The 162789-nt window shown below is 70.3% G+C and carries 158 protein-coding genes and 4 tRNA genes; 34 read left to right on the top strand and 128 right to left on the bottom strand.

The features are described 5' to 3' along the window. Positions 1 to 351: 351 nt before the first annotated feature. Genes mftG through mftA form a run of 8 tightly spaced genes read right to left on the bottom strand, consistent with a single transcriptional unit; the run spans position 352 to position 7749 of the window. Entirely contained in the window at positions 352 to 1659 is a 1308-nt protein-coding gene (gene mftG, locus H483_RS36030) for a mycofactocin system GMC family oxidoreductase MftG (RefSeq protein ID WP_081615244.1), read from the bottom strand. Then, positions 1656 to 3131: a mycofactocin biosynthesis glycosyltransferase MftF gene (gene mftF / locus H483_RS36025; protein WP_017838250.1), complete on the bottom strand. Its 1476-nt coding sequence runs from the start codon at positions 3129 to 3131 to the stop codon at positions 1656 to 1658. Before mftF ends, mftG begins: the two co-directional genes overlap by 4 nt. Beyond that, a complete protein-coding gene (gene mftE / locus H483_RS36020) occupies positions 3128 to 3811 on the bottom strand; it encodes a mycofactocin biosynthesis peptidyl-dipeptidase MftE (protein ID WP_042330174.1) in 684 nt (227 codons plus the stop codon). The genes mftF and mftE overlap by 4 nt, the downstream gene beginning before the upstream one ends. Further along, a complete protein-coding gene (locus H483_RS36015; RefSeq protein ID WP_017838248.1) occupies positions 3808 to 4623 on the bottom strand; it encodes a mycofactocin-coupled SDR family oxidoreductase in 816 nt (271 codons plus the stop codon). Before H483_RS36015 ends, mftE begins: the two co-directional genes overlap by 4 nt. Positions 4624 to 4680: 57 nt before the next feature. Next, positions 4681 to 5904, bottom strand: coding sequence for a pre-mycofactocin synthase MftD (gene mftD / locus H483_RS36010; protein WP_017838247.1), 1224 nt, complete (start codon positions 5902 to 5904; stop codon positions 4681 to 4683). 51 nt (positions 5905 to 5955) lie between these two features. Beyond that, entirely contained in the window at positions 5956 to 7206 is a 1251-nt protein-coding gene (gene mftC / locus H483_RS36005) for a mycofactocin radical SAM maturase (RefSeq protein WP_017838246.1), read from the bottom strand. Continuing rightward, positions 7203 to 7529 carry a mycofactocin biosynthesis chaperone MftB gene (gene mftB / locus H483_RS36000; protein ID WP_017838245.1) on the bottom strand — a complete coding sequence of 109 codons (327 nt, stop codon included), beginning with the start codon at positions 7527 to 7529 and terminating at the stop codon, positions 7203 to 7205. Before mftB ends, mftC begins: the two co-directional genes overlap by 4 nt. Before the next feature lies 1 nt (position 7530). Further along, the gene (mftA, locus tag H483_RS40630; protein ID WP_081615243.1) at positions 7531 to 7749 is read right to left on the bottom strand and encodes a mycofactocin precursor MftA; all 219 of its coding nucleotides are present in this window, start codon (positions 7747 to 7749) and stop codon (positions 7531 to 7533) included. Positions 7750 to 7787: 38 nt separating this feature from the next. Between mftA and mftR the strand changes: the two genes are divergently transcribed. Both mftR and H483_RS35990 read left to right on the top strand, forming a co-directional pair. Then, positions 7788 to 8378 (top strand): mycofactocin system transcriptional regulator, encoded by a 591-nt coding sequence (mftR, locus tag H483_RS35995; protein WP_017838244.1) that lies wholly within the window; start codon positions 7788 to 7790, stop codon positions 8376 to 8378. Positions 8379 to 8439: 61 nt separating this feature from the next. Continuing rightward, positions 8440 to 8946, top strand: a complete 507-nt coding sequence (locus tag H483_RS35990; protein ID WP_031265211.1) for a hotdog fold domain-containing protein — start codon at positions 8440 to 8442, stop codon at positions 8944 to 8946. A gap of 45 nt (positions 8947 to 8991) precedes the next feature. On the opposite strand, the gene H483_RS35985 is transcribed toward H483_RS35990, so the two are convergent. The 4 genes from H483_RS35985 to H483_RS35970 are packed head-to-tail and all read right to left on the bottom strand — an operon-like array spanning position 8992 to position 11668. Then, positions 8992 to 9858, bottom strand: coding sequence for an ABC transporter permease (locus H483_RS35985; RefSeq protein WP_017838242.1), 867 nt, complete (start codon positions 9856 to 9858; stop codon positions 8992 to 8994). Beyond that, positions 9855 to 10916: an ATP-binding cassette domain-containing protein gene (locus H483_RS35980; RefSeq protein WP_371204835.1), complete on the bottom strand. Its 1062-nt coding sequence runs from the start codon at positions 10914 to 10916 to the stop codon at positions 9855 to 9857. Before H483_RS35980 ends, H483_RS35985 begins: the two co-directional genes overlap by 4 nt. 57 nt (positions 10917 to 10973) lie before the next feature. Beyond that, a complete protein-coding gene (locus H483_RS35975) occupies positions 10974 to 11180 on the bottom strand; it encodes a hypothetical protein (protein ID WP_017838240.1) in 207 nt (68 codons plus the stop codon). Then, positions 11150 to 11668, bottom strand: coding sequence for an iron ABC transporter permease (locus tag H483_RS35970; protein ID WP_052308393.1), 519 nt, complete (start codon positions 11666 to 11668; stop codon positions 11150 to 11152). Before H483_RS35970 ends, H483_RS35975 begins: the two co-directional genes overlap by 31 nt. Before the next feature lie 297 nt (positions 11669 to 11965). Between H483_RS35970 and H483_RS35965 the strand changes: the two genes are divergently transcribed. Next, a complete protein-coding gene (locus tag H483_RS35965) occupies positions 11966 to 12787 on the top strand; it encodes a CoA ester lyase (protein ID WP_017838239.1) in 822 nt (273 codons plus the stop codon). Positions 12788 to 12841: 54 nt separating this feature from the next. On the opposite strand, the gene H483_RS35960 is transcribed toward H483_RS35965, so the two are convergent. Both H483_RS35960 and H483_RS35955 read right to left on the bottom strand, forming a co-directional pair. After that, complete coding sequence (locus H483_RS35960) at positions 12842 to 13729, bottom strand: sulfurtransferase (protein WP_017838238.1); 888 nt, start codon at positions 13727 to 13729, stop codon at positions 12842 to 12844. Between the two features lie 132 nt (positions 13730 to 13861). Then, a complete protein-coding gene (locus H483_RS35955) occupies positions 13862 to 15220 on the bottom strand; it encodes an NAD-dependent succinate-semialdehyde dehydrogenase (protein WP_017838237.1) in 1359 nt (452 codons plus the stop codon). A gap of 211 nt (positions 15221 to 15431) precedes the next feature. Between H483_RS35955 and H483_RS35950 the strand changes: the two genes are divergently transcribed. Continuing rightward, on the top strand, positions 15432 to 16349 hold the full coding sequence (locus H483_RS35950; RefSeq protein WP_017838236.1) for a hypothetical protein: 918 nt from the start codon (positions 15432 to 15434) through the stop codon (positions 16347 to 16349). Between the two features lie 220 nt (positions 16350 to 16569). Here H483_RS35950 and H483_RS35945 read toward each other — a convergent pair whose 3' ends face one another. From H483_RS35945 to H483_RS35930, 4 genes are all read right to left on the bottom strand, one after another. Further along, the gene (locus tag H483_RS35945; RefSeq protein WP_017838235.1) at positions 16570 to 16863 is read right to left on the bottom strand and encodes a WXG100 family type VII secretion target; all 294 of its coding nucleotides are present in this window, start codon (positions 16861 to 16863) and stop codon (positions 16570 to 16572) included. Positions 16864 to 16892: 29 nt separating this feature from the next. Then, on the bottom strand, positions 16893 to 17213 hold the full coding sequence (locus tag H483_RS35940) for a WXG100 family type VII secretion target (protein WP_017838234.1): 321 nt from the start codon (positions 17211 to 17213) through the stop codon (positions 16893 to 16895). Between the two features lie 105 nt (positions 17214 to 17318). Then, complete coding sequence (locus H483_RS35935) at positions 17319 to 18152, bottom strand: hypothetical protein (protein WP_017838233.1); 834 nt, start codon at positions 18150 to 18152, stop codon at positions 17319 to 17321. Beyond that, the gene (locus H483_RS35930) at positions 18149 to 22168 is read right to left on the bottom strand and encodes a type VII secretion protein EccC (RefSeq protein ID WP_017838232.1); all 4020 of its coding nucleotides are present in this window, start codon (positions 22166 to 22168) and stop codon (positions 18149 to 18151) included. Before H483_RS35930 ends, H483_RS35935 begins: the two co-directional genes overlap by 4 nt. Before the next feature lie 261 nt (positions 22169 to 22429). Here H483_RS35930 and eccD point away from each other — a divergent pair, with 261 nt between their 5' ends. Together eccD and mycP are read left to right on the top strand one after the other, a co-directional pair. Further along, positions 22430 to 23968: a type VII secretion integral membrane protein EccD gene (gene eccD, locus H483_RS35925; protein ID WP_017838230.1), complete on the top strand. Its 1539-nt coding sequence runs from the start codon at positions 22430 to 22432 to the stop codon at positions 23966 to 23968. Next, positions 23965 to 25353 carry a type VII secretion-associated serine protease mycosin gene (gene mycP / locus H483_RS35920; protein ID WP_017838229.1) on the top strand — a complete coding sequence of 463 codons (1389 nt, stop codon included), beginning with the start codon at positions 23965 to 23967 and terminating at the stop codon, positions 25351 to 25353. Before eccD ends, mycP begins: the two co-directional genes overlap by 4 nt. A gap of 62 nt (positions 25354 to 25415) precedes the next feature. On the opposite strand, the gene eccB is transcribed toward mycP, so the two are convergent. After that, a complete protein-coding gene (gene eccB, locus H483_RS35915; RefSeq protein ID WP_017838228.1) occupies positions 25416 to 26867 on the bottom strand; it encodes a type VII secretion protein EccB in 1452 nt (483 codons plus the stop codon). Positions 26868 to 27000: 133 nt separating this feature from the next. Between eccB and H483_RS35910 the strand changes: the two genes are divergently transcribed. Next, positions 27001 to 28641, top strand: coding sequence for a type VII secretion protein EccE (locus H483_RS35910; protein ID WP_017838227.1), 1641 nt, complete (start codon positions 27001 to 27003; stop codon positions 28639 to 28641). Here the strand turns inward: H483_RS35910 and H483_RS35905 are convergent. Next, a complete protein-coding gene (locus H483_RS35905; protein WP_031265205.1) occupies positions 28595 to 29680 on the bottom strand; it encodes a DUF695 domain-containing protein in 1086 nt (361 codons plus the stop codon). The two genes, H483_RS35910 and H483_RS35905, sit on opposite strands and share 47 nt — an antisense overlap. A 177-nt stretch (positions 29681 to 29857) precedes the next feature. Here H483_RS35905 and H483_RS35900 point away from each other — a divergent pair, with 177 nt between their 5' ends. Then, positions 29858 to 30961 carry an NAD(P)H-binding protein gene (locus tag H483_RS35900; protein WP_017838225.1) on the top strand — a complete coding sequence of 368 codons (1104 nt, stop codon included), beginning with the start codon at positions 29858 to 29860 and terminating at the stop codon, positions 30959 to 30961. A gap of 67 nt (positions 30962 to 31028) precedes the next feature. Further along, on the top strand, positions 31029 to 31742 hold the full coding sequence (locus tag H483_RS35895) for a CPBP family intramembrane glutamic endopeptidase (RefSeq protein ID WP_238556381.1): 714 nt from the start codon (positions 31029 to 31031) through the stop codon (positions 31740 to 31742). Positions 31743 to 31746: 4 nt separating this feature from the next. Here H483_RS35895 and truA read toward each other — a convergent pair whose 3' ends face one another. Continuing rightward, positions 31747 to 32709 (bottom strand): tRNA pseudouridine(38-40) synthase TruA, encoded by a 963-nt coding sequence (gene truA / locus H483_RS35890; protein ID WP_017838223.1) that lies wholly within the window; start codon positions 32707 to 32709, stop codon positions 31747 to 31749. A gap of 47 nt (positions 32710 to 32756) precedes the next feature. Between truA and H483_RS35885 the strand changes: the two genes are divergently transcribed. The 3 genes from H483_RS35885 to H483_RS35875 are packed head-to-tail and all read left to right on the top strand — an operon-like array spanning position 32757 to position 35165. Beyond that, entirely contained in the window at positions 32757 to 33293 is a 537-nt protein-coding gene (locus tag H483_RS35885; RefSeq protein WP_017838222.1) for a ClbS/DfsB family four-helix bundle protein, read from the top strand. Further along, the gene (locus tag H483_RS35880; protein WP_017838221.1) at positions 33290 to 34219 is read left to right on the top strand and encodes a hypothetical protein; all 930 of its coding nucleotides are present in this window, start codon (positions 33290 to 33292) and stop codon (positions 34217 to 34219) included. Before H483_RS35885 ends, H483_RS35880 begins: the two co-directional genes overlap by 4 nt. A 34-nt stretch (positions 34220 to 34253) precedes the next feature. Then, positions 34254 to 35165 carry an SGNH/GDSL hydrolase family protein gene (locus tag H483_RS35875; protein WP_017838220.1) on the top strand — a complete coding sequence of 304 codons (912 nt, stop codon included), beginning with the start codon at positions 34254 to 34256 and terminating at the stop codon, positions 35163 to 35165. 114 nt (positions 35166 to 35279) lie between these two features. Here the strand turns inward: H483_RS35875 and rplQ are convergent, their stop codons facing one another. The 31 genes from rplQ to rpsJ form a co-directional block, all read right to left on the bottom strand. Further along, a complete protein-coding gene (gene rplQ, locus H483_RS35870) occupies positions 35280 to 35891 on the bottom strand; it encodes a 50S ribosomal protein L17 (protein WP_017838219.1) in 612 nt (203 codons plus the stop codon). A gap of 34 nt (positions 35892 to 35925) precedes the next feature. Further along, on the bottom strand, positions 35926 to 36960 hold the full coding sequence (locus H483_RS35865) for a DNA-directed RNA polymerase subunit alpha (protein ID WP_017838218.1): 1035 nt from the start codon (positions 36958 to 36960) through the stop codon (positions 35926 to 35928). 106 nt (positions 36961 to 37066) lie between these two features. After that, positions 37067 to 37672, bottom strand: a complete 606-nt coding sequence (gene rpsD, locus H483_RS35860; protein ID WP_017838217.1) for a 30S ribosomal protein S4 — start codon at positions 37670 to 37672, stop codon at positions 37067 to 37069. A gap of 22 nt (positions 37673 to 37694) precedes the next feature. Then, complete coding sequence (gene rpsK, locus H483_RS35855) at positions 37695 to 38102, bottom strand: 30S ribosomal protein S11 (RefSeq protein WP_017838216.1); 408 nt, start codon at positions 38100 to 38102, stop codon at positions 37695 to 37697. Continuing rightward, positions 38102 to 38470 carry a 30S ribosomal protein S13 gene (rpsM, locus tag H483_RS35850; RefSeq protein ID WP_017838215.1) on the bottom strand — a complete coding sequence of 123 codons (369 nt, stop codon included), beginning with the start codon at positions 38468 to 38470 and terminating at the stop codon, positions 38102 to 38104. Before rpsM ends, rpsK begins: the two co-directional genes overlap by 1 nt. A gap of 168 nt (positions 38471 to 38638) precedes the next feature. Further along, entirely contained in the window at positions 38639 to 38860 is a 222-nt protein-coding gene (gene infA / locus H483_RS35845; RefSeq protein WP_010541191.1) for a translation initiation factor IF-1, read from the bottom strand. 113 nt (positions 38861 to 38973) lie between these two features. Next, a complete protein-coding gene (locus H483_RS35840) occupies positions 38974 to 40251 on the bottom strand; it encodes a lipase family protein (RefSeq protein WP_141244212.1) in 1278 nt (425 codons plus the stop codon). Positions 40252 to 40353: 102 nt separating this feature from the next. Beyond that, positions 40354 to 41157, bottom strand: coding sequence for a type I methionyl aminopeptidase (map, locus tag H483_RS35835; RefSeq protein WP_017838213.1), 804 nt, complete (start codon positions 41155 to 41157; stop codon positions 40354 to 40356). Positions 41158 to 41163: 6 nt separating this feature from the next. Next, positions 41164 to 41709, bottom strand: coding sequence for an adenylate kinase (locus H483_RS35830; protein ID WP_017838212.1), 546 nt, complete (start codon positions 41707 to 41709; stop codon positions 41164 to 41166). 49 nt (positions 41710 to 41758) lie between these two features. Beyond that, entirely contained in the window at positions 41759 to 43081 is a 1323-nt protein-coding gene (gene secY, locus H483_RS35825) for a preprotein translocase subunit SecY (protein WP_017838211.1), read from the bottom strand. Between the two features lie 205 nt (positions 43082 to 43286). After that, positions 43287 to 43736, bottom strand: coding sequence for a 50S ribosomal protein L15 (gene rplO / locus H483_RS35820; RefSeq protein WP_017838210.1), 450 nt, complete (start codon positions 43734 to 43736; stop codon positions 43287 to 43289). A gap of 2 nt (positions 43737 to 43738) precedes the next feature. Then, a complete protein-coding gene (gene rpmD, locus H483_RS35815; protein WP_017838209.1) occupies positions 43739 to 43921 on the bottom strand; it encodes a 50S ribosomal protein L30 in 183 nt (60 codons plus the stop codon). A gap of 3 nt (positions 43922 to 43924) precedes the next feature. Beyond that, positions 43925 to 44593, bottom strand: a complete 669-nt coding sequence (rpsE, locus tag H483_RS35810; RefSeq protein ID WP_017838208.1) for a 30S ribosomal protein S5 — start codon at positions 44591 to 44593, stop codon at positions 43925 to 43927. 43 nt (positions 44594 to 44636) lie between these two features. Continuing rightward, positions 44637 to 45032 (bottom strand): 50S ribosomal protein L18, encoded by a 396-nt coding sequence (gene rplR, locus H483_RS35805; protein ID WP_031265203.1) that lies wholly within the window; start codon positions 45030 to 45032, stop codon positions 44637 to 44639. 2 nt (positions 45033 to 45034) lie between these two features. After that, complete coding sequence (rplF, locus tag H483_RS35800) at positions 45035 to 45571, bottom strand: 50S ribosomal protein L6 (protein WP_017838206.1); 537 nt, start codon at positions 45569 to 45571, stop codon at positions 45035 to 45037. Between the two features lie 10 nt (positions 45572 to 45581). Further along, complete coding sequence (rpsH, locus tag H483_RS35795) at positions 45582 to 45980, bottom strand: 30S ribosomal protein S8 (protein ID WP_017838205.1); 399 nt, start codon at positions 45978 to 45980, stop codon at positions 45582 to 45584. 272 nt (positions 45981 to 46252) lie between these two features. Beyond that, complete coding sequence (rplE, locus tag H483_RS35790; RefSeq protein ID WP_031265201.1) at positions 46253 to 46825, bottom strand: 50S ribosomal protein L5; 573 nt, start codon at positions 46823 to 46825, stop codon at positions 46253 to 46255. 2 nt (positions 46826 to 46827) lie between these two features. Then, positions 46828 to 47142 (bottom strand): 50S ribosomal protein L24, encoded by a 315-nt coding sequence (gene rplX, locus H483_RS35785; protein ID WP_017838203.1) that lies wholly within the window; start codon positions 47140 to 47142, stop codon positions 46828 to 46830. 1 nt (position 47143) lies between these two features. Then, a complete protein-coding gene (gene rplN, locus H483_RS35780; protein ID WP_017838202.1) occupies positions 47144 to 47512 on the bottom strand; it encodes a 50S ribosomal protein L14 in 369 nt (122 codons plus the stop codon). A gap of 146 nt (positions 47513 to 47658) precedes the next feature. Then, positions 47659 to 49095 carry an alpha/beta hydrolase family protein gene (locus H483_RS35775; protein ID WP_017838201.1) on the bottom strand — a complete coding sequence of 479 codons (1437 nt, stop codon included), beginning with the start codon at positions 49093 to 49095 and terminating at the stop codon, positions 47659 to 47661. Between the two features lie 196 nt (positions 49096 to 49291). Then, positions 49292 to 49567: a 30S ribosomal protein S17 gene (gene rpsQ, locus H483_RS35770; RefSeq protein WP_017838200.1), complete on the bottom strand. Its 276-nt coding sequence runs from the start codon at positions 49565 to 49567 to the stop codon at positions 49292 to 49294. A gap of 17 nt (positions 49568 to 49584) precedes the next feature. Continuing rightward, positions 49585 to 49815 carry a 50S ribosomal protein L29 gene (gene rpmC / locus H483_RS35765; RefSeq protein WP_017838199.1) on the bottom strand — a complete coding sequence of 77 codons (231 nt, stop codon included), beginning with the start codon at positions 49813 to 49815 and terminating at the stop codon, positions 49585 to 49587. Beyond that, on the bottom strand, positions 49815 to 50231 hold the full coding sequence (gene rplP / locus H483_RS35760; RefSeq protein ID WP_017838198.1) for a 50S ribosomal protein L16: 417 nt from the start codon (positions 50229 to 50231) through the stop codon (positions 49815 to 49817). Before rplP ends, rpmC begins: the two co-directional genes overlap by 1 nt. Positions 50232 to 50234: 3 nt before the next feature. Continuing rightward, positions 50235 to 51068, bottom strand: coding sequence for a 30S ribosomal protein S3 (rpsC, locus tag H483_RS35755; RefSeq protein ID WP_017838197.1), 834 nt, complete (start codon positions 51066 to 51068; stop codon positions 50235 to 50237). Then, positions 51069 to 51509, bottom strand: a complete 441-nt coding sequence (gene rplV, locus H483_RS35750; protein WP_017838196.1) for a 50S ribosomal protein L22 — start codon at positions 51507 to 51509, stop codon at positions 51069 to 51071. Further along, a complete protein-coding gene (rpsS, locus tag H483_RS35745; protein WP_017838195.1) occupies positions 51506 to 51787 on the bottom strand; it encodes a 30S ribosomal protein S19 in 282 nt (93 codons plus the stop codon). Before rpsS ends, rplV begins: the two co-directional genes overlap by 4 nt. Positions 51788 to 51801: 14 nt before the next feature. Next, positions 51802 to 52638: a 50S ribosomal protein L2 gene (gene rplB / locus H483_RS35740; RefSeq protein WP_017838194.1), complete on the bottom strand. Its 837-nt coding sequence runs from the start codon at positions 52636 to 52638 to the stop codon at positions 51802 to 51804. Between the two features lie 31 nt (positions 52639 to 52669). Then, the gene (gene rplW, locus H483_RS35735) at positions 52670 to 52972 is read right to left on the bottom strand and encodes a 50S ribosomal protein L23 (RefSeq protein WP_017838193.1); all 303 of its coding nucleotides are present in this window, start codon (positions 52970 to 52972) and stop codon (positions 52670 to 52672) included. Then, positions 52969 to 53667, bottom strand: a complete 699-nt coding sequence (rplD, locus tag H483_RS35730; RefSeq protein ID WP_017838192.1) for a 50S ribosomal protein L4 — start codon at positions 53665 to 53667, stop codon at positions 52969 to 52971. The genes rplW and rplD overlap by 4 nt, the downstream gene beginning before the upstream one ends. After that, on the bottom strand, positions 53664 to 54329 hold the full coding sequence (gene rplC / locus H483_RS35725; RefSeq protein WP_017838191.1) for a 50S ribosomal protein L3: 666 nt from the start codon (positions 54327 to 54329) through the stop codon (positions 53664 to 53666). Before rplC ends, rplD begins: the two co-directional genes overlap by 4 nt. Before the next feature lie 52 nt (positions 54330 to 54381). Beyond that, positions 54382 to 54687 carry a 30S ribosomal protein S10 gene (gene rpsJ / locus H483_RS35720; protein WP_003938093.1) on the bottom strand — a complete coding sequence of 102 codons (306 nt, stop codon included), beginning with the start codon at positions 54685 to 54687 and terminating at the stop codon, positions 54382 to 54384. Between the two features lie 551 nt (positions 54688 to 55238). Here rpsJ and H483_RS35715 point away from each other — a divergent pair. Next, on the top strand, positions 55239 to 55511 hold the full coding sequence (locus tag H483_RS35715; RefSeq protein ID WP_017838190.1) for a hypothetical protein: 273 nt from the start codon (positions 55239 to 55241) through the stop codon (positions 55509 to 55511). Positions 55512 to 55651: 140 nt separating this feature from the next. Here the strand turns inward: H483_RS35715 and tuf are convergent, their stop codons facing one another. From tuf to H483_RS35650, 13 genes are all read right to left on the bottom strand, one after another. Then, complete coding sequence (tuf, locus tag H483_RS35710; RefSeq protein WP_017838189.1) at positions 55652 to 56842, bottom strand: elongation factor Tu; 1191 nt, start codon at positions 56840 to 56842, stop codon at positions 55652 to 55654. A gap of 175 nt (positions 56843 to 57017) precedes the next feature. After that, positions 57018 to 59129, bottom strand: coding sequence for an elongation factor G (gene fusA / locus H483_RS35705; RefSeq protein ID WP_017838188.1), 2112 nt, complete (start codon positions 59127 to 59129; stop codon positions 57018 to 57020). A gap of 200 nt (positions 59130 to 59329) precedes the next feature. Further along, positions 59330 to 59800 (bottom strand): 30S ribosomal protein S7, encoded by a 471-nt coding sequence (gene rpsG / locus H483_RS35700; protein WP_017838187.1) that lies wholly within the window; start codon positions 59798 to 59800, stop codon positions 59330 to 59332. After that, complete coding sequence (rpsL, locus tag H483_RS35695) at positions 59800 to 60171, bottom strand: 30S ribosomal protein S12 (protein WP_017838186.1); 372 nt, start codon at positions 60169 to 60171, stop codon at positions 59800 to 59802. Before rpsL ends, rpsG begins: the two co-directional genes overlap by 1 nt. A gap of 199 nt (positions 60172 to 60370) precedes the next feature. Further along, positions 60371 to 61021, bottom strand: a complete 651-nt coding sequence (locus H483_RS35690; RefSeq protein WP_017838185.1) for a TetR/AcrR family transcriptional regulator — start codon at positions 61019 to 61021, stop codon at positions 60371 to 60373. Positions 61022 to 61032: 11 nt separating this feature from the next. Beyond that, the gene (locus H483_RS35685; RefSeq protein WP_017838184.1) at positions 61033 to 62166 is read right to left on the bottom strand and encodes an NDMA-dependent alcohol dehydrogenase; all 1134 of its coding nucleotides are present in this window, start codon (positions 62164 to 62166) and stop codon (positions 61033 to 61035) included. Between the two features lie 66 nt (positions 62167 to 62232). Then, positions 62233 to 63030: an enoyl-CoA hydratase family protein gene (locus H483_RS35680; RefSeq protein WP_017838183.1), complete on the bottom strand. Its 798-nt coding sequence runs from the start codon at positions 63028 to 63030 to the stop codon at positions 62233 to 62235. A 1-nt stretch (position 63031) separates the two neighbouring features. Beyond that, complete coding sequence (locus H483_RS35675) at positions 63032 to 64213, bottom strand: acyl-CoA dehydrogenase family protein (protein ID WP_017838182.1); 1182 nt, start codon at positions 64211 to 64213, stop codon at positions 63032 to 63034. A 5-nt stretch (positions 64214 to 64218) separates the two neighbouring features. Next, positions 64219 to 66282, bottom strand: a complete 2064-nt coding sequence (locus tag H483_RS35670; protein WP_042330213.1) for a biotin carboxylase N-terminal domain-containing protein — start codon at positions 66280 to 66282, stop codon at positions 64219 to 64221. A 38-nt stretch (positions 66283 to 66320) separates the two neighbouring features. After that, positions 66321 to 67919 (bottom strand): acyl-CoA carboxylase subunit beta, encoded by a 1599-nt coding sequence (locus H483_RS35665; RefSeq protein WP_017838180.1) that lies wholly within the window; start codon positions 67917 to 67919, stop codon positions 66321 to 66323. Continuing rightward, a complete protein-coding gene (locus tag H483_RS35660; RefSeq protein WP_017838179.1) occupies positions 67916 to 69094 on the bottom strand; it encodes an acyl-CoA dehydrogenase family protein in 1179 nt (392 codons plus the stop codon). Before H483_RS35660 ends, H483_RS35665 begins: the two co-directional genes overlap by 4 nt. Then, on the bottom strand, positions 69091 to 70944 hold the full coding sequence (locus H483_RS35655) for an acyclic terpene utilization AtuA family protein (protein WP_017838178.1): 1854 nt from the start codon (positions 70942 to 70944) through the stop codon (positions 69091 to 69093). The genes H483_RS35660 and H483_RS35655 overlap by 4 nt, the downstream gene beginning before the upstream one ends. After that, positions 70941 to 71759 carry a TIGR03084 family metal-binding protein gene (locus H483_RS35650; protein WP_017838177.1) on the bottom strand — a complete coding sequence of 273 codons (819 nt, stop codon included), beginning with the start codon at positions 71757 to 71759 and terminating at the stop codon, positions 70941 to 70943. The genes H483_RS35655 and H483_RS35650 overlap by 4 nt, the downstream gene beginning before the upstream one ends. A 147-nt stretch (positions 71760 to 71906) precedes the next feature. Between H483_RS35650 and H483_RS35645 the strand changes: the two genes are divergently transcribed. Next, positions 71907 to 73514 carry a class I adenylate-forming enzyme family protein gene (locus tag H483_RS35645; RefSeq protein WP_017838176.1) on the top strand — a complete coding sequence of 536 codons (1608 nt, stop codon included), beginning with the start codon at positions 71907 to 71909 and terminating at the stop codon, positions 73512 to 73514. 26 nt (positions 73515 to 73540) lie between these two features. On the opposite strand, the gene H483_RS35640 is transcribed toward H483_RS35645, so the two are convergent. Beyond that, entirely contained in the window at positions 73541 to 74950 is a 1410-nt protein-coding gene (locus tag H483_RS35640) for an acyclic terpene utilization AtuA family protein (RefSeq protein WP_017838175.1), read from the bottom strand. 221 nt (positions 74951 to 75171) lie between these two features. Between H483_RS35640 and H483_RS35635 the strand changes: the two genes are divergently transcribed. After that, the gene (locus tag H483_RS35635) at positions 75172 to 75678 is read left to right on the top strand and encodes a MarR family winged helix-turn-helix transcriptional regulator (RefSeq protein ID WP_017838174.1); all 507 of its coding nucleotides are present in this window, start codon (positions 75172 to 75174) and stop codon (positions 75676 to 75678) included. 118 nt (positions 75679 to 75796) lie between these two features. Here the strand turns inward: H483_RS35635 and H483_RS35630 are convergent, their stop codons facing one another. Then, positions 75797 to 77275, bottom strand: coding sequence for an MFS transporter (locus H483_RS35630; RefSeq protein ID WP_017838173.1), 1479 nt, complete (start codon positions 77273 to 77275; stop codon positions 75797 to 75799). Positions 77276 to 77516: 241 nt separating this feature from the next. Between H483_RS35630 and H483_RS35625 the strand changes: the two genes are divergently transcribed. After that, a complete protein-coding gene (locus H483_RS35625; RefSeq protein ID WP_017838172.1) occupies positions 77517 to 78815 on the top strand; it encodes a cytochrome P450 in 1299 nt (432 codons plus the stop codon). A 22-nt stretch (positions 78816 to 78837) separates the two neighbouring features. On the opposite strand, the gene H483_RS35620 is transcribed toward H483_RS35625, so the two are convergent. From H483_RS35620 to H483_RS35605, 4 genes are all read right to left on the bottom strand, one after another. Next, positions 78838 to 79701, bottom strand: a complete 864-nt coding sequence (locus H483_RS35620) for a LuxR C-terminal-related transcriptional regulator (RefSeq protein WP_031265190.1) — start codon at positions 79699 to 79701, stop codon at positions 78838 to 78840. A gap of 25 nt (positions 79702 to 79726) precedes the next feature. Beyond that, positions 79727 to 80623 (bottom strand): 3-hydroxyisobutyrate dehydrogenase, encoded by an 897-nt coding sequence (mmsB, locus tag H483_RS35615; protein ID WP_017838170.1) that lies wholly within the window; start codon positions 80621 to 80623, stop codon positions 79727 to 79729. 3 nt (positions 80624 to 80626) lie between these two features. Continuing rightward, positions 80627 to 81802, bottom strand: a complete 1176-nt coding sequence (locus H483_RS35610) for an acyl-CoA dehydrogenase family protein (RefSeq protein ID WP_017838169.1) — start codon at positions 81800 to 81802, stop codon at positions 80627 to 80629. Between the two features lie 62 nt (positions 81803 to 81864). Beyond that, positions 81865 to 83391, bottom strand: coding sequence for a CoA-acylating methylmalonate-semialdehyde dehydrogenase (locus tag H483_RS35605; protein WP_031265188.1), 1527 nt, complete (start codon positions 83389 to 83391; stop codon positions 81865 to 81867). 268 nt (positions 83392 to 83659) lie between these two features. Here H483_RS35605 and H483_RS35600 point away from each other — a divergent pair, with 268 nt between their 5' ends. After that, a complete protein-coding gene (locus tag H483_RS35600) occupies positions 83660 to 85381 on the top strand; it encodes an AMP-binding protein (protein WP_017838167.1) in 1722 nt (573 codons plus the stop codon). 268 nt (positions 85382 to 85649) lie between these two features. Here the strand turns inward: H483_RS35600 and H483_RS35595 are convergent, their stop codons facing one another. From H483_RS35595 to H483_RS35555, 9 genes are all read right to left on the bottom strand, one after another. Continuing rightward, a complete protein-coding gene (locus H483_RS35595) occupies positions 85650 to 86525 on the bottom strand; it encodes an SDR family NAD(P)-dependent oxidoreductase (protein ID WP_017838166.1) in 876 nt (291 codons plus the stop codon). Then, positions 86522 to 88183, bottom strand: coding sequence for an AMP-binding protein (locus H483_RS35590; RefSeq protein WP_017838165.1), 1662 nt, complete (start codon positions 88181 to 88183; stop codon positions 86522 to 86524). The genes H483_RS35595 and H483_RS35590 overlap by 4 nt, the downstream gene beginning before the upstream one ends. A gap of 60 nt (positions 88184 to 88243) precedes the next feature. Then, positions 88244 to 89539 carry a hypothetical protein gene (locus H483_RS35585; RefSeq protein WP_042330206.1) on the bottom strand — a complete coding sequence of 432 codons (1296 nt, stop codon included), beginning with the start codon at positions 89537 to 89539 and terminating at the stop codon, positions 88244 to 88246. Positions 89540 to 89544: 5 nt separating this feature from the next. Beyond that, entirely contained in the window at positions 89545 to 90120 is a 576-nt protein-coding gene (locus H483_RS35580) for a hypothetical protein (protein WP_017838163.1), read from the bottom strand. A gap of 5 nt (positions 90121 to 90125) precedes the next feature. After that, on the bottom strand, positions 90126 to 90341 hold the full coding sequence (locus H483_RS35575) for a ferredoxin (protein WP_031265186.1): 216 nt from the start codon (positions 90339 to 90341) through the stop codon (positions 90126 to 90128). Between the two features lie 14 nt (positions 90342 to 90355). Next, positions 90356 to 91657 (bottom strand): cytochrome P450, encoded by a 1302-nt coding sequence (locus tag H483_RS35570; RefSeq protein WP_042330204.1) that lies wholly within the window; start codon positions 91655 to 91657, stop codon positions 90356 to 90358. Positions 91658 to 91749: 92 nt separating this feature from the next. Continuing rightward, positions 91750 to 92544 (bottom strand): SDR family oxidoreductase, encoded by a 795-nt coding sequence (locus tag H483_RS35565; protein WP_017838160.1) that lies wholly within the window; start codon positions 92542 to 92544, stop codon positions 91750 to 91752. Continuing rightward, positions 92541 to 93758 (bottom strand): cytochrome P450, encoded by a 1218-nt coding sequence (locus H483_RS35560; protein WP_017838159.1) that lies wholly within the window; start codon positions 93756 to 93758, stop codon positions 92541 to 92543. Before H483_RS35560 ends, H483_RS35565 begins: the two co-directional genes overlap by 4 nt. 9 nt (positions 93759 to 93767) lie before the next feature. Beyond that, entirely contained in the window at positions 93768 to 94340 is a 573-nt protein-coding gene (locus H483_RS35555; protein ID WP_017838158.1) for a TetR/AcrR family transcriptional regulator, read from the bottom strand. An 88-nt stretch (positions 94341 to 94428) separates the two neighbouring features. On the opposite strand from H483_RS35555, the gene H483_RS35550 reads away from it, so the two are divergent. The 5 genes from H483_RS35550 to H483_RS35530 are packed head-to-tail and all read left to right on the top strand — an operon-like array spanning position 94429 to position 98834. After that, positions 94429 to 95904, top strand: coding sequence for an aldehyde dehydrogenase (locus tag H483_RS35550; RefSeq protein WP_017838157.1), 1476 nt, complete (start codon positions 94429 to 94431; stop codon positions 95902 to 95904). Between the two features lie 54 nt (positions 95905 to 95958). Continuing rightward, the gene (locus H483_RS35545) at positions 95959 to 96711 is read left to right on the top strand and encodes an SDR family oxidoreductase (protein WP_017838156.1); all 753 of its coding nucleotides are present in this window, start codon (positions 95959 to 95961) and stop codon (positions 96709 to 96711) included. After that, the gene (locus tag H483_RS35540; RefSeq protein WP_017838155.1) at positions 96708 to 97706 is read left to right on the top strand and encodes an NAD(P)-dependent oxidoreductase; all 999 of its coding nucleotides are present in this window, start codon (positions 96708 to 96710) and stop codon (positions 97704 to 97706) included. Before H483_RS35545 ends, H483_RS35540 begins: the two co-directional genes overlap by 4 nt. After that, positions 97703 to 98119, top strand: a complete 417-nt coding sequence (locus tag H483_RS35535) for a carboxymuconolactone decarboxylase family protein (protein ID WP_017838154.1) — start codon at positions 97703 to 97705, stop codon at positions 98117 to 98119. Before H483_RS35540 ends, H483_RS35535 begins: the two co-directional genes overlap by 4 nt. 55 nt (positions 98120 to 98174) lie before the next feature. Next, positions 98175 to 98834: a class I SAM-dependent methyltransferase gene (locus H483_RS35530; protein ID WP_017838153.1), complete on the top strand. Its 660-nt coding sequence runs from the start codon at positions 98175 to 98177 to the stop codon at positions 98832 to 98834. Between the two features lie 52 nt (positions 98835 to 98886). Here the strand turns inward: H483_RS35530 and H483_RS35525 are convergent, their stop codons facing one another. The 24 genes from H483_RS35525 to rplJ form a co-directional block, all read right to left on the bottom strand. After that, positions 98887 to 100908: a VWA domain-containing protein gene (locus H483_RS35525; RefSeq protein WP_017838152.1), complete on the bottom strand. Its 2022-nt coding sequence runs from the start codon at positions 100906 to 100908 to the stop codon at positions 98887 to 98889. A 53-nt stretch (positions 100909 to 100961) separates the two neighbouring features. After that, positions 100962 to 102368, bottom strand: coding sequence for a sigma 54-interacting transcriptional regulator (locus H483_RS35520; protein ID WP_017838151.1), 1407 nt, complete (start codon positions 102366 to 102368; stop codon positions 100962 to 100964). A gap of 87 nt (positions 102369 to 102455) precedes the next feature. After that, positions 102456 to 102911 carry a carboxymuconolactone decarboxylase family protein gene (locus H483_RS35515; RefSeq protein WP_017838150.1) on the bottom strand — a complete coding sequence of 152 codons (456 nt, stop codon included), beginning with the start codon at positions 102909 to 102911 and terminating at the stop codon, positions 102456 to 102458. Between the two features lie 2 nt (positions 102912 to 102913). Then, positions 102914 to 103948 (bottom strand): pirin family protein, encoded by a 1035-nt coding sequence (locus H483_RS35510; protein WP_017838149.1) that lies wholly within the window; start codon positions 103946 to 103948, stop codon positions 102914 to 102916. Then, positions 103945 to 104844: an SDR family NAD(P)-dependent oxidoreductase gene (locus tag H483_RS35505; protein WP_017838148.1), complete on the bottom strand. Its 900-nt coding sequence runs from the start codon at positions 104842 to 104844 to the stop codon at positions 103945 to 103947. Before H483_RS35505 ends, H483_RS35510 begins: the two co-directional genes overlap by 4 nt. A 79-nt stretch (positions 104845 to 104923) precedes the next feature. Further along, positions 104924 to 105781: an LLM class F420-dependent oxidoreductase gene (locus tag H483_RS35500; RefSeq protein ID WP_017838147.1), complete on the bottom strand. Its 858-nt coding sequence runs from the start codon at positions 105779 to 105781 to the stop codon at positions 104924 to 104926. Positions 105782 to 105855: 74 nt separating this feature from the next. After that, positions 105856 to 106989 carry a prenyltransferase gene (locus H483_RS35495; RefSeq protein ID WP_017838146.1) on the bottom strand — a complete coding sequence of 378 codons (1134 nt, stop codon included), beginning with the start codon at positions 106987 to 106989 and terminating at the stop codon, positions 105856 to 105858. A gap of 6 nt (positions 106990 to 106995) precedes the next feature. Then, positions 106996 to 107715, bottom strand: coding sequence for a class I SAM-dependent methyltransferase (locus H483_RS35490; protein WP_017838145.1), 720 nt, complete (start codon positions 107713 to 107715; stop codon positions 106996 to 106998). Then, positions 107709 to 109082 carry a glycosyltransferase family 4 protein gene (locus tag H483_RS35485; RefSeq protein ID WP_017838144.1) on the bottom strand — a complete coding sequence of 458 codons (1374 nt, stop codon included), beginning with the start codon at positions 109080 to 109082 and terminating at the stop codon, positions 107709 to 107711. The genes H483_RS35490 and H483_RS35485 overlap by 7 nt, the downstream gene beginning before the upstream one ends. A 198-nt stretch (positions 109083 to 109280) precedes the next feature. Continuing rightward, positions 109281 to 113240, bottom strand: coding sequence for a DNA-directed RNA polymerase subunit beta' (locus H483_RS35480; protein ID WP_017838143.1), 3960 nt, complete (start codon positions 113238 to 113240; stop codon positions 109281 to 109283). Between the two features lie 123 nt (positions 113241 to 113363). After that, complete coding sequence (locus tag H483_RS35475; RefSeq protein ID WP_017838142.1) at positions 113364 to 116873, bottom strand: DNA-directed RNA polymerase subunit beta; 3510 nt, start codon at positions 116871 to 116873, stop codon at positions 113364 to 113366. Positions 116874 to 117299: 426 nt separating this feature from the next. Further along, positions 117300 to 117983: a hypothetical protein gene (locus H483_RS35470; RefSeq protein WP_017838140.1), complete on the bottom strand. Its 684-nt coding sequence runs from the start codon at positions 117981 to 117983 to the stop codon at positions 117300 to 117302. 17 nt (positions 117984 to 118000) lie between these two features. Beyond that, positions 118001 to 118732: a hypothetical protein gene (locus H483_RS35465; RefSeq protein ID WP_238556379.1), complete on the bottom strand. Its 732-nt coding sequence runs from the start codon at positions 118730 to 118732 to the stop codon at positions 118001 to 118003. 53 nt (positions 118733 to 118785) lie between these two features. Further along, positions 118786 to 120030 (bottom strand): MCE family protein, encoded by a 1245-nt coding sequence (locus tag H483_RS35460; protein WP_017838138.1) that lies wholly within the window; start codon positions 120028 to 120030, stop codon positions 118786 to 118788. Continuing rightward, positions 120027 to 121283 (bottom strand): MCE family protein, encoded by a 1257-nt coding sequence (locus tag H483_RS35455; protein ID WP_017838137.1) that lies wholly within the window; start codon positions 121281 to 121283, stop codon positions 120027 to 120029. The genes H483_RS35460 and H483_RS35455 overlap by 4 nt, the downstream gene beginning before the upstream one ends. Beyond that, on the bottom strand, positions 121283 to 122509 hold the full coding sequence (locus H483_RS35450; protein WP_017838136.1) for an MCE family protein: 1227 nt from the start codon (positions 122507 to 122509) through the stop codon (positions 121283 to 121285). The genes H483_RS35455 and H483_RS35450 overlap by 1 nt, the downstream gene beginning before the upstream one ends. Then, on the bottom strand, positions 122509 to 123531 hold the full coding sequence (locus H483_RS35445; RefSeq protein ID WP_017838135.1) for an MCE family protein: 1023 nt from the start codon (positions 123529 to 123531) through the stop codon (positions 122509 to 122511). The genes H483_RS35450 and H483_RS35445 overlap by 1 nt, the downstream gene beginning before the upstream one ends. Then, on the bottom strand, positions 123528 to 124619 hold the full coding sequence (locus H483_RS35440) for an MCE family protein (protein WP_017838134.1): 1092 nt from the start codon (positions 124617 to 124619) through the stop codon (positions 123528 to 123530). Before H483_RS35440 ends, H483_RS35445 begins: the two co-directional genes overlap by 4 nt. Beyond that, complete coding sequence (locus tag H483_RS35435; protein WP_017838133.1) at positions 124616 to 126052, bottom strand: MCE family protein; 1437 nt, start codon at positions 126050 to 126052, stop codon at positions 124616 to 124618. Before H483_RS35435 ends, H483_RS35440 begins: the two co-directional genes overlap by 4 nt. Then, positions 126049 to 126858 carry an MlaE family ABC transporter permease gene (locus tag H483_RS35430; protein ID WP_370446358.1) on the bottom strand — a complete coding sequence of 270 codons (810 nt, stop codon included), beginning with the start codon at positions 126856 to 126858 and terminating at the stop codon, positions 126049 to 126051. Before H483_RS35430 ends, H483_RS35435 begins: the two co-directional genes overlap by 4 nt. 47 nt (positions 126859 to 126905) lie before the next feature. Next, positions 126906 to 127736 carry an ABC transporter permease gene (locus H483_RS35425; RefSeq protein WP_017838131.1) on the bottom strand — a complete coding sequence of 277 codons (831 nt, stop codon included), beginning with the start codon at positions 127734 to 127736 and terminating at the stop codon, positions 126906 to 126908. A gap of 28 nt (positions 127737 to 127764) precedes the next feature. Beyond that, positions 127765 to 128865, bottom strand: a complete 1101-nt coding sequence (locus H483_RS35420; protein WP_017838130.1) for an ABC transporter ATP-binding protein — start codon at positions 128863 to 128865, stop codon at positions 127765 to 127767. Positions 128866 to 129054: 189 nt separating this feature from the next. After that, entirely contained in the window at positions 129055 to 129441 is a 387-nt protein-coding gene (gene rplL / locus H483_RS35415; protein ID WP_017838129.1) for a 50S ribosomal protein L7/L12, read from the bottom strand. A gap of 60 nt (positions 129442 to 129501) precedes the next feature. Further along, positions 129502 to 130014, bottom strand: a complete 513-nt coding sequence (gene rplJ, locus H483_RS35410; protein ID WP_017838128.1) for a 50S ribosomal protein L10 — start codon at positions 130012 to 130014, stop codon at positions 129502 to 129504. Positions 130015 to 130350: 336 nt separating this feature from the next. On the opposite strand from rplJ, the gene H483_RS35405 reads away from it, so the two are divergent. Together H483_RS35405 and H483_RS35400 are read left to right on the top strand one after the other, a co-directional pair. After that, the gene (locus H483_RS35405; RefSeq protein WP_017838127.1) at positions 130351 to 131337 is read left to right on the top strand and encodes a diacylglycerol kinase family protein; all 987 of its coding nucleotides are present in this window, start codon (positions 130351 to 130353) and stop codon (positions 131335 to 131337) included. Positions 131338 to 131466: 129 nt separating this feature from the next. Further along, on the top strand, positions 131467 to 132645 hold the full coding sequence (locus H483_RS35400; protein WP_042330195.1) for a CaiB/BaiF CoA-transferase family protein: 1179 nt from the start codon (positions 131467 to 131469) through the stop codon (positions 132643 to 132645). Between the two features lie 42 nt (positions 132646 to 132687). On the opposite strand, the gene H483_RS35395 is transcribed toward H483_RS35400, so the two are convergent. The 9 genes from H483_RS35395 to hadA all read right to left on the bottom strand — a co-directional run bounded on the left by H483_RS35395 (position 132688) and on the right by hadA (position 139345). After that, complete coding sequence (locus H483_RS35395) at positions 132688 to 133623, bottom strand: hypothetical protein (RefSeq protein WP_017838125.1); 936 nt, start codon at positions 133621 to 133623, stop codon at positions 132688 to 132690. 47 nt (positions 133624 to 133670) lie between these two features. Next, positions 133671 to 135293: a hypothetical protein gene (locus tag H483_RS35390; RefSeq protein ID WP_017838124.1), complete on the bottom strand. Its 1623-nt coding sequence runs from the start codon at positions 135291 to 135293 to the stop codon at positions 133671 to 133673. 189 nt (positions 135294 to 135482) lie between these two features. Next, complete coding sequence (gene rplA / locus H483_RS35385; RefSeq protein ID WP_017838123.1) at positions 135483 to 136205, bottom strand: 50S ribosomal protein L1; 723 nt, start codon at positions 136203 to 136205, stop codon at positions 135483 to 135485. 91 nt (positions 136206 to 136296) lie between these two features. Continuing rightward, a complete protein-coding gene (gene rplK / locus H483_RS35380) occupies positions 136297 to 136731 on the bottom strand; it encodes a 50S ribosomal protein L11 (RefSeq protein ID WP_017838122.1) in 435 nt (144 codons plus the stop codon). Positions 136732 to 136930: 199 nt separating this feature from the next. After that, complete coding sequence (nusG, locus tag H483_RS35375) at positions 136931 to 137824, bottom strand: transcription termination/antitermination protein NusG (protein WP_017838121.1); 894 nt, start codon at positions 137822 to 137824, stop codon at positions 136931 to 136933. Positions 137825 to 137888: 64 nt separating this feature from the next. Then, complete coding sequence (gene secE / locus H483_RS35370) at positions 137889 to 138239, bottom strand: preprotein translocase subunit SecE (protein ID WP_017838120.1); 351 nt, start codon at positions 138237 to 138239, stop codon at positions 137889 to 137891. Positions 138240 to 138276: 37 nt separating this feature from the next. Next, a tRNA-Trp gene (locus H483_RS35365) sits at positions 138277 to 138349 on the bottom strand. A 151-nt stretch (positions 138350 to 138500) separates the two neighbouring features. Beyond that, complete coding sequence (locus tag H483_RS35360) at positions 138501 to 138947, bottom strand: MaoC/PaaZ C-terminal domain-containing protein (RefSeq protein WP_017838119.1); 447 nt, start codon at positions 138945 to 138947, stop codon at positions 138501 to 138503. Continuing rightward, entirely contained in the window at positions 138944 to 139345 is a 402-nt protein-coding gene (hadA, locus tag H483_RS35355; protein WP_017838118.1) for a (3R)-hydroxyacyl-ACP dehydratase subunit HadA, read from the bottom strand. The genes H483_RS35360 and hadA overlap by 4 nt, the downstream gene beginning before the upstream one ends. A 173-nt stretch (positions 139346 to 139518) precedes the next feature. Between hadA and H483_RS35350 the strand changes: the two genes are divergently transcribed. Further along, entirely contained in the window at positions 139519 to 141168 is a 1650-nt protein-coding gene (locus H483_RS35350) for an acetolactate synthase (protein ID WP_031265171.1), read from the top strand. Between the two features lie 7 nt (positions 141169 to 141175). Here H483_RS35350 and H483_RS35345 read toward each other — a convergent pair whose 3' ends face one another. Together H483_RS35345 and H483_RS35340 are read right to left on the bottom strand one after the other, a co-directional pair. Continuing rightward, positions 141176 to 141964, bottom strand: a complete 789-nt coding sequence (locus H483_RS35345) for a response regulator (RefSeq protein ID WP_017838116.1) — start codon at positions 141962 to 141964, stop codon at positions 141176 to 141178. After that, positions 141961 to 143238, bottom strand: coding sequence for an ATP-binding protein (locus H483_RS35340; RefSeq protein WP_081615239.1), 1278 nt, complete (start codon positions 143236 to 143238; stop codon positions 141961 to 141963). Before H483_RS35340 ends, H483_RS35345 begins: the two co-directional genes overlap by 4 nt. A 105-nt stretch (positions 143239 to 143343) precedes the next feature. Between H483_RS35340 and H483_RS35335 the strand changes: the two genes are divergently transcribed. The 3 genes from H483_RS35335 to H483_RS35325 are packed head-to-tail and all read left to right on the top strand — an operon-like array spanning position 143344 to position 146518. Beyond that, positions 143344 to 144321 carry a tripartite tricarboxylate transporter substrate binding protein gene (locus H483_RS35335; protein WP_017838114.1) on the top strand — a complete coding sequence of 326 codons (978 nt, stop codon included), beginning with the start codon at positions 143344 to 143346 and terminating at the stop codon, positions 144319 to 144321. Continuing rightward, a complete protein-coding gene (locus tag H483_RS35330; protein ID WP_017838113.1) occupies positions 144318 to 144986 on the top strand; it encodes a tripartite tricarboxylate transporter TctB family protein in 669 nt (222 codons plus the stop codon). Before H483_RS35335 ends, H483_RS35330 begins: the two co-directional genes overlap by 4 nt. Then, entirely contained in the window at positions 144974 to 146518 is a 1545-nt protein-coding gene (locus H483_RS35325; protein ID WP_017838112.1) for a tripartite tricarboxylate transporter permease, read from the top strand. Before H483_RS35330 ends, H483_RS35325 begins: the two co-directional genes overlap by 13 nt. 68 nt (positions 146519 to 146586) lie before the next feature. Here the strand turns inward: H483_RS35325 and H483_RS35320 are convergent. Both H483_RS35320 and H483_RS35315 read right to left on the bottom strand, forming a co-directional pair. Then, a tRNA-Met gene (locus tag H483_RS35320) sits at positions 146587 to 146660 on the bottom strand. Positions 146661 to 146702: 42 nt separating this feature from the next. Beyond that, positions 146703 to 146775: transfer RNA gene (locus tag H483_RS35315), tRNA-Thr, on the bottom strand. 129 nt (positions 146776 to 146904) lie between these two features. Here H483_RS35315 and H483_RS35310 point away from each other — a divergent pair. Further along, positions 146905 to 147627, top strand: coding sequence for a glycosyltransferase family 2 protein (locus H483_RS35310; RefSeq protein WP_017838111.1), 723 nt, complete (start codon positions 146905 to 146907; stop codon positions 147625 to 147627). A gap of 13 nt (positions 147628 to 147640) precedes the next feature. Here the strand turns inward: H483_RS35310 and H483_RS35305 are convergent, their stop codons facing one another. From H483_RS35305 to H483_RS35280, 6 genes are all read right to left on the bottom strand, one after another. After that, positions 147641 to 148951 carry a prenyltransferase gene (locus H483_RS35305; RefSeq protein WP_017838110.1) on the bottom strand — a complete coding sequence of 437 codons (1311 nt, stop codon included), beginning with the start codon at positions 148949 to 148951 and terminating at the stop codon, positions 147641 to 147643. Beyond that, complete coding sequence (locus H483_RS35300; protein ID WP_017838109.1) at positions 148948 to 149322, bottom strand: lycopene cyclase domain-containing protein; 375 nt, start codon at positions 149320 to 149322, stop codon at positions 148948 to 148950. Before H483_RS35300 ends, H483_RS35305 begins: the two co-directional genes overlap by 4 nt. Next, positions 149319 to 151076, bottom strand: coding sequence for a phytoene desaturase family protein (crtI, locus tag H483_RS35295; protein WP_017838108.1), 1758 nt, complete (start codon positions 151074 to 151076; stop codon positions 149319 to 149321). The genes H483_RS35300 and crtI overlap by 4 nt, the downstream gene beginning before the upstream one ends. Then, complete coding sequence (locus H483_RS35290) at positions 151073 to 151954, bottom strand: phytoene/squalene synthase family protein (protein ID WP_017838107.1); 882 nt, start codon at positions 151952 to 151954, stop codon at positions 151073 to 151075. The genes crtI and H483_RS35290 overlap by 4 nt, the downstream gene beginning before the upstream one ends. Then, positions 151951 to 153012, bottom strand: coding sequence for a polyprenyl synthetase family protein (locus tag H483_RS35285; protein ID WP_031265169.1), 1062 nt, complete (start codon positions 153010 to 153012; stop codon positions 151951 to 151953). The genes H483_RS35290 and H483_RS35285 overlap by 4 nt, the downstream gene beginning before the upstream one ends. Positions 153013 to 153145: 133 nt before the next feature. Further along, positions 153146 to 153228, bottom strand: a tRNA-Tyr gene (locus H483_RS35280). A 144-nt stretch (positions 153229 to 153372) separates the two neighbouring features. On the opposite strand from H483_RS35280, the gene H483_RS35275 reads away from it, so the two are divergent. From H483_RS35275 to H483_RS35260, 4 genes are all read left to right on the top strand, one after another. After that, positions 153373 to 153867, top strand: a complete 495-nt coding sequence (locus tag H483_RS35275) for a YajQ family cyclic di-GMP-binding protein (RefSeq protein WP_017838105.1) — start codon at positions 153373 to 153375, stop codon at positions 153865 to 153867. Positions 153868 to 153940: 73 nt separating this feature from the next. Beyond that, entirely contained in the window at positions 153941 to 154702 is a 762-nt protein-coding gene (gene modA / locus H483_RS35270; protein WP_017838104.1) for a molybdate ABC transporter substrate-binding protein, read from the top strand. Further along, complete coding sequence (locus H483_RS35265; RefSeq protein ID WP_017838103.1) at positions 154699 to 155493, top strand: ABC transporter permease; 795 nt, start codon at positions 154699 to 154701, stop codon at positions 155491 to 155493. The genes modA and H483_RS35265 overlap by 4 nt, the downstream gene beginning before the upstream one ends. Continuing rightward, entirely contained in the window at positions 155486 to 156685 is a 1200-nt protein-coding gene (locus H483_RS35260) for an ABC transporter ATP-binding protein (protein WP_017838102.1), read from the top strand. Before H483_RS35265 ends, H483_RS35260 begins: the two co-directional genes overlap by 8 nt. 5 nt (positions 156686 to 156690) lie before the next feature. Here the strand turns inward: H483_RS35260 and H483_RS35255 are convergent, their stop codons facing one another. Continuing rightward, entirely contained in the window at positions 156691 to 157743 is a 1053-nt protein-coding gene (locus H483_RS35255) for a polyprenyl synthetase family protein (RefSeq protein WP_017838101.1), read from the bottom strand. A gap of 129 nt (positions 157744 to 157872) precedes the next feature. On the opposite strand from H483_RS35255, the gene H483_RS35250 reads away from it, so the two are divergent. Next, positions 157873 to 159132, top strand: a complete 1260-nt coding sequence (locus tag H483_RS35250) for a geranylgeranyl reductase family protein (RefSeq protein ID WP_017838100.1) — start codon at positions 157873 to 157875, stop codon at positions 159130 to 159132. 29 nt (positions 159133 to 159161) lie between these two features. Here the strand turns inward: H483_RS35250 and H483_RS35245 are convergent, their stop codons facing one another. The 4 genes from H483_RS35245 to H483_RS35230 form a co-directional block, all read right to left on the bottom strand. Further along, positions 159162 to 159851 carry a demethylmenaquinone methyltransferase gene (locus tag H483_RS35245; RefSeq protein WP_017838099.1) on the bottom strand — a complete coding sequence of 230 codons (690 nt, stop codon included), beginning with the start codon at positions 159849 to 159851 and terminating at the stop codon, positions 159162 to 159164. A gap of 38 nt (positions 159852 to 159889) precedes the next feature. After that, positions 159890 to 161134, bottom strand: coding sequence for a glycosyltransferase family 1 protein (locus H483_RS35240; protein ID WP_017838098.1), 1245 nt, complete (start codon positions 161132 to 161134; stop codon positions 159890 to 159892). Between the two features lie 37 nt (positions 161135 to 161171). Then, complete coding sequence (locus H483_RS35235) at positions 161172 to 161651, bottom strand: DUF3592 domain-containing protein (RefSeq protein ID WP_017838097.1); 480 nt, start codon at positions 161649 to 161651, stop codon at positions 161172 to 161174. Next, the coding region (locus tag H483_RS35230; RefSeq protein WP_017838096.1) for a thiamine pyrophosphate-dependent enzyme at positions 161648 to 162789 on the bottom strand (1142 nt) is incomplete at its 5' end. The genes H483_RS35230 and H483_RS35235, both read right to left, overlap by 4 nt.

Below are 162789 nucleotides of genomic sequence, written 5' to 3'. Positions count from 1 at the left end.
CCGGCTCCCACACGTCGCCGACGAGCATCCCGGCCGCGCCGGCGATCGTGAACGACCGAGGCTCGACGGTCTCGATCTCCAACTCGCTACTCGTCATGGTGACCCTTCCGCTCGCACCCCCACCTCTGCGGTGGAACGTGTTCCCATATCGGTTCTATCACGAGTCCCCGTGGGCCATTCGCGCGGCGAGATTCCCGGCTCCCACACGTCGCCGACGAGCATCCCGGCCGCGCCGGCGATCGTGAACGACCGAGGCTCGACGGTCTCGATCTCCAACTCGCTACTCGTCATGGTGACCCTTCCGCTCGCACCCCCACCTCTGCGGTGGAACGTGTTCCCATATCGGTTCTATCACGAGTCCCCGTGGGCCATTCGCGCGGCGAGATTCTCGGCCACCGCGAGAACCGACAGGTAGGGGCCGCACCGCGGCAGTATCGGGAACACCGAGGCGTCGGCGACCCGCAGCCCCTCGCACCCCAGCACCCGACCCGAGTCGTCCACGACCTCGCCGATCCGCGCCGACCCCGCGAGGTGCTGGGACGTCGACCGGATCGGATCCGGCCCCGGCGCGCCGTCCGAGATCCCCAGTCTGTCCGCGACCACCCCGGCAGCCCGCTCCAGCGCGGCCGCGTCGTGGGGGTCGTCGGCGAGCACCACGTGAGGACCGCTGCCCGCGGTGGTCTCCCCGCGGAGTCGGCCCCGCCCCACGGGATTCATCAGCGCCACCCCGATCCGGTGCGGCTGGGGCTCCAGTCCCGGGATCACCCGGTGCATCGGAACCGCGTAGGGCCGCACCTCGATCTCCTGGGGGCCCGTCGGCCCGGGCAGCGTCAGCCGCGCCACGTGCGAGAGCAGCGGCGGTGGGACGAGCGGGCCGTCCTCCGCGGCGCCCGCCTCCACCTGAATCCACCCGGGCGGCAGGTCGAGCAGGACCTCCGGGTGCTCCTGCGTGCTCTGCCCGACCGGGTGGCCGGTCTCCGGCCCGATTTGCGAGGCCAGCAGGAGGACGGCCGTGCCGATGGTCCCCGCGCACAGGATCACCTCCCGGGCGGCGATCTCGTCGTCGTCGTCGAGCACCACTCCGACGCACCGACCCCCGGGGCGACCACCGGCCCACACGAGTTCCCGGACCGCCGAGCCCGTCACCACCCGCACACCCGCGCCGGCGGGGTCCCACGCGTCGAACGCGGTGACCCGCCGCCCGTCCCGCCGCGCCTGGGCGATGGCGGACACCCTGCCGGGGAACGCCGCGGCCACCCGCGCGGCGACGGGTCCGGCCGGGGCCAGCCGCGGGCGCAGACGTTCGGTCGCCCTCGCCAACCCCACCGCGTACCGGCGGGGCCAGTCCGGACCCCACCCGGCGAGGTCGGAAGGACGCGCCGGGGTGCAGTACCCGCCGTTGACCGCGCCCGACCCCCCGAGGGTCTGCCCCCGGGGCAGCTCCAGGCCGGCGCTGCCCAGTGCCGCGCGGTACCGCGTGATCACCCGCGACCCGGGACCGATGTCGAGCACCCCTGCCCGCGTGGGCACCCGCTCCCCTCCCGCCTCGAGATGGACCACGTCCCTCCCCGCCTCCGCGAGGCGACGGGCCATCACGCATCCGGCCGGGCCCGCACCCACCACCACCACGTCCGCGTCGTGCCCGCCCCAGGGCCTCATCGCTTGAGTTCCGGGCGCAGTGCACCGATCGACCGCGCCGCCCACGCCGAGCGCCACACCCCCACGCCGTACGCCAGGTCGTCCAGCCGGTGCAGGATCACGTGCCCGAGCGGTTCGTCGACCGGAAGCCGGCCCGGTTCGCGGGCGGCCCACCAGTGCCACAGTCCCTCGGCGACCGCCGCCACCGCGACCCGCCGGCGCAGGCCCCGTGCGAGGCGCGAGCGCGAGCGGGCCGTCGCGACCAGGGCGAGGGCGGTCAGGGGCCAGTAGGGGCGCAGCAGCGCCTCGGGGAGCTGGCGGATCGACGCGACCGATCCGCGCGACACCAACTCGGCGGCGGCGGTGGCATCGCCGGTCAACGCCCGGGTCCGGCCCCACGCCCGGGTCCACGCGCCGGCCGCCACGAGGAGTCCGACGGGGGTCCCGCTCCAGAATCCCAGGGCCACCGCGAGCGACCACGGTGCCGCGACGGCGGGGGCGACGGCCGCCCCGTGTCGATCCGCGAGCGGGGCCGCGCCGGTGCCGTAGAACGCGCGTCGCTGCAGCACTGGCGCCAGTGCGGTGCGGTGCCGGTGGGCGACCCGCGAGGCCGGGTCGTAGCGGATCAGTCCACCCGCCCGGTCGGTGCGCCAGCACAGGTCCACGTCCTCGGCCACGCGGAGCCGCTCGTCGAACGGGCCCGGCCCCGCGGCACCCGGCACCGGGGGCAGCCGGTCGGGACGCACGGCCAGGGCCGCGCTGGGCACGTAGGCCACGCGGGTCCGCGGTCTGACCCGCGCCGGTTCGTGCCCCATGTCCAGGGCCGAGCGCGCGGTCTCGTACCCGCGGACCCAGAACCTCCCCGGGTTCGCCGCCACGATCCGAGGGGCGACAGCCGCCACCCGCGGATCGTCGAGGTGTCGCAGCAGGGGTCCGAGCCACCCCGGCCGCGGGAGCACGTCAGCGTCCAGGTAGACCACCACCTCGGCACCCGCCGACACCGCGACCGCGGTACCGGTGTTGCGCGCCGCCGCCGGGCCGCGCGCGCTCGCGTGTCGCACCACGCGGACCGCGGCGGCGAGCGTGGCGCGGGTGGACGAGGCCGGCGCGGCCAGGGGAACGGTCGACCCGTCGTCGACGACGACGACCCGCAGGCCCCTCGCGAGTTCGGATGCCAGGGCGTCCAGAACCGCGGCGACCCCGGCCGCGTCGTCGTGGACGGGGATCACCACGGCCACGGTCGAGAGCTCTCGCGTGTCGGGCCCGCCGACGTCCGGGTGGGCCATCCCGCGGTCAGTGAGCGCACGCGCAAGCGCGGCGCCGGCGGCGGTCCCGGTGGGCACCGCGTCACCGTCGAGCAGCGCCGCCACCCCGGGCGCCGGGGTGACCAGGGTGACCGGGTCCCCGCCGAGGACCCGGGTCAGGCCCCCGCGGCGCAGGATCCGGGTGCGTCGGTCCAGGACGACACGCCGGGCGACGTCCGGGGCGGTCACCGCAGCATCCCGTCGGCCTCGCCGGGTGCCCATCGTGCGATGCGCCCCCGTGCGTCGGCGATCAGCTCGTCCCACAGTCGACGCCCCTCGGAGGTGGTGGCCGTCGTCGGGTCACCGAGCACACCGGAGGGGCTCACCGCACCCACCCCGCCGTCGCGCAACCCGGGCAGGATCTCCTGCAGGGGCCGGGTGCATCCGGGGGCCGCGCGGTCCATGCGGACCAGCTCGGGGTGCAGGTGCAACATGAGCGAGGTCTCGACGTGTCCCGCGTGGGTGTCGGAGGGGTCCACCGACGTCCGGCACGGCAGCCACGCGGCGTCGCGGCCCTCACCGCGCAACAGCGGGATCGCCCGTCGCAGCGCGTCGACGTTGCCACCGTGGCCGTTGACCACGAGGAACCCGGGCGTGTGGACGGAGACCGACCTGCCGATCTCGACCAGCACCTGCACCAGCGCCCCGGTGCCCATGGACACCGTGCCGGGAAACGACTGGTGCTCCCCGCTCGCGCCGAACGCGAGGGCGGGCAGCACGTGGACGCCCGCGACCGCGAGGGTCCGCGCGGTCGAGGTGGCCAACAGCGTGTCCGTCTGGGCGGGCAGGTGCGCGCCGTGCTGCTCGGTGGCACCGAGCGGCAACACCGCCAGACCGGTCTCGATGATCAGGCCGGTCTCGATGATCAGACCTTGATCGCGCCCATGTCGACGGTGAAGGTCGACGCGGTGATGGTGCGGGAGGCGTCCGAGGCGAGGAACAACACCGAGTCGGAGATGTCGTCCGTGGTGGCCATCCCCATCCCCAGGATCGGCGTGAAGTGCGGGAGGAACTGGGGCATGTTGGTGAAGACGTCGTGGGCCGCGGGGTCGTCGGCACCCATGGGGGTCAGCACACCGTAGGGGTGGATCGTGTTGACCCGGATCCGGTGCTCACCGAGTTCCTTGGCGGCGGTCTGTGCGAGACCCACCACTCCGTACTTGGAGGCCGAGTACGGCGACTGGACAGGCATGGCCTTGAGTCCCGCGACGGAACTCACCAGGACGATCGACCCGCCGTTGTCCGCGGCGAGCATGTGCGGGATGGTGGCCTTGAGGGTCTTCCAGTACCCCGTGAGGTTGACGTCGATCGTGTCCTGCCACTGCTGCTCGTCGATCTCCCAGACCTTGCCCCAGTTGCAGATGCCCGCGTTGGCGATCACCACGTCCAGGCGGCCGCCGAAGTGCTCGACCCCGCGGGCGACCAGGTCCTGCTGGAACGCCAGGTCGCGGACGTCGCCGACCTCGGCGAGGATCTCCCCACCCTCGGAACGGACCTTCTCGACCGTCTGCGCGAGGTCCTCTTCGGTGGCCGCCTTGTACCCGACGTAAGCGGAGGGCGATGCGCACAGGTCCAGCCCGATGATTTTCGCACCCTCGCGGGCGAAGCGGATGGCGTGCTTGCGGCCTTGGCCACGGGCGATGCCGGTGATGTAGACGACCTTGCCGTCGAACTCTCCCACTGCGGTTCCTTTTTCTCTACAGACGTAACGGGGTGGTCCGGACGGGCCGCCCCCCGGTCACTCTCCCAGGCGACGCATGAACCCGTCGGGGATCACGTAGTCATCCCTGCTCAGCTCGGAGATGGAGGACTTGCTCAGCCCGATGAGGCTGGAGTCCAGGCCCGAACGCAGAATGTCCAGCACGTTCTCCACGCCCGCCTGCCCGTTGGCGCCGAGGCCCCAGAGGTAGGCGCGGCCGATCATCACGGCGCGGGCGCCCAGAGCGAGTGCCTTGGCCACGTCGGAACCGCGTCGGATCCCGCCGTCCATCAGCACCTCGACCCGGCCGTCGACGGCGTCGACGATCGGCGCGAGGCAGCGGATCGAGGCCGGGGTGCCGTCGAGGTTGTTGCCGCCGTGGTTGGAGACCGAGATCGCGCTGACGCCCGCGTCGACCGCTCGCCGGGCGTCGTCGATGCGGGTGATGCCCTTGAGCATGACCGGCCCGTCGTAGTTGTCCACCACCCACGCGATGTCGTCCCACGTCGCCGGAGGAGTGCCCATCCACTCGCCGTAGGCGCCGAAGAAGGTCGGCCCCATCTCCCCCTGGTGTACGAGATTCGGCGTGGTCAGGTCGGGGAAACGCTTGTTGGTCACCACGTCACGCGCCCACTCGGCGGCCCAGCGCGGACGCACCGCGATCTCCGGGGCCAGGGTGAGCATCGCCTTGGCGTCGAGCTTCTCCGGGATGGTCGGGCTGCCCCAGTCGCGCCCCATGGAGAACGACCAGTCGGTGGTGAGGATGACGCCCGCGGCGCCCGCGGCCTTGGCCCGCTCCAGTCGCTCGAGAACCTTCTCCTTGCCGCCGAGCCAGTAGACCTGGAAGAACGTCTGCGGATTCGCGGCGATGACCTCCTCGATCGGCTTGGAGGCGAAGGAACTCAGTCCCATCGCGGTGCCGCGGGCGGCGGCCGCGCGGGCCACGTCGACCTCACCGTCCGGGGTCACGGCCTGGACGCCGGTGGGCGAGATCATCACCGGGAGGCTGATGGGCTGGCCCATGACCGTGGTGGCCATGTCCCGCTCGGCCTTCGCCCCGATCACGTGCGGCTTGGGACCCAGTTCGGCGAAGGCGGCCGTGTTGTCGTCGATCGTCACGCCCTGCTCGCTCCCGGCCACCAGCGCCATGTAGACGCTCCGGGGCAGCTTCTTCTTGGCGCGGCGCTGGGCCTCGGCGACCGATTCGAACCAGGGATTGGTGCGCCAGGGGTTTGCCTCGGCGATCTTGGACAGGCGTGACACGGGAAGGGCTCCTTATGCAGGACGTCGGTGGGGGCGGGCCGGACGGTCCGGTCAGACCGGGGACTCGTCGCACAGGCTGGTGGGCCTGCGCGGAGGGGTGGTGATGAGGGTCAGTGGGACGGGGCCGGTGGGCTGCTTGCGCGCTGCCAGCCCCTTGACGCGGGAATGGTCCTGGGACGGCGAGGGGATGTTACGCTCGGCGGCGAGCAGTCCCTCCCCGTACCCCTGCACGCACTCCGGGTCCGGCCCGTCCATGGGCAGGCCGGTGAAGAACTTGGCCGCCATGCAGCCGCCGCGACAGCTGTCGTAGAAGTTGCAGGACGCACAGGCGCCGGCGGACTGGGGCTCGCGCAGCTCGCGGAAGAGCTCCGAGGTCTGCCAGACGCTCTCGAATCCCCCGTCGGCGACGATGTTGCCGGCCAGGAAGTTGTCGTGGATGGCGAACGGGCAGGCGTAGACGTCGCCGATCGGGTCGATCAGGCACACCACGCGGCCGGCGCCGCAGAGGTTGAGGCCGGGAAGCGAGCCCTGTCCGTCGCCGAAGGCCGACAGGTGGAAGAAGCTGTCGCCGGTGAGGACGTTGGACCCGTGCTCGACCAGCCAGTCGTAGAGGTCCTTCTGCTGCTCGGGAAGCGGGTGGAGGTCGTCCCAGACGTCGGCTCCGCGGCCGGAGGGACGCAGGCGGGTGATGCGCAGCGTCGCGTCGTACCGGTCCGCAAGCGCCTTGAACTCGTCCAGCTGGGTGACGTTCTCGCGGGTGACCACCACGGAGATCTTGGCGTCGGTGAACCCGGCGTTCTTGAGGTTCTCCAGGGCCCGGACGGCCATGTCGAACGAGCCCGGACCGCGGACCGCGTCGTTGACCTCGGCCGTGGCGCCGTCCAGCGAGATCTGCACGTCCACGTAGTCGCTCGCGGCCAGGCGCTGCGCTACCTTCTTGTCGATCCGTACGCCGTTGGTCGAGAACTTCACTCCCACCTGGTGGCTGGTCGCGTAGTCGACGAGTTCCCAGAAGTCGGGGCGGACGGTGGGTTCGCCACCGCCGATGTTGACGTAGAAGACCTGCATCCGCTGCAGCTCGTCGATGATCGATTTGCACTGCTCGGTGCTCAACTCCCGGGGGTCACGCTTGCCCGACGAGCTCAGGCAGTGCACGCACGCGAGGTTGCAGGCGTAGGTGAGTTCCCAGGTCAGGCAGATGGGGGCGTCGAGGCCGCGCTCGAACTGGTCCACCAGGCGGCCGACGGGCGCGGGTGCCGTGCTCGTCGAGGGGGCGTCCGGGCGGCTGAGGGTGCTGGTCATGGGGTCTCCTCGATCATGCGCGAGGCGGCGAGCTGGCCGAGCGCGTGCAGGTACAGGCGGGCGGTCGCGGGGTCGTCGATCGACACCCCGACGGCAGCGCACGCCTCGCGGGCGGTGGGGTGATCGGCGAGGACGCGGACCACCTCGACGATGGTCGGCGACTTGAGAAAGCTGAGCTTGCGGGTGTGGAAGTGGTAGAGCAGGGCCCCGAACGGCTCGGGACGCAGCGCCACTCCGGGGTGCAGGCGCCAGCCGGCGTCGAGGTCGAAGGCCGCGGGCGCGGCGTCCTGTCCGGCGCCGGCCGGCGCTGCTGCCGAGGTCATCTCAGTAGACCCCACACATGCCGTCGATCGAGACCTCCTCGATGAGGGCCTCCTCCAGCACTACCTCGGTGTTCTGGGTGTTCTCCACGGCGATTCCTCTCGTCGGCGGGTTGGGTGACTCACCACACGCGGTGAGATCTGCATCATATTGACACCTAGTGCCAAATGCAATGGGCTGCGCACAACCCGTCCCCGGGATGCCTCTAGGCTTGGCGGTCATGGGGATTACGGAGCCTTGTAAATGACGGAGCCTTATCAATGACGGAGCCGAACGACAGTCGCGCGCCCGGGCGGCGTCCGTCCACGACGCGCGCCTCGATCGTAGCCGTGGCGCTGAGGCTCTTCGACCGTCAGGGATACGAGGCGACCAGCGTCGACGAGATCGCCGAGGCCGCGCACATCTCCCGGCGGACGCTGTTCCGCTACTTCCCCGGCAAGGCCGCGATCGCGTGGGGCGAGTTCGACATCCAGATGGACGGGATGCGTCGCCAACTGGCCCGGATCCCGGCCGACACGCCACTGAGGGACGCGCTCGCGGACTCCCTTGTCACCTTCAACACCTTCCCGGACTCCGAGACGCAGGTGCACCGCCTGCGGATGGGACTACTGCTCGGGGTGGACGAGCTCCAGGCCCATTCGACGCTCATGTACGCCGACTGGCGCAGCGCCGTGGCCGAGTTCGTCGCCGCGCGGCGCGGGGAGTCGGTGCACGACCTCATCCCCGCCGCCACGGCTCACGCGGCGCTCGGGATCGCCCTCTCGGCATACCGGCGGTGGGTCGACGAGCCCGACGCCGACCAGGCCCGGTTGCACGCGCTCCTGCGTGACGGCACGCGGATCCTCGCTTGATCAGGCGGCCGACCAGGCAGCCCGCACCACCGCGAATCTACCGGGGAGTAACATCGGCGCGGTGACCGATACCGCGCCCTCCACCTCCGCCCCCACCCCGACCTTCCGCCTGTGGCAGAAGGCGACCCGCCTCCCGCTGGGCTCGCGCCTGTTCAGCGCCGCCGTCAGCCTCAAGGCGCCCTACTTCCGGACTGCCCTGCCGCACGTCGTGGAGCTGCGCCCCGGCCGGTGCGTCGTCCACGGCCCCGGCTGGTGGGGCAACCGCAACCACATCGGGACCTTTCACGTGATCGCGGCGTGCAACCTGGCCGAGATGGCGATGGGCATGCTCGCCGAGGCCACCGTGCCGGCCACCCACCGCTGGATCCCCGTGGGGATGAACGTCCGCTACCCGGCCAAGTCGACCGGCGGCATGACGGTCACGGCCGAGTGGACCGACATCCCCGACTTCGCGGCCTTCACCAGCGGCCAGGACGTCGAGGTCCCCCTGCGCTTCGTCGACGACGCCGGCGTGGAGCCCGTGGCGGGGACCATCACCATCCGGGTCTCCCCCAAGAAGAAATCCTGACGACGACCTGCCTCACGGCGAGCCGGTCCGCGGGTCCGTCCCGGGTCAGTCCCGGGTGCGGGCGTCGAAGGCCTTGACGGCGATCGGCGCGATGATCACCGTCAGCCCGACGATCCACAACAGCGACGCCAACACCGGGTGCTGCAGCGGCAGCGCCGCGTCCGGCCCCACGGCGGGGGCGTTGCCCCAGAGCTCACGCATGGCCTGGACGACGGACGCCAGCGGGTTCCACTCAGCGACCGGCCGCAGCCACACCGGCATCGACTCCGGCGGCGCGAACGTGTTGGCGAGGAAGGTGATGGGGAAGATCGTGGTGAACATGACGCCGTTGACCGACTCGATGGTCTTCAGGCGGGACCCCACGACGATGCCGATCCAGATCATGACGAAGCCGAAGCCCAGCAGGATGAGGTAACCCAGCACCGCGTCGACGAGCCCGCTCCGGATCCGCCACCCCACGATGAGGCCCGTCAGCGACATGACCACCACACCGATGGACGAATGGATGAGGCTGGAGGCGCTGCGCGCGATGAGGATCGACGCCCGCTGGATGGGCAGCGACCGGAAGCGGTCGATGATGCCCTTGTTGAGGTCGTTGCACAGCCCGGAGGCCACGACGAACGACGAGAACGCCATGGTCTGCGCCATGATCCCCGGGAGCAGCCACTCCCGGTAGTCCACGCCGCCGGCCACGGCGATCGCGCCGCCGAAGACGTAGGCGAACAGCAGCACGAACATCACCGGCTGGATGGTGACGTCCGCCAGGTTCTCGGGCTGGCGACGGATGTGGAAGAGGTTGCGGCGCACCAGCGCGGAGATCTGTCGGCTCAGCGGCGGCCCGTCGGGACGGTCCGGCATCTCGAACCGCTCGTGGGTGGCGGAGGTGTGGGCGGGGTCGGCGACGGTGCTCATACCCGGTTCTCCTGTTCGATGGTGTCGGCGCCCGCGGTGTCCCGCGCGCTCTCCGGATCCTCGGCCCGGCGGCCGGTGAGGGAGAGGAAGACGTCGTCCAGACTGGGGCGCTGGAGCCCGATGTCGTCGAGCTCGATCCCGGCCTCGGTGAAGGCGGCGGCGATCCCCGCCAGCGCCGAGACGCCCTCCGACGGCGCGGTGAGCCGGCGGGCGTCGCGGTCGACGTGTAGTTCCCCGATCCTTCCGTCGAGGACCCGCACGGCCTCGTTCACGTCATCCGGTCGCGAAACGGTGATGACCAGGCTGGCGGCACCGGACCGGTCCTTGAGCTGCAACGGGGTGCCCTCCGCGATCACGCTGCCGTGGTCGATCACGATCACCCGATCGGCCAGCTGATCGGCCTCGTCGAGGTACTGCGTGGTGAGCAGAAGCGTGGTGCCGTCTCGAACCAGGTCGCGCAGCACGTCCCACAGTTCGTTGCGCGACCGGGGATCGAGCCCCGTGGTGGGCTCGTCGAGGAACAGCACGGGCGGGGCCGCGACGAGGCTGGCCGCCAGGTCGAGCCGGCGGCGCATGCCCCCGGAGTAGCTCTTGGCCACCCTGGTCGCGGCGTCGCTCAGGGAGAACTTCTCCAGCAACTCATCCGCGCGCGACTTCACCCTCTTCTTGGGCAGTCCGTACAGGTCCCCGATCAGACGGAGGTTCTCGCGCCCGGTGAGCAACTCGTCGACGGTGGCCGCCTGGGCGGTCAGCCCCATGGCCTTGCGCACCGCGGCGGGTGCTGCCGTCACGTCGTGGCCGGCGACCCGCGCGGTGCCCGAGGTGGGTGGGCTCAGCGTCGTCATCATGCGGATGGTGGTGGTCTTGCCGGATCCGTTGGGGCCCAGCAGTCCCAGGACCGTTCCGGGCGGGACGGAGAAGGAGATGTCATCGACGGCGGTGAAGTCGCCGAACTTCTTGACGAGGTGTTCCGCCTCGATCGCCGGGGCGTCGGACGGTGGTGGGGTACTCACTCGCCACAGCGTGCCGCGCCGGGAGGGGGTAGTCAAGGCACGCATCCACCAATGCGGACCGATCCCGTCCTGAGCGCCGGCCGGCTGTCTCCCAGCCTGCGTTCAGCCCTGGACGGCATCGGCGATGCGGGGAACCAGGGTGTCGAGGGCGTACGAGATCGACAGTGGGGTGTTGACGGAGATGGCCTGGCGCTCCGCCGGGGTCAGGGTGAGGAGCTCTGCGGAGAACCGGCCGAACAACTCGTTGTACTCGGTCGGGACGAAGTTCTGGTCGTCGGTCAGGAACAGGACCACGTCGCCGTCGAGCATCGCCACCTCTTCAGACGCCACCCCACCGTGACCACCAGGGCCCCGAGGAACGCGAACCACACATACCCGGTGATCGAGGACACCCCGAAGACCGCGACGCCCAGCGCGACGAAGAACGCCGCCCCGGCGTTCACCCCCAGAATGCCGGGGTCGGCGAGCGGATTACGCGTCAGCGCCTGGATGAGCGCACCCGACACCGCGAGCCCGGCCCCGACCGCGAGGCCTGTCAGCGTCCGCGGCAGCCGCATCTCCCACACGATGAAGTGCTCGTCGATCGCGAGGTCGGAGTTCCGGAGTGCCTCCAGCACCGTGGACAGCGGGATGTCCTTGGACCCGACCGCCACGCTGAACAGCACGGCGACCGCCAGCACCGCCAGGAGAACCAGGAGTCCGACCGAGCGGCGGGCCGTGGTGCCCGCCACCCCCCGGCGGGAGCCGCTCCGGAAGCGGGTGGGCACGTCGGTGCCCGTCGTCATGGTCGTCGTCATGTCAGGTGCGCGCCTCGCCCTGACGCCAGCAGCACGACCGGCGTACGTCGAACGCTGCTCTCGCGGCGGTATGGGGCCGGGCAGGGGTCATCATCGTGGACCTCCATCCTCATCCGCCTGAACATAGGTCAGCCTATCCTTACCGATTAGGCCCGGGGTCACGCCCCCTGGATGCACCTCTTCCCGTGTGGTACCTCGCATCGCCCCCGGCGTATCGTGGAGAGGTTGCCGCGAGACCCGCCCGTCCCGCGTTGATCCGTTCCCCCGAGCAAAGGATGACCGGTACCGATGAGCCCCATGTCGACCATCCCGCCCACGATCGCCCGTTCGTGGTTGCTCCTGCCGGCAGACAAGTCCGAGCGGTTCGACGCGGCCGCGGACTCCGAGATGGACGTCGTTGTCCTGGACGTCGAGGACGGGTGCCGTCAGTCGGAGAAGGAACGCGCGCGTCGCGAGGTCCGCCAGTGGCTCGAGGCCGGCAATCACGCGTGGGTCCGCATCAACGACGTCCGCTCCCCCGAGTGGGAGAAGGACCTCATGGCGCTGGGCCACTGCCCCGGTCTGGACGGGGTGATGTTGGCCAAGACGGAGAACCCGGAGCACGTCTCGCTCACCGCCGCCCGGTTGGCCCCCGACACCCCGATCGTCGCGCTGGTCGAGTCCGCCGACGGTCTGGCCGCCGCCACGGAGATCGCCAAGACCGACCAGGTGGTGCGCCTGGCCTTCGGTATCGGCGACTACCGCCGCGACACCGGCATCGGCTCCTCGCAGATCGCTTTGGCCTACACCCGGTCGCAGTTCGTCGTGTCCAGCAGGGTCGCCCGGGTGGCCCCGCCGATCGACGGTCCCACCATCTCCAACGACACCCAGGTCCTCATGGACGCCGCCGAGCACGCGGTCGAGATGGGCATGACCGGCAAGCTGTGCCTGCGGGTGGACCAGGCCCCGTACATCAACGAGGTCCTGTCCCCCTCGGCCGCCGACGTCTCGTGGGCCGGGTCCGTGATCGACGAGCTGGGCCCCGGGGGCGAGCGGTGCCGCGACGGCGCGGACCTGCCGCGACTGGCCCGCGCGCAGAAGATCGCGCACCTCGCACAGGCGTACGCCGTCGTGCGCTGACCTGCCTCAAGGGTGAGTCAGCTCCGGGGTGAGTCAGCTCCGGGGTGACTCGACTCAGCGGGGCGACTCGCCGGTGACCAGCGGCAGGTCCGGATCGCCGGCCCACGCGTTCATGGAGCCGTCGTACACCGCGATGTCGTCGCGGCCCACGAGCGCCAGGGCGTGCGCGACCCCGGTCGCCGCGATGCCGCCGCCGCAGTAGGTCACGACGGTCCGGTCGTCGTCGAGCAGTCCCGCGTTCTCGAACTCGCGACGCAGCTCCTCGGTCGGGCGGAGAGTGCCGGTCTCGGGATCGCGGAGCGTGAAGACCGGCAGGTTGATGCTGCCGGGGATGTGGCCGCGGCGGGCGTAGGTGTCCACCTCGCCGCGGTAGGTGGGTTCGTCCAGGACGTTGACCAGGACGGTCCGCTCGTCGTCGAGCGCGGCGGCGATGTCCCGGGTCGAGCGGAACAGCTCGGGGCGGCGCGTGCCGGTGAAGGTGCGCGGGGTGGGCTCGGGGACCACGTCGGTCACCTCGTAGCCGGCGGCCTTCCAGGCGGGCAGCCCGCCGTCGAGAACCGTCACGTGCTCGAAGCCCTCGTAGCGCAGGTGCCACCAGAAGCGGGTGGCCCAGAAGCCGTCGTGCTGGTCGTAGACGACCACGGTCGCACCGTCGCCGATGCCGAGGGCGCCGGCGGCCGCGACGAACCGCTCGTGGTCCGGCGCGGTGAAGGGCTGGGGGGCGTCCGGGTCGGCGAAGTCCACCAGCAGGTCGGCGAACACGGCGCCCGGGATGTGCACCGGGCGGTAGGTCTCGGCCCCGGACGTCAGAACGGCCGGGCCGTCGGTGGGAACGCGAAGGTGGGCGGTGGCATCGACGACGACGAGGTCGGCATCGTCGAGATGCTGGTGCAGCCATTCGGGGCTGACGGTGAGGGGCGGGTGCGGTGTCGTGGCGGTCATGACGCTCCTTTCGTGAGTCGTCGACCGCCGAGGGTAGGCGGACGCACTGCGGCCGGGGGCGGTGAGTGCCCCCGGCCGGAGTTGGCGCGATGTGTCGCCGGGTTACTGCGTCGCTGGGTTACTACGTCGGGGTCAGTGGACCCGCTGGAGGCGGACGTTGACGAACTCGCCGAGGCCCCAGCGTCCGAGCTCCCGGCCGTAGCCCGAGCGCTTGACGCCGCCGAAGGGCAGGCCGGCCATGGTGGTGCCGTGCTCGTTGACGTAGGCCATGCCCCCCTCGAGCCGGTCGGCCACCTCGGAGGCCTTGTCGGTGTCGGTCCCCCACACGGAGCCGGACAGCCCGAAGGGGGTGTCGTTGGCGACCCTCACGGCCTCATCCAGGGAGTCATAGCCGTAGACCATGGCCACGGGGCCGAAGATCTCCTCGCTGTAGGCGTCCATCTCCGGGGTGATGCCGGTGAGGACGGTGGGCTCCATGAACGCGCCCGGGCGGTCGATCGCCCGGCCGCCGGTCACGAGGGTCGCACCCTGCTCGACAGCGCGCTCGACCTGCTCCACGACCCCGTCACGGGCGCCCTCCGAGGACAGGGGGCCGAGCGCGGTCCCCTCATCAGCCGCGGGGCCGACCTTCGTCCCCTCGTACAGGTCGCGGAGCCTGGCCACGAACTCGTCCTTCATGTCTTCGGGCACGAACATCCGCTTGGGTGAGTTGCAGGCCTGCCCGCAGTTCGACAGTCGCGCCTTGCCGACAGTCTCGACCAGTTCGTCGAGGTTGTCGGTGTCCAGGACGATGAGCGGGTCCGAGCCGCCCAGTTCCAGGACGCTGGTGGTGAGGTTCTCCCCCGCCACCTTGGCCACGGCGGCGCCGGCGCCCTCGCTGCCGGTGAGCGAGACGCCCTTGATCCTGGGGTCGGCGATCATCTCGGCGACCGTGTCGCTGGAGGCGTAGACGTTGACGTACGCGCCCTCCGGAAGCCCGGCCGCGCGCTGCACCTTCTCGATGGCCGCGGACGAGCGCGCGCAGATGCTCGCGTGCTTGAGCACGATGGTGTTACCCAGCAGCAGGTTGGGGGCCGCGAACCGGGCCACCTGGTAGTAGGGGTAGTTCCACGGCATCACGCCGACCAGGGGCCCGACCGGCTCGTGGGTTATACGGTTGAGGCGCGCACCCGGCACGTCCAGCGTCTCGGGCTCCAGCAGCTCGGGGCCGTGTTCGCCGTACCAGCGGTAGATCGAGGCGGCGAGCTTGACCTCGCCCTGCGCCTGGTCGGGGAGCTTGCCCATCTCGGTGGTGATGGCCTTGGCCAGCTCCTCGGTGTGCTCCTCGAACGCGTCCGCGATCGCCAGGAGAACCTTCGCCCGCTCCGCGACGTCGGTGGCGCGCCAGGAGGCGAAGCCCTCGGTGACGGTGGACAGGATCCCGTCGACGTCGTCGGTCTGGTCGTACTCGCTGTCGGTCGTCCCGGTCGACGGATCGTGGGTGACGTACATATGGGTCCTCCCGTGGTTCGCGTCCGCCGGGTGATCGACCCGGCTCTGCTCGCGACGGTAGGTCAGGCTTGCCTCGCCTGCATCCGGTCGGGAACCCCGTGCAGGGGTGTGCCGCATGGGTAGCGACTCGGCAACGGACACGAGTGAGGTTTCGGGCAAGGTAGCCCCGCGCCCGACGGCTTCGCCCGTCGGCTCCTCTAGCGCGTGGGGCATGTTCATGAGCTACGGCATCGCCGTTCATACCGCCGACGCGGACTTCATCGTCGGATCCATTCTCTCGGGAGCTGCACCATGGCTTTCGCTCTCGTCCGAAACCACTCTGGAATACGCCTTATTCGGAGACGACAGCCCGTTCGCCAACTGGGTGGGAAACGAACCGCGGGAGTGGGAGCTACTCCCTACGCCGGAGTCGCAGTTCCTCACCCACGATCTCGGCGAACGCGTTCGGACCTGGGTGCGAGAGTTCGCACGGTGTGCGCATGTCGATTGCTGCGGTCTACCGGCAGTCGGAGGTTCCACGTTCGTCGACACCGCTCTCGAAGGACTCAGGCTGGCCGATCTCATCAGAAGCGAGCTTCCCTACTACTACGTGGAAGCGACCTTCTTCGACTCGGTCCCCCAGGCTGTCATTGATCGGCTCGACGCGGAAGTCCCCGACCGGTCGCGATTCCGAAAGATCTATGGCAAGAGGGACGTGATCGATCGGCAGGCAATGCCGTTCCAGCCGTTCGGCAGCAGCCAGATGCCGCCCGAGCTGTCCACGATGTCGGCCGCGATAATGGCGAACGTGGATCGCTACGGTGGCCGCGTTGTGGATCCAGCCGCAGACGTCTGGGGCGATCTGGACGCCTGGCAGGCCCGATATAACGAGAACTTCCTCGGCCTCCCCGACCAACGGGGCCACACCCGTCGATGGCGCCCCGGGTTCGATCGCCTTGGATGGATGGCCGAAGGCCTCGCCCTACAACAGGAGTCCCACACCGCGCTGGAGGGCGTGCACCTGGCCTGCGGAGCGGCCTACCTCGCAGTGTCGAAGGACGAGTGGGATTCGATGCTCGCGGTTTACCTCGAGAACAACTCCCCAGGGCCAGGCCACGCTGGCCCATCCACTGTCGAGGGGGCGCCATGACACGACTGCATCAGACTGCTACAGGTGTAGTGCCGGTGTGCCGGGCGTGGGACGTCGGTGATCCCCGCCTGATCCTCTGGTCACCGCCCTGGAAAGGCCGCTGACCCCGGTCACCGGACATTCAGATTCCGGGGTCCACGAACCGCACGGCGGCCCGCCAGGGTTGGATCACTCAGGGGCTGGGTCACTCAGATTGCGGTCCTCATACCCGCCGCGTTGGTCAACCCCATCCCTGGGCCGCGCGGCGGTCGGCATCGGCCATTCCCTGGTTTCCCTGACTCGCTGCCCGCGAGATCTCCGAGAGCATCGCCTGGAGCGCAGCAGCGGCCTGGTCCCAGTCGTTCTGGTGTGCCTGGTAGGCGACGGCGGCGTCACCCTCCCATTCGGCGACGAGCGGCGCGAGGTATGCCTTGAGGTCGTCGAGGGTGGTCCGCAGCGCGGTGGACGCCGAACCGACCTGGCCGACCAACGCCTCGATCGGGCCGTGGTTGTAGGTGATCTGTCCTGAGGTCATGAGTCTTCTCCCGATTCGAGAATGAGTGGTCAGATGTTCAGAGGGCCGGAGGCGCCGACTCTGCTGATGGCCTGCGCGGAGTCCTGATCAGCGGCGTCGAACGAGGTGCTGTTGACCCGCATGGTCTCCGAGATCCCTGCCAGGGCGGAGTTGAGCTTGGCGCTCTGCTGCTGCCACTCCGTCATGATGGTCGCGAACCGCGCCTGCGCGGCGCCCCGCCACACAGATCCCCCGAGCTGCGACACCGAGTCCCGGACGTTCCCGAGTAGTCGATCGATCTCCATGTTGACCTCGTCGACCCGCCTGGCCGCGGTGTCCATGGTCCCGATGTGGGTGTTGAAACCGGCCATCTCGTCCTCCCCTTGTCGTCCTGCGGCCCCCTCGTGGGTCCGTCACAGTGTTCGACGCCGCTACGTCCGCGATCGGTTCCATCCTCATCGCCGGTCCGAGCAGACTCAGGCATCCTCGTGGAGTCGCAGCGCCGCCTCGACCGGAGCGGTCTCCGGCACGACGAAGGAAAGCAATCTGGCCTGATCGCAGGCGTCCACGACTCGCTCGCAGTTGCGTCCACGAGCCAGAACCTCGGTTGACCCGGTGCCCGCCTCACGCCTCGCTCGTCGGAGGGTGGTCACCGCATCGATCACACGGGACACCTCGTCGTCGCGCATCGAATCCCGGCGCGGGTCCCAGCGGTGAACGACGGCCCGGTCGATAAGGGTCAGTTCCCCGCGTGTCCGTTCCACGAGGCTCACCGTGGTCCGGGCCTCGGATGCCTCCACGCACACGGCCCAGCGGGCTGACGAGGAGGGCAACGCCTCGGCGGTCACCAGCGCGGAGCGGACGATCCGCGGAGAGAGACCCAGTCCCTCCGCCGCGGCGACCAGTCGAGCGGATCGGGTGTTGCCCCACTCACTGGGAACGAGGAGCACCACGCCGTCGCCGTCCCCCGCCCCGCCCCACCGGAGGGCCCTGGAGACGGGCGCCGCCAGGAGTTCGTCCACGGGAACGGAGAGCCCCGCCACCTCGGTGCGATCCCGGTGGGTTCTCGCCACCGGATCGAGCAGACACCGGTCCGGGTGGCGGAGAGCGAGGGAGTCGACACGGTCGGAACACTCGATCCGATCGCCACCCGGGGGCAACGCTGTCCCGTAGACACCGGCGAGCACCGAGGTCGGCGTGACCGACGGGGACAGGACTGTCGACGCCGACGCCGACGCCACCGCGAGTCCGGAACACGAGAGGTCGACCGCGAGGGTCACGCCCCGGCGGGTCACGCCCCGGCGGGTCACGGCTCCGCCAGCGCGGTCTGCACCAGACGGACACCACCGTTTCGGGTGACGAGCCTGCCACGACCTGCCGGCATGGGCGTGGGACGAACCCCTCCGAGAAGGGGCCCCTCCTCCCGGCTCCCGGACATGATGAGGCCGGCGCCGCCCAGATCCCGGATCCTTCCGACGAAGGGGTCGTACAGGGCTCGAGAGGATCCCGCACACCGCCGCGCGAGAACGACGCAGAAGCCCATGTCGCGGGCGTGCGGGAGGAAGCGGGCCAGTGGGGTCAGCGGGTTTCCCGCACCCGTGACGACCAGATCGAGGTCGTCGACGACGAGGTGGATTCGAGGACCATCCCACCACGATCGCGACCGGAGCTCCTCCGGAGTGACCTCCGCGCCGGGCATCCGCTGCTCGAGAATCTCCACGAGGTGCTCGACCATCGGCGTCAGCGCGGTCTCGGTGGCGGCGTACCCGGCGAGGTGGTCCCCCTCGACCTCGCCCAGCATGGTGCGGCGATAGTCCACCACGATGATCTTCGCCGACTGCGCGGTGTTGCCGGAGACCAGTCCCCGGGTGACGGCCCGCAGGACGGAGGTCTTGCCGCACTCCGAATCGCCCAGCACCATCATCAGCGGATCGGCGTCGAGATCGGCGTAGACGACCTTGAGGTCGGATTCGTCCACCCCGAGCGGCACGCGTGAACGGGTACCGTCCGGTCCAGGCCGTGCCAGACTCGCGAGCTGGCCGTACGGCAGGGTCTCCGGAAGCATCCTGACCGGCGCCGCGGCGACGGGGCCCGCGAGTTCTCGCCACCGCTGCGCCAGATGCCGGGAGGCCGAGACGGTGGCGTCGGCGATGCCCTCCGGGTCGACGAGCCCGTCGAGTCTGGGTTGGAAGATGAGCATGTGGTGTCGGTCCCGGGTCAGACCCCGTCCGGGTGAGGCGGGTACGGTCACCGCCGCGCGGCGGTCGATCATCGAATCCGTGGGATCGCCCAACCGGAGTTCGACCCGCGTGCCGAGCGCGTCCCGCAGCGCCGGTCGGAGATCGGCCCACCGGGCTGCCGACAGGACCACATGGACTCCGTAGGAGAGACCGTCCGTCGCGAGCCCCAGGACCACCTGCTCGAGATCCTCGACCTCCGTCCTGAACGCCTGCCAGCCATCGATCACCAACATGATGTCGGGGTACTCGGCGACCGATCGGCCATCACGCTGGATACGTCTGCGGCGGGCGTGATCGATGGAGGTCAGGCCCTGCTCACGGAACGCCGCTTCTCGCCGCTTGAGTTCGGCGTCGACCTCGGCGATCGTCCGGCGAACCTTCTCGTCCTCCCCGCGCCGGGCGACTCCGCCCACATGAGGGAGCGGGGAGATCGACTGGAGGGCCCCGCCACCGAGATCCACGACGTAGACCGAGAGCCTGTCGGGCCCGGTCGTCGCCGCGGCGGCCAGGACCAGGGTGCACAAGGCCGTCGACTTGCCCGACCTCGTCCCGCCCACCACCGCCACGTTGCCGTCCGCCCCGGAGAGATCCACCGACCAGATGGCTCGACGCTGCTCGAAGGGCAGGTCGACCTCCGCGAGCGGAAAGCTCCGACACGGCGGGTCGGTGTCGCCCGGGACCGTCGGTTCTCTGCCCACCGCCGAGTCGAGGGCCGCTCCGGCACCCAGCGGCGGGAGCCAGACCTCGTGCGCGGGTCGCCCGTGGCCGGAGAGTCGGCCGACGAGAACGTCCAGCAGACTCGAGCCCTCCTCCAGATCGTCCCGACCGTCGTGCTCAGCCGGGCCCCGTCGATCGGAGACGGAGTCGATGGCCGGAGGGGCGGGAGCGGCCACCGGCATGAACCAGGACGTGAAAGGCCGCACCGTGGCACGGGCGACCGGTGCCGCGACGGACACCCCCTCCCGCCGACGATCCTCCTGGTAAGGGCCCGAGACGTAGGCGGCGTCGAAGCGCACCGGTTCACCGGAATCGACCTTCAGGAAGCCGGCGCCCGGCGTGGCGGGCAGGTGATACGCATCGCTCACGCCGAGGACCGTGCGGGACTCGGTCGCGGAGAACGTCTTGAGCGCGATCCGGTAGGACAAGTGACTGTCGAGACCCCGCAGTCGCCCCTCTTCGAGCCGTTGTGATGCCAAGAGGAGGTGGATGTGCAGACTGCGCCCGAGCCTCCCGATGGTGAGGAAGAGCTCCGCGAACTCCGGCTTGGAGGACAAGAGTTCGGAGAACTCGTCGACGACGATCACCAACGCGGGCAGCGGGTCCAGCTGGGCACCCCTCGCCCGCGCCGCCTCGTAGTCGCCGACCCCCGCGTAGTTACCTGCCGCGCGGAGCACCTCCTGGCGCCTGTTCAGTTCCCCCTCGAGCGCGTCCCGCATCCGGTCGACCATGGTGATCTCGGCCTGGAGGTTGGTGATCACGGCCGCCACATGGGACAACGACTCGAGTCCGAGAAACGTGGCCCCACCCTTGAAATCCACAAGGACCAGGTTGAGCGCGTCCGGGTCGTGGGTGGCGACGAGACCCAGGACGAGAGTGCGGAGGAACTCGGACTTGCCGGAGCCCGTCGCGCCGATACACAGTCCGTGCGGTCCCATCCCGCCGTGTGCGGCCTCCTTGAGATCCAACTCCACCGGGGCACCATCCGGGCTCACACCCACCGGCACGCGCAATCGATCACGTTCGCCTCGCCGGCGCCACGCCACCGCCGGGTCGACCCTGGCCGCCGACCCGATCCCCAACAGGTCCGGCAGCCCCGGGACGCGCCTCGTGGACGTGGAGCCGTCCGCGTTGGTCACGGTATCCGCGGTCCGGTATCGCGCGAGCGCCATGGCGAGTCGCTCCGCTTCCGGAAGGCTCATGGGATCCGCTCGCGCGATCTGCTCCTCCCCGGACTCGGTCCGTACCGAGACGTCGCCGTCATCGTGGACCCGGACACACAGCCCGAGCCTCGTCGCGAGGCCGCGTAACTGGCCGGCGCGACTACCGGAGACCTCCAGGACGGTGACCCCCTCCAGGCCGTCCTCCGCGACCAGTCGCTCCGCGCCGGTGACACCCACACCGTCCACCACGACCACGAGGTGAGGCTCCCTCGGCCGATGCGTCGCGCCCGCCCCGAAGGCCGGGCGGGCCGCGATCTCCTGGGCGAGCATCGATTCGACCCCGGCGAGGGAGAACTCGGTCAGTCGTACCCGTCCGCCGCCGTCCGTGTACGTCGGATGCTCGTGGTGGGGTAGCCACTTGAGCCACTCCCATGCCCGACGTGCCTGTCCCTCGCTCGCGGCGACCGCGATTCGGACGTGGTCGGGCCCGTGGGTCACGGCGAGGCCCGCGAGCGCGGCCCGGACGGCGGCGCGCACCACGTCGACGTCGCCGTCCAGGGAGACGACGGGGAACGCCCGCAACTCCAACGCCACCGGCAAGCCGTCCACCACCGAGTGGACCCTGACGAAACGCCTCATACTCACGACCGAGACCGGTTCGAGGTCGTCCACCGGACCGGTGTCGGGCGCGGACAGCCTCGTCGCCAGCGACTGCCGTCCGGGACCCAGTCGTGCGGTGAGGTAGTCGGCATCGCCCTCCTCCCGCTCCCACATCCGTGGGGTCCCCACCAGCGCGGGCAGTTCTGCCGGGTCCGGGTGACTCCACAGCGCGGCCTGCCGTTGCGCGGTCGCGATCCCGCGGACCTTCTCCCGGGTCTGCCCGAGATAGCGCAGGTAGTCCTTGCGCAGTTCGTCCGTCTCGCCGGTCTTGTTGCCGCCGGACAGGGTTCCGGCGAGCATGCCGACGGCGGACACCGCCATCATCACCGGGAAGAGCATGAACATCGGATTGCGCATCATCCCGGTCCGCATCATCACGACGACCATGCCGGCCACGGCGACGACCAGGATGATCGGGAGCACGATCTGGATGAGTGGCCTGGGAGTGGGCCGGGGCAACCCGGGAGGAGTCTGCAACTCGAGCTCACCGGTCGGCACCGCCGGCGGCTCGACTCGCTCGCCGCGGGTGAAGACCACGTCGCCCATCCGCGTCCTCCTCCCTACTGATGCCCCGACTCATGCCCCGGCTGACGCCCCAACTGATGCCCGCCGCCCAGTTCTCGGCCGAGCGGTTCCAGACCGCCCGGCCCCCACCCGGCACCGGAGGAGGACCCCCCACGAGTGCGCCCCGCCATCAACAATGGTCGCCGTGTCGAACCGCGATGTTAGGGCAGTTCACCTCGCGACGGGGGCCTCAACCCACCGGGAGGACAGCGCCGGTGAGTCGGACGAGTGGAGGATTCTGGGGTGACGGAACAGAACGAGCTCCGGGCGGTCGCGTCCGGCGTCGAACCGCTGGACCAACGTCGGGTGTCGATCGTGTGCCGCACCACGCGTGTCGATCTGAGCCTGCCGGCCCACCTGGAACTCGTGGCCGTGATCCCTGAGATCGTCGACCTCGTCCGAGATCGGATCAGGGCGGCCGCGGGGCCTGCCTCGCACGTGGACGTGGACTCTGAGATGGGCGGCTGCGCGAACGGGTCATGGCAGCTCTCCAGGCTGGCGGGCGGGCCGCTGGCCATTTCCGAAACCCTCGCCCAACAGCGCGTGCACGACGGGGAGATCCTCGTGCTCGACCACCGGCCCGTCCCCACGCCGGCGCCACTGTTCGACGACGTGCTCCAGGGTCTGACCGATCCCGACGTCGCACGCTCCCGTATCTGGGGCCGCCGCGACGCCGTCGCCACGGCCACCTCGACGGTCGCGGTGGCCGCGCTGGCCGCCGCCACCGCGCTCGTCACGCAGTGGTGGCACACCGGCGGAGTCCTGACCCCGCTGGTCGCGGCCCTGCTCGCCGCGGTCGGCCTCGCGACGGTCCTCGCCCTGCGTCGGTTCGACGTACCCGGGTCGGCTCACGCCGTGGCAGCGGCGGCGACCATCGGGTTCACGGTGATCGCGGCCGGCACCATCGGCGCGGCCCCCGTCGGAGCGGGGAGTGTGGTGGGTGGCCTGACCGCGGGCGCCGTGGTCGCCGGTGTGCTGCGGTGCACCATCTTCCGCCCGGCCCCCGGTCGGTCGTACGGTCTCGCGGCGGGATACCTGGCCCTGGCGCTGCTGACGTCCGTGGGTGCGATCTCCGCGATGGTCACCGCGTACACGACCGTGCCGGTGCACGCCGTCGGAGCCGGTGTGGTTCTCGTGGGCCTGCTCATCCTGACCGCCGCGCCCGGCGTCTCGGTCGCGGCGGCCCGCATCCCGATCCCACCGGTCCCGGCTCCCGGGGAGGATATCGAGGTAGGCGATCTCGGCCATGTCGGTCGCGACGTGGATGCGGGGCATCCCGACGACCTGCGGAGGCACGGACCACTCCCGACACCGGCGACGCTCAGGCACCGCTTCCTCACCTCGCGCTCGTGGCTCACCGGCCTGCTGTCCGCAGGGGGCACCGCATGTACGGCCGGCGCGCTCATCGCGTTGACCGGCACCGGTGCATCCCCGGGATGGTCCGCTCCTCTGGCGCTGGTGGTGATCGTGATGCTGATACTCCGCGGGCTCGGTTACTCCGATCGGGTCCACACCTCGGTGCTACTGGGGTCGGCTCTGGCCCTGGCGGGCGGTGTACTGATCGGGGCGGCGTTCACCCACACCTCGCCGATCACGGTCGTCGTCCCCGCCGCCGCCGCGCTCGCCGCTGCTGTCGCCATCACGGTGGCGGCGCTGCCGCAGGTGGAACTCTCCCCCGCCGCGCTGCGTGCGGTCGGGACGATCGAGGTGATCGTGATCTGTGTGATGGTCCCGCTCGCGGTAGGGGCCATGGACGTCTTCTCGACCGTCCGTCAGCGATGAGACCGGTCGGGTCGCTCTCCCTCGCCACCACGGTGGCGATGCTGACCGCGCTCGGTGCGGGCAGTCCGTCGGCGATCGCTCTCGAGCGACCCTCCATCGACGGCCCCCTACCGGAGGTCGGCCCTATCGATCACGTCGCCGCGGAACCCGGTGGGTTGAGGCTCAGCGGCCCCTGCCGCACGACCGCTGCAGTCCTCGACCCGTCCGCCCCTCCCCCCTCCGCGACATCCGGTGACCTCAGTGCAGCCTGGATCCACGGAAAGGGTGAGGGGCAGGTGGTCGCCGTCATCGATACCGGGGTCAACCCCGGCCCCCGGTTGCCGCGCGTTCGTGGCGCAGGTGACCTCGTGCCCGGTAGGGACGGCACCGAGGACTGCGATGCGCACGGCACACTCGTCGCCGGAGTGCTGGCCGCGACCGAAGACGACTCGGGGCACTCCGGTGTCGCGCCGGGCGTCGAGATCGTCTCCATCCGGCAGTCGAGCAGCGTCCTGACGACCTCGGGACGCCCATCCGACGACTCCGTGGCCGGGTCGGGTGTCGGCACGCTGACCTCCCTCGCCAGGGCGATCCGCGCGGCCGTCGACGCGGGCGCGAGCGTGATCAACATCTCCGAGGTCGCCTGTGTTCCCGCCGGCACCCCACTGGCGGACGAGACGCTCGGCGGAGCGATTCGCTATGCCGCCGTCGACCACGACGTCGTCCTGGTGGCGGCTGCAGGAAACGTCGGCCAGACCTGCGGAGACCAGAACCCCGAATCCCCGGACCCCGCGCGAGCCGGAGATGACGGGTGGGACGACGTGCTCACGGTGGCGGTACCCGCCTGGTACGACGATCACGTGCTGGCCGTGGGCGGCGTGGGACCGGACGGGGCGGCCGCGGACTTCTCGCTCCGGGGCCCGTGGGTCGATGTCGCGGCCCCTGCGGTGGACCTACGCTCGGTCGGTGCGGACGGAGCGGGGGTGTCGGACCTCGTCGTGGACGGGAACGGAACCCGTACCGCCATCAGTGGGACGAGTTTCGCCGCTCCGTTCGTGGCCGGCACCGCCGCGCTCGTCCGGCAGGCCTATCCGGGTCTCACCGCTCGACAGGTGATCGCGCGCATCAAGAGCACTGCCATCCCCGCGGCCGGCGGCCGCGATTTCGCGGTGGGCCACGGGGTGGTGGACCCGGTGGCGGCGGTCACCGGGGTCCGTCGGTCCGGTCGCCCGGTGCCCGCGTCGACGACCATCGCCGCACCACCCCCGGACCCTGGTCCGGTCGGCGCGGGCCCGGGTGCGATCGTCGCGGCCGGGTCGCTCACCGTCGGGGGTGTCATCCTGGTCGTGGCGGCTCTGGTCCGGCCCCGAGGCCTCCGTGACCACGACAACCGACCCGGGCGCTGAGAGGCCTGCCCCGAACGGACGCCCCCGACCGGATCACGTCCGCCGTCGCACGCTGTGCGCGATCACCCCACCGGGCCCGAGGCCTCGTCCGCGACGGTGTGGAGGTCGTGTCCGTCCCGACTGACCAGAGCGGATCGGCGGTCCAGCCTCGGGCCGGCGGGGAGCCTGTCGATGATCGCCCCGTCCACCGGAACCGGGGCGCCAGCCACCCCGAGTACCGCAGCGGTCTCCTGATCGGGGACATCGAACCGTACCCCCGCGTCGGTCACGATCGTCGTCACCGTGCCACGAGTGGACGTGCCACGCCCGACCGCCGTCACCAGCATCCCTCCGCCCGGGATACCGACGACGTCGACAGCCGGTCCACCACCGTCCGCCCCGGCCACCGTCCGGGCCTCCGACTCCGAGGGGGCCGGGGCGCCGGCGACGACGGTCATCCGGCGGGTCGCGGTCCCTTCCCTGCCGGAGTCCCGCACGCACAACACCGGGGAGTCGCGTATCGCGAGAACCGTCGGACGATCCGACGGAAAGGCGTCGACGTCCAGCGCGACCGATCGCGGGACGCCCATCCGGTCGGGTTCGACGGTCTCGACCGATCCCACGGTCGAGGTGGAACGGATGACATCGGCCACCACCGGACCGACCTCCTGGACACCGTCCGCCAACGCCACGTACGTCGCCCTGCCCGAGGCCGTGTCCACGGTGAACACCTGCCCGATCCGCAGGGAGTCCAGACCGTAGTCCACGGGCCTGCCCGCCATCTCGATCTCCGGTCGCACCACCGGATCGACTTCCGGCAGCGGGTCGATCAACGCGGCCGTGACCGGCCGCGGAGCGATCCCCTCCAGCCCGAGGATCGACAGGAGATCACCGTCCGCCAGGTCGATCCTCGACCGGGTGCCGTTCCTCAGCAACCACCCCCTGCCGTCCTGGTCCGCCAGCACGATCTCGTCGACCGAGGTCTCGCGACCGGGCCCCACCGCTCCGTCGCGGGCCACCACACTGGTCGAGACGATCCGGGTGAGACCTCGGTCGGCATCGGCGACCTCGTCGCACACCGTCCACGACACCGCCGCCACGCCGGCCGCATCGCGGGGCGCCGGCAACGCGGACGGCGCCCCGGGGATGCCCAACAGTCCACCCCGCCGGGTCCCGGCGATATCCGAGTCCCGCACCGTCATCGGTTCCGCGGGCTGGCCGGTGACCAGTCGGGCCGAGGCGAGGTTGAACACCGGGTGGACCGTATCGCCGGCGCGGACATACATCTGGCCGGACTCCCGACCCACCATGATCACGGCGCGTTCCACGTCGGGCATCGGGTCGAGCAGAGCCAGGACCGCGGCCCCGACACACCCGAGAACGGCGGCGGCCACTCCGACCGCGAACCCTGCCGACTGGCGCCGGAGCGGGTCGTGAAGCATCCGGACGTCCCGGACGACCACCGCGAGCCGGGCCCGGCGAGACAGGAATCGGTGTCCGTCGACCTGGGCCTTGGTCGTCGGCTTCAGCGGCACGGACCGGTCCCTTCCACGATTGTGACGCCCCGCGGCGGCGGGTTACGGGGGTAGGGTACGCCACGGTCCCGGCCTGGTGGCCGGGCTTCCCGGGCGGCCTTCCATGCCCGCGACCAGGCCTGGAGGAGGACCGATGACCACCCTTCGCGCGTTCCCCGCGGTCGTGGTCGTCGTGGTCGTCCTGGTCGCCTCGGCCGCGCTCGCGGTGATCTGCCCTCCGCACTGGCAACCCTGGGCACAGTTCGGCGTCGCCTCTCTGGTCGCCGGCGCGGTCACGGCCCGTCGTCGGGGTCGGGTGCTCTCGGGACGTGACCCTCGCTCGCGCCGTCTCCCCGTGGACGTGGTGGACCTCGTCTCCCCCGACTTCTCACTGGTCGGCTGCGTGGAGGGTCACCGGGTGGTGACGACAGGGGTCGAGATCTCCGCCGGTGCCCTCCTGACCACGGAGGTCGGCCGCGATGACCCGGCCGACTTCCGGGGAGTGCGGCTCCCGTTGAGCGCTGTGGCACGACAGTTGGATCAGGGTGGGGTGTCGCTCGAGGGGATCGACGTCGTGGTCCACGGTCGGCGAGTCGCATCGGGCCCCGACGGCGAGGTGTACGGCTCACTCGTCGGTCCGCTGGCGCTGATCTCACACCGTCGCGTCCACCTGCTCCTCAGGTTCGACTTGTCCGAGTTGGCCTTGACCTGCCCGGAAGGGGCAGGTCAGGGCGCGCTTCCGAGGATCATCACGGTGGCCACCGAGCGCCTACGCCGATCCCTGGTCCACCACGGGGTTCCGTGCCGGGTGCTCGACGCCACCGAGCTCGCCGAGCGGTTCCTCGAGGCCGAGGTCGAACCCATGGACGGGATGGGATTCGTCGTCCGCCCCGGCGCCGACCCGCGTGAGGTCGTGGACGCGCTCACCTCGGTGCGAGCGTCGGCGATCACCGAGGTGCTCCGCCTCCGACGCGTGCCGGGACGCCACGATGTGGTCGACGCGGTATCGACCGTGGGGCTCGCAGGACTCACCCCGGACTCGCTCCCCCCGTGCGCGGACTCATGCCATGCCCTGCCGACCCCGCGCGTGCTTCCCGTCCCGGGTGAAGACCTCCCCGAGGTGGTCGCCGAATCTCTCGTCCGGCGGCGACTGGACCACCTCGACGGTCTCGCTCCACCCGCCCACGGCTGCGGTCAGATTCTCGGCGCGACACGGGCGGGCAACGCGGCCGCTGTCCAGCTGGCCGGACCTCACCTCCGCTCGGTTCTCCTCGCGGCCGGCTCCGCCGTCTGCCGCCAAGTGGCCTTCCGCGCGGTGGCAGCGGGATACCGGATCGCGGTGGTCACCGACGTCCCGGACCGATGGCGACCCCTGTCGGCGATCGCCGACGAGACCAGGTATCGGATCGTCGTCTCCGGCGCCTCCGATGTGGGCGCACCGGTGGACGCGGTGTTCTGGGACGTCGACGGCGCCCTCAGCGAGGGGCGGATCGACGCGCTCGCCGGGCCCGGCGGTCCTGATGTGACGCCGCCGACCGTGATCCGGGTGGACGCCGACTGGGACCTGTCCTCGACCGGCGAGGAGACGACGTCGAACCCGCCCGATCTGGTGCTCGACGGCCGGATACCGGGATGGATATCCGTGGAACCCCGTTCCGGGCCCACCCGGCGGGTGTCCGTGGTGACCGGCCCGGGCGAAGACGCGTTCGTGGGTCCGTTCCCGGGCCCAGGTCCGAATTCGCGGGACCTCACACCCGCAGGTGCTGAACCTTCCGCCAGCCCGGATCGTCGGTGACCGTCAGGGTCACCTCGCCCTGGTCCCAGCCGGAGCAGGCCACGCGCAGCTGCTCGTGCGCGGGGGTCGTGGAGTCCACGTAGAAGTGCAGGAGCCGGCGGCCGTTGCAGCTCTCGGCGCCCACGCACTCGCCCGTGCCCTCCAGGCGGTCGACCAGGTGGTCCTCGAGGTCCCGCAACCCGGGCAGGGAGGCCGACCCCGGCAAACCGCAGTCCTCGACATCCGTATAGGGCACGTGGACGGCGACGTGCCGGTCGAACTCGGGAGCCGAGAGGGACACCAAGGGCACGCGCACCACGGCGACCATCGGACCCGCGGAGGTGTCGCCGTGCAGGATCTGCCAGGCCGGCTCCCCCGCCTCGTCGGTGTTCTCCTGCTCGATCTCCCGCAGGATCCCGGGCAGCGCGTACAGCGACACCGCGTCGTCCCCCGGGGCCGTGGCGTTGGACCGGATCGTGCCGACCCACGTCTCCACCGCGGCCTCGCCGCACATCGCGTCGAGCAACAGGTAGGCGGCGATCGAGGGATCGGACCCCACCAGTCCGGCGAACCCGGGATGGTGCACGGTCACATCGGCCCGGGAGAGCCCCACGTCCACCACCACCTCCGCCTCGTCGAAGCCCAGCCTCCGGTCGCGGAAGTGCATGGCGCACCCGGAGACCGGGTCGCGCAGGTCGGCGTACGCCCACGCGGAATCGTCGGGCGGGGCCTGGGCGAGCCAGCGGCGCGCCACCCCGCGGAGCTCGGGTATCCCGGCCGCGGTGACGGTCAAGCGATGCGGGCCGCCCTCGGACGCGGGGACGAACTCCCACGACAGCCCGGGGTCGATCGCCTCGATGAGCGAGGTGATCTCCGGGACCACCCGGCGCGCGTTGCCCGACTCGATCGCGGCGGTGGTGCGGCGACACCCGCCCTCCGACCACCACCGCCAGAAGGTGGCCACGGCCCTCTCCGAGCGCAGCCTGGCGGTCTCGATGCGGACGCCGGACAGGTCCATTGACCTGGAGAGTTGTCGGGGTCGTGCCGCGCCGATCGCCATCCGTTCTCCCTCCGTCCGTCACGGTCCGTCCGCCTCGTCTGAATCCAGTATCCGGATATCGCGCCTCTCGTGCCCGGAAGCGGCACACCCGGATCCGGTTTCGGGTCGAGCATGCGGGTCGGCTCGCCGAACGCACAACGGGTGCGCGAGCGCGCCCACACTGGAAGAGTCTGGGGTATGTCCACGCCCCACGGATCCCCCGACGCCCAGGCCCCCGACGCCCGGTCCGGCCCGCGCGTCCTCGTCATCGGCGCGACCGGGTACATCGGCTCCCGCCTCGTCCCCCGACTGCTCGCGGACGGCGCCCGGGTCTCGGTCCTGGCGCGCACCCCCGCCCGGCTCGACGACGTGCCCTGGCGGGACCAGGTGACCATCCACGAGGGCGGACTGGGGGACGAGGCCGCGTTGACCGAGGCGCTCGCCGGCGTCGACGTGGCCTGCCACCTCGTCCACTCGATGGGTCACACCGCGGACTTCGAGCGGGAAGAACGCGAGACCACCGAGGTCTTCGTCCGCGCCGTCGAGGCCGCCGGGGTGGGGCGCATCGTGCACCTGTCCGGGCTGCACCCGGAGGGCGAGACCGATCTGTCGACGCACCTGCGCTCACGCGTGGAGGTGGGGCGGATCATGCTGGCCTCGTCCGTGCCCGCGCTGGTGATCCAGGCCGGGGTCGTGATCGGCTCCGGTTCCGCGTCCTTCGAGATGATCCGGCACCTGACCACCCGCCTCCCCGGCATGGTCACCCCGAAATGGGTGAGCAACCGGATCCAGCCGATCGCCGTGCGGGACGTGGTCCACTACCTCGCCGCCGCGACCACGGTTCCCCTCGAGGGCGAGCTCGCCGACGGCCGCGTGATCGACGTGGGCTCCCCGGACGTGCTGACCTACGGGCAGATGATGCAGATCTACGCCGAGGAGGCCGGACTGCACCGCCGGATCATGGTCCCCGTCCCCGTGCTGACCCCCAAGCTGTCCTCGCTGTGGATGGGACTGGTCACCCCACTCGAGACCGGCCTGGCCCGGCCGCTGGTGGAATCGCTGCGCTGCGAGGCGATCGTCCTCAACGACGACGCCGACGAGGTGCTCGGCGCCCCGCCCGGCGGGCGGACGAGTTACCGGCAGGCCCTGCGCGAGGCCCTGCGCGTGCCCCACGGCCCCGCCCGACCCGCGCTGTGGCCCGCCGCCGACCCGCTCGGCGACCCGGCCCGGCTGCTGCCCAGCGACGCCGACTGGGCGGGGGTGCGCCCGCCCGCCGTGTGGCACGCCCGCGCGGGGAAGTAGACACCGGCGCCATGGACACCGCAGCCGACGGACACGGGCGAGCATGACCGCGGGCAGAATCGACCCCATGCCTGAGCCCGCGCCCACCACCCTGCTCGGCCGCTACCGGCACGCGTTCCGCACCGGCGAGATGGAGACCGCGCCGGTGCCGCCCACGCGGCGTCGCCTCGTCGTCGTCGTCATCACCCTGGTCGTGGGCACGGCCGTCAGCGCCTGGGCGCTGCGGATCCCGCCCGGCGACACCATGTTCTATCCCGCCACGGCCCTGCTCGCGGCGGTGTGGCTGGTGGGGGCCTTCGCCTCCGGCCCGATCCGGGTGGGATGCGAACCGTATCGCCCGGGCCGGCCGATCCTGTCCTCGGTCCTCGCCGCCACGGCCCTGGCGCTCGTCTTCTGTGTGGGGGCGGTGGTGGTGGCGCAGATCGAACCGCTCCGCGAACCCGTCGAGGCGCTGCTCGCCCACGCGACCGTGGGCAACCTGGCGTTGGTGGCCCTGCTCACCGCCGTCAACGGCGCCGCCGAGGAGTGCTTCCACCGCGGCGCGGTGTACTCGGCCACCTCGCGCATCCACCCGATCCTGGTGACCACGGTGATCTACGGCGCCGTCACGGCCGCCGCGGGCATCCCGCTGCTGGTGGTGGCCGCGCTCGTGCTGGGACTGGTCACCGCGGTGCAGCGGCGGTGCACCGGCGGGGTGCTGGGCCCCATCGTCACCCACGTGGTCTGGTCGATGGTCATGCTGTTCGCGCTCTCACCGATCTTCGACGCCGCGAGCGGGTAGCCGCCTACCCCCCGCAGCACCCCGCCCCGGCGCCGGGGCTGCCATACGGGCCACGAGCCGAGCTGCGCTCCGGGCCCGGGCGCACCTCGCGCGTGGTGAGGTTCCGGGCCGCGAGGTCGACATCCGCCGGGTAGTCCACCCCCACCAGCGACAGCCCGCACGCGGGCGCGACGGGCACCGACGACGACCGCTGCGTCTCGCGCAGCAGCCCGGTGATCCACTCCTGGCCGCGCCGGCCCTCCCCCACGGCCATCACCGCGCCCACCAGGCTGCGCACCATGGACCAGCAGAACGCGTCGGCGCTCACCGACGCCGTCCACACCTCGGCCGCCCCGGGCGCGTCCGGCCCGCGCGGATCCGGCTCGGCGCGCCAGTCGAAGCGCTGGAGCTCCCGGATCGTCGTGGCGCCCTCGCGACGACGACAGAACGCCGCGAAATCGTGCAGGCCCAGCAGTCGCGAGGACGCCTCGCGCACCGCACCCAGGTCCGCGGGCCGCGTCCAGGCCGCGGTGTCGCGGGCGCGGGTCGGCTCGGGGCCCCACGGCGCGGTGGTGAGCCGGTACTCGTAGTGGCGGCGCAGCGCCGAGAAGCGGGCGTCGAAGTCCGCAGGCGCCCACCGGGCGTCCATCACCGCGATGTCGGCGGGCAGGAGCCGGGCGAGTCTGCGCACCAGCGCCTCGGGGCGCCCGTCGAACGACCGTTGGTCCAGCCACTCCGGGTCCACGTCGAGGTGGCACACCTGGGCCCGGGCGTGGACCCCGGCGTCGGTGCGGCCGGCGACAGTCAGGGTCACGGGGTGGCGCAAGACGGTCCCGAGCTGCTCCTCCAGGACTCCGCACACCGTGCGCAGGCCGGGTTGCCGGGCCCACCCGGAGAAGTCGGTGCCGTCGTAGGCCACGTCCAGGCGGATCCGGCGGGTGGATGTGACGGTGGAGGTGTCGGACGCGGACTCCGACGGGGTGATCATGATCGTCGACGCTAGCCCACCGGCCCCGGCCGTGGCAGGCTCGGGTCATGCCGCGCCCGACCACCAGGACCGCACTGCTCGAGGCGGCCGCCGGAGAGTACGAGCGGCTGCACCTCGCCCTCGGCCGGTTCGATCCCGGGGTACTGGCCGATCTCACCTGGGAGGCGGAGATCGAGGACACCTCCCGGCACCCGCGGGACGTGCTCACCCACATCCACGCCTGGCAGCTCATGGCCCTCGGCTGGGCGGAGACGGGTGAAGCCGGTGGCACGCCTCAGGTCCCCGGGGAGGGGCGCACCTGGCGCGAGACCCCGGTGATCAACGCCGAGATCCGCGAGCGCTACCTGGGCACCTCGTACGCCGACGCCGTCGAGCTCCTCGCCGGGAGCCACGCCCGGTGCCTCGCCGTGATCACCTCGCACTCCGACGACGAGCTCTTCACCCGGGGCCGCTACGCCTGGACCGGGAGCACCACCCTCGGCGCCTATTTCGTCTCCGCCACCTCGAGCCACTACGTGTGGGGTCGCAAAACCCTCCGCCGGATCCAGCGCGCACTGCCCGCGCGCTCGCTCCCTGGGCCATGAGCGGCCACTCCGACGTCCTGCCGTGGCTGCGGGCGGCCGACCCCTCCACCACTTACCTCGCCGCGCGCGATCTGGAGGACCGCGACGACCCGGGGCTGCGGTCCGCCGTCGCCGGGTCCGGGGTGGGCGCGGCGTTGCTCGGGTACCGGCGTTCGGACGGGCACTGGGGATCCGGCTTCGCCGTGCCCCAGTGGACCAGCACCCACGACACGCTGCTCGAGCTCGCGGCGCTGGGCCTGGACCCCGGTGACCCCCGCGCGACCGCGTCCGTGCGGATGGTGCTGGAGGCCCCGAGGTGCGCCGACGGCGGCCTGCGCGTGAGCCCGAGCGCCCGCCGCAGCGACGTATGCATCAACGGCATGGCACTGACCTACTGCTGCCACTTCGGGGCGGAGACCCCTCTGCTGGCCGGCGTGGTCGACGCGATCCTCGCCGAGCGGATGGCCGACGGCGGGTTCAACTGCCGGAGCACGCGCTCGGGCGCCACCCATTCCTCCGTGCACAGCACCACGAGCGTGATCGAGGGGTTCACCGCCTACCTCGCGGCCGGGCACGCGCATCGCGCCGACGAGGTCGCCGCGGCGCGGGCGGGGGCCGTCGAGTTCCTCCTCGTACACCGGTTGTTCCGTAGCCACCGGACCGGCCAGGTGATCCGCCCGGAGTTCACCCGGCTCCACTATCCCGCGCGGTGGCGATTCGACGTCCTACGCGGCCTCGACGCCGTCACCGCGGCCGGTGTCGTCGACGACGAGCGGCTCTCCGACGGACTCGACATCCTCCGGCGGCGGCGCCGTGCCGACGGACGGTGGGCCGGAGCCCGCGGGTACCCCGGGGCCACCCACGTCGAGTACCCGGCCTCCCGCGAGCCGAACCCGTGGATCACCGTCATCGCACTGCGGATCCTGCGACGGGTCGGGGTGGACTGAAACGCGCCCGGCGGAACTCGTCCAGGATGGAGGAATGCAGCCTCCCCGCCTCGCAACCCCCGTCGCAAAGCCCGTCGCCGTCCTCGTCACCGCCCTCACCGCCGCCTCCCTGCTTGGGGCGTGCGCCGCCGACGACGAGGGGACCGCCGACGGCGTGCCGACCGCAGTCACCGAACTCGACCCCGAGGCCGGCCCGACGTACGCCCGCTACGTGGCCCTGGGCGACTCGTTCGCCGCCCTCGGCGCCACCGACGCCCCCACCAGTGGGCCCGACCGGTGCCTGCGGTCCACCGCGAACTACGCGTCCCTCCTCGCCGAGCGCCGGGACGTGGGAGAACTCGTCGACGTGACGTGTGGCGGCGCGGAGACGACCGACATGACCGAACCCCAGATCCCCGAGACGCCGCCCCAGTTCGACGCACTGACCCCCGACACGGACCTGGTGACCCTCTCGATCGGCGGGAACGACATCGGATTCGGCGCGATGGTGGGATGCATCGTCCAGACCCCGCGGGCGGAGACCGGGGCGCCGTGCCGCGACCGCCTCGAGTCCACGGTGACCGACCAGCTCGACGCGCTCGGCGACCGGCTGGACCGGGTGTACGACGGGATCCGCGACCGCTCCCCCGACGCGCGTGTCGTCACCACCGCCTACCTGCCGCTGGTCCCCGACGACGGCGGGTGCGAGTTCGTCTCCGGGATGAGCCCCGGGGACGTCGCCTGGACCCGGCACGTGACCGAGCGGATCAACCTGATCGTCTCGGACGCCGCCGACCGCGCGGGCGCGGACGTCGTGCTGCCCGAGGACGCCGACGAACGGAGCGCCTGCGCACCCGCGCCGGAGCGGTACACCGACTTCACCGGGCAGGAGACGGGGTCGCACCCGATGCACCCGACGCAGGCGGGCCACGCGGCGATGGCGGAGGCCGTCGGCGCGGTGCTGTGAACGACGGGGCTCAGAACGACGGTGCTCTGAACGACGACGGGGGCCCCGCCCTCCGCATGACGCGGTGGGCGGGGCCCCTCACACCGGATCCGGGACGGATCGGGCCTCGGTGACTCAGGCCTTGTCGGTGTCCTCGCTGGTGGCGTGGGTCGTGTCCTCGGAGACGGCGTCGGCGGTCTCCTCGGCGGTGTCCACGTCGGCGTCGTCCGCGGCCTCGACCTGATCGGCGATCGGGCTGTTGGCCTCGGCCTCTGCCGTCACCTCATCCGTGGTCGCCTCGTCCGTGCTCTCCTCGGCGGGCTCGGCCGGGGCCGTGGCCGCCTTGGAGGCGGCGGCACGGGTGGCACGAGAGGCCTCGGCGGAGGCCAGCTCCTCGGTGACGAGCGCGATCATCGCCATGGGCGCGTTGTCGCCCTTGCGGTTCTCGAGCTTGACGATCCGGGTGTAGCCGCCATCGCGGTTCGCGGCCCGGGGGCCGATCTCGGCGAACAGCTTGTGCAGGACGTCCTTGTCGCGGATGACCTTGGCGGCCTCACGACGGTCGGCCAGCGTGCCACGACGGGCCTTGGTGATGAGCTTCTCCGCGTACGGACGCAGCAGCTTCGCCTTGGTCTCCGTGGTGCGGATCGCATCGTGCTCGAACAGCTGGGTGGCCAGGTTCGAGAGGATGAGCCGCTGGTGGGAAGCGGAACCGCCGAGGCGGGCGCCCTTCTTGGGCTTGGGCATCAGATTCTCCTAGGAATGGTGTGCTGAGAGCTCGTCAGAGCTGCTCGGTCTCGGCGTAATCCTCGCCACCCTCGTCGGTCCACGTGCCGGTCTCGGCGTCGTAACCGGCGACCGAGGCGGGATCGAACCCGGGGGGCGCATCCTTGAGCGACAGGCCGAGCTCCACGAGCTTGACCTTGACCTCGTCGATCGACTTCTGACCGAAGTTGCGGATGTCGAGCAGGTCGGACTCGCTGCGCGCCACGAGCTCGCCCACGGTGTGGACTCCCTCGCGCTTGAGGCAGTTGTAGGACCGGACGGACAGGTCCAGGTCGTCGATCGGCATGCCGTAGGCGGCGATGTGATCGGCCTCGGCCGGGCTGGGCCCGATCTCGATGCCCTCGGCCTCGTCGTTGAGCTCCCGCGCCAGGCCGAAGAGCTCGACCAGGGTCTTGCCGGCGGACGCCAGTGCGTCACGCGCGGTGATCGAGTTCTTGGTCTCGACGTCGAGGACCAGGCGGTCGAAGTCCGTGCGCTGGTGCACACGGGTGGCCTCGACCTTGTAGGTCACCTTGAGCACGGGCGAGTAGATCGAGTCGACCGGGATGCGGCCGATCTCGTGTCCCGCGTCCTTGTTGAGCCCGGCGGGGACGTATCCGCGACCGCGCTCGACGACCAGCTCGATCTCCAGGCGCCCCTTCTCGTTGAGGGTGGCGATGTGCAGGTCCGGGTTGTGCACCTCGACGCCCGCGGGCGGGACGATGTCGCCGGCGGTGACGGCGCCCGGGCCCTGCTTCTTGAGGTACATGGTGACCGGCTCGTCCTCGACGGACGAGACGACCAGTCCCTTGAGGTTCAGGATGATGTCGGTGACATCCTCCTTGACGCCCGGCACGGTGGTGAACTCGTGCAGGACACCCTCGATGCGGATGCTGGTCACGGCCGCGCCCGGGATGGACGACAGCAGCGTGCGACGCAGCGAGTTCCCGATGGTGTAGCCGAAACCGGGCTCGAGGGGCTCGAGCACGAACCGCGAGCGGTTCTCGGAGACGACCTCCTCGGTGAGGGTGGGCCGCTGGGAGATGAGCATGTGCTACCTCTTTCGATTCTCGGCGTCCGCTATTTGACGCCGTAGTAACCCACCGTCGCCGGGAGGGCCGCGGTGTGCGGCCCTCCCGGCGACGAGGGAGGACGGATCACTTCGAGTAGAACTCGACGATCAACTGCTCCTGCAGCGGCACGTCGATCTGCGCGCGCTCGGGAAGCTGGTGCACGAGGATGCGGAGCGTCGTGGGGACGACCTGCAGCCACGCCGGGACGGGACGCTCGCCGAGGCTCTCCTGGGCGATCTCGAACCAGTCCATCTTGGTGGACTTGGGCCGGACGTCGATGATGTCGTACTGCGAGACCCGGTAGCTCGGGACGGTCACCTTCTGGTCGTTGACCCGGAAGTGGCCGTGGTTCACGAGCTGACGTGCCTGACGACGCGTCTGCGCGAGACCCGCGCGGTACACGACGTTGTCCAGACGCGACTCCAGGAGCTGGAGGAGGTTCTCGCCGGTCTTGCCGCCGCGGCGGTGAGCCTCGGCGTAGTAGCGACGGAACTGCTTCTCCATCACGCCGTAGGTGAAGCGGGCCTTCTGCTTCTCCTGCAGCTGTGTGCGGTACTCGGACTCCTTGATCCGCGCGCGGCCGTGATGGCCGGGCGGGAAGGGCCGACGTTCGAATGCGGTGTCCCCACCGACGAGGTCCACGCCCAGACGGCGGGACTTACGGGTGACGGGGCCGGTGTAACGTGCCATGGTTCTCTACGTTCCTTCCGGCTCAGACTCGACGCCGCTTGGGCGGACGACAGCCGTTGTGGGGCTGGGGGGTGACATCGGAGATCGTGCCCACCTCGAGGCCGGCGGCCTGGAGTGAACGGATGGCGGTCTCCCGGCCCGAACCCGGGCCCTTGACAAAGACGTCGACCTTCTTCATGCCGTGCTCCTGCGCCTTGCGGGCCGCGTTCTCGGCGGCGAGCTGGGCGGCGAAGGGCGTCGACTTGCGCGAGCCCTTGAAGCCGACGTGGCCCGAGGACGCCCAGGCCAGAACGGCACCGGACGGATCGGTGATCGAGACGATCGTGTTGTTGAACGTGCTCTTAATGTGGGCCTGGCCGTGAGCGACGTTCTTCTTCTCCCTGCGACGGCCCGTCTTCTTGGGGCCCGCAGCGCGTGACTTGGGGGGCATTACTTCTTCTTTCCGGCGACGGTCTTCTTCGGACCCTTACGGGACCGGGCGTTGGTCTTGGTGCGCTGTCCGCGGACGGGCAGACCCCGGCGGTGGCGGATGCCCTGGTAGCTGCCGATCTCGATCTTCCGGCGGATGTCGCCCTGGATCTCACGGCGGAGGTCACCCTCGACCTTGTAGTTGCCTTCGATGTCGTCTCGAAGGACGGTCAGCTGCTCGTCGGTGAGGTCCTTGGTCCGCAGATCCGGGCTGATGCCGGTCCGCTCGAGGATCTCGACGGCCCGCGTGCGACCGATGCCGAAAATGTAGGTGAGCGCGATCTCCATACGCTTGTCGCGTGGGAGATCGACGCCGGCAAGACGTGCCATGTGGCGTTTCTCTTTCGTCGTGCGGTAGGTCTGCTCCCCGACCGTCCCCGCTGGCGCATGGTCATCTCACGATGAGCATCCGTCCGGGGCCCTGGCCTCCGCATCCAGGGGTGTGGTACCCGCCTCACCGACGATGCGGGAGGCGGCTGGTACGGGGAGTTGAGCGATTTACTTGTAGCGGTAGACGATCCGACCGCGGGTGAGGTCGTACGGCGACAGCTCGACGACCACGCGGTCCTCGGGCAGGATGCGGATGTAGTGCTGCCGCATCTTCCCACTGATGTGCGCCAGGACCTTGTGTCCGTTCTCGAGCTCGACGCGGAACATTGCGTTCGGCAACGGCTCGACAACCCGGCCCTCGACCTCGATGGCTCCGTCTTTCTTTGCCATGCTGGTAACGGTCCTCCACGATTCCCCGGATGTCATCTACCGGATTCTGGTGCACTGGTGGGCACACCGACGTATAAGCCTACGTCAGTGCGCGGTGCAGTGCCAATCGGAGGTCATCCGTAGCAGGCGCGTCCCGCCGGGACGCCGTCGAACCGTTCCTGCAGCCAGTTCATCGCCGCCGGCAGCTTCTCCACCGCGCCGAGGAGATGCTCGGGCGCCAGACCCGGCTCCCAGGTCAGCGGGGTCCCCTCACGGCAGTAGCGCGCAGCGGTGTCCTCCGCGTCCCAGAAGGGGACCAGCGGGTCGGTCCGGGAATGCCACATGAACACCGGCACGCGGGGCACGTCCGGCGACAGTCGCACGCTGTTCTCGGCGAACGCGCGCATCAGACCCTCCTCGGCGACCAGGTCTCCCCCCTGCAGGACCAGCGGCACGGAGCGGAACGCGCCGAAGAACAGCAGAGAGGCCGTGCACCGGCCCTTCATCTGCTCGAACAGCGCCCAGCCCTCGGGGGTGAGCCTGTCCTCCAGTCGGATGTCCTCCGGATACTCCCGGGCCATCCCCACGGCGGCCGCGAACGCCAGGCCGAAGGCCGGGTGCGGCCCGTTGCCGATCATCCGGGCCATCGTCGTCATGTCCGTCGGGATCCCGCCCTGCGCGACCCCCACGAGATTGACGTCCGGCGCGTAGTCGTCGTGCATGACCGAGACCCAGGCGCTGGCGATGCCGCCACCGGAGTACCCCAGCGCGCCGAACCGGCTGTCCCGGGCGTCGAAGCGGGGGTCGTCACGCACCGCCCGCATCCCGTCCAGCACGATCCGTGCGGACAGCTGACCGCCGGGGTAGGCCACCTTGGGGCCGAGATGATCGGGGATGATCACCGTCCACCCCTGATCCAGCCGGACGCGGAGGAACGCCATCGCGTTGTCCTGCGCGGTCTCCAGGGTCGGGTTGACCAGGGTCTCCGTGGGGGCGCACCGCTGGCCGAGGGCGTTCAGGTAGTGCTGGTAGCTCAGGACCGGCCCGTTCGGGCGGGCGTGGGGCGGACGGACCACCGTCGCCGTCGCGAGGATCGGACGATCGCGCGTGTCGGTCGACCGGTACGCGATCTCCGTCACCTCGTACCCGGCGAACGCCGGCATGCTCACGACGCGGGTGTTGATCACCTGACCGAGAGCCGCTCCGGCGAGCACCGCGGGATCGGCGTGGTAGAACGGCGCCGGCTGCGGGTCCTCCATGAGGGATCCCGTTCCGCCCTCCATGACCGACTGTGCCCCCGCCGAGGGGGATGGTCCCGTGAGCTGGGCCAGGATCACGAGCGCCGCGAGGGCGGCAGCGATCGCCGCACGCGACGAGGTGGTGGTTCGGCGCACGTGTGGGTGAACGGGCATGCCCTGACCTTTCGGGCCGGTGGTCGACAGTGCGAACACCTTAACCCGAGCCAAGAAGATACCGGCACGGCTCCCCCGGGCGCCGCCCGGTCCGCGCCGGATTCAGTCGCGGGGGCGTGGGGTGAGCACGCGGGGGCCGTCGGCGGTGACCGCGACCGTGTGCTCCCAGTGCGACGACGGCGAGCCGTCGACCGTGACGACGGTCCAGTCGTCCGCCAGGGTCCGGGTGTCGGTCTCCCCACCGAGAACCAACATCGGCTCGACGGCCAGAACCGACCCCTCCTGCAGCTTCGGCCCCTTGCCCGGCTTGCCCTCGTTGGCGAGGAAGGGCCACTCGTGCATCTCACGCCCGATCCCGTGCCCACCGAACCCGTCGACGATGCCGAGGGAGACGCCGTGACGCTGTTCCGCGCGGCGGGTGGCGACCTCGAGGGCGTGGGAGACGTCGGTCAGCCGGTTTCCCGGCGACATCGCCAGGATGCCCTCCTCGAGGACCTCGCGGGTCGCCTGGTTGAGAAGGGCGACATCGGGGTCCAGCTCGCCGACGCCGAAGGTCCAGGCGGAATCCCCGTGCCACCCGTCCAGGATCGCGCCGCAGTCGACCGAGACCAGGTCGCCCTCACGGAGCACGGTGGCCGATCCCGGGATTCCGTGCACGACCACCTCGTTGACCGAGGAACAGATCGAGCCGGGGAAACCCTCGTACCCCTTGAACGAGGGCACCGCACCGGCGTCCCGGATCAGCTGGTCGACGAGCTCGTCGAGATCCGCTGTGGTCGCGCCGGGTACCGCGGCGTCGCGGGCCGCCACGAGCGCGCGACCGACGATCCGGCCGGCCGCCTCCATCGCGTCCAGCTCACCGGGGGTACGCGCGGTGACGACGCTGGTGCGCGACCGGCCGAACACGTCGGATCAGCGATCCAGCGCGGCCAGGGCGCGCGCGTTGATCTCGTCCACCTCGCCCACCGCGTCGACGGTGGTGACCTCCGAGCCGTAGTACTCGAGGAGGGGCGCGGTCTCGGAGCGGTACACCGACATGCGGGTGCGGATCACGTCCTCGGTGTCGTCCTCCCGGCCTCGGGCCAGCATCCGCGCGACCACGGTGTCCTCGTCGACCTTGAACTCGATCACGGCGTCGAGCTCTTGGCCCGCCACGGCGAGCATCTCCTTGAGCGCGTCCGCCTGCTCCACGCTGCGGGGGTACCCGTCGAGCAGGAAGCCCTCCGTGGCGTCGGGCTCGGCGATGCGGGCCTCGACCATCCGGTTGGTGACGTCCGCGGGAACGAGGTTCCCGGCATCGATGTAGGACTTGGCCTCCACGCCGAGGTCCGTCCCCTGCGAGATGTTGGCCCGGAAGAGATCACCCGTGGAGATGTGCGGCACGCCGAGCTTCTCGGAGAGCAGGGCCGCCTGGGTTCCCTTGCCGGCACCGGGAGGGCCGAGGAGGACGAGACGCATGGTGAGGACCAGCCTTTCTACAGTGTGAATTGCTCGGGGTCGCGAACGCCTACTTGAGGAAGCCCTCGTAGTTGCGCTGCATGAGCTGCGCCTCGATCTGCTTCACGGTGTCGAGACCCACGGACACCATGATGAGCACAGCGGTGCCACCGAACGGCATGTTCTGCATGTCACCACCCCCGCTACCCATGTCGAGGAAGATGTTGGGCAACACGGCGATCAACCCGAGATACAGCGACCCGAACAGCAGGATCCGGTTGAGTACGTAGCCGAGGTACTCGGCCGTCGGGCGCCCCGGGCGGATGCCCGGGATGAACCCGCCGTACTTCTTCATGTTCTCGGCCTGCTCCATCGGATCGAACTGGATGGCCACGTAGAAGTACGCGAAGAAGATGATCAGCGCGAAGTACAGCAGGATGTAACCCCAGCTGGAGGGGTTCTGCAGGTACTGCATGACGTAGCGCTGCCAGAAACCGTCCGCGGCCGGCTCGGGACCCTGGATCAGCTGGGTGATGAGGATCGGCACGTACATCATCGAGGACGCGAAGATCACCGGGATGACGCCGGCCTGGTTGACCTTGAGCGGCAGGTAGGTGGAGGTCCCGCCGTACTGACGACGGCCCACCATGCGCTTGGCGTACTGGACCGGGATACGACGCTGGCCCTGTTCGACGAAGACGACCGCGACCACGATCAGGACGACGGCGAACATGACCGCCGCGAACTTCAACGTCGAGGAGTTCTGGTAGATGTTGACGCCCTCGGCGGGGATCCTCGAGGCGATGCCGGCGAAGATCAGCAGCGACATGCCGTTGCCGACCCCGCGGTCGGTGATGAGCTCACCGAACCACATGACGAGGGCGGCGCCGGCGGTCATCACGATGACGATGGTGACGAGCGTCAGGATGTCGTTGTCCATGAGGACGGACTCCCCGTTGCCCAGCAGCTGACCCCGGTCGGCGAGCGCCACGATGCCCGCGGACTGCAGAAGAGCGAGCGCGATGGTGAGATACCGCGTGTACTGCGTCATCTTGGCCTGGCCGGACTGCCCCTCCTTCTTGAGCTGCTCGAAGTAGGGGATCACCACGGTGAGCAGCTGCACGATGATGCTCGCCGTGATGTACGGCATGATGCCGATCGCGAACACGGACAGCTGCAGGAGCGCCCCGCCGGAGAACAGGTTGACCAGGGAGTACAACTGCGCGTTGTCTCCGGTCAGGGCGGTGTCGAGCAGGCCCCGGAGCTTGGGGTAGTCGACACCGGGCGACGGGATCTGCGCGCCGATGCGGTAGAGGATGATGATCCCGAGGGTGAAGAGGATCTTCTTCCTCAGGTCCCGGTCCTTGATCGCGGACGCGAGTGCGGAGAGCACATGTCCTCCTGGTCATGGACGGCCCGTAGCCGCCGCCTTCGTCGAATGCCGATGCGTCAGGGAGGTCAGACCGGCGGCAGTGAGCCGGGCCCCGAACGCACAACAAGAAAAACTGTATCAAGATGAGCGCAGGGGCCGGATCCGAGACTCTCGGACCCGACCCCTGCACCCGTCAACCGGTCCCCTCGCGGGAACCGTCCGGGACTCAGGCCCCGGCCTCCGACACGCTTCCGCCGGCGGCCTCGATCTTGGACTTCGCCGACGCGGACACCTTGTCGGCGGCCACGGTCACGGCCACGGAGATGTCCCCGTCGCCCAGGACCTTGACCGGCTGGTTCTTGCGGACGGCACCCGCGGCGACGAGCTCGGCCACGCCGACCTGTCCACCGGAGGGGAACAACCGCTGGATGTCGGACACGTTGACGACCTGGAAGACGACCTTGTTGCGGTTCTTGAAGCCCTTGAGCTTCGGGAGACGCATGTGGATCGGCATCTGGCCACCCTCGAACGCCGCGGGGACGTTCTTGCGTGCCTTGGTGCCCTTGGTACCGCGGCCGGCGGTCTTGCCGCCCTTACCGCCCTCACCACGACCCACGCGGGTCTTGTCGGTGTGGGCGCCGGGTGCCGGGCGCAGGTGGTGCAACTTGATGGTCATTCTCACTCCGTCTCTTCGACCACGACGAGGTGGTTCACGACGTTGATGAGACCCCGTGTCTGGGCGTTGTCCTCACGGACGACCGTCTTCCGGATGCCCTTGAGTCCCAACGTCCGCAGGGAGTCCTTCTGGTTCTGCTTGGTCCCGACCGTGCCGCGGACCTGGGTGATCTTGAGGTTAGCCATGATCTACGCCCCCTGTCCGGCACGTGCGCGGAGCATGCCCGCGGGAGCGACGTCCTCGATGGGCAGGCCGCGGCGGGCCGCGACCTCCTCGGGGCGGTGCAGACCCTTGAGGGCGGCCACCGTCGCGTGCACGACGTTGATGGCGTTGTCCGACCCCAGCGACTTGCACAGGATGTCGTGCACGCCGGCGCACTCGAGGACGGCGCGCGCCGCGCCACCCGCGATCACACCGGTACCCGGCGAGGCCGGACGGAGCATGACGACGCCCGCGGCGGCCTCACCCTGGATCGGGTGCGGGATGGTGGAGCCGATGAGCGGGACGCGGAAGAAGTTCTTCCGTGCCTCCTCCGACCCCTTCTGGATCGCCGCCGGCACCTCCTTGGCCTTGCCGTAGCCGACGCCGACCATGCCGTTGCCGTCGCCCAGGATCACGAGGGCGGTGAAGCTGAACCGCCGACCGCCCTTGACGACCTTGGACACGCGGTTGATGGTGACGACGCGCTCGATGAACTGTGACTTCTCGTCGTCGCGGCCACCGCGACGATCGTTCCCGCCACGGCCACGGCCCCCGCCGCCGCCGCTGCGGCCGCCCTGGGCGTTGTCGTTGGTGGTGATGGTCTTGTTGTCCGCGGCGGGCCCGGTGCCGCCGTCACGACGCTGACGTCCCGGCATCAGACGGTCCTTCCGTTAAAGGTCAGTGCAGTGGTGTTGGTCATCAGAACTCCAGCCCACCCTCGCGGGCGGCCTCGGCCAGCGACGCGATCCGGCCGTGGTACTTGTTGCCACCACGGTCGAACACGACGGCGTCGATGCCGGCGGCCTTGGCGCGCTCGGCCAGGAGCTGGCCGACCTTGGCGCTGCGGTCCTTCTTGTCGCCCTCGAGGGTGCGCACATCGGCCTCGATCGTCGACGCCGCGGCCAGCGTGTGGCCCGCCGAGTCGTCGATGATCTGGGCGTGGATGTGGCGCGAGGACCGGTTGACGACCAGCCGCGGACGCTCGGGGGTGCCGGCGACCTTCTTGCGGAGGCGGAAATGGCGCCGGGCGCGACCGACGCGACGTGCCGTCGAGACATCGGTACCCAGCGGGGAACGCTTCTTCGTGTTGCTCATGGTCACTTACCCGTCTTTCCGACCTTGCGACGGACCTGCTCGCCCTCGTAACGGATGCCCTTGCCCTTGTACGGGTCGTGCTTCCGCAGACGCTTGATGTTGGCGGCGATCTGGCCCACCTGCTGCTTGTCGATCCCGGAGATCGAGAACTTCGTGGCCCCCTCGACGGCGAAGGTGATGCCGTCGGGTGCCGCGATCGGCACGGGGTGCGAGTAGCCGAGGGCGAACTCGAGGTCCTGGCCCTTGGCCACGACGCGGTAACCCACGCCGAAGATCTCCATCTTCTGCACGTAACCCTCGGTGACACCCACGACCATGTTGTTGACCAGGGAGCGGGAGAGACCGTGCAGGGAGCGGTTGTCGCGGTGGTCGTCGGGACGGTTCACCGTGAGGGTGCCCTCCTCGACCGACACCGTGATCGGTGCGGGCAGGTCCTGGGTGAGCTCACCCTTGGGGCCCTTGACGGTGACCGTCTGGCCGTCGACCTTGATGTCGACTCCGGACGGAATGGTGATCGGAGCCTTGCCGATACGTGACATATCTCGCCCCTTACCAGACGTAGGCGAGGACTTCCCCGCCCACCTTCTTGTTGTTCGCCTGACGGTCCGTGAGCAGACCCTGGGAGGTCGAGATGATCGCGATACCGAGGCCGCCGAGGACCTTGGGCAGGCCGGTGGACTTGGCGTACACGCGAAGACCCGGCTTGGAGACTCGCTTGATGCCCTGGAGGCTGCGCTGGCGCGACGGGCCGTACTTGAGGTCGATGGTGAGCTTCTTGCCCACCTCGGCGTCCTCGACGGAGTAGTCGCTGATGTAACCCTCTTGCTTGAGGATCGCCGCGATGTTGCCCTTGAGCTTGGAATGCGGCATGGAGACGGTGTCGTGGAACGCCGAGTTGGCGTTACGCACACGCGTCAGCATGTCCGCGATGGGGTCGGTCATCGACATGGATCTACCATGTTCCTTTCTCGTCACGGTTCCCATGCAGCACGGTCCGTCGACGGCCTGTGGGCCGGCCGCGTCCGTCGTGGGCCTATCACGAAGAGTTCGAATGTTCGGTTGTGTGGGTGCCGCCGATCGTCGCCGATCCGGAACGGAACCCGCCGTGTGTGACGCTCTTCTCGTCAGCCACGACCCGACGGCTGGGCCGTCTGCCCGTCGCCGGGGACCCGCGGATGCGGTGCCCCGACGCGGACGGCCGGTCCGGCGCGAGGAGGGGGTCAGTCCTCCTTGAAGGGGAAGCCGAGGTGCTTGAGCAGCGCCCGACCCTCTTCGTCGTTCGTCGCGGTGGTGACCACCGTGATGTCCATGCCCCGGGGGCGGTCGACCTTGTCCACGTCGATCTCGTAGAACATGGTCTGCTCGTTGAGGCCGAAGGTGTAGTTCCCGTGACCGTCGAACTGCTTGCCCGACAGGCCGCGGAAGTCGCGGATACGCGGGAGGGCGATCGTCGTCAGGCGATCGAGGAACTCCCACATGCGGTCACCGCGAAGCGTCACGCGGGCGCCGATCGGCATGCCCTCGCGGAGCTTGAACTGCGCGATGGACTTGCGGGCCCGACGGACCTGCGGCTTCTGACCGGTGATGAGCGTGAGGTCGTTGATGGCGCCGTTGATCAGCTTGGCGTCCCGGGCGGCGTCGCCGACACCCATGTTGACGACGACCTTGACGACGCCGGGGATCTGCATGACGTTCGCGTACTCGAACGTCTCGTTGAGCGCCGGCTTGATCTCGGAGCTGTACCGGGCCTTGAGGCGCGGGGTGTACGCGGTGGGAAGTGCGGTGTCGGTCATGGTCACAGGTCCTTCCCGGTCTTGCGCGAGACCCGGACGCGCTTACCGTTCTCGTCGGTGCGGATTCCGACGCGCGACGGGGTGCCGTCGGCGTCCACGACCATCACGTTGGACACGTGGATCGGGGCCTCCTGCGTGACGATGCCACCGGAGGAGGCACCACGCTCGGCAGCCGAGTTGGCGGTGTGCTTCTTGATGCGGTTCACGCCCTCGACGAGGACCTTCTCCTGCGCCGGGTAGGCCTGGATGACCTTGCCCTTGGCGCCCTTGTCCTTGCCGGCGATGACGAGGACCGTGTCGCCCTTGTGGACCTTCATGTCAGAGCACCTCCGGAGCCAGCGAGACGATGCGCATGAACCTCTTGTCGCGCAGTTCACGACCGACGGGCCCGAAGATGCGGGTCCCACGCGGGTCGTTGTCGTTCTTGATGATGACGGCGGCGTTCTCGTCGAACTTGATGTACGACCCGTCCGGGCGACGGCGCTCCTTGGCGGTGCGCACGATGACGGCCTTGACGACCTCACCCTTCTTGACGTTGCCACCGGGGATGGCGTCCTTGACGGTGGCGACGATGATGTCGCCCACGCCTGCATAGCGACGCTTGGATCCACCGAGAACGCGGATGCAGAGAATCTCCTTGGCACCCGTGTTGTCGGCGATCTTGAGTCGCGACTCCTGCTGGATCATGGTTCTCCTGACCAGGCTTGTTCAGATGTGTGCCGGATTCCGACCCGACACACGCGGTCATGTCGCCCCGACCGGATCTCTCGACTCGGCCACCACGGGCAACTGTTCCAGTGTAGGGCTCGCGGCGGCCGAGCCCCAAATCACCGTCAGTTCCCCGCCGAACCCGAGGAGCCGACCGAACCCGAGGATCCTGCCGAGGCCTGCGACCCCGCGGACCCCGACGAGCCCAGTGAACCCGGGTCCACTCCCCCGGCCGCCGCGCGCATGGTCGGGACCGCCGGGGACAGGCCGGAGAGGATGTGATCCATCCCCGGCAGCATCTGGGTGACGAACACCGGCCAGTTGTGGATCCCGGTCGGCATGTAGTTCATCCGTAGATCGACCCCCGGGACACCCGCGAGCTCGGACTCGAGCCTCCTGGTGCTCTCGTAGGAGCCCTTCTCCAGAATGTGGCCGTCCACCAGGATCATCTCGTTGCTGCCGAAATGCCCCAGCTCGGCCGAGCCCACCCGGCCCGTGGCGGCGCTGAGGTACACGGTCTTGCCCGCGAGCCCGGAGGGGTCGGACACCGTGTCGTGGTCACGCCACGTCTGGGAGCCCCGCGGGCCCCACATGTTGGTGGCGTCACCGTTCCGCGCGGCCACGGTCAACCGTGCGTACTGGTACCCGAGCTCGTCCATCGTCGAGTAGGCCCCGCTGATCCCGGCGACGGCGTCGAACATCCCGGGATTCGTGTTGGCCAGATGGACGGCGGCGGAGGCACCCATCGACAACCCCATCACGCCCCAGCTGCCGTTGTGCGCCAGGGGTGCGGCCGTGCCGGGGAGACCGGCTTCCAGCAGCGGGGGCAACTCGTCGATGAGGAAGGTCTCCCACTGGTTCGGCCCCAGGACCGGGTCGTCGGCCTGCCAGTCGGACCACATCGAGGCCGGCGCCCCCGTCGGGGCGATCACGTTGACCGCGCGGTCGCGGAGTGCCGGGTCACCCCAGCCCATGCCGGTGCTCCAGCCCGACGGCGATTCGCTCCCCACGCCGTCGAGGAAGTACACGTTCGGCGCGTCCACGCCGTCCGGCGCACGGTACACCTCGACCCGGACGGTGCGCTGCATCGACGCCGACGTGACCGTCCAGACCTCCGCGCGACGGTCTACGGGATTGATCGATCCCGGGAACAGCGGCGCGACCGACCGGACCGTCGACTGGGTGATGGAGCCGTCCCGGGTGGGGACGGGGCCCGAGGGATGGGAGCTGCCCGGCCTGGGGAAGTTGCTGGACCCGGCCGCCGCGACCGATCCGAGAACGGAGGTCAGCGGGATCGGCGCGCCGAGCTGGGTGAGGGCCGCGACGCTCAGCGAGGGGACTCCGAACAGGCTGCCCGGCGCGACGCTCGGAACAAGGGATCCGGGATCCAGGCTCTGCGCCCCGGCCGTCCCGGCCCCTGCTCCGGACGCGGTCATCAGAGCCACCGCGACCACGGCGGCCCCCCTGAGAACCGCGGAGGGACGTCGACGTATCGCTCGCCCGGTCCCCTCGACGTCGTACCCCTCGATGCCGTGCCGCTTGTCGTCCGGCCTACTCGTCATTTCCGATCCCGTCCTCATGCGCGACGCGGCCCGCGGGATCTTCACGTCCCGGGCCGCAGGGTGAACTCCGGCTCGGTGGCCGATGACACAATACTCACTTGTCGTATCGGGACGAGGATAGTGTTACATCTCCATACGCCGCCGGCCCGGCCCCGATCTCTCGGGGCCGGGCCGGCGGATGTCGGTGGAGCGGATCCTACTTGGCGCGCTCCAGGACCTCGACGAGGCGGTACCGCTTGGTGGCGGACAGCGGGCGGGTCTCCATGATCCGCACGCGGTCGCCGACTCCGGCGTCGTTGGTCTCGTCGTGTGCCTTCACTCGCTCGGTACGGCGCATGATCTTGCCGTACAGCGCATGCTTCACGCGGTCCTCGAGCTCGACGACGATGGTCTTCTCCATCTTGTCGGACACGACGTACCCGATCCGCACCTTGCGGCTGTTGCGCTCGATGTTCTCGCTGGCCTCAGTCACGGCTGCTTCCTTGTCACTCACTTGGCATCACCCGGCGCCGCCGACAGCCCGAGCTCGCGCTCGCGGATGACGGTGTAGATGCGTGCGATGTCGTGACGGACGACCCGCAGGCGACGGTTGTTGGTCAGCTGACCCGTGGCCATCTGGAAGCGCAGGTTGAACAGCTCCTCCTTGGCTTCACGGAGACGCGCGGTGAGCGCATCGGCGTCGAGTTCGCGCAACTCGGGGGCGGTGGTTCCACTAGCCATCAGAACTGCTCCTCCCGGGTCACGATACGGGTCTTGCACGGGAGCTTGTGCTGCGCGCGGCGCAGTGCCTCGCGTGCGGTCTCCTCGTTCGGGTACGACATCTCGAACAGGATGCGACCCGGCTTGACGTTGGCCACCCACCACTCGACGGATCCCTTACCGGAACCCATGCGGACCTCGGCGGGCTTCTTGGTCAGCGGACGATCGGGGTAGATGTTGATCCACACCTTGCCGCCACGCTTGATGTGGCGGTTGATCGCGATACGCGCGGACTCGATCTGACGGTTGGTGACGTACGCGGGCTCGAGGGCCTGGATGCCGTACTCACCGAACGTCACCTTGGTGCCGCCCTTGGCCCCGCCACTGCGGCCGGGGTGGTGCTGCTTGCGGTGCTTGACGCGCTTGGGGATGAGCACTTCTCACGCCTCCCTGGTCTGATTCTGCGGAGCCTGGGCGGGTGCCTCGGCAGCCGAACCGGAACCGGCGCGGCCGGTCTCGGTGCTGGTGGCCGTGGTCCCCTGGGCGCCGGAACGACGCGGCCGGCCCGCGCCACGCTCGCGGCGGGGTCCCCGGTCGGCTCCGCCGCGGTTGCTGGACTGGGCGTACTGGTCGGACTCGCGACGTCCACCGACGACGTCACCCTTGTAGATCCACACCTTGACGCCGATGCGACCGAAGGTGGTCTTGGCCTCGTAGGTGCCGTAGTCGATCTCGGCACGCAGGGTGTGGAGCGGGACGCGACCCTCGTGGTAGCGCTCCGAGCGCGACATCTCGGCACCGCCGAGACGGCCCGAACAGACCACCTTGATGCCCTTGACCTGCGGCTGACGCATGGCGGACTGGATGCCCTTGCGCATCGCGCGACGGAACGCCACGCGGTTGGACAGCTGCTCCGCGATCCCCTGCGCCACGAGCTGGGCGTCGGCCTCGGTGTTCTTGATCTCGAGGATGTTGAGGTGGACCTGCTTCGCGGTGAGCTTCTCGAGCTCGCCACGGAGGCGGTCGGCCTCGGCACCCCGGCGACCGATCACGATGCCCGGGCGGGCGGTGTGGATGTCCACGTTGACCCGGTCACGGGTGCGGGAGATGTCCACGCCCGAAATGCCGGCCCGCTCCATGCCCTTGGACAGGAGCTGACGGATCTTGATGTCCTCGGCGACGTAGTCCGCGTACTGCTTGTCGGCGTACCACTTGGACGTCCAGTCCGAGGTGATGCCGAGACGGAAGCCGTGCGGCTGGATCTTCTGTCCCATTTAGCGGGCACCTCCCTGGTTACGACGACCCCGACCGGCGGAACCGGCCTTCTCGGGCACGCTGGTCACCTCGACGGTGATGTGGCTCGTGCGCTTGCGCACGCGGAACGCACGACCCTGGGCACGCGGACGGAACCGCTTCAGGGTCGGGCCCTCGTCGGCGAACGCGGCCGACACGACGAGGGTCCGGGGATCCAGGTCGAGGTTGTTCTCGGCGTTCGCCATGGCGGACGCGAGGACCTTGCCGACCGGCTCGCTGGCGGACTGCGGGGCGAACCGCAGGATGTCCAGCGCGTCGGAGGCGTCCTTGCCCCGGATCAGGTCGATCACGCGACGCGCCTTCATGGGCGTGACGCGGACGAACTTGGCGGTGGCCCGGGCGGTGAGCTGCTGCTCGTCCTGCGCCGTGCCTTCGGCGGTCTTGCTGGTATCAGTGCTCATCGACGCTTACTCTTCCGATCGTCCTTGATGTGCCCCTTGAACGTGCGCGTCGGCGCGAACTCGCCGAGCTTGTGACCCACCATGGAATCGGACACGAACACGGGCACATGCTTGCGGCCATCATGGACGGCGAACGTGTGGCCGATGAAATCGGGCAGGATCGTCGAGCGACGCGACCAGGTCTTGATGACCTGATGGGTACCCTTGTCGTTCTGCGCGTCCACCTTCGCGAGGAGGTGTTCGTCGACGAACGGACCCTTCTTGAGACTACGAGGCATCCTAGTTTCCCTCCTTAGCGCTTCTTACCGGTGCGACGGCGGCGGACAATCATCTTGTCGCTCGCCTTGTTGGGCTTGCGGGTCCGGCCCTCGGGCTGGCCCCACGGGCTGACGGGGTGACGACCACCGGAAGTCTTGCCCTCGCCACCACCGTGCGGGTGGTCGACGGGGTTCATGACGACACCGCGGACGGTCGGGCGGACGCCCTTCCACCGCATGCGGCCGGCCTTACCCCAGTTGATGTTCCCCTGCTCGGCGTTGCCCACCTCGCCGATCGTCGCGCGACAGCGGACGTCGACCCGGCGGATCTCACCGGACGGCATACGGAGGGAGGCGTACGCGCCCTCCTTGCCGAGCAGCTGGATCCCGGCACCCGCGGCGCGGGCCATCTTGGCGCCGCCGCCGGGGCGGAGCTCCACGGCGTGCACGACGGTACCGGCGGGGATGTTGCGCAGCGGCAGGTTGTTGCCGACCTTGATGTCGGAACCGACACCCGACTCGACCTTCATTCCCTGCTTGAGGTTGCGCGGGGCGAGGATGTACCGCTTCTCGCCGTCCGCGTAGTGCAGGAGGGCGATGTTAGCGGTGCGGTTGGGGTCGTACTCGATGTGTGCGACGGTGGCGTCGACGCCGTCCTTGTCGTTGCGACGGAAGTCGATGAGGCGGTATTGGCGCTTGTGTCCACCGCCCTTGTGGCGGGTGGTGATGCGACCGTGACCGTTACGGCCACCGGTCTTGTGTAGGGGGCGAAGCAGCGACTTCTCGGGCGTCGAGCGCGTGATCTCGGCGAAGTCCGAGACGCTCGAGCCGCGACGGCCGGGCGTCGTGGGCTTGTACTTGCGGATAGCCATGAGGTTCTCTCGTCCTTAACTCTTCCCGCCGTCAGGCGGTCAGACCCGGGATCTCGATGGGCTTGCTGTCGGCCGCGAGGGTCACGATGGCGCGCTTGGTGCTCTTGCGCTGTCCGAACCCGGTGCGGGTGCGCTTGCGCTTGCCCTGACGGTTGGCGGTGTTGACGGACTCAACGGCGACGCCGAAGATCTCCTGGAGGGCGATCTTGATCTGCGTCTTGTTGGCGTCCGGGGCGACCAGGAACGTGTACACGCCCTGCTCGAGCAGGCCGTAGGCCTTCTCGGAGACGACCGGGGCGATGATCACGTCCCGGGGATCGGCGACGGTGCTCACTTGTCGGCCTCCTTCGCGGCGGTGTTCTCCGTGCCTGCGGCACGCTTGCTGGCCTGCGAGACGAACGCGTCCAGAGCCTCGACCGTGAACACGACGTCGTCTGCATGCAGCACGTCGTAGGTGTTCAGCTGATCCGGGGCGATGGGATGGACGTTGTCCAGGTTGCCCACCGAACGCCACGCCGCGATGTCCTCGCGGCCCACCACGAGCAGGAACTTCTTGCGGTCCGACAGGCTCGCGAGGAAGTCCCGCACGCCCGCCGTCGACGGGGTCTGGCCCTCGACGACCTCGGTGACCACGTGGATCCGCTCGTTCGCGGCCCGGTCCGACAGGGCACCGCGGAGGGCGGCGGCCTTCATCTTCTTGGGCGTGCGCTGCGAGTAGTCACGCGGCTTGGGGCCGTGGACCGTGCCACCGCCGGTGTAGGCCGGGGCGCGGGTCGAGCCCTGGCGTGCGCGGCCGGTGCCCTTCTGGCGGAACGGCTTGCGCCCACCGCCACGGACCTCGCCGCGCGTCTTGGTCGAGTGGGTGCCCTGCCGCGCCGCGGCGAGCTGCGCCACGACGACCTGGTGCATCAGGGACAGGTTGGGCTCGACGCCGAAGATCGCGGCGGGGAGCTCGACCGACCCGTCGGCCGAACCGGCCGGGGTACGGACGTCCAGCTTGAGATTCACGGTGTTCTCCGTCGTGGTCATGCGCGCGCACCGCCCTTCACTGCGGATCGGACCATCACGAGGCCGCCGTTGCGACCCGGGATGGCGCCCTTGATCAGGAGGACGCCGGCCTCGGCATCGACCTTGTGGACCTTGAGGTTCATGGTGGTCACGCGCTCGTTGCCCATGCGTCCGGCCATCTTCTTGCCCCGGAACACCCGGCCCGGGGTCGACGCGCCGCCGATGGAACCGGGCCGACGGTGCACGGCCTGGGTACCGTGCGAGGCACCCTGGCCGGCGAAGCCGTGACGCTTCATCGTCCCGGCGAAGCCCTTGCCCTTGGAGGTGCCGGTGACGTCGACGAAGGCACCGTCGGCGAACACGTCCGCGCCGAGCTCCTGGCCCAGCTCGAAGCCGGCCGCCTGCTCCGCGTTGTCGAGTCGGATCTCCGCGACGTGGCGACGCGGGGTCACACCCGCCTTGGCGAACTGGCCCGACACGGGCTTGGTGACCTTACGGGGGTCGATCGCGCCGAAGGCGATCTGGACGGCGTTGTAGCCGTCGGTCTGCTCTGTACGGATCCCGGTGACGACACACGGCCCGGCCTTGATGACGGTAACCGGGACGACCCGGTTGTTCTCGTCGAAGACCTGGGTCATGCCGAGCTTCGCGCCCAGGATTCCCTTGATCTCGGTTGTACTCATCTGTTCACTGTCTCCGCTGCACGTTGCTTGCTGACCGCTGCTCGGTCGGAGGTCACTGGATGTTGACGTCGACGCTGGCAGGCAGGTCGATGCGCATGAGCGCGTCCACGGTCTTGGGCGTGGGGTCGAGGATGTCGATCAACCGCTTGTGGGTGCGCATCTCGAAGTGCTCGCGCGAGTCCTTGTACTTGTGCGGCGAGCGGATGACGCAGTACACGTTCTTCTCGGTCGGCAACGGCACCGGGCCGACGACACGAGCTCCCGTGCGGGTGACCGTCTCGACGATCTTGCGCGCCGAGGCGTCGATGGCCTCGTGGTCGTAGGCCTTGAGCCGGATGCGGATCTTTTGTCCCGCCACTTCGTCCTCTTTCTCCCTCCGCCCGTGAAGGCGGCTGTCGTGAGCGCCCTCGCTGCGCGGGGGACACCTGGTGTGTTCGCTTGTCGTACATGACACCGTCAGACCGTCTACCGCCCGGTCTCGTGCATCGGTGCTCCGTCGTGGAGGAACGCCGTCGTGAGCACGCGAACGTGACACGATGATGAGCCCTCCAGAGGATGGAGAGCCGCACTCCCGCGAGGCGAGGGTGACGGCGGAACCGATCCGCTGCCGCTGTTGACGTGTCACGACGCGTCCACGCGGTCGGGCGTGTCGCCCTCCCACTTTTCCGGCGGGTGATCGCTCACCCGCCCCTGTCGTGCTCGCCCGACCAACCCGGTTCCCCCGCGGGCCGAGGGCCACACGAGATCGCCGCCTTGTCCGGGCAACTCGACCAGTATGCCGCACGGACCCCGCGGGATCAAAATCGCCGTGGACGACCGCTCGGAGATGGCGTGCGCGGGGCGCCTCGCCTTAGGTACCGTCGAATCATCAGCGCCCTCTCGGCGCCTCATCCCCCAGGAGTGCAGAACGTGAACAGCCGACGCGAACCGCGCGACCCCGCCGCCTACAAGCGGGATCGGCGTCAAGCCGTCCTGCGGCATCACCCGGACAAGGGCGGAGACCCCGACGCGATGCTACGTGCTCTCGAGGAGGTCGACCGCCGGCACGGCGTCGTCGGTGGGAGCCGTCCGGATCACGCGGCGACGGCCGAGCAGGTCGCCGCCGTGGCGGTGACCGCCCTGGCCGGGATGGCCGCGGTCGGGCTCTCGATGGCCATGAGCGTCATGGGTCGCCGCCGGTAGCCCTTCCCGGTGACGGGCACCCGCCCCGGAACCTGGCGGATCGAGACCCGGGACGACGACGAAGGGGCGCCCCACCTCGCGGTGGGGCGCCCCTTCCTCATACGGTCCGGACGTCGCGTCCGACCCGACGGGTCAGTCGATCACTTGATGATCTTCGTGACCTGACCGGCGCCGACGGTGCGGCCACCCTCACGGATCGCGAAGCGCAGGCCCTCGTCCATGGCGACCGGCTGGATGAGCTCGACGCTCATCTCGGTGTTGTCGCCCGGCATGACCATCTCGGTGCCCTCGGGGAGGGTCACGACGCCGGTCACGTCCGTGGTGCGGAAGTAGAACTGCGGCCGGTAGTTGTTGAAGAACGGCGTGTGACGGCCGCCCTCGTCCTTGGACAGGATGTACGCCTGGCCCTCGAAATTCGTGTGCGGGGTGTAGGCGCCCGGCTTGATGACGACCTGGCCGCGCTCGACCTCCTCGCGCTTGAGGCCACGGACGAGCAGACCGACGTTGTCGCCGGCCTCGCCGTAGTCGAGGAGCTTACGGAACATCTCGATGCCCGTGATGGTGGTCTTGGTGGCCTTGTCCTTGATGCCGATGAGCTCGACATCCTCGTTGACGTTGATCTGGCCACGCTCGATACGACCGGTGACGACGGTGCCACGACCGGTGATCGTGAAGACGTCCTCGACGGGCATGAGGAACGGCTTGTCCGTCTCACGCTCGGGATCCGGGACGGAGTCGTCGCAGGCCTGCATGAGGTCACGGATGGCCTGGACCCACTTCTCGTCACCCTCGAGCGCCTTGAGGGCCGAGATGTGGACGACGGGGGCGTCCTCGTCGAACTCCTGCGAGGCGAGGAGCTCACGCACCTCCATCTCGACGAGCTCGAGGATCTCCTCGTCGTCGACCATGTCGCACTTGTTGAGGGCGACGAGGATGTAGGGAACGCCGACCTGGCGGGCGAGCAGCACGTGCTCACGCGTCTGCGGCATCGGGCCGTCGGTGGCCGCCACGACCAGGATCGCGCCGTCCATCTGGGCGGCACCGGTGATCATGTTCTTGATGTAGTCCGCGTGGCCCGGGGCGTCGACGTGCGCGTAGTGGCGCTTCTCGGTCTGGTACTCGACGTGGGAGATGTTGATCGTGATACCACGAGCCTTCTCCTCCGGCGCCTTGTCGATCTCGTCGAACGCGAACGCGTCGTTGAGATCCGGGTAGGTGTCCGCCAGGACCTTGGTGATGGCCGCGGTGGTGGTGGTCTTGCCATGGTCGACGTGACCGATGGTGCCGATGTTAACGTGCGGTTTGGTCCGCTCGAACTTCGCCTTCGCCACTGTGTGTCCTCCTGGACTGGTCTGTCCCCACCTCGAGGTGGGCACTGCATTGTGTGGGATCTGATCTTACTCATCGTGCCGCTATGGGCACGAACCGGCGGCCACCCGGAGGTTCGACCGTGCGCCGCCGGCATCGGCCCCGCCCTGCCTCTCGGCCGGGCGGGACCAGTACCGGTTACTCGCCGGTCGCCTTGGCGATGATCTCCTTGGACACACTCGCCGGAACCTCGGCGTAGTGGGAGAAGACCATCGAGTAGTTGGCCCGGCCCTGCGTCCGCGACCGGAGGTCGCCGACGTAGCCGAACATCTCGGACAGCGGCACGTTGGCCTTGACGACGCGGGCGCCGGAGCGCTCCTCCATCGCCTGGATCTGGCCGCGCCTGGAGTTGATGTCGCCGATGACGTCGCCCATGTAGTCCTCGGGGGTGATGACCTCGACCGCCATGAGCGGCTCCAGGATCACCGGCTGACACTTGCGCGCGGCCTCCTTGAAGGCCATCGAGCCCGCGACCTTGAACGCCATCTCCGAGGAGTCGACCTCGTGGTACGCGCCGTCGACGAGGGTCGCCTTGACGTTGACCATCGGGTACCCGGCCAGGACGCCGTACTGCATGGCGTCCTTGATGCCGGCGTCCACGGAGGGGATGTACTCCTTGGGCACCCGGCCACCGGTGACCTTGTCGTCGAACTCGTAGGTCTCGCCCTCCTCGACCTGCTCCTGGGGGAGCGGCTCGAGACGGATCTGGACCTTGGCGAACTGACCCGAACCACCGGTCTGTTTCTTGTGGGTGTAGTCGTACTTCTCGACCGTGCCCTTGATGGTCTCGCGGTACGCGACCTGCGGCTTGCCGACGTTGGCCTCGACCTTGAACTCGCGCTTCATCCGGTCGACGAGGACGTCCAGGTGGAGCTCGCCCATGCCGCCGATGACGGTCTGACCGGTCTCGTCGTCCAGGCGGACGGAGAACGTCGGGTCCTCACGGGCCAGCTTCTGGATCGCGGTGCCGAGCTTCTCCTGGTCCGCCTTGGTCTTGGGCTCGATCGACACGTCGATCACCGGCGCCGGGAACGTCATCGACTCGAGGATGACCTGGTTGTTCAGGTCGCACAGGGTGTCACCCGTGGTCGTGTCCTTGAGTCCGATGAACGCGTAGATGTGGCCGGCCACGGCCTCCTCGACGGGCATCTCCTTGTTGGCGTGCATCTGGAAGAGCTTGCCGACGCGCTCCTTCTTGCCCTTGGTCGCGTTCATGACCTGGGTGCTCGGGTCGATCCGGCCCGAGTACACGCGCACGAAGGTGAGCTCACCGAAGAACGGGTGCACGGCGATCTTGAACGCCAGCGCCGCGAACGGCTCGTCCTTCGACGGCTGACGACGGATCTCCGTCTCCTCGTTCCCGACCGCGTGACCGTGGATCGAGCCGACGTCCAACGGGTTGGGCAGGTAGGAGATGACGGCGTCGAGCAGGGGCTGGACGCCCTTGTTCTTGTACGCCGAACCACACAGCACCGGGTAGATCTCGGCGTTGACCGTCATCTTGCGGATCGCGGCCTGGATCTCGTCCTTCGTCAGCTCCTCGCCGCCGAAGTACTTCTCCATGAGGGCCTCGTCGCTCTCGGCGACGGCCTCGAGGAGCTTCTCGCGGTACTCGTCCGCCTTGTCCTTGAGCTCCGCGGGGATCTCCTGGACCGTGGCCTCGGTGCCGATCGGCGTGACGCCGGGCCAGACGAGGGCCTTCATGTCCACGAGGTCGATGACCCCGTCGAACTCGTCCTCCGCGCCGATGGGCAGCTGCAGGACGAGCGGCTTGGCACCGAGACGGTCGATGATGGTCTGCACGGTGTAGTAAAAGTCCGCGCCCATCTTGTCCATCTTGTTGACAAAACAGATACGCGGGACGTCGTACTTCTCCGCCTGGCGCCACACCTGCTCCGACTGGGGCTCGACGCCCTCCTTGCCGTCGAAGACCGCGACCGCGCCGTCGAGCACGCGCAGCGACCGCTCGACCTCGACCGTGAAGTCGACGTGGCCCGGGGTGTCGATGATGTTGATCTGGTTGTTGTCCCAGAAACAGGTGACGGCGGCCGACGTGATGGTGATGCCGCGCTCCTTCTCCTGCTCCATCCAGTCGGTGGTCGAGGCGCCGTCGTGCGTCTCGCCGATCTTCCGGTTGACACCCGTGTAGAACAGGATGCGCTCGGTGACGGTCGTCTTACCGGCGTCGATGTGCGCCATGATGCCGATGTTGCGGACCTTGTTGAGGTCGGTCAGCACGTCCTGTGCCACGGATGATCCCCGATCATGAGTCTTAGGTGGGCCGTGCGGTCATGGTGGACCGTCCGGACCGGGTCTGTTGTCCTGGGCCGTGCCGTGACTCGCTCACGCGAGAGGCGACCCTCGTTCAATGATGCCACCCTCGGGGCGGCCGGGGGGCCCCGGAGCGGTGACGCCCCGTGGGCGTCCCCCCGCTCCGGGGCCCGGCTGGATCACCAGCGGTAGTGCGCGAACGCCCGGTTGGCCTCGGCCATCTTGTGGGTGTCCTCGCGACGCTTGACCGCGGCACCCAGGCCGTTGGAGGCGTCGAGGATCTCGTTGGCGAGCCGCTCGACCATGCTGTTCTCACGACGCTGCCGGGAGAAGTTCACCAGCCAGCGCATGGCCAGGGTCGTGGAACGCCCGGGGCGGACCTCGACGGGCACCTGGTAGGTGGCGCCGCCGACGCGGCGGGAGCGGACCTCGAGGGCGGGCTTGACGTTGTCGAGCGCCTTCTTGAGGGTGAGGACCGGATCGGTCCCGGTCTTCTCACGGCAGATCTCCAGCGCGGAGTAGACGATGCGCTCGGCGGTCGTCTTCTTGCCGTCGAGGAGGATCTTGTTGACGAGCTGCGTGACCAGCGGCGAACCGTAGACCGGATCGTTGATCAGCTGGCGCTTCGGGGCGGGACCCTTACGAGGCATTACTTCTCCTTCTTGGCGCCGTAGCGGGAGCGGGCCTGCTTGCGGTCCTTCACGCCCTGCGTGTCGAGGGAGCCGCGGATGATCTTGTAACGGACACCCGGGAGGTCCTTCACACGACCGCCACGGACGAGCACCATGGAGTGCTCCTGGAGGTTGTGGCCCTCACCGGGGATGTAGGCGGAGACCTCGATGCCACTGGTCAGGCGCACACGGGCGACCTTGCGCAGCGCGGAGTTCGGCTTCTTGGGGGTGGTTGTGTACACGCGGGTGCACACGCCACGACGCTGGGGCGAGCCCTTGAGCGCCGCCGTCGCTGTCGAGGACTTCTTGTCCTGGCGGCCCTTGCGGACCAGCTGGTTGATGGTTGGCATGAACCGACTTTCTCTAGCTGGCGGCCTCCTCGGGGGCGACCACCGGTCACTGGGACGTTGCTCGTATCCGGACTCTCGCGCTCCCCGACGGGCGCACGGGCGACCACGTCAGCCGCTCTCGCTGGCCTACTGGGCACGATCCTCCAGCTCGCGTACTGCGAGCACGATGGTCAAGCCTAACCGCCCCCGTGAGGATCGGTCAAAACGCGGCCGGGGCGGAGTCCCGGTCCGACGCCACCGGGACCTGCGCCAGCATCACGTCCAGCGTCTCGGCCCAGTACCGGATGACCTTCTCGCGACGGGCCGAGTCATCGGAGAGCACGTCCGCGAGCCCGAGCCCGCGTGCCAGGTCGAGGGTCGCCTGCAGGGGCCGACGCACCCGTAGGTCGGCGGGATCGTATCCGAGGGCGTCGGCGGCGATCACCAAGACCTCGCGGGACATGTGGGTCTCGAACGGCAGCACCCGGTCGCGCAGCGCCGGGTCGCTGGCCGCGGCGGTCCACACGTGGAGCGCGGCCTTGAAGAGGTCCGAGGTGTAGTGCTGGACGATCAGCCGGACCACGGCGACCGTGCGTTCGGGGCCCGGCTCCGGCAGATCCAGGCCCACCCTCCGGACGTCCTCGAGCCGCTGCTCGATCATGTGCCCGAGGGCGGCGGTGATGAGATCCTCCCGGGTCGGGAAGTGGTGCTGGGCGGCGCCCCGTGAGACGCCGGCGGCGGCGGCCACCGCCCCCACGGTGGTCGCCGCCCAGCCCTGGGTGGCGAGGAGGTCGATCGATGCACCGAGGAGTCGTTCCCGCGTCAGGCGGCTACGGTCCTGCTTGGGGGCCCGCTTCTCGGGTGCCGTCATCGCTCCTCCTGTTACCAGTCCTGCTCGTCGTAGATGATCACACCGCGGATGTTCTTGCCGTCACGCATGTCCTGGTACCCCTGGTTGATCTCGTCGAGCCGGTACGTCCTGGTGACCAACTCGTCGAGCTTGAGGTTGCCCGCGCGGTACTGGTGGAGCAGGTGCGGGATCTGCTTGCGGGGCCCGGTGCCGCCGAAGATCGCGCCCTGGAGCGTCTTCTGCTGCATGGCCAGGTCGAGGATGGAGATCTGGGCGTCGACCGCCATCATGTCCCCCAGCCCCACCACCACGCAGCGGCGCCCCTTACCGGTGAGCATCAACCCGGGCAGCAGGTCCTTACCCTCCACGATCCCCATGGTGAGCAGGACCAGGTCCGCCATCCGGCCCCAGCTCAGCTCCCCCACCAGCGCCATGGCCTCGTCCATCGAGGCACACGTGTGGGTGGCCCCGAACTCCATCGCCTTCTCCCTCTTGAACTCCACGGGGTCCACGGCCACGATGACACGCGCGCCCGCGGCGGCCGCGCCCTGCACCGAGTTGATCCCGATCCCGCCCACCCCGACGACCACCACGATGTCGCCCTCCTTGGCCTGACCGATCTCCGTGGCCGAGCCCCAGCCCGTGCAGACGCCGCATCCGAGCAGGGCGGCCTTGTCGAGCGGGATGTCCTTCTCGATCTTGACCACCGAGGACTGGTGCACGGTGACGTGCGGCGCGAACGTGCCCAGGACGCACATGGTGGCGACGGGTTGACCGTCGGCGGTGTGCACACGGAAGCCGTCGTCGCTGATCGCCCGACCGCTGAGCAGCCCGGCGCCGTTGTCGCAGAGATTCTGGAGTCCCTCCGAACAGGGCGGGCAGACGCCACAGGCGGGGATGAACGCGAGGACCACGTGGTCGCCCTCCTCGAACCCGGTGACGCCCTCTCCCACCTTCGTCACCACACCGGCTCCCTCGTGACCGCCCATGATCGGGTAGGTCTCGAACTGGAGGTCGCCGGTGAGCAGGTGCTCGTCCGAGTGGCAGAGGCCCGAGGCGGCCAGTTTGACCTGTACCTCCCCCGCCTTGGGATCGTCGATGTCGACGTCGACGATCTCCCAGGCGTCCTGCTTGGGCTCGCGGATGATGGCTGCTCTGGTGCGCATGGCATTACCTCTCGGTTCGATCCCGGGCGATGTGGGGGAGGTCACACATCAACGACATCGCATACGCTACGCGTCCGGCGTCGCCCAGGAGGGCGGACGGCGTTCAAGAAATGCGGTCATCCCCTCGGCAACCTCGGCGGTCGTGAACAGGCGGGCGGTCACCCCTGCCAGGTCCTCACCCCGAGCGTCGAGATCGGCCAGGATCGGTGCCGCGAGCAACGCCTTGTTCTCGGCGAGTCCCTGCGGGGAGCAGGGCCGGAACGCGTCGACGAGGTCACCGACCGCGGCCTCGAGGTCCTCGACCGCCTCCGTGATCAGTCCGATCCGCCGGGCGTGCTCGGAATCGAACTTCTCACCGGTCAGCAGGGCGCGGGAGAGGTCTCGCGAGGTGATCCGCGCCGCGAGCGGCACCGAGATCATGGCCGCCGCCAGACCGAGGCGGACCTCGGTGAGCGCGAACGTCGAGGCCGGCCCCGCCAGGGCGAGATCGCAGGCGGCCACCAGCCCCATCCCTCCGGCACGGACGTGGCCGTCCACGGCGGCGATCACCGGCTTGGGGTGCGAGAGGATCGCGCGCAGCAACCCGAGGAAGACCCGGGTCCGCTCGGCGGCCTGGGCCTCGGGACTCCCCTGGCTCGCGGAGGCCTCGGAGAGGTCGGCTCCGGCGCAGAAGGTGCCGCCGGCGTGACCGAGGACCACCACACGGGCGTCGTCATCGGCGGCCGCCCGGTCCAGTGCGGCGTGCAGCTGCGCGACCAGTGCGGTCGAGATGGCGTTGCGGTTGTGCTGCGAGTCCAGGGTCACGCGGGCCGCGCCGCCGGAGACCTCATAGCGCACCAGCACCTGCTCGCCTTCCGCGGCCATGTCAGTAGCTCCTCGGCAGCCCGAGCGAGTGCTGGGCCACGTAGTTGAGGATCATCTCCCGGCTGACCGGGGCGATGCGCGGCAGGCGCGACGCGGCGAGCATCCCGGCGAGGCCGTACTCCACCGACAGGCCGTTGCCGCCGAGGGTCTGGATGGCCTGGTCGACGGTCCGGGCGGAGACCTCGCCGGAGGCGTACTTGGCCATGTTGGCCGCCTCGCCCGCGAGGTCGTCCAGGCCGGCGTCCACGAGCGCGGCGGCCTTGCGCATCATGAGCCGGGCCAGCTCCAGCTCGATCTTGCACTGCGCGAGCGGGTGGGCGATGCCCTGGTGTGCGCCGATCGGGGACTTCCACACGGAGCGCTCGTTCGCGTACGTCGTGGCCTTGTCCATCGCGTAACGCGCGGAGCCGATCGCCATGCCGGAGGCCATGATGCGCTCGGGGTTGAGGCCCGCGAAGAGCATGAGCAGCGCCGTGTCGCCGTCGCCGATGAGCGCGTCGGCGGGCAACCGGACATCGTCGAAGTACAGCTGGAACTGCCGCTCGGGCGTGCGCACCTCGGTGGGGATGTGGGTGCGCTCGAGGCCCGGTGCGTCGGTGGGCACCATGAACAGCGCCGGCTGGAGCTTCCCGCTTGTCGCCCCCTCCAGTCGGGCCACCACGAGGATCGCGTCGGCCTGGTCGACCCCCGAGATGTAGGTCTTCTGCCCGCTGAGCAGGAAGTCCGCGCCGTCCCGGCGTGCCGTGGTGGTGATGGCGTGGGAGTTGGATCCGGCGTCCGGCTCGGTGATGGCGAACGAGGTGATGATCTCGCCCGAGGCCAGGCCCGGAAGCCAGCGCTTCTTCTGCTCCTCGGTACCGAAGCGCGAGATGATCGTGCCGTTGATGGCGGGCGAGACCACCATCATGAGCAGGCCGGCACCCGCGGCGGAGAGTTCCTCCTCGACCATCGCGAGCTCGGTCATGCCGGCCCCACCGCCGCCGTACTCCTCGGGCAGGTTCACCCCCAGCAGCCCGAGCTTGCCGGCCTCGGTCCACAGCTCGTCGGTGGTCTCGCCGGCGTCGGACTTCTCGCGCATGTACTCCATGCCGTAGCGCGAGCCCAGGTCGAAGGCCACCTTGCGGAGTTGCGTCTGCTCCTCGGTGTCGACGACGGGGTTGGGGATCTGTGAGAGGTCGGTCATCGTGGTCACTCCTGGGGGGTGGTGGTGTCGGTGCTGTCGGGCTCGGTGCTGTCGGGCTCAGTGCTGTCGGGCTCAGCGACGACGGCGAGGATGGTGCCGGTCTCGACCTGCGTGCCCACCTCGACGGGGAGCTCGCTGACGACGCCGTCCACGGCCGCGGAGATGGTGTGTTCCATCTTCATGGCCTCCATCCACAACAGCGGTTGGCCGGCGGTGACGGTGTCCCCCACGGAGACGGCCACCCGGATGACCGCGCCCGGCATGGGGGCGAGCAGCGATCCCGCGGCGACCTCCGCTCCGGGATCGGTGTAGCGGGGCGGTTCGACGAACGAGACCGGTCCGAGGGGCGAGTCCACCTCCACGACGGTGTCCGAGCCGGCCACCTCGTACCGGTTCACGGAGAAAGTGTGGCGGACTCCCCTGATCTCGAGGTCCACCGCGTCGGGGCGGACCTGTCCGACGTCGACGACCTCCGCGAGATCACCATCCGGGTGGGCGCCGGAACGGTCGCGGAAATAGGCCACCTCGAGGTCCTCCTCGCCATGGCGCAGAATCCGCCTCTGCAGGGTGCGGCCGACGTTCCGGAATCCGGCCCGGGCCAGCGGCACGGGGCCGGCGGCGTGGTCGGCGGTCCCGGACACCAGCGCGGCGGCCAGGGCCGAGATCCGCACGGCCTCGTCGTCGGCGAGCGGGGCGGCGAGCGCAGCGGACCCGTGGTCGTCGAGGAACGCGGTGGACAGGTTGCCGGCGATGAACTCGGGGTGGCGCAGCACCCGGACGAGCTGGGCGCGGTTGGTGGTCAGCCCGTGGACCCTCGCCCGGGCGAGGGCACCGGCCAGGGAGGCACAGGCCTCGGAGCGGGTGCGACCGTAGGAGATGACCTTGGCGAGCATGGGGTCGTAGTGCACCCCGATGAGCGCCCCGTCCGGCCCCGGCTCGACACCGCTGTCCAGCCGGATGCCGGGTCGGTGGGGACCCTCGAACCGGGTGGAGACCCCGGGGACGTCGAGCGCCCAGAGCGTGCCCGAGCCCGGGGTGTAGTCGTGGGCCGGGTCCTCGGCGTAGAGACGCGCCTCGACGGACCAGCCGTGGGCGGCCGGGGGTTCGGGGGACGGTAGCGGCAGTCCCGCGGCCACATCCAGCTGGAGCGCCACCAGGTCCAGGCCTGTCGTGGCCTCGGTGACCGGGTGCTCCACCTGGAGACGGGTGTTCATCTCGAGGAAGAAGAACTCGCCGTCGTCGGTGGCGAGGAACTCGACCGTGCCGGCGCCGGTGTACCCGATCGCGGACGCCGCGTCGCGGGCGGCCGAATACAGCTTCTCGCGCATCCCCGGGGTCCGCTCGACCAGCGGGCTCGGCGCCTCCTCGATGACCTTCTGGTGGCGCCGCTGGATGGAGCACTCGCGCTCCCCCACCGCCCACACGGTCCCGTGGGAGTCGGCCATGATCTGGACCTCGATGTGGCGGCCACGCTCGAGGAATCGTTCGCAGAACACCGCGTCGTCACCGAAGGCCGACCTGGCCTCGCGCTGCGCGGCGGCGATCTCGTCGTGGAGCGCGTCGAGGGTGCGGACGATCCGCATGCCCCGACCGCCGCCGCCCGCGGACGCCTTGACGAGTACCGGGAGCATGTCCTCGGTGACGTCGGCCGGCTCGAGATCGGTGAGCATGGGCACGCCCGCCTCGCCCATCATCTTCTTGGCCTCGATCTTCGAGCCCATCGCCTCGATGGCGGACACCGGCGGGCCGACCCAGGTGAGCCCCGCGTCGATCACGTCGCGAGCGAACCCGGCGTTCTCGGACAGGAACCCGTAGCCCGGGTGGACCGCGTCGGCGCCGGCGGCCCTCGCCGCGGCGATGACCAGGTCACCGCGCAGGTAGGTCTCCCCGGGGGTGTTGCCCGGCAATCGGACCGCGGCATCGGCCTCGCGGGTGTGGGGCGCCTCGGCATCGGCGTCGGAGTAGACCGCCACCGTGGTCATGCCCAGTGCGCGGGCGGTGCGGTGGACACGGCGGGCGATCTCCCCGCGGTTGGCGACGAGAACCGAGGTGATCGGGACAGGGGTGATCGGGGCAGGGGTGGGTGCGTTCTGCATGATGGAGTTCCTCACATCCGGAAGACGCCGAAGCGGTCGGTTCCGGCGACGTGTCCGGAGTGGATCGCGGACAGGCTCAGACCCAGGACGGTCCGGGTGTCGCGGGGGTCGATGATGCCGTCGTCGTAGAGCATCCCGGACAGGAAGGCCGGCAGCGATTCCTTCTCGATCTGGTCGGCGATCATGGTCTTGAGGCCGTCGATCGTCTCCTGGCTCATCTCCTCGCCCCGCGCGGCCGAGGCCGCGGCGGCCACGGAGGTCACCACGTCGGCGAGCTGCTGGCCCCCCATGACCGCGGACTTGGCGCTCGGCCACGTGTAGAGGAACCGGGGGTCGAACGCGCGGCCGCACATGCCGTAGTGGCCCGCGCCGTAGGAGGCCGCGGTGATGAGCGACAGGTGCGGGACCTCGGAGTTGGAGACCGCGTTGATCATCATCGACCCGTGCTTGATGATGCCGCCGCGCTCGTACTCGGAGCCCACCATGTAGCCGGTGGTGTTGTGCATGAAGAGCAGCGGGGTGTCGTAGCGGTTGGCCAGCTCGATGAACTGCGTGGCCTTCTGCGCCTCCGCACTGAACAGCACACCGCGGGCGTTGGCGATGATGCCGACCGGGTATCCGTGGATCTCGGCCCACCCGGTCACCAGGCTCGCCCCGTAGAGCGGCTTGAACTCGTCGAAGTCGGATGCGTCCACGACGCGCGCGATGATCTCGCGCGGATCGAACGGGATCTTGAGGTCGTCCGGGACGATGCCGAGGAGGTCCTCGGCGTCGTACAGCGGCGGGGCGACCCCGGCGCGCGGGGCCCGCCCGGACTTGGTCCAGTTGAGCCGGCGGACGATGCCGCGCGTGATGCGCGCCGCGTCGGCCTCGTCGGCGGCGAGGTGGTCGGCCAGACCGGAGACGCGGGCGTGCATGTCCGCGCCACCGAGGGTCTCCTCGTCGGCGATCTCGCCGGTGGCGGCCTTGACGAGGGGCGGCCCCGCGAGGAACACCTTCGAGCGCTCCTCGATCATGACCACGTGGTCGCTCATCCCCGGGACGTACGCCCCGCCCGCGGTGGAGTTCCCGTAGACCACCGCGATGGTGGGGATGCCCGCCTTCGACAACCGGGTGAGGTCGCGGAAGAGCGCTCCTCCCGGGATGAACACCTCCTTCTGCGTGGGCAGGTCGGCGCCCCCGGACTCGACGAGGCTGATCACCGGCAGCCGGTTCTTCATGGCCACGTCGTTGAGGCGCAGGATCTTGCGCAGTGTCCACGGGTTGGAGGTGCCGCCCTTGACCGTCGGGTCGTTGGCGATGAGCAGGCACTCGACGCCCTCGACCACTCCGATTCCGGCGACCACGGAGGCACCGGTCTGGAAGTCGGAGCCCCACGCGGCCAGTGCGCACAGCTCGAGGAACGGCGACTCGCGGTCGAGGACCATGTCGATCCGCTCCCGGGCGGTGAACTTGCCCCGCTCGCGGTGGCGGGCGACCTTGCGCTCGCCGCCTCCGGCGAGAGCGGGGTCGAGATCGGCCGCGAGCCGGGTGAGCTTGTCCTCCATGGCGGCTCTGGCGGCGGCGAACTCGGCGCCGGTGGTGTCGAGTGTGGAGCGCAGGACGGTCATGCGGTGTACCCCAGTCGACGTCCGGCGAGGGTGGTGAGGATCTCGGTGGTCCCGCCGCCGATGCCCAACAGGCGGACATCGCGGAACTGTCGGCTCACCTCGGACTCGGCCATGTACCCGAGTCCCCCGAAGAGCTGGAGCGCTTGGGTCGCGACCCACTCCGCGCACTCGACGGCGGTGTTCTTGGCAAAGCAGACCTCGGCGATCGAATCGTGCCCAGCCTCGGCCAGGTCCACGCAGCGGTGGGTGTAAGTGCGGGCGACATCGATGCGGCGGGCCATCTCGGTGATGCTGTTCTGCACGGCCTGCCGGGAGAGCAGGGGTCGGCCGAAGGTCTCCCGCTCGCGGACCCAGTCCAGGGTCAGGTCCAGGCACCGCTGGGCGTGGGAGTACCCCTGCGCGGCAAGCGCCGCGCGCTCTCCCACGAAGCCGATCGCGATCTGCGCGAACCCGTCGTTCTCGGTGCCGACGAGGTTCTCCACGGGAACCCGGCAGTCGGTGAACGTCAGCTCGGCGGTGTCCGAGGCGCGCCAGCCCAGCTTCTCCAGCGGGGCCGAGCGGTGGAAACCGGGAGTGTCGGTGGGGATGACGAGCAGACTCACGCCCGCCGCCCCCCTGAGCTCATCACCACCGGTGCGCACGGCGGTCACCACGAAGTCGGCGCGGGTGCCGGAGGTGATGTACGTCTTGGCGCCGTTGACGACGAAGTGGTCCCCGTCCCGGCGGGCGGTGGTGGTGAGACGTCCGACGTCGGAGCCACCGCCGGGTTCGGTGATCGCCAGGGAGCCGATCATCTCGCCGGCGAGCGTGGGCGCGACCCAGCGCTCGATCTGATCGGGCCTGCCGGACTGGGCCAGGTGCGGCGTGGCGATGCCGCAGGTGAACAGCGAGGCGAACACACCGCCGGAGACCCCGGCCTCGTGGAGGGCCTCGCACACGATCAGCGAGTCCCGCATGTCGCCGCCCCCGCCGCCCACCTCCTCGGGGAACGAGACCCCGAGCAGGCCCAGCTGACCGGCCTTGGCGTGGAGCTCACGAGGGAGCACGCCCGCGGCCTCCCACTCGTCCTGGTGGGGCAGAATCTCGCGCTGGGCGAAGCGGGTCGTGGTCTCGCGCAGGGCGAGACTCTCGTCGGAGTACCAGGGGTCGCCCGGTACGTGGGGCGGGATGGTCACGAGTTCTCCTTCGCGGGTGCCGGAACGGCGAGGACGGGGACGGTGATGTCGTGGGGGACGTCGACGACGCGGGAGCGCAGCCACTCGGCGAGACCCTTGGCCTGCGGATCCCAGCGGTAGCCGTGGGCGACTCCCTTACCGAGCAGGCCGTCGACGACGAAGTTCAGGGCGTTGATGCGCGGCAGCTCGTACCGCTCGATCGCCAGGTCGGCGGTCTCGGGGAGAAGTCGGCGGATCTCTTCGACGGTGAGGGTGTCGCGCATCCAGCGGTAGGCCTTCTGATCACCGGCCCACAGTCCGATGTTGGCGGTGCCGCCCTTGTCGCCCGAGCGGGCGCCGAGCACGTCCCCCAGCGGCCTCCGGGTGGTGGACTCCGAGGACGACCACTCCGGCAGCGGAGCTCCCTCGGCGTCGAGTCCGTCGGACGCGTGGCCGTCGCCCATCTCACGGGTGTCCTCCGGAGGCGCGATGTCGACCCTCGTGCCGTCGGGCAGCACCGCGACATGAGGGATCGCGTCCTGCGGGAGGTAGGCGGGGACGTACACGCCGTACGGGCCCCCGCGTCCGGGCGGCGCGCTGGGGGTGGCACCCGGGTAGCTGGCCAGCGTCATCGCGACGGCGGCGTCCGAGAAGGCGCGGCCCACGACGTCGGGGTCCGGATCCCACGCGACGATGGTGAGCAGCGCGGTCGCGGCGGCCTGGGTGTCGGCGTCGGGGTGGTCGGTGCGCTGCAGACGGAAGTCGATCTCCGCGGGTCGCGTGGCCAGCCCGGCGAGGAACTGGCGCTCCACGAGCGCCGCCTTGTCCTCGATGTCCAGCCCGGTGAGCAGGAAGGTGAGCTCGTTGCGGAAGCCGCCGAGGCACGTCACGGAGACCTTGGTGGTGGGCGGGGCCGCCTCTCCCACCACGCCGGAGATCCTCACCCGGTCGGGCCCCTCCTGCGTGAGAGTGGCGGTGTCGAGTCGGGTGACGACGTCGGGGCCGCCGTACCGGGCCCCGGTGACCTCGTACAGCAACTGCGAGGTGACGGTGCCGACGGTGACCGCACCTCCCGTTCCGGGGTGCTTGGTGATGACGGAGGTGCCGTCGGACGAGATCTCGGCGATCGGGAAGCCGGGGGCGACGGGGTCGGCGATCTCACCCCGGTTGAAGAAGGCGTAGTTGCCGCCCGTGGCCTGGGTCCCGCACTCGATGACGTGACCCGCGACGGTGGCGCCGGCGAGCGCGTCGAGGTCGTCTCGGCCCCAACCGAAGTGGCTGATGGCCGGCCCCACGATCACCGACGCGTCGGTGACGCGACCGGTGACGACGATGTCGGCCCCGGCGTCCAGGCACCGGGCGATGCCGAAGGCACCGAGGTAGGCGTTGGCCGTGACGGGGAACCCTGCGTCGGCGGGGATGTCGAGCTCGCCGACCCGGGCGATGAGGTCGTCACCCTCGACGTGGGCGACCTCGGGGGACAGTCCGAGACGGCCCGCCAGTTCGCGGACGGCGTCGGCGAGACCCGCCGGATTGACCCCGCCCGCGTTGGCGACGATGGTGACGTTCTTCTCCAGTGCCAGTGCGAGGCAGTCCTCGAGTTGGCGCAGGAACGTCTTGGCGTACCCCAGCTCGGCGTTCTTTATCCGGTCGCGGCCGAGGATGAGCATGGTGAGTTCGGCCAGGTAGTCACCGGTGAGGACGTCGAGCTCGCCGCCGTCGAGCATCTCGCGCATGGCGGAGAACCGGTCGCCGTAGAACCCGGACGTGTTGCCGACGCGGAGCGGAGGCACTGTGGACCCAGGGCCGACGCGGAGCGGAGGCACCGTGGACTCAGGGCCGACGCGGAGCGGGGCGTTGTTCGCGGTCATGCCCGGGTTCCCTTCTCGCGGCCGCCGCCGGGGAGGCCGGCGAACGCCTGGGCGATGCGCAGCCAGCCCCGCGCGTCCTCGCCGACGGCCTCGAGAGCCGTGTCGTCGAGGTGCACCCGCTGCGTCACCAGCAGGCAGAAGTCGAGGATCGGTCCGGTGACGCGCTGCCGGGCGTCGTCCGGGCCGAACTCGAGGACGGTGCCGTCGGCCCGGCTGAGCGCGAGATGCACCTCGGAGGCGGGGACCTCGAGCCCGTTCATCAGGTAGGAGAAGCCTCTGGTCTTCCAGCCCAGCCGGGCGACGTGCGGGAGGGCGGCGCGGAAGGCCGGGTCGGCAGCGACGGCCACGCCGAGCCCGTCCGCGACGTCCACCCCGTGGGCCCAGGTCTCCATGATCCGGGCGGTGGTCATGGACTTGGGCCGCATCGGCGGGCCGAACCACGGGATCTGCTCCCCCGGGTCGGCGGCCTTGAGGGCGTCGGCGAGTTCACCGCGGGCGAGGCGCCATCGTGCCAGGACCTCGTCGCGGCCGGCGGCCGCGACCTCCGTGGCGCCGGCGTCCACGAAACCGGCGGGGTCGGCCATCGCCGTGTCCACCACGGCCTGGAAGGCGTCCGCGTCGCGGATGGCGGTCACGGAGACCTCGTCGGTCCAGGCCAGGTGGGCGATCTGCATGGCGACGTCCCAGCCCGCGGCCGGGGTGGCGGTGTGCCAGCGATCGGACCCGGCGGCCTCGACGAGCTCGTCCACCCGGGCGCTGAGGGCGGCGAGGGCGGCGTGCGGGTCCTCCGTCTCGGAGGGCGGGGGGTTGGTCATGGCGGGAACGATTCCACCTCCGCCCAAATAAAGCAAGCATGCTTGCTTGCTTTTCTCCGAGACGACTGGGAGGGTGGCCCACGGTGACCCACATCACTCCCGACGCGGGACGCCCGACCCCTCTCCCCGACCCCTTACGGAGGCACCATGCGACTGGACATGACCGGAATCGACCCCGTGGACCACGCCCTGGCCCGCCGGTGCTCGGTGGGCGACATCCCCACCCGGGCGGCGGCCACCTTCTCGAACCGGACCGCCCTCACGGACGATGCCGGGTCGTGGTCCTTCCTCGAACTCGAGTCCGTCTCCAACCGGTTCGCCCACGGTCTGGTGGCGCACGGAATCGAGGCGGAGGAGCCGGTCGCGATCCTGTCGACGAACTGCCGCGAGTTCGTGGCCACCTACTTCGGCACGGCCAAGGCCGGGATGGTCTCGCTGCCCATCAACCTGCTGTCCGGGCTGGACAACATCGCGCACGCCCTGACCGACTCGGGGACCCGCATCCTCGTCGTTCACGGTTCACTCGCGGAACTGGTGATGGGAGCGGTCGCCGCCATGCCCGGGATCCGGACCGTCGTCGTCATCGGAGGCGTCCCCGACGGATTTACGGCCTCCGCCGACGGTCCCGACCTGATCGGGTGGGACGACCTGCTGTCCGGCGACGACTCCAGCCCCGACACGGTGATCGGTGACCGCCAGGTCGTGCAGTGCCTCTACTCCTCGGGCACCACCTCACGCCCCAAGGGCGTCCTCACCTCGCACCTCGCCGTGTCCATGGCCGCCCTGGGCAACGGGGCCGTCTTCGGCCTGAACTGGGGCGCCGAGGCCTCGGTGACCGTGTGCCCGCTCCCCCTCTTCCACACCGCCGGTCTCAACGGGGTCCTGCTGTCGGCGGTCACCATGGGGGCGACCGTCCACCTCCTGCCGGGTTTCGACCCGGTCGGATACGCCGAGACCGTCGCCCGCGTCCGGGCCACCCACCTGGTGGGCCTGCCCCTCATGCTGGAGGCCCTGGCGGACGCGACCGACCGCGGCCTCGACCTGTCCTCGCTCCGGTTCCTGCTCTACGCCATGGCCCCGATGTCCGAGGAGATGCGCCGGCGCCTCGACGCCGCACTCCCGGATGCCCGGATAGTCCTGGCCTCGGGGATGAGCGAGTGCACTCCGGCCACCGTCATGCAGTGGCCGGAGCTCAACCCGGACAAATCCGACTCCTGGGGGTACCCCACCCCGATCGCGGAGAACAGGATCAGTGAACCGGGCGGTTCCGCACTCGTGCCCACCGGGGAGGACGGTGAGATCGTCTACCGCGGCCCCACGGTGATGGAGGGCTACTGGAACAACCCCGAGGCCAACTCCGAGGCGTTCGTGGGCGGCCGCCTGCACTCGGGGGACCTGGGGCGCATCGACACCGAGGGGGTGGTGTGGTTCGCCGACCGCGTCAAGGACATCGTCAAATCCGGCGGCGAGAACGTCTCGTCACTGCACGTCGAGCGTGTCCTCATGGACCACCCGCACATCGCCGAGGTCGCGTGCGTCGGCCGCCCCGACCCCAGGTGGGGAGAGCTCGTGGTGGTGGTAGTGGTTCCCGCAGAGGGTGCGCCGGACGGCGACGACCTCAAGGCCTCGGTCATGGAGTTCGGGGCCGAGCGCCTGTCCTCCTCACACCGGCCGCGAGACGTGGTGGTGGTCGACACCATCCCGCGCACGGCGACCGGCAAGATCCGGAAGGTCGAGCTCCGCGCGGCGACCTGACCCGTCCCGGTCAGCGGCGGTCCCGGTCAGGGGCCGACCTCGAGGAGCTCGCCCGGGATCTCCAGGCTCGCGGCCGCGAGGTTGGACCCGAGGCCGGGTCGCAACACCTCGCCCCGCGGGGGCCGCGCGACGACGTTGACCGCCCGGAGGTTGGGCAGCAGGTAGCGGCGGAGATCCATACCCTCCAGCCCCGGGACGAGTTCACGGAACCGCTCGTCGGTGAGTTCGCCCGCGAGCCACGCGAACGCGGCGTCGTCCCAGGTCCACACCGCGATGTTGACACCGCGTCCCACGACCCCCCGGCGGACGCTCGCCACCGACCCCAGCGCGGCGGCGACCGGTCGTCCGCCCGGGACCGTGCCCGGGGTCCACGGGGTCGGCAGTTCACCGGGTCCGATGTCCGCGGTCTCCCCCGGCACCGGGACCGCGACGCGCGTGCCGTCGGGCAGCACGACCGAGTGCCCGGCGTCCTCCTGCGCGACTGGACGGGCGACGCGGGAGGGACGCGCGCCCTCCCCGTCCCCGCGGCTCATGCCCACCGCCGCCACGACGGGCGGGGCTGGCTCGCCACGGGCCCCGCTGATCCGGACCCGGTCGGCGCCCTCCTGGGCCAACCGGAGCGAGTCGAGGCGCAGCACCACGTCCGGCGCGGCGTAGCGGGCCCCCGCGACGCCGTCGAGGAGCTGGTCGGTGACGGTCCCGACGGTGACCGAGCCGAAGGCGGAGGGATGGCGCGTGACGACCGCGCACCCGTCGTCGGCGACCTCCGCAATGGGGTATCCGCCGGTCACGGGGTCGGTGGTGCGGGTGACGTCGGTCGAGGAGTCCACGACCCCCGTCGCGCCGGGTCCGCCGGAGAGCACATGTCCCACCGCGACCGATCCGGCCAGCGCGTCGAGTGCGGACGGTGTCCACCCGTGGTGCGCGGCGGCGGCGCCGGTGACGAGGGCCTCGCGGCTCACGCGCCCGGTGACGACGACGACGGCCCCGGCAGCCAGGGCCCGCGCGATGCCGAAGGCCCCGTGGCGCACCGTCGCGACATCGACCTCACCGAGACCGAGCGCGGCGGCCCGGTCCGTCACGTCACCGGGGTCGACCCTGGCCACGGGAAGGTCCAGACCCCGCGACCGGGCGAGCTCGCGCAGCTCGGTGGCGAGCCCCTCGGGATCGAGGGCGCCGGCGTTGGTGACGATCCGGACCCCCCCGGTACCGAGGCGGCCGAGGCACTCGCCGATCTGGACCACCGCGGCCCGCTCGTATCCCGGCCCGCCCGCCACCCGTTGCCCGGCGAGCTCGAGCACCGCCTCGTCGGAGAGCATGTCCAGGGCGAGGACGTCGAGCGTGGCGGCCGTGAGGAATTCGGCCGTCGCGGTGGCGCGGTCACCACGTGAGGCCGAGACGTTGCCGATGCGGAGGGGGCTCTGGGTGGTCGTCATCGATCCTCGGGCTCCTTGTCGGTGGACGGCGTGCGCCTCTCCCAGCATGCCCCCGGTCGCGGCGAGGCGAGCGTGGAACGAGAAGGCGTCTACGAGGATATGCGGGGCCGCCGTCCCGGAGGTCCGCCGGTCGTCCCGTCCCGCACGTCTGCCGGTCGCACGAGGCCCGGGCGGATAGACTCGCCTGATCAGACGCCCGCCGTGTCCTCCAGGAGTGAGCCGTGCCCCCCAGGACCGCCCCGATCCCCGACCGCATCGACCAGGCCCGCGCCAACTGGGAACGCGAGGGATGGATCGACGCGGCCCAGGGGATGACCGTGGTGACATCGGTCATGCGCGCGCACCAGATCCTGCTGGCGCGGGTGGAGGAGACTCTGCGCCCCTGGAACCTGTCGTTCCCCCGCTACGAACTCCTGCGCCTGCTGGCCTTCTCAAGGTCCGGCTCGCTCCCCATCACCAAGGCCTCCGAGCGACTGCAGGTGCACGTCACCAGCGTCACCAGCGCGATGAAGCGCCTCCTGGACGCCGGGCTGGTCGAGCGCCGACCACATCCGACCGACGGCCGGACCACCCTGGTGGAGATCACCGCCGAGGGCAGACGTGTGGTCTCCGAGGCCACCGCCGCGCTCAACGCCGGGATCTTCTCCGACCCCGGGATGGATCCGTCCGAGCAGTCGGCACTGATCGAGGCCATCTCGTCACTCCGGCGGACCGCCGGCGATTTCTGACCGCCGCTGTCGTACACACCGACGACACCGCGCCCGGCCCCCTCTCGGGTGGGGCCGGGCGCGGCTGTTCGTGGGAGACCCGTGGTGCGGATCCTGAACCGAGCTCGTCAGACCTCGGTCACGGCATCTCGGTGGCGACGAGCCGTGAGTCGTCCGGCTCGGCGTCGGCGTGGATGGCGTTCTTGCTCGACTCCGTCATGAGGAAGATGCAGACCATGGACATGACGGACAGCGCGGAGAGCATCAGGCCCACGCCGAAGGTGTTGCCGGCGCCGATCATCGCGGCGGCGGCCAGCGGCGGCAGCGCGCCACCGAGGATGCCGGCGAGGTTGTAGCCCAGGCCGGCGCCGGTGTAACGGTAGCGGGCCTGGAACAGCTCCGGGAGCAGCGCGCCGGCCGGGCCGTAGGCGATACCGAAGATGACCAGCGTGACGAACAGGACCAGACCGAAGGCGACGGTCGACCCGGTGTCGAGGATCGGGAAGACGAACAGCGTCCACGGGATGGCGAGCCCGACCGAGGTGCCGATGACCTTCCTCCGGCCGATCTTGTCGGAGTACATCGCCGACAACGCGATGGCGGCGCCGAAGATCAGCGCGGCGATCATGCCCATGCCCAGGACGAACGGACGCGAGTGGCCCAGGGTGGCGGTGGCGTAGTTGGTGAGGAACGAGGTGCCCATGTAGAAGAGGGAGAACAGCGAGGTGAGCGCGCCACCGGCGATGAGGATCTCCTTCCACTGGTACCGCAGCGCATCGGCGAACGGCAGCGTCTTGGGAGCGGTGACCCTGTTCGCGGCCCGGTCCGCCGCCTCGGTCGCCGCGGCCTCCCTGGCCTCTCGGGCCTGGGTCTGGCGGAAGACGGGGGTCTCCTCGACGGTGAGACGGATCCACAAACCAACCAGGACCAGAACGGCGGAGAGCAGGAACGGGATACGCCAGCCGTACTGCATGAACGGGCTGTCGAGATCCGCGCCGCCACCGGCGACGAGGGAGAACACGAGGAACGTGCCGGAGGAGAGGAAGAAGGCGAAGGCCACGCCCAGCTGCGGCCACATGGCCATCATGCCGCGCTTACCCTCGGGAGCGTACTCGGCCGTGAGCAGGGTCGCCCCGGCCCATTCGCCGCCGACCGCGAAGCCCTGGAAGAACCTGCACACCACGAGGAGTGTCGGTGCCCAGATCCCGATGCCGCCCGAGAAGACGCCGAAGGCCCCGGTGCTGTACCCGGGCAGCAGACCGATGAACACGGTCGCGACGCCCATGATGATGAGCGTCCACACGAGGGTGTTCTTGCGGCCGATCCGGTCACCGAAGTGGCCGAAGATCGCCGCACCGACCGGCCGGGCGAAGAACGCCACGGCGAACGTCGCGAATGAGGACAGCGTCGCCGTCGCGGGGTTCTGGTCGGGGAAGAACAGCGCCGGGAAGACGAGCGCGGCGGCGGTGCCGTAGATGAAGAAGTCGTACCACTCGATGGTGGTACCGATCGAGGAGGCCGCGGCGACCTTCTTCAGTGAGGTCTTCTGCGTGACCTGCGGAAGAGTGGGGGACTGCGGTGCCGCGTCCCCCAGCGGGGTGGTTCCTGACTGCGTCAAGACAACTCCAGTCGTGTCTGATTCGCCGGGTATCGGACCTCCGGCGAGAGGGGTGATCGCCGACGCTGTGGCGTCGATTGAGGCGAACAGTATGTGATGACCACCACACCCGGTACACCCGAAAGTATGTCGGTCGTGATCCGCCCCACACCCGGGGTCGTGGTGTCCGACCGGATGCCCCGGGGGCCAGCCGGCCCTAGGGTGTGCGCCGTACCGTGCCCCCGACTGACTGGAGACACCGATGTCGTCCAACGATCACCGACGGCTCCGCGAACAGTCCCTCGACTTCCTCCGTTCCGGATACCTCTTCACCTCCCGCGTGCGGCAACGCGCGGGACTGCCCGCCGACTCGCAGACGCCGGTGCGCCTGCGCCTCATGGGTCGCAAGGCCGTGCTGCTGCGCGGAGTGGAGGGTGTCCGCCACTTCTACGACTCCGACAAGGTCAAGCGCGAGGGTGCGATGCCCGCGTTCGTCCGGCTCCCGCTCTTCGGACCCGGCGCTGTCCACGGCCTGGACGGCGACGCCCACACCGTCCGGAAGAACGCGCTCGCCGACCTGGCCTACGACGACGACCGGGTGGCACACTTCGCCTCCCTCGTGGCGGAGGAACTCGAGCACATGCTCGACGAGTGGTCGCGCCACGGATCGGGCACCGTCTACCACGACACGACCACCGCCTACGGCCGGGCGGCCTTCCGCTGGGCCGGGTTGCCGCTGCGCCCCGAGGAGTCGAACAGGCGCGCGCGTCAGATGAGCAGACTCCTCGACACCTTCGGCCGGATCTCGGGGAACCCCGTGGCGCAGGTGGAACGCCTCCGTCTCGACCGCTGGGCCACGTCCCTGGTGCGGAAGGTCCGGTCGGGGGCGATTTACCCCGACCCCGATTCGGTCCTGGCGGCGATGGCCGACCTCCGTGACGAGAACGGCCGCTTGGTCGACGACCGCACCGCGGCGGTGGAGCTGCAGAATCTCACCCGCCCCACCGTGGCGGTCGCCCGATTCGCGGCGTTCGCCGCCGCGGCCCTGGCAGAGAACCCCGCGTGGCGGGACCGCATCCGCGAGGCGTCGTCGGACGCCGGCCGGCTCACCGAGGTCCCCGAGGCGGTCGCCTTCGCCCAGGAGGTGAGGCGGGTCTACCCGTTCGTCCCGATGCTGCCGGCGCTGGCCACGACGGACTTCGAGGTCCGCGGCTGCCCGGTACATGAGGGTCAGCGCGTCCTTCTCGACCTCCAGGGAACGGACACGGATCCGAACCACTGGCGCGACGCAGGGACGTTCGACCCGGAACGGTTCCTCGGCGTCGATGACGCCGAACAACTGGAGGCGTTCATCCCACACGGGGGCGCCGGGGTGCGCTCCGGCCACCGGTGCCCCGGCGAGAAGATCGCGGTGACCGCCCTGTCCGCGACCGTCGCGGCGCTGTGCAGGCCGGGGGTGCGGATCAGCGACGACCCCGACGACCTGACGTTCCCGTGGACCACGATGCTCACCCGGCCGGCGACCGGGGTCAGGGTCCGGGTGCACCCGACCCCCGCGTGACGAGGGGGTCGGCCGTGTCAGATCAGGGCAGGACGCCCAGGAGCCGGGCCCGGGCCACGGACTCCATCCGTGACCGTGTGCCCAGCTTGGTACCGATGTTGCGCAGGTAGGCCTTGATCGTTTCCGGTGACAGGGACAGTCGGGCGCCGACCTCGGCGTTGGAACACCCGAGAGCGACCTGTGCGAGGACATCGATCTCCCGGGGTGACAGGACCGTCGACGACGGGCCGGGGTCCCGTCCCGTCTCCGGAGCCCGGCCCACCCCCGCCAGCGCGGAACCCGCCGCCAGGAGCCTCTCGCGGAGATCAGGATCACCGAGCTCGGCGGCGATGGCCCGCAACTCACCGTGGAGGACACGCAGACGTTCCCTGTCGGACGATTCCAGCCCGAAGCTCTGCTCGGCCGCGGCGTGATCGGCCATCCGCAGCCGTCGGTCGACCTCGTCGTGGACCTTGAACTCCGAGGCCAGGTCCGCGGCGACGGTCGTGAACGTCCGGGTGACCTGGTCGCCGAGCTGGGTCGCGACCCGAGCCGATCCGTAGAGGATCGTCCGCGCCACCCCCGAGACGATCACGGGGACCGAGATGATCGCCCGCAGGCCTTCGCGGTCCACCGCGTCGGCGTAGTCGCGGGTGATTCTCGAGCACTCCTCGTAGTCGCGCACCGTCGCCGGTCGTTTCGAGGCCAGCACGTGACCACCGAGCCCACGGCCCCTGGCCACGGCCAGCCCCTGCATGGAGTCGGTGCGGACCCCGATGAAGTGGTTCAGTCTGGCGGTCTCACCGGTGACGTCGCCGGCGAAGACGACGGGCATACCGGAATCACGGCGGGCTCGGCGCAGGGCTCCCAGTACAGCGTCTGAATCTTTGGGTCGGAGGGTGGACATGGTGTTCTCCCGAGAGTGGAGGTGTTCAGCTCCGCGAGGACTCGCGGATACTGGAGATGATGGCGCTGAAGTCCTTGCCACCGTTGTCCTGCGCGAACTCGTCGTACAGGGCCGCCGCTGCCGCGCCGAGCGGAGCGACCGTACCAGTGCTCTCCAGGGCCGCGAGCGCCAGCCCGAGATCTTTGTTCATGAGAGCCGTCGCGAAGCCGGGAGTGAAGTCGTTGTTGGCGGGCGAGGTGGGAACGGGACCGGGGACGGGGCAGTTGGTGTGCAGCGCCCAGCTGTTGCCGGTGGCACCGGTGACCACGTCGAACAGGGCCTGGTGATCGAGACCCAGTCCCTCCGCGAGCACGAACGCCTCGGCGATCGCGATCTGGTGCACGGCGAGCACCATGTTGTTGCAGACCTTGGCGGCCTGGCCGGCCCCTGCTCCGCCGCAGTGGATGACCTTGCCCGCCATCGGCTCGAGCACCGGCTGCGCGGCCGCGAAGGCCTCGTCCTCCCCGCCGACCATGAACGCCAGGGTTCCGGCGGTCGCGCCCTTCACGCCGCCCGAGACGGGGGCGTCGACCTGGAGCATCCCGGCGTCCACGGCCTTGGCGTGGACCGCACGCGCGTCGTCGACCGAGATGGTGGAGGAGTCGATGAACAGGGTCCCCTCCCCCGCCTCGCCCAGGACGTCGTCATAGGTCGAGGTCACGAGCGCACCGCTGGGCAGCATCGTGATCACCACACCGGCTCCCCGGACCGCCTCGGCCGGCGAGTCGCACACGGTGATCCCGGCGGTCCGGGCCGCGTCCTGTGCCGCGGCGACCGGGTCGAACCCCCTGACGACGAATCCGGCCCCGACCAGGTTGGCGGCCATGGGACCACCCATGTTGCCCAGCCCGAGGAAGGCCACAGTCTGCGATCGGTTGTCCATGTCCTACGCTCCCAGTCCGCGCGCGGCGACGGCCCGGCCGACGACGACGCGCATGATCTCGTTCGTCCCCTCCAGGATGCGGTGCACCCGGAGATCTCGCACGATCTTCTCGATTCCGTACTCGGCGAGGTATCCGTACCCGCCGAAGAGCTGCAACGCCCGGTCCGCGACGTCGAAGCAGTGGTCGGTGACGAAGAGCTTCGCCATCGCGCACTTCTCCACGTGGTCCGGCTCCTTGGCGTCCAGAGCCGCGGCGGCCCGCCACAGCATGAGCCGGCTGGCCTCCAGCTCCGTCGCCATCTCGGCGAGGGTGAAGCGGATCGTCGGCTCGTCGATCAACGCACCGCCGAAGGCCTCCCGGTCCCGCACGTGGGCGACGGCCCGCGAGTACGCGTCCTGGGCCCCGCCCAGGGAGCAGGCGGCGATGTTGATGCGCCCGCCGTTGAGGCCCCGCATCGCGATGGTGAACCCGAGACCCTCGCCGCCGGTCTCGGCGCCCCCGATGAGGTTCGCGGCAGGGACCCGGACGCCCTCCATGATCACCTGCGCGGTGGGCTGGGCGTTCCACCCCATCTTCTGCTCCTCCGGACCGAAGCTCAGCCCCTCGGAGTCCGCCGGGACCAGGAAGGCCGAGATGCCCTTGGGGCCGGCCTCCCCGGTGCGGGCCATGACGATGTAGACGTCCGACTGCCCCCCACCGGAGATGAACTGCTTGGTGCCGGTGAGCACGTACTGCGCGGACTCGCCCTCGCCTTCCTTGACCGCCTTCGTCCGCAACGCCGCCGCGTCCGAGCCGGCGCCCGGTTCGGTGAGGCAGTAGCTCGAGAACAGCTCCAGCGAGGCCATCCTCGGGATCCACTCGCGACGCTGCTCCTCGGTGCCGAACTCGTCGACCATCCACACGCACATGTTGTGGATGGACAGGTACGCGGCCACCGAAGGGCATCCCCGGGCGAGCTGCTCGAAGATCCGGACGCCGTCCAGTCGCCGCATCCCGCTGCCCCCGACGTCCTCCGAGACGTAGATGGCGCCCATCCCCATCTCGGCCGCCTCGCGGAGCACGTCTTTCGGGAAATGATGGCTCGCGTCCCACTCCTGCGCCTTGGGCGCGATCCGCTTGGCCGCGAAGTCGCGGGCGGTGTCGACGATGACCTTGTCGTCGTCATCCAGGGTGAACATGGGTGTTCCTCTCATACGGTGCCCGGTTATCGCGGTGTCCGGTTCCTGCGGTGCGGGACCGGTCAGTCCATCGTGGGGATGACGAACTCGGCCCCGTCCTTGATGCCCGAGGGCCAGCGCTGGGTGACCGTCTTGACCTTGGAGTAGAACTTGATCGACTCGGGGCCGTGCTGATTGAGGTCGCCGAATCCGGACTTCTTCCAGCCGCCGAAGGTGTGGTACGCGATCGGCACGGGGATCGGCACGTTGACGCCGACCATGCCCACCTGGACGCTGGAGACGAACTCGCGGGCGGCGTCGCCGTCGCGGGTGAAGATGGCCACGCCGTTGCCGTACTCGTGCTCGTTGGGCAGGCGCAGGGCCTCGTCGTAGTCCTTGGCGTGGACCACCACGAGGACGGGGCCGAAGATCTCGTCCGTGTACACGCTCATGTCGGGGGTGACCTTGTCCATGAGCGTGGGGCCGACGTAGTAGCCCCCGGAGATGTCCTCGCCGTTGAACTCGTCCGTGTAGGCGCCCACGCCGCGGCCGTCGATGAGGATCTCCGCGCCGGCCTTCTCGCCCTGGTCGATGTAGTCCAGCACGCGGGCCTTGGACTCGGGCGTGACCAGCGGGCCGTAGTCGGAGTTGGGGTCGTGGCTGTGGCCCACCCGCAGCTCCTTGACCTTGGGCACCAGCTTCTCCAGCAGCGCCTCGGCGGTGCCCTCGCCCACCGGGACGGCGACGGAGATCGCCATGCAGCGCTCACCCGCGGAGCCGAAACCGGCTCCGACCAGGGCGTCCGCGGCCTGGTCGAGGTCCGCGTCGGGCATGATGATCATGTGGTTCTTGGCGCCGCCGAAGCACTGCGCGCGCTTGCCGGTGCGGGCCGCGTTCTCGTAGATGTACTGCGCGATCGGGGTCGAACCGACGAACCCGACCGCCTGGATCGTGTCGTTGTTCAGGATCGCGTCGACGGCCTCCTTGTCGCCGTGGACGACCTGGAAGATGCCGTCGGGCAACCCCGCCTCGGTGAACAGCTCGGCCAGGCGCACCGGGACCGAGGGGTCGCGCTCGGAGGGCTTGAGCACGAAGGCGTTGCCGCACGCGATGGCCGGGCCCGCCTTCCACAGCGGGATCATGGCGGGGAAGTTGAACGGGGTGATCCCCGCGACGACGCCGAGCGGCTGGCGCATGGAGTAGACGTCCACGCCGCCCCCGGCGTTCTCGGTGTACTCACCCTTGAGCAGGTGCGGGATCCCGATCGCGAACTCGAGCACCTCGAGGCCGCGCTGGATGTCCCCACGCGCGTCCGGGGTGGTCTTGCCGTGCTCGATGGCCAGCAACTCGGCGAGCTCGTCCATGTTCTGGTTGATCAGGTCGACGACGCGCATGAGCACGCGGGCGCGCTTCTGCGGGTTCTGGGCCGCCCACGACTTCTGGGCCTCGGCGGCCTTGGCGATCACGTCGTCGACCTCGGCCGTCGACGCCAACGGGACCACGGCCTGCGCCGCGCCCGTGCTGGGGTTCAACACCTCGTGGGTGCGGCCACCCGCCCCGGCGACCCTCGTGCCGTTGATGTAGTGGTCGATCTGCCTGAGATCAGACATGGACATCCCTTCGTCGTGAGGCCGCGGTCCGTCATGTCCGCGCGGCACTTCTCCCGTGATGGCCATCACCCTATACTTGCATCTCCTAGTAATCCAGGGGGCGGGCGCCCGGACACCCCCCGACCCTCCCCTTTCGGGTGTACCGCCGCCCTGGGGCGCGCCCATACTGTGAGCTGACTCACTCACCGTGCGCACCGTCACCCGTGCCCACGGTTGCCCGTGCCCGGTTCCACCCGTGCAGTACCACCCGTGCCTGTCAGGAGACTCCATGGCCCCGCTCGAGACCGACGCCACCACCCGCTTCCGCGCCGCACGCGACTTCCTGCAGGCCACCGCCGAGGACTACGACGCCGCCCGGGCAGGCTTCTCCTGGCCCGAGCTCGACGAGTGGAACTGGGCCCTGAACTGGTTCGACGTCGAGGCCGAGGGGAACAGCGACCCCGCGCTGTGGATCGTCGAGGAGCACGACGGCGGCGGCGCCCCCACCGAGGCCAAGTACTCCTTCGACGAGATGCGCGTCCGCTCGGACCGCACCGCCAACTGGCTGCGTGAGCGCGGCGTCGAACCCGGGGACCGCATCCTGCTCATGCTGGCCAACCAGGTGGAGCTGTGGGACGTGATGCTCGCGGTGATCAAACTCGGCGCCGTCGTCATCCCCGCGACCACCCTGCTGGCGGAGGGCGACCTGCGTGACCGCATCGCCCGCGGCGGGATCAAGCACGTGATCGCCCGCGACGAGCTCGCCGACCGGTTCACCACGATCGCCGGCGACTACCAGCGCATCTCGGTGGGCGGCGCCCCCGAGGGCTGGACCGACCTCGCCGCCGCGATGGACGCCTCCCCCGACTTCCAGCCCAGCCACACCACCCGGGCCGACGACACCCTGCTGCTGTACTTCACGTCCGGAACCACCAGCAAGCCCAAGCTCGTCGAGCACACGCACGCCTCCTACCCGGCCGGCCACCTGTCGACCATGTACTGGATCGGCCTGCAGCCCGGCGACGTCCACCTCAACGTGTCCTCGCCCGGGTGGGCCAAGCACGCCTGGTCGAACGTCTTCACCCCGTGGATCGCCGGATCGTGCGTGTTCATCTACAACTACTCCCGCTTCGACGCGACCGCGATGATGCGGGAGATGGACCGCTGCGGCGTCACGAGCCTGTGCTGCCCGCCCACCGTGTGGCGCATGCTCATCCAGGCCGACCTCACCCAGCTGCTGGTCCCACCGCGGCTGGCCGTGGGCGCCGGTGAACCGCTCAACCCCGAGGTGATCGGGCGGGTCCGCGACGCGTGGGGCGTGACGATCCGCGACGGCTTCGGCCAGACCGAGACCACCGTGCAGATCGCCAACACCCCGGGGCAACCCATCAAGGACGGGTCCATGGGCCGGCCGTGCCCCGGTTTCGACGTGGTGCTGGTCGATCCGGCCACCGGGCAGGAGGTCTCCGGCGAGGGCGCCGAGGGCGAGATCTGCCTGCGCCTGGACCCCCGCCCGCTCGGCCTGATGGTCGGCTACCACGGCGACGCCGAACGGACCGATGCCGCCTATGCGGACGGCTTCTACCACACCGGCGACGTGGGGTCGCGCGACTCCGAGGGCTACATCACCTACGTGGGCCGGACCGACGACGTGTTCAAGTCCTCCGACTACCGGATCTCGCCGTTCGAGCTGGAGTCAGTCCTTCTGGAACACCCGGCGGTGGCCGAGGCGGCAGTCGTCCCCTCCCCCGACCCGGTGCGGCTGAGCGTGCCGAAGGCGTTCGTCGTCCTGGCCGGCGGCTGGGAGCCGACCGAGGACACCGCCCGCCAGATCTTCGACTACTCCCGCACCCACCTGGCCGGGTACAAGAGGGTCCGGCGGCTGCAGTTCACCGACCTGCCCAAGACCATCTCGGGCAAGATCCGCCGCGTCGAACTCCGCAACGGTGAGCGCGACAACGGCCCCTCGGTGGACTTCCCCGGCGAGTTCCGAGAGGAGTCGCTGCGCTGACGGCCGGCCCCCGGTCTGTGGGGGCGCCGCTGCGGTCCGTGCCGGCCGGGTCGGCGCGGGCGCGGTCCGTGCCAGCCGGGTCGGCGCGGCTGCGGTCCGTGCCGGCCGGGTCGGCGGGGCCCGGCCGTGGCCCGTGCGGGCGCCTCGACGAGTGGTCACAAATGCGGAGAAACCCGCGACCTGAGCTGGGAAGACGTGAGCGGGTCTGACCACTCGACGCGGCGGGACGACCCCGGCGCGTCTCGGGCGGCACCGGTCCCGGCCCCGATCAGGACCTGACGATGCCGTCGATCTCCTCGGGGGTCCACGGCGGACTGTCGTGGAAGTCGCGGAACGCCAGGATCTGCGCCTCCGGGGCCGGGAATCGCCCGATGAAGCCACCCGATCCGGCGAAGACCCCGCCGGTGACACCCTGGGCCAACTCGGAGACGAGATAGGTGTAGAGCGGCGCCACGTACTCAGGGCCGGCCGGATCGAGGGCACCGGCCACGCTGAGCTCGTCGAGCATCCCCCGGCGGCCCAGCTCCCGGATCTGGTTCTCGTACCCCTGCCCGCTCGACAACCGGGTCCGGGCGCCCGGGCACACGACGTTCGCCCGCACGCCGTGCTCGGCGAGCTCGGCCGCGATCGCCATGGTCAACGAGGTGACCGCGCCCTTGCCCGCCGGGTAGCCCGTTCCCCCGTAGTCGCCCTTCCAGGCGAACGAGGACGTGGTGACGATGGCGCCCGCCCCGGCGGCGACGAAATGCGGTGCGAACACGCGGCACGGCGCGAAGACAGACCCGAGGTGCGCGTCCATGAGTGCCTCGAAGTCGGCGTGACTCACGGTGAGGATCGAGGACCCCGCGGGTTCGGCCACGCCCGCGCAGGTGATCAGACCGGACACCACCGACCCGTCGCGGGCCGCTTTGGCGAGCAGCGACTGCGCCACCGCGGGCTCGTGCGCCGACCCGGGGACCCCGGTGATGCGGCCGTCGGACCGCGCGGAGAGTTCGGCGACCCGATCGCGCAGCGCCGCCTCGTCGCGCCCGTTGAGCACCACGTCCGCGCCGCGGCCGGCCAGGTCGTCCGCGACCGCCGCACCGATCCCGCGGGAGGACCCGGTGACCGCGAAGGACCGGCCGTCCAGCCGCAGCCCGGTCACGCCGAGCCGACGGCGTCCGTACGCCGGTCGTGGTCGGGGGCGCGCTCGGCCACCAGTCGCCGCGCCCATCCGTAGTCGGTCTTGCTGCTGGGGTGGCGCTCGACGCGGTCGACCACCCAGTACGCCGCGGGGATCTTGAAGCCGGCGAGGTGCTCGCGCAGCGCCTGCCCGACGGACTCGAGATCTCCGGCATCAGCGGTGTCCGACCACTGGATCACCGCGCCCACGCGGTGTCCGAACCGCTCGTCCGGGATGCCGAACGCCACCGCGTCCTCGATCCCGTCCACCGCCTTGAGCGCGGCCTCGACCTCCTCGGCGAAGATCTTCTCGCCGCCCGAGTTGATCACCTGACTCGCCCGACCGAGCATGATGATCGTCTCCGGGCCGTCATAGCGTCCGCGGTCGCCGGTGAACACCCGACGGGTGCCCGCGATCTCCCGGAAGGTCTCGGCGGTCTTGGCCTCGTCCTTGTAGTACCCGGCGGGCTGATAGCCGCTCTTGACGATCCAGCCGATCTCCGTCGAGTCGTCCGGGAGCGGCTCATCGAAATCGTCGACGAGCTGCAGGGTGGTCCCCCTGGGGATCCGCGGACCGTGATCGGCGAACAGCGATCCGTCGTCGAGGTTCGCCTTGGTGACCACGCCCAGACCGCCGAAACCGCCCTCGGACGACCCGAACGCGTCCATGATCATCAGATCGGGGCGGAGCTCGAGCAGGTCCGCCTTGACCGACGGGGAGAACAGGGCGGCGCCCGAGGAGACCATGAACATGCTCGAGGTGTCGGGGTCGGTCCGACGCATCTGGTCCACGATCGGCCGGACCATCGCGTCCCCCGCCACCACGGCGACCTGGATCTTCTCGCTCTCGATCTCCTCCAGGGCGTCCGCCGCCCGGAAGTGCGGGAGATAGTGCATGGTGCCGCCGGCGAACAGTCCGGTGAAGCTGGGCATGATGCCCGAGGTGTGGATGAGCGGGAGCAGGATCAGGTAGCGCAGGGGATCGCCGCCGAGGCCGGACCGGGACTGGTGGTACTCGTCGGGCACCGGCTCACCCGTGTGGTAGTCCGCACCGCCGCCGAGGCTGCGCCAGAGGTCCTCCTGACGCCACATCACGCCCTTGGGCTTTCCGGTGGTTCCGCCGGTGAACACCAGGTAGAGGTCGTCGCCGCTGCGCTCGAGCCGCGGGCGCTCCGTCGACGCCGCGTCCAGGATCTCCCGCGCGTCCAGGGCGCCGTCCGGGAGCGTGTCGACGGTCGAGCCGTCCTCCACCACGATCGTGTGCCGGACGGAGTCGAGACCGCTGACGGCCTCGGTCACCGCACCACCGAATTCACGGTGGAAGACCAACACGCTGGTGTCCGAGTAGTCGTAGAGGTAGCGCAGTTCCGCTCCCGAGTAGCGGTAGTTGATGCTGATGGTCACCGCCCGCAACTTGAGCACCCCGATGATCAGGGCCAGGCAGTCCACCCCGTTTCGCAGATGCACACCGACGTGGTCGCCGGCACCGACACCCAGGGAGGACAGTGCCGAGGCCCACCGGTTGGCCTCGGCCTCCAGGTCCGCGTAGGTGAGCCGACGTTCGTCCTCCACCACCGCCAGGCGGTCCGCGCCATAGGCGTCCACGGCGTGCTCGAAGAGGTCGGCCAGGTTGTGTGCCATGTGGTGTCCTCCGTGACTGGGGTGACGGGTGTCGGGTGGGTGGGTAGCGAGTGGCCTGTGTCAGACCGGGGTGATGGGCAGCGGCGTGCGGGTGGGTCCGAAGTCGAACGCGGCACCGGTACTGATGCGCGTGACCGCGACCTCCTCCGGCTCCGTTGCGGGTTCGTCGCCGAACCGGAGGACCGCCGCGACACGAGAGCCGTCCGAGGGCACGCGCTCGACCGTCCAGTGCGGGTCGACCGCCTGGGCCGCCGCGGCGAGGGGGCGCAGCCCCTCCCGGGCCAGCAGGGGCATCCAGGTGTCGTCGGCGAACGCGTCCGCCGCGGTGTCCCAGGAGACCGTGACACTCCGCCCGTCCTCGGAGACCGACGACGAGTACCCCGTGTACGCGGTCGGGCCGGCCAGGGGGTGGAGGTCGAGCACCGCCGCCAACCCGTGCGCGTCCCCGTCGGCGCCGAGACCACCGCCGAGCACGTCGCGGATCCGGCCCGCGGCGACCCCCGCGATGCCGGTCGCCTGATAGGCCAGCAACCGGTCCGCGGTCTCAGAGTCCGACCGACGACGGACCGACTGGTGGAAGCCCACCGCCAGCAGGTGCATCTGCAGGTACACCTCGCGGGTCATGCGGACGAGCGCGGCCGAGGTGAACTCGGGGAAGCTCAGATCCGTCAGCAGCGGACCGGAGTAGTCGTCACGGTCGCCCTGACCGGTGGTGTCCCGCGGTGACGGCGGCAGGAAGACGAAGTCGACCACCCGGCTAGTCGCCGACTCGACCGCCGGCTCGGGCCACGCCGCCGGCTCCGCGTCCGGGTCGATCCGCACGATCCAGTGGCAGTGCGGCGTCCGACCCTCCGGGCTGCGCGGCGGCCGGTGGATCGGTTCCACAACGGCGCGGGGGTTGGTGGCCAGCGCGGTGGCGGGGAAGGTGGGGTCCTCGATGTCGTGACACATCGTGGTGACGAGCCGGTCCCCCATCGGTTCGACGTCCATCAGCGCGCCGCAGTGGTCGAGCCAGAACTCGCCGTTGTCGTGATCGGTGACCCCGTACCGGAAGTCCATGAACTCCGGGGGCGCCCCGACGTCCAGCTGGAAGCCCTTGAAGATCTCCGCGACGCCATCGCCCGTGATCGACAGCGCCTCCTTCATCCGTCGGGTGTAGTGCGGGCTCGCGGCCTGCCACTCCTCGATCGCCACGTCCCGCATCCCGTCCACCCCGAACTCGCCGAGGAGGGCCGGCATCCCCGCCCTGTCGACGAGCTGCCCGATCAGCAGCAGGTCGGGAAGCAGCCGGGCGAGGCTCGCGTGGTCGAGCGATTCCAGCGGGTCGCGGCCGACGACCGGGTCGCGCGTGCTCACCGGACTCAGACCTCGTCCGGGGTGGACACCGGCCACAGCGGGGCCGGACTGTCCTCGATGCGGTACCACCCTGCAGGCTTGTCGCCCCCGGCCTCGAATCGGGCCTTCATCGACTCGGTGAGCGCGTCGGCCTCGTACATGCGCATGAACAGGTCCACCACGTTGCCGAAGTCGAAGAAGTCACGCTGCCACTTCCACTGCTGGTCGCCGTTGTAGAGGAACCACGACCCGCCGAGTCCGTGCACCTCGTACGGCCGGCCGGTCTTCGGGTCGACGGTGTCGCGGGCGATCTGCTTCCACAGACACAGCACGTCACCGGTCTCGGGATCGATGATGGTGCGGATGTAGGGGTACTCCCAGCCGTCGAGTCCGGCCATCTCCTGGCCGAGCGCGACGTCACGGATCTCGTCCCGGCCGACGGCCATGAAGTCGTCCTTCGTGCCGTAGTTCCAGCCATAGGTGGCGTCCTCGGCGTAGAAGTCGGCGAGCGGGGTCCAGTCCTTGTTGCGCTCACATTCGGCGTTCGCCTCGATCCATCGCTCCACGAACTCGGCGATCTCGGCGCGGTCGTATCGGGTCACGTCACTCACTCCTGGGGGGTCCGGGTCCCGACGAGGCGGAGTGCCTGTGTCGGGCAGTACTTGACGGCGGCCTTGACATCCGCCAGCTGGTCGTCGGGGATCTCGCCCCGCTTGGCGCGCACCTTCGCCTCGGAGCCTTTGCCCACCGTGAACCAGTCGGGGGCCTCGGCCTGGCACTCCGCGTGCCCCTGGCACAGGTCGAAGTCCACGTCCACACGCATCGGCTGCTGTCCGGTCACCGGGGCCGCCTCCTGCGGTAGCGGACGGTGCACGGTTGGGCCAGCTGGACGACCATCTTGGAGTGGTCGTTGTGGTAGCTCTCCGGCGGCTGCGCGAGCTCGAACTCGAACTCCCGCAGCAGGATCGAGAAGATGGCCTTGATCTGGAGCTGGGCGAACGCCGCCCCCACGCAGCGGTGGCGTCCGGCGCCGAAGGGGATCCAGGTCCACCGGTTGACGATGTCCTCCTGGCGCGGCTCGGAGTAGCGCTCCGGGTCGAACGTGTCGGGGTCCGGGAAGTCCTCGGGGAGCCGGTTGGAGACCGCCGGGGAGGCCGCGACGGTCTGCCCGGCACGGACGACGTGGTCGCCGATCTGCACGTCCTCCTGCGCCACCCGCATGAGGATGATGAGCGGCGGGTGCAGACGCAGCGTCTCCTTGAGGGCGTTCTCGACCTTGGGCATCTGACGCAGTGCGCCGAAGCTGTACTCCGCGCCGTCCGAGTAGACCTCGTCGAGTTCGGCGACCACCTGCGCGAGGTAGTCCGGGTGCCTGAGCAACTCGATGAGCATCCACGCACTGGTGCCGGAGGTGGTGTGGTGCCCGGCGAACATCATGGAGATGAAGATGCCGGTGACCTCGTCCGGGGTGAAGCGATACGTGCCGTCGTCGTTCTTCACGGAGACCAGGACGTCGAGCAGATCCCGGTCCTCTTTGTCCGCCGGAGGGTTGGCGACCCTCTCCTCCATGATCGCCGACACGAGCTCCACCAGTCCGGCCCGGGCCGCGTCCCGCCTGCGGAACGCGGGGATGTCCGCGTAGGGGTCGATGTACGCATGCGGGTCGGTGCCCTGCTCTAGATCGTGGTACAGGTGCGCGAACCGCGCGTCGAGCTGCTCCCGGAACTTCGGGCCGATCAGGCACGCCGAGGAGGTGTAGATGGTGAGTTCGGAGAACCACTCCAGCAGGTCGATCTCGCCCTCGTCGCCCCACTCGCCCACCATCCGCTGCACCTCGTGGGGGATGGTGACGGCGTGCTGGCGCATGTGCTCGCCGCGCAGCGCGGTGTTGTGCAGCATCTCCGAGCGGCGCTCGGGGCTGGCGTCGAACACGACGCCCTCCCCGAAAACCGGCGTCATGAACGGGTAGGCGGCGGCCTGGTCGAGGGACTCGTCAGGGGCACGGAAGAAGGCCTCGTTGGCGGTCGCCCCGGAGGCCAGGCAGATGTCGCGGTCGACGATCTTGAACACGCCGAGGTCGCCGCACTCCTGGCGCACCCGCCGGAACAGGCCGATCGGGTCGGTGCGGAGTTCGTCCATGTGCCCGAGCTCGTCCTCCCCGCCGGAGACCCGCCGAGGTTCGGTGAGGGTGGAGACGTCGGTGGGCGTGTCGATGGAGCCGTCGGTACTGGTCACGAGTAGTCCTCCTCGATTGGGGCCTCCGGCTGGATCTCCAGCTCGGTGATCTGGGCGCCACGGGGCATCGACACCATGGCGGCGACCCCCCGGGCGAGGTCGGCCGGTTTGCACATGCGCGGGTGACGACCGAAGCCGTGTCTGACCCAGTCGTTGATGACCGACTCCGCGGTGTCCGCGTCGAACTCGGTGCCCATCTCGGTCATCACCGGCCCGGGGCGGACCACCCCGAGGCGGATCCCCGTGCCCTCGAGTTCCTTGCGGGCCTGGTGTGCCATCGTCTCCAGGCCGGCCTTGGCCGCGACGTACGCGCCGGAGCGGGGCCTGGCGGTATAGGCCACGTCGGATCCGATGAGGACCACGTCTCCCCGACGGCGGTCGACCATCCCGGGGACCACGGCGTGGAGGAGTCGCTGCACGGAGAGCAGGTGGATGTCGATCTGGGCGGCGAAGTCCTCGGGGTCCATCTCCCACACCCGGGCCATCCTCAGGCTGCCCGCGCTGGAGACCAGGACCTCGGGCGGGCCGTATGCCTCGCCGGCGGCGGCCACGAACCCGGCGACCGAGTCGGCGCTGGTCACGTCGACCGGCCGGGCGATGGCCCGTCCCCCGGCGTCCCGGATCCGGCCCACGAGGTCGTCGAGGCGGTCGGCGCGACGGGCCCCCACGACGACGGGGTGGCCGAGCGCCGCCAGCGCCTCCGCGGAGGCACGTCCGATCCCGGAGGAGGCGCCCGTGACGAGTGCGGGACGCTCAGCCGCGTCCCGATGCGGTGGGAACTTCAGGCTCATGAGCGCCTGACCTCGACGCGCATGGGCAGGTGTGCGAAGCCGCGCACGTTGGACGAGTGCACGCGCTCGGCGCCGGGGAGGATCTCGTACCCCGTGATCGACCGCGAGATCTGGTCGAGCGCGATCCGCCCCTCGAGCCGCGCGAGGTGCGCGCCGAGGCAGAAGTGCGGCCCCTGCCCGAAGCTCAGGCTCGCGGAGGTGTCACGGCCGAGGCGAAAGGTCTCGGGGTCCTCGAACACCTCCTCGTCGCGGTTGGCCGCGCCGATCAGCAGGAGCACCTTCTGGTCTGCGGGGATGGTGACGCCGCGGACCGTGACGTCCTGCATCGTCGTGCGCAGGACCAACTGGCTGGACGTGTCGTAGCGCAGCGTCTCCTCGACCCACTCGCTCACCCGCTCGGGGTCCTCGATCACCAGCTGCGACTGGTCCGGGTTCCGGTGCCCCCAGAACATCGCGTTGGCGAGCAGCTTGGTGGTGGTCTCGTTGCCCGCCACCACCATGAGGAAGAGGAAGGACAGGATCTCGTCCTCGTCGAGCTTCTCCCCGTCGATCTCGGCGTCGATCAGGGCCGAGGTCAGGTCCTCGGTCCGCTCCCTGCGCCGCTCGGAGACCATGCCCTGGTAGTAGGTGATGAGGTCGAGGGCGGCGACCATCGAGTCCTCGGGCACGTCCTGGCCGCCCTCCTCACGGTGCATGACCAGGTCTGCGAGCCGGCGGAGCTCGTCGCGGTCCGACTCGGGCACTCCCATCAGGTCCGAGATGACGTCCATCGGCAGTTTGCCCGCGTAGTCCTGGACGAAGTCGAACTCGTCGCCGTCGCGGGATGTGGCCAGGCACTCGTCCCAGTACCGACGGGAGATCCGCGCGATGCCCTCCGAGAGCGCGTCGACCCGCCGGGAGGTGAACCCCTTGCTCACGAGCTTGCGCAGCCGGGCGTGCCTGGGGTCGTCCATCGCCAGGAAGGACATGGTCTTGTAGGCGTGCCGTCCGTACGCCGCCGGGTCGAGGGAGACCCCCATCGAGTTGGAGAACACGTCGGGCGCGCGGAACGCCTCACGGACGTCGGCGTGCCTGCTCAACGCCCAGAAGTCGAGATCCGGGTTGTGGTAGACGGGGGCCTCGGCCCGCAGCCGGGCGTAGAACGGGTACGGGTCCTCGTGGACGGCGTAGTCGTACGGGCTGAACACGAGCGGGGCGGGTGTCGCGGTGGTCATGTCTCGAGGTCACCTCAGGATGAGTCGGGCGGCGGACTCGATGGCGTCCGCCATGTCGGAGTAGGAGCCGTAGCCCATGCCCGCACGGACGAGCGCTCCGGCGTAGACCATCTCCAGCGCGTCGATCACCTCGTCGTCGGCCTCATCACCCAGCGCGGCCGTCAGGCGCCGACGGATGTCGGCGCCGATCCGGATCCTCAGGTGGGACACCTCCGGGTCGTCACCCAGGAGGGCCGCGGTGACCGCCGAGGAGAGCTCGGGCTCGTCCGCCACCAGCAGCGCGACGTCGCGCAGGACCGCCACCACCCTGTCCACCGTGGTGCCGGTCGAGGCGCCCTCGGTGACGTGGTCGCGCAGGCGCCGCCAGAACACCTCGGCGATGAGGTGGCCCTTGGAGGAGAAGTAGGTGTACGCGGTGGCGGGGGCGACCCCGGCCTTGGCCGCCACGGCCCGGACCGCGAGGCCGCCCGGCCCCTTTTCGCGCAAGACCTCGACAGCGGCACTGGTGAGGCGGTCGACGGTCTCGGCCTGCTGGCCGTTGAGACGCCGTCGCGTGGATTCGAAATGCACGTCACTGGACATGTGTCTGGACAGTACACCACTCGCCGGACTATCGTCTAGACAGTTGTCTACCCACTGGATGTCCATCAACCCTGACGGAAGGCCCCCCGTGACGACGAGCACCACCTACGACGCCCCGCTCCTCATCGGCGGCGAGCTGCGCCCGGCCTCCGGGGGCGGCACGTTCGACGTCCTCAACCCCGCCACGGAGGAGGTGATCGGCCGCGCCGCCGACGCCGGCCCGGAGGACATGGCCGCCGCGATCGAGGCCGCCCGCACCGCGTTCGACACCACCACGTGGTCCACCGATCATGCCTTCCGCGCCTCGTGCCTGCGGCAGCTTCGGGACGCCCTGCAGGCCCACACCGAGGAGCTGCGCGCGCTGACCATCGCCGAGGTGGGCGCACCGCACATGTTCACCACCGGTCCCCAGCTGGAGGGGCCCGTCGCCGACCTGGGCTGGCTCGCCGACCTGGTCGAGGCCTACGACTGGGTCGAGGACCTCGGCGAGTCCGAGGTGATGGGGGTGCGTTCCCGCCGGACGACGCACCGGGAGGCGATCGGCGTGGTCGGTGCCATCACCCCGTGGAACTTCCCCAACCAGATCAACCTGGCCAAGATCGGGCCCGCGTTGGCCGCGGGATGCACCGTGGTGCTCAAGCCCGCCCCGGACACCCCGCTCATCGCCGCCGCGGTGGCCCGCATCGCCGCCGAGGAGACCGACATCCCCGCGGGCGTGCTGGGCGTGGTCTCGTCCTCGGACCACGGGGTGGGTGCCCAGCTGAGCACCGACCCCCGCGTCGATCTGGTCTCGTTCACCGGATCCACCGCCACCGGCAAGAAGATCATGATGGCCGCGTCGGAGACCCTCAAGAAGGTCTTCCTCGAGCTGGGTGGCAAGTCCGCCGCCGTGGTCCTGGACGATGCGGACCTGAACGCCGCGTGCTTCATGACGGCCCTCAACGCCTGCACCCACGCCGGTCAGGGCTGCGCCCTCACCACGCGCTTGCTGGTGCCGCGCGAGAAGTACGACGAGGCCGTCAACGCCGCCAAGGGCGCGATGGCCGCCTTCGCGCCGGGCGACCCCACCGACCCCGGCACCCTGTGCGGGCCGGTGATCTCCGCGGTCCAGCGCGAGCGGGTCGAGGGGTACATCGCCCTGGCCGTGGAGGAGGGCGGCACCATCGAGATCGGCGGCGGTCGCCCCTCCGGCGAGGAGAAGTCGAGGGGCTTCTGGGTGGAGCCCACGCTGATCTCCGGACTCGACAACACCGCGCGGGTGGCCCGGGAGGAGATCTTCGGACCCGTGCTCGTGGTCATCCCCCACGACGGCGACGAGGACGCGATCCGGATCGCCAACGACTCCCCCTACGGACTCTCCGGCGCCGTGTGGGGCACCGACCCCCGGCGGGTCGAGAAGGTTGTCGCGGGGATCCGCACCGGGACCCTGGGGGTGAACGGCGGCGTCTGGTACGGCGCCGACGTCCCGTTCGGCGGCTACAAGCAGTCGGGCATCGGCCGCGAGATGGGCCGGCAGGGCTTCGAGGAGTACCTCGAGACCAAGTCCGTGGCGTCTCCGGCCTGACATTCCACCCCCACCCGAACCACCACCCCTGACGAAAAGGAAGAGACCACAGATATGGGACGTTTTGACGGCAAGTCCGTGATCGTGACCGGCGCGGCCGGCGGGATCGGCGAGGAGTACGCCAAGGCCCTCGCCGCGGAGGGCGCGAAGGTCGTGGTGGCCGACGTCTCGGACACCGAGGGACAGCGCGTGGCGCAGGAGATCACCGCGGCCGGTGGGGAGGCGTTCTTCCAGCACACCGACGTCTCCGACCCGGACTCGGCCGGGGCCTGCGCCGAGGCCGCCGTGGACAGGTTCGGCCGGCTGGACATGCTGGTCAACAACGCCGCGATCTTCGGCGGGATGAAACTCGACTTCCTCATCACCGTGCCGTGGGACTACTACGAGAAGTTCATGTCGGTGAACCTGAACGGTCAGCTGATCATGGTCCGCGCCTGCTGGGAGAAGATGGCGGCCGCCGGCGGTGGCGCCATCGTCAACCAGTCCTCCACCGCCGCGTGGCTCTACTCGGGCTTCTACGGCCTGGCCAAGGTGGGTGTCAACGGGCTCACCCAGCAGTTGGCCACCGAACTGGGCGGGTCCAACATCCGCATCAACGCGATCGCGCCCGGCCCGATCGACACCGAGGCCAACCGCTCGACCACCCCACAGTCCATCGTCAAGGACATGGTGGACAAGCTCCCGCTCAAGAGGATGGGACAGCCGGAGGACCTGGTCGGGATGCTGCTCTTCCTGCTCTCGGACGAGGCGTCGTGGATCACCGGTCAGATCTTCAACGTCGACGGCGGACAGGTCATCAGGTCGTGAGCGTGAACCCGGCCGACATCTCCGGGCAGGGCGCCGGAGCCGCACCCGTGGGTCCGGGCTCCCCGGAGGACTCCCCCGCGCCCGTCGGGTTCATCGGGCTGGGCAACATGGGCGCGCCCATCGCCCGTCGGTTGCTGTCGTGGCCCGGCGGCCTGGTCGTCTGCGACGTCCGCCCCGAGGCGACCGAACCGTTCACCGCGGAGGGGGCCACCTCCGGCGCGACACCGGCCGAGGTGGCCCGGACGGCCAGACTCGTCTCGGTGACGGTTCTCGACGACGCGCAGGTCCGTGACGTCGTCGACGGCCCCGACGGGATCCTGCGCACGGCCGGTCCGGGAACGGTGGTGGCGGTCCATTCCACCATCTCCGACTCCACGGCCGTAGAGCTCGCCAGGGCGTGCGGAACGCACGGCGTACACCTGGTGGACGCCCCGGTCTCGGGCGGGGCACCAGGCGCGGAAAAGGGGGAGCTCGCGGTGATGGTGGGCGGGACGCGCGAGGTCTACGAGGCCTGCAAGCCCGTCTTCGCGCTGTGGGCCGCGCTGCCGGTCCACGCCGGCGAGGTGGGGGCGGGTACGCGGATGAAGCTGGCCCGCAACCTGCTGCACTTCATCTCGTTCACCGCCGCCGCCGAGGCTTCCCGATTGGCGGAGGCCGCGGGACTCGACATCGCCACGCTGGGCCGCGTGGTGCGGCACACCGACGCCATCACCGGTGGCGCCGGCGCGGTGATGTTGCGGGACACCACCGCGCCGATCGCCCCCGACGACTTCTGGCACGGTGTCTTCACCCACGTCCGGGGCCTCGGCGAGAAGGACCTCTCACTGGCCCTGGATCTCGGGCAGCGGCTGGAGGTGGACCTGCCGCTCGGGACCATCGCGTTGCGCGACCTGGGCTCCGGTTTCGGCGTGGGGCCGGGAGAGATCGCCCGCCGCGCCGCGGGCGCGCCCGGGGATGACGGCGGTATCACCGACGACGACGAGGGAGCACGATGAGCGACACGGCAGAATCCGGGATGTCCCCGGAGCGCGAGCGCGGGCTGGCCATGATGACCGAGGTCTACGGCTTCGAGATGACCGACGGGCCGGGTGACTACTTCGCCGAGACCGCGGACCACCTGTTCGGGCGCGTGTGGTCCCGACCCGGTCTGAGCCACCGCGACCGCCGCCTGCTCCTGCTGGGCGCGCTCACCGCTCAGGGGAACACGGACATCGCCGACATCCAGGTGGGCGCCGCGCTGGGCAACGGCGAGCTGACACCCGAGGAACTGGAGGAGATCGTGCTGTTCCTCTGCTACTACGCGGGCTGGCCGAACGGCACCAAGCTGGGCAACGTGGTGGGCCCGCACGTCGCGCACGCCCGGAAGGCCGCCCGGCGGGCCGAGGCGGGGAACGATGGCCGCGACTGAGCGCCCGGCCGAGGGCGGGGATCGCGGGCGGAGTCATGAGCGATAGGTTTGTGCCATGACCGCTCCCGAGATCGACCAGGCGCTGCTCGACGTGGCGCTCGCCGCCCCCGGCTTCATGCCGCTGGACGAGGGCCGCACCCTCTACGAGATCGCCTGCGAGTACCTGGGCGACGGCGTGGGCGTAGAGATCGGCACCTACTGCGGCCGGTCCACGGTGTTCCTCGGCGCGGCCGCGAGGGTGACCGGCGGAAGCATCGTCACCGTCGACCACCACCGTGGGTCCGAGGAGCACCAGCCGGGGTGGGAGTACCACGACACCACGCTGGTCGACCCGCACACCGGCCGCCTGGAGACCCTCGTGGCGTTCCGGCACACGATCTGGGACGCGGGACTGGACGACGTGGTGACCGCCGCGGTGGGCACGTCCCGGCAGGTCGCGAAGATCTGGGGCACGCCGGCCTCGTTCGTGTTCATCGACGGGGGGCACTCCTCCGAGGCCGCGCAGGCCGACTACGAGGGCTGGGCCCCGTGGGTCGCGGTGGGCGGCGCCCTGCTGATCCACGACGTGTTCCCGAACCCCGAGGACGGCGGACGCCCGCCGTACGAGATCTACTGCCGCGCCCTGGAGTCCGGGCAGTTCACCGAGGTGCGCGCGGTGGACTCGCTGCGCGTCCTGCGGCGCGACTCGGGCGAGGTCGGCGCCCCCATGCCCTAGGTGGTCAGTATACCCAGGGCCCGCACCGACCCGCACCGACCCGCACCGAGGTTCACACCGCCCACCGGCCGCCCGCGCTCCACGCATCACCCGAGCCCGGGCGGCCGCGCCGTGTGTGGAGGAACCTGCCGACCACGGCCGCCCCGAGGTCGTCGACGTCCGGGGCCACCACGGTGCCGCCGACCCGGCGGGCCAACGCCTCGAGAAAGCGGCCGAGCCCGGGGTCGTCCCCGAGCCGGAAGAACGTGGTCTGCGCACCGAACCGCGCCACGCGGTCCAACTCGTCGACGGTCGTGCGGATCGTCTCCGGTGCGGGTGGGTAGCCGAACCACGGGTCCCCGCTGCCCAGGAGGTGGGCGGTGGGCTCGCCGTCGGTGACGACGAGCAGGACCGGCTGCATCGACGGGTGCTTTCGGAAGAACCGGCCGGCCAGCAACAGAGCGTGGTGCAGGTTGGTGCCCATCTCGTACTCCGCGTCGAGGGAGAGCAGGTCCTCCACCGTCCTGGTCTGGGCGAAGCGGCCGAACGAGATGAGCTGGAAAGTGTCCTGCCGGAACCGTGTGCTCACCAGGTGGTGCAGGGCCAGCGCGGTGCGCTTCATCGGGACCCATCGGCCCTCCATGGCCATCGAGAACGACGTGTCGACCAGCAGCGCGACGGCGGCCTGGGTCCGCGACTCCGTCTCCCTGACCTCGATGTCGTCCGGCAGCAGCCGGATTCCCTGTCCCGGGTCCCCACCCTCGGCCACGACCCGGGACAGGGCGTTGGTGACGGTCCGCGGCACGTCCCACGACTCCACGTCACCGAACCGCCAGGCGCGGCTCGCTCCCGTCTGGTCCCCCGCCGCCCCGGACATCCGCGTCTCGCGGGCGCCGGTGCGACCCGAGAGCCGACGGGCGGCGTCACGCAGCAGGGAACCGCCGAGCTTGCGCAGTGCGGCCGGGGACAGCCTCAGGTCGCCGTCGGGGCGCCTGCTCAGGTAACCCGAGTCGCGCATCGACTGCTCGAGCCGCGCCAGCGTGCGCAGGGAGACCGCGGCCTCTCCCCCGAGGTGGCGGGCCACGGCCTCGAGGTCCAGCTCGGACAGGGGCGAACCCTCGCTGCCCCGCGCCAGCTGCTCGGCGAGACGGTCCAGGTCACCGAGCTCCGCCATCGCCGCGGCACCCTCGGAGAAACCGAGTCCCTCCTCGCCGTCGAAGTCCGCGGAGCCGTCCCAGTCCTCGCCGGGTCTGAGCGACTGCAGTAGCCCGTCGAGCCGACCCAGCTGCTCCATGAGTTCCGGTGAGCCGAACGCCTGCTGCGAGAGCGCCATCAACTCCTCCCGCTGCTCCGGCGTCATCGACCGCATCATCCGCTGCGCGGCCGCCGCGCGCCGGGCCAGCACGTCGATGAGCTCGTCGATGTCGGCCGGCTGCTCCGGGAAGGAGTCCGAGTGCTTGTCCATGAACCGCTCGAAGTCCTCGGGGGTGTCCTGCCCACGAGCGTGCTTGTCGAGCAACTCGGTGAGGTCGGCGAGCATCTCCGACACCGCCGCACGATCGGCGTCGGTCGCGTTCTCCAGGGCCTGTTTCATCCCCGCGAAGCGCGACTCGAGCGCCTCCTCTCCGAGGAGATCCTGGATCCTCCTGTAGGCCTCCCACGCATCGGAGGAGGCCCAGTCGTACTCGGCGAGCTCGCCGACCGCCGCGGCCGGGGAATCCGGGAGGTTCTCGATGGTCATCTCTCGCAGGGTGCGATCCATCGGGTCCATCTGCGTGTCCCGGGCGAGCTGCCCGCGTTCGGCCAACAGCGCCTTGTCCAACAGCTCGGACACCTCCTCCAGGGTCCCGCCCAGGTGGCCGCGCTCGAGCAGTTCACGGCGCCGACGCTGCACCCTGCCCGCGAGGTCGTCGAGACCGGCCTGGCCCCGACCGCCCCGGCGGAGGAACTCGCGCATCGACTGCTCGGGCGAGTACCCGGACATCACCCCCTCGGACACCGCCTCGAGCGCCTCGGACAGGTCGAGCGGGGGCGCGAGAGGGTCGGGGCCTCCGACGTATCGTCCGTACCGCGCGCGGGGCTCGTCTCGCGACATCGCGTCCCTCCTGCTCCGGCGGCTCCTCGGCCACCATCGTCGACCCCGGGGGGTCAACCGTAGACGGCGGCGCCGTCCCCGGTCTCCTTGGACAGGCGCCGCGAGAGGTAGAGCCCCTCCAGCGCGAACTCGATCGCCCCCGCCCTCTGCCCCACGGTCTGGGCGCCCGCGCGCTCGGCGATCCGGTCGTAGAGGTCCGGATCGGAGAGCTCGGGCAGGTCGTCGAGGAACTCCGCCGCGGTGACACTGGCGCCGGTGGTCAGGGTCACCGACCCGTCGAACGCCTCGACGAGGGGGGCCAGGTCGAGACCGCGGAACATCTCGCGCACCACGTCGACCGTGGCGCTGCGCAGGAGATAGCGGAGGATCTCCGTCTCGCGGCCCTCCTCACCCGGCTCGAACTCGATCTTCCCGCGCAGCACCTCCACGGCGGCGTCGACGTCGACCAGCCGCGCGACCGCCTCGCCCGGGTCGTCGGTCCCCCGGACGGCGGCGCGCCGCCTGGCCGCGGCCGCGACGGTCTCGGCGCCGGCGATCGCGAAGCGCGCGGACACGCCGGAGGACTGGTTGACCGACTCCGAGGTCCGCAGTTCGCGCGTGAACCGGGCGAGCAGTTCCATCACGGCGTCCGGAACCTCCGCGGTGAGCTCCGCCTCCTGGCGCACGACCTCGATCTCGTCGGACAGGTCCAGCGGGTAGTGCGTGCGGATCTCGGCGCCGAACCGATCCTTGAGCGGGGTGATGATGCGTCCGCGGTTGGTGTAGTCCTCCGGGTTCGCCGAGGCCACCACCAGGACGTCGAGGGGAAGACGCAGGACGTACCCGCGGATCTGGACGTCCCGCTCCTCCATGACGTTGAGCAGCGCCACCTGGATGCGCTCGGCCAGGTCGGGGAGTTCGTTGAGCGCCACGATCCCGCGGTTCGCGCGGGGTACCAGACCGTAGTGGATCGTCTCCGGGTCGCCGAGGCGCCGTCCCTCCGCCACCCGCATCGGGTCGACGTCGCCGATCATGTCCGCCACGGAGGTGTCCGGGGTCGAGAGCTTCTCGACGTAGCGCTCGGTCCGGTGCCGCCAGTCGATCGCCAGTGAGTCCCCCTCGCGGGCGATCCGCTCCCGCGTCGCCGGGGTGATCGGAGCGAGTGGGTCCTCCCCCAGCTCGGATCCCGCGACGACGGGCGACCACTCGTCGAGCAGGCCCACCAGGGTGCGCAGCAGGCGTGTCTTGCCCTGCCCGCGCTCGCCCAGCAGGACGATGTCGTGACCGGCGATGACCGCCCTCTCGAGTTGCGGGATGACCGTCGTGTCGAAACCGTGCATCCCCGGCCAGGGATCGCGGCCCGCGGCCAGTCCGGCGAGGAGGTTCTCGCGCATCTCCTCGCGCAGGCTGCGGCTGGTGTACCCCGCGGCGCGCAGGTCGCCGAGGGTCTGGACGTCCGGCTTGTCGCTCACGGGGCCCACGGTAGTCCTCCTCGCGGCCCCGTGCCCCGACCCGAGCCGGGCCTGGGTCGGCGGGGATGGGGTGCGACAGGGTGTCGAGGTCGGGATTCAGTCCTCGATCGGCACCCGGTGGTCGCTCGCGATCGACACCCTGTTGAACGCGTTGATCAGGACGATCGACCACTCCAGCGCCGAGAGCTGGTCGTCGTCGAAGTGCTCGGCGGCGGCGGCCGTGGCCTCCTCGCGCTCGGTCACCCCGTCCAACCGCGTGAGGGTCTCGGCCAGGCGTAGCGCGGCGCGTTCGGGGGCACCGAAATCGTCGATGTCCCGCCAGGCCGGCAACAGGTCGAGGCGATCCTGCGACACCCCCGCCTTCCGCGCGGCCGGGACGTGCGTGGCCAGACAGGCAGCGCACCCGTTGAGCTGGGAGACCCTGACGTTGACCAACTCGATCAGCGCCTCCTCCAGGCCCGCCCCGGTCGACGCCTCCCGGGAGGCGACCGCGGTGCGGACGAGCTGCTTGTAGACCTCACGCTGGGCGCGGTCCAGCTGCGGGACACCCATGATCAGGCGTCCTCCCCGGCCCGTGCCCGCGCCGCCGGGTTCGCCCTCGGCGTGAGCACGCTGCCGGGCAGCGTGGGCGCGGGGAGGCGGGTGAGCCCGTCGGGGTTGCGCCCGATATACCCGTCGACCCGCCCGAAGCGATCCGACCCGTCCTCCCACTCCTGCCGGTAGCGCACGATCTCGTCGTGGCTGCGGCCGATGAAGTTCCACCACATGACGATCTCCTCGCCGAACGGGGTGCCACCGATGAGGATCATGCGCGCCGGGGTGGATCCAGTGTTGTCGATCGTCAGGGTGGCCTCGCCGACCCCCGTGTAACCCAGTTGCGCGGGGTGGACTGTCACACCCTCGAGCGTGATGTCGCCGGTGTCCACCAGGAGCCCGTGTTCGAACTCCGGGTCGACATCGAGGGTGAGCCGGGCTCCGGGGTCCAGTCGGAGCTCCGCGCCCAGGAGCGGGGTGAAGGTCGCGACGGGCGACGACGAGCCCAGCAACGACCCGATGAAGACCAACGCCGATCCGCCCTCGTACTCCACCCTCTCGGGAACGTGGTGCTCGAACGCCCGGCCGCTGGTCTCGCGGTCCCTCTCGGGCAGCACCGTCCACAGCTGCACGCCGTGCAGAACGCCCGTGTCCTGGGTCGAGACCTCGGTGTGGCAGATCCCCGCTCCGGAGGTCATGAGGTTGACCTCGCCGGGCCGGACCACCGCGTGGTTGTCACCGGAGTCGTGGTGGGTCACCGCGCCCTCGAACAGCCAGCTGACGGTCTGGAGTCCGGTGTGTGGGTGGGAGGGCACGTCCATACCGCCGGTGGCCGACACGTCGTCCGGACCGTAGTGGTCGACGAAGCACCAGGCTCCGATCAGAGAGCGCTGACGTTGCGGCAGGGTCCGCCTGACCGTCATCGCGCGCGGTCCGCCGAGGGGCACGTCACGGGAGGTGATGATCTCCACCGCGGCACCGCCCGGTTCGGGTCCGCCGGGTGCTCCCCCCGCCTCGCAGTCGATCTCCTCCGGACGGGCGTCGAGGTTGCTCACGACCGCACCTCCGCGTCGGCGGCGCTGAGGGTGTCGGCCGCCTCGCGCCGCATCTCGAGCCGTCTGTCGGCGATCTTGCCGCCCAGGGCCAGGGTGAGCGCCCTGTCCACGACCGGGACCGGCAGGTGGTCCAGGAGCCTGCGGCCGAGGTCCCACTTCACGGCGTAGCGGTGGCGGGGACGGGCTGTGGTGCCGGCGGTCCACACGGCCTCCGCGAGGACGCGGGGATCGGCCGCCTTGTCGTCCTCCCCCGCCGCCATCTCGCCCATCACGGCGGCCATGGCGGCGAAGGGGGAACCCGGGAGCGTGGACTCCTGGAAGCGGCGCCGGATCGAGGCGGTCATCCCCGTGCGGAACGGGCCCGGTTGGATGAGCACCACGTCCAGGCCGAGGAACATGAGTTCGCGCCGGAGCGAGTCACCGTAGGCCTCGATCGCGTGCTTGCTCATGGCGTAGGCGCCGTTCATCGGCATCGCGTGTTGGGGCCCGGTCTCCGAGCTGATGAGGACCACGCGTCCGCTACTGGCGCGGAGCAGGTCGAACATCGCGTGGACCGTCCGGACGGTCCCCATGACGTTCACGTCCAGCACCTGCTGGACCCGGTCGGGGTCGGTCTCGGCGAGCGGTCCGATCCCCAGGATCCCGGCGAAGGTGATCAGCGCGTCGAGACGGCCGTGGTCCGCGCGGACCCGGTCGGCGAGCGCCTCGAGTGACACGGTGTCGGTCACGTCGACCGCCGCGGGCGTGATCCCGACGCCGCCCGGTGGTGCGCTGAGGTCGGCGGCGACCACGTGCCACCCGCGGGCGGCGTAGAGCGCGGCCGTGGCGGCACCGAGGCCGCCCCCGGCTCCGGTGATGACGACGACGGGGGTGCCGGAGGCGGTGGCGGAGGTCATACCGCCGACGGTACCGGCGCGGCGGGGCCGCCGTGAGGGGCTCGGGCGCGGGAACCGGCGAATCGGACCCCGCCTTGCGTCAGGCGCCGACGTGCAGTCCGAGTTTGCCGGCCAAACGGTCGATGTAGGCCAGTACCTCCTCCTCGGATCTCTCCGGTGTGCCGTAGACCAGCTCGTGCACCCCCAACTCCCGGTACATCTCGATCTTCTCGGGGACCGGCTTGCCGTCGAGCACCACGATGTACGGCTCCCCCTCCCGGCCGGCCTCCGCCCACAACTCCCGCAACTGCCGGACGCTCCCCGCGATGTCCTGGGAGATGGGAGTGCTCATCCACCCGTCGGCACTGCGGCAGATCCATTTGAAGTTCTTCTCGTTTCCCGCCGCACCGACGAGCGTGCGGGGTCCGCCGGACTGAACGGTCTTGGGCCAGGCCCAGCTGGGGCCGAAGTCCACGAACCGCCCGTGGTACTCGGCCTCCTCCCGACTCCACAGCTCGCGCATGGCCTCGAGGTACTCGCGCAGCATGGTACGGCGCAGCTTCGGCGGGACGTTGTGGTCGGCCATCTCGTCGAGGTTCCAGCCGTACCCCACCCCGAGTACCGTGCGGCCGCCCGAGAGGTGGTCGACCGAGGCGATGGTCTTGGCCAGGGTGATGGGGTCGCTCTCGACCGGGATCGCGACGGCCGTGCCGAGGCGGATCGTCGAGGTGACCGAGGAGACCGCGGCGAGCGTGACCCAGGGGTCGAGCGTGCGGCTGTAGCGCTCGTCGGGCAGCTCGGCCCCGCCGGTGCCCGGGTGCGCGGCCTCGCGCCGGATCGGGATGTGGGTGTGCTCGGGTACATAGAACGCCGAGAACCCCGCCTTCTCCGCGGCCACCGCGGCCACCGTCGGCCGGATCCCCCGATCACTCGTGAACAAGGTGAGTCCGAATTGCATGGGCGCTCCTCGTGCCGTCGGGGCCGCCGGCCGACACCTGACCAGACAGGTGTCCAGCGGCGGTTTCCGTCAGACTAGCGCACCGTGGCCGGGATCGGCGGGCACTCCTCGCCCGGGGTGCAGTCGGCCGGATCGCCCGGGGCACGCTGCAGTCGCTGCATGGTGTGGTCCGAGACGTAGCGGAAGATCTCGTTGCCCGGCGTGGTGCGCGACAGCGCGTCCGCCGCGAGCAGCACCACCGCCCCCGTCCACGTGCTCAGCTCCACGGGCCAGCGCTTGCCGTCCGCGAACACCAACCCGGTCCAGTAGGAGCCGTCTGAGTCCCGCAGGTGCTGCATGTTGGTGAACTGCTCGAGGGCCTGGTCGTGCCGGCCCGCCGCCTCGAGGGCGAGCACGAGCTCGCACGTCTCGGCGCCGGTCACCCACGGCCGGTGGTCCACGCACCGGATCCCCAGACCGTCGACGACGAACCGGTCCCAGTGGGCATCCAACCGCTGCTGCGCCTGCTCCCCCACCATCACCCCGCCGAGCACCGGGTAGTACCAGTCCATGGAGAACTCGTCCTTGGGGGTGAACAGCTCGGGGTGCGCCCGCAGGGCGTGCCCGAGGGAGTCCGCGGCGGCGTCCCAGTCCGGGGCCGTCTCCCCGAGTTCCTCGGCGATCGCGACGCCACACCGCAGGGCGTGGTGGACACTCGAGGACCCCGTGATGAGGGCCTCCTCGCAGAAGCCCTCTTCCCCGGCGCCCCACCACATCTGACCCTCCGGGCCCTGAAAGGTCAGCACCAGGTCCAGCGCCCTGCGCACCGTCGGCCACATCGACTCCAGGAATCCCTGCCGGGCCGTGACCAGGTGGTGGTGCCATACACCGACAGCGACGTAGGCGCAGAAGTTGGAGTCCGTGTCCGCGTCGACGACGACCCCGTCCTGCCACCTCACCGGCCACGAGCCGTCGGCCCGCTGGGTGTCGAGGAGGAACCCGTACGCCTTCTCCGCGGCCTCCCACTGCCCGGCCACCGTCAGCCCCATGGCCGACTCCACGTGGTCCCACGGGTCGGTGTGCCCGCCCGTGAACCACGGGATCTCTCCGCTCGGACGCTGCACGGAGGCGATCCACTCACCGGTGGCCCGCGCCGCGTCGGCGTCGAGCACCCCCGGGACGCTGGGGACGGGACGGGACCGGTCTACTGCGGTGTTGGAGGTGAGCACTGACGATCAGGCCTCCGCGGGCTTGCGGAGGTAGAACACGATGGACTTGCCCATCACCGGGTTGAGCACCTTCTCGGCGGTCCTGGTGACCCAGGGCCCCTTCATCAGGTCCCACACCAGGAGCTTGTGATAGGCCCTGGGCAGCGGGTGGTCGTCGTTCTCCGTGCCCACCGCGCACTTGATCCACCAGTAGGGGGCGTGCAGCGCGTGCGCGAAGCCGGTGCCGGTGACCTCCAGGCCCGCGGCGCGGAGCTTGTAGCCCAGCTCCTCGGCGGTGTAGATGCGGCAGTGGCCGCCGGGGTTCGAGTGGTAGGCGTCCGAGAGCTTCCAGCAGAGCTTCTCCGGCCACTCGCGCGGCACGGTGACGGCGGCGACGCCACCCGGCTTGAGGATCCGCACGAGCTCGGCGATCGCCCGGGTGTCCTCCGGGACGTGCTCGAGCACCTCGGAGATGAGCACCAGGTCGAAGGTGCCGTCCTCGTAGGGCATGTCGAGCGCGTCCCCGGTCACGGCCTCCCCCTTGGAGGTGGGCAGGCCCTCACCCTCGGCCTCCATCGCGGCGAGCATCTCGGTCACCTGACGCATCTCGTCGGCGTTCTGATCGAAGGCGGTGACATCGGCCCCGCGGCGGTAGAGCTCGAAGGTGTGCCGGCCGAGGCCGGCTCCCACGTCGATGGCTCGCATGCCGGGGGTGACCCCCAGACGATCGAAGTCGGCGGTCAGCATGCGGCGTCCTCCTGCTCACGGATGTCGTACTCCCCGGCCCCGGGGAGCACCTCGGGCACGTCGTCGGTGACGTGCTCGTCTATCTCTGCCTGGTCCGGCCCGATGACCGGACCGGCGGTGAGATCCGGGAGCGTCTCGCCCCGGACCCTGGCTATCGCCGTCTCATAGACCTCGACGGTCCTGCGTGCCACGGCCGCCCAGCTGTAGCGCTCCATCACCCGCTGCCGTCCGCCCTGCGACAGGCGTCGTCGCTCGAGCGGGTCGGACAACAGTGCGCTGATCTGGCGGGCGAGGTCGTCGACGTCGCCGGGCTCGACGAGCCGGGCGGCCGTGTCGTCGGTGCCGACGACCTCCGGGAGCGCCCCCGCGCGGCTGGCGATCAACGCGCAGCCGCTGGACATGGCCTCGACCGCGGGCAGCGAGAAGCCCTCGTACATGCTCGGCACGACCGAGATCTCCGCGGTGCCCACGAGCTCGGCCAACTCGTCGTCGTCGACCCCCGACACCAGGTCGACCGCGTCTCGCAACCCCAGGGAGTCCAGGAGCCTCGAGGCCTCCCCCTTGCGCTTGAGCTTGGAAACCAGCGTCAACCGCACCCCCGGGTGCTCCTGCCGGACCTTCGCCAGTGCGCGCAGCAACACCGGGACGCCCTTGAGCGGCTGGTCGGCGCTGGCCACACACACCAGGCGCCCGGACTCGCGGTCGCGACGGTCGTGGAACCGGTCGGTGTCCACCCCGAGCGGGATCGTCACGATCCGCTCCGGATCCACCCCGAAATCCGACGCGATGTCCTCGGCGGAGTTGCTGGAGACGGTGATGATCTCCTCCAGCTTCCGGGACACGCGGATCTGCATGCCGAGGAAACCGAACCAGCGCCAGGTGGTGATCTTCTTGCGCCAGGGAGCCTCCTTCATGGCGAGGTCGCGATCCCGGGTGATGGGGTGGTGCACCGTGGCGACCACCGGGAACCCGGCCTCCTCGAGCGTCAGCAGGCCGCTGCCCAGGCACTGGTTGTCGTGCACCACGTCGAAGTCGGCGAGTCGCGGAGTGAGGGCCCGGGCCGCGCGGAGGCTGAAAGTGCGTGGCTCGGGGAAGCCGGCGGTCCACATGGTGACCACCTCGAGCAGGTCGATCCGGTCGCGGATCTCCCGGGGGTGCGGCGTGCGGAACGGATCGGCGTCGTTGTACAGGTCCAGACTCGGGACCCTGGTGAGCGACGGACCCGGGTCGAGCTCGGGGTACGGCTGACCGGAGAACACCTCCACGGTGTGACCCAGCGCGGCCAACTCGCGGCTGAGGTGTCGGACGTAGACGCCCTGCCCGCCACCGTGTGGCTTGCTCCTGTACGAGAGCAGTGCGATGCGCACGGCCAATGCCCCCTTCCGTCATCCGGCCCCGGTCCACCGCGAGGACCGCGGCGGCTCAGGGCACATCGAGCAAGTCTAGAACACGTTCGCGGCCAGCGACGACACGGCCGGGGCCGACGCACCGGACCCCCGGGCGCTCGGGGCGTCCGGGGGTCCAGTGGTGGTGCGTGCCGGCCGATGACCGCCGGCGGGGTCGGCTCAGTACCCCAGGTCGTCCAGGCGGACCGACGCGCCGGTGGCGTCGCCGAATCCGTCCTCGGGACCGTAGAACCCGTCGCCATAGTCCGGGATGGAGTAGGCGGCCGCGCGGGCCTCCTCGGTGGGCTCGACCGTCGAGTTCCGATACCGGTTGATGCCGGTACCCGCCGGGATGAGCTTACCGATGATGACGTTCTCCTTGAGCCCCACGAGCTTGTCCGAACGCCGGTTGATGGCGGCGTCGGTGAGCACGCGGGTGGTCTCCTGGAAGGAGGCCGCCGAGAGCCACGAGTCCGTGGCGAGCGAGGCCTTGGTGATCCCCATGAGGACCGGACGCGCCGAGGCCGGCGAGCCGCCCTCGGTGAGCACGCGACGGTTCTCCGCGGTGAGCTCGGCACGCTCGACCAGCGCACCGGGCAGGAACTCGGTGCTGTTGGACTCGTTGATCGCGACCCGACGCATCATCTGCCGGACGATCACCTCGAGGTGCTTGTCGTGGATGGACACGCCCTGCGCGCGGTAGACCTTCTGCACCTCGTCGACGAGGAACTTCTGGACGCCGTTCGGTCCGAGGATGGCCAGCACCTCGTGCGGGTCGGCCGGCCCCTCGAGCAGTGGCTGCCCGCGGTCGAGGTGGTCGCCGTCGACGATCGGGCGGGAGGACCCGTCATCGAGGATGATGTGCGCGAGTCCCTGACGCTTGGACAGCTTCTCGTACACGATCTCGTCCGCGCCGTTGTCCGGCACGATCGTGATGGTGTAGAAGCGCTCCTCCTCCTCGAGGCGGATGCGGCCCGCCTCCTCGGCGATCGGGGCCTTGCCCTTGGGCACCCGGGCCTCGAAGAGCTCCTGCACACGCGGCAGACCACCGGTGATGTCGTCACCGACGCCACCCTGGTGGAACGTGCGCATGGTCAGCTGGGTACCCGGCTCACCGATCGACTGGGCGGCGACGATGCCGACGGCCTCGCCGATGTCGACCAGCAGACCGGTCGCCATGGACCGGCCGTAGCAGGTGGCGCAGACGCCCGTGCCCGTGGTGCAGGTGAGGACCGAGCGGACCTTCACCTTCTCCACACCGGCCGCGATGAGTGCCTCGATCGTCGGGTCGCCGAGGTCGGTACCGGCGGCCACGATGACCGTTCCGGAGGCGTCGACCGCGTCCTCCGCGAGGGTGCGCGCGAACGTCGAGGTCTCGACGTGCTCGTCCCGCGAGAGGGCTCCGGTCTCGACCCCGTGCGCGTCCACCTCGCGGCGGGCGATGATCGTCTCGATGCCCTTGCTCGTCCCACAGTCCGTCTCGCGGACGATGACGTCCTGCGAGACGTCGACGAGACGTCGCGTGAGGTAGCCCGAGTCGGCCGTGCGGAGCGCCGTGTCGGCCAGACCCTTACGCGCACCGTGCGTGTTCATGAAGTACTCGAGCACGGTCAGGCCCTCGCGGAAGGAGGACTTGATGGGCTGCGGGATGAACTCGCCGTTCGGACGCGTCACCAGGCCCTTCATGCCCGCGAGCGAGCGGATCTGGGTCATGTTGCCCGCCGCGCCCGACTTGACGATCGTCGGGATGGGGTTGGAGTCCGGGTAGTTGGCCTCCATGGCCTGACCGATCTCGTCGGTGGCCTCCTGCCAGAGCTTGACCAGGTCGCTCTTGCGCTCCTCGTCGGTGATCTTGCCCAGGCCGAACTGCGACTCGAGGCGGGCCGCCTTGGCGTCGTACGAGGCGAGGATCTCCTTCTTGGCCGGCGGGACCAGCACGTCGGACATCGCGATGGTGACGCCCGAGCGGGTGGCCCAGTAGAAACCGGTGTCCTTGAGCTTGTCCACCGTCTGCGCGACGACGATCATCGGGTACCGCTCGGCGAGGTCGTTGATGATGACGGCCTGACGCTTCTTCGGCATCTGCTCGTTGACGAACGGGTAGTCCGCCGGGAGCAGCTCGTTGAACATCACACGACCCAGCGTGGTCTCGGCGATCCACTCCTGGCCCTGGCTCCACCCTTCGGGAAACAGCTCCGCCTCGATCTGGGCGGGGGGCCGCTGGTGCGTCATCCGCACCCGGATCGGCGCGTGGATGTCGAGCACCCCCAGGTCGACGGCCATGATGGCCTCCGCCGGGGTCGAGTACACGCCGGTCGCCGGTGCGTCCTGCGCGGCCGGGACGTAGGAGCCCGTGGCGCCCTCGTCGAGCCGGGTCAGGTAGTACAGACCCGTCACCATGTCCAGACGCGGCATGGCGAGTGGCCGACCCGATGCCGGCGACAGGATGTTGTTCGAGGCGAGCATCAGGATGCGGGCCTCGGCCTGCGCCTCCGCGGACAGCGGGAGGTGCACGGCCATCTGGTCACCGTCGAAGTCGGCGTTGAACGCCTCACACACGAGCGGGTGGAGCTGGATGGCCTTGCCCTCGACGAGCTGCGGCTCGAACGCCTGGATGCCGAGGCGGTGCAGCGTGGGCGCACGGTTGAGCATCACCGGGTGCTCGGCGATGACCTCTTCGAGCACGTCCCACACCTGGTCGCGCTGACGCTCGACCATCCGCTTGGCGGACTTGATGTTCTGGGCGTGGTTGAGGTCCACCAGCCGCTTCATGACGAACGGCTTGAACAGCTCGAGAGCCATGAGCTTGGGAAGACCGCACTGGTGCAGCTGGAGCTGCGGGCCCACGACGATGACGGAACGACCCGAGTAGTCGACGCGCTTGCCGAGCAGGTTCTGGCGGAACCGGCCCTGCTTGCCCTTGAGGAGATCCGAGAGCGACTTGAGCGGACGGTTGCCCGGCCCCGTGACGGGCCGGCCGCGACGACCGTTGTCGAACAGCGCGTCCACGGACTCCTGCAGCATCCGCTTCTCGTTGTTGACGATGATCTCGGGGGCACCGAGATCCATCAGCCGCTTGAGACGGTTGTTGCGGTTGATGACGCGGCGGTAGAGGTCGTTGAGGTCCGACGTGGCGAAGCGCCCACCGTCGAGCTGGACCATCGGCCGCAGCTCCGGCGGGATCACCGGGACGGCCCCGAGCACCATCGCGGCCGGGTTGTTGCCCGAGCGCAGGAACGCGGAGACGACCTTGAGGCGCTTGAGCGCGCGGATCTTCTTCTGGCCCTTGCCGTTGCGGATGATGTCGCGCAGGCTCTCGGCCTCGGACTCGAGGTCGAAGTTCTCCAGCAGCGACTGGATCGCCTCGGCACCCATCCCGCCCTCGAAGTACTCGCCGAAGCGGTCCTCGAGCTCGCGGTAGATGCTCTCGTCGACGATGATCTGGTTGACCTCGAGCTTGGTGAAGGTGGTCCAGATCTCCTCGAGACGGTCCAGCTCACGCTGGGCCGACTCGCGGATCTTCTTCATCTCCTTCTCGCCGCCGTCCTTGACCTTGCGGCGCTGGTCGGCCTTGGCACCCTCGGCCTCCAGCTCGGCCAGGTCGGCCTCGAGCTTCTTGGCGCGTGCCTCGATGTCCGAGTCCCGCTCGTCCTCGATGATCTTGCGCTCCTCGAGGATCTGCGCCTCGAGGGTGCTGAGCTCGTTGTGGCGCAGGTCGGAGTCCACGCCGGTGATGACGTAGGCCGCGAAGTAGATGATCTTGTCGAGGTCCTTGGGCGCGAGGTCCAGGAGGTAGCCCAGACGCGACGGGACGCCCTTGAAGTACCAGATGTGGGTGACGGGCGCGGCCAGCTCGATGTGGCCCATCCGCTCACGGCGCACCTTGGCACGGGTGACCTCGACGCCACAGCGCTCACAGATGATGCCCTTGAAGCGCACGCGCTTGTACTTGCCGCAGTAGCACTCCCAGTCCCGGGTGGGGCCGAAGATCTTCTCGCAGAACAGGCCCTCCTTCTCCGGCTTGAGGGTGCGGTAGTTGATGGTCTCCGGCTTCTTGACCTCGCCGTAGGACCAGTTACGGATGTTCTCCGCCGTCGCCAGGCTGATGACCAGCTCGTCGAAGTAGTTGACGTCCTGCACGTAGGCGTCCTTTCCCGTATGGGATGGTGGCGGGCCCCTCGCGGGGTGGGGCCGGTACGGGGCCCGCCGTGGTGATACTGACTCTGTCGGATGCGGGGCGCCGGTGTCGCGCGCCCCAGGCGCCTACTGCGCCAGCTCGTCCGCCGCCGAGGACTCGTCCCGGGAGAGGTTGATCCCCAGGTTCGCGGCGGTGCGGTCGAGGTCGTCGTCCTCGGCGCCCTCGCCCAACGAGACCGCCTGGCCGTCGCTGGAGAGCACCTCGACGTTGAGGCACAGCGACTGCAGCTCCTTGAGCAGGACCTTGAACGACTCCGGGATGCCGGGCTCGGGGATGTTCTCCCCCTTGACGATCGCCTCGTACACCTTCACGCGACCCACGACGTCGTCCGACTTGATCGTGAGCAGCTCCTGGAGGGTGTACGCGGCACCGTAGGCCTGCATCGCCCAGCACTCCATCTCACCGAAGCGCTGGCCACCGAACTGGGCCTTACCGCCGAGCGGCTGCTGGGTGATCATCGAGTACGGACCCGTGGAGCGGGCGTGGATCTTGTCGTCCACCAGGTGGTGCAGCTTGAGGATGTACATGTACCCCACGGACACCGGGTACGGGAACGGCTCACCCGACCGACCGTCGATCAGGGTCGCCTTGCCGTCGGCCTCGACCATCCGCTCACCGTCACGGTTCGGGAGGGTGCAGCCGAGCAGGCCGGTGATCTCCGTGTCCGCCGCGCCGTCGAAGACGGGGGTGGCCGTGTTGGTGCCGGCCTCGACGCTGTGGATCTCCTCCGGCAGCTTGGTCGCCCACTCGGGGAGGGAACCGTCCGCCTCGCGGGGCACCTCCCAGCCCGCCTTGGCCAACCAGCCGAGGTGGGTCTCCATGATCTGACCGATGTTCATACGACGCGGGACACCGTGCGTGTTGAGGATGATGTCCACGGGCGTGCCGTCGGGCATGAAGGGCATGTCCTCGGCGGGGAGGATCTTGCCGATGACGCCCTTGTTGCCGTGGCGGCCGGCGAGCTTGTCGCCGTCCTGGATCTTGCGCTTCTGCGCCACGTAGACCCGGACGAGCTCGTTGACGCCGGGGGGCAGGTCGTCGTCGTCGTCACGCGAGAACACGCGGACGCCGATCACCTTCCCGGACTCACCGTGGGGCACCTTCAGCGACGTGTCGCGGACCTCGCGGGCCTTCTCACCGAAGATGGCGCGCAGCAGGCGCTCCTCCGGGGTGAGCTCGGTCTCGCCCTTGGGCGTGACCTTGCCGACCAGCACGTCGCCGTCACGGACCTCGGCGCCGATGCGCACGATGCCGCGGTCATCCAGGTCCGCGAGGACCTCGTCGGAGACGTTGGGGATGTCGCGGGTGATCTCCTCGGCGCCCAGCTTGGTGTCGCGGGCGTCGATCTCGTGCTCCTCGATGTGGATGGACGTGAGCACGTCCTCCTCCACGAGTCGCTGCGAGAGGATGATCGCGTCCTCGTAGTTGTGGCCCTCCCACGGCATGATCGCCACGAGCAGGTTCTTGCCCAGCGCCATCTCGCCGTTCTCGGTGCAGGGTCCGTCGGCGAGGACCTGACCGGCCTCGACGCGCATCCCCTCGTCCACGATCGGCTTCTGGTTGGAGCACGTGCCCTGGTTGGACCGCGCGAACTTGGCCAGCCGGTAGGTCTGGCGACCGCCGTCGTCGTCCATGACGGTGATGAAGTCGGCCGAGACCTCCTCCACCACGCCCGCACGGCTGTTGACGACGACGTCGCCGGCATCCACCGCCGCGCGCAGCTCCATGCCGGTACCGACGAGCGGCGACTCGGAGCGCACGAGCGGGACCGACTGACGCTGCATGTTCGCGCCCATCAGGGCACGGTTGGCGTCGTCGTGCTCGAGGAACGGGATCATGGCGGTGGCCACCGAGACCATCTGCCGCGGCGAGACGTCCATGTAGTCCACGTCCGTGCCCGCGACGACCTCGACGTCACCGTGCTTCTTGCGCACGAGGACGCGGTCCTCCACGAACCGTCCGTTCTCATCGATCTCCGAGTTGGCCTGCGCCACGACGTGGCGGTCCTCCTCGTCGGCGGTGAGGTAGTCGACCTGGTCGGTGACGGCGCCGTCGACGACCCGGCGGTACGGGGTCTCGATGAAGCCGAACGGGTTGACCCGGGCGTAGACCGAGAGCGACCCGATCAGACCGATGTTCGGACCCTCGGGGGTCTCGATCGGGCACATGCGACCGTAGTGCGAGGCGTGCACGTCGCGGACCTCGAGGCCGGCGCGTTCACGCGACAGGCCGCCGGGGCCCAGAGCGGACAGGCGCCGCTTGTGCGTCAGACCCGACAGCGGGTTGTTCTGGTCCATGAACTGCGACATCTGGGAGGTTCCGAAGAACTCCTTGAGCGCGGCGGTGATGGGCCGGATGTTGATCAGCGACTGCGGGGTGATCGCCTCGGAGTCCTGCGTGGTCATCCGCTCGCGGACCACGCGCTCCATCCGGGACAGGCCCACGCGGACCTGGTTCTGGATCAGCTCGCCGACGGTTCGCAGACGACGGTTTCCGAAGTGGTCGATGTCGTCGACGTCGACCGGGACCTCGCGCCCGCCGGGGACCTGCATCGAGGTCTCGCCCGCGTGGAGGCGCACGAGGTACTCGATGGTGGCGGCGATGTCCTCACGCGTGAGCGTGGTGGTGTCGTCGCCCTCGGGGTCCGGCAGACCGAGCTTGCGGTTGACCTTGTAGCGGCCGACGCGGGCCAGGTCGTAGCGCTTCTCCTTGAAGAACAGGTTCTCCAGGAGCGCCTCCGCGGACTCGCGGGTCGGCGGCTCGCCCGGGCGCAGCTTGCGGTAGATCTCGAGCAGCGCCTGGTCCGTGTCCTCGACCGTGTCCTTCTCGAGGGTGGACATCATGATCTCGGAGAAGCCGTAGCGTTCCTTGATCTCGGTGGTGGTCCAGCCGAGCGCCTTGAGCAGGACGGTCACGGACTGACGGCGCTTGCGGTCGATACGCACACCGACCGTGTCGCGCTTGTCCACGTCGAACTCCAGCCACGCACCACGCGACGGGATGACCTTCACGGAGTGGACGTCGCGCTCCGTGGACTTGTCGCGGCTGCGGTCGAAGTACACGCCGGGCGAGCGGACGAGCTGCGAGACGACGACGCGCTCGGTGCCGTTGATGATGAACGTGCCCTTGTCCGTCATCATCGGGAAATCACCCATGAAGACGGTCTGCGACTTGATCTCGCCCGTCTCGGTGTTCTCGAACTCGGCCGTGACGAACAGGGGCGCCTCGTACGTACGGTCCTTCTCGCGGCAGTCCTCCATCGAGGCCTTGACCTCTTCGAAGTACGAATCGGAGAACGAGAGCGACATGGATCCGGAGAAGTCCTCGATCGGGGAGATCTCCCTGAGGATCGACTCCAGGCCTCCCTCGAGGTTCGTGACGCCGCGTGACGCGGCCCTCTGCTGCCACTCCTCCGACCCGATGAACCACTCGAACGACTCCGTCTGGAGGTCGAGCAGTCCCGGGACCGGCAACGGCTCGGAGAGTTTCGCGAACGAGACCCTCCGGGGCGCACCGGGAACGGTGGAAACTGACTTGGTCTGGCGGGAGACTGCCAAGATGGGTCCTTCCAGCACCTCACGTGATCACCACGGGCGGTGACCACAGATGTATCTGCGAGCGGTCCGCCGACGGGTATCCACCCGAATCCGACCCGGTCGAGGACTCGAAGAACACCCGGTGGGACCGGGGACGAGCCGTCACGGACGGACGAGAGTGCAAATAGCAGCCAGCGCAACGACCTAATCTAGCGGATGGCGGCGCGGAAGTCCAGCCGTCGACGGGGGTGCCCCCGGAGGCTGTGTGCGGGCGGGTACGCCGTCCGTCCCCGCGCTGGTTGCCCTCGTGGCTCTCGCCTCATCGGCCCCCGGTCGGGACGTCGCACCTGCGGGCGATCTGATCGCCCGATGCCCCTAAAGGGTGACGGGTCGACGGCCTTTCGTCAAGGATCTCGTCCGGTCCGACCCGCAGATGCCCTGTGAACCGGCCCGTCCGACCGCCCGTCAGGAGGGGAGGTCGGGGATCCGGGACAGCTTCCACACGCCGTCGATCCGATCGAGACCGACCACGTACGTCCCGCTGGTGCTCCCGGCCGCGATGCCGTCACGGGTCATCGAGACGTCCTGCACCAGGAGCACCTCGGCCTTGTCGCCGTCGAGGTAGGACAGCCCCGCCTCACGGACCTGCGCCTCGACGGCGGTGGCCGACTGCTCGTAGCTGTCGCGCAGAGCGGGCCAGTTCTGGTCCAACTCGGACACGAGCTCCGGGGTGAGGAACTCCCCCAGCGAGTCGTGGTACTCGTCCAGCGCCTCGTGGTCGATCGCGACCAGTCGTTGGACGTTGGTGCTCGCCGCGGTGAGGACCTCGTCTGTGACCGCTGCGTCGACGAACGCCTGGTTGTCCACGTCGACCCCGGGCCCGGTGGCCAGGAACGCCCCGGTGGCTCCAGCCACCAGGCCCACCGCCAGCGCCGCGTACGCGAGGGTCCGCCCCCCGGAACGCCGGCGGTTCGGCCGTGCCGCCAAATCCGAGCCGTGTTCGCGAGCAGCCCCAATGCCCCCCTCGGGCGTCTGCTGCGGCTCCCCTGGCTTTCGCTTCGGGCGGTCCTTAGCGGTTGAGGTGCGCCGCCTCCGTTTCTTGCCGTACGCACCCTCGTAGGCGTCCGACCAGTCGTTGTCGTGGTCCATCGAGTGCCCGTCCTTCCTCATCGGCCGGCGGTGGTCGTCGGCGCGGGGGTGGTCGGCGCGGTGGTCGCCCCCTCCTGCGACTCGGCGTCGGCCGCGTCCTCGTCGGCGGTGTCCTCGCCGGCGGTGTCCTCGTCGGTGGCGTCGGGCACCTCGAGTCCCTGCACCGACTGGCTGGACGACCCCACCGGGACCGTCACGCCCACCTGGTTGACCGCATCGGCCTTCCACTCGTCGTCGACCCGGGTCAGGTCGACCCGCATCGCCTGGCGACCGGTGATGTCCTCCTGGCCCTCACGCTCGGAATGAGCGGTGAAGACCACCAGGACGGCGGCGGTCCCCTCGTTTAGGTCCAACTCCTCCACGGCGGTGTGCGAGACGGTGGCCGTGGTGACCGCCTTCTGCTCGATCACCCGGGTACGGACATCTTCCGCCCACTGCTCCTGCTCCACGAGGAAGTCCCCCGTCGAGGCCTCCGCGAGCATCTGGAGGGAGTCGTCGACGTTCCGGTGATCGAAGCTGAACGCGTTGATGATCACCTGCGAGGCCACCTCGGACACGGCGTCCCGCTCGGTCGCGACGTTCTGAGCGGACCGGGCCTCGGCGTAGCGGACCCCCGACACGGCCAGGGTCACCAGGCCCGCGGCCAGGACGAGCACCGAGACGACCACCAGCCACTTCGGGACGCCCCGGACCTCGCCGACGCCGTCGGTGCGGCCGTCCGCGCGGCCATCGGTGTTCTGCGCACTCATGGGCGTGACGCTACCGGAACCCCCGGGCACCGGACCGCCGCCCGGTCCCGCGGTCACCGCGGGATCAGTCCCTGGAGCACGGCGAGCTGCTCGGCGGCCACCGACAGGTTGAGCCGGTCGGGGTCGACCTTCGGCTTGGTGTCCCAGGGCTGGGTCACCTCCGGGCTCGCGTACTCCACGCGGTCCGCGCCCCGGACCGCGGTCGGGCTGCCGAAGGGCACGGTGCAGCGCGCGTCGTAGTTGGGCGGGAAGTTCTGTTCCTGAGGGTCGAACGACGGGTCCTGCGCCTTGATCTCGTTGATGATGTCCCACGTGCCCTCGTAACCCTGGGTGCACGGGGTGGGGTTGTCCATCTCCAGGACCAGACCGAAGTGGATGGTGCCGTCGCCCGGGGCCACGGAGAGGCCTCCGGCGCTCAGGGCGGGGAGCAACTGCAGCAGCACGACGAAGGACGGGGCGAGCGGGTCGACCGTCTTCATGGTGGTCGACAGGTTGCCGAACGTCCGCGTGAGCGGCTCGCCCGAGTTCTCCACCAGGAATCGCATCTCGTCCGCGAACTCCGGCCCGGTGTCGATGAGCCTCTCGAGATCCGAGTCGGAGTCACGCAGCGCCTCGGTGACGGTCCGCAGGTCGCGGGAGAAGCTGACGATCTCCGTGGACTGGTCGGCCTGCGTGTCGAGCACCGTGGCCCCGTCGCGGATGAGGGTCTGCAGCTGGGGCATCGTCCGGATACCGGAATCCGCGATACGGATCAGGGAATCCGAGAGGCGCTGCAGCTGCGGGCCCCGGCCCTCGAACGCCCTGCCGAGTTCGTCGACGGTCACCTCGAGGTCGTCGAGTGGGACCGACCGTGACAGCTCGTCGACCGACGCCAGCAGGTCCTCCACCCGGACCGGCAGCGCCTCGGTGCCCGCGGAGATCACGTCCCCGTCCCGGAGATAGGGCTCGGAGAAGGTGTTGGGCCACAGGTCGACGTACTGCTCGCCGATCGCCGAGCGGTTGGCCACCACGGCCACGGTGTCCGCGGGGACCTCGGGGGCACTGGAGTCCATGTCCAGTTCGACCCGCACCCCGTCCTCGGTCAGCGTGAGCTCACCGACCCGTCCGACCGGGGTACCGCGGTAGTTGACGGCGGCGTTGGTGAAGACCCCGCCGGTGTCGGGTAGATCCAGGTACACCTTGTACTGGCCGATGCCGAGCAGCGAAGGCAGACGCACGTAGTTGGCGCCCACGTAGCTGATGCCCAGGGCAGCGATGAGGCCGAAAATGATGAGCTGGGTTTTCAGCGTTCTGCTCATTGGTATCCGGGCTCCCCTGGTTCTGGAAGGTACGTCTCGGAGAACTCCGAGGTACCCGGTGCGGGCCTGGGCACGACAGCCCGGTCCATGATCGGCGGGACCGGTAGCAGTGGCAGGACGATGGTGGTGCGGCGATCCGGACCGTTGCCGCCGACCCAGGGGTTACCCGGGTCCACGTTGTACGGCCCCCTGGTCGTGGTCGGCCGGATGGACACGGGGTCGCCCTGGTTGGCACCGAGGTTGCGCAGCGTCTCCGAGATCGTGGCGTCGACCGAGAGGAACACGTTGGCCGCCCCTCCGACGGTCGCCGTGATGGAGGCGTCCGGGAACGGGAAGGTGGGCACGAAGCCGGTCAGGTCGATGAGCTCGGGCGTGGACTCCCCCAGATACTGGAGTACCGGCCGCAACGCCCTCAGGTCGGCGATGAGGTCCTCCCTGCTGGTGAGCAGGATGTCCGATCCCACCTCGCCCAATGCGTCGACACGGCGCAGCATCTCCACGAACTGGGGACGCTGCTCCTCGAGCACCGCGACGCCGGCGGGCAGCTCGTCGAGGGCCGCCTGGATCTGCTGCCGCTGGTCGTTCGCCCGGGCCGTCATGAGGTTGACGCCCTCGAGCGCGGCGGTGATGCTGTCGCGCTGCCGGTTGAGCCCGCCGATGAGCTCGTCCGCCGAGCGGAGCGTCTGGGTGAGCCCCTCCTCGCGACCGTCGGTCAGTGAACGCAGCTCGGCCACGATGGGCTGGATCTGGTCCACTCCCCCGCCGTTGAGCAACAGTGAGAGCGCGCCGAGCACCTGTTCGATATCGGTGGCGGTCCGCGTGTCGGAGGTGCGGATGACCGCGCCGTCGGTCAGTTGCCCGGTCGGTTCCTCGTCCTCGGGAGGGGTGAGTTGCACGAACTTCTCCCCCAGCAGGTTGGTCTGCTGGATCGAGGCCTCGACGTTCGCGGGCAACCCGAGATCGTCCCGGAGGACGACGTCCACCTGCGCCGTCCACCCGTCCTCGGCCAACGAGACACCCGAGACACGACCGGCGTCCAGACCGTTAACCTTGACGGAGGACTGCAGGACCAGGTCCAGCACGTCGTCGAACTGGATGGAGACGGTCATCGGGTCGTCGCCCACGTCGGCGCCGCCCGGGAGCGTGTAGTCCTGGAGGTCGGTCGAACACCCGGCCGCGAGGGCCGCCACGGCGGCGGACGCGCCCACGGCACGGACCGCGTTGCCACCGATTCTGAACCGGTGTCGACTCATCACCGTCCTCCTTCGGAAGCGGGGGTCATGGGCCATCCGCGGTTGCCCTCGACGGTCCCGGGCACCGGAATGGACTGCTTCATCTCACCCGCGAGGATCCCGAGGGGGAGGTCGGGGTTGGAGGCCCTGAGCTCTCGGTTCCGCTCGGGCGCCAGCGCCTCACAGGCCTGGAGGTCCGCGCGGCGGAGGTTGTCGAGTTCGCGGAGCATCTCGTCCCCGGGGTTGAGGCGGCCCAGCGTCATGATCTGGCACAGCACGCCGGCCGGATTCTGCTTCTCCGGGATGTTCGGGCGCATAGAGAGGGTCCCCGACTCCGAGTCATAGGCACCGATGAGGTTGGCCAGGGCCAGCGGGGCCGTCTTGAGGATCTCCTCGATGTCGCCGCGCTGGTCGGCGGTGATCTGGCTGAGTGCGGCCAGTCGGTCCGCGTTGGAGCGGATGGAGTCCTGGTTATCCCGCACCAGCCGCGCCACGTCGGCGAGTGCATAACTGAGCTCGGACAGCGCACCCTGCAGGTCCTCCCGCTGACCCGCCACCGTCTGGTTGAACGATGCCATCTGGGTGTTGAACTGCCTGACCTGCGCGTCGTTCTGCGCGAGCATCGTGACGAACGACTGGAGGTTGACCACGGTCTCGCTGATGTCCTGACTGGAGTCGGCCAGGGTCGTGGCCGCACGGGACAGCTCGTCGATCGACCGCCCCAGGGCGGCGCCGTTGCCGCCGAGGGTCTCGGCGGACCGGGTGACGAACCTGTCGACGGCGCCGTCCCTGTTCGCGCCGTCCGGCCCCAGTGCCTCCGTGAGGTCCTGGACCGAGGCGTAGAGCTTGTCCACCTCGACGGGGGTCGCGGTCCGGTCCAACGGGATGTGCGCCCCGGACTCCATCGTGGGCCCACCGGAGTAGGCGGGCATGAGTTGGATGGTGCGGTCCGGGATGACCGACGGGGTCACCTGCACGGCCTTGGCGTCGACGGGGACGTCGATGCCGCGACGGACGTAGAGCGTGACCTCCACCGTGTCACCCATAGGGACGACCTCCTCGACCGAACCGACCGTCACGCCGAGGATCCGGACGTCGGTGCCCTGGGAGATGCCCACCGCCGACGGGAACGTCGCGGTGATGACGGTCCGGCCCATCCGGGTGACGGTCAGGTAGGTCACGGTGACGATCGCCACGACGACGACGAGGAGCAGCGCGACCAACCAGTACGGCAGCTTCTTGTGCATCAGTTGATCCCACTCTGTCGGGCCGGCGCACGGGCACCGGGATAGAAGGGCGGCTCGGGGATGCCCGGCGGGATGAGATTGGTGACCACCGAGTCGAACCACCTGCCGGTGCCCAGCATGTTGGCGTAGAGGCGATAGAACGGCGCGAGGTTGTGGATGGACTTCTTGAGGTCCTCCTCGTGGTCGGTGAGGACCGACAACGCGGAATCCAGGCTGTCCAGGGTCGGGCCGAACTCCGCCTCGGTGTCCGCGACGAGGAGACGGAGCTCCGCCGACAACCCCCGGGTCGACGCGAGGACGAGCTTGAGGGTCTCGGCACGCTCGTTGAGCTCGCCCAGCAACTGCCCGGTCCCGATGATCAGTCGACGGAAGTCGTCGTTCCGCTCGGCCAGGATCTCCGAGCTCGTCCTGGTCGCCTCGAGCAACTGACGCAGCTCCGCGTCGCGGGTCGAGATGGTCTGGGACAGTCGCGCCACGCCGTCGACGGCGCCGCGGAACTCCTCGGGCGAGGCCTGCATGGCGTCGGTGAGCGTGTCCAGACTCTCCGCGAGCGCGGCGTCGTCGATCTGCTCCAGCGTCTCGGCGGCGGAGGAGAAGGCGGTCACCACGTCGTAGGGGGCGGTGGTGCGCTCCAGGGGGATCGGCTCCGAGCGGTCCAGCTCACCGGTGCCCGCGGGGACCAGCGCCAGGTACTTCTGGCCGAGTACCGTCTTGATCTGGATGCTGGCGCGGGTGTCGTCCCCGAGCCAGGCGTCCTTGGCCCGGAACCCCACGACGACCTTGTCCCCGTCGAGCTCCACGTCGGTCACCACGCCCACCTTGACGCCGGCCACGCGGACCTCGTTGCCGTCCGTGAGACCAGCCGCCTCCGAGAAGTACGCCTCGTACTTCGGTCCCGCCCCGACGATCGGCAGGGAGTCGAGCATGAACGACCCGGCCGTGAGCACCAGGATCACCACGACCCCGATCACTCCGATGGTCGCGTTTCCGACCCGGGGTTGACCCGGCGTCCGCTTGCTCATGGGATCCCCCCCTCGTGGCACCGTGGCGCGACGTTCGTGTACACCGTGTGGTTGACGACGGGCCCGCCGCTGGGCAGCAGGTTGGGCACGTTGTTGCCCGGACCGTGCACCACGTCGAGTCCGCACAGATAGAACTGGAACCAGGAACCGAAGGACCCCATGCGGATGAGGTTGTCGGTCTTGACCGGCATGTTCTCCAGGACCTCGCTCAGCGTCCCCCGATTGGCGTTGATGTTGTCGCTGATCAGCTTCAGGTGGTCGAGCGATTCGTCGACGGCCGGCCGGGTCGCGGTGACCACGTTCTCGGCCGAGGACGTGAGGTCGGCGATCGAGTCCAGTGAGCTGCCGATCGCATCGCGTTCCTGCGCGAGTCCCTCGACGAGCTGCCTCGTGGTCACCACGAGCTGCTGGAACTGCACGTCGCGTTCGTTGATGGTCTGCAGGACCCGGGTGAGGTTGTCGATGACCTCCCCGATCACCTGGTCGCGATCGGCAAGGTGGTTGGTCAGCTCGCCGGTCTGACGGACCAGACTGGTCACCGTCCCGCCCTCGCCCTGGAGGACCCGGATCAGGGAGTCCGCCAGCGCGTTGACGTCCTCGGGCTGCAGTGTCGTGAACAGGGGGCGGAAGCCGTTGAACAGCGCTGTGAGGTCGACCGCGGGCGTGGTGTTCTCGATGCCGATCACGGTGCCCTCGGGCAGCTCCGGCTGAGCCGGCCCGGGTTCCCGGGAGATGTTCATGTACCGCTGGCCGATCATGTTCCGGAAGCGGAGCGTGAGGTGCGCGTCCGCAGGGATGGTGCGGTCACCGGACAGGGTGAAGTGCACCAGGGCCTGGTCGCGGTCGTGGACCTCGAAGTCGTTCACGTGGCCCACCACGACGCCCGCGATCCGGACGTCGTCGCCCTTCTCCAGCATGGTCACGTCGGAGAAGACGGCCGAGTACTGGGTCCCCTCCTCCCGCGTGCCACCGCGGATGGTGGTGGCCAGCACCGTGCTGAGCATGACGGTGACGACGATGAACACGGCGAGCTTGATGAACGAGCCGAGCAGCCCACCGCGGAACAGTGCTTTGACCTTGGCGTTCATCGGAAACTCACCTCCGCCCCGCGCAGCGCCGGGGCCCCGATTCCACCGATCCACGCGGGGATGTCCGCCGCGTCGCGATCGGTGGCGACGCCGTACACGGTGCGCACGGTGTCGGTCTCCAGCGGTGAGCCCGCGTAGGCCATCGCCATGACGTCACGGTCCCGACCGGCGGTGACGGTCGAGGGGAACGGCAGGTTGGGTTGTTCGGGTACGGCGCGTCCCGGTGCCGCCGGCACGGATCCGCGGGTCCGCAGGGCGGGCACGGGGCCGTCCTGATCGAGCGGGTTGGGCAGGGTCGGGATGAACTCCGGCCCGGGGTTCCTGGTGGGCGGCTGGTAGGACCCGTCGGCGATGGCACCACCGGGTGCTCCGCCGAAGATCTGCGGCTCCGCGACCGGGTCGTAACACCTCGGGCCCCGCGTGTCGAAGAACCGGGGTTCGTCCTGATTGGGCACGTAGCGTCCCTTGGGGTTGACGACCTCGATCGTCACCCGGATACCCGGGTTCGGGGTTCCCACCCCGAGGATCGCGTCGGAGCGGTCGAGCGCGGTCATGAAGTTGTCCACGGTGCACGGCAGTGCGGGCGAGTACTCCGCGAGGTATTCCAGGGACGTCCGGGAGTCGATCGCGAGGGCGATGAGATCGGAGCGGTTGGCCGCGAGGAATCCCGTGAGCACGTCGGCCGAGGAGCTGATCCGCTGCAGCCCGTCCGCGATGTCGGTGCGGCGCTGGATCACCGTGTCCCCGGTGGTGCGCAGCGCGTCCAGGGCGTGGATGAGGTCGGGCAGGGCCTCGGAATAGGTCTGGGAGAAGGTCGCGAGATCCTCGAGGCCCGACTCCAACGCCGGCATCTCCTCGGAGATACCGTCGAAGACCCTCCCGATCTCCACGAACCCGGCGCCGATCTCGTCGCCGCGGCCCGCGAGCGCCTGGTTGATGGCACCGAGCGTTCCGGCCAGCTTCTCCGGGGGGACCGCCTCCAACACCGGCAGTAACCCGTCGAGGACGCGGCCGAGCTCGATCGCGTTCCCGCGGGTGTCCTGCTCGATGGTGGCACCCGGTTCGATCGTCCCGACGGGCTGCTCGGGGAATCCCAGGGCCACGTACCTCTCGCCGAAGAGCGTCTTGGGCAGCAGACGACCACTGATGTTGGCCGGGAGCTGGTCGACGAACGCGGGGTCGAACTCCATGTTCACGCGGACACGCTGCCCCTCGGGCTCGACGCCGGACACCCGCCCGACCAGGACCCCCCGTGCCTTGACGTCGGCGTCGTTGGGCAACGCGAACGCCATGTCGTCGGCGTACATGGTGACGCTGTCCGAGGCGGTGAAGGCTCGGTTGTAGATCGCGATGGTGGTCCCCACGAAGACCAGCACGATCACGATGAACAGCGCCGCGAGCAGACGCTTGGACACGGCTGACAATTCGTTCATCCCGCCACCCTCACAGTCGTGGTGGTGCCCCAGAGGGCGAGTCCGACGAAGAAGTTCAGGATGGCTACCACGACGATCGTGGTCCGCACCGCGCGGCCCACGGCCACGCCGACACCGGCGGGGCCTCCCGACGCGGTGAAACCGTAGAAGCAGTGGATCATCACCAGGACGAACGCGAAGATGATCACCTTGATGAAGGAGTAGATCACGTCTTCCGGTGGCAGGAAGAGATGGAAGTAGTGGTCGAACGAGCCCGTCGACTGCCCCTGCACCATGGTGTTGACGGCGCGCGTCGCCATATAGGAGGACAGCAGCCCCACCACGTACAACGGGATGACGGCGATGAAGCCGGCGATGATCCGGGTGGTGACGAGGTACGGCACGCTCGGGATCGCCATCACCTCGAGCGCATCGATCTCCTCCGAGATGCGCATCGCGCCGAGTTGGGCCGTGAAGCCGCACCCGACGGTGGCCGACAAGGCGAGCGCGGCGACCAGCGGAGCCACCTCGCGCGTGTTGACGTAGGCGGACAGGAAGCCGGTGAGCACCGAGCTCCCGATCTGGTCCAGCGCGGCGTACCCCTGCAGTCCCACGACGACGCCCGTGAACCCGCTCATCATCACGATCACGCCGATGGTGCCGCCGAGGACCGCGAGCACCCCGACGCCGAAGGTGACCTCGGCGATGAGGCGCAGCACCTCTTTCCGGTAGTGCACGAGTGTCTGTGGGATCCAGCGGATCGCCCGGAGGTGGAACGCGAGCTGGTCCCCGAGGCTGTCGAACGAGCTGATCGGCCCGCGCACCATCGCCCGGAGCCGGGCCCTGGTGGGCCCGACATCGGTGAATATCGCCATCACGACCCCTTCGGCGGAACGATCTGCAGGTACATCGCCGTGAGGATCAGGTTGGCGAAGAACAGCAGGAGGAATGTCAGGACCACTCCGAGGTTGACCGCGTCGCCGACGCCCTTCGGGCCACCCTTGGGGTTCATGCCGCAGTACGAGGACACCACTCCGGCGATGAGGCCGAAGATCAACGCCTTGATGGACGACATGATGAAGTCCGGCAACTGGGCGAGGGCGCCGAAGGACATGAGGTAGGCGCCCGGGGTGCCGCCCTGCAGGAGGATGTTGAAGACGTAACCACCGGCGATGCCGACGATGGAGACCAGGCCGTTGAGCAGGACCGCGACGAGCATCATCCCCAGGACGCGGGGCACGACGAGTCGCTGGACGGGATCGATGCCGAGCACCCGCATGGCGTCCAGTTCCTCACGGATCGTCCGTGCACCCAGGTCGGCGGCGACGGCGGAGCCGGCCGCTCCCGCGATGAGCAGCGAGGTCACCAGTGGGGCCCCCTGCTGGACCACGGCGAGAACGCCCGTCGCGCCGGTGTACGCCTCGGCCCCGAGTTGCTGGACGAGCGAGCCCGTCTGCATCGCCACGACCGCCCCGAAGGGGATCGCGACCAGCGCCGACGGCAGGATCGTCACCGACGCGATGAACCACGATTGTTCGATGAACTCGCGGAACTGGAACGGCCTCCTGAAAATCCCTCGAATCACCTCGAGGAACAGACGGAACACCTTTCCCGCCTCGCCGACCGCGCTCCGGACGCCACCTCCCACGTCCGCCGGAGACACACCGGACCTCACCTCGGGTTGCTGACCAGCACCCTCCGCCATCTACTTCCCCCCGACCTCTCCGGTGTCCTCAGTTCTCGTTGGACCCGTAGTGGTCGTCGATGCCCGTCGTCGTGTTGTCCCCCGCGCCCACGGTGGTGGCCGCAGCGGTCGCGGTCGCGGCATGCTTGCCGTTGCCGCCGTGCCCACGGGCCGCCCACTCCGCCCGGATGGCCTCCTGCGCGCCGACGGGGAGTGTGTCCATCATCTCGGCCACCCGCTTCTCCCGACGGATCTCACCCTTGCGCTCCGGACCGCCGGGGGTCGGCTGCATCTGGGGCGGGACCCCCGTCACCTCGTCCTCGCCCGGGGAGCCGTCATTGTGCCCGGCATCGGCGTGCGCCTGCTCCTCGCGCATCTGCGCGTCGTCCTTCTCCTCGGACATGCCGATCGGGCCCAGCTTGGATCCCCGGAGGAACTGACGGACCGAGGGTTCCTCGCTGGTGAGCAGGACCTCGCGCGGACCGAACATGACGAGCTTCTTGCGGTAGAGCATGCCCAGGTTGTCCGGGACGGTGCGGGCCAGGTTGATGTTGTGCGTGACGATGAGAATGGTGGCGTCGATCTGCGCGTTGATGTCGATCAACAGCTGGGCGAGGTAGGTGGTGCGAACCGGGTCCAGACCCGAGTCGGGCTCGTCGACCAGGATGATCTCGGGGTCCAGCACGAGGGCGCGGGCGAGGCCGGCGCGCTTGCGCATGCCGCCGGAGATCTCTCCGGGGAGCTTGCCCTCGGCGCCGGTGAGACCGGTGAGCTCGAGCTTCTCCATGACGACGTCGCGGATCTCGCGCTCGGACTTACGCGTGTGCTCCCGCAGCGGGAACGCCACGTTGTCGTAGAGGTCCATCGACCCGAAGAGCGCGCCGTCCTGGAACAGGACGCCGAACAGCTTGCGGATCTCGTAGAGCTCCTTGGCGGTGCACTGCAGGATGTCCGTGCCGTCGATGATGATCTGGCCGCGTTCTGGGCGCAGCAGACCGATGAGCGACTTGAGGAACACCGACTTGCCGGTGCCGGACGGACCCAGGAGCGCGCTCACCTCCCCCTCGGGAAGGGTGAACGAGACGTCCTCCCAGATCTTCTGCGATCCGAAGGATTTGGTCAGTCCCTCGACAGATATCTCGATACCCACGACACCACTCCTCACTGCAGCCATCATCTGTGGCCACGGTCACTGTAAACTACCGCTCCGAGGGAGTGCTTCGTTACATACCGATAAGTAATGTATCGCAACGAACCTGGCGCGACCGACCTGCCGAAATGCCGGAGGGCGGCCCGGCGACATCGCCGGACCGCCCTCGCGGAATCGTGGTGCGTCAGCTCACTTGAGCGAGACCTTTGCACCGGCCTCCTCGAGCTTGGCCTTGGCGGCCTCGGCGGCCTCCTTGTCGGCCTTCTCGATGATCGCCTTGGGGGCGGACTCGACGAGGTCCTTGGCCTCCTTGAGGCCCAGGCCCGAGACGATCTCGCGGACGACCTTGATCACGCCGATCTTCTTCTCGCCGGCCGACTCGAGGACGACGTCGAACTCGTCCTGCTCGGCGGCGGCCTCGGCACCGGCAGCCGGGGCGCCGGCGGCCGCGACGGCGACCGGAGCGGCCGCGGTGACCTCGAAGGTGTCCTCGAACAGCTTCACGAACTCGGAGAGCTCGAGAAGAGTCATCTCCTTGAAGGCCTCGAGCAGCTCGTCGTTGCTGAGCTTCGCCATGGTGGCGTCCTTTCTGTTGGTCCCGGCGCCGTCACGCGGCCCGGAAACGTGTGGGGTGTGTCAGTTCTTCTCGTCCTGGAGCGCCGCGAACAGACGTGCCAGCTGCGAGGCGGGCGCGTTGAACAGGCCGGCGGCCTTGGCCTGGTTGCCCTTGAGGGCCCCGGCCATCTTCGCGAGGAGGACCTCGCGGGACTCGAGCTCGGCGATCTTGTCGAGTTCGGCGGCGGACAGCGTGGCGCCGTCCATCACCCCGCCCTTGACGATGAGCGCCTTGTTGTCCTTGGTGAAGGTCTTGAGCGCCTTGGCGGCGTCCACGACCTCACCGGTGACGAACGCGATGGCGGTGGGGCCGGTCAGGAGGTCGTCGAGACCCTCGACGCCGGCTTCCTTCGCCGCACGCTTGACCAGGGTGTTCTTGGCCACGGTGTACGTGGCGGACTCACCCAGCGCCTTGCGCAGTGCGGTGACCTGCGGAACGGAGAGTCCGCGGTACTCGGTGACCACGGCCGTGGTGGAGTTCTGGAAGTGCTCCTTGATCTCCTCGACGGCCTGGACCTTTGCGGGCTTTGCCATGTTTCGCCTCCTCTCTGCTTCTCACTGCCGAGAAATGCACGAACGCCCCGGGCGCAGGCGGCACGGGGCGTGGAGGAGGCGAGCTCGGTGGCTCGCGGTGTCCTACACTGACCGGCGTTCTCCTGCGCGGGCCGTCCGGGCGCTCCCGGACCCTTCGACCGTCCCCGGCGGGAACGGTGACCTGCGGTCTTCGGTGAAACTTGATCAGGTGCCCGACGGACGGATCCGGCGAGCGTTCAAACTTCCCCATCAGGGTATAGGCGACGGGCCGCCCCCGCCAAATCGACGGCCGACCGAGGAATGGCGGGTCGGGCGCGTTTCTGACACTGTGGTGCCGTGCCTCCCGCCTCGTCCCGCGTCGCCGTCGTCTACAACCCCATCAAGACCGGGGTGGACGAGGTCCGTCGCCGCACCGTGGAGAGGGCGGCCCTGCACGGGTGGACCGATCCGGTGTTCTACGAGACCACCGAGGCCGATCCGGGGGTCGGTCAGGCCGCGGAGGCCGCCGCCGGCGGAGTCGGCCTGGTGATCGCCTGCGGAGGGGACGGCACCGTGCGGTCGGTCGCGCAGGGACTGGTCGGGACCGGGATCCCCATGGGTGTGGTCCCCCTCGGGACGGGCAACCTGCTCGCCCGGAACCTGGACATCCCGTTGGACGACGTCGACCGTGCACTGCGCGTGGCGATGAGTGGTCGGAGCCGGGGAATCGATCTCGGAATGGTCCGGTACACCGACGGCGAGGGGCACGCGCACGACGACGTCTTCCTCGTCATGCTCGGCGCCGGGATGGACGCGGACATGATCGCCGGTACCCATGACGGCCTCAAGGCCCGGGTCGGCTGGCTCGCCTACGTCGGCGCCTTCGCCAACACGCTGCTCCGGGGGCACAGGATCAAGGTCGAGTACTCGCTCGACGACGGACCGGAGATCCACACCCGTGCCCGGACACTGCTCGTGGCCAACTGCGGGATGCTCCAGGCGGGGATGATCCTCCTGCCCGACGCCGTGATCGACGACGGACTTCTCGACGTGTTGGCGCTGCGGGCCAAGGGCGCCCTCGGATGGGCCCAGGCCGGCGCGGTCCTGGTCCACCACACGTTCCAACATCAACTCGCCCCCGTCCTGCGGAGGGGATCCTCCCGCGGGGAGGGCAAGGAGCGCCACGAGACCCGGCCGCTGGACTTCCGGCAGGGCGAGGCGGTCTCGGCCCGGATCCTGGAGAAGCCCGCGTCGTTCCAGATCGACGGCGAGGAGTGCGGGACCGTCACCGAGTTCTCGGCGTGGATCAAGCGTCGCGGTCTGACCGTGCGGGTCGCGCACTGAACTCCCCGGCGTCGCGTCGCGGTGGCCGTCGGCGGGCGCCAGAGTGCGCACCGGAGCACGCACCAGGAAGGGAGACAGGGGTTGGAACCCACGACGGAGGGCCGGCACCGGGTCGGCGCGCTGGCCGGGATGCTGGTGCTGGAACTGGGGACCCTCATCGCAGGGCCTTTCGCCGGCCGACTACTGGGCGACATGGGAGCGCGGGTCGTCAAGATCGAGGACCCCGGCCGTCCGGACCCGCTGCGCACGTGGGGACAGGGCGAGCGCGACGGTCGCCGCCACTTCTGGACCGTCCACGCGCGCAACAAGGAGTCGATCACCCTCGACCTGCGTTGCCCGGACGGTGCCGCGCTCTTCCTCGATCTCGTCGCCCGCGCCGACGTCGTGGTGGAGAACTTCCGCCCGGGCACCCTGGAGAAATGGGGACTGGGGCCGGACAGACTCCACGCGGTCAACCCCGGCCTGGTGATCGGCCGGGTATCCGGATACGGCCAGACCGGCCCCCAGGCCACCCGCGCCGGGTACGCCTCCGTCGCCGAGGGGGTCTCGGGTCTACGCCACCTCAACGGCTTCCCCGACATGCCTCCGCCGCGAATGGCCCTGTCCCTCGGCGACACCCTGGGAGGCATGTTCGCCGTCCAGGGGATCCTCGCAGCGCTGCTGGCCCGCACCACTACCGGCCGCGGCCAGGTCGTGGACGTCGCGCTGACGGAGTCGTGCCTGGCGGTCCAGGAATCGGTGATCCCCGACTTCGACGCGGCGGGCGTGGTGCGCGGCCCGTCCGGCACCCGGTTGGAGGGGATCGCCCCGTCTAACCTCTACCGCGCCTCGGACGGGGTGTGGGTGATCATCGCGGCCAATCAGGACACCGTGTTCCGGCGGTTGTGCGGCGCGATGGGGCGTCCCGGGCTCGCGCAGGACCCGCGCTTCGTCGACCACTCCGCGCGCGGGGTGCACCAGGATCAGATCGACGGGATCATCGCCGACTGGGCCGCAGAGCGCACGGCCGAGGAGATCGCCTCCGTCCTGGAGGCGGCCGGCGTCGTGGTGGGTCCGGTCAACACCGTCGCGGACGTGGTCCGGGACGAGCAGTTCCTCGCACGCGACATGCTCGTGCCCCACACCGTGCCCGGGGTCGACGACACGGTCCTCGGCCCCGGGGTCGTGCCCGTCCTGGGGGCCACCCCCGGGTCGGTGCGGCGCGGTGGGACGCCCGAGCCGGGCTTCGACAACGACGCCGTCTACCGCGACCTGCTCGGCCTGGACGACGCGTGCCTGGCCGAGCTGGCCGACTCGGGCGTGATCTGACCCGACCGGACGAGGGCGGACAGGATCAGCCGGCGGGCACGATCAGCCGGCGGGCAGGGTCCAGTCGAACCGGCGGCCGTTGCCGTGCGCTCCCGCGGCAGCACGCGAGCGCGAGTCCTCCCCCAACTCGGCGAGCATCCGGTCCGAGGTCTCGACGACCGCGTGGAAGCGGCCGGGGTCAAGCCAGTCGGGTCGCAGCGCGAAGAGGACGTCCTCGGTGGCCGTGTTGCCCGAGGCGCCGGGAGCGAACGGGCAGCCGCCGAGGCCGCCGAGCGCCGAGTCCACCATCCGCGCGCCCGCGTCGACCGCGGCCAGCGTGTTGGCCACGCCCATCCCCCACGTGTCATGGCCGTGGAAGCCGATCCGGCGGTCGCCCGCCGGTTCGACGACGGCGGCGACGAGGTCCCGGACCTGACGCGGGTGGGCGTGACCGAGCGTGTCCGCCAGGACCACGTCGACGGCACCCTCACCGCGCGGGTCGGCGACCAGCCGCAGCACCCGCTCCGGATCGACGGGGCCCGTGACGGGGCAGGTGAACGCGGTCGCCAGGCAGAGCTGGACCGTCCCGCCCACCGAGGCGGCGGCCTCCACCGCCTCGGGCAGCGCCGCCATACTCGTTTCGGTGTCGCGACCGATGTTGGCGGCGTTGTGCTCGTCGGTGACCGACAGGCAGTACTGGAAGCGGCGGACACCGGCATCGGCCGCGCGGCGGACGTGACCCGGAGTGGCCACCCACACCCAGCAGCGACTCCGCTCGTCCTCATCCAGGGCCGCGACGACGTCGAGCGTGTCCGCCAGCGCCGGGACGAGGTCCGGCCGGGCCATGGACCCCACCTCGAGTTCCGGAACACCGAGCCCGAGCAGGGTCCGCACGAGCGTCACCTTGGTCTCGGTGGACAGTCGACCGTCGGTGAGCTGCAGTCCGTCGCGCAGGGCCACGTCGCGGACGGTGACCTGGCTCGTGCGGTGGCTGACCATGGGGACATCCTCCCCTACTCGGGCGCTGTGGGTGGAGCACGGGCGCTCTACCCGAGGGGGTACTCCCGGCTGACGCCGGCGCCCGCGACGCGGGCAACCAAGGAGGTCGTGCCGTCCCAGCTGCCCGCCGCGACCGAGGCCGACGAACCGACGGGGATCGTCACCGGCCCGGCCGTGCGGACGATGTAGTCGCGTTCGACATCGCGCCGCCGGACCGCGATCTCCGCGGACCCGTCCGACCCCTCACCGCGGAGGGAGAACACGACGTCCCCCTCCGTCCGCCGCGCGACGGAGGCGACCGTACCCGGCGACAGGAGAACCCCCGATGCCCTACTCTCCACCGACCAGTCCGCCTGCTCCTCGGCGACGGCCAGCTCAGGCTCGACCGGGGCGGTGCCGCTCAAGCTGAGCTCGCGCTGGTCTGCCGAGACCGCGACGGTGGCGGTGTGACCGGAGGCCAACGAGATCCCGTCGACCTCGTTGGTCCAGCCGTCACCGAAGAGCGTGACGTCCCAGTCCTGCGCCGGCCCGGACCCGACGTTGGCCATCCTGATGTCGAACGCGGTGGCTGCGGGGAGAACCGCTGCGAGAGTGTCCATGGTGCTGACGAAGTCGAGCGACTTCAGCCCCGGGACGGGATCGCCGGCCGGCGTCGTGATGAGGACATCGGGCTTGTCCCGGGACACATCGCCGGCGCCCGGATTCCTCTTGATCATCACCGTTACGGAGTCGTCTCCGGCGCCGGCGCAGACCGGACACTCGTGGATCTGCGTGGTCGCCTGCAGCGGGGTCAGGTGCAGCCGGTTGTCGCGCGACCCGACGTACAGGTAAGCGGGCTCAGAGGGATTGGTGGCGGTGGTGTAGTACCAGGAATCGGCCAGCGGATCGGTGACGAAGATCTTCTCCACGCCGGGGAAGTTGTTGTCATACACGACGATTCCGATCCGTCCTGCCCCCAGGTCCCGCAGGGCGATGGGGGTGACGGCGTGACCGCCCGCGCCGTCGGCGTTGAAGAACGAGAGGATGAAGTTGTCGCCACGTGCCCACGCGGACACCAGCTTCCGCACTGTGTGGCTGACCGAGTTCTCCGTGGTCGCGGTGCTGCTGGGGCTCGAGATCTGGGCCGCCCAGTAGCGGGAGATCAGGCGGTCGAGCTCGTCGGAGGGCTGCGCTTCGAAGACGGTCTGACCGTGCGGAAGATAGCGGGCTTTGTCGAGGCCGCCGGTGTGGAAAAGACCCGCCAGCGCGGCCATCCCGTAGCAGTGTCCGCCCGCGGCCATCTCGTTCGCCGTGGACTCGAGCGCGGCCCCGGGAGCGCTCAGCACGCAGTCGCCGTTGACGATCCGCGCGCAGATGTCGTCGCCGAACAGGGACTGCATGGCGGCGGGTGTCAGGCTGCGTCGATGAACGTCACTACCGGGACCCCAGTTATCGAAGGAGAACCCGTCACGCAGCACGTCGAAGCCACTGGTGGCGATCAGTCGTCCGCTGCGGGGGTCAACCGGATCGTAGGTGGGTTCCGGCGCAGACGACTCCGACCCCGAGGAGAGCGACGTACTCCCGGACGCCAGTGAGCCGCCGGCACGATCCGTCAGTGGAATCGCCCCGGCAGCTGCCGGGGAAGCGGTCAGCAGCAGGACGAGCAGGATCGACAGGTACCGCGTGAGCATGACGCCTCCCAGTGGCCGCGGACGCGAGGGGGCGACCGCTGGAGAGGATGAGACTACCCGTCACTTGGGTGATTCTCAGTCTTTTTGCGCGGACCTCGCACGCGGCCACCGGGCCTCAGCCGCCCCGGGGGACATGCCGCAGGGCCCGCGCCGGAAACCGGACGCGGGCCCTGCAGGCGGGAGATCAACTCACTGGGAGTCGGTGCCCGCCTCGAGGAGCTTGGAGATCGCCGAGGGATCGACCGGGATGCCGGGGCCGGTCGTGGAGGACACGGTGATCTTCTGCAGGTACCGGCCCTTGGAGGAGGACGGCTTGAGTCGCATGACCTCGTCGATCGCGGCCTGGTAGTTCTCCGTGAGCTGCTCGGTGGAGAACGATGCCTTGCCCACGATGAAGTGCAGGTTGTTGGCCTTGTCGGTGCGGAAGGTGACCTTGCCGCCCTTGATGTCGCTGACGGCCTTGGTCACGTCCATGGTGACGGTGCCCGTCTTGGGGTTGGGCATGAGGCCACGCGGTCCGAGCACGCGGGCCACACGGCCGACCTTGGCCATCTGGTCCGGGGTGGCGATCGCCGCATCGAAGTCGAGCCAGCCGCCCTGGATCCGCTCGATGAGGTCGTCGGAGCCCACGACGTCAGCACCGGCGGCCTCGGCCTCGGTGGCCTTCTCGCCCGCGGCGAAGACGATGACGCGGGCGGTCTTACCGGTGCCGTTCGGAAGATTGACGGTGCCACGGACCATCTGGTCCGCCTTGCGGGAGTCGACGCCAAGTCGCATGGCGACCTCGACGGTGGCGTCCATCTTCGTCGAGGAGGTGTCCTTGGCCAGGGCCAGGGCATCCAGAGGCGAGTACAGCTTGGTGCGGTCGACCTTCTCAGCTGCGGCCTTGTAGGCCTTGCTGTTCTTGCTCATGAGATTTCCATTCCTGTCGCATGGTTACCGCGACGGTCGGGTGTGGTGCGGGCCTGAGCTGCCCTCCCACGGTGATGTGTGGTGGTGGAGGTCAGGCCTCGACCGTGATGCCCATGGAGCGGGCGGTGCCGGCGATGATCTTCGCGGCCTGGTCGACGTCGTTGGCGTTGAGGTCTTCCATCTTGGTCTGGGCGATCTCGCGGATCTGGTCCATGGAGACCTTGCCGACCTTCGCGGAGTGCGGCGTGCCCGACCCCTTCTGCAGGCCCGCGGCCTTGAGCAGGAGCTTGGCGGCCGGCGGCGTCTTGAGCTTGAAGTCGAACGAACGGTCCTCGTAGACCGTGATCTCGACCGGCACGACGTTTCCGCGCTGGTTCTCGGTGGCGGCGTTGTAGGCCTTGCAGAACTCCATGATGTTCACACCATGGGCACCCAGAGCCGGGCCGACGGGCGGTGCCGGGTTGGCTGCGCCGGCGTTGATCTGGAGCTTGATCAGCCCTGAGACCTTCTTCTTCTTGGGAGGCATCGTCTTCCTCAGTCTTCCTGATTCTTCGACTGGATCTCGGCTCCACGCTGTACACGTGGGAGGCCGACTGTCGTGTGCGCGCACGCGCAACCTTGGCGATTCTACGCGCGGGATCGGGTTGATCCCTAATCGCGGCGGAAAGCACGGAACCCGCCCCGCGCGGTGTGCGCGGGGCGGGCCGTCGGCGTGACCGGGTGCGTCAGTCGATCTTCTCGACCTGCGAGAATCCCAGTTCGACCGGCGTCTCGCGGCCGAAGATGGAGACGAGCACCTTGAGCTTCTGCGAGGTCGGATCGACCTCCGAGATGCTGGCGGGCAGAGTGGCGAACGGGCCGTCCATGACGGTGACCGACTCGCCGACCGTGAACTCCACCTCGACGGCCTGCGGGACCAGTCCACCCTCGGCCTCTCCGCCGGGGGCGGCGGCCTTCTTCTCCGGCTTGGGGGCCAGGAACTTGGCCACGTCGCTCAGCGAGAGCGGGGTGGGCGCACCGGCCGCGCCCCCGGTCGCGCTGACGAATCCGGTGACACCGGGGGTGTTACGGACGACGCCCCACGACTCGTCGTCCAGGTCCATGCGGACCAGCACGTAACCGGGAAGGACCTTACGGTTGGCGACCTTCTTCTGGCCGTTCTTGACCTCGGTGTACTCCTCGATCGGGACTTCGACCTGATAGATCTTGTCCTCGGCCCCGAGGGTGACCGCACGCGTCTCCAGGTTGGCCTTGACCTTGTTCTCGTACCCCGCGTACGAGTGGATGACGAACCAGTCGCCCGGGAGCTTGCGGAGCTGACGCTTGAAGGCGATGACCGGGTCGATCGCGGGCGCAGCCTCCTCGGCGGAGGCCTCGGTCGCGTCGGTCGCCTCTGACTCGTCGGACGCCTCGGCCTCGTCGGCAGCCTCTGACTCGTCGGCGCCCGCGACGGCGTCGATCGCATCCGCCACGGCCTCTGCGGTCGGCGGGACCGCCGCGTCGGAGGGATCCGCCGACGTGTCACCGAGCACCGCGTCCGCCTCGGTCTCGGCCTGCTCGGCGGCGGCCGGGCTCTGCTCGACGTCCTCGGACTCGGGGCTCTGCTCGATGTCGCTCACGGAAAATGCGGTCCTCTCGAAGTTCGGCGGTCCGGTTCTCGCCCCGGACCTCCAGCGGCGGGTGTCAGCGGTCGAAGACGAGCTCGACGAGCTTGCCCGCGCCGAAGTCGACGCCGGAGACCAGCGCGGTCATGAAGATCAGGAACAGGAACACCACGATGGTGTAGGTGACCATCTGGTTGCGCGTCGGCCAGATGACCTTACGCAGTTCCTCGACGACCTGCCCGATGTACTGGAACGGGTTGGCGCGGCTGTTCCGCGTGTCCTCCGCGGTGTCCGCATCGGTGCGGACACGACTGGCGACGGTGGTGTCGCCCCGGCCGGCTTTGCCGGTCGGAACAGGGGCACCGGTGGGGACGGCCGCGCCGTCGGAACCGCGCGCGCCGCTGGTGTCGTCGTCGCGATCCTGACTCACGCGGTACCTCCGGGTCGACTGTGGCTGGCGGGAAGGGCAGGGGCGACAGGACTTGAACCTGCAACCTGCGGTTTTGGAGACCGCTGCTCTGCCAATTGAGCTACGCCCCTTCGGCCGGTCTCCCGGCCACCCGTGCCGTCTCGCGAACCGCGGACCGCACGAACGCCTCGACTCTACAGTGTCGGCGGCTGCCTGAGGCAGCGTGGGCCGCGACCGCGGGCGGTCGGGCGTCGCAAGTGTACGACAGCCCCGGCAGTGGCCCTAAATCGCGACGGTGACGATCGCCTTGCCGAACACCTTGGCCCCGCCGCAGGTCACGGCGAGTCCGACATCTGCCGTGGAGCCGTCGCCTGAGATCTTCTTCACCGCACCGTCCACCACCAGCACGGCCGGGGCGTCGGCGGGCACCACCACCGGACCGGCGAACCGGATGGAGGTGGCCACCACCCGGTCCGCTCCCCCGGCCCACTCGGCCACGACCCCGATCGCCAGTGCCGAGGTGAGCATCCCGTGCGCGACCACTCCGGGCAGCCCGAGCGCGCGGGCGGCGTCGTCGTCCAGGTGGATGGGGTTGTGGTCACCTGACGCGTCCGCGTACCGGCGGAGGTCCTCGCGCGTGATCTCCAGGCTGCGGGCGCCGATCGGCTCGCCCGGCTCCGGTCGCCTCGTCGTCATCGGATCGCCCGTCGTCGGATCGCCTGTCGTCATCCTTCGACCTCCGCGGTGAGCAGGGCACTGGACAGGGTCTGGACAGCGGTGCCGGACGGGTCGCGGAGCACCGTGTCGAACCCGATCATGCGCCCGCCGCGCGCGGACCGGACGCCGGTGACCGTCGCGGTCGCGGTGAGGACGTCACCGACGACGATGGGCCGGTGGTGTACGGACGACTGGGCGGTGTGCAGGGTGCGGGACAGGTCGATCCGCAGGTCCGGGTGCTCCATCACCGCGCGCTGGACCGGCGCCGTGAGGGCGGCGGCCAGGGTGGCCGGGGCCTGACCGGAGGGCGCGCCGACGGATTCGGCGAACCGCGCCACCACCTCGGAGGTGACGGTGACGGGGTCGCCGGTGACGACGACGACGTGGTCGTCCGCGTTGTCTGTGCTCACACCGGCCGACGCTACCCCAGCCCGTCCGCGCCAAACCGCCGATGCGGCGGGGGTAGGGCTCCTACGGTGGGGATAGTCGACCAGGGAGAGCGCCCGTGAGCCAGAACGAGCAGGCAGCACACGATCGAGACGACCACGGCGTCGCGGGTGGAGGCCCCGAGGGACCCGGCCCGGTGGCGGGCCACGGCGGCTCCCACGCCACCGCCGTCGCCGCGGCCCACGGCGTGCGGACGATGTTCACGCTCTCCGGAGCGCACGTCTTCCCCATGTACGACGCGGCGGAGAAGGAGGATCACGGGATCTCGTTGCTCGACGTCCGGCACGAGCAGACCGCGGCGTTCGCCGCCGAGGCCACCGGCAAGCTCACCCGCTCCCCCGGCCTGGCGGTGCTCACCGCCGGCCCGGGCGTCACCAACGGGATCAGCGCGATCTCCCAGGCGTCGTTCTCCGGCGCCCCCATGGTGGTGCTGGGCGGTCGCGCACCCGCGGGCCGCTGGGGCACCGGCAGCCTCCAGGAGTTCGACCACGTCCCACTGGTGCGGCCGGTGACGGTGTCCGCAGAGACGGCCCGCGACACCGCCGACATCGCGGGCGCCACCCACCGCGCCTTCACGGCCGCACGCTCCGCCCATCGTGGGCCGGCGTTCCTCGACGTGCACATGGACCACTTCTTCGACCGGTGCGAATCCGTCCGACCGGGACCGGGTTCCGGGCCCACCCCGGATCGCTCCCCCGACACCGATGCGGTCGACCGGATCGCCGACCTGCTGGTGGGCGCGCAGCGGCCCGTCCTCGTGGTGGGCTCCGACGTCTGGGCGGACGGCGCCGAGCACGCCGCGCTGCGCTGCGTGGACTCCCTCGGACTGCCCGCGATCCCCAACGGCATGGGCCGGGGGATCATCCCCGCGGGGCACCCGCTCCTGGTGTCCAAGGCGCGGGGGATGGCGTTCGGGAGTGCCGACCTCGTCGTGGTGGTGGGGACCCCACTGGACTTCCGCCTGGGATACGGCGTGTTCGGGGGTAAGGACGGGGCGGACCCCGCGACGGTCGTCCACATCGCCGATTCCGAGGGCCAGCTCAGTCGACACGCGGACCCCGCCGTCGCCACGGCCGGGGACCTGGGGCGGGTTCTGGACGCACTGACCGAGGCGGTGCAGCGTCGGTCGGGGAGGCCGGACTGGAACGCGTGGACCCGGTCGCTGCGGGAGAAGGCCGATGCCACCCACGCCGCCGACCTCGAGCTGTTCGGTGCGACCGCCGATCCGATCCACCCCGCGCGAATCTACGGAGAGCTGCTACCGCGACTGGCCGAGGACGCCGTCGTGATCGGCGACGGCGGCGACTTCGTCTCCTTCGCCGGCAAGTTCATCGAACCCGCCCGACCCGGGAACTGGCTGGACCCGGGGCCGTTCGGCTGCCTCGGCGCGGGCCTGGGCGCCGCGATCGCCGCCCGGATCGCCCGGCCGTCGAGCCAGGTGGTCCTCCTGCTCGGCGACGGTGCCGCCGGATTCTCCCTGATCGACGTGGACACCCTGGTCCGTCACCACCTGCCCGTGGTGATGGTGATGGGCAACAACGGCGCGTGGGGGCTGGAGAAGGGACCGATGCAGATGCTGTACGGCTACGACGTGATCGCCGACCTCGCGCCCCGCACCCGGTACGACGAGGTGGTCAGAGCACTCGGTGGGGCGGGCGAGATGGTCACCGATCCGGCCCGGATCGGCCCCGCGCTGGACCGCGCGTTCGCCAGCGGGGTGCCGTACCTGGTCAACGTCGTGACAGACGTAGAGGCCGGGTATCCCAGGTCGACGTTCGGGGTCTGAGCGCCGGTCAGGACACGACGATCCGGTAGAGCAGCTCGGGCCGCCCGCGGCCCCCGTACCGGTGCGAGACGTCGACGGCGCCGTTGCGGTGCAGATGATCGAGATAGCGGCGCACGGTCGCGCGGGAGGCGCCGCTCGCGCGCGCGACCTCGGCGGCCGAGTGCCCGGCGCCGTCGTCCAGTGCGGCCAGGACCGCGTTCAGCGTCGGCTCGGACAAGCCCTTGGGGAGCCGCTCGGGGGCACGGTTGCCCGACGCGGTGGCCGGGCCGGCCGGGCCCGAACCGGCGGGCGCTGTACCCGAACCGGCCGGCGCCGAGGGCCCCGTCCCCGCCCCCCTCCGCAGCAGGGCGTCGATCTCCCCCTGGCCGAACGAGTCGAGCTCTGCGGGTGGCCCGGCGCCGAATTCGGAGCGGAACCGCTCCAGTCGATCCACCATCGCCGCCCTGGTGAACGGCTTGACCAGGTATCCGGCGACCTGCCCGGACAGCGCCTGCCGCACGGTGATGCGGTCCCGGAGAGAACTCACCACGATCACACTGATCGGCCGGCGGGAGATCGTCCTGATCCGGTGCAGCACCTCGATACCGCTGAACCCCGGGAGCCCGATGTCGAGCAGCACCAGGTCGATCCCGCCACCGGCCACCCACCCCACCGCCGCCTGCCCGTCGCCCACCGCGGCGGCCACGCTGAAGCCCGCTACCCCCTCCACATAGCGACTGTGGAGGCGCCGCGCCACGGGATCGTCGTCGACGATCAGGGTGCGGATGGCGCGGCTGCCCTGTCCCTCGCCCGTCATCGTCTCCTCCGCAACCGCACGGTCACCAGCGCCCCACCGGCCGGGGATCTACCCACCTCGATCTCACCGTCACGATCCCGCACGATCTGCCAGACCACCGCCAGGCCGACGCCGCGCGTCGCGCGCTCCCCACCCGGGGCCTTGGTGGAGTACCCGTGCTCCATCATCATCGGCAGCGCCTCCGGGTCCAACCCCGGCCCGTCGTCAGCTACGGCGACCTCGGTGCCGACCTCGTCCGCCAGCACCAGAACGTGGACGTGGCCCCCGGGACCCGCCGCCTCGACGGCGTTGATCACCAGGTTCGCGATCAGCGAGACGTCGTCCGCCCCGAGCTCACCTGCACTCGTCGAGGTCAGGGGGTCGATCTCGAGCACACCTCCCTGCGACCGGTACTCCGCGGCCATCTCCCCCAACACCGCGCGCAGGCGCGGGTCCTCGACACCCCCGTCGCGGGTATCCGCGCCGGTGACCGGGGCGAGCTCCGCCAGATACTCGAGCGCCGCGTCGGACTCACCGCTCTCGACGAGCCCGTACACCGCGTGGATCCGGGTCCGGAACTCATGGGTCTGCTCGCGGAGCGCCCTGGACAGCCGTCGCTGCTCTCCCAGTTCGGCGTTCTCCGCCTCCAGCCTGCGGACCCGGGCGCCGATCGCCGCTGAGACACCGGCGGCCCCGGTGAGCCCGACCACCATCGCCAGCAGCACCCAGGGCGCCATCGCCGTGAGACTGGTCCGCAGGTCGGCGGCGATCTCCGACTCGAGGACTCCGACCGATGCCGCGCCGACGACAACCCCGCCCCGGTACACGGGCACCTTGGCGCGCAGTGTCGGACCGAGGGTCCCCTCCTCGGTACCCACGAACGTTGCCCCCGCCAGGACGTCTGACGGGTCGGTCGAGACCGGCCGGCCGCGTTCGTCGGGCACAGGGTGGGTGATCCGGATCCCTCGCGCGTCGCTGATCACCACGTAGTCGACGCCGGACGCCTGCTGGATCAGCTCGGTCAGCGGTTGCAGCTCCTGCTCGGCGTCATCGCTCCCGATGGCGTCCCGCACCTGGTCGAGCTCGGCGAGGCTGCGCGCGACCGCGAGGACCCGCTCGGTCGTGGCCTCACGCACCTGCCGCTCCTGGACCCGCGCCGCGGCATAGGCCGTCAGCCCCACGCAGGTCACCACGACCGCGCACTGGATCACCAGCACCACGACGAGACGGAACCGCCGCTCGAGGAGCCACTCCGAGTATCGCGCCACCCCGCTCCTCTCCGCGTTCGTGAGCATCAATGAGCACAAAGACTAGTTGTGCCCCACATCACACGCCGCCGATCCATGCTCAGCCCATACCCCGGTGGCACTCACGCCTCCGGACACCTGGAAGGACCGTTGATGCGACACCCCCTTGCCCGCATCCTGACCGCGGTACTCGCTGTCGGGTTGACCACGGCCGCGGCGACCGACGCCAGCCGGTCCGGAGGCGGCGACAACCCCCGGACCCAACTCGCCATCATCGCACCGGCCGCCCCGGGCGGTGGGTGGGACACGTTCGGCAGGGAAGCCCAACAGGCCCTCATGACCAACGGGATCGTCAACGCGGTGCGGGTCCGCAACGTACCCGGCGCGGCCGGCACCATCGGGCTGACCCAGTTCGTCCAGCTCGCCGGGCGAACCGATTCCCTGCTGGTCACCGGCGGCGTGATGGTGGGCGGGGTGATCCTGCAGGATTCCGACGCCACACTCGAGGACACGACGCCGATCGCCCGTCTGGCCGACGACTACAACGTGCTGGTGGTCCCCGCGGACTCCCCGTATCAGACGCTCGAGGAGTTCCTGGCGGCGTGGCGGGAGCATCCGGGGATGGCGATCGCGGGCGGATCGCTCGGGAGCATCGATCATCTGCTCACGGGCATGCTCGCCGAGGCCGCCGGGATCGACCCGGCCCATCTCAACTACATCGCCTACTCCGGGGGCGGCGAGGTCGTGAGGTCGATGATCAGCGGCTCGGCGGTGGGAGCCATCTCCGGTGCCAACGACTTCGACGCCCAGATCGAGGCGGGTGAGCTCCGTGCGCTCGGGGTCTCGTCGGCGACCCCGGTCGAGGAGCTGTCCACCCCGACCTTCATCGAACAGGGCGTGGACGTGTCCATGTCGAACTGGCGCGGGCTGGTCGCCCCACCGGACATCCCGGACGAGGTCCGGGACGAGCTCATCGCGATCATCGCGGAGATGCGCGAGACCGAGGAGTGGCGCGACACCCTCGAGCGCAACAACTGGACCGACGAGTTCATGGCAGGTGACGAGTTCGCCCGGTTCCTCGACGCGGAGATCGCCACGACCGAAGACATCATCAGGGAGTTGGGACAATGACACTGCTATCCGACCAGGCGAGCGCGGGGGGCACGACGGCCCCCTCGGCCCCGGCCGCCCCGCCCACGGACCGTCGCCGCTGGTGGCGTCAGCGGACCGAACTCGGGTTCGCCGCGGGCGTCCTCGCGATCGCCGCGTTCATGATCGTGCAGACCATCACCATGGACGTCCCCGAGGGAGTGGGAGCACCCGGGCCGCGGTTCTTCCCCGGCCTCGTGGCGGGCTTCCTGATCCTGACCGGCGGACTGCTGGCGATCAACGTCATCCGCACCCCCCGCCACACCGCCGCCACCTCGACCATGGGGCAGCTGTCCACCGACATGCTCGAGGACCTGGCCGCGATCGACGACCATGCGGACTCCCCCATCACCACCTCGCCCGCGGCTGCCGCCGACCCGGAGTACGTGCCCGTCGACTACCGCACCACCGGGACCGTGGTCGCCGGCCTCGTCGGGTTCGCGATCCTTCTCCAGCCCGTCGGCTGGTTGGTCACCGCCAGCGCGCTGTTCTGGATCGTCAGCCGCGCACTGGGGAGCAGGCGACCGGTCTTCGACATCGCCGTCTCGGTGATCTTCGCCTCCGTCATCCAGATCGCGTTCTCGGCCGGGCTCGGCCTGGGACTGCCCGCCGGGATCCTGGAAGGAGTCGTGCCGTGGAGCAACTGAGCCTGCTGGGTGACGGCATGGCCGGGGTACTCACCCCGATGAACCTCACCCTCCTGCTGATCGGTGCCCTCCTCGGCACCGCGGTCGGCGTCCTTCCGGGACTCGGCTCCGCGATGGCGGTCGCCCTGCTCCTCCCGGTCACCTTCACCCTCGACCCGACCGGCGCCTTCATCATGTTCGCCAGCATCTACTTCGGTGGACTGTTCGGTGACTCGACCTCCGGCATCCTGCTCAACACACCGGGTAACTCGTCGGCCATAGCCACGACGTTCGAAGGGCACCGGATGGCCATGAGCGGCCGGGCGGCCAAGGCCCTGGGGATCTCGGCGATCGGCGCCTTCACCGGAGGCATGATCGCGTGCGCCTGCGTGGTGATGTTCTCCCCCTACCTGATCGTCCTCGCCCGGGCGTTCTCGTCACCCGAGTACTTCGCCCTCGCGGTGTTCGCCTTCGTCGCCATCTCCGCCGTCGTCGCCGAGTCCGTCGTGAGGGGACTCGCCGCGCTCGGGCTGGGGCTCGCGCTCGCCCTGGTCGGCACCGACTCGATGACCGGCACCCAGCGCTTCACGCTCGACACCCCGTCGCTGTTCGAGGGCATCTCGATCATCGTGATCACCGTGGGCCTGCTGGCCCTCGGTGAGGTCCTGCACCAGGCGTCGCGGATCCGCCGCGAGTCGACCGTCGGCGGTCCGGTGGCCACCGAGGGCTCCCCGTTCCCGACCCGCAAGGAGATGCGCAAGGTCGTGCCCGCCTTCCTCCGGGGCACGGCGTTCGGCCTGCCCTTCGGCACGATCCCGGTCGGCGGGTCCGAGGTCCCGACGTTCCTCGCCTACGGCACCGAGAAGGCCCTGGCCGCGCGGCGCCACGACCCCGACTTCGGCACCCGCGGCGCGCTCCAGGGCGTCGCCGCCCCCGAGGCCGCGGGCAACGCCACCGCCGGCAGCGCGATGGGCGCGCTGCTCGTCCTGGGCCTGCCGACCTCGGCGACGGCCGCCATGATGCTGGCCGCGTTCCAGCAGTACGGGATGCAGCCCGGCCCCATGCTCTTCGAGACGAGTGCCGCGCTGGTCTGGCCGCTGCTCGCCAGCCTGTTCGTCGGCCTGGTCATCCTGCTGGTCATCAACCTGCCGTTCGCGGCCGTGTGGGCGAAGCTGCTGCTGATCCCCCGCCACTACCTGTACGCCGGCGTGACGGTGATCGCGATGCTCGGCACCTACGCGATCTCCTCCTCGACGCTGGACCTCTGGATGGTGATCGCGATCGGCGTCCTGGGATTCGTCATGCGCCGGTTCTCGATCCCGCTGGCCCCGGTCCTGATCGCCGCGATCCTCGGCCCGCTCGCCGAGCTCGAGCTGCGCCGGTCGCTGGCGCAGTCCGAGGGAGACGTGTCGATCCTGGTCTCCTCGAACATCACCCTCGTGCTCTACGGCCTGCTGGCGCTGGCCGTGGCGGCGAGCATCATCCAGCACACCCGACACCGTCGTCGCCGTCGCCAGGAGGACGCGGCGCAGCTGGAGGCCGCGGCGCGGTAACGACCGGCTCCGGACACACGACGAAGGCCGCCCACGACACGTGGGCGGCCTTCGTGTGTGTCGATCGGTACCGGTGGGGGGACTCGATCCCCCGACCTCACGATTATGAGTCGTGCGCTCTAACCAGCTGAGCTACACCGGCATGCGCTGCCAGTCGGGCGATCGGGCCGCCCCGCACAGTGCGAGCCCCCTGACGGAATCGAACCGTCGACCTTTTCCTTACCATGGAAACGCTCTGCCGACTGAGCTAAGGGGGCCGGCCACCCTGGGTCGCGAAGCTCTCCGCGGCTCGGGGTGAAAGCCTCTAGCAGATTACACACAGGCTCGAACGGGGCACAAATCGCCCGGTTGAACGGGGTGGACGCCCCGCTGGCAGGATGTGGGGCATGCGCCTCTCCGTGGTCGTCCCCGTCCTCGATGACGCCCACGAGCTCGCCGGGTGCCTCGCCGCCCTGCGGTCCCAGACAAGACCGCCGGACGAGATCGTGGTGGTGGACAACGGCTGCGCCGACACCAGTGCGGACGTCGCCCGCGAGGCCGGCGCCCGCGTGGTGAGCGAACCGGTCAGGGGTATCCCCTCGGCCACCGCCACCGGGTACGACGCGGCCTCGGGCGACGTGATCGCCCGGCTGGACGCGGACTCCCGCCCGGGACCGGACTGGATGCAGCGCATCGAGAGCGCGTTCGCCCAGGACCCGGGTCTCGTGGCGATCTCGGGGCCGGGCGAGTTCATCGGTCTGAGCGGGTGGCGGGCCCGCGCCGCGCAGCTGCTCTACATGGACGCGTACTTCTTCTCCGTCGGCGCCGCCATGGCCCACCCCGTGCTGTTCGGGTCGAACCTGGCGATGCGTCGCGAGGCCTGGGAACGCGTCCGCGACGGAGTCGACCGGTCGGACCCGGAGCTGCACGACGACATCGACCTGTCGTTCCAGTTCGGCGCCGACGACCGGCTGCGGGTGGACCGCTCGCTGACCGTGGGTATCTCCGCGCGTCCGTTCGACGATCCCGCCGCGATGCGGCGGCGCTTCTCCCGTGCGTTCCGGACGATCGCCCGCAACTGGCGCACCTCGCCGCCATCCGAGCGCTGGATGCAGCGCCTCCGGCGCTGAACGGGCCCGAGCGTCAGGACCAGACGAGCACCGACCACAGGATGATCTGCGTGACGCAGAACCCCGCCAGCATGTTGAGCACCAGAAAGCGCTTCCAGCCCTCGTTGGTGCGCTCGGCGTCGGCGTCGGTCACCCCGACATAGGCCGCGACGGTGGCCAGGTACGGCAGGATCGCGAAGGCGGCCCCGGACGCGGGCCACGGCGCCGCCACCAGCAGGACGACCACCGCGGCGGCGTAGCAGGCCAGCGCGAACCACACCGCGGCACGCGCTCCGAGCACGGTGGCGACGGACTTCAGGCCCGCCTCGCGGTCGAAGCGGACGTCCTGCACGGCGCCGAAGGCCTGCGAGGCGGCGCCCCACAACATGAAGGCCACCAGGCACGCCCACACTCCCCCGGTCAGCTCGGCACCCGCGATGGTCCAGCCGACGATGGCCGGGGAGACGAAGTGGAAGGCGGAGGTGACCGAGTCGAGGAACGGTATCTCCTTGAACCGCAGTCCCTTGGCGCTGTAGGCGATCACGGCGAAGGCGCTCGCGGCGAGCCACAGGGACGACTCCAGCGATCCCACCAGCACCAGATAGACGAGGAACGGCACCGTGGTCACCGCGGAGGCCACGAGGGTGGCGGTGTGACGGGAGCGTTCGAGCACCGATCCCTCGACGCCGCCCTTGCGCGGGTTGCGCAGGTCCGACTCGTAGTCGAACACATCGTTGATCCCGTACATCGCCAGGTTGTAGGGCACCAGGAAGAAGACCGTGCCGATCGCGCCGACGAGGTCGAACCCCCCGGTGGCCAGGAAGTACGCCAGCGCGAACGGCGCGGCGGTGTTGATCCACGACACCGGCCGGGACGACCAGAACAGCGTGGAGAGCAGACCGGGTGACGGGGACCGCTCGGGGGCGCGGACCTCGTCGTCGGCATCGTCGTCGCCGCCGTGTCCCGGGCCGCGCGTCAGCAGCGCGTCACCCCTGCCCGACACGGTCGGGTTCCCGACCCCGGCCCCGACGCGCGGCGACTCGGTGAGCAGCGCCCACACCGACGGCACGAACACCGCCGCGGCCACGGCGTAGGCGAAGTCCTCGACGGGCGCCACGCCCAGCCGGATTCCGCTGGTGAGCTCGTCGTCGTACGCCACGAGCCCGGCCGAGATCATGATGTTGTCGAACACCGCGGTGAGGATCATGAGAATGACGAACGCGCCGCCGACCCCGATCAGCCACCGGCGTCGGGCCTGTTCGCGCAGGCGCCAGGCGGCGAGGAGGGCCACGGCCACCACGGGGATGGACATGGTGAGGTTGAGGGTGGTGTAAAGGCTGGTCACGGGCGTTCCCCCGTCGCCCGGACTGTCTGGGAGGACCGGGCCGTCCGGGACGCGGCCGCGTGCTCGACGGCACGGGAGACCCCCGCCGCGCACACCAGCGCGAGGTGGGACAGGAACGCCAGGAAGACGACCTCCTCGACCGGGATCTCGGGCGCCACCAGCAGACCGGTCATGAAGTCGGTCTGGCCGCGGAAGAACACGCCGCTGCGCACCCCGAGGACGTCCCAGGTGAGCAGCAGCGCCACGGAGGCGGTGACGGCGAGAGCCGCGGCGGCGGGGGCGCGGAACGCCGCCAGCTTCCAGCGGTGGTCGATCACCAGGATTCCGGTGAACGAGACCACCTGAACCAGGAGATAGGCCAGCCCGATCACCTGTCGAACACCGCCCTGTCGTTCACAGTCCTGTCGTTCGCAGCTCTGTCAAACACCGTGCCCCCGCCCGGCTCGGCCACCGGCGCGGTGCCCGTGTCCCCCCGGACGTGTTTGAGCACCAGCTCGGCGCTGATGAGGCACATCGGCAGCCCGATCCCGGGGATGGTGGACGCCCCCGCGTAGTAGAGACCGTCGACGTGCCGGGAGACGTTGCGGGTCCGGAAGAACGCGCTCTGGGCCAGCGTGTGGGCGGGCCCGAGGGCGGTGCCGCGCCACGCCCCCAGGTCGTCCTCGAGGTCCGCCGGGGCGATGGTGCGACGGACCACCACACGCTCCGCCAGGTCGGGGATGCCGGTCCAGTCGGCAATCTGGGCGATCGCCCGGTCGGCGGCCGCCTCGATGGTGGCGTCGCCGGCGCCGTCGACGCCCCCGTGCCCGAGACCGGGGTCGGCGGGGATGGGGACCAGGACGAAGAGGTTCTCGTGCCCGGCGGGGGCGATGCCGGCGTCGGGGCGGTCGGTCGCGCTGGGGCGGCAGACGTAGAGCGAGGCCGGGTCGGGGATGTGGGTGGACTCGCCGAAGATCGCGTCGAAGCCCTCCTCCCAGCGGTCGGTGAACAGCAGGGTGTGGTGCGACAGCTGCGGCAGTTCACCCTTCACGCCCAGCAGCATGAGCAGCGCGCCGGGTCCGGGCGTCTTGGAGTCCCAGTAGGACTGCGGGTAGGTGCGCAACTCTTCCGGGAGCCACCGGGTCTCGAGGTGGTGCAGGTCGGCGGCGCCCACCACGAGCCCGGCGGGCAGCGTCCGCTCGGCGCCGGCGCCGTCGCGCACCCGGACACCGGTCACCCGTGCGCGGGTGGTTCCGCCGCCCGAGCCGCCCGAGCCGCTCTGCCGCCCGCCGCCGGCGGAGGTGGTGAGTTCGACGGCCTCGGTGCCGGTGTGGATGCGCACCCCCTGCGCCTCGGCCACCCGCCGGACCGCGGCGATGACCTCGGTGAACCCGCCCCGCGGATAGAGCACACCGTCCGTGAGGTCGAGGTGGCTCATCAGGTGATAGATCGACGGGGCCAGGTACGGCGAGGATCCCAGGAACACCGCCGGATAGCCCAGGATCTGCTGGATCCGGCGGTCGGCGAAGCGGCGGGAGACGAACGACTGCAGCGGCTGCACGAGCCGCGCCACCAACGCCCCGGCGCGGGCCAGCACGTCCGGCCGCACGAGCGCCGGGTACGAGGTGAAGTTGGTGTAGAGGAACCGTCGCAGCGCCAGCTCGTAGGTCGCCCGGGCGGAGTCGAGGTACTTCCCCAGAGCGGAACCCGCACCCGGCTCGAGGGACTCGAACAGCGCCTGCGACGCCCGACGGTCGGAGCGGACGTCGACCGGCTCGGTCTGGCCCTCGAAGTAGACGCGGTACCCGGGGTCCAGCCGGACCAGGTCGAGCTGCTCGGCGGCCGAAGAGCCGCAGAGACGGAAGAAGTGGTCGAACACCTCGGGCATCAGGTACCAGGACGGCCCGGTGTCGAAGCGGAAGCCGCCTGCGGACCAACTCCCGGCGCGGCCGCCCACCTGCTCCGTCGCCTCGACCAGCGTGACGTCGCGGCCCTCTCGGGCCAGCAGGGCGGCGGTGGCCAGGCCGGCTATCCCGCCCCCCACCACCACGACGGGGCCGTCCGGTGCCGGTCTGCGGGCGTGGGCGCCGGGCAGTCGATCGGTCAGGACGCGGGCGCCCGACCCGAGCAGGCTCCGGGCGCTCATCGCACGACCGCCTGTCCGCGGGCCGCGATGGATCGTCCCCGACCCGAGGCGGCCCTGCCGAGCACGGCGAGCTTGACCGGGCCCGGGACCCGGACGCGACCCGCACTCACCCCGGCCGCACCGGCCACGCGCAGGCGGTCGTTGAGCTCGGCGAACAGGTCGTGCGCGGCAAGCACGGCCACCCGGTCACGCCCGGGGATCCGATCGATCGAGATTCGGGCGACGCGCAGGTCCGCATCCACGTCGTCGGCGAGCTCGGCGACGTCCCGTTCGGTCAGCGCGCGGGGGTCGCGGCCCGGCAGGTAGTTTCGGCCCAGCTCGAGCGAGTCCTCCCGGATGTCCCTCAGGAAGTTGACCTTCTGGAACGCCGAACCGAGGGCCCGCGCCCCGGCGGCCAGCTCGTCGTCGTCGCCCAGTCCCCCACCGGCGAACGTCCGCAGGCACATCTCCCCGATCACCTCGGCGGAACCGTGGATGTACCGGCGCAGCGACTCCTCGGTGTGCTCGGTGACCTCCAGGTCGGCCTCCATCGAGTTGTAGAACGGGTCGATCAACCTCGCACCGATCCCGAAACGGCGGGCGGTGTCCGCGAAGGCGTGGGTGACCGGGTCGGGGTCGAGCCCCCGCTCGACCGCGCGGTGGGTGCGGCGGCGGGCCTCGGCGATGAGGTCGCGGGCCGCGACGGGGTCGTCCATCGCACCGTCGACGACCTCGTCCCCGACGCGGGCCCAGGCGTAGATCGCCGCGACGTGCGGGCGGGTCGCCGGCGCCAACAGTCGGCAGGCCAGGGCGAACGAGGTGGAGTAGCGGCGCAGGATCACGTCACTGCACGCGCGGGCGGCCTCCGTGAACTCGGCGTGCGGGCTCTGCGGGGTCATCGGGTCCTCTCGAGGGCGGTGGCCAGGTGGGGGTCTAGTGCGGAGCGCAGCTCGTGCGGGACGGCCGGGGAGTCCAGAGCGGCACGGGCGGCGGTCACCAGGTCCTCGGCGATCCCCAGCGCGTGGTCGCGGGCACCGCACTCGGCCAGCAGTGACCGGGCGGCCGACGGGTCGGGGTCGACCTCACCGAGCGCCGCGTCGATGCTCGGCCACAGGTCGGTGGTGGCGGCGTGGGCGAGCAGGACGGTGGGGGCCCGCCGCACCAGGTCACCCTCGTTGGACTTTCCCGTCACCGCCGGGTCGCCGAACACCCCCAGCACGTCATCGACCACCTGGTACGCCGTCCCCAGATGGCGTCCGGCCTCGCGGAGCGGGGGGATCATCTCCTCCGGCCCTCCGGCCAGGACCACCCCCAGTACCAGCGGCAGGGTCACGGAGTAGGCGGCGGTCTTGGCGGCGCCGATCGCCAGCGCGTGCTCCTGGGTGATGGGCTCCCCGCGGGCCGCACCCTGTACGTCGGCGTACTCCCCCGCGACGGAGGCCACCACCGCGCCCTCGACCTCCACCATGGCGCGGTGCAACACGGGACCCGGCACGGGGAGCCGGGCGAACTGACCCATCGCCGCCACCAACAGGAGGTCGCCGCCGAGCAGGCCCCCCACCATGCCGACGTGGGCGGCGGTCTCCCGGGGCAGACCCTGCTGCGCGCCCCGGGTCGTGGTGAGGCCCTGCAGATTGGGCCGGCCACGGCGGTGGTCGTCGCCGTCGGCCACGTCATCGTGGACGAGGAAGGCCTCGTGGAGGAGTTCGAGCGCCTGGCCGGCAGCAGTGCGGAGCGCCTCGTCGCGTCCGCCCGCGTGCGTGTAGACGGCGTCGAACAATGCCGAGCGCATTCCTTTGCCGGATCGGGTCGTGGCATCGAGGTCGGCCGTCCAGTCGTCGACGGCGGGCCCCAGACCCTCGGGCAGGTCACGAGTAGTCATCCGCTGGGCGGCGGATACCGAATCCAGTGTCATGTCGTGTGGTTCGGAGCCGATCCTGTCCTGGATTCCCCTCACCCCGAATCTTTTCGACGAGATGCGGCACCCCGGCGTCCCTCGGCCGGAGCCACGAAATTCCACGGTGTCACACGCTCAGACTATCTCGGCCCCGAAATGCACGAAGACCCCCGCTTGTGGCGGGGGTCTCGCGTGCCAGATGATGGATTCGAACCAACGTAGGCATAAGCCGACGGATTTACAATCCGCTCCCTTTGGCCGCTCGGGCAATCTGGCGTGCACCCCTGGAGGCGCTAGGACACGATACAACGCGTGTGACCCCCGGTGCCAAATCGGGGGCCGACGGGGTGACCCGGGCCGATGGCTCCGCCGGGTAGCCTGGCCGGGATCGTCCCCCACCGTGAGAGAAGGAGCGCGCCCATGGCCTCGGAGTCCTCGTTCGACATCGTCTCGGAGTTCGACCGCCAGGAGGTGGACAACGCCCTGAACCAGGCCGCCAAGGAACTGGGGACCCGGTACGACTTCCGCGGGACCGACGCCGGTATCGAGTGGAAGGGCGACGACGCCGTGGAGATCGTCGCGGCCTCCGAGGACCGCGTGCTGGCGGCCAAGGACGTGTTCATCGAGAAGCTGGTCCGCCGGGGCCTGAGCATGAAGGCGCTGGACGTGGGCGAACCGATGCCATCCGGTAAGGGCTTCCGCCTGGTCGGGTCGCTCAAGCAGGGCATCGACAAGGAGAACGCCAAGAAGATCACCAAGCTCCTGCGGGACGAGGGGCCCAAGGGCGTCAAGGCGCAGATCCAGGGCGAGGAGATCCGGGTGTCGTCCAAGAAGCGCGACGACCTGCAGGAGTGCATGGCGCTGCTCAAGAAGGCCGACCTCGAGGTCGCGCTGCAGTTCACCAACTACCGCTAGGCAGTCGACAGTGCCCTTCCCAGGGGGACGCCGGAGGGGCCGTCGGCGCACCGCCGTGGGGTCGGGAGCGCGGATGACGGCCGCGGCCGTGGGCCTGTCCCTGCTGGCGGGGTGTGCTGTCGGGGTCGACGACGACGAGGACTCCTCTCTCCTCACCGTCTTCGCCGCGTCCTCCCTCACCAGCGCGTTCACCCGGATCGCCGAGGACATCGAGCGCGAGGACCCCCGCGTGGAGATCCGACTGTCGTTCGACGGGTCCCCCGGGCTGGTCGACCAGATCGCCGGGGGCGCTCCCGCGGACGTGTACGCCTCGGCGGATTCCCGGAGCATGGGCCGGGCGGTGGCCGAGGGGCTGATCTCGGGCGAGCCGGTGGAGTTCGCGACCAACGTCCTCACCCTGATCACCCCGCCGGGGAATCCCGCTGGCATCACCGGACTCGACCGTTCGCTCGACGACACCCGACTGGTCGTGTGCGCGGAAGGGGTTCCCTGCGGCGACGCCGCGCGAGCGCTGGCCGGGGCGGTTGGCGTGGAGCTGCGACCGGTGAGCGAGGATTCCAAGGTCACCGACGTGCTGGGCAAGGTGACCTCCGGGGAGGCCGATGCGGGGATCGTCTACCTCACCGACGCCCGTGTCGCCGGTGACCGGGTCGAGCAGATCGCGATCCCCGCCGCGCGGGCCGAGCCCAATCTGTACCAGATCGCGGTGACCCAGCTGGCTGATGCGGACCGAGCTAATGCGGCCCGCGCGGATGCGGCCCGGCGCTTCGTCGACGCGGTCACCGGACCGGCGGGACGCACCGTGCTGGCCGATCACGGATTCGGTCTCCCGTGACCCGACCCCCGCTTCCCCGGTGGCTGCTCGCCGCCGCGCTCGTGTCGGTGGCCCTGGCCGCCGTGCCGCTGCTGGGCATGGCGGTGCGCATCCCGTGGACTGCGGTCCCCGAACTGCTCACCTCCGAGGCCGCCCGCCAGGCCACGCTGCTCAGCCTGCGCACGTGCGCGATCTCCACCCTGCTCTGCGTCCTGCTGGGCACCCCCCTGGCCGTTGTGCTGTCCCGGAGCCACGGGCCCCTGGCCGGTGTGGCCCGAACGGTGACGGCGCTGCCGATGGTGCTCCCGCCGGTGGTCGCGGGTCTGGCCCTGCTCACCACTCTCGGTCGCACCGGGGTGGTGGGCCGGCACCTGTCCGTCCTGGGCATCGAGATCGGCTTCACCACCGCGGCCGTGGTGATCGCCCAGACCTTCGTCGCCATGCCGTTCCTCGTGATCTCCCTCGAGGGGGCGCTGCGGTCCGTGGATGCCCGGCTCGAACGCACCGCCGCCTCCCTCGGAGCCGGCCCCACCCGGGTGCTCGCCACGGTCACGCTGCCGCTGGTCCTGCCCGCACTGCTCGCCGGGGCGTCGATGTCCTTCGCGCGCGCACTGGGCGAGTTCGGAGCCACCCTGACCTTCGCCGGGTCCCTGCAGGGGACCACGCGCACCCTGCCGCTGGAGATCTACCTGAGCCGCGAGTCCGATGCCGACGCCGCTCTCGCCCTGGCGCTGCTGTTGATCGTGGTGGCGGCGCTGCTCATGGCCACCTCGGCGTTCGTCGCGCGACGCGTGAGCGTGCACCGTGGCTGAGCGACCACTCGCCGAGCCCTCGGCAGGCGCCACCGCTGCCGCCGCCCTCGACTGCCGGGTCTCAGCCCGCGACGTCGAGCTCCGGTTCTCCGTCTCCGTCGGCCGTCGGTTGGCGATCGTCGGCCCCAACGGAGCGGGCAAGACCACCGCGGTGGATCTGCTGGCCGGGCACCTGCGCCCCGACGCCGGGGCGGTCCACCTGCACGGGCAGCTGGTCAGTTCACCGGGTCTCCACGTCCCCGCCCACCGCCGCCGGGTGGTCTCACTCGAGCAGCGCCCCGCGCTCCTGCCCCACCTCACCGCCCTGCACAACGTCGCCTACGGGCCGCGGTCACGCGGCGTACGCAGGCGACCCGCCCTGGACCGCGCCCGCACCGAGCTCGAGGCGGTGGGCTGCGGCGATCTCGCCGATCGCAGGCCACACGAGCTGTCCGGCGGGCAGGCACAGCGGGTGGCGCTCGCCCGGGCCCTGGCCGTGGATCCCGAGCTGGTCCTGCTGGACGAGCCTCTCGCCGCCCTGGACGTGGAGGTCGCGCCCGGGATCCGGCGACTGCTCGCCGACCGACTCACCGGACGCACTGTCGTCATGGTGACCCACGATCCGCTGGACCTCTGGGCGCTGGCGGACGACGTCGTCGTCGTCTCGGGGGGCCGCGCCGTCCAGTCCGGAACGGTCGAGGGGGTGTTGACCCGGCCGGGGTCCGACTTCGCGGCACGCCTGGCCGGGGTGTCACTGCTGGAGGGCACGGTCGTCGACGACGACGAGGTGCACACCCCCGGCGGCGACACGGTCACCGGCCACCGCCCGGGCGCACGGTACGAAGACGTGTCCGGCGCGGAGCCCGGAGAGGTGTCCGACTGGGCGCCGGGCACGCGCGCGATCGCGACCATCGACCCGCGGGCGGTTGCCGTCCACTCGGCACCTGGGCCCGCAGACGAGGCGGGCGCCGGGTCCGCCGCGGACGGAGTCGTCCCCCGGAGCCTGTCGAGCCCCCGCAACGCCTGGCCGGCGCGCGTGGTCGAACTGGCCCCGGCGGGGGCCGTCACTCGGGTGACCGCCGAGCTCCGGGACGGCCAGCGGGTCGACGCCGAGGTGACCAGCCGCTCGGCCGCGGAGCTCGCACTCGCCCCGGGTGTGGACGTGACGCTGGTGGTCAAAGCCGCGCAGGTCGCCCTCTACCCCCGCAGCTGAGCGGATCAGCTCACGCGGTCGACCGTGAACCGGACCAGCCGCCGCAGCGCCTCGTTCGCGGGCCCGCCGGGCAGGGCGTCCAACTCGGACATGGCGTCGGCCACGTACTGCTCGAGCGTGGCCCGCGCGCGACGCATCCCCTCCGAGGCACGCAGCAGGTCCAGGGCCTCGTGGACCTCCGAGTCGTCGGTCAGGGGCTGCGCCAGCAGTTCGCGCAGGCGGTCACCGTCGGTCGAGCCGGCCTCGAGCGCGTAGATCATCGGCAGCGTGTGCACGCCCTCGCGCAGGTCGGTGCCGGGGGTCTTGCCGGAGTCGGACGACGGCGAGGCGATGTCGATGATGTCGTCGGCGATCTGGAACGCGATCCCCACCGCATCCCCCAAGCGCCGCAGGCTCTGGATCTGCTCGTCGGACGCACCGGAGTACTCGCCGCCGAACTGGGCGGCCGCAGCGATCAGCGATCCGGTCTTCTCCCAGATCACCCGGAGGTAGTGCTCGGCAGCGTCCGCGGTCTCACCGCCGCCCGGCCCGACCGTCTCCCGCATCTGACCGGTGACCAACTCCGCGAACGTCTGGGCGATGAGCTGGACCGCGGCCGGACCGAGATCCGCCAGGAGCATGGAGGAGTGGGCGAAGAGGAAGTCACCGGCGAGGATCGCGGTGGAGTTGTCCCAGCGACTGTTGGCGGACTCGACGCCGCGGCGCACCGCGGCCTCGTCCATCACGTCGTCGTGGTACAGGGTTGCCAGATGGATCATCTCGCACACCACGGCTGCCTTGACCAGGCGCTCGCGGTCGGGTTCCGGGCCGAGCTCGCCGGTGAGCAGGGTCACGACGGGGCGGAATCGCTTTCCGCCTGCGGTCACCAGGTGCAGAGCGACCTCGGTGAGGAAGTCCTCCCCGGACTCGAGGCGGCTCACGAGAAGCTCCTCGACCTCCACGAGTCGAGCCCTCAGCAGAGCTGCGAGATCCGCGTCGCCGACGTCCACGCCCGCCACCATGTGGTCGGGCGACGTCTCAGCGGTGCCGGTCGTCACAGAATCGCTCGACATCCTCATTCGTCCTCGTCGCCTGGTGTGGACCGGCGTCGACCGATCCTGACGACAGACTACGGTCCCCGCCCCCGGGCTGCGGCACCCCACCCCGGCCGAGGTCGGCGCCGACCGCTCCGGCGCCGACCTGCCACCATGGAGCGCATGGATCCACGGCCGCGCCCTCCCGCTTCGACCGACGTCCTCGTGGTGGGGTGCGGCCCCGCCGGTTCGGCCACCGCCACCTGGTTGGCGCGGGCCGGGCGCGAGGTCACGGTGCTGGACGCCGCGGCGTTCCCCCGGGACAAGACCTGCGGCGACGGCCTGACCCCGCGGGCGATGGGCGAGGTCGACCGGTTGGGACTGGGCGGGTGGGCGCGTGACCGGATCACCATCCGGGGACTCGAGTTGCGGGGCTTCGGTCACGAGCGGCGCGTTCCGTGGCCGGACGGTGATCACGGCGGGGTGGCCTCGGCAGTGCGTCGAACGGTGTTCGACGACCGGATGCGTGCGGTGGCCGTCGACGCCGGGTCGACCGTGCTCGACGGTGTTCGGGTGACGGGCGTGGAGAAGGGCGACGACGGCGAGGTCGTCGCGGTCCGTGCCGGTGGCGACCGCATCGCGTGCCAGACCCTCGTCCTCGCGGACGGCGTGCGCTCGCCGGTGGGCCGGATGCTGGGTCGGACCTGGCACCGGGACACGGTGTACGCGGTGGCGGCGCGGTCCTACGTGCGGTCGGCACGGCACGATCACCCGTGGATCGGCTCCGACCTCGAACTCCGCGACGAGGCGGGCACGATCCAGCCCGGTTACGGCTGGGTGTTCCCGCTGGGAGACGGTGAGGTCAACCTCGGGGTGGGCGCCCTGGCCACGGCGACCCGGCCGGCGAACGTCGCGGTCAAAGACCTCCTGCGCCACTACGCCCGTAACGTACGCGGGAGCTGGGCGTTAGAGGGCGACCCGCACGCGGTGACGTCGGCGCTGCTCCCGATGGGTGGGGCGGTCTCGGGGCTGGCCGGTCGCAACTGGGCGGCGGTGGGCGACGCGGCCGCCTGCGTCAACCCGCTCAACGGGGAGGGCATCGACTACGCCCTCGAGGGCGGGCGGCTCCTCGCGGACCTGGTCGTCGCCGAAGGCCCGGGCGGTGAGCTGACCCGGGCGTGGCCGGAGATGCTGCGCCGGAACTACGGCGAGGCGTTCGCCATCGCCCGCGATGCCGCCAGGCTCCTCACCTACCCGCGGTTCCTGCCGCTGGCCGGGCCGGTGGGGATGCGGTCGCAGACTCTCATGTCGGCGGCCGTGCGGTGCATGTCCAACACGGTGTCGGAGTCGGACCGCGACCTCGTCGCCCGCGCGTGGCGGACCGCGGGGTCAGTGGCCCGCCGGCTCGACCGCCGTCCGCTCTTCGCGGACTGACCCGGCCCGCCGGGCCGGGTCAGGCAGAGTCAGGCGGGGCGGCGGGCCAGGTGGATCGCCGCGATCCCACCGGTGAGGTTGGTGACGCTGCACCGCTCCCACCCGCTGGACTCCACGAGCGCGCGCAGGGCCCGCTGGTCCGGCCAGTCGCGGATCGACTCGGCCAAGTAGACATATGCGTCCGGGTTCGAGGACACGCTGGTGGCGATCCTGGGAAGCGCCCGCATGAGGTAGTTCATGTACACCGCACGGAACGGCGGGAAGACCGGGGTCGAGAACTCCACCACGGCCAGCCGCCCACCCGGCCGGACGACTCGCGCCATCTCGCGCAGCCCGGCGGCGGTGTCCTGCACGTTGCGCAGTCCGAAGCTGATGGTGGCGGCATCGAAGGACTCGTCGGCGAACGGCAGCTTCATGGCGTCGCCGGCGACCTTGGGCACGTCGCGCCCTGCGCCGGCACGGAGCATCCCCAGCGAGAAGTCGGCGGCCACACACCACGCGCCGGACTTGGCCAGCTCCACCGTGGAGACCGCGGTCCCGGCGGCCAGGTCCAGGATGCGCTCCCCGGGGCGGGGCGCGAGCAGCGACCGAGCCCGGCGGCGCCACACGTGGTCCATTCCCCCGGACAGGATGGTGTTGGTCAGGTCATAACGCTTGGCCACGCCGTCGAACATCGACGCGACGTCGCGGGGCTGTTTGTCGAGATCGGCGCGGGACACGCTGTCGACGCTACCCGGCGGCGGGGCGGTGGACCGGGTCAGGCCACCGTCCGCGTGGCGCGTCCGGGGCCGACCCGACCGGGGATCGACCGGGCGCCGGCGGCGTGGTAATGGTCGAACAGTTGGCCACAGACGGCGTCCCAGGTGCGTCCCGCGACGGTCGCTCGCGCGCCCGCGGCCAGCCGGGCGTGGTCGGCCAGGACCCTGTCCACCGTCCGGGAGACCTCCCCGGCGTATCGGCGGGGGTCGAGGAGATGGCCGTTGATGCCCTCTCGGACCAGGTCGCGTGGGCCGCCCTGATCGGGGCCCACCACCGGCACCCCGGAGGACTGGGCCTCCTGGATGGACTGGCAGAACGTCTCGAACTCGCCGGCGTGGCAGAACACGTCGAGGGTGGCGTAGGCCTGCCCGAGCTGGTCGCCGTGCAGCTCGCCGGTGAAGATGGCGTGCGGCATCGCGGCGCGCAGGGCGGGGAGGTCCGGCCCGTCGCCGACGATGACCAGTCGCAGGTCTCCGTCCGGGCCCGACCTGTCGGCGAGGGCCTGCAGCCGCTCGACGTGCTTCTCCGGGGCCAGGCGCCCGACGAATCCCACGACGGGCCGGCCGTCCGGGGACCAGAGATCATGGAGGGCCTGGCTGCGATGGGAGGGGGCGAACCTCTCCGAGTCGACGCCCCGCCCCCACCGGTACAACCGCGGGACGCCGTGCGCCGCCAGATCCTCCATCGCGGCGGTGGACGGGGCCAGTGTCCGGTCGCAGGTCGAGTGGATCGCACGGGTCCACGCCCAGGCCGCCTCCGCCATCGCGCCGATGCCGTAGGAGGTGGAGAACCCGGCGACGTCGGTCTGGTAGACCGCCACCGACGGGACGTCCAGGGCGCGCGCCGCGGCGGCGCCGGCCGCACCGAGGACGAAGGGGGAGGCCAGGTGGACCACGTCGGGTGAGAAGTGCCGCAGTGCGTTGTACACGCTCGGGCTGGGCGCGCCCACGGGTAGGGAGGACACCACCGGCACGCGGACGGCGGTGACCCGGTGGACCGGATATCCCAGGTGGTGGTCCGGCCCGGGGGCTCCGGGGGATCCGAGCAGGGGCGCCACGGCGCTCACCAGAGGGTGGGAACGGACCGCGTCGGTGGCACCCCGTCTCAGACCGACGTTGCCGGACGGCGCGACCACCAGACAGTCGTGGCCGTGTCGACGTGCGTATTCGAGGACCCGGAGGACGGAGTTGGTGACCCCGTTGACGCTGGGCAGGAACGATTCGGTGACGATGGCTACGCGCACACCGTCACTGTCTCCCGCCCGGGCCACCGGACGGTGATCAGCGCGGGTCGGTGCGGGGAACTCGTGGTGACGGTCTGTGAACCCGCGGTGACGCCGCGGCGTACGCGAGCGCCGCGAGGGGGACGGTCACCGCGGGGATGGACAGGGCGGGCACCACGGCGACCGTCCAGCTCCGGCCCGAGACGCGCACGAGATCGGGGTTGGCGCGGCGGAACTCGACCTGCACCCGTTGACCCTCGATCAGTCCGATCGGGTAGAAGACCCCGGTCACAGGGCGGACGTGGCGGCCGCCGCCGGCGTCGAACTCCACCGCGGCCCGGCGATCGGTGACCTCGGTGACGGTGGCGGTCGTACTCCCCATGTCGCGGTCGATGCGCTGGTCGTTGACAAAGCACGCCACCAGGATGAGCACGGCCGTCAGGAGCGAGAACGCGGCGATGACGACCGCTGTGACCCGGACGATCCAGCGGGTCCGGACCGAACGTCGGGCACGTCTCGCCTCGAGCGTCCTGCTCACTCCCCGGCCGCCTCGTCCCGCATGGCGGCGTGGAGGTCGCGCAACCCGGAGCGGTCGGTGGCCACCCGGACGACCCTCGTTCCGGCGGGCACGATGTCGCGGTGTGCGACGGCCGCCTCGGAGAGCAGTGTCTCGAGCCCGTCGGGGTCCGTGTCGACGAAGGGGATTCCGAACCCCGCGCAGAGGGCGGCGAGATCGGCCCCGTGCGGGGTGCCGAACACGCGCTCGAAGTCGGTCGCCAACCGGGGGTCGCCCTGTTCGAGGAGGGTGAAGATCCCGCCGCCGTCGTCGTCGGCCACCACGATGGTCAGGTCGTCGGGGTGCTTCTCCACCGGCCCCAGTAGCAGCCCGGACACGTCGTGGAGGAAGGTCAGGTCGCCGAGCAGGGCGATCGTCCGGCCCGGTGCCGCCAGCGCGACCCCGATCGCGGTGGACACCGTGCCGTCGATCCCGGACGCGCCCCGGTTGGCGTACACGGCGACATCAGGGTCGAGCGGACCCACCAGCGACAGGTCCCGGATCGCGTTGGAGGCGCCCACGACGAGATGGTCGCCGCCCCGCACGCCGCGGGCCACCGCCCGGGCCACGTGCAGGCCGGTGGGCGCGGCGGTCTCGAGGTGCGTGTCCAGGACCCGGTCGACGGCGGCGCGGGCGCGCGCGTCGGCGCGACCGGTGACGTCGGTCCACTCGGTGTCGACGCCCCACCCGGTCAGGACGGAGTCGGCGAGCTCGGCCGCGCTGCCGGTCGGGTTGGGGGCGTGCGGACCCGCGTCGAGGATCACGAGGTCCACGCCCGGGTCGGCGAGCAACCGGGTGACCGACCGGTGCAGGGTCGGCCGCCCGGTCACCACCACCTGCTCGGGCCGCACGGCGGGGACCGCGAGGGGATGCACCGGGTGCAGGGGGACCGGCGCACCCGGCTCGGCCACGGTCGGCACCCCCACGAGGCCGGCCACCGGACCGGCGCCGGCGCCCGCGACCACCAGCGTGGGGCGGGTCAGGTCCACTGCCACGGCCGAGTCGGCGGGTGCGGAGTCGACCCCCGCGCCCGCCCGCTGGACCCAGGGGCGACCGTCGGGCCGGCCGGCCGGGAATCCGCCCGGCTTCCCGTGGCGGCCCGCCTCGTCGTCGTCGCCCT

The organism is Dietzia sp. UCD-THP (assembly GCF_000349585.1).
Lineage (GTDB): Bacteria > Actinomycetota > Actinomycetes > Mycobacteriales > Mycobacteriaceae > Dietzia > Dietzia natronolimnaea_A.
The sequence above is the reverse complement of the archived record's forward strand: the minus strand, read 5'-3'. Positions and strand labels throughout refer to the sequence as shown.

What these genes read in the sequence shown, in the direction of transcription:
- mftG (WP_081615244.1), bottom strand. Translation starts at nt 1,659, where the DNA reads ATGAGGCCCTGGGGCGGGCACGACGCGGACGTGGTGGTGGTGGGTGCG.
- mftC (WP_017838246.1), bottom strand. Translation starts at nt 7,206, where the DNA reads ATGACCAGCACCCTCAGCCGCCCGGACGCCCCCTCGACGAGCACGGCA.
- mftB (WP_017838245.1), bottom strand. Translation starts at nt 7,529, where the DNA reads ATGACCTCGGCAGCAGCGCCGGCCGGCGCCGGACAGGACGCCGCGCCC.
- mftA (WP_081615243.1), bottom strand. Translation starts at nt 7,749, where the DNA reads ATGACCGCCAAGCCTAGAGGCATCCCGGGGACGGGTTGTGCGCAGCCC.
- mftR (WP_017838244.1), top strand. Translation starts at nt 7,788, where the DNA reads ATGACGGAGCCGAACGACAGTCGCGCGCCCGGGCGGCGTCCGTCCACG.
- H483_RS35985 (WP_017838242.1), bottom strand. Translation starts at nt 9,858, where the DNA reads ATGAGCACCGTCGCCGACCCCGCCCACACCTCCGCCACCCACGAGCGG.
- H483_RS35980 (WP_371204835.1), bottom strand. Translation starts at nt 10,916, where the DNA reads ATGCGTGCCTTGACTACCCCCTCCCGGCGCGGCACGCTGTGGCGAGTG.
- H483_RS35975 (WP_017838240.1), bottom strand. Translation starts at nt 11,180, where the DNA reads ATGCTCGACGGCGACGTGGTCCTGTTCCTGACCGACGACCAGAACTTC.
- H483_RS35970 (WP_052308393.1), bottom strand. Translation starts at nt 11,668, where the DNA reads ATGACGACGACCATGACGACGGGCACCGACGTGCCCACCCGCTTCCGG.
- H483_RS35965 (WP_017838239.1), top strand. Translation starts at nt 11,966, where the DNA reads ATGTCGACCATCCCGCCCACGATCGCCCGTTCGTGGTTGCTCCTGCCG.
- H483_RS35960 (WP_017838238.1), bottom strand. Translation starts at nt 13,729, where the DNA reads ATGACCGCCACGACACCGCACCCGCCCCTCACCGTCAGCCCCGAATGG.
- H483_RS35955 (WP_017838237.1), bottom strand. Translation starts at nt 15,220, where the DNA reads ATGTACGTCACCCACGATCCGTCGACCGGGACGACCGACAGCGAGTAC.
- H483_RS35950 (WP_017838236.1), top strand. Translation starts at nt 15,432, where the DNA reads ATGTTCATGAGCTACGGCATCGCCGTTCATACCGCCGACGCGGACTTC.
- H483_RS35945 (WP_017838235.1), bottom strand. Translation starts at nt 16,863, where the DNA reads ATGACCTCAGGACAGATCACCTACAACCACGGCCCGATCGAGGCGTTG.
- H483_RS35940 (WP_017838234.1), bottom strand. Translation starts at nt 17,213, where the DNA reads ATGGCCGGTTTCAACACCCACATCGGGACCATGGACACCGCGGCCAGG.
- H483_RS35930 (WP_017838232.1), bottom strand. Translation starts at nt 22,168, where the DNA reads ATGGGCGACGTGGTCTTCACCCGCGGCGAGCGAGTCGAGCCGCCGGCG.
- mycP (WP_017838229.1), top strand. Translation starts at nt 23,965, where the DNA reads ATGAGACCGGTCGGGTCGCTCTCCCTCGCCACCACGGTGGCGATGCTG.
- H483_RS35910 (WP_017838227.1), top strand. Translation starts at nt 27,001, where the DNA reads ATGACCACCCTTCGCGCGTTCCCCGCGGTCGTGGTCGTCGTGGTCGTC.
- H483_RS35905 (WP_031265205.1), bottom strand. Translation starts at nt 29,680, where the DNA reads ATGGCGATCGGCGCGGCACGACCCCGACAACTCTCCAGGTCAATGGAC.
- H483_RS35900 (WP_017838225.1), top strand. Translation starts at nt 29,858, where the DNA reads ATGTCCACGCCCCACGGATCCCCCGACGCCCAGGCCCCCGACGCCCGG.
- H483_RS35895 (WP_238556381.1), top strand. Translation starts at nt 31,029, where the DNA reads ATGCCTGAGCCCGCGCCCACCACCCTGCTCGGCCGCTACCGGCACGCG.
- truA (WP_017838223.1), bottom strand. Translation starts at nt 32,709, where the DNA reads ATGATCACCCCGTCGGAGTCCGCGTCCGACACCTCCACCGTCACATCC.
- H483_RS35885 (WP_017838222.1), top strand. Translation starts at nt 32,757, where the DNA reads ATGCCGCGCCCGACCACCAGGACCGCACTGCTCGAGGCGGCCGCCGGA.
- H483_RS35880 (WP_017838221.1), top strand. Translation starts at nt 33,290, where the DNA reads ATGAGCGGCCACTCCGACGTCCTGCCGTGGCTGCGGGCGGCCGACCCC.
- H483_RS35875 (WP_017838220.1), top strand. Translation starts at nt 34,254, where the DNA reads ATGCAGCCTCCCCGCCTCGCAACCCCCGTCGCAAAGCCCGTCGCCGTC.
- rplQ (WP_017838219.1), bottom strand. Translation starts at nt 35,891, where the DNA reads ATGCCCAAGCCCAAGAAGGGCGCCCGCCTCGGCGGTTCCGCTTCCCAC.
- H483_RS35865 (WP_017838218.1), bottom strand. Translation starts at nt 36,960, where the DNA reads ATGCTCATCTCCCAGCGGCCCACCCTCACCGAGGAGGTCGTCTCCGAG.
- rpsD (WP_017838217.1), bottom strand. Translation starts at nt 37,672, where the DNA reads ATGGCACGTTACACCGGCCCCGTCACCCGTAAGTCCCGCCGTCTGGGC.
- rpsK (WP_017838216.1), bottom strand. Translation starts at nt 38,102, where the DNA reads ATGCCCCCCAAGTCACGCGCTGCGGGCCCCAAGAAGACGGGCCGTCGC.
- rpsM (WP_017838215.1), bottom strand. Translation starts at nt 38,470, where the DNA reads ATGGCACGTCTTGCCGGCGTCGATCTCCCACGCGACAAGCGTATGGAG.
- infA (WP_010541191.1), bottom strand. Translation starts at nt 38,860, where the DNA reads ATGGCAAAGAAAGACGGAGCCATCGAGGTCGAGGGCCGGGTTGTCGAG.
- H483_RS35840 (WP_141244212.1), bottom strand. Translation starts at nt 40,251, where the DNA reads ATGCCCGTTCACCCACACGTGCGCCGAACCACCACCTCGTCGCGTGCG.
- H483_RS35830 (WP_017838212.1), bottom strand. Translation starts at nt 41,709, where the DNA reads ATGCGTCTCGTCCTCCTCGGCCCTCCCGGTGCCGGCAAGGGAACCCAG.
- rplO (WP_017838210.1), bottom strand. Translation starts at nt 43,736, where the DNA reads ATGACCATCAAGTTGCACCACCTGCGCCCGGCACCCGGCGCCCACACC.
- rpmD (WP_017838209.1), bottom strand. Translation starts at nt 43,921, where the DNA reads ATGGCTAACCTCAAGATCACCCAGGTCCGCGGCACGGTCGGGACCAAG.
- rpsE (WP_017838208.1), bottom strand. Translation starts at nt 44,593, where the DNA reads ATGCCGGGACGTCAGCGTCGTGACGGCGGCACCGGGCCCGCCGCGGAC.
- rplR (WP_031265203.1), bottom strand. Translation starts at nt 45,032, where the DNA reads ATGAGCAACACGAAGAAGCGTTCCCCGCTGGGTACCGATGTCTCGACG.
- rplF (WP_017838206.1), bottom strand. Translation starts at nt 45,571, where the DNA reads ATGTCACGTATCGGCAAGGCTCCGATCACCATTCCGTCCGGAGTCGAC.
- rpsH (WP_017838205.1), bottom strand. Translation starts at nt 45,980, where the DNA reads ATGTCGATGACCGACCCCATCGCGGACATGCTGACGCGTGTGCGTAAC.
- rplE (WP_031265201.1), bottom strand. Translation starts at nt 46,825, where the DNA reads ATGACCGACACCGCACTTCCCACCGCGTACACCCCGCGCCTCAAGGCC.
- rplX (WP_017838203.1), bottom strand. Translation starts at nt 47,142, where the DNA reads ATGAAGGTCCACAAGGGCGACACGGTCCTCGTCATCGCCGGCAAGGAC.
- rplN (WP_017838202.1), bottom strand. Translation starts at nt 47,512, where the DNA reads ATGATCCAGCAGGAGTCGCGACTCAAGATCGCCGACAACACGGGTGCC.
- H483_RS35775 (WP_017838201.1), bottom strand. Translation starts at nt 49,095, where the DNA reads ATGACGAGTAGGCCGGACGACAAGCGGCACGGCATCGAGGGGTACGAC.
- rpmC (WP_017838199.1), bottom strand. Translation starts at nt 49,815, where the DNA reads ATGGCTAGTGGAACCACCGCCCCCGAGTTGCGCGAACTCGACGCCGAT.
- rpsC (WP_017838197.1), bottom strand. Translation starts at nt 51,068, where the DNA reads ATGGGACAGAAGATCCAGCCGCACGGCTTCCGTCTCGGCATCACCTCG.
- rplV (WP_017838196.1), bottom strand. Translation starts at nt 51,509, where the DNA reads ATGAGCACTGATACCAGCAAGACCGCCGAAGGCACGGCGCAGGACGAG.
- rpsS (WP_017838195.1), bottom strand. Translation starts at nt 51,787, where the DNA reads ATGCCTCGTAGTCTCAAGAAGGGTCCGTTCGTCGACGAACACCTCCTC.
- rplB (WP_017838194.1), bottom strand. Translation starts at nt 52,638, where the DNA reads ATGGCTATCCGCAAGTACAAGCCCACGACGCCCGGCCGTCGCGGCTCG.
- rplD (WP_017838192.1), bottom strand. Translation starts at nt 53,667, where the DNA reads ATGACCACGACGGAGAACACCGTGAATCTCAAGCTGGACGTCCGTACC.
- rplC (WP_017838191.1), bottom strand. Translation starts at nt 54,329, where the DNA reads ATGAGTACAACCGAGATCAAGGGAATCCTGGGCGCGAAGCTCGGCATG.
- rpsG (WP_017838187.1), bottom strand. Translation starts at nt 59,800, where the DNA reads ATGCCTCGTAAGGGTCCCGCCCCGAAGCGCCAGCTGATCAACGATCCG.
- rpsL (WP_017838186.1), bottom strand. Translation starts at nt 60,171, where the DNA reads ATGCCAACCATCAACCAGCTGGTCCGCAAGGGCCGCCAGGACAAGAAG.
- H483_RS35690 (WP_017838185.1), bottom strand. Translation starts at nt 61,021, where the DNA reads ATGACGGCACCCGAGAAGCGGGCCCCCAAGCAGGACCGTAGCCGCCTG.
- H483_RS35685 (WP_017838184.1), bottom strand. Translation starts at nt 62,166, where the DNA reads ATGCGCACCAGAGCAGCCATCATCCGCGAGCCCAAGCAGGACGCCTGG.
- H483_RS35680 (WP_017838183.1), bottom strand. Translation starts at nt 63,030, where the DNA reads ATGGCCGCGGAAGGCGAGCAGGTGCTGGTGCGCTATGAGGTCTCCGGC.
- H483_RS35675 (WP_017838182.1), bottom strand. Translation starts at nt 64,213, where the DNA reads ATGACCGACCTCTCACAGATCCCCAACCCCGTCGTCGACACCGAGGAG.
- H483_RS35665 (WP_017838180.1), bottom strand. Translation starts at nt 67,919, where the DNA reads ATGACCGTCCTGCGCTCCACACTCGACACCACCGGCGCCGAGTTCGCC.
- H483_RS35655 (WP_017838178.1), bottom strand. Translation starts at nt 70,944, where the DNA reads ATGACCGCGAACAACGCCCCGCTCCGCGTCGGCCCTGAGTCCACGGTG.
- H483_RS35650 (WP_017838177.1), bottom strand. Translation starts at nt 71,759, where the DNA reads ATGACCAACCCCCCGCCCTCCGAGACGGAGGACCCGCACGCCGCCCTC.
- H483_RS35645 (WP_017838176.1), top strand. Translation starts at nt 71,907, where the DNA reads ATGCGACTGGACATGACCGGAATCGACCCCGTGGACCACGCCCTGGCC.
- H483_RS35640 (WP_017838175.1), bottom strand. Translation starts at nt 74,950, where the DNA reads ATGACGACCACCCAGAGCCCCCTCCGCATCGGCAACGTCTCGGCCTCA.
- H483_RS35625 (WP_017838172.1), top strand. Translation starts at nt 77,517, where the DNA reads ATGTCGTCCAACGATCACCGACGGCTCCGCGAACAGTCCCTCGACTTC.
- H483_RS35620 (WP_031265190.1), bottom strand. Translation starts at nt 79,701, where the DNA reads ATGTCCACCCTCCGACCCAAAGATTCAGACGCTGTACTGGGAGCCCTG.
- mmsB (WP_017838170.1), bottom strand. Translation starts at nt 80,623, where the DNA reads ATGGACAACCGATCGCAGACTGTGGCCTTCCTCGGGCTGGGCAACATG.
- H483_RS35610 (WP_017838169.1), bottom strand. Translation starts at nt 81,802, where the DNA reads ATGTTCACCCTGGATGACGACGACAAGGTCATCGTCGACACCGCCCGC.
- H483_RS35605 (WP_031265188.1), bottom strand. Translation starts at nt 83,391, where the DNA reads ATGTCTGATCTCAGGCAGATCGACCACTACATCAACGGCACGAGGGTC.
- H483_RS35600 (WP_017838167.1), top strand. Translation starts at nt 83,660, where the DNA reads ATGGCCCCGCTCGAGACCGACGCCACCACCCGCTTCCGCGCCGCACGC.
- H483_RS35590 (WP_017838165.1), bottom strand. Translation starts at nt 88,183, where the DNA reads ATGGCACACAACCTGGCCGACCTCTTCGAGCACGCCGTGGACGCCTAT.
- H483_RS35575 (WP_031265186.1), bottom strand. Translation starts at nt 90,341, where the DNA reads ATGCGTGTGGACGTGGACTTCGACCTGTGCCAGGGGCACGCGGAGTGC.
- H483_RS35570 (WP_042330204.1), bottom strand. Translation starts at nt 91,657, where the DNA reads ATGGACGAACTCCGCACCGACCCGATCGGCCTGTTCCGGCGGGTGCGC.
- H483_RS35565 (WP_017838160.1), bottom strand. Translation starts at nt 92,544, where the DNA reads ATGAGCCTGAAGTTCCCACCGCATCGGGACGCGGCTGAGCGTCCCGCA.
- H483_RS35560 (WP_017838159.1), bottom strand. Translation starts at nt 93,758, where the DNA reads ATGACCACCGCGACACCCGCCCCGCTCGTGTTCAGCCCGTACGACTAC.
- H483_RS35555 (WP_017838158.1), bottom strand. Translation starts at nt 94,340, where the DNA reads ATGTCCAGTGACGTGCATTTCGAATCCACGCGACGGCGTCTCAACGGC.
- H483_RS35545 (WP_017838156.1), top strand. Translation starts at nt 95,959, where the DNA reads ATGGGACGTTTTGACGGCAAGTCCGTGATCGTGACCGGCGCGGCCGGC.
- H483_RS35535 (WP_017838154.1), top strand. Translation starts at nt 97,703, where the DNA reads ATGAGCGACACGGCAGAATCCGGGATGTCCCCGGAGCGCGAGCGCGGG.
- H483_RS35530 (WP_017838153.1), top strand. Translation starts at nt 98,175, where the DNA reads ATGACCGCTCCCGAGATCGACCAGGCGCTGCTCGACGTGGCGCTCGCC.
- H483_RS35525 (WP_017838152.1), bottom strand. Translation starts at nt 100,908, where the DNA reads ATGTCGCGAGACGAGCCCCGCGCGCGGTACGGACGATACGTCGGAGGC.
- H483_RS35515 (WP_017838150.1), bottom strand. Translation starts at nt 102,911, where the DNA reads ATGGGTGTCCCGCAGCTGGACCGCGCCCAGCGTGAGGTCTACAAGCAG.
- H483_RS35505 (WP_017838148.1), bottom strand. Translation starts at nt 104,844, where the DNA reads ATGACCTCCGCCACCGCCTCCGGCACCCCCGTCGTCGTCATCACCGGA.
- H483_RS35500 (WP_017838147.1), bottom strand. Translation starts at nt 105,781, where the DNA reads ATGCAATTCGGACTCACCTTGTTCACGAGTGATCGGGGGATCCGGCCG.
- H483_RS35490 (WP_017838145.1), bottom strand. Translation starts at nt 107,715, where the DNA reads ATGCTGACCGCCGACTTCGATCGTCTGGGGGTCACCCCCGGCATGCGA.
- H483_RS35470 (WP_017838140.1), bottom strand. Translation starts at nt 117,983, where the DNA reads ATGGACCACGACAACGACTGGTCGGACGCCTACGAGGGTGCGTACGGC.
- H483_RS35465 (WP_238556379.1), bottom strand. Translation starts at nt 118,732, where the DNA reads ATGAGTGCGCAGAACACCGATGGCCGCGCGGACGGCCGCACCGACGGC.
- H483_RS35460 (WP_017838138.1), bottom strand. Translation starts at nt 120,030, where the DNA reads ATGAGCAGAACGCTGAAAACCCAGCTCATCATTTTCGGCCTCATCGCT.
- H483_RS35455 (WP_017838137.1), bottom strand. Translation starts at nt 121,283, where the DNA reads ATGAGTCGACACCGGTTCAGAATCGGTGGCAACGCGGTCCGTGCCGTG.
- H483_RS35450 (WP_017838136.1), bottom strand. Translation starts at nt 122,509, where the DNA reads ATGCACAAGAAGCTGCCGTACTGGTTGGTCGCGCTGCTCCTCGTCGTC.
- H483_RS35445 (WP_017838135.1), bottom strand. Translation starts at nt 123,531, where the DNA reads ATGAGCAAGCGGACGCCGGGTCAACCCCGGGTCGGAAACGCGACCATC.
- H483_RS35440 (WP_017838134.1), bottom strand. Translation starts at nt 124,619, where the DNA reads ATGAACGCCAAGGTCAAAGCACTGTTCCGCGGTGGGCTGCTCGGCTCG.
- H483_RS35435 (WP_017838133.1), bottom strand. Translation starts at nt 126,052, where the DNA reads ATGAACGAATTGTCAGCCGTGTCCAAGCGTCTGCTCGCGGCGCTGTTC.
- H483_RS35430 (WP_370446358.1), bottom strand. Translation starts at nt 126,858, where the DNA reads ATGGTGCGCGGGCCGATCAGCTCGTTCGACAGCCTCGGGGACCAGCTC.
- H483_RS35425 (WP_017838131.1), bottom strand. Translation starts at nt 127,736, where the DNA reads ATGGCGGAGGGTGCTGGTCAGCAACCCGAGGTGAGGTCCGGTGTGTCT.
- rplL (WP_017838129.1), bottom strand. Translation starts at nt 129,441, where the DNA reads ATGGCGAAGCTCAGCAACGACGAGCTGCTCGAGGCCTTCAAGGAGATG.
- rplJ (WP_017838128.1), bottom strand. Translation starts at nt 130,014, where the DNA reads ATGGCAAAGCCCGCAAAGGTCCAGGCCGTCGAGGAGATCAAGGAGCAC.
- H483_RS35400 (WP_042330195.1), top strand. Translation starts at nt 131,467, where the DNA reads ATGCTGGTGCTGGAACTGGGGACCCTCATCGCAGGGCCTTTCGCCGGC.
- H483_RS35395 (WP_017838125.1), bottom strand. Translation starts at nt 133,623, where the DNA reads ATGGTCAGCCACCGCACGAGCCAGGTCACCGTCCGCGACGTGGCCCTG.
- H483_RS35390 (WP_017838124.1), bottom strand. Translation starts at nt 135,293, where the DNA reads ATGCTCACGCGGTACCTGTCGATCCTGCTCGTCCTGCTGCTGACCGCT.
- rplA (WP_017838123.1), bottom strand. Translation starts at nt 136,205, where the DNA reads ATGAGCAAGAACAGCAAGGCCTACAAGGCCGCAGCTGAGAAGGTCGAC.
- rplK (WP_017838122.1), bottom strand. Translation starts at nt 136,731, where the DNA reads ATGCCTCCCAAGAAGAAGAAGGTCTCAGGGCTGATCAAGCTCCAGATC.
- H483_RS35360 (WP_017838119.1), bottom strand. Translation starts at nt 138,947, where the DNA reads ATGACGACAGGCGATCCGACGACGGGCGATCCGATGACGACGAGGCGA.
- H483_RS35345 (WP_017838116.1), bottom strand. Translation starts at nt 141,964, where the DNA reads ATGACGGGCGAGGGACAGGGCAGCCGCGCCATCCGCACCCTGATCGTC.
- H483_RS35340 (WP_081615239.1), bottom strand. Translation starts at nt 143,238, where the DNA reads ATGCTCACGAACGCGGAGAGGAGCGGGGTGGCGCGATACTCGGAGTGG.
- H483_RS35335 (WP_017838114.1), top strand. Translation starts at nt 143,344, where the DNA reads ATGCGACACCCCCTTGCCCGCATCCTGACCGCGGTACTCGCTGTCGGG.
- H483_RS35330 (WP_017838113.1), top strand. Translation starts at nt 144,318, where the DNA reads ATGACACTGCTATCCGACCAGGCGAGCGCGGGGGGCACGACGGCCCCC.
- H483_RS35310 (WP_017838111.1), top strand. Translation starts at nt 146,905, where the DNA reads ATGCGCCTCTCCGTGGTCGTCCCCGTCCTCGATGACGCCCACGAGCTC.
- crtI (WP_017838108.1), bottom strand. Translation starts at nt 151,076, where the DNA reads ATGAGCGCCCGGAGCCTGCTCGGGTCGGGCGCCCGCGTCCTGACCGAT.
- H483_RS35290 (WP_017838107.1), bottom strand. Translation starts at nt 151,954, where the DNA reads ATGACCCCGCAGAGCCCGCACGCCGAGTTCACGGAGGCCGCCCGCGCG.
- H483_RS35275 (WP_017838105.1), top strand. Translation starts at nt 153,373, where the DNA reads ATGGCCTCGGAGTCCTCGTTCGACATCGTCTCGGAGTTCGACCGCCAG.
- modA (WP_017838104.1), top strand. Translation starts at nt 153,941, where the DNA reads ATGACGGCCGCGGCCGTGGGCCTGTCCCTGCTGGCGGGGTGTGCTGTC.
- H483_RS35255 (WP_017838101.1), bottom strand. Translation starts at nt 157,743, where the DNA reads ATGAGGATGTCGAGCGATTCTGTGACGACCGGCACCGCTGAGACGTCG.
- H483_RS35250 (WP_017838100.1), top strand. Translation starts at nt 157,873, where the DNA reads ATGGAGCGCATGGATCCACGGCCGCGCCCTCCCGCTTCGACCGACGTC.